Origin of the sequence: Pseudomonas juntendi (genome assembly GCF_021560075.1) — a bacterium.
In the GTDB taxonomy this organism is placed as follows: domain Bacteria; phylum Pseudomonadota; class Gammaproteobacteria; order Pseudomonadales; family Pseudomonadaceae; genus Aquipseudomonas; species Aquipseudomonas juntendi.
On the sequence record NZ_CP091088.1, the window covers coordinates 3,569,791 to 3,800,476 of the forward strand.

Here is a 230,686-nt window from a genome sequence, read left to right on the forward strand (position 1 = left end):
TACCGCCCAGGTTCACGCCCAGAGTCAGCGGGTAGTTGGTCTGCTCGCGACTGTCGACGCTGCCGAAGCGCAGCTCCTGTGGCGCGCCACGCTCCAGGGCCTCGGCCACCGGGTAGTTCTCGAACACCAGCAGGCTGTCGAACAGCGCGTCACCGCCCTGCCCGGCCCAGCGCTGGATATCGAACAAGGGCGTGTGCTCATGCTCACGCAAGCCAAGGTTGAGCGCCTGCACTGCCTGCAGCCAGTCGGCCACGGACTGGGCCGGCTGTGGGGTGGCGATCACCGGCAGGGTATTGATGAACAGACCGATCTGCTGCTCGATACCCGGCAACTCCAGCGGCCGGCCCGCCACAGTGGCGCCGAAGGCCACCGTGGCCTGCCCGCTGTAGCGCTGCAACAGCAGTAGCCAGGCTGCTTGCAGCAGGGTGTTGACAGTGACCTTCTGCTGGCGGGCGAAGGCTTCCAGGCGCTGCGTGCGCTCGGCGTCGACCTGCCGCACATGGCTGGCGTACCCGCTGCCAGGCTCGGCTTGCAGGCCCTGGGCCAAACGTGTGGGCGCCTCCAGCTCGGCCAGGCGCTCGCGCCAGAACGCTTCGCTGACCGCCGGATCCTGGCGCTGCAACCAGTCGATGTAGTCGCGATAACGCCCGGCCTGGGCCGGCGCCTGGCCGGCATAACGCTGCAGCACTTCCCCCATCAACTGGGAGTTGCTCCAGCCGTCCATGAGAATGTGATGGTTGGTGTAGATCAGCTCGAAGCATTGCTCGCCGGTGCGCACCACGGTCATACGCAGCAACGGCGCCTCACGCAGGTCGAAACCACGTGCGCGCTCGGCCTCGGCCAGAGCGTCCAGGCGTGCGCCAGGCTCGGCCTCGGCATGCCAGTCGAGGTAGTCGAACGGCACCTGGACCTGGCGCTGGACGATCTGCAGCGGCTGGCCGATGTCACCTTCCCAGGCGAAGCGACTGCGCAGGATCGGCTGGGCATCGGCCGACGCCTGCCAGGCTGCACGGAAACGCTCGACCTGCAAGCCTTCCACGGTCACCCGCATCTGGTTGATATAGTCGCCGTTGCCCTGGCCATACAGGCTATGGAACAGCATGCCCTGCTGCATCGGCGACAACGGGTAGACATCCTCGACCGCGCGCGGGTCGTCCAGCAACTGGTCGAGGTGCGCCTGATCCAGGCGTGCCAGCGGGAAGTCCGAGGGCGTGACACCGGCATGGTGCGGGTCGCAGCAATGGGCGATGAGCGCCTTCAGCTCGGCAGCGTAGTCATCGGCCAAGGCCTGGACGGTGGCCGCAGAGAACATCTCGTGGCTGTAGGTCCAGGCGATGGTCAGTTCACCACCGTAGACCTGCCCATTGAGCGTCAGCCAGTTGCCCAGCGGCGCCGCCGGGCTCTGCTCCTCGCCGCGCGGCTCGCCGACCGGGACGAACAGTGCACCCTGCTCGGCGTCGAAACTGCCATCGAACTGCCCCAGATAGTTGAAGGTGATACGCGGCACCGGCAACGCGGCAAGGCCGGCCTGCACCGCCGCATCGCCCAGGTGGCGGAGCATGCCGTAGCCGATGCCCTTGGCGGGGACGGCGCGCAGTTGCTCCTTGACCGCCTTGATCGAGCCTGCCAGGTCCTGCGCAGGCGTGAGGGCCAGCGGGAACAAGGTAGTGAACCAGCCGACGGTGCGAGTCAGGTCGATGTCGTCGAACAGGTCTTCGCGGCCATGCCCTTCAAGTTGGATCAGCGCGGTGTGCTGCGCGCTCCAGCGGCACACCACCCGGGCCAGCGCGGTCAGCAGCAGGTCGTTGACCTGGGTGCGGTAAGCCGCCGGGGCCTGCTGCAGCAACTGCCGGGTGAGCTCGCTGTCCAGCCGCGTATGCAGGCTGCGGGCATGGCGGTTCTGCTGGCCGCCGGCCGGATTGGCGCACGGCAGGCCCTGCGGAGCATCGGCCAGCTGGCCTTGCCACCAGGCCAGCTCGCGCGCCATGGCGTCACTACGGGCGTGCTCCCCCAAACGCTCGGCCCAGGCCTTGTAGGCACTGGTTTTTGCCGGCAGCCGCACAGGCTGCTGCGCATCCAGTTGCGCGCAGGCCTGTTGCAGGTCCTCGAACAGCACGCGCCAGGACACGCCGTCGATGACCAGGTGGTGGATCACCAGCAGCAGGCGTTGGCTGCCGTCACCCATGCCGACCAGCACAGCACGCAGCAGCGGCCCTTCCAGGCTCAGGCTGCGTTGCGCCGCTTCACACAGTGCCAGCAGCGCGTCCTGGTCGGCGGCCTGCCGCTGCCAGAGCAGGTCCTTGGCCTGGCCAGGCTGACCGTGACTGGCCTGCCACTGCCCCTGCTCGCGGGTAAAGCGCAGGCGCAACGCATCGTGCTGCACCAGCAGAGCCTGCAAGGCCGCCTCGACGGTCGCCGCCTGCAAGACCCGAGTGGGACGCAGCAGCACTGACTGGTTCCAGTGGTGCGCGTGGTCGGTCACTTCGCCGAAGAACCACTGCTGTACCGGCAGCAGCGGCATGCCGCCCTGCACCGCGCCCTGGTCGATACGCGGCGCCGCGCCGCCCTCGCGCGCCACACGGGCCAGGCCCTGCACGGTCTGGTACTGGAACAGCTGCTTGGGGGTGAAATGAATACCGGCCTGACGGGCACGGCTGACCACCTGGATGGAAATGATCGAGTCGCCACCCAGCTCGAAGAAGTTGTCGCTCAAGCCGACCCGCTCCAGACGCAGCACCTCGGCCCAGACAGCAGCAATGCGCTGTTCCATTTCGCTTTGCGGGGCTACATAGGCCTGTTGCAGCAGGCTGGCATCCGCCGCCGGCAAGGCGCGGCGGTCGAGCTTGCCGTTGGCGGTCAGCGGCATGCGCTCGAGCAGCAGCAGGTGCGCCGGCACCATGTACTCCGGCAGGTCCTCGCGCAGCGCGGCCTTGATCGCTTCACGCCAGACCGCCTGGTCGGCCACCGCTTGCCCGGCCACCAGGTAGCCGACCAGCTGGGTGCCGCTCGGCCCCTCCTGGGCCAGCACCACGGCCTCACGCACCTGGGGCAGCGCCTGCAGCCGCGCCTGGATCTCGCCCAGCTCGATGCGGAAGCCACGGATCTTCACCTGATGGTCCATCCGCCCGACGTACTCGATCACCCCATCGGCGCGCCAGCGGGCCAGGTCGCCACTGCGGTACAGCCGCGCACCGCTGTCGCCGAACGGGTCGGGAATGAAGCGCGTGGCGCTGAGCCCGGCGCGCTTGAGGTAGCCACGCGCCAGGCCCTGGCGGCCGACGTACAGCTCGCCGACACAGCCGGCAGCCACCGGGTTGAGGTCGCTGTCGAGCACGTACAAGCTCTGGTCCGGGATCGGCACGCCAATCGGGCTCGACGCGCCCTGCGCCAGGTCAGCCAGCGACAATGGACGGTAGGTCACGTGCACCGTGGTTTCGGTGATGCCGTACATGTTGACCAGTTGCGGCGCACGATCGCCGAAGCGCTCGAACCACGGGCGCAGGCTGCCGACCTCCAGCGCCTCGCCGCCAAATACCACGTAGCGCAGCTGCTGGTCGCTGCGCTGGCCTTCGGCACAGGCCACCTGCATCAGCTGGCGGAACGCCGACGGCGTCTGGTTGAGCACGGTCACCCGCTGCTCGCACAGCAGTTGGTAGAAGGCCTCCGGCGAACGGCTGACATCCTGCGGCACGATCACCAGGCGGCCACCATGCAGCAAGGCGCCGAACAGCTCCCATACCGAGAAGTCGAAGGCATAGGAGTGGAACAGCGTCCAGCAGTCCTGCGGGCCGAAGCCGAACCAGCCGTCCGTGGCCTCGAACAGGCGCAGCACGTTGCGGTGCGGCAGCAAGGTGCCCTTCGGCTTGCCGGTGGAGCCGGAGGTGTAGATGACATAGGCCAGGTTATCCAGGCCCACCGCGACGTTCGGGTTGACCTCGGCCAAGCCTGCGTCGTCGGTGTAGTCGGCGGCCAGGTCCAGCACTTGCACGTTCGCCCCCAGGCTCAGCCCGAGGTCGCCCTGGCCGAGCAGCAACTGCAGGCCGCTGTCCTCGATCATGTAGTGCAGGCGCTCCAGCGGGTAGGCCGGATCCAGCGGCACGTAGGCGCCACCGGCCTTGAGGATGGCCAGCAGGCCGACCACCATCTCCAGCGAGCGCGGCGCGGCCAGGCCCACCAGCACGTCCGGGCCGACGCCTCGGGCGATCAGCGCATGGGCGACCCGGTTGGCCCGGCGGTTCAGCTCGGCGTAGCTCAACTGCTCGCCTTCGCAGACCAGCGCCGGCGCTTGCGGCGCGCGGGCCGCCTGGGCTTCGATCAGGCGATGCAGCGGCTGGCTCGGCGTGAAGGTGCCCGGGGCGGTATTCCAGGCAGCCAGGGTGGCGGCACGTTCCGCCGTGCTCAGCATCGGCAACTCGCTGACGCGCGTGCCGGGCGCGCTGACGATACCTTCGAGCAACGCCTGCCAGTGGCCCGCCAGGCGCTCGATGGTGGTGCAGTCGAACAGGTCGGTCGCGTAGGTCAGCGACGCCCACAACTGCCCCTGCTCTTCATGGGTATCGAGCATCAGGTCGAATTGCGCGGTCTGGCTCTCCCAGTTCAGCGATTCCACCCGCAGCCCCGGCAGCTCATGGGCCTGCCGACCCTCGCCACGGTGCGCCTGGTGATTGAACAGCACCTGGAACAACGGGCTGTGGCTGAGGTTGCGCTCCGGCGCCAAGGCTTCGACCAGTTGCTCGAACGGCAGGTCCTGATGCTCCTGGGCCCCCAGCGCCGCCTCCTTGGTCTGTTGCAGCAATGTGGTGAACGGCGCCTGACCATCGACTTCGGCGCTGAGCACCTGGGTATTGACGAAGAAGCCGATCAGGCGCTCGGTCTCGGCGCGGTTGCGGTTGCCGATCGGCACGCCGACACGGATATCGCGCTGTCGGCTGTAGCGGTGCAACAGCGCCTGGAACGACGCCAGCAGGACCATGTACAGGGTCGCCCCTTGCTGCCGCGCCACCTCTTGCAAACCCTTGCCCAGCTCGGCCGACAGTTCGATATCCAGGCGTGCACCACGCCAGCTCTGCAACGCTGGCCGCGGACGATCCAGCGGCAGCTCCAGCACCGGCTGCTCGCCGCCCAGGCGGGTGGTCCAGTAGGCCAATTGGCGCTCGCGCTCGCCAGCCTCCATCCATTGGCGCTGCCACAATGCATAGTCGGCGTACTGGATCGGCAGCGCCGGCAGGTCGGGCTGCTGGCCACGACTGAACGCGGCATAGCAGTCGATCAGCTCCTCGACCATCAACTGCATCGAGGCGCCGTCGGAAATGATGTGGTGCTGGGTCAATACCAGCACATGGTCTTCTTCGCTCACCTGCAGCAAACGTGCGCGCAGCAACGGCCCTTCGCCCAGGTCGAAGAGCTCGGCGATCTCCGCCGCCACTGCCTGTTCCAGTTGCCCGGCATCGGGCAGTACCTGCACCGGCAGCGGCAGCGCGAACGGCGCACGAACCTGCTGCAGCAACTGCCCGTCGACCTCGACGAACACGCTGCGCAGTACTTCGTGACGCTCGATCAGCGTCGCGAAGCTGCGCTGCAGCGCGGCCATGTCCAGGGTGCCACGCAAGCGCAGCGCCGTGGGGATGTGATACGCCGCGCTGTGCGGCTCCAGGTTCCATAGGAACCACTGACGTTCCTGGGCATAGGACAGCCGAAGGGGCTCGTTGGCATCACGCCGGAAAATCGGCGCGATGCCATAAAGATTGACCCCCTTCTGACTCAGCAGAATCGCCAAGGCTTTGCGTTTCTCGGAAGAAAGCGCGCTTACCGATTCGATTAGTTGCTGCATGCCGTGTCCTCACTAGGAAATCAGTTTTTCAAGATCATCGGCAGTTAGACGATTGAGGTCCTCCAAGGATTTAGCCAAAACATCGTGCAGTGGTTCGAGGGCAGGCTGCAGGGCCTGCAAAGCCACGCAGAAGTCTGCCAGGTCGCGGGCCAGAAACAGCGTCTTGACCGGCACTTCATGGCCCAGCGCGTCGCGCAGGCGCAGTACGACCTGGGTGGCCAGCAACGAATGGCCGCCAAGCTCGAAGAAGTTGTCGCTCAAGCCTACTTGCTCCAGTTCCAGCACCTGGGCCCAGATGCCTGCCACCTGCTGTTCAAGTTCAGTGACTGGCGCCACATACGCCTGTTGCAGCAGGCTGGCGTCCGCCGCCGGCAAGGCACGGCGGTCGAGCTTGCCGTTGGCGGTCAGCGGCATGCGCTCGAGCAGCAGCAGGTGCGCCGGCACCATGTACTCCGGCAGGTCCTCGCGCAGCGCGGCCTTGACCGCCTCACGCCAGACCGCCTGGTCGGCCACCGCTTGCCCGGCCACCAGGTAGCCGACCAGCTGGGTGCCGCTCGGCCCCTCCTGGGCCAGCACCACGGCCTCACGCACCTGGGGCAGCGCCTGCAGCCGCGCCTGGATCTCGCCCAGCTCGATGCGGAAGCCACGGATCTTCACCTGATGGTCCATCCGCCCGACGTACTCGATCACCCCATCGGCGCGCCAGCGGGCCAGGTCGCCACTGCGGTACAGCCGCGCACCGCTGTCGCCGAACGGGTCGGGAATGAAGCGCGTGGCGCTGAGCCCGGCGCGCTTGAGGTAGCCACGCGCCAGGCCCTGGCGGCCGACGTACAGCTCGCCGACACAGCCGGCAGCCACCGGGTTGAGGTCGCTGTCGAGCACGTACAAGCTCTGGTCCGGGATCGGCACGCCAATCGGGCTCGACGCGCCCTGCGCCAGGTCAGCCAGCGACAATGGACGGTAGGTCACGTGCACCGTGGTTTCGGTGATGCCGTACATGTTGACCAGTTGCGGCGCACGATCGCCGAAGCGCTCGAACCACGGGCGCAGGCTGCCGACCTCCAGCGCCTCGCCGCCAAATACCACGTAGCGCAGCTGCTGGTCGCTGCGCTGGCCTTCGGCACAGGCCACCTGCATCAGCTGGCGGAACGCCGACGGCGTCTGGTTGAGCACGGTCACCCGCTGCTCGCACAGCAGTTGGTAGAAGGCCTCCGGCGAACGGCTGACATCCTGCGGCACGATCACCAGGCGGCCACCATGCAGCAAGGCGCCGAACAGCTCCCATACCGAGAAGTCGAAGGCATAGGAGTGGAACAGCGTCCAGCAGTCCTGCGGGCCGAAGCCGAACCAGCCGTCCGTGGCCTCGAACAGGCGCAGCACGTTGCGGTGCGGCAGCAAGGTGCCCTTCGGCTTGCCGGTGGAGCCGGAGGTGTAGATGACATAGGCCAGGTTATCCAGGCCCACCGCGACGTTCGGGTTGACCTCGGCCAAGCCTGCGTCGTCGGTGTAGTCGGCGGCCAGGTCCAGCACCTGCACGTTCGGCGCCAGGCTCAGCCCGAGGTCGCCCTGGCCGAGCAGCAACTGCAGGCCGCTGTCCTCGATCATGTAGTGCAGGCGCTCCAGCGGGTAGGCCGGGTCCAGCGGCACGTAGGCGCCACCGGCCTTGAGGATGGCCAGCAGGCCGACCACCATCTCCAGCGAGCGCGGCGCGGCCAGGCCCACCAGCACGTCCGGGCCGACGCCTCGGGCGATCAGCGCATGGGCGACCTGGTTGGCCCGGCGGTTCAGCTCGGCATAGCTCAACTGCTCGCCTTCGCAGACCAGCGCCGGCGCTTGCGGCGCGCGGGCCGCCTGGGCTTCGATCAAGCGATGCAGCGGCTGGCTCGGCGTGAAGGTGGCCGGGGCACTATTCCAGGCCTGTACCGCAACCTGGCGTTGCTGGTCATCGAGCAATTGCAAGGCTTCGACAGGCACCTGCGCGCCGTGTTCGAGCATCTGCAGCAGCAAGTGACGCAGTTGCTGGCCGATCTGCTTGATGATCGCCGCGCTGAACGCCTGTCGGTCATAGCTGCAGCGCAGCGACAGGTTGTTTTCCAGGCCGACCACCAGGGTCAGCGGATAGTTGCTCTGCTCCTGTGTGCGCACTGGGCCAAAGCGCAGCCCCGAGGGCGAACCACGCTCCAGGGCCTCGGCCACCGGGTAGTTTTCGAACACCAGCAGACTGTCGAACAGCGCGTCACCGCCCTGCCCGGCCCAGCGCTGGATGTCGAACAGTGGCGTGTGCTCGTGTTCGCGGATGCGCAGGTTGAGCGCCTGCAAATCGTCCAGCCAGTCGCCAAGCGCCTGCCCGGCGGTGCATGGCACGATCACCGGCAAGGTATTGATGAACAGGCCGATCTGCTGCTCGATACCGGCCAGCTCGGCCGGTCGACCGGCCATGGTGGCGCCGAACGACACGCAGTCCTGGCCGACACGACGCTGCAGCAACAAGGCCCAGGCACCCTGCACCAAGGTGTTGACGGTGACCTTGCGCTCACGGGCGAAGCGGCCCAGGCGTGCGGTGGTCTGCGCATCGATAGAAAGGCTGTGCTCGGCGTAGCCTTCGACACCGACATGCTGACAGGTGCTGGCCAGGCGGGTGGGCGCTTGCAGTGCGGCCAATTGCCCGCGCCAGAACGCTTCGCTCTGTGCTCGGTCCTGGCGCTGCAACCAGCCAATGTAGTCGCCAAAGCGGCCCGCCGCCTGCGTGGGCCGCTCGCCACAGTAGCGTTGCAGCACTTCACCCAGCAGTTGCGCATTGCTCCAGCCGTCCATGAGGATGTGATGGCTGGTGTAGACCAGTGCATGGCGGTCATCTTCCAGGCGCACCAGCACCAGGCGCAGCAATGGCGCCTGCAGTACATCGAAGCCGCGCCCACGTTCTTCGGCGGCCAGTGACGGGAGCGCATGCGCCAGGTCATCACGGCCGCGCCAGTCCAGCTCGCTGAACGGCACACGGGCCTCGCGCAGCACTACCTGCACCGGTTGGGCCTGGTCGGCGGACCAGACGAAGACACAACGCAGGCTGTCATGAGCCTGGAGCACTGCGTTCCAGGCCGCCTCGAAGCGTGCCACATCCAGGCCTGCGACCTCGACCTGCATCTGGTTGATGTAGTCGCCGTCGCTCTCGCCGAACGTGGAATGGAACAGCATGCCCTGCTGCATCGGCGACAGTGGGTAGATGTCTTCGATTTCGGCCACCGCCACCGTCAGTGCGTCGAGTTGCCCTTGGCTCAGGCCCGCCAGCGGGAAGTCCGACGGCGTCAGCCCTTGCGGTGCCTGGCAGTGCTCGACCAGCGCCGCCAGCTCCGCCTCGTAGGCACGCGCCAGCCGCTCGATGGTCGCGCGGGCGAACATCTGCCCGCTGAAGCTGAATGCCAGGCTCAGCTCGCCGCCATACACCTGGCCATTGAGCACCAGCCAGTTGCCCAGCGGCGCCAGCGGGCTCTGCTCCTCACCTGCGCTTTCGGCGGCCGGCACGAACAGCGCCCGCTCATCGAACTGGCCATCGAGCTGGCCCAGGTAGTTGAAGGTGATGCGCGGCACCGGCAGCTCGGCCAGGCACGTGCGCGCAGCCTCGTCGCCCAGGTAGCGCAAAACACCGAAACCGATGCCTTTGTGCGGCACGCCGCGCAGCTGTTCCTTGACCTGCCTGATCGAGGCGCCAAGCTCGGCGGCCGGGGTCAGCCGCACCGGGTAGGCGCTGGTGAACCAGCCCACCGTACGGCTCAGGTCGATGTCGTCGAACAGGTCTTCGCGGCCATGCCCTTCCAGCTCCACCAGCGCCGAATCGGCGCCGCTCCAGCGGCACACCACCCGGGCCAAGGCAGTCAGCAGCAGGTCGTTGACCTGGGTGCGGTAGGCCGCCGGGGCCTGTTGCAGCAAGCGCCGGGTCAGCTCGGCACCCAGGCGTGCCTGCACGCTCTGGCGGTGACGGTTCTGCAGGCTGGCGCCCGGCTCGGCCTCGGGCAGGCCCTGTGGCGCACCGGCCAGTTGCCCTTGCCAGTAGACCAGCTCGTTGCCCAGGCTTGCGGCATGCTGCTGCAGGCGCTCGCCCCAGGCCTTGAAGGCGCTGGTCTTGGCCGGCAGTTTCGGCGTGCTGCCCGCCAGGGCCTGGCGGTAGGCATCGTGCAGGTCTTCCAGCAGCACGCGCCAGGACACGCCATCGACCACCAGGTGGTGGATCACCAGCAGCAGGCGCTGGCTACCGTCGGCCAGCTCGATCAGCACCGCACGCAACAGCGGGCCCTGGGTCAGGTCCAGGCTACGCTGGGCCTCTTCGCAGGTCGCCTCGATTTCCTCGGCGCTGCGCAGTGCGGCACGCCACAGCAACGGCTGGGCCGGTTGCAGCGGACCGTGCTCGGCGCTGCCGTCGGCGAAGCGCAGGCGCAGGGCGTCATGCTGGGCGTACAGTGCAAGCAGCGCCTGCTCCAATGCGGCGGCATCCACCGTTTCGGTGCCGCGCAGCAACAGCGACTGGTTCCAGTGCTGCGGCTCGCTCATGCGCTGGGCGAAGAACCACTGCTGGAACGGCAGCAACGGCATGCCCCCGACCTGCGGCCCCTGCTCGGCCTTCACCGCGCCCTCGCCTTCGCGCAGCACCGCTGCCAGGCCGCGCACGGTCTGGTGCTGGAACAGCTCCTTGGGCGTGAAGTGCAGGCCCTGCTGGCGCGCACGTCCGACGACCTGAATCGAGACAATGGAATCGCCTCCAAGCTCGAAGAAGTTGTCGTTCACCCCGACCCGTTCAAGGCGCAACACATCAGCCCAGACTGCGGCCAGGCGGTGCTCACGCGCATTGGCCGGGGCCTCGTAGACCTTTTGCACAAGGGCAGCATCCACGGCAGGCAAGGCCTTGCGGTCGAGCTTGCCGTTGGGCGACAGCGGCAGGCTGTCCAGTGCCAGCCACTGGTTCGGCACCATGTAGTCCGGCAGGCCGCGGCGCAGGTGCTCGGCCAGTTGTGCCTGCCAATCGGCGGCCTCGCCGGCCAGCACCACATAACCGACCAACTGCTTGCCGTCCGGCACGGTCACCACGGCTTCACGCACCAAGTCGTGCTCCAGCAGACGCGCCTCGATCTCACCCAGCTCGATGCGCAGGCCACGCAGCTTGACCTGGTGGTCGATACGCCCGGCGTACTCGATCACCCCGTCCGCGCGGTAGCGCGCCAGGTCACCGGTGCGGTACATGCGCTCGCCATTGCCGTATGGGCTCACGGCGAAACGCTCGGCAGTCAGCCCCGGGCGGCGGTGGTAACCGCGCGCCAGGCCTGCGCCGGCCAGGTACAGCTCGCCCAGCACGCCCACCGGCACCGGTTGCAGCTCGGCATCGAGGATGTAGCAGGCCAGGTTGGCGATCGGCGCGCCGATCGGCACGCTGTCCCGCCCTTCCTCACGGCAGGTCCAGTGGGTCACGTCGATGGCCGCCTCGGTCGGGCCGTACAGGTTGTACAGGCCCGCCTTCGGCAGCTTGGCGAACACCTGCTGCTGGGCATCGGCTGGCAGCGCTTCGCCACTGCAGACGATGCGCGCAAGGCTCGTGCAGCGCGGCACGCCGCTGTCTTGCAGGAACGCCTGGAGCATCGACGGCACGAAGTGCAGCGTGGTGATGTTTTCGCCGGTGATCAGCTCGACCAGGCGGGCCGGGTCGCGGTGATCACCCGGCGCGGCAACCACCAGCCGCGCACCGGTCATCAAGGGCCAGAAGAACTCCCATACCGACACGTCGAAGCTGAACGGCGTTTTCTGCAACACGCTGTCGCGGGCATCCAGCCGGTAGGCCTGTTGCATCCAGCACAGTCGGTTGACCAGGGCCGAATGGCGGTTGCCCGCGCCTTTCGGCCGGCCTGTGGAGCCGGAGGTGTAGATCACATACGCCAGGTTTTCAGGGGCCACCGCCACGTTCGGGTTGCGCACGTCATCGGCGCCCGGCTCCAGGTCCAGCGCCAGGGTCTGCACGCCTTCGGCCAGCGGCAGTTGCAGGTGGCTCTGGGTCAGCAGCAGCTGCACGCCGCTGTCCTCGAGCATGTAGCGCAGGCGGTCTTCGGGGTAGTCCGGGTCCAGCGGCACGTAGGCGCCACCGGCCTTGAGGATGGCCAGCAAACCGACCACCATCTCCACCGAACGCTCCACCGCGATGCCCACCAGCCCATCCGCGCCGACCCCCAGGGCGATCAGGCGATGGGCCAGGCGGTTGGCGCGGGCGTTGAGCTGGGCGTAGCTCAGGCGCACCTCGCCGAAGGCCAGCGCCGGGGCATCCGGGGTGCGCTGCACCTGGGCCTCGATCAGTTGCTGGATGCTCTGCTGCAGCGGGTACTGTTCAGCGGTGGCGTTCCACGTGACCAGGGTGCGCTCGCGCTCGGCGGCCGCCAGCAACGGCAGTTCGGCCACCGGTTGGTGTGGTTGCTCGACAATGGCTTGCAGCAGGTTCAGCCAATGCTCACCCAGGCGCACGATGGTGGCGTGGTCGAACAGGTCAGTGGCGTAGATCAGCGAAGCGCTCAGCCCTTCAGCGGTCTCGCAGGTGTCCAGGCTCAGGTCGAACTGGGTGGTGTCGTTGTCCCAGGCCATGGCCTGGACCGCCAAGCCTGGCACGGCGCGTACCGGCGCAAGCGCGGCGGCCTGGTGGTTGAACATCACCTGGAACAACGGGCTGTGGCTGAGGCTGCGGGTGGGCGCCAGCGCATCCACCAGTTGCTCGAATGGCAGGTCCTGGTGCGCCTGGGCGCCCAGCGCAGCCTGCCGCACCTGTTGCAGCAGCACGCCGAACGGCTGGCGTGGATCGATATCGGCCCGCAGTACCAGGGTGTTGACGAAGAAGCCGATCAGCCCCTCGGTCTCGACCCGGTTGCGGTTGGCCACCGGCACGCCGACGCGGATGTCGCGCTGCCCACTGTAGCGATGCAGCAAGGCCTGGAACGACGCCAGCAGCACCATGAACAGGGTCGCGCCCTGGCGGCGGGCCAATGCCTGGAGGCCGTCCTTCAACGCCGACGGCACGGCCAGGTCGAGCTGGGCGCCGCGATAGCTCTGCTCGGTAGGACGCGGACGGTCCAGCGGCAAGGCCAGCACATCCTGCTCGCTGCCCAGTTGCCCGACCCAGTAGGCCAGTTGCCGCTCACGCTCGCCAGCCTCCATCCACTCACGCTGCCAACGGGCGTAGTCGGCATATTGCAGCGCCAGGGCAGGCAGTGGGGCGGCATCGCCTTCGCGGTAGCGGGTATAGCCATCGATCAGTTCGCCAACCATCAGCTGCATGGATGCGGCATCCGAGACGATATGGTGCTGAGTCAGCACCAGCACCTGGTCGTCGGCCGCCAGCTCCAGCAGACGGGCTCGCAGCAGCGGGCCGCGGGCCAGGTCGAACGGCTGGCGGATCTCCTCGGCGACACGCGCCCCAAGGGTGGCCTCGTCCGCCAGTCGTTCATGGGCGATGACCCGCGCAGCCGAGCGCTCGATCACCTGGACGATGCCCTGATCGCTTTCGACGAAGCGGGTACGCAGGGTCTCATGACGCTCGACCAGCGCATCGAAGCTGTGTTGCAGCGCCGCGCGATCGAGGCTGCCGTTCAGGCGCAGGACCATGGGAATGTGATAGGCGCTGCTGTGTGGCTCCAGCTGCCAGAGGAACCATTGGCGTTGCTGGGCATAGGACACCGGCAGCGCCGCATCGCGCGGCGTCGACCGGATGGCCGGGGCCCGCGCCGCCAACGACGGTGCTGGCAGGCTGGCGACGAAGCTCTGCAGGCTGGCATGCTCGAACAGCACCTTGAGCGGTGCGTCTATGCCTAGCGCGCGCAGGCGCGAGAACACCTGGGTAGCCAACAGCGAATGCCCGCCCAGTTCGAAGAAGTTGTCCGTCAGGCCGACCCGCTCAAGCCCGAGCACCTGCGCCCAGATCGCCGCGACCTGTTGTTCCAGTTCACTCTTCGGCGCCACGTAGGCACGCTGCGATTGCGCAGCATCCACGGCAGGCAAGGCCTTGCGGTCCAGCTTGCCGTTGGGCGACAGCGGCAGGCCGTCCAGTACCAGCCACTGGTTCGGCACCATGTAGTCCGGCAGGCCACGGCGCAGGTGCTCGGCCAGTTGTGCCTGCCAATCGGCGGCCTCGCCGGCCAGCACCACATAACCGACCAGCTGCTTGCCGTCCGGCACCGTCACCACGGCTTCACGCACCAGGTCGTGCTCCAGCAGACGCGCCTCGATCTCACCCAGCTCGATGCGCAGGCCACGCAGCTTGACCTGGTGGTCGATACGCCCGGCGTACTCGATCACCCCGTCCGCGCGGTAGCGCGCCAGGTCACCGGTGCGGTACATGCGCTCGCCATTGCCGTATGGGCTTACGGCGAAACGCTCGGCGGTCAGCCCTGGGCGGCGGTGGTAACCGCGCGCCAGGCCTGCGCCGGCCAGGTACAGCTCGCCCAGCACGCCCACCGGCACCGGTTGCAGCTCGGCATCGAGGATGTAGCAGGCCAGGTTGGCGATCGGCGCGCCGATCGGCACGCTGTCCCGCCCTTCCTCACGGCAGGTCCAGTGGGTCACGTCGATGGCCGCCTCGGTCGGGCCGTACAGGTTGTACAGGCCCGCCTTCGGCAGCTTGGCGAACACCTGCTGCTGGGCATCGGCTGGCAGCGCTTCGCCACTGCAGACGATGCGCGCAAGGCTCGTGCAGCGCGGCACGCCGCTGTCTTGCAGGAACGCCTGGAGCATCGACGGCACGAAGTGCAGCGTGGTGATGTTTTCGCCGGTGATCAGCTCGACCAGGCGGGCCGGGTCGCGGTGATCACCCGGCGCGGCAACCACCAGCCGCGCACCGGTCATCAAGGGCCAGAAGAACTCCCATACCGACACGTCGAAGCTGAACGGCGTTTTCTGCAACACGCTGTCGCGGGCATCCAGCCGGTAGGCCTGTTGCATCCAGCACAGTCGGTTGACCAGGGCCGAATGGCGGTTGCCCGCGCCTTTCGGCCGGCCTGTGGAGCCGGAGGTGTAGATCACATACGCCAGGTTTTCAGGGGCCACCGCCACGTTCGGGTTGCGCACGTCATCGGCGCCCGGCTCCAGGTCCAGCGCCAGGGTCTGCACGCCTTCGGCCAGCGGCAGTTGCAGGTGGCTCTGGGTCAGCAGCAGCTGCACGCCGCTGTCCTCGAGCATGTAGCGCAGGCGGTCTTCGGGGTAGTCCGGGTCCAGCGGCACGTAGGCGCCACCGGCCTTGAGGATGGCCAGCAGCCCGACCACCATCTCCACCGAACGCTCCACCGCGATGCCCACCAGCCCATCCGCGCCGACCCCCAGGGCGATCAGGCGATGGGCCAGGCGGTTGGCGCGGGCGTTGAGCTGGGCGTAGCTCAGGCGCACCTCGCCGAAGGCCAGCGCCGGGGCATCCGGGGTGCGCTGCACCTGGGCCTCGATCAGTTGCTGGATGTTCTGCTGCAGCGGGTACTGTTCAGCGGTGGCGTTCCACGTGACCAGGGTGCGCTCGCGCTCGGCAGCCGCCAGCAATGGCAGTTCGGCCACCGGTTGGTGCGGTTGCTCGACGATGCCTTGCAACAGGTTGATGAAGTGGGTCGACAGCCGCTCGATGGTCGAGCGCTCGAACAGGTCGGTGTCGTATGCCAGGGAAACCATCAGCCCCTGCGCGGTCTCGCTGGTATCCAGCACCAGGTCGAACTGCGCCGTGGCACTGTCCCAATGCAGCGGCTCGACACGCAGTTCACCCCAGTTCCGCTCGGCGCGCGCAGCGTACTGGTGGTTGAACAGCACCTGGAACACGGGGCTGTGGCTAAGGTTGCGTTCCGGTGCCAGGGCCTCGACCAGTTGCTCGAACGGCAGGTCCTGGTGGGCCTGGGCCTGCAGCGCCGCCTGCCGGGTCTGGCGCAACAGGACGTCAAAGCCCTGCCCGCCATCGACTTCGGCACGCAGCACCTGGGTATTGACGAAGAAACCGATCAGCCGCTCGGTTTCAGCCTGGGTGCGGTTGGCCACCGGTACGCCGACGCGGATGTCGGCCTGGCCGCTGTAGCGGTGCAGCAAGGCCTGGAACGCTGCCAGCAGCAACATGAACAAGGAAGCATCCTGAGTCTTGGCCAGCTGTTGCAGCCCGTGGCTCAGTTCAGCCTCGAGCGGGAAGTCCAGGCGCGCACCACGCAAGCGCCGTTGGGCCGGGCGTGGCCGGTCGAACGGCAGCTCGAGCACGACCTGCTCGCCGCCCAGTTGCGCCAGCCAGTAATCGAGCTGGCGGGCACGCTCGCCACCGTCCAGCCACTGACGCTGCCAGGCCGCGTAGTCGGCGTACTGCACAGGCAACGGTGCACAGTGCTCGCCGTGGTAGCCGCGCAGCAGCTCTTCGACCAGCACCTCCAGAGAGGCGCCGTCGGAAACGATATGGTGCTGGACGATGACCAGCACATGATCCTGCTCGCCCATGGCCAGCAACTTAACCCGCAGCAACGGCCCTCGTACCAGGTCGAACGGCGCCCGCACCTGGGCATCGACCCAGGCCGCCAGCGCCGCATCGTCCAGCTCGCCTGGGTGCTCGATCACGATGGGCAGCGCCAGGTGCGGATGAATATGCTGCCGCAGCTCGCCCGTGGCGTCATCGAAGGTGGTGCGCAATGGCTCGTGCCGGGCGATGACCTGGTCGAATGCCGACTGCAACGCCGGCAACTCGAGCGGCCCCCGCACACGCAACGCCGCCGGAACGTTGTAGGCGGCGCTCTGTGGGTCCAGCCGCCAGAGGAACCACTGCCGCTCCTGGGCGTAGGACACGGCCATCGCAGGCGTGCGCGGCAATACCGCAATCGCCGCGGCCGCCCCCTGGCCCAGTTCGGCGCAACGGTCGGCGAAGGCCCCCAGCGTCGGCTGCTCGAACAGCTGCCGCAGGGGCACTTCGAGCCCAAGCCCTTGGCGAATGCGCGCGATGACCTCGGTCGCCAGCAACGAGTGGCCACCGAGGCTGAAGAAACTGTCGGCAAGGCCGACGCGCTCGACCTGCAGGGCTTGCGCCCAGATCGTCGCCAGTTGTGCTTGCAACGGCGTGCGCGGCGCTTCGTAGACCTGCTGGGCGGCACTGAAGTCCGGCGCCGGCAAAGCCGCGCGGTTCAGCTTGCCGTTGTTGTTCAACGGCAGCCGTTCCAGCACCAGCAGGTGGGCCGGGATCATGTAGTCAGGCAGCGCCTGCCCCAAGGCAGCCCGTACGCCCTGTAGCCAGTCAGCCGACGGCGTGGCCTGAGCAGCGACCAGGTAGGCCACCAGTTGCGGCCCGGTCGGCCCGGCGAGGGCCAGCACCGCCGCCTCGCGGACCGACGCCAACCCTTGCAGGCAGGCCTCGATCTCGCCCATCTCGATGCGCATACCGCGAATCTTCACCTGATGATCGATACGCCCTACGTACTCCAGGACCCCGGCCTGGGTATAGCGCGCCAGGTCGCCGCTGCGGTACAGGCGTGCGCCAGGCTGTTCGGCGAAGGGATCCGGCAGGAAACGCTCGGCGGTCAACGCCGGGCGGTCGAAGTATTGCTGCGCCAGGCAGCTCGGTGCACCGATGCACAGCTCGCCGACGCCATCGCTGGGCAACAGCTGGCCGGCACAATCCAGCACATACAGCGAGCGGCCTGCGATGGCGTGGCCGATGGGCACGCCATACGCATCCTGCGCATCTTCGAGGCGGCAGTCATGCACGCTGGAGACTACTGTCGCCTCGGTCGGGCCATAGGTATTGACCAGGCTGAGCCCGCCCAGCCCCGCCGCATGCCACAGGCGCAGCCCTTCCACCGACATGGCCTCGCCGCCCACGTGCACCTGACGCAGCTTGCCCAGGCCCTGGCCCGGCCGCGCCGCGCAAGTCTTGGCCAGCATGTGCCAGTAGGCGGCCGGCAGGTCGGCCAGGGTCACGCCCTGCTCGACAATCAACCGCGCCAACTGATCGGCGTCCCACAGTGCCTCGCCACGCATGATCAACGCGGCGCCGACGCACAGCGGCGGATAGCATTGCTCGACGAAGCCGTCGAAACTGAAAGTGGCGAACTGCAGCACCCGGTCGTCGCGCTCAAGACGGGAGTAGCCGGTGGCGCTGTAGCTGAACTCGCGCAGGGCCGCATGGCTGATCGCCACCCCCTTCGGGCGGCCGGTGGAACCGGAGGTGTAGATGACATAGGCGAGCTGCTCGGCGGCGACCTGCACATCCGGGTCGTGGTCGCCACAGTGCGCGGCCTGCTCGCCCAACACCCCCAGTTCCAGGCGACGCAGCCCCGCCGGCAGCGCCAACTCGACCAGCAGGCCGTCGTCGCACAACAACAGGTCCAAGCGGCTGTCCTCGATCATGTAGGCCAGCCGTTCATGTGGATACTGCGGGTCCAGCGGCACATAGGTCGCGCCGCTCTTGAGCACGGCAAGCAGGCTGACGATCAGCTGCGGGCCTCGGCGCAAGGCCAGGCCGACACGCTGGCCGGGGCGCACGCCCTTGGCGATCAGTGCATGCGCCAGGCGATTGGCCTGTCCATCGAGCTGACCATAGCTCAGGCGCAGCTCGCCACATTGCAAGGCCAAGGCCTGGGGCTGGCGCGCGGCCTGTGCCGCGATACGCTGGTGAGCCAGATCCTGGCTCGGCAACGCCAGTGCGCGGCCTTGGCTGAAGCCAAGCACCTCGGCCTGCCCCTTATCGTCAAGCAGGCCCAGCGCGCCTGACGGCGCGGCCGGGGTGGCGACCATCTGCGCCAGCACCTGGCGGAGCCCGGCGCACAGCTGAGCCACCTGCTCTGCCGCGAACAGCGCAGGGTCGTAGCCGAACGCCAGGCTGACCCCATCGCCGAGCTCGATGCCGATGGTCAGCGGGTAGTGGGTGCGCTCGTGATTGCTCACCGCGCCGAAACGCAGGCCGGCAGGCGCGCCCTGGCGCAGCGCCTCGGCCACCGGGAAGTTCTCGAACACCAGCAGGCTGTCGAACAGCGCCGCGCCCTGCTGGCCAGCCCACCCTTGAATGGCATACAGCGGCACATGCTCGAATTCACGCAGGCTCAGGTTGAAGTCCTGCACGTCGGCCAGGTAACCGGCCACCTGGCGATCGGGCGCGACATCGATCAGCACCGGCAAGGTATTGATGAACAACCCAAGCTGGCCGTCGATGCCCGGCAGTGGCGCCGAACGCCCGGACACCGTGGCGCCGAAGGCCACGCAGGCTTGCCCGGTCAGGCGCTGTAGCACCAGGCCCCAGGCCGCCTGGAACAGCGTGTTCAAGGTCACCTTGTGGTGACGGGCGAAACGCTCCAGCTCGGCGGCCTGCGCGGCGTCGAGGCGGGCCAGGTACTCACCCTCGCCTTGCGCGTCGGCGGGGCGACGCAGGGCCTGGGCGAGCAGCGTCGGCGCCTGCAAGGCGCCGAGACGGGCTTTCCAGAAACGCTCGCCGGCACTGGCGTCCTGGCGTTGCAGCCACGCCAGGTAATCATGGAAACGGCCGGCCGGCGCCGACATGCGCTCGCCGGCGTAGTGCTGGACCACCTCGGCCAGTAGCTGGGCATTGCTCCAGCCATCCAGGAGGATGTGGTGGCAGGTGAAGACCAGGTGCCAGTCGTCGGCCCCGGTACGCACCAGCAGCAGCCTGAACAAGGGTGCGCGGGCCAGGTCGAAACCCGCCTCGTGCTCGGCCCGGGCCAGTGCATCGAGGTCTGCCGCAGGTTCATCGACGATGCGCAGTGGCAGTGGCAACTGTCGCTGGACGATCTGATGGGCACTGTCCAGGCCCTGCCAGTGGATGCTGCTGCGCAGGATATCGTGACGCGCCAGGGCCGCCTGCCAGGCCTCGCCGAAGCGTTCCAGGTCCAGGCCGCCGATAGCCAGGCGCAACTGGTTGATGTAAGCGCCGCCCTGGGTTTCATACAGCGAGTGGAAGAACATGCCCTGCTGCATGGGCGACAGTGGGTAGAGGTCTTCGATGTTGTGGCCGGGCACCGGCAATGCATCCAGTTGCGCCTGAGTGATGCGCGCCAGCGGGAAGTCCGACGGTGACGGTTGCCCGGCGGGCACGCCCAGGCAGTGCTCGATGAGCGCCTCCAGTTCCTGGTCGTAGGCCGTGGCCAATGCCTGGACCGTGTCGGTGTCGAACATCGCCAGGCTGAAGCCCCATTGCAGCGACAGCTCGCCGTTGTACACCTGCCCTTCCAGGGTCAGCCAGTTGGCCAGCGGCGCGTCCGGGTCCTGGCCGTCGCCGCCGCGCTCGGTGGCCGGCGCCAGCAAGGCCTGGGCATCGAACTGGCTGTCGAACTGGCCCAGATAGTTGAAGGTGATGCGCGGCGGGTCAAGCGTCGCCAGGGCCTCGCGCACCGAGGCGTCACCCAGGTAACGTAGCACGCCGTAACCCATGCCTTTGTCCGGTACCGCGCGCAGCTGTTCCTTGATGGCCTTGATCGAGTCGCCATGACCGGCGCGCGGGGCCAGGCGCAGCGGATAGAGGCTGGTGAACCAGCCGACGGTGCGGGTCAGGTCGATGCCGTCGAACAGCTCTTCGCGGCCATGCCCCTCCAGCTGCACCAATGCCGCCTGGCTGCCGCTCCATTGGCAGATGACACGTGCCAGGGCCGTCAGCAGCAGGTCGTTGACCTGGGTGCGATAGGCTGCGGGCGCGACCTGCAGCAACTGCCGGGTGCGCTCGCGGGACAGGCGCGACGCCAGTTTGGCCCCATGACGGTTGCTTACCGGCGCGTCCGGCCTGTCGCACGGCAGTGCGCCATCGCCGCGTTGCGCTTGCCAGTAGGGTAATTGCCCGACGAACGCCGGCACCTGCTCGTGCAGCTGCGCAGACCAGGCTTGGTAGCTGCTGGTGCGCGGCGCCAGCGAAAGCGGCTGCCCGGCCAGGCGCTGGGCATAAGCCTGCTCCAGGTCCTCCAGGAGGATACGCCAGGACACGCCGTCGACCACCAGGTGGTGAATAACCAGCAGCAGGCGCTGCTCGCCTTGCGGCAAGTCGACCAGCATGGCGCGCAATAGCGGCCCACTGCGCAGGTCGAGGCTGCGCTGGGCAGCGTCGCAGAGCGCCGTCAGCGCCTGGGCATCCGCAGCCTGGCGCTGCCACAGCTCGACCTGCGCGACCGGCGCGCCATAGTGCTGCCGCCAGCCTTCGGCGGCGGGCTCGAAGCGCAGCCGCAGGGCGTCATGGTGGTTGACCACATCGCCCAAGGCAGCGACCAGCGCCTGGGCCTGCAACGGTTGCCGGGCACCGAGCAGCAATGATTGGTTCCAGTGCTCGCGGACCGCAATGGCCTGTTCGAAGAACTGCCGCTGCACAGGGCTGAGCGCCACCTCGCCGGTGGCCGGCGCCTGCTCAACCGCCAACGATGGCTGGCGCCCGACCGCGCCGGCCAGGCCGCGCACGGTCTGGAACTGGAACAGGTCGCGCGGGCTGAACTGCAGGCCCTGGCGACGAGCGCGGCCAACCACCTGGATGGCGATGATCGAATCGCCGCCCAGCTCGAAGAAGTTGTCGTCCAGGCCAACCTCGGCCACGCCCAGCACCTCGCTCCAGACTTGCGCCAGGGTACGCTGTACATCGGTTTGCGGCGCCACGTAAGCGCCGCGCGAAGCGGCATCCGGTTGCGGCAGGGCCTTTCGGTCAAGCTTGCCGTTGGGGGTCAGCGGGAACTGCTCCAGCGGCATCAGGTGGCTGGGCACCATGAATTCCGGCAGCGCCTGCAGCAGCCAGGCCTTGAGCCCTTGCTGCCAGCCGTCTGGCATTTCGTCGAGCACCAGGTAGGCCACCAGTTGCTTGCCGTCCAGCGCCAACACCACGGCCTCGCGCACCCAGGCATGCTGGGCCAGGCGCGCCTCAATCTCGCCCAGCTCGATGCGCAGGCCACGGATTTTCACTTGATGATCGAAACGCCCCAGGTACTCGATCACGCCATCCACACGCTGGCGAACCCGGTCGCCGGTACGGTACAGGCGCTGTCCGGCCACGAAGGGGTCGGCAACGAAGCGCTCGGCGGTCAACCCCGGACGCCGGTGGTAACCACGGGCCAGGCCAATGCCACCCAGGTAGAGCTCGCCGGCAACGCCCGGCGCCACCGGCTCGAGGCCAGCATCGAGCACATAGGTACGGATGTTGGCGATGGGCCTCCCGATGGGCACGCTGTCGCGGCCTTCGTCGATGCAGGTCCAGTGCGTGACGTCGATGGCCGCCTCGGTGGGGCCGTAGAGGTTGTACAGCGCCGCCGCCGGCAGCTTGCCGAACACCTGCAGCTGCGCGTCCACCGGCAATGCCTCGCCGCTGCAGAGGATGCGGCGCAGGCTGTCGCAGGTCTCGACACCAGACTCGTGGATGAAGGCCTGGAGCATCGAGGGTACGAAATGCAGCGTGCTGACCTGATGGCGACGAATGGTCTCGATCAGGCGCGCCGGGTCCCGGTGGTCACCGGGTGCGGCCACGGCCAGCCGGGCACCCGTCATCAGCGGCCAGAAGAACTCCCAGACCGACACGTCGAAGCTGAACGGGGTCTTCTGCAGCACCGTGTCACCGGCACACAGGCCATAGGCTTCCTGCATCCAGTGCAGGCGGTTGGCCAGCGCTTCATGGCTGTTGCCGGCGCCTTTCGGCCGGCCGGTGGAGCCGGAGGTATAGATGACATAGGCCAACTGCCGTGGGTCGGTGGCCACCTGGGGCGGGCTGGCGGGCTGGTCGTCCAGCGTCAGTTGGTCCAGGGCGATGCACTGCACGTCAGCGGGCACCGGCAGGCTGCCCTGCAGCGCCTGATGGGTCAGCAGCAGGCGAATGCCGCTGTCCTCGATCATGTAGGCCAGGCGCTCCTCGGGGTATTCCGGATCCAGCGGCACGTAGGCCGCGCCGGCCTTGAGGATCGCCATCAGCCCGACGACCATTTCTACGCTGCGCAGCAGGCTGATACCCACGAGGCTGTCGGCTCCGGCGCCTTGCGCGCGGAGGAAGTGAGCCAGGCGGTTGGCGCGGGCATCGAGCTGCGCATAGCTGAGTGCGGTATCACCACAGACCAGCGCCGGGGCGTCTGGCGCACGGCGCACCTGATCCTCGAACAGCTGGTGCACGCCGCGTTCGAGCGGATAACCGCGAGCGGTGGCGTTCCAATCCTCCAGCACTGTGCGACGGCTGGCGTCATCGAGCATCGGCAACTGCCACAGCGCGCTGTGCGGCTGGCTGACCAGGGCTTGCAGCAGGGCCTGCCAGTGTGTCGCCATGCGTTCGATGGTGGCGGCCTCGAACAGGTCGCTGGCATAGGTGAAGGCGGCGTGCATGGTGCCACCCTGCTCGTAGGTGTCCAGGCTCAGGTCGAACTGGGTGGTGCGGCTGCGCCATGCCAGGGGCGACAGTTGCAGCCCCGAGGCCAGGGTCACGGTGGCCAGGTCGGCGACCTGCGGCTGGTGGTTGTACATCACCTGGAACAGCGGCGCATGGCTCAGGCTGCGCTCGACCTTCAGCGCCTCGACCAGGCGTTCGAACGGCAGGTCCTGGTGCGCCTGGGCACCGTGTACGACCTGCTTGATGCCTTGCAGGTAGGCCAGCACCTCGAGGTGCGCGTCTGGCCGCACACGCAACACCTGGGTGTTGACGAACAACCCGATCAGCCCTTCGACTTCGGCGCGGTTGCGGTTGGCCACCGGGCTGCCGATACGCAGGTCGGCCTGGCCGGTGTAGCGCTGCAGGAGCAAGCCGAACGCGCCAAGCATGACCATGAACGGCGTAAGGTTATGCTGCCGGGCGAAGCCGCGCAGCCGCTCGGCCAAGGCCGCATCGACCGCGAACGAGCGGCGCTCGCCACTGAAGCTCGGGGTCGCCGGCCGGGCATTATCCAAGGGCAGTTCGAGCACGGGCTGCTCATCGCCCAACTGCGCCTGCCAGTACGCCAGCTGCCGCGCCAGTTCGCCGGCTTCCAGCCAGCGGCGCTGCCACAGGGCATAGTCGACGTACTGGATCGGCAGATCCGGCAGTTGCGGCGCATGGCCAGCGGCGAAGGCGTCGTAGCAGCGGCTGAACTCGTCGATCAGCACGTTCATCGACCAACCGTCGGAAACAATATGATGCAGGGTCAACAGCAGTACATGTTCCTGCTCGGCCAGGCGCAACAGACGCACCCGCAGCAGCGGCCCTTGCGCCAGGTCGAATGGACGCAAGGACTCGGCCTCGGCTTGGGCACGCACCTGCGCTTCGCACCCGGCCTCATCCCACTGACGCAGGTCGACCCGCTCGATCAAGGCCTCGCCCACCGGGCGATAGACCTGGAGCAGACTGTCGTCAGGCTGGACCTCGAATACGGTGGTCAGGCTCTGGTGACGCGCCAGCAGGCTGGCGAACGCCTGCTCCAGCGCGGACTCATCCAGTTGCCCGGTCAGACGCACCGCGCCTGGCAGGTTGTAGGCGCCGCTCTGGGGGTCCATCTGCCAAAGTACCCACATGCGCTGCTGGGCATAGGACAACCCTTGGCGGTCCGGCGCCTGGACCCCGGCCGGAATGGGGAACTGGGAAAAGTCGATGCCCTCCCTGGCCAGGGTCTCGAGGAACACGCCGCGTTTGTCCTGCGGCAGTTCAATGAAACGGCGGGCCAGTAGCAGGGACTTTTCTGCATTCATCAGATTGCTTCCGTACGAGTGAGGTATCGGGCGGGGCCCGGCTATCCCTACGAAACGGATGCAACCTGAAAAAAATTAACGCCATAGCGCCCCCACACGGCAGCTGCAGACACACCCCGGGGCAACCCCGGGCGTGGCCGACCGGCCAACAGGGAGGCGTTAATTTGCCGTTGCGGCGGCTCGTTTACCAACAAAGCCGCCCTGCAAGAGGACCTTCGCATGCCTAGCCCCTCCCGCATCACCCAGGCACTCCAGCAAGGCCTGCGCCGCCTGGTCGGCAGCCCCGGCCCGGCTGCCAGCGCCTACCGCCTGTTCGATCTGCAGCTCAAGCAACGCATCACCCTTTCCCCATCACTTGCACGCCTGGTGTTCACCGCTGCGGATGTGGCGCGGATGGCCACCATGGCCCCCGATCAACGGGTCAAGCTGTTCTTTCCCCCCCCAGATGGTTCGCTGCCTGTAGTTCCCGCCGATGCCCACTGGAAAACGGCGCACAGCGCCTTGCCGCCCGCGCAACGCCCACCCATGCGGACCTACACCATCCGCGCGCTGCGTCGGGAAGCACTGGAAGTCGATGTAGATTTCGTGCTGCATGGCGTCAACGGCCCTGCTTCGGCTTGGGCCACCCATGCCCAGGTAGGTGACCGCCTGCAGATGCTTGCGCCCAACCTGGACTATGCCGGCGACCCCGGCGGTTATGAATGGAAGCCACCCCAGGGCGTACGCAACGTACTGCTGGTAGGTGACGAAACGGCACTGCCGGCGATTGCCGGCATTCTTGAGCAACTGGCAGGGACCCAGCCCGAGCTTGCGGTGCAGGCGTTCATCGAGGTGCCGTTGCAAGCTGACTGCCTGGATCTGCGCCATGGCGATGCCACCGAACTGCATTGGCTGCCGCGCGAGCTGCTGGGCTGCGCGCATGGCCAGGCCATGCAGCATGCGGTGCGCGAACTGGCCAGCCTGCCTCAAGGGCAGGCCGCGTCGCGGGTAAAGCTGGAAGAGGTAGATATCGACACACGAATACTGTGGGAGCAGGCCAGTAGTGCCAGGAGCACATTCCATGCATGGGTCGCGGGGGAATCGGCGACAGTGATGGATATTCGCCGGTATCTGATCAAGGAGCGCGGGTTGCAACGCGCGTGCCTGACCCTGATGGGCTATTGGCGGGCCGGGCGGACCTTTGATTGACGTGAGATAGCCGGGGCACTTTGCGGCCCCGGCAATGGTTCAGACTGCCGCGCTCAACGCCTCGGCAAAACGCTGTGCAACGTCATCGATCTGCTCGCCGCTGATGATCAACGGCGGCAGGAAGCGCACCACCGCGCCATGCCGCCCACCCAGCTCCAGGATCAGCCCACGCCTGAGGCACTCGCGCTGCACCTTCGGCGCCAGGTCGCGGTTAGCCGGTGGGTGGCCCAGCGCATCGGGCTGGCCTTGCGGGTCGACCAGCTCCACGCCCAGCATCAAGCCCCGGCCACGGATATCACCCAACTGCGGGTAGTCCCGCTGCAGGCGCTGCAGGTGCCCACGCAACCGTAGCCCCATGGCCTCGGCATGCTCGGCCAGGCGATGCTCGACCAGGTAGTCGATCACCGCCGAACCCGCCGCCATGGCCATCTGGTTACCGCGGAAGGTGCCGGCGTGCGCCCCCGGTTTCCACGTGTCCAGCCAGTCGCGATACACCACCACCGCCAACGGCAGGCTGCCGCCAATGGCCTTGGAAAGCGTGACCACGTCCGGCACGATGCCGGCATGCTCGAAGGCGAACATCCGCCCGGTACGGGCAAAGCCGCTCTGAATCTCATCGACGATCAAGGCCACACCCGCCTGCTCGGTGATCCGGCGCACGCCCTTGAGCCATTCGATATCGGCCGGGATCACCCCGCCCTCGCCCTGCACCACCTCCAGGATGACTGCAGCCGGCAGTGGCACCCCGCTTTCCGGATCGAGCAGCAGGTTTTGCAGGTAATGCAGGTTGGCCTTGACCCCGGCCTCACCGCCCAGGCCGAACGGGCAGCGGTAGTCGTACGGGTATGGCATGAACTGCACGCCGCTGCTCAACAAGGCACCCAGCGGTTGCTTGGGACCATGGCTGCCCATCAGGCTCAGGGCCCCCTGACTCATGCCATGGTAGGCGCCCTGGAAGGCCAGCACGGTGCTGCGCCCGGTGGCGCTGCGCACCAGCTTGAGTGCCGCCTCCACGGCGTCGGTCCCGGTCGGGCCGCAGAACTGCACCTTGGCCTCGCGGCGCAGGGCCTCGGGCAGGATGCTGTACAGGTCCTGAACGAAGCGGTCCTTGACCGGTGTAGTCAGGTCGAGTGTGTGCAAGGGGATCTCATCGGCCAGCACACGCTGGATCGCCTCGATCACCACCGGGTGGTTATGGCCCAGCGCCAGGGTGCCGGCGCCCGCCAGGCAGTCGATGAACTGTCGGCCTTCGACGTCTTCGACGTGGATACCCCTGGCGCGCTTGAGCGCCAGCGGGATGCGCCGTGGGTAGCTGCGGGCGTTGGACTCCTGCTGTTGCTGGCGTTGCAGCAAGGGTGAGTCGGTGAATTCGTACAGGGCCTGCGACACGCTGGCCGGCGGGACCTGGGCAAGGCTGGAAGCGGTGGACATGGGTAAATCCTCGCAAGCGAGCGAAAGTGCGGGTGTTCGTCGCTTGGAAAACGCTTGGGTGCTGGGAGGATTTAGCGGTTGTTACTGTATTTTACTTACCCTGTGCCGGCCCTTTCGCGGGCTTGCCCGCTCCCACAGGTACTGCACAGCGCCTGACCCTGTGGGAGCGGGCAAGCCCGCGAAAGGGCCGGCACAGGCAGTGAAAATCAACTGCTCGAACGCGCCGGCACTTGCAACCACACCCGCAAGCCATCGCTACTGCTGTCGAACCTGAGGCTACCGGCACACCGCTGCACGATCGCCTGCACAATCGCCAACCCCAGCCCGCAACCACCGCTCTGCCCGCTGCGCCAGAAACGCTCGGTAAGGTGTTCCAGATCCGCCTCGGCAATCCCCGGCCCATGGTCACGCACCATGAAGCCCACCTGCCCGTCAGCCATCTGCACCTCCAACTCCACTGCCTGTTCGCCGCCATGGCGCAGGGCGTTGTCCAGCAGGTTGCGCAGCGCGGCCACTGCCAGCGGCGCCGGCATGCCCAGGTAGATCTGCGTGGCCTCTTCAGGCAGGCGCAACACGATACGCCGGTTGTCACCCCCACCGGCATCCTGTACGGCCTGGCGGGCCACCTGCTCGGCGCTGCACTGCACGCCATCCTCGAACGAAAGGCTGCCCTCCACCCGTGCCAGCATCAGCAGTTGCTCAAGGGTACGGTGCATGCGGTCGGCGCCCTGCTCGGCATGCTCCAGTGCCTGCTCGCGCACGGCGCCATCGGTCATGCGCGCCACCTGCAGGTGGGTCTTGATTGCGGTCAACGGGCTGCGCAACTCGTGCGCGGCATCGTCGGTCAGGCGCCGCTCGCGTTCGATGGTCTGGGCAATGCGCAGGAACAGCTGGTTCTGGGTGTCCAGCAACGGTTGCAACTCGCTGGGCAGGCCCGCCACCTGCAACGGCTCCACGCTGTCGGCGCGCCTGCGGCGCAAGGCATCGCGCATGCGGTTGAGCGGTTCCAAGCCCTTGCCCAGGCCGATCCACAACAACCCCAGGCTACCGAGCAGGGCCATCAGCACCGGCGCCGAAGCCGCCAGCAGGATCGACTGGTTCAGCGCTTCACGCTCCATATGCCGGTCGGCGGTGGTGATGCGCACATCCCCATGGTTGTAGGTGAAGGTGCGCCACGAAGCGCCGTCGATGGTCTGGTCGCGGAAGCCGCTGCGCTCGTCATCCATGGTCCCATCGTGCTTGTGGTTGCTGGCGAGGATTTCGCCGCGCAGAGAGCTGACCTGGCAGGCCATGCCGTCCGGCACGCTGAACTGGTCGGCCGAGAAATGCGCCTCGCCGCCCTTGGCCGTCAAGGGCTGCGGCAACTGGTCGATCAGCCCGGCGACCATGCGCGCCGAGGCGACCAGCCGTTGGTCGAGGGAAAACATCATCTGCTGGCGCAGGTCGCGCAGCATCCATGCCGCAGCCAGCACCCAGATGATGATGAAGGCACTGCCCAGGATCAGGCTCAAGCGTACCCGCAGGCTCACGGTGCGGCCTCTTCCGGTGCCTGCGCCGGGCCCAGGCGGTAGCCCAGGCCGCGCACGGTCTCGACGATACCGTTGCCGAGCTTGCGCCGCAGGTGGTGGATATGCACGTTCAGGGCGTTGCTTTCCACTTCGTCACTGAAGCCATACACGCAGTCCTTCAACTGCTCGCTGGACAACACCCGCCCGGGGTTTTGCAGCAGGGCCTGCAACAGCGCCTGTTCACGGCGGGAAAGGTCGACCTGCTGGCCGGCCAGGGTCGCCTCGCAACTGCTGGGGTCGTAACGCAGCGGGCCGTGCTCGATCACATTGACCGCCCGCCCCGCCACCCGCCGCAGCAGGGTGTGCAGGCGTGCAGCCAGCTCGCGCAGGTCGAAGGGCTTGAGCAGGTAATCGTCGGCACCGGCCTGCAGGCCATCGACGCGATCGGTGACGGCGTCGCGCGCGGTGAGCACCAGTACCGGCAAGGTCTCGCCTTTTTCGCGCAGGCGGCGCAGCAGCTTGAGGCCGTCTTCGTCGGGCAGGCCCAGGTCGAGGACCATCACGTCGAACTGCGCCGCCTGCAGCATGGCCCGCGCAGCGGCGGCGTTGCCCACCCGGTCGACGGTCAGGCCCTGGGCGGTAAGGCCGGCGCAGATGCCGGCAGCGATCAGGTCGTCGTCCTCGCAGAGCAGAACGTGCATGGTGTGGGCTCCCGCATTGGTGTGGCTGGCATTGCACTATGAAGGGATTAAGGGGGGATTATGGACCTTTGCAGGTGGGCTGGGCGAGCGCGGCTTGAGCGCGTGCGACCGCCTTGAACGAAGTCTCCTTTTCCTACAGCCGACTCAGGAATTTCCGAACCAAATCCATGATGGGATTTCCCCCTGCACACGCTGTCAGGGAGACACCTCATGCACCTGGATTACCTCGTGCCCTCGTGGTTCGAGATCGAATCACGTGTTACCGATGAAATGGGCTATCAGGGACGCGCCCAATTTCGTAGCTACCTCAATGAACCTGTGGCCTCACTGGCCCTCAACCTACGTCGGGTCAGGGCCGTCCAGTCGGCCTTCAACCAGGCCGAGTGGCAGGCCGGCAGTATCCTGCACCAACGCTTTGCCGACCTGGAAATCGCCAGCATCCTCAACGAACTGCTCAAGGTGGTGAGGGAGATGGCGATGATCGTCGTCGGCAGCACCCTCACCGGCGGCGCCATTGGCGCTGGCATCGGGGCATTTGGCGCAGGTGCAGGGGCCATTCCCTTGGCCGGCGCTGGCGCGGCGATGGGCCTCAAGGTCAGCGGCTGGATACTTGGCGTACTGGGGCTTGCCTCCATCGCCGAGTTCTTCATTGAAGGCCTGCCCCGCATCGGCGAGTACTACCTCGATGGCATTCGCATAGCCTGGGAGGGCACGCGGGACGATAGCTACAACCCCTTTGGGGGCGATGATCCGCAGGCGATTTCCAGGGCTGCCCATCACATCGCCTTGGGCCACGTGGAAGTAGTGGTGCTGCTGTTGGGGGCGATCGTCTCGTACCTTACCCGCGGTCGCGGTGACGCACGGGTGCTCGCGCAGGAAATGGCCGCCAGCAGCAAAGGCGCGCGCCTTGGGCAATGGATGCTCAAGCATGAGGAAGGGTTGAAGAAACGGCCAGATCTGCAAGTGCCGGAACGGCGCAAGGGTGCGGGGAATGAGCCGCAGCCAGTTCAGCCGAACCGGCAGGCGGGAAAAGAACATGAGCCCTCGACAGTCAAGCCCGCTAGCATGCCATTGCACACCGTGGCGTGTTTCAAGGCGGACAAATTGCCAGCATCGAAGCATGGCGAGTTTGAACGGCAATTGAAGGGGCAGCAGGAGGGGTTGAATCGACTGACGGTTGAAGAGTTTTTGGAAAATGTCGCCAATCCCGTAAAGCGAAACCCAATTTTGGCACGCAAAGCTCGCAAGCAGATGCAAGACAAGTTGGAGCAGCGGATACTGGATGACTTGCCGGACGAGATGAGTCTATTTGAGGCCCAAAGGATGGCTGCAAGATTAGCTAAGGAGACCATGGCAACGCTTGCAGCCTTGCACAACCCTGATTTGACCGCCGGAGGCAAAGATGCCATTGACGATTTCGGGGACAGGCAAGTCAACTCCACCATAGGCCCCCAGTGGAAAAGCAAGATCAAGAGTATGCAGACAGCTGCCGAACAAACATTGAAATCGGGCAGCGGTGCTTCCCTCATGAACATCAAATTACACAAATGCTAGATTGATAGGGACCTCATAATGGATGACGTCTACGCCTCCTTCATCGAAAAAATTGGACAACCTATTCTCAGGCAGGAGGTACCTGCCTCGGCCATCGAACGCTACAGGGGAAAACTACCAGAAAAATTGATGGAATATTGGGCAAAATACGGGTGGTGCGGATACGGTGACGGCATTTTTTGGACGGTCGACCCTCAAGAGTATGAGGGTGTCGTTGCGTATTGGATCAATGGCACGCCCTTGGCCGCGCATGACAACTATCACGTAATCGCGCGTGGGGCATTCGGCGATCTATACTTGTACGGTGAAAGAACAGGCTTTTCACTGAGCATTGCCAGCCATATCTCACATTACTGCGGCAACAACCGCCGCACCTCTAACATCGACAGACATGTGCAATCATTCTTCCTACAGACAAAAAAGGACAGCAATGATTTCGAAGGGTTATTCGAAGCAGCAAGGAAAAAACTTGGCATACTCAATCACAATGAAATGTATGGATTCAACCCCGCACTTGCCTTTGGTGGGAAAGCGAGTTTAGAGCGAATCGAAAAAGTAAACACCCTGGAACATTTAATAATGCTCTCAAAGCTAACTGCACTTGAGCCCTACCGCTTCTCCGACTTCTAAAAACCCAAAAGGGACTCGAAACCATGGACGTAGTCTTCAGCATTTTCCTGGAAACCTTCGGCGCCCCCATCGGCCAGCAGCCCGTGCCACCTGCCGCCATCGATCATTACAGAGGCAAACTCCCGAACCGCCTCCTTGAATACTGGCAAGACCACGGCTGGTGCGGCTACGGCGGCGGCTTGTTCTGGCTGGTAAATCCCCAGGAATACCAGGAGGTAGTGGCCTCTTGGTTGGCAGGTACGCACTTCGAAGCATGCGACACTTATCACCTCATCGCCCGCAGCGCTTTTGGCGACCTGTACCTATGGGGTGAGAAAACCGGCTCGGTGCTGACCATCGCGGCCTACCATTCCCGCTACCTCGATGGCGCTCACAGTTCAGGAGACGAAGAACGCGACAACAAGATCCATGGTTTGCTCATGTGGCTAATGACCGAATGCATCTATTTCGACGACCTGTTCGAACCTGCCAGGGAACGGCTCGGCACCTTGGGCGTAGATGAAATGTATGGCTTTGTCCCCGCCTTGATGCTGGGAGGGTCAGACAGCCTTGAGCGGCTTGAAAAGCTCAAGGTGGTGGAGCATCTGCTGCTGCTCTCCCAATTGAGCGAACTGCAACCCTATGAATGGGCTGACGAAGGGGAGGATTAGGCCCTGACGTGCGGGTTCAATGCCTCCGGCCTGTCGACATCCTGAAGCACGCCGACGTCCTGCACGTGCACCCTGACGCAACTTTCTGGGTGAGCCTTCACTACCGATCGCGCCCCTTCATCACCCTGCAACCGGACAAGCGCCGGCCAGAAATCACGGCCGAACAACACCGGATGGCCCTGCCGCCCGGCATGCCAAGGCAGGACTATCGTTGACGCACTGGCCTGGCGTGCAAGCAAGCCAAGCGTGGCGGGCGCCACCCAGGGCATGTCGCCCAACACAACCGCTACCGCCCGCGCCTCGCAATCTGCCAGCGAGGCGGCGCCGGCCGCCAGGCTATGGCCCATGCCCCGTGCGCAATCGACACTGGAAATGACCCGGCACGCCGATGGCAAACCCAGCGCCTCTGCCCGTTCGCCGGCGCGCAACACCACCCGCACCTCCTCAAACACCGCGCAGGCACGTTCGACACTGTGCACCAGCAGGCTGCGACCATCCGCCATCAGCGCCCGGCGCTTGTCACCGCCGAAGCGTAAGCTGCTGCCAGCCGCCAACACCAACGCCACCACACTCATAGTGCCGCCCGCCCAATGCCGTTGCGCAGGCGCAAGATATCGGCCAGCACCGCCAGGGCGATTTCCGCCGGGGTCTTGCTACCCAGGTTGAGGCCGATCGGCGCATGGATACGCGCCAACTGGTCGCTACTGAGGCCACCGATGCGCTGCAAGCGCTCGCGACGCTTGTCAGAGGTGGCCTTCGAGCCCATCACGCCGATGTAGAACGCTTCGGTACGCACCGCTTCAAGCATGGCCAGGTCATCGATTTTCGGATCATGGGTCAATGCAACCACCGCCGTGTCGGCATGGCAACCGCCATTGGCGATAAATTCCGACGGCAGCTCGCGGCGTAGCTCGATGCCGTCCAGGTGCACGCCGTCGAGCACTTCATCACGTGGCTCGCAGAGAATCACTTCGAAGCCCAGGCCTTTGCCGAACTCGGCGCAACAGTGCGCCACGCTGGAATAGCCCGCCAGCAGCAGGCGCTGGGCGGCGCCGACGCGCAGCCGTACACAGGTGGGCTCACGCTGCACCCGCGGCCCCTGGCTGGTGTCAGGCACCAACTGGCGGTTGCCGTCGGGCAGGCGCACTTCACGCAACAACCGGCGCTGCCCCAGCAATGCGCTTTGCAACTCGCGCAGGTGGGCCTGCACGTCGCACTCGGCCGCCAGGTTTTCCACCAGCACTTCCAGCACCCCGCCGCACGGCAGGCGAATGCCCGAGCGGGGGTCGCTGCCATCGCCGTAACGCACAAGGGTGACCGGCTCGGCGAACTCGCCCAAGGCCACACGGTGCAGGAAGTCGTCCTCTACGCAGCCGCCAGACAACGACCCCAGCCACTGGCCGCTGGCGTTGACCGCCAGCAGCGACCCCGGTGCACGCGGCGCCGAACCGTAGGTGGCGAGTACCGTGCACAACCACACCCGCTGACCGCTGCACGACCACTGCAAGGCCTGGCGTATCACCTGAAGATCGAGATGCTGCACCGGTTACTCCGCCTGCAGCTCGGCGAGCTGCTGGACCTTCAGGTCACCGGGCAATCCACCCCAGGCCTGGCGCAGGTAGTTGACCATGTCCGTCACCTGCCGGTCATCGAGCTTATCGGCAAAGCCCGGCATCGGCTGCATGCGCTCGAAGCCGGTGAACTGTTGTTCGCGGATGCCTTCGAGGATGACCTTGACCAGGTTGCGCGAGTCGGCCTGGCGCAGCACGGTATTGCCCTGCATGGCCACGGCGACGTGTGGCTTGCCCTCGCCGTCGACCCCATGGCAGCCGGCGCAAACGTTCAGGTACTGCTGGTGGCCGCGCTGGGCACTGTCGCTCATCTGCGCCAGGGCAACCGGCTGGATGACCTTGGCAGCGGGCGGCTGGTCGCCCAGCAGGTAGGTGGCCATGGCCGCCAGGTCGGCGTCCTCCAGGTGCTGGGTGCTGTGGTGCACCACCGGGAACATCTCGTTGAACATACTGCCCTGGGCGCTGATGCCGTGCTTGAGGAAGGTGGTCAAGTCTGGCTGGGTCCAGCCCCGCTCAGCCAGGTCTTGCGCCAGCAGGCTGGGCGCCAGGTAACCCGCCAGCAGGCCGCCGCTCAGGCGCTGGTCCTGCTGCAGTGCACCGATCGCATTGCGTGGGGTGTGGCACTCGCCACAGTGGCCCATGACTTCGACCAGGTACTGGCCACGCTGCCAGGCCGGGCTTTTGCCCTCGGCTGGCTGCAGCTGCACGCTCTTGCCATACAACAGGTTCCAGCCGCTCAGGCCCATGCGCACGTTGAACGGGAAGCGCAGCGCCGTCTGCGGGGCCGGGCGGTTGATCGGCGGTACGGTTTTCAGGTAGGCAAGAATCGCGTCCGAGTCTTCGCGCTTGATCAGGTGGTACGAGGTGTAAGGCATCGCGGGATAAAGGTTGGCACCATCCTTGCGCTTGCCCTGCGTGACTGCTGCGAAAAACTCGTCGGCGCTGTAGTTGCCGATGCCGTACTGCTTGTCCGGGGTGATGTTGCTGCCGTAGATGGTGCCGAACGGCGAATGGATCGGCAGGCCGCCGGCATACGGTGCGCCACCTTCGGCGGTGTGGCAGGCCATGCAGTCGGCGGCGCGGGCCAGGTATTCACCGCGCTTGACCTGCGCTTCATCGGCGGCCAGGGCCGCCGAACTGACGGCAACACCCAACGCCAGCGCCAATGCGCTACGTACGAAGCCCATGTTCAACCCTCCTTGACCAGGCCGAGGTCGTTGAGCACCTGGCGGGTGGCGTCGTAGTAACGCACGTAGCCAGTGCACCGGCAAATGTGGTGCCCGAGGCTGGCCTCGATGCGGTCTTGCACTTCGCTCTTGTTCAGCGGCTGGCGCTGGGCGGTTTCCACCAGCACGGTAGCGGCGTTGACGAAGCCTGGTGCGCAGTAACTGCACTGGAAGGCGAACAGGTCGACGAACTTCTGCTGGATCGGGTTCAGCGTCAGGTTGCCGGCCTCGTCCTTGCTGGCATGGCCTTCGATGGTGCGCACTTTCTTGCCTGCAAAGTAGTGGGCACCGGTGATGCAGGTACGCACTTCTTCGCAGGTGCCGTCCGGGTTGTCCACGATCACCACGCAGGCATGGCAGATGCCCTGGCCGCAGCCCAGGCGCGAACCGGTGAGGTTCTGGTGTTCGTGCAGGTAGTCGAGCATCGCCAGGTCGTCGGGGACCTCGACCGGGCCGACCGGTTGACCGTTGAGGGTCAGTTGCAGTGGGCGGTTAGCCATTGAGGGCCTCCTTGATACGGGCTGGGGTAATGGGCAGATCGCGCACGCGCTTGCCAATGGCATGCGCGACGGCATTGCCGATGGCACCGACGACCGGGATCATCACCACTTCGGCAATGCCCTTGGACGGGTCGGTGGGTGACAGCGGCGGCAGAATTTCGCTGGTCTGCTGCCACACCGCCACATCGCGCGCATGCGGCAGGCGGTAGCGGTTGAAGTTCCAGTCGCCCTCCCCGGGCCCGCCCTCGTACATTGGCATTTCTTCGGTCAGGGCGTGCCCGATACCCATGGCGATGCCACCTTCGAGCTGGCCTTTGACCAGCTCCGGCACCAGCGCCCGGCCGCACTCGACCCAGCTGTGGTGGTTGAGCACTTGCACTTCGTGGGTGCCCTTGTTGACCTTGACTTCGACAATGGTCGCCACCGGGCTGTAGTAGGTGACCATGGCGTTGTTCAGCTGGGTATCGGGGTACGCCGCGTTCTGCCGGTCGAGCAGGTGATAACCGTGGCTGCTCATCTGCGCTTTCTTGGCGTTGACCGCGCCGTCGCCGTATTTCACGGCCACGGCGTCGAGCGGGAAGCGCTCGCGCACACCGTCGATGACGAAGTCGGCTTCGGCCCAGCTCCAGCGGTTGAAGCCGTGGACGCTCACACCGGTGACCAGGCCCATGTCATGGGCCTTTTGCGCCAGTTGGGCGAACGGGATCGGAGCCAGGCCGTTGCCGGTCAGCTCACCGTTGACCCACACAGCGTTCTCGCGGCGCACCACCAGCGGGTTGGCCTGCCCGCCGTAAGGCCCCTGGCGCCAGATGGCCATGGCCGCCGGCCACAGGCCGTGGTTGAACAGTACCCGTGCAGCTTCGCGGGTAGCGTGGCTGAAATAGAACGCCGAGTTGGTCGCCGACGATGGCGACGCCAGCTTGCCCACCCAGCGCGGGTTACGCAGGGCAGCGTCCTGTTCGGGCTGGCTGATCAGGTACGGGTTGCCGCTGGTGGTCAGCTGCAGCTCTGGCCACTCGGTAACGGCAGTGCGCACCTCATCGGCCGAACGGCCAAGGAAGTCGCTGACCACCAGGGCCTGCGAAGTGGACATGCCAGTGCCCAGTTCGGTACCGATGTGGCGCAGGCTGATGCGCCCGTCGCGGCTGAACTCGACGCTGGCCATCGGCGCTTCCGCGCCAGTCCCGAAGTCTTTCTGGCAGATGGCGAAACCCACGCCGTACCAGTGATCCTGGTCCTTGGCATCCATCTGCTGCTTGCGTGCGTCACGGTTGCGCCACCAGTCGTGCACGGCGGCCTTGTCGAGAATTTCGTACAGGCGCAGGGCGCCGGCCGGCACCGCCCCCTGGGTGTTCTTCATGCCCGACTTCAGCGCGTTGGCACGGCGCAGGTCGATGGCATCCACGCCCAGGCGGCCGGCGATTTCATCGACCATCATTTCAGTCGCCGCCATGCTCTGCAGGGTGCCATAGCCGCGCATGGAACCCGCCTCCACGCCACGCGAGTAATAGGCAGTCACCGACAGGTCGTTCTGCGGCATGTAATAGATCGACTGCGCTGCGGTCGCACCCACTGCGGCCACCGACGGGCTGTAGTTGATGCGCCCGCCACCGTCGCAGCTCATGTCGGCGCGGAAAATCTTGAAGCTGTTGTCTTTCTTGTCCACCGCCAGTTGGTAGCGGATATCGAAGGCATGGCGCTTGATGCCGCTCTGGAACTGCTCGTAGCGGTCATTGGCCAGGCGGACCGGTACCCCGTCGCCGTACAGCGCAGCCACGGCAGCGTAGAAAACGAAGATGTTGTTGTCCTTGGAGCCGTAGCCCACGGTGTAGCCGGGGTGCATGTTCAGGGTGTTCAGGGCAAACCGCGACGGCTTGATCATGTGCACGCATTCCTGCGCCACTTCGAACGGGCACTGGGTGGCAACCACGAAGTGCAGCGTGCCGCTGGCCCGGTCGTACCAGCCGTTGCCGTTGTCCGGCTCCAGCGCGGCAGGTTCGATGGACGGCGTCTTGTAGCGCTCGTCGAACACCAGCCAGTCCTCGGGCGGGTTGTCCAGCTGTTCGGCCATACGGTTGGCGTAGAACAGCCCCTGCTCGGTCAGGTCACCATGCTGGTTGGGCTGTTTCGACCACACCGGCTTGCGGTTGAGGATGGTGGGGAACAGCATGGAATTCTTCAGGCTGGAGAACTCATCGTCGTCGAACGGCGTGGCGCCGCCCACCCGCACGAAGCGGAAGCTGCCATAGGGGTCACGCTGGTACAGCGGCGCCTGGGCGCCGTAGCGGATCGCCTGGTCGTTGAACTGCAGCTTGCGCTTGGCCTGGCGGAAACGCTCGAAATCGTGCCAGATCAGGATTGCCACGGGGTGGCCGATGAACATCGGTACTTGGCCGGGCGGCAGCAGTGGGTCGGGCGAGTGCGCTTCGGGCCAGGCGATGCCGTCCTGTTCCAGGTCGGCGGCGGTGACGACACGGTCTGGTTGCAGGTCTGCCCCCAGCAGGCTCAGGTCATGCCCGGCATAGATGCGGTCAGCCTTGGTGGCCTTGAGCAGCAAGGCATGGCCCTGCTGCACCGGCCAGCCTGGCATGTCCTTGGCACGGATGTCGCGGGCGAACACCTTGTCGCCGCAGACCTTGGACAACGCATCGTTACGGAAACGCGCCTTGCCGTCATGGTTCATCCACTTCTGCGGCGAAGCGGTGACGCGTTCCTCCATCAGCGCGGCGAATGCCTGGCTGCCAAGTGGCGCCATGGTCACACCGACACCAGCGACCAGGCCGCCTTGCAGGAAGGCGCGCCTGGAAATATCACGGTTGGACATGCTTGATCCTCTGGGCAGTCGAGGGTCTGCCCTTTCTTCTGATTCTGGGCCTGGCTTGAAGAAAGCTGACCTGAACGTCAACTTTACAGCAATTTAGCGAGGACAGGCAAAGTCAAGCCGACAATATGTCGCGGTGTGTCGGGTTTTAAGCGGAGGATCCGTGCTTGGGCTGATAGGTGTTCGCCTTTGGAGATTCGGCGCTTGGGAGATCGAGCGCCGCCCGCGCGGCGCATCGCGAGCTGCGCTCGCTCCTACACTTGTTTCGGGCCATTTATGCCTGTGGGATTTGCGCGCGAACGCATTGGCGCATGCCTCAATACCGCGCCGTACAAACAAGGCGGTCGCGCGCGCCTGTCACGGGCGTAACTGGCCCGAAACAAGCGTAGGAGCGAGCGCAGCTCGCGATGCGCCGCGCGGGCGGCGCTCGATCTCACAGGCGCTGCAAATCCCCCGTCAAGCACCGAAAACCCTCACACCCCCTTCAAAACCGCCGTTAACCTTCATTTAATCAACCCCAGCCAGCATGGCCCCATTCCCCGTTCTGCCAAGGCGAAGACATGCGCGTTCTCCTGCTCTTCCTGACACTGCTACTGGCTGCCCCCCTGCAAGCCAACCCGTTCGACGTCAAACCCGATTTCCTGCCGGTCGAGCAGGCCTTCGTACTGACCCACGACCGCCAGGCCGACGGCCAGATGCGCCTGTACTTCCAGATCAAGCCGGGCTACTACCTGTATCAGAAGCGCCTCAAATTCGATGGCCTGCCGAGCGATCAACAGCCGCAATTGCCGCCGGCACTCAACCACCATGACGAGTTCTTCGGCGACAGCGCGGTGTACCGTGACCAGCTCGAGCTGCTGCTGCCGGCCAACGCCCATGGCCAGTTGCGCCTGGGCTGGCAGGGCTGCGCCGACGCCGGCCTGTGCTACCCGCCACAGACCACCAGCATCGACCTGGGCGGCAGCGTAGCGCCGGCCCCCGAACAAGCCAGCGACCAGGCCCTGGCCAGCGGCCTGCAACAGGGGCACCTGGCCTGGAGCCTGCTGGCCTTCTTCGGCCTGGGACTGTTGCTGGCCTTTACCCCCTGCTCGCTGCCGATGCTGCCGATTCTCGCCGGGCTGGTGTTGGGCAACGGTGCCAGCGCCCGCCGCGGTTGGCTGCTGGCCGGGGTCTACGTACTGAGCATGGCCCTGGTCTACGCCGCCCTGGGCGTGGTCGCCGCGCTGCTAGGCGCCAGCCTGCAAGCCTGGCTGCAACAACCCTGGCTGCTGGGCAGCCTGGCGGGGCTGTTCATCATCCTCGCCCTGCCGATGTTCGGCGCCTTCGAACTGCAGTTGCCCGCCGCCCTGCGTGATCGTCTCGACCGGGCCGGGCGAGGCACCCGCGGCGGCAACCTGTATGGTGCGGTCTTACTGGGCGCGTTGTCCGGTTTGCTGCTGGGCCCCTGCATGACCGCGCCTCTGGCCGGGGCGCTGCTGTACATCGCGCAAAGCGGCGATGTGCTGCAAGGCGCGCTGGTGCTGTTTGCCCTTGGCCTGGGCATGGGCGTGCCGCTGCTGTTGCTGGTCACCCTGGGCAACCGCTACCTGCCACGCCCGGGCGCCTGGATGGACCGGGTAAAGGCGGTATTCGGCTTCGTGTTCCTGGCCATGGCGCTGTACACCGTGCGCAGCCTGCTGCCGGCCAGCCTGCTGCTGGCCCTTGCCGGTGCCTGGCTGGTCGCCCTGGCCTGGGCAGCCTGGCCGGCCCTGCAGCGGTTGCCGGCACTGCGCGCAGTGCCGCTGCTGGGGGCGCTGTGGGGGGGCTTGCTGTTGGTCGGCGCGGCAGCCGGCGGCGACGACCTCTGGCAACCCCTGCGCCCATTCGCCGGGGGGGCAGCCGCGCCAGCCACTGCTGCGCACGCCGAGGATAGCTTCGTCACCCTCAGCCGCCCAGAAGACCTGCAACGCGAACTCGATGCCGCCAAGTCTCGCGGGCAATGGGTCATGCTCGACTACTACGCCGACTGGTGCGTGTCGTGCAATGTGATGGAAAAACAAGTGTTCAGCCGCAGCGACGTGCAGGCCGGGCTGGCCGGCGTGCACCTGCTGCGGCTGGACGTGACCGCCGACAGCCCCGCCAGCAAAGCGCTGCTACAACGCTACCAGGTACCGGGCCCGCCCAGCATTATCTGGATCGGCCCAGAAGGCGAAGAGCGCCGCGCGCGGCGCATCACCGGTGAAGTGGACGCCGCCGCGTTCCAGCAACACTGGGCCCAGACCAGGAGCCAAGGCTGATGCTCACCGTGACCCTGGGGCCGCTGACCATGGCCCTGAACCACCTGCTCATGCTCACCGCGCTGGTGATCGCCAGCGTGGTCGGCTGGTGGGTCGCACGGCGCGGCGGTGAAAGCCCGGAGTCGGCGCTGTTCAACCTGTTTCTGCTTGGCTTGCTCAGCGCGCGGGCGGGGTTCGTGCTGGCGTACTGGCCGATGTACCGGGACGATCCGCTGCAAATCATCGACATCCGTGATGGCGGCTTTCTGTTCTGGTCGGGCCTGGCGGGTATCGTGGGCGGTGCCCTGTGGCAGGGCTGGCGCCACCCAGGCCTGCGCCGCCCGCTGGGCTGGGCGCTGTTCAGCGGCGCGCTGTTCTGGGGCCTGGCCAGCTTTGGCGGGCACTTGTACAGCAAGGGCACCGAACTCCCCGAACTGAACCTGCGCAATGCCGGCGGCCAGCCCGTGGCGCTGCACAGCTACCGCGGTACACCGCTGGTGATCAACCTCTGGGCCACCTGGTGCCCACCCTGCCGGCGCGAAATGCCGGTGCTGCAGCAGGCGCAGAGCGAATACCCGAACGTGACCTTCCTGTTCGTCAACCAGGGCGAAACCCCGGAAAACGTCAGCACCTTCCTCGCCACCACCGGCCTGAGCCTGACCCACGTGCTGTTCGACGGCACCGGCCTGCTGGCCCAACGCGTCGGTTCGATGGCCCTGCCCACCACGCTGTTCTATGACGCCCATGGGCGGCTGGTCGGTAGCCACCTGGGCGAGTTGTCCCGGGCCAGCCTGCGCCACGCCCTGGAACCTTTCGAGCGGGCCGCTGCGCCCGCCCCTGCCGCACAAGGAAACTGAAATGCGATTGACTGCACTGTTGCCCCTGTCCCTGGCCCTGCTGGCCGCCCCCGCCTTGCAGGCCGAAGAGCTGCCCAAGGCGGTTCAGCAACTGCAAGCCAAGGGTGCCGTGATCAAAGGCAGCTTCGACGCCCCCAACGGCCTGCGCGGTTACGCCGCCGAGTACCAGAACAACGCCCTGGCCCTGTACCTGACGCCCGACGGCAAGCACGTACTGGTCGGCAACCTGTTCGACGAACAGGGCAAGGACCTGAGCGCAGAGCCGCTGGAAAAGCTGGTGTATGCGCCGTTGAGCAAGGAAATCTGGGCGAAGATGGAGAAAACCGCCTGGATCGCCGATGGCAGGGACGATGCACCGCGCAAGGTGTACCTGTTCAGCGACCCCAACTGCCCGTACTGCAACATGTTCTGGGAACAGGCACGGCCTTGGGTCGAGTCGGGCAAGGTGCAGTTGCGCCACATCATGGTCGGCATCATCCGCGAAGACAGCCCAGGCAAGTCGGCCGCCCTGCTGGCGGCACAAGACCCGGCCAAGGCTTTGCACGCGCATGAGAAGGCCGGCAAGGCCAGCACCCTGACAGCGCTGAAGCAGGTGCCGCCGGCGGTTCAGCAGAAGTTGGCGGCAAACATGGCGTTGATGGAAGAGATGGGGTTGCAGGCCACCCCAGCGATTTTCTATCAGGATAACCAGGGTCAGCTGCAGAGCCAGCAAGGCGCACCACGGCCGGAGATGCTTGGGAAGATTCTTGGCAAGCGCTAGCGCCTGAGGTGAGTGCTGCAAATAGCGAGCGCCGCCCGCACGGTGCTCGATCTAGAATTCGGCAGAAAAGTTATACCTTGTAACACTTAATTGTGCACCAGAACTATCGATACCGCTCATCACAAATAGAGTATTCATAATAAAAATCCCTACACGCCTTACAAGCCAGTAGGAAACGGCCCACACCAAAAACTGAAAAGCCCCGCCCAATACCACTAATCAATTAATTGTCAGAAACATCCTTCAGACGCCCCTCACAACAAGCATCACCACCCCAACAAACGCACCTACTGTTAGAAACTGAATATTCAGCGGAAAAACTTGACACCCCTCATTCCTGACAATAAAAGATTTCGCAGCAGACATTCAGCGCCCAACCGCCGTACATGAGGGCTTGGTTCCAAAATAGCACCAGGCGTAATGTCTTCTTCATGACCTCCGAAGGGTGCATACCATGAGACGAACAAGAAGAATAATTTCGGTCGCCAGGCTACTCCTCGTTGGGCACTTGAGAGAACCTACCGCACTGCTATGGACTGCAGTAGCACCGTGCATGATGTTCATGATCATGAAGCAGAACGCTTCATTTACGGGCCTGTCAGCTTCCAGTTATACGCACTCCGCGGCCTGGTTTTACGCCTACATCTCCGCAAACGTCGCCTTTTTCGGCCTGAGCTTCTACTTGATTGGCAGACGGGAGAGCGGTTTTGTCCGTTCATTCATCTACCGACGGGAGGCCATCACGCTGTTCCTGACGTCACATGCCCTCAGCTATAGCGTGATCAGCCTGCTGTATTCAAGCGCCTTCTACATCATCACCAAACCACTGTACGGCCCCTACTCGCTGCCAGAATTCCTGCATCTCACAACGGCTTTCTACACAAGCTATTTACTATTTTCCTGCATAGGCCTGGCCATTGCTGCGCTGCCGATCAGGTTCAGTACCGCCGGCACGGTATTTTCATTCCTTTCGTTTCTCATGCTCTTTTCTGGTTACCTGGGTAGCGCACCTTCCAACACCTCGCACTGGCTCGGCGCGATCAATCCGCTTTACTTGAGCGCAAACATCATCAATGGGCAGCTATCACTCAGCGTGAGCTTCTCTGCAGCCGTTGCTGCCTCAGCAATAGGGTTTTATGTCACAGCGAAGTTATTCAGAATCCAACCCGTCTGGAATCGATATTGAATGAATCTTCTGACGCTCGACAAACTCAGCTTTTCCCACCCCGACACGCCGCTTCTCCAGAACATCTCGCTGAGCCTAAGCGAAGGTGAGGCAGTCGGAATACTGGGATGCAACGGCGCGGGCAAAACGACACTTTTCGATTTGATATGCAATGTCAGAAGGCCTAGCCAAGGCAATATCATCAACGTTTCCAAGTGCCAGCTTTACCTGACGCAAGTACTAACGCCACCGCCGCTGCTGAAAATGGGCGAGGCCTATGAACTGATCACCCAGTTGAATTCAACATCGGCACCCAGTCACCATCAGGCCCTTGCGCGCCTCTGCCAGTGGTCGCCTGCGTTGTCAAAGCGCTACGCCAACCTCTCTGAGAAAAAGGCATCGACCTGCAGCTACGGCGAAATCCGCAGTTTCATCACCCTCACACTACTGCTCATGGGTGGTGACCTGATCATCCTCGACGAACCGACCGCCGGCATAGACCCTGAGTTTCGACACTACATCTGGCTGGGCATAAAGAACGCGTGTGCAGATGGGGCCAGCGTGTTGGTATCGTCTCACTACACCGAAGAAATCGTAATGAACTGCCACCGGTTCTACATGCTTGCACACCAGCGCATCGAGCCGTTCGGGAATGGTGAAGCGTTTCTGACCCGCTACAGCGCAAAGTCCTATGATGAAGCTTTCATCAACGCTGCGATGTAAATGCAGTCATCTTGTTTGCATGGCCTACCCCCGCCGCCAGACATTGGCGGCAGGGGCATAGCCTGCGGTTTACAACCCCTCCAGCTCCGCCATCAGGTCACTTAGCCGATCGACCTTGTCGTCATCCAGCGCACTGCCCTGCAGCCCCTGCACGTACTCGGCCAGCTCCGCCACGGTACTGCACTCGAACATCGCCCTCAGCGGCACGTTCAACTGCAACTGCTTCTGCACCCGCGAGGCTATCTGCGTGGCCAGCAACGAGTGCCCGCCCAACTCGAAGAAGTTGTCGTGCACCCCGACCCGCTCAGCCTTGAGCACCTCGGCCCAGATACCCGCCAGTACGTCTTCCAGCTCATTGCGCGGTGCCTGGTAGGCCTGGCTGTGCTGGCCGCCGATGTCGATGGCTGGCAGGGCCTTGCGGTCCAGCTTGCCGTTGGCATTGTGCGGCAGGCTGTCGAACCAGCCCCAGTGCAACGGCACCATGTACTCCGGCAACTCGGCGCGCAGGCGTTGCTTGATCCGCTCCAGCAATTCTGCGTCCCCGGCAATGCCCTGGTGCGCAACCAGGTAACCGACCAAGTGCTTGCCATTGGCACCCTCCTGTACCCCCACGGCAGCATCGCGGATTTGTGCCTGTTCGTGCAGGCACGCCTCGATCTCGCCCAACTCGATGCGATAACCGCGAATCTTCACCTGGTGGTCGATGCGCCCAACGTACTCCAGCACACCGTCCGGGCGCTGCCGCGCCAGGTCGCCAGTACGGTAGAGGCGCTCGCCCGGCGCACCGTACGGGTGCGGGATGAAGGCCAGCGCCGTGCGCACCGGGTCGCCAACGTAGCCACGGCCAACGCCGGTGCCAGCCACGCACAGTTCACCCACCGCGCCCAGCGGCACCAGTGCCTGATCGTCCCCGCACAGGTACAGGCGGTTGTTGTCGGTCGGCGTGCCGATCGGCAAATAGGCGCCTTGAGTCGAGGCAGCATCGACCCGGAAGAACGCCACGTCATCCGAGCACTCCGCCGGGCCATAGGCGTTCACCAGCCCCACCTGCGGGTAGCGCTGCAGCCACTGCGCGGCCAGCTCCGGTGGCATGGCCTCGCCGGTTGGCAGCATCCAGCGCAGGCTATCGAGCGCCTGATGGTCGTTGGCCAGCATGCCTTGGATCAGCGATGGCACGCTTTCCAGCACGGTGATGCCACTGGCCTGCACATGCGCCAGCAGGCCCTGCGGATCATGGGCGATGGCGTTCGGCACGATCTGCACGGTAGCCCCGAACAACGGCGCAGCCAGGAACTGCCATACGGAAATGTCGAAACTCTGCGACGCCGTCTGGGCTATCACATCCTGCTCGCTGAGGCCCAGGTAAGGCACCTTGCTCAGCTGGTTGTTGAGCATGCCGCGCTGCTCGACCATCACGCCTTTGGGCAGGCCGGTGGAACCTGAGGTGTAGATCACGTAGGCCAGGTTGTCCGGCCCGCTGTGAATCCCAGGGTTGTGGCTGGCGACCTGGCTGGCCTGGATTTCCTCCCACACCAGCAGTTGCGGGCGCGCCTGCGTGGGCAGCGCACTCAACAGTTGCCGCCCTTGCTCGGCACAGGCGGCGCTGCACACCAGCACCGGCGTGCGGCTGAGCTCGATGATGCTTTGCAGGCGCGCCGCTGGCAGGCCAGGGTCCAGCGGCAGGTAGCCGGCGCCGGCCTTGAAGCTGCCAACGATCATGCCCAGCAGCGGCAGGCCGCGCTCGGCCAGCAGCGCCACCGGCTGGTCGACCTTCACGCCGGCCAGGATCAGTGCGTGGCCCAGGCGGTTGGCGGCCAGGTTCAGACCGGCATAGTCGTAGGCGGCTTCCAGGCAGCGGGCAACGACACGCTGCGGGTGCGCGGCCACTTGCGCTTCGAACTGGGCAACGTAGCTTTGCTCCAGCGGATAAGCCCGTTCGGTGCTGTTGCAGTCTTCCAGCAGGAAGCGCTGCTCTTCGGCGCCCAGCAACGGCAGTTCGCTCACCTCCCCGGCAAAGCCCTCTACCAGCGCCAGCAACAGCCGCTTGAACTCGGCCAGCAGGCGCTCGACGGTCGGATAGTCGAAGTAGCGCTGGTCGAAAGACAGGTGCAGGCCCAGGTCATCGCCGGGGTAGCACACCGCCGTGAGCGGGAAGTTGGTGTGGGTACGGCCCGAGTCGGAGCTGGCGTTCAGGTGCTGCGCATGGTCGAGCACCGCGGTTTCCACCGGGGCGTTCTCGAACACGAACAAGCTGTCGAACAGCGGCTGGCCCTTGGGCAGTTGGCTGCACTCCTGGATCGCCACCAAGGGCAGGTACTCGTACTCGCGCAGCTCCATGTTGCTTTGCAGCAGGCTGTGCAACCACTGGCGCACGCTGCAACGCTCCCCGGCCAGCGGCAGGCGCACGCGCAACGCGACGCTGTTGATGAACAGGCCCACGGTGCGCTGCATCTGCGGCATGCTGACCGGGCGGCCGGCCACGGTCACGCCAAAGGCCACGTCACGCTCGCCACTGTAACGCGCCAGCAGCAGGGCCCAGGCCGCCTGGGCAAAGGTGTTGACGGTCAGCTGGTGCGCCTGCGCCAGTTCGCGCAGGCGCACGCCCTCGCTCACCTGCAAGCGGGTATGGCAGTCGCCCACGACCATGCCGCTGCCGGCATGGTCATGGCGCAATGGGCGGTCACTGGGCAGCGCCGTGGCGCGCTCGAACCCGGCCAGGTTGGCCTGCCACCAGGCCCGCGCATCGTCCAGCCCCTGGCGTTGCAGCCAGCCAATGTAGTCGCGGTAACGCGGCGGCACCGGCAACTGCGCCTGGCGGCCCTCGCCAAGTGCCTGGTAAACCTCGAAGAAGTCGTTCATCAACAGCGAGCGGCACCAGGCATCGATCAGGATGTGGTGGTTGCTCATCATGAACCAGTAGCGCTCGTCTGCCACGCGCACCAGGCGCAGGTGGAACGGTGCCTCGCTGAGCAAGGCAAAGCCCGCCTCGCGCTCCTGCTTGTGCAAGGCTTGCAGGCGTTGCTCCTGGGCAGCCTCGGCAAGCCCGCGCCAGTCCTGGTAGTCGACGGCCAGGTCGCCCGGCTTGTGAATGATCTGCAACATCGCCTCACCGCTGTTCCAGCTGAACGAGGCGCGCAGGGCTTCGTGGCGCGCCACTACGACCTGCCAGGCCTGGGCGAAGCGATCAGGGTCCAGCGCACTGTTGATGCGGTAGCGGTCCTGCATGTAGTACAGGCCGGTGCCCGGCTCCAGCAGGGTATGCAGCAGCATGCCCTCCTGCATAGGGCTCAGCGGGTACACGTCCTCGATCTGCGCTGCCGGCACCGGCAGGGCGTCGATCTGCGCTTGCGTCAGGTGCGCCAGCGGGAAATCCGAAGGGGTGAAACTACCATTGCCCTCGGCCAGGCAATGCTCCACCAATGCCAGCAGCTCCAGGCGGTAGGCTTCGGCCAGCGCGGCAATGGTCTGCCTGTCGTAGCGTTCGGCGCTGAAGGTCCAGCGCAGCTGCAGGGCGCCGCCATACACCTGGCCATCGACACTCAGCCAGTTGGGCAGCGGCGCGTCGGGGTCGTGGGCCAGGCCGGCCGGGGCATCCAGCGGCTGGAACAGCGCCGCGCTGTCGAACTGCTGGTCGAACTGGCCCAGGTAATTGAAGGTAATGCGTGCCTGCGGCAAGGCCGCCATCTGCTCGCGCCCGGCGGCGTCCGCCAGGTAGCGCAGCACGCCGTAACCCAGGCCTTTGTGCGGCACCTGGCGCAGCTGCTCCTTGATGCGTTTGATCGAGCCTGCCCGCGCGGCGTCATCCTCACCGGGCACCGGGCGCAGGCTCAACGGGTAGGCATTGGTGAACCAGCCCACGCTGCGGGTCAGGTCCATATCCTCGAACAGCCCATCGCGGCCATGGCCTTCCAGCTGCACCAGCACGCTGTCGTCCCCACTCCAGCGGCACATGGCCCGCGCCAGCGCGGTCAGCAGCAGGTCGTTGACCTGCGTGTGGTAGGCAGCCGGGGCCTGTTGCAGCAACTGCCGGGTCTGCTCGGCGTTCAGGCCGGTCGTCAGGGTTAGCGCGTGGCGGTGCAGGTTACCGCCCTGCGGGTGATCGCAGGGCAGCTCACGGCGGGCACCCCCCAGTTGGCTTTGCCACCAGCCCAGCTCATCACGCAACGAATCGCTGCCGGCATAGCTGGCCAGGCGCGCGGCCCAGTCGCCCATGGCATGGGTCTTGGCGGGCAGTGGCTGGCCACGGTAGAGCGCCTGCAAGTCTTCCAGCAGCACACGCCAGGACACACCATCGACCAGCAGGTGGTGAATCGCCAGCAGCAGGCGCTGGTGGCCCTGGCCGTCCGTCACCAGCAGGCCGCGCAGCAGCGGGCCCTGCTGCAGGTCGAGGCTGCGCTGCACATCGCTGTACAGCGCCTGGGAATCGGCAAAATCGGCGACGGTGGCAGCCCACAACAGCTGATCCTCAGCCGGCTGGGTGTAGGCAGCCTGCCAACGGCCCGCGGCGGCACTGAAACGCAGGCGCAGGCTGTCGTGGTGCTGCACCAGCGCGGCCAGCGCCTGCTGCAGCGTGGCTTTATCCAGCGGCTGGCGCAGGGCCAGCAGCAGCGCCTGGTTCCAATGCTGTGGCTGCGGCACCTCGCTGTCGAAGAACCAGTGCTGGATCGGCGTCAGGCCAACCTGGCCCTCGCGCAGCCCCTGATCGATGCTGCTGTGCGCTTCGCTCTGCCTTGCCACAGCGGCCAGCGTCTGTATGGTCTGGTGCTGGAACAGGTCGCGTGGCGTGAACTGCAGCCCGGCCTGCCGCGCCCGGCTGACCACCTGGATCGACAGGATCGAATCGCCGCCGAGTTCGAAGAAGTTGTCCTGCACACCCACCCGGGCGACGTTGAGCACTTCGCCCCAGATCTGCGCCAGCCGAGCTTGCACGTCATCGCCAGGGGCCTGGTAGTGCTGGCGGGCGTGCTCAAGGTCCGGTAGCGGCAGGGCGCGGCGGTCGAGCTTGCCGTTGCCCATCAGTGGCAGGCTGTCGAGCAGCACCAGGTGCGCAGGCACCATGTAGTCTGGCAAGTGCTGGCGGGCCTCGGCCTTCACGGCTTCGCGCAGGCGGTGCTGCGCCTCGTTGTCGGCTGCGGCCTGCTGGCACACCAGGTAACCCACCAGCTGCTTGCCGCCTGGCAGGTCGAGGGCCAGTACCACTGCCTCGTCGACATCGGCGTGTGCCTGCAGACGGCTTTCGATCTCGCCCAGTTCGATGCGGAAACCGCGAATTTTCACTTGCTGGTCGGCGCGGCCAACATACTCGACCAGGCCATCGGCGCCCAGGCGTACCAGGTCACCGGTGCGGTACAGGCGCCCACCTGCGCTGCCGAACGGGTCGGCAACGAAGCGCTCGGCGCTCAGGCCCGGGCGATCGTGGTAGCCCTGGGCCAGGCCGGCGCCGCCGACATACAGTTCACCGATACCGCCTTGCGGCAACAGCGCCAGGTCTTCGTCGAGGATGTAGGCCGTGCGGCTGCCGATGACCTGGCCGATCGGCACACTGCCCAGCGCTGCGGGCAGCACCTCTGGCGCCAGGCAGGCCAGCGGCATGACCACGGTCTCGGTCGGCCCATAGGCATTGAAGAACTGCTGGGGCGCGAATGCCTGGCGAATACGCTGCAGGTGCTCACCGGTCAGCGCCTCGCCACCGGTGATCACCAGGCGAACCGGCAGCTGCTCGCCCTGGCCGCCCAGGTATTGCGCCAGTTGGCTCCCGTAGCTTGGGGTAAAGCCAAGGATGCTCACCTGCTGCTCGCGCACCAGTTGGCAGATGTCCTCGGCGCCCCACTGCCCCTGGGCACGCAACACCACCCGCGCACCGCACAACAGTGGCACCCACAGGCGCTCGCTGGCGGCGTCGAAGTTGATCGAATAGAAATGCAGCTCGCAATCGTCGCTGCGCATGCCGAACGCGGCGCTCACGGCCTGGCAGTGCATGGCGAATTCGCCATGGCTGACAACCACGCCTTTTGGTTTGCCGGTGGAGCCGGAGGTGTAGATCAGGTAAGCCTGGTGCTGCGGCAGGCTGAGGTTGTCCAGCGGCGCAGCGCTGTAGGCCGCCAGGCTGGCTGCGTCGTCTTCCAGGCTCCAGCGCGCCACACCTTCGGGCAATTCGCCCAGGCTTTGCAGCAGCTCGCGCTGGCTCAGCAGCAGGCCGATACGGCTGTCCTCGATCATGTAGCGCAGGCGGTCGAGCGGGTATTCAGGGTCCAGTGGCACATAGGCGCCGCCAGCCTTGAGGATGGCCAGCAGGCCAACCACCATTTCCAGCGAACGCTGCAGCGCCAGGCCCACCCGCACCTGCGGCCCGACACCCCGTTCGCGCAGGGCCCGGGCCAGGCGGTTGGCGCGCTGCTCGAGCTCGGCATAGCTCAGGTGCTGGCCGGCGAAGGTCAGCGCCCCGGCCTGCGGCGTGCGTGCGGCCTGGGCCGCGAACAACCCGTGCAGGGTCTGCCCGAGGCCCAAGTGCGGGTCGCCCTGCAACTGGCCCAGCAGTTGCTGCTGCTCGCTGCTGCTCAGCATCGGCAGCTCGCACAGGCGCTGTTGCGGGTTGTCGAGCAGCCCGACCAGCAGCTGTTGCCAGTGTTCGGCCATGCGCGCGATACGCGGCTCATCGAACAGGTCACGGCTGTAGGTCAGGCAGCAGCCCAGGCGGCCATCCAGGTCGGTCACTTCCAGGTACAGGTCGAACTTGGTGGCGCTGGCGTCGTTAACCAGGTAATCCACCTGCATGCCGGCCAGGCTGCGGCTTTGCTGGAAGGCCCAGCGCTGCACGTTGCACATCACCTGGAACAACGGGTTGTAGGCACTGCTGCGTGGCGGTTGCAGGGCCTCGACCACTTGATCGAACGGCAGGTCCTGGTGCGACTGGCCTTCGATGGCAGCCTGGCGCACCTGCTCCAGCAAGGCGCTGGCGCTCATCTGCCCATCCAGTTCGCAGCGCAGCACCTGGGTATTGAGGAAGGCGCCGATCAGCCCTTCGCTTTCCGGGCGGATGCGGTTGGCCACCGGCGCACCGATGCGCAGGTCACGCTGGCCACTGTAGCGGTGCAGCAAGGCAGCCAGGGTGGCTGTCATGGTCATGAACAGGGTCAGGCCACGCTGGCTGTTGAAGGCATGCACGCGCTCGACCAGGGCCGGGTCGAGCTCGAAGCGGTACAGCCCGCCCCGGTGGCTTTGCACCGCCGGGCGTGGGCGGTCGGCGGGTAACGCCAGCACCGGGTGCTCGGTGCCCAGGCGCGTTTGCCAATAGGCCAGTTGGCGAGCGCCCTCGCCGCTTTCCAGCCATTGCCGTTGCCACACGCTGTAGTCCAGGTACTGCACCGGCAGTGGCGCCAATGGCGACTCGCGGTCGTCGACAAAGGCCTCGTACAGTTCACCCAGCTCGCGGGCGAAGATGTCCATGGCCCAGCCTTCGGTCACGATATGGTGCAGGGTCAGCACGAAGAAGTGCTCGCGCTCTGCGGCCTTGACCAGGCAGGCGCGCAGCAGCGGGCCGCGCTCAAGGTCGAACGGCTGGTGCGCCTGGTCATCGGCCAGCTGTTGCAGGCGGTGCGCACGGGCAGCGCCGGGCAAGGCGCTGAAGTCCTGCCAGTGCAGGTGCAGGCCGCTGTCTTCGGCCACGCACTGGTAGGGCACCCCGTCGATGCTGGGGAACGTTGTACGCAGGGCTTCGTGACGCACGATCAGCGCATGCAGCGCCCGCTCGAACGCCTCGACGTGCAAGGTGCCGCGCAAGCGCGCCATGCCGCCCACGTTATAGGCCGGGCTGTCGGGCTGCATTTGCCAGAGGAACCACATGCGCTGTTGCGAATAAGACAGCGGCACCGCCTGGCGGCGGTCTACGCGGGCGATCTGCCCTTGCAGGTTACGCTGGCCATTGCCCTGGATGCGGGCTACCTCGGCACAGAATGCGCCCAGCTCGCTGGCCTCGAACAGGGCCTTGAGCGGCAGCTCCGCGTCGCACGCCTGGCGCGTGCGGGAAACGATCTGTGTGGCCAGCAGCGAGTGGCCACCCAGGGCGAAGAAATCATCGCGCAGCCCCACACGGGGCAAGTTCAGGACATCGCGCCAGATGCCAGCGACCTGCTGTTGCAGTGCTGTTTGCGGCTCGACGTGCTCACGCTGCTGCCACACCGGGGCCGGCAGCGCCTTGCGGTCGACCTTGCCGCTGGGGCCCAGAGGCATGTGCGCAAGGGCAATCAGCTGCGCCGGCACCATGTACGCCGGCAGGTGCTCGGCCAGTACCGTCAACAAGGCTTCGGCCTGGGCGCTGCCGCTGTAGTAGCCAACCAGTTGCGCGCCGACCGCATCGTTGTGGACCAGCACCAGCGCCTGCTCGACACCCGCTTGCGCCAACAGGCAGGCCTGCACTTCTTCAGGTTCAACGCGCAACCCCCGTACTTTCACCTGCTGATCCAGGCGCCCGAGGTATTCCAGCGCGTGCAGCTGAACCTGCCAACGGGCGCGGTCACCACTGCGGTACAGGCGCTGGCCATTGCCATCGGCCTGGGGTACAAAACGCTCGGCGGTAAGCCCTGGGCGCCCCAGGTACCCACGGGCCAGGCCCGCACCGCCCAAGTACAACTCACCCGGCACGCCGGGTGCGGTGAGTTCGAGTTCGTCATCCAGTACCCGGCACAGCACGTTGGCCAGCGGTCGGCCGATGGGCGAACGCTCGCCGTCCGTGGCCTGGCAATGCCAGTGAGTGACGTTGATGGCGGTTTCGGTCGGGCCGTAGCGGTTGTGCAGCTGCACGTGCGGCAGCAGTTGCAGCACCCGGTCGCGCAGCGCCGCCGACAAGGCCTCGCCCCCGGAAAACACCCGGCGCAGGCTGGCGCAGCCCGCGGCCTGTGGTTCCTGGACAAACACCTGCAGCAGTGGCGGCACAAAATGCAGGGTGGTCACGCCATGCGCCTGGACCAGGGCCGCAATGCGCTGCGGGTCGCGGTGCTCGCCAGGGCCGGCGAGCACCAGCCTGCAGCCGGTGATCAACGGCCAGAAGCACTCCCACACCGACACGTCGAAACTGATCGGCGCTTTCTGCAGCAGCACATCCTCGTCGCCCAACCCATAGGTGGCCTGCATCCAGTGCAAGCGCTCGGCCAGCGCCGCGTGAGTATTGCCCACGCCTTTGGGCTGGCCGGTGGAGCCGGATGTGTAGATGACGTAGGCCAGGTTGTCACCTTGCAGGTGCAAGCCGGGGGCCTGGCTGGGCCAGCTGTCCAGGTGCAGCTGGTCGAGGGCGATGGTGCTGACGCCATCCACCTGTGGCAGCTTGCCCACCAGGCTGCTGTGGCTGAGCAACAGGCCGGCATCACAATCGGCCAGCATGTACGCCAGGCGCTCGGCGGGGTAATCCACGTCGAGCGGCACGTAGGCGCCGCCGGCCTTGAGAATGGCCAGCAAGCCGACCAGCAGTTGCGGCGAGCGCTCGAGGGCGATGGCGACGCACGTGTCAGGACCGACACCTTTGTCGCGCAGGTAGTGGGCCAGGCGGTTGGCCTGCTGGTGCAGTTCGGCGTAGCCCAGGCTGCCGCCCGCCCACACCAGGGCGGTACGTTGCGGGGTCAGGCGGGCCTGCTCGTTGAGTTGCTCGACCAGCAGTTGCTGCGGCGCGGCGGCTTCGGCCTGGCCCCAGCCCAACAACTGGCGCCGGCCCGCCTCGTCGAGCAGTTGCACCTCGGCCAGGGCCAGGTCGGGCGCGGCGCACACTTGCTCCAGCAGTGCCAGCAGTTGCCCGGCCAGGCGCTGGATGGTGCTGGCCTCGAACAGTTCGTCGGCATAGTCGAACGCCAGGCTCAGCCGGCCCTGGTGGTCCTCCTCACTGTGCAGCTGCAGGTCGAACTTGGCTTCGCGGCTGTGCCACGGCAACTCTTCGGCCAGCAGGCCTGGCAGGCGGCGCAGTGCCGACAGGTCGCGTTGCTGGTGGTTGAACATGACCTGGAACAGGCCCTGCTCGCGGGCTTGCGGCAAGGCCTCGAGCAACTGCTCGAACGGCAGGTCCTGGTGGGCCTGGGCCTGGAGCGTGGCCTGGCGCACCTGCGCCAGCAGTTGGCTGAACGGCATGCGGTTATCGAGTTGCGCGCGCAGCACCTGGGTGTTGATGAAGAAGCCGACCATGCCCTGGGTTTCCAGGCGCGGGCGGTTGGCATTCGGCACGCCGACGCGGATCTCGGCCTGACCGCTGTAGCGCTGCAACAGTGCCTGCCAGCCGGCCAGCAGGACCATGAACAGGCTGGCCTGCTGCGCCTGAGCCAGGGCCTTGAGGGCTTGGCTGAGCGTGGCGGGGACCTTCACGCTGAAACGCGCAGCACTGAATGTGCGCTGGTTGGCCCGGGGTTGGTCGGTGCACAGGTCAAGCACGGGCAGTTCGTCACCGAGCTGGGCCTTCCAGTACTGCAGTTGGCGTTCGGCTTCGCCGTCGGCCAGCCACTGCCGCTGCCAGTTGCCGTAGTCCGCGTAGCCCAGGGGCAGCGGCGCCAACGCTGCCTCCAGGCCCTGGCACTGAGCGGCATACAACTTGGCGAATTCATCGAGCAGGATGTTCAGCGACCAGCCGTCGGCCACGATGTGGTGCAGGGTCACCCAGAGCTGATGGCCTTCATCGTCGAGCCGGGCCAGGGTCACACGCAGCAACGGGCCTTGCGTCAGGTCGAACGGCTGGCAGGCCTCGGCCTCACGCTGGGCGGCGACCTGCTCGGGGGTCTGGCCTGCGAGGTCCAGGCGGGCCAGGCTGAACGGCTGCTGCGGCAGAATACGCTGCAGCGCCTGGCCGTTTTCTTCAGCGAACACGGTACGCAGCGACTCGTGGCGCGCCACCAGTGCCTGGAATGCGGCCTGCAGGGCGCTAGCGTCCAGTTCGCCACGCAGGTGCAGGCCGGCGGGAATGTTGTAGACCGCCGATTGGGGTTGCAGTTGCCACAACAGCCACAGGCGGTTTTGCGCCAGCGACTGGGGCAGCGCCTGGGCGCGTGCCAGGGGCGCGATAGCTGTGGCCTGGGCAGCGCCTGCACCGATGAGCGCAGCCACCGCGTTGCTGTAGTCGGCCAACACCGGCGCCTCGAACAAGGTGCGCAGGCCCAGGTCGATGCCCAGTTCGTCGGCCAGCCGCGCCGTGGCCTGGGTAGCGGCGATGGAGTTGCCGCCCAACAGCAGGAAATGGTCATCTGCCGCTACTGCCTGCACCTTGAGGGTGTCGCGCCACACCGCCGCGATGCGCGCCTGCAAGGCATCGCCTGATGCCTGGGTGGCAGCAGCGGCGCTCGGCTCGGGGAATTGGGCATAGCAGTCCAGGCTGCCCTCGGCCATGCGTACGCGGCAGGCCGAACGCTGCAGCTTGCCGCTGGAGGTTTTCGGCAGCGCGCCTGGGTTGAGCAGCAGCACCACCGCCGGCGCCTGGCGGCAGGCATCGGCGATGACCTGGCGCAGGGTGTTGATCAGCGCCTGGGGTTGGGTGGCCTTTTGCACGCTGCGGCTGATCTCCACCGCCACGCCGATGCCCTCCTCGCCCTGATGCTCGACGGCGAACACCGCCACCCGGCCCTTGCGCAGTGCCTGCACTTCACGCTCGAGGGTTTTTTCCAGGTCTTGCGGGTACAGGTTCTGCCCACGCACGATCAACATGTCTTTCAGGCGCCCGGTAACGAACACCTCGCTTTCACGCATGAAACCCAGGTCGCCGGTCCGCAGCCAGGTCTGCCCGTCCATTTCGACGAAGGTGCGCGCGCTGGCTTCTGGGTTACGCCAGTAGCCCGAGGCGATACTCGGCCCGCCTGCCCAGATTTCCCCGACCTGGTTGTCGCCCAGCCGTTGCAGCTGTTGCGGCTCGACAATGCGTACCGCGTGCCCCGGCTGCGGGAAGCCGCAACTCATCAGCACGCTGCCGGTACCGGGCTCGGCGCGGTTGGCAGCCAAGGCGTCGGCATCCAGCGCAAGCGCGGGGATACCCTGGCCACGGCGGCCGCCGCTGACGAACAAGGTTGCTTCGGCCAGGCCGTAGCTGGCGAAGAAGCTCTGGGGGTCGAAGCCGCAGGCCTTGAAGGTGTCGGCGAAGCTCGCCAGGCTGTCCTGGCGGATCGGCTCGGAGCCCGAATAGGCCACGCGCCAGCGGCTCAGGTCGAGCCCGGCCAGCGAGGCCTCGCTGACCCGCTCGCTGCACAGGCGGTAGGCAAAGTCGGGGCCGCCGCTGATGGTGCCGCCGTAGTCGCTGATGGCCTGCAACCAGCGCACTGGCCGGGCGAGGAAGTATCTGGGCGACATCAGTACGCAAGGCACTCCGCTGAAGATCGGCTGCAACAGGCCCCCGATCAGGCCCATGTCGTGGTACAGCGGCAACCAGCTGACGATCACGTCGTCGGGGTTGAGGTCGATGCCAAAGCCGCTGCGGATGAGTTGTTCGTTGGCCACCAGGTTGCCATGGCTGACCTGCACGCCTTTGGGCAGTGCGGTGGAGCCGGAGGTGTACTGCAGGAAGGCGATGTCCTGGCTGCTGAGGGCAGGTTCCTGCCAGGTGTCGGCCAGGGCGGGGTCCAGGCCATCCACTGCCAGCAACGCGGGCGCCGCCTCGGCGGCAAGTGCTTCCAGGCCATGCAGGCTGTCGTGCAGCGCCGCCACGGTCAGCAGCAGGCGCGGCTCGGCGTCGGCGATGATCGACAGCAGGCGTTGCTGGTGGTGCTGGCGGGCAGACTCTGGCGGGTAGGCCGGCACTGCGATCACGCCGGCGTACAGGCAGCCGAAGAACGCCGCTACGTAATCCGGCCCACTGGGAAACAGCAACACCGCGCGGTCACCGAAGCTGGCGCGTGCCTGCAGGGCGGCGGCGATGGTGCGCGCGCGCTGGTCGAGCTCCCGATAACTGAGCACAGCCTGCTCGTGCGGGGCGTCGGCGAGAAAGCGCAGGGCAATCCTGTCCGGGGTCTGCGCGGCGCGTTGCGCCAGGGCCTGGACCAGCGAGAGCGGGAGTTCGAAGGCGTCCGTCATGGGGTGTTCCTGCCAGTATCTGTTGGGGCGTGCCGACTGCGCCGCGGACATGGGCGGGTAGCGGTTGGCGGCCGGGGATGTACTCAGGGGAACGGATGGGCGGCGGGAGAAATTAGCGGAGCTGGCGGGGTCGGCGGATTGACGGGCATGCCATGACGGGGGGGTCGCCTGGGAGACCGAGCGCCGCCCGCGCGGCGCATCGCGAGCTGCGCTCGCTCCTACGCTTGTTTCGGGCCAATTATTCCTATGAGATTTGCGCGCGAACGCCTTGGTGCATGCCTCAATATCGCGCCGTACAAACAAAGCGGTCGCGCGCGCCTGTCACAGGCGTTACTGGCCCGAAACAAACGTAGGAGCGAGCGCAGCTCGCGATGCGCCGCGCGGGCGGCGCTAGGTCTCCCAGGCGACACCCCCGTCATGGCCTGCAATTTGTCGCCGCAACACTTTCTCCAGGCAGGCACCACGCCCCCCCCTGACAGACCTCGCAAGAATCGAAAACTCCTGATACCAATTACATTTCGCATTTGACAATCATTATCATTATGAATAGCTTGTCGCACGTCGTAGGAAGCTTCCCTGCCCCGGGTGCCTCCTCCCCCTTTGTGACAAGGTGATTTCCATGGCGGAACAACTATCCACAAGTAAGTGCGATTCACCATTACTGCAGGCCTTCGTAGACAACCGCAGCATTCTGGTCAAGATTGCAGCGCGCATTACCGGCTGCCGCTCGCGTGCCGAAGATGTGGTGCAGGACGCCTTCTTCCGGCTCAGCGCCGCTCCGCAGATAACCTCGTCGTTCAAGGCGCAGCTGAGCTACCTGTTCCAGATCGTGCGCAACCTGGCGATCGACCATTACCGCAAGCAGGCGATGGAGCTGAGATACTCCGGCAGCGAAGAGGAAGGCCTGAATGTGGTCATCCAGAACGCCTCGCCCGAAGCCACCCACATCAACCTGGCCGCGCTGGACGATATAGCCGAAGCGCTGAACCAGTTGCCCCAGCGCACCCGCTATGCGTTCGAGATGTACCGCCTGCATGGCGTACCGCAGAAGGACATCGCCAAGGAACTGGGCGTGTCGCCGACCTTGGTCAACTTCATGATCCGCGATGCCCTGGTGCATTGCCGCAAGACCGCCAACCGGCAGGGCTGACCCTAGCTTCAAGCTACAAGCTACAAGCTACAAGCTACAAGCTACAAGCTACAAGCTACAAGCTACAAGTTAAAAGAAAAAGCCAAAGCAGAACGCGATCGGCTTTTGCTTGTAGCTTGTAGCTTGTAGCTTGTAGCTTGTAGCTTGTAGCTTGTAGCTTGTAGCTTGTAGCTTGTAGCTTGTAGCTTGTAGCTTGCCGCTTGCCGCTTGCCGCTTGCCGCTTGCCGCTTGCAGCTCTCGCCATCAGGCGAGCCTGCAACGATCGAAGAACCGCTCCCGCCCCAGAATCATCAGCGCCGCGCGCTTGTGCGGGAAGTCGAACTCCTTCTCGCAATGGAAGCACTGGTCGTGCATGTAGCCGATCATCTTGCCATTGTCGGCACGCGGCTCGGCGACCACCCGCTGGGTACGCGGGTCATCCAGGAACAGGTAATGCACCAGCGCCGATAGCCAGCTGGCGACCTTGTGGGGCCCACGATGGCTCTGCTCCCCGACCAGCATGTGGATGCCGCGGTCGTAGTCATCGGCCGGGTAGAACGGTGCAATGCGGTCTTCCTTGGCCCAGTAAGCCTCGAAATAGGCAAATGGCTGATCGTCGAAGCAGCCAATCAACGTCAGGGTATGCGGGTCTGCCTCCAGCTTGGCCAGGTACTCGCAGTGCTGGGCAAGCGTGCCGCTTTCCTGCCAGAACGCCTCCACGCGCGGGTCGTTCTGCCAGCGGTTGAAGCGCTCCAGGTCATGCTCGATGTCCAGGGTGCGCAGCGACACCCAGCTACCCAGCCGCGCATCGAAGCGCCGATAGACCTCGCCACGGGGCTTGGGCGCCCGCCGCGGGTGGCGCTTGCCGTTGCTGATCTGCATCTGCTGCGGGTAGGGGGCAGCCAGCGCCTCACCCAGCCAGGGCTGCGGCAATTGCCAGAACAGCGCGCGCTCGCACAGGTACTGGCCAGGCACATCGCCCACCAGCAGCAGGCCGCTGGCCAATGCCTGCGGCACCACCTCGGGCAGGTGCCAGACCAGGCACTGGCAGGCACTGTCACGGGACAACAGCCAATAGCAGGCCGCCCACAAGGCTTGATAAGGGCGCTCGGGGCACAACTGCTCAAGGTGTACCTGCAAGGTTGGGCCCGCCTGCAGGCGCACCTGCGCCAGCGGGCGGCCCTCCAGGGTCAGGCTCAGCCTGTTGGCCCCCTCCTCGGCACTGAGGCTGCGCCAACGTGGCGGTGACTGTGGCTGCGAAGCGGCATCGAAGGGCATGGGTGGGTCTCGCGAAATGAACAAAGGGCTCACTGTCGAGAACGATGCCACGCGGCGGCAATTTAGTCCTCGGGCGCACTGACGGTGATGCGGTAAGGCTGGAAAATGCGCGCCAGTTCACCGCTATCACGCAAACCTCTCAACAGTTCAGCGAACGACCGCTCGCCTATGGGCGCGGCGGGCCGCAGCAGCGCGTAGTGGTGGTAAACCTGATCGATGCGCTGCGATGCAACCAGTTGCGCACGGCTGGACGGGTTACGTGCCAGGAAGTCACTGAGGTAGGAGCGCGTGACCAGGGCAATGTCGGCGCGGCCCGCCTGCACCATCAGCAGGTTGCTGTCGTGTGAATAGGTCAACGTCGCATTGTAGGCCTTGCGCAGGTAGCGCGGGTCGGCGTTGAAACCGGCGAACGCATAGTGATAGCCGTTGAACAGGGCCAGGCGCTTGCCCTTCAGGTCATCGAAGTAATGCGGGGCGCGCCCGTCCACCTGGCGGGCCACGAACACTTCGGCATCTTCCAGGCCCATGTCCACCTGTTGATGGGGAATCTCCTTCCAGCCCCACTGCGGGTTCTCGAAAATGGCCATATCGGTACGGCCCTGCTGCAAGTCACTGAAACGCCGCTGGATGGAAGTGGGCACCAATACGAAGCGGTAGCGCTGCTGGGCACGGTTGAGCGCAGCGACCAACTGCGGCAACAAGCCGATATCGGCGCCCTGCTCGGGGCGCACCGTATACGGCGGGAAATGCGCGGCACCGACTTTCACCTCGATGGCGCCTGCCGCGCATGCCGGTACGGCCAACCAGTAAACAGCCAGCAACATGAGGGTGGACAAGGCCTTCAGGCCGGGCGCAAGGGTAAAGGCGGTCATTCATCACGGTTCATGCCTGGGTTCGCTTAAGCTAGGCGTTTTACCGGGGCGGCACAACTGCTGCCTCCGGCTTTCGTGCCCCTCGATACGCCATTGGCGGTGACAAAACGGGCGGCAAAATGCCACGAGGTGCCGGATGCGCCGAGTTTGGCTACGCTCTAGCAGGATCTGCAAGGGAGCCTGGTATGGGCCATTGGTTGGTGATCGACCTGGAGGCCACCACCGATGAGGGTGGGTGGCCGATCACGGAGATGGAAGTCATTGAAATCGGCGCGAGCCTGGTCACCCGCGAAGGCCGTGAGGTCGACCACTTCCAGCGTTTCGTGCGCCCGCGGCGGCGCCCGCAGCTGACCCCGTTCTGTCGCGAGCTGACCCACATCAGCCAGGCCGACGTCGATGCGGCCGCGCCGTTTCGCGAGGTATGGGCCAGCTTCGAGCACTGGCTCGGGCAGCATCGTGAACAGTTGCAGGCCTGGGTCAGTTGGGGCGACTACGACCGCCAGCAACTGCACCAGGAATGGCACCTGCACGGCCTGGACAGCCTGCTGCGCACGCTGGCGCACATCAACCTCAAGCAACGCTTTGCCAAGGCCCGCCACCTGCAGCGCCCTGCCGGCCTGAACGGCGCCCTGCAACTGGCTGGCATGCACTTTTGCGGGCAGCAGCACCGGGCCCTGGAAGATGCGCGCAATACAGCGCGGCTGCTGCCCTTGAGCCTGCCCGCCGACGGGCCCTGAAAGCAGATGACGAGGCCATTGGGCTTGGGCATACTGGCCAGCCCTTTTTCCTCCCCTTTTTCAGGAGACGCCCATGTTCCAGGTCAACGAGTACTTCAACGGCACCGTCAAGTCGATCGCCTTCACGGGCGAAGAAGGCCCGGCCACTGTCGGCGTGATGGCCCCGGGCGAATACGAGTTCGGCACCGCCAAGCGTGAAATCATGCACGTGGTGTCGGGTGCGTTGATCGTCAAGCTGCCAGGCAGCGACAACTGGGAAACCTTCAAGGCGGGCGACACGTTCAATGTACCGGCTGACAGCAAGTTCCAGCTGCAGGTGAAGGTCGACACCGCCTACCTGTGCGAGTACCGCGATTAATTGTTCGCTATTGGCACGCTCGTTGTAGGAGCGGCCTTGTGTCGCGAAAGGGCTGCGAAGCAGCCCCAGTTTTTAGCTTCGCCGCGTGAATTGCCGGGGCCGCTGCGCGGCCCTTTCGCGACACAAGGCCGCTCCTACAAGCGTATGCCTGCCAAAAAGCTGGCAACTCGCTGCGCAGCCGCCTGCAAATGCTGCTCATGGCTGAACCCCGAAGCCTTCAACGGCTTCAGGTCATGGTCCGCCGCCACTAGCCAGCTCACCTCGATCGCCGGCGACAACGCATACCCAGCCACCGCCTCCCGGTTGCCCAGCGCATCGCGCTCGCCCTGCACGATCAACGTCGGGGTTTTCAACCCGGCCAGGTGCTCCACGCGCGGCTTCTCGGGTTTGCCCACCGCGTAGAACGGGTAGCCCAGGCACACCAGCGCATCGGCGCCCAGTTCGTCGGCCAGCAGGCTGGCCATGCGCCCACCCATCGACTTGCCACCCACCGCCAGGTTGCCCGCGACCAAAGGTCGCACCTGCCGGTACACCTCGCGCCAGCTTTCCAGCAATACCTTCTGCGGGTTCGGCGGCCGCTTGCCACCGCCAACCCGGCGCTCGGCCATGTACGGGAACTCGAAGCGCAGCACCGCTACCCCAAGTGCCGCAAGCCTTTGCGCCATTTCGTCCATGAACCCGCTGTCCATCGGCGCACCGGCACCATGGGCCAGGATCAGGCAGCCCTTGTAACCCTCCCCGCCCTCGACCTGCGCAAGATCGCAGCGCAAGCCTGGAACATTTCCGACCTTCGCCCATTGATCCCCGTCAATACCGGCACTTTGCCCATTAATCATGCTTGCCTCGCTGTAAAGCCTGCCAAATAACCGTGGATGGGAACCCATACATGAACACAACCAGCAGTACCGCCTATAACTACAAGGTGGTCCGCCAATTCGCCATCATGACGGTGGTGTGGGGAATCGTCGGGATGGGGCTCGGCGTTTTCATCGCCGCCCAGCTTGCCTGGCCTGCCCTCAACTTCGACCTCCCCTGGACCAGCTTCGGCCGCCTGCGCCCACTGCACACCAATGCGGTGATCTTCGCCTTCGGCGGCTGCGCGCTGTTCGCCACCTCCTATTATTCGGTGCAACGCACCTGCCAGACCACCCTGTTCGCACCCGGCCTGGCCGCGTTCACCTTCTGGGGCTGGCAGCTGGTGATCCTGCTGGCGGCCATCAGCCTGCCATTGGGCTACACCAGCTCCAAGGAATACGCCGAGCTGGAATGGCCGATCGACATCCTGATCACCATCGTCTGGGTCTGCTACGCCATCGTGTTCTTCGGCACGCTGATCAAGCGCAACACCAAGCACATCTACGTGGGCAACTGGTTCTTCGGCGCGTTCATCCTGACGGTGGCCATGCTGCACATCGTCAACAACCTGGAACTGCCGGTCAGCCTGACCAAGTCGTACTCGGTCTATGCCGGTGCCACCGACGCCATGGTGCAGTGGTGGTATGGCCACAACGCGGTGGGCTTCTTCCTGACCGCGGGCTTCCTGGGGATGATGTACTACTACGTGCCCAAGCAGGCCGAACGCCCGGTGTATTCCTACCGCCTGTCGATCGTGCACTTCTGGGCGCTGATTACCCTGTACATCTGGGCCGGCCCGCACCACCTGCACTACACCGCCCTGCCTGACTGGGCGCAATCGCTGGGCATGGTGATGTCGCTGATCCTGCTGGCACCGAGCTGGGGTGGCATGATCAACGGCATGATGACCCTGTCGGGGGCCTGGCACAAACTGCGCAGCGACCCGATCCTGCGCTTTTTGGTGGTGTCGCTGGCGTTCTACGGCATGTCCACCTTCGAGGGCCCGATGATGGCCATCAAGACGGTCAACGCCCTTTCCCACTACACCGACTGGACCATCGGCCACGTGCACGCTGGCGCCCTGGGCTGGGTCGCGATGATCTCGATAGGCGCGCTGTACCACACCATCCCGAAAGTGTTCGGCAAGGAACGCATGTACAGCATCGGCCTGATCAACGCGCATTTCTGGCTGGCCACCATCGGCACCGTACTGTACATCGCCTCGATGTGGGTCAACGGCATTGCCCAGGGCCTGATGTGGCGCGCAGTGAACAGCGACGGCACGCTCACCTACTCGTTCGTGGAAACCCTGGTGGCCAGCCACCCAGGCTTCATCGTGCGCTTCGTCGGCGGTGCGATCTTCCTCAGCGGCATGTTCCTGATGGCCTGGAACACCTGGCGCACCGTGCGTTCGCCGGCGCTTGATGCTGCCCCTGCGAACGCCCAGCTGGCTTGAGGAGACCTGCCTGATGAAACATGAAGTCATCGAGAAAAACGTTGGCCTGCTGGCCCTGCTGATGGTGTTGGCCGTCAGTATCGGCGGCCTGACCCAGATCGTGCCGCTGTTCTTCCAGGACGTCACCAACAAGCCGGTCGAAGGCATGAAGCCTTACACCGCGCTGCAGCTCGAAGGCCGCGACATCTATATCCGCGAAGGCTGCGTGGGCTGCCATTCGCAGATGATCCGCCCATTCCGCGCCGAAACCGAACGCTACGGCCACTACTCGGTCGCCGGCGAGAGCGTGTGGGACCACCCGTTCCTGTGGGGCTCCAAGCGTACCGGCCCGGACCTGGCCCGGGTCGGCGGCCGCTACTCGGACGACTGGCACCGCGCGCACCTGTACAACCCGCGCAACGTGGTACCGGAGTCGAAGATGCCGGCGTACCCCTGGCTGGTCGCCCAACAGGTGGATAACAGCCACACCGACGTGAAGATGCGCACCCTGCGTACGCTCGGCGTGCCGTACACCGACGACGACATCGCCGGTGCCCGCGACGCGGTCAAGGGCAAGACCGAGATGGACGCGCTGGTGGCCTACCTGCAGGTGCTTGGCACCGCGATCAAGAACAAGAGGTGATTGCGATGGAAATGGACACCGGCATGATTCGCGGCCTCGGCACCCTGGTGGTGATGGTCGCCTTCATCGGCCTCTCCCTGTGGGTATTCAACCGCCGTCGCGACCGTGATTTCGCCGAGGCGCGCTTGCTGCCCTTCGTCGACGACCGCCTGCCCGCTGCCGGGCAGGAACCTGCTGCAAAAAGGAGTAACGGGCAATGACCACCTTCTGGAGTACGTATATCAGCGTACTGACCATCGGGAGCCTGATTGGCCTGACCTGGCTGTTGCTCGCCACCCGCAAGGGCCAGAGCCACAACCCCACCGACCAGACCATGGGCCACAGCTTCGACGGCATCGAGGAGTACGACAACCCCTTGCCCAAGTGGTGGTTCTGGCTGTTCGTCGGCACCCTGGTGTTCGCGGTCGGCTACCTGATCCTTTACCCGGGCCTGGGCAACTGGAAAGGCATTCTGCCGGGTTATGAAAATGGCTGGACCGGCGCCAACGAATGGCAAAAGGAAATGGACAAGGCCGATGCCCGCTTCGGGCCGATCTTCGCCAAGTACGCCGCCATGCCGGTGGAGGAAGTGGCCAAGGACCCGCAGGCGTTGAAAATGGGCGGGCGCCTGTTCGCCTCCAACTGTTCGGTCTGCCATGGCTCGGACGCCAAGGGCGCGTTCGGCTTCCCCAACCTCACCGACAAGGACTGGCGCTGGGGCGGTGATGCGCAGACCATCAAGGCGTCGATCATGAACGGCCGCCATGGTGTGATGCCGGCATGGGCCGAGGTGATTGGCGAGCAGGGCGTGGCCGACGTCGCCGCGTTCGTGCTGACCAGCATGGACGGCCGTAAACTGCCGGAAGGCGCCAAGGCCGACCCGGCCAAGGGCAAGGAGATCTTCGCCGGCAACTGCGTGGCCTGCCACGGGCCGGAAGGCAAAGGCACCCCGGCCATGGGCGCGCCCGACCTGACCCACCCACAGGCGTTCATCTATGGGTCGAGCTTTGCCCAGCTGCAACAGACCATCCGCTACGGTCGCCAAGGGCAGATGCCGGCGCAGGCCGAGATTCAGGGCAATGACAAAGTGCACCTGTTGGCGGCGTATGTGTACAGCCTGTCGCAGGATGGCGCGGCTGAAACTGTGACTTCCAAGTAATACCCCCGGGGCCGCTTTGCGGCCCATCGCGACGCAAGGCCGCTCCTGCAGGAGATCGCATTTTTTCTGTAGGCGCGGCCTTGTGTCGCGAAAGGGCTGCAGAGCAGCCCCAGCGCTCCCCCGCCCTACTCCCTCCCTTGCACCCCCTCCGAACAGAACTAAGCTTGTTGCCACAGTGGGCATCCTACGAAAGCACCGGCGCAGACGCCGCGCCTGGCCAGTGGCCGCCCCCAAAAAAAGCTTGACCGATCGATCAGAAAAAGGTGAAAAACGGTACACATTACAAATATTTATTTGTGTACAATCCACCTGACCCGAGCGCTGCGGGACATCAGTGAACGGGCCCGGACACGGGTCGGCGTACCAAAGTTGCGTTGCGGTAACCCGGAGGGTTATCAATACTGGCGCCGATTTTTCAACCAACAAGAACATCAAAACCGTGGAACCTTAGAATGAGCACAGCAATCAGTCCGACTGCTTATAACTATAAGGTCGTCCGCCAGTTCGCCATCATGACGGTGGTCTGGGGGATCCTTGGCATGGGCCTCGGCGTCTTCATCGCCTCGCAGCTGGTGTGGCCACAACTGAACCTGGACCTGCCCTGGACCAGCTTCGGGCGCTTGCGTCCGCTGCACACCAACCTGGTGATCTTCGCCTTCGGCGGCTGCGCGCTGTTCGGCACCAGCTACTACGTGGTGCAGCGCACCTGCCAGACGCGGCTGATTTCCGACAGCCTGGCCGCCTTCACCTTCTGGGGCTGGCAGGCGGTGATCGTCGGGGCGCTGATCACCCTGCCGATGGGCTACACCACCACCAAGGAATACGCCGAGCTGGAGTGGCCACTGGCGATTCTGCTGGCCATTGTCTGGGTCACCTACGGGGTGGTGTTCTTCGGCACCATCGTCAAGCGCAAGACCAAGCATATCTATGTCGGCAACTGGTTCTACGGTGCCTTCATCGTGGTCACCGCGATGCTGCACATCGTCAACCACATCTCCCTGCCGGTCAGCCTGTTCAAGTCGTACTCGGCCTACTCCGGCGCCACCGATGCGATGATCCAGTGGTGGTACGGGCACAACGCCGTGGGCTTTTTCCTGACCACCGGCTTCCTGGGCATGATGTACTACTTCGTGCCCAAGCAGGCCGAGCGGCCGATCTACTCGTACCGCCTGTCGATCGTGCACTTCTGGGCGCTGATCACCCTGTACATCTGGGCCGGCCCGCACCACCTGCACTACACCGCCCTGCCCGACTGGGCGCAGTCGCTGGGTATGGTGATGTCGATCATCCTTCTGGCGCCAAGCTGGGGCGGCATGATCAACGGCATGATGACCCTGTCGGGCGCCTGGCACAAACTGCGTACCGACCCGATCCTGCGCTTTCTGGTGGTGTCGCTGGCGTTCTACGGCATGTCCACCTTCGAAGGCCCGATGATGGCCATCAAGACCGTTAACTCGCTGTCGCACTACACCGACTGGACCATCGGCCACGTCCACGCAGGCGCCCTCGGCTGGGTCGCCATGATTTCGATCGGCGCCGTGTACCACATGATCCCGCGCCTGTATGGCCGCGTGCAGATGCACAGCGTTGGCCTGATCAACGCGCACTTCTGGCTGGCCACCATCGGCACCGTGCTGTACATCGCCTCGATGTGGGTCAACGGCATCACCCAGGGCCTGATGTGGCGTGCCATCAACGATGACGGCACCCTCACCTACTCGTTCGTCGAGGCACTGCAAGCCAGCCACCCGGGCTACATCGTGCGTGCCCTGGGCGGTGCGTTCTTCGCCAGCGGCATGCTGCTGATGGCCTACAACGTGTTGCGTACCGTGCGTGCCGCCAACCCGGCACAGGCTGAAGAAGCCGCCAAGATCGTCGTTGTGGGAGCGCACTGATGAAGCATGAAGCCGTCGAGAAGAACATTGGCCTGCTGGCCTTCTTCATGGTCATCGCGGTAAGCGTCGGTGGCCTGACCCAGATCGTCCCGCTGTTTTTCCAGGACGTGACCAACAAGCCGGTCGAGGGCATGAAGCCGCGTACCGCCCTGGAGCTGGAAGGCCGCGACATCTATATCCGCGAAGGTTGCGTGGGCTGCCACTCGCAGATGATCCGCCCGTTCCGCGCCGAAACCGAGCGCTACGGGCACTACTCGGTCGCCGGCGAGAGCGTGTGGGACCACCCGTTCCTGTGGGGCTCCAAACGCACCGGGCCGGATCTGGCACGGGTCGGTGGCCGCTACTCCGATGACTGGCACCGCGCGCACCTGTACAACCCGCGCAACGTGGTGCCGGAATCGAAGATGCCGGCCTACCCCTGGCTGGTCGAGAACACGCTCGACGGCAAGGACACCGCGAAGAAGATGGAGGTGCTGCGCACACTCGGCACACCGTACACCGACGCCGACATCGCCGGCGCCCGTGACGCGGTCAAGGGCAAGACCGAAATGGACGCCCTCGTGGCGTACCTGCAGGGTCTTGGCACCATCATCAAGAGCAAACGGTGACGCTGATGGATATCGGGATGATTCGCGGCCTGGGTACCGTCGTGGTGATGGTGGCGTTCGTGGGCCTGGCGCTGTGGGTGTTCAACCCACGGCGCAAGAAGGACTTCGACGAAGCCACCCAACTGCCCTTCGCCGATGACCCCGAGGCCAAACGGCACGTCGAGCAAGCAAAAGCTTCTGGGAGCAAACAACAATGACAACCTTCTGGAGTCTGTACGTTACCGTCCTGACCCTGGGCACCATCTTCTCGTTGACCTGGCTGCTGCTGTCGACCCGCAAGGGCCAGCGCGAAGAGGTGACCGACGAAACCGTCGGGCACGCCTTCGATGGTATCGAGGAGTACGACAACCCACTGCCGAAATGGTGGTTCTGGCTGTTCGTCGGCACCATCGTCTTCGCCCTCGGCTACCTGGTGCTGTACCCGGGGCTGGGCAACTGGAAAGGCATGCTGCCGGGTTATTCGTACCTGGACAACGACAAACAGACCGAGTTTTCCAACGGCCAGCAGGGCTGGACCGGCGTGCACGAGTGGGAGAAGGAAATGGCCAAGGCCCAGGCGCGCTTCGGCCCGATCTACGCCAAGTTCGCCGCCATGCCTATCGAGGAAGTGGCCAAAGACCCACAGGCGCTGAAAATGGGCGCACGCCTGTTCGCCTCCAACTGCTCGGTATGCCATGGCTCCGACGCCAAGGGCGCCTTCGGTTTCCCCAACCTGACCGACAATGACTGGCGCTGGGGCGGCGAGCCGGAAACCATCAAGGCCACCATCATGGGCGGCCGCCACGGTGTGATGCCGGCATGGGCCGAAGTGATCGGTGACCAAGGTGTGGCCGACGTCGCGGCATTCGTGGTCAGCAAGCTCGATGGCCGTACCCTGCCGCAAGGGGTCAAGGCCGATGTGCAGAATGGGCAGAAGATCTTCGCCGCCAACTGCGTGGCCTGCCACGGGCCGGAAGGCAAAGGCACGCCAGCCATGGGGGCACCGAACCTGACCCACCCGCAGGCGTTCATCTACGGCTCCAGCTTTGCCCAGTTGCAGCAGACCATCCGCTATGGCCGCCAAGGGCAGATGCCGGCCCAGGAACAGTTGCAGGGCAACGACAAGGTGCACTTGCTGGCGGCTTATGTGTACAGCCTGTCGCAGCAGGCTGAGCCGGCCAAGGCCGAGTAAGGCAGGCCTGGCCTCTTCGCGGGCTCGCCCGCTCCCACACCCTCAAGGCTGATGAGGGACCTGTGGGAGCGGGCAAGCCCGCGAAAAGGCCGGCACAACCAAGCATTTCTCGCAGGCTGATGACCTGGATCAATTGACACCCGCCATAACACGATTCACACCGCGAACCCAACGCGACTAAAGGTCGCAGTGCGACCCCGGGCCGCCCACAGCGGCGTATCATGAACCGCAGAGCGCTAGCAGATTGCGCGAGACTGCGGCCGGCACGCACTGGCCGCGGCATTTTTCCACTGCCGTGGGACTTGATGATGAGCAAGCAAATTCCGGTACATGATGTAACCCCGCCTGCCACGAAAGGGAAGGACTCCGTCGACCTCTACGCGTCCCGCGAAAAAATCTATACCCGCGCCTTCACCGGCCTGTTCCGGCGTTTGCGCATGGTTGGCGGTGCCGCGCTGTTCCTGCTGTACTTCGGCACGGTATGGCTGAACTGGGGTGGCCACCAGGCGGTGTGGTGGAACCTGCCCGAGCGCAAGTTCTATATCTTCGGTGCCACCATCTGGCCGCAGGACTTCATCCTGCTGTCAGGCATCCTCATCGTCGCCGCCTTCGGCCTGTTCTTCATCACCGTGTTCGCAGGCCGGGTCTGGTGTGGCTACACCTGCCCGCAAAGCGTGTGGACGTGGATCTTCATGTGGTGTGAAAAAGTCACCGAGGGCGACCGCAACCAGCGCATCAAACTGGACAAGGCGCCCATGAGCGCCAACAAGTTCCTGCGCAAGTTCAGCAAGCACAGCCTGTGGCTGCTGATCGGTTTCGTCACCGGCATGACCTTCGTCGGCTACTTCTCGCCGATCCGTGAACTGGTGATCGAGTTCTTCACCGGCCAGGCCGATGGCTGGGCCTATTTCTGGGTCGGCTTCTTCACCCTCGCCACCTACGGCAACGCCGGTTGGCTGCGCGAGCAGGTGTGTGTGTACATGTGCCCCTACGCCCGCTTCCAGAGCGTGATGTTCGACAAGGACACACTGATCGTCTCCTATGACCCGCGCCGCGGCGAAACCCGGGGCCCGCGCAAGAAAGGCGCGGATTACAAGGCCCAAGGCCTGGGCGACTGCATTGACTGCACCTTGTGCGTGCAGGTCTGCCCGACCGGCATCGACATCCGCGACGGCCTGCAGATCGAATGCATCGGCTGCGCCGCCTGCATCGATGCCTGCGACGGCATCATGGACAAGATGAACTATCCCAAAGGGCTGATCAGCTACACCACCGAGCACAACCTCTCCGGGCAGAAAACCCACCTGTTGCGGCCCCGCCTGATCGGCTACGCGCTGGTGCTGCTGGTGATGATCATCGGCCTGGCCACGGCCTTCGCCACCCGCTCGCTGGTCGGTTTCGACGTCAGCAAGGACCGTGTGCTGTACCGCGAAAATGCCCAGGGCCGGATCGAGAACGTGTACAGCCTGAAGGTCATGAACAAGGACCAGCGTGACCATGTGTATGTGCTGGACGCCACTGGCCTGCCAGACCTCACGCTCGAAGGCCAACGCGAGATCCGCGTGGCCGCCGGGGATATCGTCAGCCTGCCGGTGCAGCTGTCGGTGGCGCCGGAAAAACTGCCATCGACCACCAACGAAATCACCTTCATCCTCAAAAGCGCCGACGACAGCAGCGCGCAGGTTGAAGCCAAGAGCCGCTTCATCGGCCCACAGATCCGCTAAGAGAGATAACCCAACAATGCCTGCCACCGCCGCCGACCCTTGGTACAAGCACCTCTGGCCCTGGATCATCATTGCGATCCTCACCACCTCGGTGTGCCTGAGCCTCAGCATGGTCAGCATCGCCGTGAACAACCCGGACAACCTGGTGAACGACAATTACTACGAGGCGGGCAAGGGCATCAACCGCTCACTGGACCGCGAACTGCTGGCACAGAAGCTGCGCCTCCAGGCCAGTGTGCACCTGGATGACCTGACCGGCGAAGTGGACCTGCGCCTGGCCGGCAACAGCAACCCGCAGAACCTGGAACTGAACCTGATATCGCCCACCCAGCCGGAAAAGGACCGCAAGGTGCTGCTGAGCCGGGTCGAGGCCGGGCGTTACGTGGGGCAGCTGCAAGACAAGGTTGACGGGCGGCGTTTCGTTGAGCTGCTGGGCAGTGAAGGTGGCCAGGTGTGGCGGCTGTTCGAGGAGGAGAAGGTCGAGCATGGCGTGACCTTGCAGCTTGGTGATGAAGCCATCCAAGGCGCCGAGCACCTGTAGGAGCGGCCTTGTGTCGCGAAAGGGCTGCGCAGCAGCCCCTGCAACCTATGCTGCGAAGCTAAGATCGTGGGGCCGCTTCGCGCCCCTTTCGCGACACAAGGCCGCTCCTACAGGGAAGCGCGCCAACCGGCCGCTATGTGTAAGGCAATGATGTGATGACCCAACCCATTCCCTGCTACCACTGCGCCCTGCCCGTTCCGGCCGGCAGCCGCTTTACCGCCGTGGTGCTCGGCGAGCCCCGCGAGTTCTGCTGCCCCGGCTGCCAGGCAGTGGCCGAGGCGATCGTGGCCGGCGGCCTGGAACACTACTACCAGCACCGCAGCGACAACAGCGCCAACCCCGAAGCGTTGCCCAGGCAGTTGCAGGACGAACTGGCCCTGTACGACCGCAGTGACGTGCAGCAAACCTTCGTCCACCACCTGGGCGACCTGGCCGAGGCCACCTTGCTGATCGAAGGTATCAGCTGTGCGGCGTGTGGCTGGCTGATCGAAAAACACCTGCGCAACCTGCCCGGCGTCGCCGAGGCGCGCCTTAACCTGTCCAACCACCGCCTGCTAGTTGCCTGGGATGCCTCGCAGCTGCCACTGTCGCGCCTGCTGGCCGAACTGCGCCAGATCGGTTACGCCGCCCACCCCTACCAACCCGACCAGGCCGCCGAGCAGTTGGCCCGGGAAAACCGCATTGCCCTGCGGCGCCTGGGCGTTGCCGGGTTGTTGTGGTTCCAGGCAATGATGGCGACCATGGCCACCTGGCCGGAATTCAACATCGACCTGTCGCCCGAGCTGCATACCATCCTGCGTTGGGTGGCGCTGTTCCTGACGATCCCCATCGTGTTCTACAGCTGCGCACCGTTCTTCAAAGGCGCCGCCCGCGACCTGCGCACCCGCCACCTGACCATGGATGTTTCGGTGTCACTGGCCATTGGCCTGGCGTTCGGCGCGGGTATCTGGACAGCCATCACCGGCAGCGGCGAGCTGTATTTCGACACCGTGGGCATGTTCGCCCTGTTCCTGTTGACCGGCCGCTACCTGGAACGCCGCGCCCGCGAGCGCACCGCAGCGGCCACGGCGCAACTGGTAAACTTGCTGCCGGCTTCGTGCCTGCGCCTGGACAGCCAAGGCCGCAGCGGGCGCATTCTGCTCAGTGAACTGCAATGCGGCGACACCGTACAGGTGCTGCCCGGCGCAGTGATTCCCGCCGACGGGCGCGTCGTCGAAGGCCGCTCCAGCGTCAACGAATCGCTGCTGACCGGTGAGTACTTGCCACAGCCGCGGCGGGCGGGGGACCGGGTCACCGGCGGCACCTTGAACGTGGAAAGCACGCTGAACATTGAAGTCCAGGCTTTGGGCCACGACTCGCGGCTGTCGGCCATCGTCCGCCTGCTGGAGCGCGCGCAAACGGAAAAACCACGCCTGGCAGAAATTGCCGACCGCGCCTCGCAGGGGTTCCTGCTGTTCTCGCTGCTGGCCGCAGTGGCCATCGGCCTGTGGTGGTGGTACCTGGAGCCGGCCCGGGCGTTCTGGATCGTGCTGGCCATGCTGGTGGCGACGTGCCCTTGTGCGCTGTCGCTGGCTACCCCCACCGCACTCACTGCAGCCACCGGCACCCTGCATAAACTTGGCCTGCTGGTGACCCGTGGCCATGTGCTGGAAGGCCTGAACCAGATCGATACGGTGATTTTTGACAAGACCGGCACGCTGACCGAAGGCAGGCTGACCTTGCGCAGCATTCGCCCACTCGGCAGCCACCCCGCGGACCGTTGCCTGGCGCTGGCGGCGGCATTGGAGAACCGCTCGGAGCACCCCATCGCCCGCGCGTTCGGGCACGCGGCCACACCTGCTGAAGAGGTGCAGAGTGTACCCGGCCTGGGCCTGGAAGGGCTGGTCGATGGCCAGCGCCTGCGCATTGGCCAGGCCAGCTTCGTCTGCGCCTTGAGCGGCGCGCAAGTACCTGCGGTGCCCGAGCCTCGCGGCCAGTGGCTGCTGCTGGGCGACCGCCAGGGGCCATTGGCCTGGTTCGGCCTGGACGACCGCTTGCGCGATGATGCACCGGCCCTGCTGGCTGCCTGCAAAGCGCGGGGCTGGCGCACCCTGCTGCTGTCTGGCGACAGTTCGCCGATGGTCGCGGAAGTCGCCGCGCAACTGGGCATCGACCACGCCGTTGGCGGCCTGCGCCCGGACGACAAACTGGAGCGCCTCAAAGCCTTGCAGGCCGAAGGGCGCAAGGTGCTGATGCTGGGCGACGGGGTCAACGATGTGCCGGTGCTGGCCGCCGCGGACATCAGCATCGCCATGGGCAGCGCCACCGACCTGGCCAAGACCTGCGCCGACGCGGTGCTGCTGTCCAACCGCCTGAGCGCGCTGGTGCAGGCGCTGGAACTGGCGCGCCGCACCCGCCGCAACATCCTCGAGAACCTGCTGTGGGCAACCCTGTATAATGGCCTGATGTTGCCGTTCGCCGCCCTCGGCTGGGTCACCCCGGTGTGGGCTGCTGTCGGCATGTCGGTGAGCTCACTGATCGTGGTGCTCAATGCCCTGCGCCTGACCCGCGCGCCAGTCAGTGCGGGGCTGCCCGCGATGGATGCCGCGCAACCCGCCAGGAGTACGCCATGCCCGCCCTCTATGTCATGATCCCCGCAGCCCTGCTGCTGGTCGGCGTGGCCGTGTACATCTTCTTCTGGGCCGTGGACAGCGGCCAGTACGATGACCTCGACGGCCCGGCGCACAGCATTCTGTTCGACGACCAGGACCCTCGTCACCAGGCGGCGGTAAAACCCGACGACACGCCGGGCAACGCCGACAAGGACTTGCCACCCCGTGCCTGACCTGCTTCCCCTGCTGGGCTCGGCGCTGGTGCTCGGCTTGCTCGGTGGCGGCCACTGCCTGGGCATGTGCGGCGGCCTGATGGGTGCGCTGACCTTGGCCATCCCCCCTGAACAACGCGGCAGGCGCCTGCGCCTGCTGCTGGCGTACAACCTGGGGCGCATCTTCAGCTATGCCTGCGCCGGGTTGCTGCTGGGCCTGGCCGGCTGGGCCGTGGCCAGCAGCCCGGCCGCCCTGGCCCTGCGGGTCCTGGCTGCCTTGCTGTTGATTGCCATGGGCCTGTACTTGGCCGGCTGGTGGAGCGGGCTGACGCGTATCGAGGTGCTAGGCCGCGGCGTGTGGCGGCATATCCAGCCGCTGGCGTCGCGCTTGCTGCCGGTGTCCAGCCTGCCCCGTGCGTTGCTGCTGGGGGCCTTGTGGGGGTGGTTGCCATGCGGGTTGGTGTACAGCACGTTGTTATGGGCAGCCAGCCAGGGCCATGCCGGCTACAGCGCGGCGTTGATGCTGGCGTTCGGGGTGGGCACCTGGCCGGTGCTGCTGGCGACCGGCTTGGCGGCAGAGCGGGTAAACACTTTGTTGAAACGGCGCAGTGTGCGGGTGGCTGGCGGGGTGCTGGTGATGCTGTTTGGTATCTGGACCATGCCCGGGCCGCACCAGCATTGGCTGATGGGGCATTGAGGGCTGCAAGCTGCAAGCTACAAGCTACAAGCTACAAGCTACAAGCTACAAGCAAAAGCAGATCTGCTTTCGACTTTCGACTTTCGACTTTCGACTTTCGACTTTCGACTTTCGACTTGCTGCTTGCCGCTTGCCGCTTGATACAAATCAACACAGATTCCTACAGACGCCCATAGACTCCGGTTCACTGCTGCTCTTTCCGGGGACCGCCCACATGCTCGACGACATTCGTTGGGATACCGACCTGATCCGCCGCTACGATCTTGCCGGGCCACGCTACACCTCCTACCCGACCGCCGTGCAACTGCACAGCGAGGTGGGCTCCTTCGACCTGCTCCACGCCCTGCGCGAAAGCCGCCGGGCGGTACGCCCGCTGTCGCTGTATGTGCATGTGCCGTTCTGCGCCAACATCTGCTACTACTGCGCCTGCAACAAAGTCATCACCAAGGACCGCGCCCGCGCCGCGCCGTACCTGCAGCGCCTGGAGCAGGAGATTCAGCTGATCGCCTGCCACCTGGGACCGAAACAGCGGGTGGAACAGCTGCATTTCGGCGGCGGCACCCCGACCTTCCTCAGCCATGTGGAACTGCGCCAGCTGATGACTACCCTGCGCCAGCACTTCCACTTGCTGGACGATGACTCCGGCGACTACGGCATCGAGATCGACCCGCGCGAAGCCGACTGGTCGACCATGGGCCTGCTGCGGGAGCTGGGCTTCAACCGCGTCAGCCTCGGCGTGCAAGACCTCGACCCCGCCGTACAGCGCGCGATCAACCGCCTGCAAAGCCTGGAACAGACCCGCACCCTGATCGAGGCGGCGCGTACCTTGCAGTTCCGCTCGATCAACCTCGACCTGATCTACGGCCTGCCCAAGCAAACCCCGCAAGGCTTCGCCCGCACCGTCGAAGAGGTGATCCGCCTGCAGCCCGACCGCTTGTCGGTGTTCAACTACGCCCACCTGCCCGAACGCTTCATGCCGCAACGGCGTATCGACAGCAGCGACCTGCCCAGCGCGGCCGCCAAGCTGGAGATGCTGCACGCCACCATCGAGCAGTTGACCGCCGCTGGCTACCGCTACATCGGCATGGACCATTTCGCCCTGCCCGACGACGAGCTGGCCATCGCCCAGGAAGAAGGCACCCTGCAGCGCAATTTCCAGGGCTATACCACCCACGGGCACTGCGACCTCATCGGCCTGGGCGTGTCGGCCATCAGCCAGATCGGCGACTTGTACTGCCAGAACAGCAGTGACCTCAACACCTACCAGGACAGCCTGACCAACGCCCAGCTGGCGACCCAGCGCGGCCTGCTGTGCAACCATGACGACCGCATCCGCCGGGCGGTCATCCAGCAACTGATCTGCCATTTCCAGCTGGATTACGAACCCATCGAGCAAGCGTTCACCATCGATTTCCGCGGTTACTTCGACCACCTCTGGCCAGAGCTGCTGACCCTGCAGCGCGACGGCCTGATCAGCCTGGACGACAAGGGCATTCGCATTCTCCCGGCCGGGCGCCTGCTGGCGCGTTCGGTATGCATGGTGTTCGATGCCTACCTGGCGATGCAGAACCGCCAGCGTTTCTCCCGGGTTATCTGAAAAGCGAGACATTCAACCGCATGGACACGCCACCTTGCCGGGCACACTATGGGCGAACGAGGACTCCCGGCAGGGCATCTGCCGGGGTTTTGCCAGCGCGCAGCATCGATGCGCACTCTGGCCTACACCCTGTGTCGTAGGTTACCCTTACGACTTATGTGTGCTTTCCCACAAGGATCGATCCAAATGTCCGAGCCAGTCAAACTGCGCCCTCACAACCAGGCCCATTGCAAGGATTGCAGCCTGGCCCCCCTGTGCCTGCCTCTTTCACTCAACCTGGAAGACATGGATGCACTGGATGAAATCGTCAAACGCGGGCGTCCGCTGAAAAAAGGCGAGTTTCTGTTCCGCCAGGGTGACAATTTTGGCTCGGTCTACGCGGTACGTTCCGGCGCCCTGAAAACCTTCAGCCTCAGCGACAGCGGCGAAGAACAGATCACCGGTTTCCACCTGCCCAGCGAACTGGTCGGCCTGTCGGGTATGGACACCGAAGCCTACCCGGTGTCGGCGCAAGCTCAGGAAACCACCTCGGTGTGCGAAATCCCCTTCGAGCGCCTCGACGAACTGTCGGTCCAGCTCCCGCAGCTGCGCCGCCAGCTGATGCGGGTAATGAGCCGTGAAATCCGCGATGACCAGCAAATGATGCTGCTGCTGTCGAAAAAAACCGCCGACGAGCGCATTGCCACGTTCCTGGTGAACCTGTCGGCGCGCTTCCGCGCCCGCGGCTATTCGGCCAACCAGTTCCGCCTGAGCATGTCGCGCAACGAAATCGGCAACTACCTGGGCCTGGCAGTGGAAACCGTGTCACGGGTGTTCACCCGCTTCCAGCAGAACGGCCTGCTGCGCGCCGAAGGCAAGGAAGTGCACATCCTCGACCCGATCCAGCTGTGTGCGCTGGCCGGTGGTGCAATGGAGGCCTGAGACCGGTATTTAGCGGGTATACTTGGGCATTCGTTTTCCCAGGATATCCGCAACAATGCACAGCGACGCCTTCGACCTCAAAGCCCTGATCCGCCCGGTGGTGGACTTCCCCAAGCCCGGCGTGATCTTCCGTGACATCACCCCGCTGTTCCAGTCGCCGCGCGGGCTGCGCTATGTGGCCGACCAGTTCATCGAGCGCTATGTCGAGGCTGAGTTCAGCCACATTGGCGCCATGGACGCGCGGGGTTTCCTGATTGGTTCGATCATCGCCCACCAGTTGAACAAGCCACTGATCCTGTTCCGCAAGCAAGGCAAGCTGCCAGCCGACGTGCTGAGCGAGGGTTACCAGACCGAGTACGGCGAGGCCTTCCTGGAGGTGCACGCCGACAGCCTGTGCGAAGGCGATTCGGTGTTGATTTTCGATGACTTGATCGCCACGGGCGGGACCTTGCTGGCAGCGGCCAACCTGGTGCGCCGCACCGGTGCGCAAGTGTTCGAGGCCGCCGCGATCATCGACCTACCCGAACTGGACGGTTCGCGCCGGCTACAGGCGGCCGGGGTGCCGACCTTCTGCCTGACCGAGTTTTCCCTCAGCGAGTATTGAGTTGCAAGTCGCAAGTCGCAAGTCGCAAGCTACAAGCAAAAGCCGATCTGCTTTTGCTTGTAGCTTGCAGCTTGCAGCTTGCAGCTTGCAGCTTCAGAGCGAAATCGGCCGCCGCCCGGCAAAGGCATGGGCCAGTGTTCCGCCATCCACCAGTTCGAGCTCCCCGCCCAGGGGGACACCATGGGCGATGCGCGAGGCCACCAGGCCTTTTTCATTGAGCAGTTGCGCGATGTAATGCGCCGTCGCCTCGCCTTCCACGGTCGGGTTGGTCGCCAGGATCACCTCGGTAAAGGTACCCTGCTCTTCGATCCGCGCCATCAGTTGCGGAATGCCGATGGCCTCCGGCCCCAGGCCGTCCAGAGGCGACAGGTGGCCTTTGAGCACGAAGTAACGGCCGCGGTAGCCGGCCTGCTCGACCGCATACACATCGGTCGGCCCTTCGACCACACACAGCTGGGTGTCGTCACGCCGCGGGTCAGCACACTGTGGGCACAGGTCCTGCTCAGTCAGGGTGCGGCACTGCCGGCAATGCCCTACCCCTTCCATGGCCTGGGTCAAAGCCTGGGCCAGGCGCAGCCCCCCGCTACGGTCACGCTCGAGCAGTTGCAGGGCCATGCGCTGGGCGGTTTTCTGGCCTACACCTGGCAAGATGCGCAGGCCGTCGATCAATTGGCGGATAAGGGGGCTGAAGCTCATGGGGAAGGCCTGACAATTCAATAAGGGGCGGTTTATACCCAGCGGGGGCAGTGGCGTCAAATCAGCCTCCGGGTGAGAGCGCGCCGGGTCAAGAATAATGACCGCGGCGGCTGCGAGTACGCACAAAAAAACCGCCGCTGGTGTCAGCGGCGGTTTTCGAGGGCGCATGCCTTAGAACGGCATCTTGAAGCCCGGCGGCAGCTGCATGCCGGCGGTCATGCCGCCCATTTTTTCCTGGCTGCTCTGCTCCACCTTGCGCACTGCATCGTTCAACGCAGCGGCGATCAGGTCTTCCAGCACTTCCTTGTCATCTTCATCGGTCGACATCAGGCTCTGGTCGATGCTGACGCGCTTGACGTCGTGACGACCGGTCATCACCACGCTCACCAGGCCGCCACCAGACTGGCCGGTGACTTCGGCGTTGGCCAGCTCTTCCTGCATTTTCTGCATTTTTTCCTGCATCTGCTGGGCCTGCTTCATCAGGCCGGCCATGCCACCTTTCATCATGGGGGTATACCTCGATTGGGTCATTTGATGCGGCCCGGCGCCGGGCCGGCCGCAGGGTTATCCGTTACTGGCCCTGGTTGGCCAGGGCTTCTACAGGCTCAATAGTATCCTGCCGCACCTTGGCACCGAACAACTTGATCATCTGCTGGATCAATGGATCCTGCTCGATCGAGGCGACGGCGCCCTGCTGACGCTCGGCCCGCTTGCGCGCGGCGGCCTGGGCCGGGGTTTCCTGCTCGGGCAGGACCAGTTCGATGCGCAGGTTCAACGTGCGCCCCAGATGCTGGTTGAGCGCCTCGTTAAGGCGCCGCTGCTGGGTCGTGTTGAACAGCGCACCCTGGCCTGGGTCCAGGTGCAGCAGCCAGTCGTCGCCATCGGCGGCAATCAGCGTACAGTTTGCTGCGATGTTGCCTGTCATACCCGAGACAGGCAACTGTGGGAATAATTCCAGCCATTGCAGGGCCAGACCGGTGGCCGGCTTGGCGGCTGGCAACGGGGCAGGCGCGGGCGCAGGGGCTTCTTCCTGAACGTGTTCGGCCAACTCGTCGAGGTAGCTGAAGCCAACCGGATCGCTTTCGCCGCCGTAGTAGTCTTCGTCCAGCGGCGGCTCGTCGTCCCGGTCCATGCCAACGGCGGCGTAGGCAGACGGGTCGAAAGGCGGCTCGTCATGCACGGGAGGCGCGGCCGTAGGCGCCGCCTGCGGGGTCGGCCGCGGGGCTGACGCGGGCTCGGCAACAGGCTCTGCAACAGGCGCGCTGGTCGGGGCTGGATCCTCCCACGGCAGGTCGACCACCTCGGCGACGGGCTCAGGCACCGAAATGGCCTCGACTTCGGCCCTCAGCTCGGCGTCTGCGGGCAGTTCGGGCTCATGGTCCACCGTGGCTGGCGGCGGCACTACCAGCGGCGCGGGCGCAGCGGGCGCAGCGGGCGCAGGCTCGGCGGCGGGCGGCGGCACGGCAGGCGCAGGGGCTGCCACCGCGTTGGCAGGATCAGCTGTGGCCTGGCTGATCCCCACTGGCTTTAGCACCGGTTTCGGCGCATCGTCGGTGTCGGCCGGGCGGAAGGCGAGCATCCGCAACAAGACCATCTCGAAGCCACCACGCGGGTCCGGCGCCAGCGGCAGGTCACGCCGGCCGATCAGGCCCATCTGGTAATAGAACTGCACATCCTCGGCCGGTAATGCCTGGGCCAGCGCCAGCACCCGGTCACGGTCGCCCTGGCCGTTGTCCACTGCCTCGGGCAGCGCCTGGGCGATGGCTACACGGTGCAGCACGTTGAGCATTTCCGCCAGCACGCCAGCCCAGTCCGGCCCTTGCTCGGCCAGGTTGCGCACGGCCTCCAGCAGGGCCCGGGCATCGCCCTCGAGCAGCGCCTGCAGCACCCCATAGACCTGCCCGTGGTCGAGGCTGCCGAGCATGGCCCGCACATCGGCGGCCAGCACCTTGCCTTCGCCGAATGCGATGGCCTGGTCGGTCAGGCTCATGGCGTCACGCATGGAACCGTCGGCGGCGCGGCCCAACAGCCACAGGGCATCTGCCTCGAACGGGACGTTCTCCGCAGCCAGCACATGGCTGAGGTGCTCGACCACCCGCTCCGGGCTCATGTTCTTCAGCGAGAACTGCAGGCAACGCGACAGGATGGTGGCCGGCAGCTTCTGCGGGTCGGTGGTGGCCAGGATGAACTTGACGTACGGCGGCGGCTCTTCCAGGGTCTTGAGCAAGGCATTGAACGAGTGCGTCGAGAGCATGTGCACTTCGTCGATCAGGTAGACCTTGAAGCGCCCACGGCTGGGCGCGTACTGCACGTTATCGAGCAGTTCGCGGGTGTCCTCGACCTTGGTACGGCTGGCGGCGTCGATTTCGATCAGGTCGACGAAGCGGCCCTCGTCGATCTCCCGGCACACCGAACAGGTGCCGCAGGGCGTGGAGGTGATGCCCGTCTCGCAGTTCAGGCATTTGGCGATGATACGGGCAATGGTAGTCTTGCCCACGCCACGAGTACCGGTGAACAGGTAGGCATGGTGCAGGCGCTGGTTGTCCAAGGCATTGATCAAGGCCTTGAGCACATGGGTCTGGCCGACCATTTCGCGGAACGAGCGCGGACGCCATTTACGTGCAAGAACCTGATAACTCATCGAAAAACCATCGTAGCCTGATCGAGCGGAAGATCGCTAATGCTAGCGGAGCGGGGGCAAAATTGCACCCTGCGCAGCTCGTCTAAGCTATGAATCGGGCGCCTGTTGTGCAGGGAGGAGATGCTTTTGCGAAAACTGCTGGCCTTGCTGTTGGTCTGGGCTACCCAGAGCGTGGCAGAACAGCCGGTGCTGCGTTTTTCCGTGGCTGAAAGCTGGAGCATGCCGCTGGTGCGGATTGAAGATGACCAGCCGGTCGAGGGCCTGGTCTATGACCTTGTACAGGCGCTGGCCCGGGAAGCAGGGGTCCGCCCGCAGTATCACGTGATGGCCAGGCTGCGCTTGCAGGAGGCCATGAACAGCGGTGACATTGATGTGCGCTGCTACGTCAGCACGCAATGGTTCAATGACCGCCCGGGGGACTTTGTCTGGAGCATCCCGCTGTTTCACCAGCGCGACGTGCTGGTGGGGCGCCTTGGCGACAGCAACCCGGTCGCAGCAGAGCAACTGCCGCCCCAGGCCATCGGTACAGTGCTGGGGTACACCTATCCAACCTTGCAACCCCTGCTGGACCAAGGCCGGCTGAGCCGCGAAGACAGCCGCAGCCAGCTGCTGGTCCTGCAGAAACTGCAAGCCCACCGCTATCGCCATGCAGTGAGCAACGAGTTGTCGCTGCAGTGGTTCAACCAGGGGCAGCCGGCAGCTCGGCAGCTGCAAGTGCTGGCAGTACTGGAGGAGCAGGACCTGGGGTGCATGGTGCGCAACGACCCGGCGATACCCACACAAGGGTTGCTGCGGGCCTTGGTGCGGCTGAAACAGACGGGGGAAATCGAGCGGATCCTGCAGCGATACGCAGGGATGGGCCGTAGCGACAACCCGTCTGTCGCTCGCCCGTGAAACAGAAGCGCTGGTGATGTACAGAGGCAGCAAGCCAGCACGCTCCCTGTGGTCGCTGGCTTGCCGGCGATCTACGGTGATGCTGATGCCTATACCGCGTCGCCTGTTTCGCGGGCACGCCCGCTCCCACAGGGTATTGCGACCGATTCGAGCTCGCGTGCTGCCTGGGACATGGACTACAGCATGCATGGAAGCCGGCGATAGTGCCTCGCACCCTGACAGCACATAGTTTCGTGATACCTATGGCAGCTTTACCACTACTGAAAAGACAGGCCGATGCTTCAGGATGACCGCGAACACCTCGAACTTGAGAAGTTACAAAATGAAGGCCGCAAGCTAGGCGCCGAGACGCAGAAATTCGTGGCAGAAGCGCGTAAGCTCAGACAAGAAGCACTTTGGTATCCCATAGCAACTGGCTCAGCGGTTGTAACGACCATCGTTGGCATCATGGCGCTGGCCAGCAAGCTGTGAGTTTTAGATCGATCCAGTAACAAGGAGTCGCTAATGCGCTTCACTCCCCCAAGTCACACTGAAAACGCACGAAGTGAAGCGGAGGCATTCGCCGAGGAAATGCGCAAGCTTAGAACATCCTCACCCTGGACAGGCGTGCTGCTGTTTTACCTTGGCGGCCTTTCTACAGCGCTCATGCTGATTGCCGGCATTTTCATCCTGCGCTCGCTCTGACCGCCTGGCCTGTCCTCACACCGAGGCCCGCAGCCCCGCACTCAGGAACAACCCCACACCAAACACAGAATGCGTAGTCAGGCTCTTCACGCAGTTACGCGCAGGCGCCGGTGTCCTCGACGCAAAGAACCCTGCCCCCAACAACGGCTGCATGAGACACAACGGCGCAACGGCCGTGCTCACACCGAGAACTACCGCAGGCAGCAAGGTAGGCGCCATCAACCATCGTTCCCCCACAAACCCAACCAGCAATATCGCGAACAGCACGCCGACGGCGTAATGAATCCCCCACCCCAACACCTGCTCATGCCGCACCGGCTCAGCCTTGGCAATCGCCTGATGCCGCACACGCCCATTCAGCAGATGCCCCGCCCAACGCCCGACCATGGCGAAACTCAAGGTGGCAACGCCAAAGCGCCTCAGCAACAGGCCCCACATGTCCATCACTACCGTAGCACCGATACCAATCGGCAAGGCCGCTGAAAACATCGCAGTCAACGTCATTGAAAAATCCCCCATAGATTGACTGTCATCACCACGCCACGCAGCATAGAAGTTGAAGCCAGCTTTAAGTCAAGGACCCAAAATGGACATAGCCGACGTTGCCAAACGCACGGGCGTACCCGCCTCGACACTGCGTTACTACGAGAAGAAAGGGCTGCTCAAATCGCTCGCTGCACACGGCCAGCGGCGCCAGTTCGCAGCCGATGTGACCGACCGCTTGGCGCTGATCGCCTTGGGCCAGGCTGCGGGGTTTTCGCTGGATGAGATGGGAGCGATGCTGGTGAATCTTCAGGTCGACCGGCAGAAGCTGCTACTCAAAGCCGATGAACTGGATGCACGGATCAGGCGCCTACAGGCGATGAGCAAAGGCTTGCGACATGCGGCGCAGTGCCCTGAGGAGGATCATCTGGCCTGCCCTAAATTCCAGCGACTGATGAAGCTGTCGGCGGTGGGAGCATTGGGCGAGAAGCAGGACAGAAAGAAGGCGTTCGCAGCAGATTGAGGTTTTCCGACCCCGGAAATGGAGGCGGCCCCACCAGCCACACCCCGGCACTCGATGTTCCCGCTATGGCTGCTCCCTTCCGGGCCTGACCAGGTTAACGGGTAATCAATGCGGGGGGACCGATGGGGCCACCACTACATGCCTCGCTGAGCAGCGAGTGGCGCCATTGTACCGGTCTTGGGGGCAGATACAACCTCTGGGAGCAGAAAAAGTCATCATTTCTCAATGACTTGTCTGGGTTGGGGTGGCGCTGCAGGCAAGACTGGCGCGAGCCCTGTGGGAGCGGGCGTGCCCGCGAAGCAAGCTACGCGATGGATGGCACCGGCTTTGCCGGTGTTCGCGGGCATGCCCGCTCCCACAAGGGGCGCGCGCAGGGACTTAAATAGCGATGCCCTGCTCGGCCAGGAACGCGACGAAGGCCTCCTCGTCCAGCACCTTCACGCCCAGCTCGCTGGCCTTGGCCAGCTTCGATCCAGCCCCCGGCCCTGCGACCACGCACTGGGTCTTGCCCGACACCGAACCGGCCACCTTGGCGCCAAGGCTTTCCAGCTTGTCCTTGGCCACATCGCGGCTCATGCGCTCCAGGGTACCGGTCAGCACCCAGGTCTGGCCGGCCAGCGGCAAACCCTCGGCGACTTTCTTCTCGCTGGTCCAGTGCATGCCGAACGCCAGCAACTGCGCCTCGATCGCGCGCGCCAGTTTCTGGTTGGCCTCATCCTTGAAGAATTCACGCACCGCGTCCGCCTGCTTGGCCGCCAGTGCCTGGCGCAGGTCGATGCCGTCGGCAGCGATGATCTTGTCCAGGCTGTCGAGCTTGGCTACCAGTTTCTCGGCACCGGTTGGGCCTACCGAAGCGATGTCGAGCTTGGCGATCATGCCGGCCAAGCTGGTGCTGGCCGCGAATTCGGCGGCCAACTCGCCTTCGTCCTGCAGGTGCATGCCGCTGTCGAGCAACTGCTGGATAACCTTCTGGTTGTGCTCATCTTCGAAGAAGTTGTGAATCTCGTAGGCGACCTCAAGGCCAATGTCCGGCAGATACGTCAGCACCTGCGGCAAGGCCTGCTGCACGCGCGCCAGGCTGCCCAGCGAACGGGCCAGCACCTTGGCCGTCTCCTCACCCACATCCGGTATGCCCAGCGCATAGATGAAACGCGCCAGGCTCGGCCGCTTGCTGGCTTCGATGGCATCCAGCAGTTTGCGGGTGGACACCTCGGCGAAGCCTTCCAGGCCGACCACCTGCTCGAACTGCAGCTTGTACAGGTCAGCCGGCGAGCCGATCAGGCCTTCGTCCACCAACTGCTCGACGCTTTTTTCGCCAAGCCCGTCGATGTCCATGGCGCGACGCGACACATAGTGAATGATCGCCTGCTTGAGCTGCGCACCACAGGCCAGGCGGCCGACACAGCGGTACACCGCCCCTTCGCTGGTGGTCTCCTTGCCCTTGCTGCGCTTGACCAGCTGGGTGCGCTCGACTTGCGAGCCACACACCGGGCACTCGCTTGGCACGGCAACCGGGCGGGCATCGTCCGGGCGACGCTCCAGCACCACCTGCATCACCTGCGGGATCACGTCGCCGGCCCGGCGGATGATCACCGTGTCGCCAATGCGCAGGCCCAGCCGGGCGATTTCGTCCATGTTGTGCAGGGTGGCGTTGGACACGGTCACGCCCGCCACCTTGACCGGTTTCAGGCGTGCCACCGGGGTGACCGCGCCGGTACGGCCGACCTGGAACTCGACGTCCAGCACCTCGGTCAGCTCTTCCATGGCCGGGAACTTGTGGGCGATTGCCCAGCGCGGTTCACGGGCGCGGAAGCCCAGTTCACGCTGGGCGGCCAGGCTGTTGACCTTGAATACCACACCATCGATTTCATACGGCAGGCTGTTGCGCCGCTCGCCGATGTCGCGGTAGTAATCCAGGCACTCTTCGATCCCTGCCGCATGCTTGAGCTCGCGGCTGATCGGCAGGCCCCATGCCTTGAGCTGTTCAAGGATGCCGATATGGCTGTCGCCGATGCTGGCAGACAGCTGACCGACGCCGTAGCAGCAGAACTCCAGCGGGCGGCTGGCCGTAATTTTCGAATCGAGCTGGCGCAGGCTACCGGCAGCCGCGTTGCGCGGGTTGGCGAAGGTCTTGCCGCCGGCTTCGGCCTGGGCTGCATTGAGGCGGTCGAAGCCGGCCTTGCTCATGTAGACCTCGCCACGCACTTCCAGCAACGCGGGCCAGCCCTCGCCGTGCAACTTCAGCGGAATGTTGCGCACGGTGCGTACGTTGGCGCTGATATCTTCGCCAGTGGTGCCGTCGCCGCGCGTGGCACCCTGCACCAGCAGGCCATCGCGGTACAGCAGGCTAACGGCCAGGCCATCGAGCTTGGGTTCGCAGCTGTAGTCAACCGCGCCGGGCTGATCGAGGCCGTCCACCACGCGGCGGCCGAACTCACGCAGGTCGGCCTCCTCGAAGGCGTTGCCCAGGCTGAGCATGGGCACTTCATGGCGCACCTGGCTAAAGGCCGACAGGGCTGCACCGCCGACGCGCTGGGTGGGCGAGTCGGGGGTTACCAGGTGCGGGTGTTCGGCTTCCAACGCCTTGAGCTCGTTGAACAGGCGGTCGTATTCGGCGTCGGGCACACTGGGCTCGTCGAGCACGTAGTAGCGGTAGTTGTGCTGGTCGAGTTCGGCGCGCAGTTCGTGGATACGGGTTTCGGCGGTCATGGGGTTTGTCTTCTCTTGCAAAGCAAAAGAGCAGCCTGGGGCGGCGGCTGCGGTCTGGAGTAGCCATTGCCTGCCCTGGCCCTGTCGCCGGCAAGCCAGCTCCCACAGGCCCTTGTGGGAGCTGGCTTGCCGGCGACAAGGCCGGAACAGGTAACAACACCCGAACCGGCCAGCACGCCCTCAGGCTGCTCTTTCGTTGGATCTGTCAGCGCTTCTGGGTCAGCGCACGGCGCTCGAACTCGACGATGCGCTGGCGATAGTGCTCGATGGTCTGGGCGGTCAGCACGCTGCGCTGGTCGTCCTTGAGCTCACCGTTCAGTTCATGGGCCAGCTTGCGCGCGGCCGCCACCATCACGTCAAAGGCCTGCTTCGGATGACGTGGGCCAGGCAGGCCGAGGAAGAAGCTCACCGCACGGGTGCTGAAATGGTCGATGTCGTCCAGGTCGAACACACCAGGCTTGACCGCATTGGCCATGGAGAACAGCACTTCGCCGTGGCCGGCCATGCTTTCGTGGCGGTGGAAGATGTCCATTTCGCCGAAGCGCAGGCCGCTTTCAAGAATGTTCTGCAACAATGCCGGGCCCTTGAAGCCACCCTCGTCGCGGGAAATGACGCTGATGACCAGCACCTCTTCGGCCGGTGGCAGCTCCTTGACGCTGCTGCTGGCAGCGGGCGCCGGGTTGCCACGGGTATTTTCGGCGGCGAAGTCGTCGTCGCTGTCGGTGAACAGGTCGGGCTCGCGCGGCTCGGCGCTCAGGCCCAGGTCGCCCTGCTGCACATCGGCCGCGGCTGTGGCGCGCTTGCCACGCTTGCTGGCCTTGGCCGGCTTTGGCTCGCGCTCGCGGTCACGCGCCGAGGCGCTGAGCGAAGGCAGGTCGCTTTCATCCAGTTCCGGTTCTTTATGGGTATCCAGTACTCGCGACGGGCCGAGTACTTCGGCACTGCCGCCCTCTTCGTCCGGCAGGTTGGAATAACTGCGGTCCAGACGGAATTTCAACTTGCCTTTGCCGCCGCGCATGCGGCGCCAGCCGTCGAAAAGAATACCGGCAATGACAATGATGCCGATGAGGATCAGCCACTCGCGCAGACCGATTTCCATGTAATCCCGTGCCTCTATAAAAATATGCTTGAAAACAAAGGGTTCAAAGCCCTTTAACACGTGGCGCCAACTCTATGTTCTGACAGGCGTTTTACCCACGCAATAAACGAGTGACATTAAGCTAGCACGACCAAAGACAACTTTACACCGTCTGTCGCACATGACGGGGGCATTTCGTTGGAGAAAGTGCCCGCATCGTCGCACATCACGCATCGACCATGGCCATGGCGGCCTCCACATCAACTGCAACAAGACGTGAACAACCGGGTTCATGCATGGTTACCCCCATCAGTTGATCGGCCATCTCCATCGCAATCTTGTTGTGGGTGATGTAGATGAACTGCACGCTCTCACTCATTTCCTTGACCAGGCGCGCGTAGCGCCCGACGTTGGCATCGTCCAGCGGCGCATCGACTTCGTCGAGCATGCAGAACGGTGCGGGGTTCAACTTGAAGATGGCAAACACCAGCGCCAATGCGGTCAGTGCCTTTTCGCCGCCGGACAGCAGATGGATGGTGCTGTTCTTCTTGCCCGGCGGTCGCGCCATGATCGTCACCCCTGTATCGAGTAGATCTTCGCCCGTCAGTTCCAGATAAGCGCTGCCACCACCGAAAACTTTTGGGAAAAGTGCCTGTAATCCGGCATTTATCTGATCAAAGGTATCCTTGAAGCGGTTGCGGGTTTCCTTGTCGATCTTGCGAATGACGTTTTCCAGGGTCTCCAGCGCCTCCACCAGGTCGGCGTCCTGGGCATCCAGGTAGCGCTTGCGCTCGGATTGTTGCTCGTACTCCTCAATGGCGGCGAGGTTGATCGCACCCAGGCGCTGGATACGCGCCTCGAGTTGCTCCAGCGCCTGTTCGGTGCCCTGCTCGCTGGCATCGGCCTCCAGGGTGGCGAGCACCCCTTGCAGGTCGTAACCGTCGGCCAGCAGCTGCTCCTGCAGGGTCTTGCGCCGCACATCCAGGCCCTGGCACTCCAGCCGCAGCTGCTCCAGCTGGCCGCGCAACAACAGCGCCTGCTGCTCAGCCTGCGTGCGGCGCTTCTCGGCCTCGCGCAATTCGCGGTCGGCTTCGTCCATGTGCAGGCGCGCCAGGCGCATTTCCTCGTCAACACTCATGCGCAGTTCCAGCAGCGCTTCGAGCTTCAGGCGCAACTCCTCCTGTGGTGCCTCGCCCTCCTCCAGGTTCAGGCTCAGTTGCTCCTGGCGCTCGGTCAGCCTTGCTGCTTGCTGCTCCAGGCGCTCCAGAGCCTGGCGGGTGGAGTCATGCTGCGCACGCAGCGAGCCCAGCCGCACGGCCAGCTGGTGGGCGTGGTCCTTGTGCTGGCGGGCCTCCTGGCGCACCCGGTCGAGGCTTTCGCGCAGGGCGTCGCGGCGGGCCATCAATTGCTCGCGCTGCTCGGTGTCCTGGGCCATCAGCTCCACCGCCTCTTGCAGCAACAGGCGGGCTTCGCCCAGTTGTTCGTGCTCAAGGGCGCGCTGTTCTTCCAGTTCGGCCAGTTCTTCCTGCAAGCGCCGGCGGCGCAGCTCGACCTGTTCGGCGCGCGCACGGCTGGCCGAGAGGCTGGCTTTCAGTTCACCGTGCAGGCGGTTTTCTTCCTGGCTGCGGCGGCGCAGTTGCTCGCGCTGTTCTTCCAGGTCCAGCTGCTGCTCGCGCAGGGTTTGCAACTGTTGCTCAAGCTGTTCCAACGCCGCTTCCTGCTGCAGTTGTTCCTGGCCCAGGCGGTCGATTTCCTGGCCACGCGCCAGCACTCCGCCTTCGGCCTCACCGCCACGGCGCACCCGCAGGAAGTGCCGGCCAACCCAGTAGCCATCGCGGCTGACCAGGCTCTGCCCGTCGCCAAGCGCTGTGCGCTGCGCCAGCGCCTGGGCCAAGTCCTCGACAGGCATGACCTGACCCAGCCAGGGTGCCAGATCGACACCGCCTTCGACCTTTTCCAGCAGGCTGCCGGGCAACGACGCGCTGGCATCGCTGGCCTGCAGCAAGCGCAGCTCGCCTTGTTCCAAACCGGCAAAATCGAGGCCGTTGAAATCGTCCACCAGCACGGCCTGCAGGTCAGCGCCGAGCACGGTTTCTACGGCAAGCTCCCAGCCCGGTTCTACCCGCAAGCCTTCAGCCAAGCGTGGCTGTTGCTGCAGGCCCTGGCCCTGCAGCCAGTCTGCGGCGCCCGCCCCCGGCTCCAGGGCTGCCTGCTGCAACGCTTCCAAGGATGCCAGGCGGCCGCCCAGGCGCTGCAGGTCGCCCTGTGCCTGCTGCTGGGCCTGGGTAGCCTGCTGCAACTGCCCGCGCGCGCTTTCCAGACGCTCGACCACCTGTTCTTCGGAGAGCTGCAGTTCTTCCAGCAACATTTCGCTGCTGGCCAGTTGTTCGGCCAGATCCAGCAGGGTGGCGTCCTGCGGATCGCTCCCGAGTTGCTCGCGCTCTTCGCCCAGCTTGCGCTGGCGCTCAGCCTGGCGCTCCAGGCTGGCTTCCAACTGCTGCAGGCGCGCCTGCTGCACTTCGGCCTGGCGGCGCGGTTCGGCAGAGCGGCTGTTGAAGCTGTCCCACTGCTCTTGCCAGCCGTGCATGGCCAGCTCGGCCTCTTCCAGCGCCGCCGCAGCTTCTTCGGCGGCGCCCAGGGTCATTTCCTGCTCGGGTTCGAGCATGGCCAACTCTTCGCCCAGGGTCGCCAGCAAGGTGCGGTCATGCCCCAGGTGCGACTCGGTTTCCAAACGGGTGCGCTCGGCCTCCTTGAAGTCGTCCTGCAACTGGCGCAGGCGCTGCTGACCGTGCTGGATACTCTGCTCGACCCGGGCAATGTCACCGGCCACCGAATAGAAACGGCCCTGCACCTGGTTGAACCGCTCGGACAACTCGTGATGACCGTCACGCAGGCGCTCGATGCTGGCATCGGCGTTGCGCTGCTCGGCCACCAGTGCCTCGTGGGCCACGCCCTGGTCACCGATCACCGACTCGCGCTGGCGTACCCGCTCGTCCAGGTCGCGCCAGCGCAAGGCCGACAGCTGCGCTTTCAGCTGGCGCTCCTGCGCCTTGTACTCACGGTACTTTTCCGCGGCCTGGGCCTGGCGGTGCAGGCGCTCGAGCTGGCGTTCCAGTTCTTCACGCAGGTCGGTCAGGCGTGCCAGGTTTTCCTGGGTGCGGCGGATACGGTTCTCGGTTTCGCGGCGGCGCTCCTTGTATTTGGAGATGCCGGCGGCTTCCTCGATGAAATTGCGCAACTCTTCGGGCTTGGCCTCGATCAGCTTGGAGATCATGCCCTGTTCGATGATCGAGTAGCTGCGCGGCCCCAGCCCGGTGCCGAGGAAAATGTCGGTGATGTCGCGCCGGCGGCACTTGGTGCCGTTCAGGTAGTAGCTGTTCTGCCCGTCGCGGGTGACCTTGCGGCGGATGGAAATTTCGGCGTACGCGGCATACTCGCCGACCAGGGTGGTTTCGCTGTTGTCGAAGACCAGCTCGATGCTGGCCTGGCTGACCGGTTTGCGCCCACTGGAGCCGTTGAAGATGACGTCGGTCATCGATTCGCCGCGCAGGTTCTTCGCCGAGCTCTCGCCCATCACCCAGCGCACCGCGTCGATGATGTTGGATTTGCCGCAGCCGTTGGGGCCGACCACGGCCGCCATGTTGCTGGGGAAATTGACCGTGGTCGGGTCGACGAACGACTTGAAGCCGGCCAGGCGAATGCATTTGAGGCGCATCGGTCAGCCTCGGGCCAGTGCCGCCAGCACCAGTTCGCAGCTGCGCTGGCAGTAAGCGGTAAGCACCTCGCGAATGTGCGGCAGGTCACGGGCGACTACCGCTTCGAGCAGGCGGGCGAACAGGTCGAGGTAATCGATCATGTTGGCCTGGCGTTGGTCCAGCGCCAGATAATAGGCACGGCTCATGGCCGGCTGCAGGTTTTCCACGGTTTCCTGCAAGAAAGGGTTATCGGCAAACGGATAGGCGGCGCGCATCACCGCGAAGCTGTCACCGACGAAAGCCTTGATGTCCAGCCGGTCGTGGGCGCGCTGCAGCCGCTGCTGAATCTCCAGAAACGGGCGCAGGTCGGCTTCGGTGCGCCATTTTTGTGCAACCGCATTGCCCAGCAGGATATAGAACTCGCCCATCAGCGCGCACAGGCTGCGCACGCTGCGTTCGTCCAGCTCGGTGACATGGGCACCGCGGCGCGGCAAGATCGCCACCAGGTGGCGGCGTTCGAGAATCAGCAACGCCTCGCGCACAGAACCGCGGCTGACATTGAGTGCCTGCGTAACCTTTTGCTCCTGAATGCGCTCGCCGGGCGCCAGCTCGCCGCGGATAATGCGTTCGGCCAGGTAATCGGCAATCTGCTCGGAGAGGCTGTCCGGGGCCTTGAACGTCATGGTTTTCCTTCAAAATCATTGAACTGGGCACAAGGGGCGAAGTGTAGCGCACTTGACCATTGGTCGCGCAGAGGGGGCAGGCGGTTTATTTGACCCAGCAGACAACCGCGGGCCCGGCGCGATCTATGCTTGCAATATGGGCAATGAACAGGGTTGGGCGAGACCACGCGCAATTTCTTGACCTTTGGGTCAGAAAAATATTGACCTGCTGGACAGGTGTTGCTTAGAGTCCGCCCAACAACAATAAAACCATTGCGAGGCTATCCCCGTGATCCAGTTTCTCGTCAATCAGGAGCTGCGTAGTGAGCACGCCCTGGACCCTAACATGACGGTGCTGCAGTACCTGCGCGAGCACCTGGGCAAACCCGGCACCAAGGAAGGCTGCGCCAGCGGTGACTGCGGCGCCTGCACCGTGGTGGTCGGTGAACTGACCCAGGACGCACAGGGCAACGACAGCCTGCGCTACCGCAGCCTCAATTCGTGCCTGACCTTCGTCTCGTCGCTGCATGGCAAGCAACTGATCAGCGTCGAGGGCCTCAAGCACCAGGGCCAGCTGCACAGCGTGCAGCAAGCCATGGCCGACTGCCATGGGTCGCAATGCGGGTTCTGCACACCCGGCTTCGTGATGTCGCTGTTTGCCCTGCAAAAGAACAGCGACGGCGCAGACCTGCACCAGGCCCAGGAGGCCCTGGCCGGCAACCTGTGCCGCTGCACCGGCTACCGGCCGATCCTCGACGCCGCCGAGCAGAGCTGCCGCCAGCCTTGCCGCGACCAGTTCGATGCCCAGCAGGCACATACCATCAGCCGCCTGAAGGCCATTGCCCCCACCCAGACCGGTGAACTGAACAGCGGCGACAAGCGCTGCCTGGTGCCACTGACCGTGGCGGATCTTGCCGAATTGTACAGCTCGCACCCAGAGGCGCGGTTGCTGGCCGGCGGTACCGACCTGGCCCTGGAAGTCACCCAGTTCCACAAGACCCTGCCGGTGATGATCTACGTGGGCCACGTCGCCGAACTCAAACGCATCGAGAAAACCGCCAGCCACCTGGAAATCGGCGCCGCAACCCCGCTCACCGACTGCTACGGCGCCCTGAACGACGAGTACCCCGACTTCGGCGCCCTGCTGCACCGCTTCGCCTCGCTGCAGATCCGCAACCAGGGCACCCTCGGTGGCAACATTGGCAATGCCTCACCGATTGGCGACTCGCCACCCCTGCTGATCGCCCTGGATGCGCAGGTGGTGCTGCGCCAGGGTGAGCGTCAACGGGTGATGCCGCTGGAGGACTACTTCATCGACTACCGCATCACTGCCCGCCAGGACAGCGAGTTCATCGAGAAGATCATCGTGCCACGCGCCAGCCGCGACTGGGCGTTCCGTGCCTACAAGGTATCCAAGCGCCTGGACGACGACATCTCCGCCGTGTGCGGCGCTTTCAACCTGAGCATCGAGGACGGGGTGGTCAGCGGTGTGCGCATCGCCTTCGGCGGCATGGCAGCGATACCCAAGCGCGCGCGCGCCTGCGAAGCCGCGCTGCGCGGCAAACCCTGGAACGCGGCGGCCATCGAGCGTGCCTGCCAGGCCCTGGCCGAAGACTTCACCCCGCTCAGCGACTTCCGCGCCAGCAAGGAATACCGCCTGCTGACTGCACAGAACCTGCTGCGCAAGTACTTCATCGAACAGCAATCGCCGCACATCGAAACCCGGGTGACCGCTTATGTCTAACCACCATGTAGCCAAGAGCCAGGCCGAGATGGCCGAACTGTTCAGCCAGCACCTGACCACCGGGGTTGGCCGCAGCGTCAAGCACGACAGCGCCGACAAACATGTCTCCGGCGAGGCGCTGTACATCGACGACCGCCTGGAATTCCCCAACCAGCTGCACGTCTATGCCCGCACCGCCGACCGTGCCCATGCGCGCATCCTGCGCATCGACACCACGCCGTGCTATGCCTTCGAGGGCGTGCGCATCGCCATCACCCACGAAGACATCCCTGGCCTGAAAGACATCGGCCCGGTGGTGGCGGGTGACCCGCTGCTGGCTATCGACAAGGTCGAGTTCTTCGGCCAGCCGGTGCTGGCCGTGGCTGCACGCGACCTGGACACCGCACGCAAGGCGGCCATGGCCGCAATCGTCGAGTACGAGGACCTGGAGCCGGTGCTGGACGTGGTCGACGCGCTGCGCAAGCGGCACTTCGTGCTCGACAGCCACACCCACCAGCGCGGCGACTCCGCCAGCGCCTTGGCCAGCGCCCCGCACCGCCTCCAGGGCACCCTGCACATCGGTGGCCAGGAGCATTTCTACCTGGAAACGCAGATTTCCTCGGTGATGCCTACCGAAGATGGCGGCATGATCGTCTACTGCTCCACGCAGAACCCCACCGAAGTGCAGAAGCTGGTCGCCGAAGTACTCGACGTGCCGATGAACAAGGTGGTGCTGGACATGCGCCGCATGGGCGGCGGCTTTGGCGGCAAGGAAACCCAGGCCGCCAGCCCGGCCTGCCTGTGCGCGGTGGTGGCGCGCCTGACCGGCCAGCCGACCAAGATGCGCCTCCCGCGGGTCGAAGACATGACCATGACCGGCAAGCGCCACCCGTTCTACGTCGAGTACGACGTGGGCTTCGATGAGAATGGGCGCCTGCATGGCATCAATCTGGACCTGGCCGGCAACTGTGGCTATTCGCCCGACCTGTCTGGCTCGATCGTCGACCGCGCCATGTTCCACTCCGACAATGCCTACTACCTGGGCGATGCCACGGTGCATGGTCACCGCTGCAAGACCAACACCGCCTCCAACACGGCGTACCGCGGCTTTGGCGGCCCGCAGGGCATGGTTGCCATCGAACAGGTGATGGACCATATCGCCCGCCACCTGGGCCGTGACCCCCTGGCGGTGCGCAAGGCCAACTACTACGGCAAGACCGAACGCAACGTCACCCATTACTACCAGACCGTCGAGCACAATATGCTCGAAGAGATGACCGCCGAGCTGGAAGCCAGCAGCGACTACGCCGAGCGCCGCGAGTCGATCCGCCGCTTCAACGCCAACAGCCCGGTGCTGAAGAAAGGCCTGGCCCTGACCCCGGTCAAATTCGGCATTTCGTTCACCGCCACCTTCCTCAACCAGGCCGGTGCGCTGATCCACATCTACACCGATGGCAGCATCCACCTGAACCATGGCGGCACCGAAATGGGCCAGGGCCTGAACACCAAGGTGGCGCAGGTGGTGGCACAGATCTTCCAGGTGGATTTCAGCCGTATCCAGATCACCGCCACCAATACCGACAAAGTGCCCAACACCTCGCCCACGGCCGCCTCGAGCGGTGCCGACCTGAACGGCAAGGCGGCGCAGAACGCGGCCGAGATCCTCAAGAAGCGCCTGACCGAGTTTGCCGCACGGCACTACCAGGTGACCGAGGAAGACGTCGAGTTCCGCAACGGCCATGTGCGGGTGCGCGATCAGATCGTCAGTTTCGAGCAGCTGGTGCAGCAGGCCTACTTTGCCCAGGTGTCGCTGTCCAGCACGGGCTTCTATCGCACGCCGAAGATCTACTACGACCGCAGCCAGGCCCGTGGCCGGCCGTTCTACTACTTCGCCTTCGGCGCTGCCTGTGTGGAGGTGATCGTCGACACCCTGACGGGTGAATACAAGATGTTGCGCGCCGATATCCTGCACGATGTCGGTGACTCGCTGAACCCGGCCATCGACATTGGCCAGGTAGAGGGCGGTTTCATCCAGGGCATGGGCTGGCTGACCACCGAGGAACTGGTGTGGAACGCCAAGGGCAAGCTGATGACCAACGGCCCGGCCAGCTACAAGATTCCGGCAGTGGCTGACATGCCACTGGACCTGCGCGTGAAGCTGGTGGAAAACCGCAAGAACCCGGAAGACACCGTGTTCCACTCCAAGGCCGTGGGCGAGCCGCCGTTCATGCTCGGCATTGCCGCCTGGTGCGCGATCAAGGATGCCGTGGCGAGCCTTGCCGACTACCGCGTGCAGCCGAACATCGACGCGCCGGCAACGCCGGAGCGGGTGTTGTGGGGGTGTGAGCAGATGCGAAAGGCGGTGGCCCAGCAGCAACCGTCTGAACAGGAATTGGAAACCGTCACCCACTGACAACGCAAGGCCCTGTAGGAGCGGCCTTGTGTCGCGAAAGGGTCGCGAAGCGGCCCCAAGATCTTGGCTACTGCATAGATTGTCGGGGCTGCGGTGCAGCCCTTTCGCGACACGAGGCCGCTCCTACAAGGGGGCCGTGTCGATCTTTAGAGAGGTTGCATCATGCACCAATGGATCAACGCCCTCGCCGACCACCAGGCCCGTGGCGAAGCCTGCGTACTGGTGACCATCATCGAGGAACGCGGCTCGACCCCGCGCAATGCCGGCTCGAAGATGGTGGTCAGCGCCAGCGGCCTGTTCGACACCATCGGCGGTGGCCACCTGGAATACAAGGCCCTGCACATCGCCCGGCAAATGCTTGAAGCACAACGCACCACGCCGCACCTGGAACGCTTCAGCCTCGGCGCCAGCCTGGGCCAGTGCTGCGGCGGCGTCACCGTGCTGCTGTTCGAACCCATGGCTGCCGTGCAGGCGCACATCGCCGTGTTCGGCGCGGGCCATGTCGGCCGCGCTCTGGTACCCTTGCTCGCCGCCCTGCCCTGCCGGGTGCGCTGGGTCGACTCGCGTGAACAGGAATTCCCCGAATTCATCCCCAACGGGGTGACCAAGGTGGTCAGTGAAGAGCCGGTCGACGAAGTGGCACAGCTGCCACCCGGTTGCTACTGCATCGTCATGACCCACAACCATCAGCTCGACTTGGAACTGACCGCCGCCATTCTCAAGCGCAACGACTTCACCTGGTTCGGCCTGATTGGCTCGAAGACCAAACGGGTCAAGTTCGAGCACCGCCTGCGCGAGCGGGGCTACGACGACGCGCTGCTGGCGCGCATGCGCTGCCCGATGGGCCTGGCCGAGGTCAAGGGCAAGCTGCCCATCGAGATCGCGGTGTCCATTGCCGGCGAAATCATCGCCACCTACAACGCCTGCTTTGGCCAGCACGACGCTGCCGCCAATGCCGGCCCCATTGCCCAGTTGCTGCCGCCCTCCCGGCGCAGCCAAGCCCTTTGACGAGTGAGTTATGACCGTTACCCGCAAAGCCTACCGTGCCGCCATCCTGCACAGCATCGCTGACCCGGCCGAGGTGGGCCTGGAGGCATCCCATGAATACTACGAAGACGGCCTGCTGGTCGTCGACGATGGCCGCATCAGCGCCGTTGGCCACGCCAGCGAGCTACTGCCAACCCTGGCCGCCGACTTTCCGGTCGAGCACTACCAGGACGCACTGATCACCCCGGGTTTCATCGATACCCACATCCACTTCCCGCAAACCGGCATGATCGGTTCCTACGGCGAGCAGTTGCTGGACTGGCTGAACACCTACACCTTCCCGTGCGAAAAGCAGTTTGCCGACAAGGCCCACGCCGACCAGGTGGCGAAGATCTTCCTCAAGGAACTGCTGCGCAACGGCACCACCACCGCATTGGTATTCGGCAGCGTGCACCCGGAATCGGTGAATGCCCTGTTCGAAGAGGCCGAGCGCCTGGACCTGCGGCTGATCGCCGGCAAGGTGATGATGGACCGCAACGCCCCGGACTACCTGACCGACACTGCCGAGTCCGGTTATGCCGAAAGCAAGGCGCTGATCGAACGCTGGCACGGCAAGGGCCGCCTGCACTACGCCGTCACCCCGCGGTTCGCACCGACCAGCACGCCTGAACAGTTGACCCTGGCCGGCCAGTTGCTCAAGGAGCACCCGGGCGTGTACATGCACACGCACCTGTCGGAAAACCTCAAGGAAATCGACTGGGTCAAGTCGCTGTTCCCTGAGCAGAAGGGTTACCTGGACGTCTATGACCACTTCGAGCTGCTGGGCGAGCGCTCGGTATTCGCCCACGGCGTGCACCTGTGCGACGACGAGTGCCAGCGCTTGGCCGAAACTGGCTCGGCCGTGGCCTTCTGCCCCACCTCCAACCTGTTCCTCGGCAGCGGCCTGTTCAACCTGCCGCAAGCCGAGCGCTTCAAGGTCAATGTGGGCCTGGGCACCGACGTCGGCGCCGGGACCAGCTTCTCGCTGCTCAACACCCTGAACGAGGCGTACAAGGTGATGCAGCTGCAAGGCGCGCGCCTGCACCCGTTCAAGTCACTGTACCTGGCCACCCTCGGCGGCGCCCGTGCGCTGCGCCTGGACGACCGCATCGGCAGCCTGCGCCCCGGCAACGATGCCGACTTCGTAGTGCTGGACTACAAGGCCACGCCGCTACTGGACTACCGCATCCAGCAGTCCAACAGCATCGAAGAAACCCTGTTCGTGCTCACCACCCTGGGCGACGACCGTACCGTGCGTGAAACCTACGCTGCCGGGCGTTGCGTGCACCAACGCTAGCCGCCAAAGCCCTGGTAGGAGCGGCCTTGTGTCGCGATGGGCTGCAAAGCAGCCCCAGGGGTGAGCGTAAATGCACACCCCTGGGGCCAACCAGGCAAACGATCAGCCTTTGACGGAAACCTTGGGCTTTTTCAGCAAATGCGAGAACACCGCATGCAGGTCGTCCGAGGCGCTTTCCTCGTCCAGGTTCAGCTTGCTGTCGATGTGGTCCATGTGGTGCATCATCAGGCTCACCGCCTGCTGGGCGTCGCGCGCCTCGATGGCATCGATCAGTTGCATGTGCTCGTCATACGAGCAGTGCGAACGCGTGCCGCTTTCGTACTGGGCAATGATCAGCGAGGTCTGCGACACCAGGCTGCGCTGGAAGCTGACCAGCGGCGCATTGCCCGCTGCCTCGGCCAACTTGAGGTGAAACTCGCCGGACAGGCGGATACCGGCACCACGGTCGCCGCGCGAGAAGCTGTCACGCTCCTCACGCACCATCTGCCGCAGCTCGTTCAGTTGCTCGGCGGTAGCATGCTGCACGGCCAGTTCGGTAATGGCCCGTTCTACCATGCGCCGCGAGAAGAACACCTGGCGCGCCTCTTCAACGGTCGGGCTGGCCACCACAGCACCGCGGTTGGGCCGCAGCAAGACCACGCTCTCGTGAGCCAGCCGCGACAGGGCGCGGCGGATGATGGTGCGGCTGACGCCGAAGATTTCGCCCAGCGCTTCCTCGCTCAACTTGGTGCCCGGGGCCAGCCGCTGTTCAAGAATCGCCTCGAAAATATGCGCGTAGACGATGTCGTCCTGGGTACCGCTGCGGCCGGCCTTGCCGACCCGTGCAGGTTTCTTCAGAGGTTGCAGCTGTTCGTTCATGGGCTCTCGAGGCACGAAGAGAAAGTATGGCGCCATTGTACACAGGCTGAGGCGATTCCGCAGGGGGCGTTTTCGCTATATAGCCGTTGTACGACGCATTGCGCACACAAAACATAAAACATTATTTGCATTCTTTGTACACAAAAGCATAATCCATCGAGCAACTTCTTGACCCATAAGTCAACAAAACGGTCGGACGTCTGCCTCACCTCGCGGGGTCACCAAGTGCATGGCGCAGGAACTGGCCCCCACAACAACAAGAAAGACTTGAGGAGTACACGCTGTGGAAAGCCGCAAATCCGAAGCCCCTACGCTGGATCTTGCCCCGCCGCTCGAAACGAGTTGGCTGGAGCGGATTTTCAAACTCAAGCAACACGGCAGCACTGTCAGAACCGAACTGATCGCCGGGGTGACCACCTTCATCACCATGGCCTACATCATCTTCGTCAACCCCAACATCATGGCCGACGCCGGCATCGACCATGGCGCCGCCTTCGTCGCCACCTGCATCGCCGCGGCGCTGGGTTGCCTGCTGATGGGCCTGTACGCCAACTGGCCAGTGGGCCTGGCGCCGGGCATGGGGCTCAACGCCTTTTTCACCTACACCGTGGTCGGCACCATGGGTTACAACTGGGAGACCGCGCTGGGGGCCGTTTTCGTTTCGGGCGTGCTATTCATGTTCCTGACCTTGTCGAAAGTGCGCGAATGGCTGCTCAACAGCATCCCGGTGAGCCTGCGCCATGCCATGGGGGCCGGCGTCGGATTGTTTCTCGGGCTGATCGGCCTGAAAACCGCCGGCATCATCGTCGACAGCCCCGCCACCCTGATCAAGCTGGGCTCGTTGCATGAGCCAGGGCCACTGCTGGCGGCGGTGTGCTTCCTGCTGATCGCCATCCTCAGCTACAAGCGCGTGTTCGGCGCGATCCTGATCAGCATCATCGGCGTGACCCTGGCCGGCTGGGGCCTGGGCCTGGTGAAATTTGGCGGGGTGATGTCGATGCCGCCGAGCCTGGCACCGACCTGGATGGCGATGGACGTGGCGGGCGTGTTCAACGTCAGCATGATCAGCGTGGTGCTGGCGTTCCTGTTCGTGCACATGTTCGATACGGCCGGCACGCTGATGGGTGTGGCCCAGCGGGCGAATCTGGTAGCACCGGACGGGCGTATCGAGAACCTGTCGCGGGCGTTGAAGGCCGACAGTGCATCGAGTGTGTTCGGTGCGGTGGTGGGTGTACCGCCGGTGACCAGCTATGTGGAAAGTGCTGCCGGGGTTGCGGCAGGTGGCCGCACCGGCCTGACGGCGGTGGTGGTCGGTTTGCTGTTCGTCGCGGCAATGTTCTTCGCCCCGCTGGCCGGGATGATTCCGGCTTACGCCACAGCAGGTGCGCTGATCTACGTGGCCATGCTGATGATGGGCAGCATGGCGCACATCCATTGGGACGAGGCTACCGACAGCATTCCGGCGATCGTCACGGTGATCATGATGCCGTTGACCTTCTCGGTCGCCGATGGCATCGCCCTGGGCTTCATCAGCTATGTGGCATTGAAGGCAGGTACCGGCAAGTACAAGGAAATCTCCGCCAGCCTGTGGGTGCTGTGCGCGATCTTCATTGCCAAGTTCGTGTTCCTCTGAACCTCCCCGTACCCACCAAGGGCGCCTCGGCGCCCTTTCTTCGTTGCTGCAGGCTGTGCCGGCCTTTGCGCGGATAAAGGTCGGCACAGCCAGTACAAAAACACCAGACGAAAAAAAGCCCGCCAGTGTGAGAGCGGGCCAAAGGACCTACGAAGATTCTTCTAGCGACCAACTAGCTTCCACGGTAGGTCGAATAGCTGTACGGCGAAATCAACAGCGGCACGTGGTAGTGCTCCTGCTGCTCGTCGATGCCAAAGCGCAGCACCACAACATCCAGGAACGCCTGGGCCGGCAGTTGCACACCGCGGGCGCGGTAGTAGTCGCCTGCGCTGAACTGCAGCTGGTAGACGCCAGTGCGGTAGTCGTCGCCTTGCAACAGCGGCGCGTCGACGCGGCCATCGCTGTTGGTCAGGGCGGTGTTCACCAGCTCCAGTTGCTGGCCTTCGACACGGTACAGCTCGACCTTGATCGAGCTGCCCGGGCAGCCATGCGCGGCATCCAGTACGTGTGTGGTCAAACGTCCCATTGCGTGTCGCCTCTTGTTCAATCTGTGGGCAAGAAATACTCGCCAGCGCACCCAAACAGGGCCTGCGGCAGGCGCGAATGACGCTATTAAGACATTCCACCGCAAAATTGTACACAATTTTTTGAACCCAGCCGTCGCACCCCACCGCACCTTGCCCACAAACGACCCAGCAGTCGCGAATACAGGCGGGATAACGACGCCCACTTCATTAGCTGACCAATCAGGCAGGTTTCTTGCACTGTATTTCTTGTTGGCAGTGAAGCGACAAAAGGGCAGAAATGCGGAAAAACAGGCTTACAAAAGATTTCATAAGTTGTATACAATCAGCCCATCCGGTGGTGCGACATCCCGACGCGGCCCGCCCACCCCCCGCACCAACGCACAAGAAGGAAGACTGCAGTGAGCGCTGACTATCCTCGCGACCTGATCGGTTACGGCAACAACCCTCCTCACCCGCAATGGCCGGGCAACGCTCGCATCGCGCTGTCTTTCGTGCTCAATTACGAGGAAGGTGGCGAACGCAACATCCTGCACGGCGACAAGGAGTCCGAAGCGTTCCTCTCCGAAATGGTTGCTGCCCAGCCGCTGCAAGGCCAGCGCAACATGAGCATGGAGTCGCTGTATGAATACGGCAGCCGTGCCGGTGTATGGCGCCTGCTCAAGCTGTTCAAGGACAGCGGCGTCCCGCTCACCATCTTTGCCGTGGCCATGGCCGCCCAGCGCCACCCCGACGTGATCCGCGCCATGGCCGAAGCTGGCCACGAGATCTGCAGCCACGGCTACCGCTGGATCGACTACCAGTACATGGATGAGGCCCAGGAGCGCGAGCACATGCTCGAAGCCATCCGCATCCTCACCGAAATCACCGGTGAACGCCCAGTGGGCTGGTACACCGGCCGCACCGGCCCGAACACCCGCCGCCTGGTGATGGAGGAAGGTGGCTTCCTCTACGACAGCGACACCTACGACGACGACCTGCCCTACTGGGAGCCGAACAACCCGACCGGCAAGCCGCACCTGGTGATCCCCTACACCCTGGACACCAACGACATGCGCTTCACCCAAGTGCAGGGTTTCAACTGTGGCGAGCAGTTCTTCCAGTACCTGAAAGACGCGTTCGACGTGCTTTATGCCGAAGGCGCCGAAGCGCCGAAGATGCTCTCCATCGGCCTGCACTGCCGCCTGGTCGGCCGCCCGGCGCGCCTGGCTGCGCTCAAGCGCTTCATCGACTACGCCAAGAGCCACGAGCAGGTCTGGTTCGCCCGTCGCGTGGACATCGCCCGCCACTGGCACACCACCCACCCGTACAAGAAAGAGAACGCCTGATGACCGCCTTCAAGACCCTCAAGCCCTCCGCCCTGGACCGCGACGCCTTCGTCGAAGTATTCGCCGACATCTACGAGCACTCGCCGTGGGTCGCCGAAAAAGCCTATGACGTGGGCCAACTGGGTGAACTGGACGAAGTCGAGGCGCTGCACCAGCGCATGAGCGATATCCTGCTCAGCGCCAGTCACACTGACCAGCTGGCACTGATCAATGCTCACCCGGACCTGGCCGGCAAGGCCGCCATCCAGGGCGAGCTCACCGCATCGAGCACCAACGAACAGGCCGGCGCCGGTATCCACCAGTGCACCGCCGAAGAGTTCGCCCGTTTCACCGAGCTGAACGATGCCTACAAGGCCAAGTTCCAGTTCCCGTTCATCATGGCGGTAAAAGGCAGCAACCGGCACCAGATACTCGCCGCGTTCGAAAAGCGCATCCACAACGACAGCGAGGCCGAATTCAAGGAAGCCTTGGCGCAGATCAACCTGATCGCCCTGTTCCGCCTGCTGCAGCTGTAAGCGGCAGCCGACCCCCATTCAGTACAACGAACATAAAAGAGAGACCCGCATGCGCACCCTGATGATCGAGCCCCTGACCAAAGAAGCCTTCGCTCCCTTCGGCGACGTGATCGAAACCGACGGCAGCGACCACTTCATGATCAACAACGGCTCGACCATGCGCTTTCACAAGCTCGCCACGGTCGAGACCGCCGAGCCTGAAGACAAGGCGATCATCAGCATCTTCCGCGCCGATGCGCTGGACATGCCGCTGACCGTACGCATGCTTGAACGCCATCCGCTGGGCAGCCAGGCTTTCATCCCGCTGCTCGGCAACCCCTTTCTGATCGTGGTCGCGCCCATTGGCGATGCACCTGTATCAGGCTTGGTCCGTGCCTTCCGCAGTAATGGCAGGCAGGGCGTTAATTACCATCGCGGCGTCTGGCACCACCCGGTGCTGACGATCGAAAAGCGGGATGACTTCCTGGTGGTTGATCGCAGCGGTTCTGGCAACAACTGCGATGAGCATTACTTCACCGAGGAACAGATGCTGATCCTCAATCCCCACCAATAAGAAAAGGTCGGTCATCGTTCTCGGTGATCGGCAGAGGTACATACTGTGGAAGCACACCTTCACGAATGGCTGAACCTGAGCATTCGCTGGGTTCACATGATCACCGGCGTAGCCTGGATCGGTGCATCGTTCTACTTCGTCTGGCTGGAGAACCACCTGAACCGAAGCAACCCGCGCGATGGGTTGTCGGGTGATCTCTGGGCGATTCACGGCGGTGGTATCTACCACCTGGAGAAATACAAGCTCGCCCCCCCGAAAATGCCCGAGAACCTGCACTGGTTCAAATGGGAAGCCTACTTCACCTGGATGTCCGGTATCGCCCTGCTGTGCGTGGTGTTCTACTGGAACCCGACGCTGTACCTGCTGGCCCCTGGCAGTACCCTCAGCGGTGCCGAAGGCGTAGCCATCGGTATCGGCTCGCTGGTCGCCGGCTGGTTCATCTACGACTTCCTGTGCGACTCGCCGCTGGGCAAGAAGCCGGCGTTGCTCGGTGCCGTGCTGTTCGTGCTGATCATCGCCGCCTGCTGGGGCTTCAGCCTGGTGTTCAGCGGCCGCGGTGCCTACCTGCACACCGGCGCGATCATCGGCACCATCATGGTCGGCAACGTGTTCCGCATCATCATGCCGGCCCAGCGCCAGCTGGTGGCCGCGATCGAGAACAACCAGACGCCCGACCCGGTACTGCCGGCCAAAGGCCTGTTGCGCTCGCGTCACAACAACTACTTCACCCTGCCGGTGCTGTTCATCATGATCAGCAACCACTTCCCGAGCACCTACGGTAGCCAGTACAACTGGCTGATCCTGGCCGGTATCGCGGTAGCTGCGGTGCTGATCCGCCACTACTTCAACACCCGCCACGACAGCAACAAGTACGCCTGGACCTTGCCTGTCGGTGCCCTGGCAATGATTTGCCTGGCCTACGTCACCGGCCCCAAACCGATGGCAGTGAGCCCTGAGCAGGCCGCCGCGAAGATCGAGTACCAGCCTCTGCCGGCTACTGCTGTGGGTGGCAAGACCGCTGCCGAGCAACGCGCCGAGGACGCCGCCAAGGCCGCCGCAGCGCCTGCCGAAGCCCCGGCCCAGGCTACGGCCCAGGCCGGTGCTGGCGACTTCGACAAGATCCACAATGTCATCCAGGAACGCTGCACCGTGTGCCATTCGGCCAAGCCGACCAGCCCACTGTTCAGCGCCGCACCTGCCGGCGTGATGTTCGACACCCCGCAGCAGATCCAGGCCCAGGCCGCGCGCATTCAGGCGCAGGCAGTGGCCAGCCAGATCATGCCGCTGGGCAACATCACCCAGATGACCACCGAGGAGCGCAAGCTGGTCGGTGACTGGATCGCCAAGGGCGCCCAGGTCAACTGATCGAGCCACAAGCGTCAAGCTGCAAGCCTCAAGCTGTACGTAGTAGGAAGCAAGCATCGAGTGCCAGGCTCCAGTGCGGATACCAAGCTTTTTCTTGAAGCTTGCCGCTTGGAGCTTGGCACTTGGATCCGAGAATAAAAACAAAACTCGAGGTGCTGCATGTCCGAGTCCCGCAAGGCGTACATACCCGTTGCGCCACCGCGCGAACCCTTGCCCCTGTTCCAACTGTTCCTGGTTGGCCTGCAACACGTTTTGCTGATGTACGGTGGCGCCATCGCTGTGCCGCTGATCATTGGCCAGGCCGCCGGGCTGTCCCGTGAAGAAGTCGCTTTCCTGATCAACGCCGACCTGCTGGTCGCTGGCGTCGCCACCATCATCCAGTCGTTCGGTATCGGCCCGGTGGGCATCCGCATGCCGGTGATGATGGGTGCCAGTTTCGCAGCCGTGGGCAGCATGGTGGCCATGGCCGGCATGCCCGGTGTAGGCCTGCAGGGGATCTTCGGCGCGACCATCGCCGCCGGCTTCTTCGGCATGCTGATCGCACCGTTCATGTCCAAGGTCGTGCGCTTCTTCCCACCACTGGTCACCGGAACGGTGATCACCTCGATTGGCCTGTCGCTGTTCCCGGTAGCGGTCAACTGGGCCGGCGGCGGCCAGGATGCCAGTACGTTCGGCTCGCCGATCTACCTGCTGGTGGCTGGCCTGGTGCTGGCCGTGATCCTGCTGATCAACCGCTTCATGCGCGGCTTCTGGGTCAATGTGTCGGTGCTGGTTGGCATGGGCCTGGGCTACGTGCTGGCCGGCACCATCGGCATGGTCGACCTGTCAGGCCTGAGTGAAGCGCCGTGGTTGCAGGTGGTGACGCCCCTGCACTTCGGCATGCCGACTTTCAGCCTGGCACCGATCCTGTCCATGTGCCTGGTGGTGGTGATCATCTTCGTCGAGTCCACGGGCATGTTCCTTGCCCTGGGCAAGGTGACCGACCGCGAAGTCACCCCAGGCATGCTCCGCCGCGGCCTGCTGTGCGATGCCGGGGCGTCGTTCATCGCCGGCTTTTTCAACACCTTCACCCACTCGTCGTTCGCCCAGAACATCGGCCTGGTGCAGATGACCGGGGTCCGCTGCCGCTTTGTCACCATCGTGGCCGGCGCACTGCTGATTCTGCTCAGCCTGCTGCCCAAGGCAGCGTTCCTGATCGCCTCGATCCCGCCCGCGGTACTGGGTGGGGCGTCGATCGCCATGTTCGGCATGGTGACCGCTACCGGGATCAAGATCCTCCAGGAAGCCGACATCGGCGACCGCCGCAACCAGTTGCTGGTTGCGGTAAGCGTGGGCTTCGGCTTGATCCCCGTGGTGCGCCCGGAGTTCTTCGCGCAGATGCCGCAGTGGATGGAGCCCATCACCCACAGTGGCATCGCCATGGCCACGGTCAGCGCCCTGGTGTTGAACGTGCTGTTCAACATTCTGGGCGGTGCCGACCGCGCGGTGCACAACGACGCCTGTCACCAGCACTGAGGCAAAACCCCTTCGAGTGAACGGGAGCGGCCTGTAGCCGCTCCGGTCTCGAACCGTCGTAGACGCTATACCGTCGGCCCGCCGGAATGGGCCGCCCGGGGCACCTGCACGCCAAAAAAACCCAAAAAAAACAATAAGTCCGGGAAGCACAACATGAAACGCATCACCACGTCCCTCTTGCTGGGCAGCAGCTTGCTGGCCACCGTTCCTGCCCACGCGGGCGAATGGCTGCAATGGCACGGCGAAAGCCTGACCTACCTGTACGGCAAGGGCTTCAAGGTCAACCCCAGCATCCAGCAGACGGTTACCTTCGAGCACGCCAACAAATGGAAGTACGGCGACACCTTCATGTTCGTCGACAAGATTTTCTACAACGGCAAAGCAGACGCCAGCAAGGGCGTGACCACCTACTACGGTGAGTTCAGCCCACGCCTGTCATTCGGCAAGATCTTCGACTGGAAACTGGCATTCGGCCCGGTCAAGGATGTGTTGCTGGCCATGACCTACGAACGTGGCGAAGGCGACAACGAGGCCTACCTGATCGGCCCCGGCTTCGACCTGGCCATCCCGGGCTTCAACTACTTCACCCTTAACTTCTATGTGCGCAACACCGAGGGCAGCCGCCCCGGGGACAATGTGTGGCAGATCACCCCGGCCTGGTCGTACACCCTGCCGGTGGGCAAGTCCGACATCCTGATCGATGGTTACATGGACTGGGTGACCGACAACGACCAGACCCGCCGTGGCACCTACCACGCCAACCTGCACTTCAACCCGCAGGTCAAATATGACCTGGGCAAGGCCCTGAACCTGGGGGCAAAGCAGCTTTATGTGGGCTTCGAGTACAGCTACTGGAAGGACAAGTACGGCATCGACAGCCGCGGCAGCCTGGACAGCAACCAGAGCGTGGCGAGCGCGCTGATCAAGGTACACTTCTAAGAAGTTGACCGAACGCACAAGTTTGATTCACAGCGCTCCAGGACGGAGCACTTGAGGCGCGGCGCGCAAGCCAGTAATCTGCGCGCCCCCTCGATCAGGGCAGAACGGATTCTGCCTGCGTTTACTGACCGCTCAGTCAATGAATACGGGCGGTTGGCGAACGTGTTGCCAGCCTGAAAGACCCTTTTCATCCGTTCAGAACGAAGTCGAGCAGGAAGGTTTTGCCAACCCGGAAAAGTTGGCCCAACCCTTGCCAAACAGCTGTGGCCTATCGAAAAAAGCTGACTCAAAAGACAAAAAGCGCCAACAACGAGCGCAGACAACAGATCAAACAAGGGAGCGACACTCGCAATGCGTACCATCAACAGCCTGATCCTTGCTGGCGGCCTGCTGGCCTGCGGCACCACCCTCGGCGGTGACTTGCTGCAATGGCAGAACAACAGCCTGACCTACCTGTGGGGCAAGAACTTCAAGGTCAACCCGCCAACCCAGCAAACCGTGACCTTCGAACATGCCGATGGCTGGAAGTACGGCGACAACTTCATCTTTGTCGACAAGATCTTCTACCAGGGCCAGAAGGACGAGGGCAACGGCCCGAACACCTACTATGGCGAGATCAGCCCACGCCTGTCGTTTGGCAAGATCTTCGACCAGAAGCTGGAGTTCGGCCCGGTCAAGGACGTGCTGCTGGCCATGACCTACGAGTTTGGCGAGGGTGATACCGAGTCGTACCTGATAGGCCCGGGCTTCGACCTGGCCATCCCCGGTTTCGACTACTTCCAGCTGAACTTCTACAACCGCACCACCGACGGCAGCCGTGCCGGCGACAATGTGTGGCAGATCACGCCGGTGTGGTCGTACACCATCCCGGTGGGGGATTCCGACGTACTGATCGACGGCTTCATGGACTGGGTGGTCGACAACGACCAGAACCGCCGTGGCACCTACCACGCCAACCTGCACTTCAACCCGCAGATCAAGTACGACCTGGGCAAGGCGCTGCACTTTGGCGAGAAGCAGTTGTACGTGGGTGTGGAGTATGACTACTGGAAGAACAAGTACGGCATCAAGGACAGCGATGCCTTCACCACCGACCAGAACACCATGAGCTTCCTGGTCAAGGTGCACTTCTGACCTGAGCCCTCGGGGCCGCGCTGCGGCCCATTCGCGGCCACGCCCGCTCCCACAGGGTCCGCGCTCGGCCCATGGCAGACACTGTACCTGGGGGAGCGGGCGTGCCCGCGAACCGGGGCAACGCCCCGGCCAGGCCGCTCAGTTGGCCGGCCGCACGCGGCGCCACAGCTTCTCGGCCACCGTCACTACCGCCAGCACCACGGCACCGGCGATCACCCCGGCCACGCCATTGAGCAACGCCACGGTAAGCCCACCACCGCGCCCCTCGCTGAACGCTTCGACCGCGTGATGCAGCGGCGCGATGCCATGCACCAGAATCCCGCCACCCACCAGGAACATCGCCGCCGTGCCAACCACCGACAGGCCTTTCATCATGTAGGGTGCCGCGCGCAATATGCCATTGCCTACCGCCTGAGCCACGCTCGACGCCCGCTTGGTCATCCACAGCCCAAGGTCGTCCAGTTTGACGATGCCGCCCACCACCCCGTAAACGCCCAGGGTCATTACCACTGCGATGCCCGACAGCACGATCACCTGCTGTGGCAGCGGCGAGTCGGCGACGATGCCCAGGGTAATGGCGATGATTTCCGCCGACAGGATGAAGTCGGTACGCACAGCCCCCTTGATCTTGGCTTTCTCATACGCCACCAGGTCGACATTGGCATCGGCCACAGCCTGTTTGCGCGCAGCCTTTTGCGCCTCGTCGTCTTCTTTGCTGTGCAAGAACTTGTGCGCCAGCTTCTCGAAGCCCTCGAAGCACAGATACGCGCCGCCCAGCATCAGCAAGGGCGTGACCGCCCAAGGGATGAAAGCGCTGATCAGCAGGGCCGCCGGTACCAGAATGGCCTTGTTCATCAACGAACCCTTGGCCACCGCCCACACCACCGGCAGTTCACGATCGGCCCGCACACCCGTCACCTGCTGGGCATTGAGCGCCAGGTCATCGCCCAGCACGCCTGCGGTTTTTTTTGCTGCCACTTTGGTCATCAGCGAAACATCGTCCAGCAACGTGGCGATATCGTCGATCAGTACCAGTAGACTGCTTCCTGCCATGTTTGCCTGCATCCGAATGAGTAAATGCCCAGAATTCTAGCCCAAAGCCGCTGCCTTGAGCGCCCGTCGGGCCCGGTGCTACCATGCCCGATCCCTCTTAGAGGTGGCCAGACACGAGGAAGATCCCTGACCATGAGCACCATTCGCGAGCGCAACAAGGAATTGATCCTGCGCGCAGCCAGCGAGGAATTCGCCGACAAGGGCTTCGCGGCCACCAAGACCAGCGATATCGCGGCCAAGGCCGGCTTGCCCAAGCCGAACGTGTATTACTATTTCAAGTCCAAGGACAACCTCTACCGCGAGGTGCTGGAAAGCATCATCGCGCCGATCATGCAGGCGTCCACGCCGTTCAATGCCGACGGTGACCCGAAAGAAGTGCTGAGCGCCTACATTCGCTCGAAAATCCGCATTTCCCGCGACTTGCCCCATGCTTCCAAGGTATTTGCCAGCGAGATCATGCACGGTGCCCCGCACCTGTCACCGAACCAGGTGGCGCAGTTGAACGAGCAGGCCCGGCACAACATCGAGTGCATCCAGCGCTGGATCGACAACGGGCAGATCGCCCATGTAGACGCGCACCACCTGATGTTCAGCATCTGGGCGGCCACCCAGACCTATGCCGATTTCGACTGGCAGATTTCTGCGGTGACCGGCAAGGCCAAGCTGGCCGACAGCGATTATGACGCAGCAGCCGAGACCATCATCCGCATGGTGCTCAAGGGCTGTGAGCCCGAGCAGGCCTGACAGGGCCAGTGGGGCTGCTTTGCAGCCCTTTCGCGACACAAGGCCGCTCCTACAGGGTTACGCGATTCCCCGTAGGAGCGGCCTTGTGTCGCGAAAGGGCCGCAACGCGGCCCCGGCTATCTTGAGCTTTACGCCGCTACTCCGGCATCCGCCAGCAACCCCACCTCCTCGATCGCACTGATCGCGCACTGTTCGTCGATATCCGACGTATCGCCGCTGATCCCGACAGCACCCAGTACCTTGCCGTCCTGATCACGAATCAGCACGCCCCCCGGCGCCGGCACTACCGGCCGTTCACCCATTCCGTTCAGCGCGGCAAAAAACGCCGGCCGCTGCTGCGCATCCAGCGCCAGCAAGCGCGAGCCCTTGCCCAGGGCTATCGCACCCCAGGCTTTGCCGGTGGCCACTTCCGGGCGGATCAGGCTGGCGCCATCTTCGCGCTGCAGCGCCAGCAGGTGGCCGCCAGCATCCAGCACCGCCACGGTCAGCGGCGCCGCATTGATCTTGCGGCCCGCCGCCAGCGCGGCATTTACCAGCCCAACGGCGACTTTCAGGTTCAAAGCGTTCATGAAAAGGTCCTCTTCTTGTTGTGAGAAGCCCTGAGGGCAGTTGAAAACCGATGAACAAATAGAACACAACGAAGATTATTTTTGTATACAATATTTTGAAACGATCGTATGCGATCACGCAAACTCCCGTTTTCATGGGCGCTCTGAGGAAAGCCAAGTGAACCGATGAAAACCCATTGACCTACAGCGCCAGGCGTGAATACACTCTATCGCAAAGCAAGTTGTATACAATTACAAAATCAATGAGGCACAAACCATGAGCAAAATGAGAGCAATCGATGCAGCCGTTCTGGTCATGCGCCGTGAAGGTGTAGATACCGCGTTCGGCATCCCGGGGGCTGCCATCAATCCGCTGTACTCGGCCCTGAAGAAAGTCGGTGGCATCGATCACGTCCTCGCTCGCCACGTCGAAGGTGCCTCGCACATGGCCGAGGGCTACACCCGCGCCAACCCGGGCAACATCGGTGTGTGCATCGGCACCTCCGGCCCTGCCGGCACCGACATGGTCACCGGCTTGTACAGTGCCTCGGCCGACTCCATTCCTATTCTCTGCATCACTGGCCAGGCCCCGCGTGCGCGCCTGCACAAGGAAGACTTCCAAGCTGTCGATATCACCAGCATCGTCAAGCCGGTGACCAAGTGGGCGACCACGGTGCTGGAGCCAGGCCAGGTGCCTTACGCCTTCCAGAAAGCCTTCTACGAAATGCGCACCGGCCGCCCAGGCCCGGTGCTGATCGACCTGCCGTTCGACGTGCAGATGGCCGAAATCGAATTCGACATCGACGCCTACGAGCCGCTGGCCATCAACAAGCCTGCCGCCACCCGCGTGCAGGCCGAAAAAGCCCTGGCCATGCTCAATGACGCCGAGCGCCCGCTGCTGGTCGCCGGCGGCGGCATCATCAACGCCGACGCCAGCGACAAGCTGGTGGCGTTCGCTGAACTGACCGGCGTACCGGTAATCCCGACCCTGATGGGCTGGGGCACCATCCCGGACGACCACGCGCAGATGGTCGGCATGGTCGGCCTGCAGACGTCGCACCGCTACGGCAACGCCACCCTGCTCAAGTCGGACCTGGTGTTCGGTATCGGTAACCGCTGGGCCAACCGCCACACCGGCTCCGTGGACGTCTACACCGAGGGCCGCAAATTCGTCCACGTGGACATCGAACCGACCCAGATCGGCCGCGTGTTCACCCCGGACCTGGGGATCGTTTCCGACGCTGGCAAGGCGCTGGACGTACTCCTGGAAGTCGCCCGCGAATGGCAAGCCGCTGGCAAGCTGAAATGCCGCAAGGCCTGGCTGGAAGACTGCCAGCAGCGCAAGGCCAGCCTGCAGCGCAAGACCCACTTCGACAATGTGCCGGTCAAGCCGCAGCGCGTGTACGAAGAAATGAACCAGGTGTTCGGCAAGGACACCTGCTACGTCAGCACCATTGGCCTGTCGCAGATTGCGGGCGCGCAGTTCCTGCACGTGTACAAGCCACGCCACTGGATCAACTGCGGCCAGGCCGGCCCGCTGGGCTGGACCATCCCTGCGGCACTGGGCGTGGTCAAGGCCGATCCGCAGCGCAAGGTCGTGGCGCTGTCGGGTGACTACGACTTCCAGTTCATGATCGAAGAGCTGGCGGTGGGCGCACAGTTCAACCTGCCGTACGTTCATGTGCTGGTGAACAACGCCTACCTGGGCCTGATCCGCCAGGCGCAGCGTGGCTTCGACATGGATTACTGTGTACAACTGGCGTTCGAGAACATCAACTCGACCGACGCTGCCACCTACGGCGTTGACCACGTGGCCGTGGTCGAAGGCCTGGGCTGCAAGGCCCTGCGCGTGTTCGAACCGGCCGAGATCGCCCCTGCCCTGATCAAGGCGCAGAAGATGGCCGAAGAGTTCCGCGTACCGGTAGTGGTCGAGGTGATTCTCGAGCGCGTCACCAACATTTCCATGGGCACCGAGATCAACGCGGTCAACGAATTCGAAGACCTGGCGCTGGTCGGCAACGACGCGCCAACCGCCATCTCGATGCTGGACTGATCGCCTGACGCCCCCAGGCATGCCCTGGGGGCCTTCACCGCAAGGAGACACCTATGCCTCGCTTCGCTGCCAACCTGTCCATGCTGTTCACCGAACAGGACTTCCTGGCCCGCTTCAAGGCTGCCGCCGATGCTGGCTTCAGCGGCGTCGAATACCTCTTCCCGTACGACTACAGCGCGGCTGAAATCAAGCAGCAACTGGACGCCAACGGCCTGACCCAGGTGCTGTTCAACCTGCCAGCCGGTGACTGGGCCAAAGGCGAGCGCGGGATCACCTGCCACCCCGACCGCGTCGAAGAATTCCGCGCTGGGGTCGACAAGGCCATCGAATACGCCAAGGTGCTGGGCAATACCCAGGTCAACGCCCTGGCGGGTATTCGCCCACAAGGCCTGCAGTGTGCCGACGTACGCAAGACCTTCGTCGCCAACCTCAAGTATGCCGCCGACAAACTCCAGGCCGCCGGCATCCGCCTGGTCATGGAAATGATCAACACCCGCGATATCCCTGGTTTCTACCTCAATACCACCCAGCAGGCCCTGGAAATCCAGGCCGAGGTGGGCAGCGACAACCTGTTCCTGCAGTACGACATCTACCACATGCAGATCATGGAAGGTGACCTGGCCCGGACCATGGAAGCCAACCTGAAGTTGATCAACCACATCCAGTTGGCCGACAACCCCGGCCGCAACGAGCCAGGCACCGGGGAGATCAACTACCGCTTCCTGTTCGAACACCTGGACCGCATCGGCTACCAGGGCTGGGTGGGCGCGGAATACAAACCGCTGACCACCACCGAAGCAGGCCTGGGCTGGCTGAAGACCCATAACGCAATCTGAACGGCTGAACGCTAGCGCCCTGTGAAACACGAAACCCTGTGGGAGCGGGCCTGCCCGCGAACACCGGCATAGCCGGTGCCATCCACCGAGTCGCCTGTTTCGCGGGCATGCCCGCTCCCACAGCTTGAGACACCACAAATACAAAGAGGCATATTCTCATGGCTAAAATCGGTTTCATCGGCACCGGCATCATGGGCAAGCCCATGGCCCAGAACCTGCAAAAAGCAGGGCACAGCATTTTCGTTTCCACCCACCACGACGCCGCGCCAGCCGACCTGATCGCCGCCGGTGCAGTGGCCCTGGCCAACCCGAAAGAAGTGGCCCAGGAAGCCGAGTTCATCATCGTCATGGTGCCGGACACCCCACAAGTGGAAAGCGTGCTGTTCGGTGACAACGGCGTGGCCGAAGGCGTGGGCCCGAACAAGGTGGTGATCGACATGAGCTCGATCTCCCCTACCGCCACCAAAGCCTTCGCCGAAAAAATCAAGGCCACCGGCGCCGCCTACCTGGACGCCCCGGTGTCCGGTGGCGAAGTAGGTGCCAAGGCCGCCACCCTGAGCATCATGGTTGGCGGCTGCCCGAACGCCTTCGAGCGCGCCCTGCCACTGTTCCAGGCCATGGGCAAGAACATCACCCGCGTGGGTGGCAACGGTGACGGCCAGACCGCCAAGGTGGCCAACCAGATCATCGTCGCCCTGAATATCCAGGCTGTCAGCGAAGCGCTGCTGTTCGCCGCCAAGAACGGCGCCGACCCGGCCAAGGTGCGTGAAGCGCTGATGGGTGGCTTTGCCTCGTCGAAGATCCTCGAGGTGCATGCCGAGCGCATGATCAAGGGCACCTTCGACCCGGGCTTCCGCATCAACCTGCACCAGAAGGACCTGAACCTGGCCCTGCAAGGCGCCAAGGAGCTGGGCATCAACCTGCCCAACACCTCCAATGCCCAGCAAGTGTTCAACACCTGCCAGGCCCTGGGTGGCGGCAACTGGGACCACTCGGCGCTGATCAAGGGCCTGGAGCACATGGCCAACTTCTCGATCCGCGACGAGAAATAAGCTTCAAGCTGTGAGCCTCAAGTGGCAAGCGACAAGCGACAAGCGAGAGCAGATCTGCTTTTGCTTGCAGCTCGCAGCTCGCAGCTGTGGAGACCGCCCCTGGTTCGGCCTGCACGGAGGCAGTTCCAGGGGCGTTTTTGATTGTGCAGAACAACAATAATTGGGAGCCTGCCATGTCGGTCGATCCGCAAAAAATTCTCCGCGACCTGTTCGACACAGCCATCGCCGCCGCCCACCCCCGTCAAGTTCTCGAACCCTACCTGCCCGCCGACCGTAGCGGCCGGGTCATCGTCATCGGCGCCGGCAAAGCCGCAGCCGCCATGGCCGAAGTGGTCGAGAAAAGCTGGCAGGGCGAAGTCTCCGGCCTGGTCGTCACCCGTTACGGCCACGGCGCCAACTGCCAGAAGATCGAGGTGGTCGAAGCCGCCCACCCGGTCCCGGATGCCGCCGGCCTGGCCGTGGCCAAGCGCGTGCTGGAACTGGTCAGCAACCTCAATGAAGAAGACCGCGTCATATTCCTGCTCTCCGGCGGTGGCTCTGCCCTGCTGGCCCTCCCAGCCGAGGGCCTGACCCTGGCCGACAAGCAGCAGATCAACAAGGCACTGCTGAAATCCGGCGCCACCATCGGCGAGATGAACTGCGTGCGCAAGCACCTCTCGGCGATCAAGGGCGGGCGCCTGGCCAAGGCCTGCTGGCCGGCCACGGTCTACACCTATGCCATCTCCGATGTACCCGGCGACCTCGCCACGGTAATCGCTTCCGGCCCCACCGTGGCCGACCCGAGCACCTCGGCCGATGCCCTGGCCATTCTCAAGCGCTACAACATCGAAGCGCCAAAAGCGGTGATCGACTGGCTCAACAACCCGGCCTCGGAAACCGTCAAGGCCGACGACCCGGCCCTGGCCCGCAGCCACTTCCAGCTGATTGCCAAGCCCCAGCAGTCGCTGGAAGCCGCCGCAGTCAAAGCGCGCCAGGCAGGCTTCAGCCCGCTGATCCTCGGCGACCTGGAAGGCGAATCGCGCGAAGTGGCCAAGGTGCATGCCGGCATCGCCCGGCAGATCGTGCTGCACGGCCAGCCGCTGAAGGCGCCCTGCGTGATCCTGTCCGGTGGCGAAACCACCGTGACCGTGCGCGGCAATGGCCGTGGCGGGCGCAATGCCGAGTTCCTGCTCAGCCTCACCGAAAGCCTGAAAGGGCTGCCGGGCGTGTACGCCTTGGCCGGTGACACCGACGGTATTGACGGCTCGGAAGAAAACGCCGGCGCCTTCATGACCCCGGCCAGTTACGCCAGCGCCGAAGCCCTGGGCCTGTCGGCCAGCGATGAGCTGGACAACAACAACGGCTATGGCTACTTCGCCGCGCTGGACGCACTGATCGTCACCGAGCCGACCCGCACCAACGTCAACGACTTCCGCGCCATCCTGATCCTCGAGACTGCCCAATCATGACGCCTGATAAAAAAGTGAAGATCCTCGCCACCCTCGGCCCGGCGATCGAAGGCATCGACGACATCCGCCAACTGGTCGAAGCGGGGGTGAACATCTTCCGCCTCAATTTCAGCCACGGCGAACACGCCGACCACGCCCTGCGCTACCAGTGGATCCGCGAAGTCGAGCAGCAGTTGAACTACCCCCTGGGTATTCTCATGGACCTGCAAGGGCCCAAGCTACGGGTAGGCCGCTTTGCCGAAGGCAAGGTCCAGCTGCAACGCGGCCAGGCCCTGCGCCTGGACCTGGACAACACCCCGGGCGATAACCGCCGGGTCAACCTGCCGCACCCCGAGATCATCGCCGCCCTGGAGCCAGGCATGGACCTGCTGCTGGACGACGGCAAGCTGCGCCTGCGGGTAACCGCCAAGCACAGCGACGCAATCGACACCGAAGTGCTGAACGGTGGCGAGCTGTCGGACCGCAAGGGTGTCAACGTACCGCAAGCGGTGCTCGACCTCTCGCCGCTCACCGAAAAAGACCGCCGCGACCTGGCCTTTGGCCTGGAGCTGGGCGTGGACTGGGTCGCCCTGTCGTTCGTGCAGCGCCCTGAGGACATCGTTGAAGCGCGCCAGCTGATTGGCGGCCGCGCCTACCTGATGGCCAAAATCGAAAAACCGTCGGCAGTCGAGCACCTGCAAGCCATCGCCGAACTGGCCGACGCCATCATGGTGGCCCGCGGGGACCTGGGCGTGGAAGTGCCGGCCGAAAGCGTGCCGCAGATCCAGAAGCGCATCATTGGCACCTGCCGCCAGCTGGGCAAGCCAGTGGTGGTGGCCACGCAGATGCTCGAATCGATGCGTTTCTCGCCGGCACCGACCCGTGCCGAAGTCACCGACGTGGCCAACGCCGTGGCCGAGGGTGCCGACGCGGTGATGCTGTCGGCCGAAACCGCCTCGGGGGATTACCCGCTGGAGGCTGTGCAGATGATGAGCAAGATCATCCGCCAGGTCGAGAACGGCCCGGACTACCAGGCGCAGCTCGACGTCGGCCGGCCCAAGGCCGAAGCCACCGTGTCGGACGCCATCAGCTGCGCGATCCGCCGTATCAGCGGCATCCTCCCGGTGGCGGTGCTGGTCAACTACAGCGAGTCGGGCGCCTCCACCCTGCGCGCTTCGCGTGAACGGCCACGGGCACCGATCCTCAACCTTACACCCAACCTGAACACCGCGCGGCGCCTGAGCGTGGCCTGGGGTGTGCACTCGGTGGTCAATGACCGCCTGCGCCAGGTGGATGAGGTGGTCTCCACGGCCCTGGAAATTGCCCAGGCACAAGGCATGGCCAGCCGGGGCGACACACTGCTGATCACTGCCGGGGTGCCGTTCGGCAAACCTGGGTCGACCAACACGCTGCGGATCGAAACACTGATCTAAGCCACTGCATAGCCCCTGGGGGAGCGGGCGTGCCCGCGAATGCGTCAGTCCAGGCAACTTCGTTGACCCTGCTGGCCCTTTCGCGGGCAAGCCCGCTCCCACAGGGTCGGTGGTGAAGCAAAGAATCGCGGAAAACCGAGGCCCAAAGAGGCCCACCGCTCCCCATCCACCTCACTGACTGCCCCATGTACAGCAAACATTTCGCCAACCCGTGCCCCGACTGGGCCACGGCGTTACTCAACGGCTTCAGCCAGGTGCTGCTGCTGCGCAACCCCCTGTGCGGCCTGTGCTGCCTGCTGGCCATCCTGCTGACTGCGCCCGACCTGTTCGGCGGCGCCCTGCTCGGTGCCCTCGCCGGCCTGCTCACTGCCCAGCGCCGCGGCTACGACCGTGCCGACCGTCAGGCCGGGCTGTACTGCTACAACGGCGTACTCATCGGCATCCTGATCAGCGCCGTGCTGCCCTGGTCGGCCATCCTGCCGCCCTTGATCATTGCCGCTGGCGGCCTGTCCAGCATCATTACCCACCAGTGGCGCAAGCGCGGCGGCAAGCTGCTGGTTGCCTATACCGCGCCGTTCGTGCTGTTGGGCTGGGGCACGCTGTTGCTCGCCGAACCCTCGATGACCGGCTTCGTCGAAGCCGAACCGGTGTACGCCCTGGCCCGCGGCATAGGGCAGATCTTCCTGCTCGACCAGCCGTTGGCCGGGTTGCTGATCATCGTCGGCATGTTCATCGCCCAACCCTATGCGGCGATGTGGGCGGTAATTGGCTCGGCCATCGGGGGCGGCATGGCGCTGCTCACAGACCAGGCGCAAGCAGCGTGGATGGGTCTGGCTGGCTTCAACGCCGCGCTGGCGGCGCTGGCCTTCAGCAGGCAAGGTGAAAAGCCATGGGTCACACTGCTGGCAATTGCCCTGGCGTTGCTGTTGCAATCACTGTTCAAGCTGTTGCCGCTGCCCGGCCTCACCGCACCCTTCGTCGCCGCCTGCTGGCTGATGCACCTGGGCTGCCAGCTGGCCCAGCCCAAGCAGCGCGACGCCAGCCGCTTGCACAGCTGAAACACAGCCCCTAGGCTCAGCCCATCGCACTACGGAATGAGCCAATGAACAACCCTGCAAGCCTGCGCGAGCGGCTTTACATCATGGTCTTCCAGACCGACACCGTCGCTGGCAGGCGCTTCGACAAAATCCTGCTGCTGATAATCCTGGCCAGCCTGGTCACAGTGATCCTCGACAGCATCGACGAAGTCCACCAGGGCTACGCCGGCCTGCTGGCCGGTATCGAATGGGGCTTTACCGCGATCTTCCTGGCCGAGTACCTCACCCGCCTGTACTGCTCGCCCAAGCCGCTGCGCTATGCCTTCAGTTTCTATGGGCTGGTCGATTTACTGGCGATCGTCCCGGGGATCATCGCGCTTTATTACAGCGACGCCCAATACCTGTTGATCGTCCGCGTCATCCGCATGCTGCGGATCTTCCGCGTACTCAAGCTCAGCCCGTACCTCAAGCAGGCCCATTACCTGATCGACGCGCTGCGCGGTAGCAAGCAGAAGATCATCGTGTTCCTGGTCACGGTATCGACCCTGGTCACGGTGTTCGGCACGCTGATGTATGTGATCGAAGGGCCGGAGCACGGTTTCACCAGCATTCCCAAGGGCATCTACTGGGCGATCGTCACCCTGACCACCGTGGGCTTTGGCGACATCGTGCCGAAGACGCCCTTGGGGCAGGTAATTTCGTCTATGGTGATGATCATCGGTTATTCGATCATTGCCGTGCCGACCGGGATCTTTACCGCCGAACTGGCGAATGCAATGCGTGGGGAGCAGTTGCAGCATGATTGCCCGACTTGCAGCAAGAAGACACATGAGCATGGGGCGGCGTTTTGCTCTCGCTGTGGGAATGGGTTGTTTCCCAAGCTTTGATGTTGCCTGTACTGGCCCTTTCGCGGGCGCGCCCGCTCCCACAGGATCACCACAGGCCTTGACTGTGTGGGGTCCACCCTGTGGGAGCGGGCATGCCCGCGAAAGGGCCAGAGCAGGCAACGGCATAACCAAAGCATTTTTTGTTCTTTAACCCGCACAAATCCACCCGCTATAGTCGCTGGCAATCTGCCTCGATCACCGCCAAGTACAAGGAAGCAACGTGAAAAGACTCTTCACCGCCTCGCTGCTCGCCGCAGGCCTGGCCTTGGGCAACATCGCCCAGGCCGCCCCTACCCTGCTCAACGTCTCCTACGACGTGATGCGCGACTTCTACAAGGACTACAACCCAGCCTTCCAGAAACACTGGCAGGCCGAGCACAACGAGAAGGTCAACGTGCAAATGTCCTTCGGCGGCTCCAGCAAGCAGGCGCGTGCGGTGATCGATGGCCTGCCGGCCGACGTCATCACCATGAACATGGCCACCGACATCAACGCCCTGGTCGACAATGGCAAGCTGGTGCCGGACAACTGGGTCACCCGGCTGCCGAACAACAGCGCGCCGTTCACCTCGGCCACCGTCTTCATCGTGCGCAAGGGCAACCCTAAAGCCCTGAAAGACTGGCCCGACCTGCTCAAGGACGGCGTGCAGGTGATCGTGCCCAACCCGAAAACCTCGGGCAATGGCCGCTACACGTACCTGTCGGCCTGGGGCTACGTGCTCAAGCAGGGCGGTGACGAAGCCAAGGCCAAGGACTTCGTTGGCAAGCTGTTCAAACAGGCCCCGGTGCTGGACACCGGCGGCCGGGCCGCGACCACCACGTTCATGACCAACCAGATCGGCGACGTGCTGGTGACCTTCGAAAACGAAGCCGAAATGATCGCCCGCGAGTTTGGCCGCGACCAGTTCGAGGTGGTCTACCCGAGCGTGTCGGCCGAGGCCGAGCCACCGGTGAGTGTGGTCGACAAGGTGGTGGCCAGGAAAGGCACCCAGACCGTGGCCGAGGAATACCTCAAGTACCTGTGGTCGCCAGAGGCCCAGGAGATTGCCGCCAACAACTACCTGCGCCCACGCGATGCAACCGTGCTGGCCAAGTACACCGACCGCTTCCCGAAAGTCGACTTCCTGTCGGTGGAAAAGACCTTTGGTGACTGGCGCACCGTGCAGAAGACCCACTTCAACGACGGTGGCGTGTTCGACCAGATCTATACCGACAAGCAGTAATCGATTCATGCGGGCCTGGCCTGTTCGCAGCGTCAACCGCGAACAGGCCAGGCCGTACAACACACCCAAATCGAACTTTCCCACCCCTGCAGCCTCCGTTTCTTGAGTAACCCTGCCCCGCTCACCCCGGCCCAAGGAGTACTCCAGTGCTGCGTTTCCTCTCCACCCTGCTGCTCGGCTGCCTGTTGAGCACTCACCTGCTGGCTGCCGACCCCGCCCCCAGCGAGGACCAACCCGCCGAACCCGAGCCGGTCTTGCAAGGCGGCCTGCTGGGCGCCCTGGCCGATGGCCTGGACAGCGCTGCCCGGCAGATGGACCTCGACGCCCACCTGGTTGACGCCTGGCGCCTGCGCACCGACCGCGCCGCCCAGGAAGTGGAGCGCCTGGTCGACCGCCATTCGGCCAGTGACTCACTGCACCTGGCGAGCAACTTCCTGCTCCTGACCCTCACCTGGGGGGCCGCGTTCGGCCTGCTTGGCGGTGGTGGGCGCTGGGTCGCCAAACGGGTGTCGCGCCGCCCTTGGCTGCGCGAGCACAAACGCGTCAGTGGCCTGCTGGGGTACCTGTTGCCCTACACCTTGCCAGCCCTGGCCAGCCTGCCCGTGACGCTCTATGTGAGCCGCTTCCTCGACCCCTCCGTGGCACGCGCGCTTGGCCTGAGCCTGGCCTATGCGACCAGCAGCGGGCTGTTCTCGACGTCGATCATCCTCTGCCTGATCACCCTGTTCGACGCTGGCCATAAACGCCCTGCCGTGGCGGTGATCAAGCGCCTGGCACCACGGCCGCTGTTCCTCATCGGCTTCCTTGCCGCCTGGAGCGACGCCCTGACCAGCCCGCAGATCGCCCGCCAGCTTGGCGGCAACATCACCGCCAGCGTCGCGGTGGTCACCGGCCTGACTGCCACCTTCATCTTCGCCAGCCTGGTGATCCGCCTGCGGCGCCCGGTCGCCCACTTGATCCGCAACCGCGCGTACAAGGACCGGGTACAACACCGCGCCGTGCAGGAAACCCTGCGCATTTTCTCGACACTGTGGTACCTGCCAATCCTGCTGATGATCCTGGTCTCGGCAGTCAACCTGGTAGGTGCCGGTGCCGAAAGCCAGAAAGCCCTGCAGAACGCGCTGCTGACCACCGTGCTATTGGTCTCGACGCTGTTCCTCAGCACCTTGCTGCAACACTTGCTGGCCCCCCGCGAAAGCGACCCGGCGCAGCGGGTGCGGCCCTACAAGGAACTGCTGCGCAGCCTCGCCCACGCCCTGCTGCGCATTGCCATGGCAGTGGCCTTCATCGAGCTGCTGGGGCGCATCTGGGGGTTCTCGGTGATCGACTTCGCCCTCAGCAACCGCCTGGGCCAGGCGATCAGCAACTCGCTGTCGAGCATCGGCCTGATCCTGTTGGTCACCTGGCTGCTGTGGGTGGTGCTCGATACGGCGATCCAGGAAGCGCTCAAGCCAGCTGCCGGGCGCCGCAATGCGCGCCAGCCAAGCACGCGGGTGCGGACCATTCTGCCGATGCTGCGCAACGCCATCAAAGTGATCCTGATCGTGATCTGCACCATCACCACCATGGCCAACCTGGGCATCAACGTAGCGCCGCTGCTGGCCGGTGCCGGGGTGATCGGCCTGGCCATCGGCTTCGGCTCGCAGCAACTGGTCCAGGATGTGATTACCGGGTTGTTCATCCTGATCGAAGACACCATTTCCATCGGCGACTGGGTAGTGCTGGACTCCGGCCATGCCGGAACCGTAGAAAGCCTGACCATCCGCACCCTGCGCCTGCGCGATGGCAAGGGCTTCGTGCATTCGGTGCCGTTTGGCCAGATCAAGGCGGTTACCAACCAGTCACGGCAGTTCGCCTATGCGTTCTTTTCGGTGCAGTTCACCTATGACAGTGATGTGGACGCGTCACTGGCGCTGATTCATGAGGTAGGCCAGTCGATCAGCGAAGACCCCCTGCTGCGCATCAACTTGCAGGGGCCGCTGCAGGTCTTCGGTGTGGACCGCATGGACTTGAACGGGTTTGTCCTGACGGCGCAGTTCCGCACCATTTCCGGTGGGCAGTATGCGGTGAGCCGGGCGTTCAACGAACGGCTGAAGAAGCGGGTGGACCAGACTGAGAATGTGAGTTTTGCCCAGGTGTATCCGCTGCCGGTGCAGGCTCTGGGGGCTTGACGTTGCCACTACCGGCCTCTTCGCGGGCTTGCCCGCTCCCACAGGATCACCACACATCCTAATGCTGTGGAGTACCTGTGGGAGCGGGCAAGCCCGCGAATGGGCCGCCACAAGCAACATCACACCTGGCGGAATACCAAAGCCTTGAGCCCGCCCGCCGGGTCCACATCCGGAAACTCCGGCGGGTTTTCCAGCCGCTCGACAAACCCCAGCGAGGGCGCCTGCTCGGCCATCCCCTCGATCAAAAACTCCGGCCCGAGCCCCGGGTCGTTCACGCACGCCAGCACCGTCCCACCCGCGCTCAACAACTCCGGCAAACGCCGCAGGATCTTCGCGTAATCCTGGGTCAGCACGAAGCTGCCGCGCTGGAAAGTCGGCGGGTCGATGATGATCAGGTCATAAGGGCCGTACTTGCGTACCTTGCCCCAGGACTTGAACAGCTCATGCCCCAGGTAGGCTACCCGCGAGGCGTCGTGACCATTGAGGCGGTGGTTGTCCCGGCCGCGCGCCAGGGCCGACTTGGCCATGTCCAGGTTCACCACCTGCTCGGCCCCACCGGCCACCGCTGCCACCGAGAAGCCGCAGGTGTAGGCGAACAGGTTCAGTACCCGCTTGCCCGCCGCCTGCTCACGCACCCAGCGGCGGCCATAGCGCATATCGAGGAACAGACCGTTGTTCTGCCGCACGCCCAGGTCCAGCAGGTAGGTCAGGCCGTCCTCGACCACTTCGCGTTGCTGGCAGGGTTCGCCCAGCAACCACTGGCCCGGGCTGTCAGGCAGGTAGCGGTGCTGGATGATGATGGCCTGGCCGGTCCACAGTGGGCGCTCGGCCAGGTTGCGCAACATCGTCTCCAGCTCGGCCAGCTGGCCTTCGGGCGGTTCGCGGAACAGGGCGACCGACAGCACCCCCTGCAGCCAATCGACCGTGATCTGCTCCAGGCCTACCCAGCAGCGGCCGCGGCCGTGGAACAGGCGGCGGGTTTCCTGCGGGGCAGGGTCGAGGGCGGCGAGCAGGTGTTGCTCGAGGGTGGCGATTGGGGATGTCATGACAGGTCGCAGGCTGGCAAAAGCGGCATTCTACCCGCTGAGGCCGCTTCGCAGGCAAACCAGCTACCGCATAAATTTCAAGCCCTGTGCAGTACCTGGGGGAGCTGGCTTGCCTGCGATGGGGCGCGAAGCGACCTCAATGGCCCTTGATAACCAACGGCTTGGGTCTGAACCACCACCCCTGCTGCATCCCTGCCGCCGCCAGCAGGATCAACGCCACCCCCAGCCATTGCAGCGGCGTCAAGCGGTGGTCGAAGGCCACCCAGTCGACCAGGATCGCTGCAATGGGGTAGATGAATGACAACGCCCCGGTCAACGCCGTGGGCAAGCGCTGGATGGCGCTGTACAGCAACACATACATCAGGCCGGTGTGCACAACCCCCAATGTCAGCAAACTGGCCAGCGCCGGCATTTCACCCGGCAGCCCGCCCAGCTTGGCCCAGGGTGCCAGCAACACCACGCCGGTGCTCACCTGGACCAACGCGATCAGATGCGGCGGCGTACCGCTGAGCCGCTTGATGATCAATGCCGCGATTGCGTACAGCAGCGCCGCACCCAGCGCCAGGGCAATGCCCAGCAGGTAGTCCTCGCCCCCCCCCTGCGCGGCGCCATGGGCACTGACGATGGCCAGCATGCCGAGGAACGCCACGCTCAGCCAGCTCAGCTTGGCCAAGGTGATTTTTTCACCCAGAAACAACGCCGCCAAGCCCACCAGCATGAACGGCTGCACGTTGTACACCGCGGTACCGATGGCAATCGACGCCCGCGAATACGAGGCAAACAACAGCAACCAGTTGCCGACGATGGCCACGCCGCTGGCCATCGCCAGCAGCAGTGCCGGGCGGCTGATCACGCCGGGGCGCAGAAAGCCGAACGCGGCACAGATGACCAGCAAGGTCACGGCACCGAACACGCAGCGCCAGAACACCACCTCCAGTACCGGCAGGCCGGACGCCAGCACGAACCCGCCGATGGTCCCGGAAATCAGCATGGCCGCTACCATTTCCAGCGACCCCCGGCGCAATGAATTGTCCATCCCACACCTCCTCTCGTCGATGGCACCAGTATGCAGGGGGCCCCGTGCAACCTTCCAGCCGATTAGCAAGGCAAAGCCATAGTTTTGCCTTTACTATCAAGGCAAATTCCGCGACCTACCCTTTGAGGTGCACATGACCGACGCCATCGACCAACTGTTGATCAACGCGCTGATGGAGGACTCACGCCGCTCGCTCAAGGCCCTGGCGCAGGTAAGTGGGCTGTCTGCCCCCAGCGTCGGCGAGCGTTTGCGCCGGCTGGAGGAACGTGGCGTGTTGCGCGGGTACACGGTCAATGTCGACCCACGAGCCTTCGGCTACCAGTTGCAAGCCATCGTGCGTATCCGCCCACTGCCCGGGCAATTGCAGGAAGTCGAGCGGCAGATCATTGCCATCCCCGAATTCACCGAGTGCGACAAGGTCACCGGCGAGGACTGCTTCATCGCCAGGCTGCATGTGCGCTCGATGGAGCAACTGGACACCCTGCTAGACCGCATCAATGTGTTGGCCGAGACCAACACCGCAATCATCAAGAAGAGCCCGGTCAAACGGCGGTTGCCGCCGATGGGGCCAGTACAACCCTGACTGAGGGGCCGGCCAGCAGGGAAAGGGAACGACTGACTATTTTTTGTACACAAGAATGTCACCTTAAGTGCCATTTTTGTGTGCAGTTCTCCAAGCGGCGCCCCAATAAGTTACACCCCCACAACAACTAATTTTGACCAATTGATCAAGTTATCCTGCAAACCAAAAAATAAACTTGTTCAAATGGTCAATTTATAACGCCTGTATTTCAGCTAGTTATCCCACACCTGACTCAATCCTAAAAAATCCACCACCAAGAACTGGATTCTATCTGGCACAGAAATGGCTTTTGTGTGCTTATGTTTTGTATACAACTTAAGCAAAACATAAATACACAATAACTTGCGGCGCCGACCCATTACCGGCCGCCGCACCTACAACCCTGTGATGCCAACGCTGCATCGACGAGATGGCGAGCCCGTGCGCATGCCCGCTCATCGCAGTCCATGTGCATCAGGAGCCCGCCGGAATGAGTAGCAGCCTCGATCTTGCCCCTGAACAATCCGTCGTCAGCACCCACCCCAATTCCACCCTTGCCGGCCAGCACCCCGAACTGGCCTTGAGCCCACGCCTGCATAACCGCGACCTTGCCCCCACGCGAAGCGAAGGCCGGCGTTGGGGTGGCTATAGCATCTTCGCGTTGTGGACCAACGATGTGCACAACATTGCCAACTATTCATTCGCCATGGGCTTGTTCGCCCTCGGCCTCGGTGGCTGGCAAATTCTGTTGTCGTTGGCCATTGGCGCCGCGCTGGTGTACTTCTTCATGAACTTGTCCGGTTACATGGGGCAAAAAACCGGGGTGCCGTTCCCGGTCATCAGCCGCATCGCCTTCGGTATCCATGGTGCACAGCTTCCGGCGCTGATCCGGGCGATCATCGCCATCGCCTGGTTCGGCATTCAGACTTACCTGGCCTCGGTCGTGCTGCGGGTACTGCTTACCGCCGTATGGCCGCACATGGCCGCCTACGATCACGACAGCATTCTTGGCCTGTCGAGCCTGGGCTGGGTGTGTTTCGTGGCGATCTGGCTGGTGCAGCTGGTGATTCTTGCCTACGGCATGGAAATGGTACGCCGCTACGAAGGCTTCGCTGGCCCGGTGATTTTGCTGACCGTGGCAGCGCTGGCGGTGTTCATGTACGCCCAGGCTGACGCGCGTATCGCCTGGTCGGTGGCCGAGCCCCTGACCGGCTACGAGATGTGGCGCAACATCTTCGCCGGCGGCGCCCTGTGGCTGGCGATCTACGGCACCCTGGTACTGAACTTCTGCGACTTCGCCCGCTCCTCGCCATGCCGCAAGACCATCCGCGTCGGCAATTTCTGGGGGCTGCCGGTGAACATCCTGGTGTTCGCGGTGATCACCGTGGTGCTTTGCGGTGCGCAATTCCAGATCAACGGGCAGGTCATCGACAGCCCCACGCAAATCGTCGCGGCCATTCCCAGCACTCCCTTCCTGGTACTGGGCTGCCTGGCATTCCTGATCGTCACCGTGGCGGTCAATATCATGGCCAACTTCGTCGCCCCGGCCTTCGTGCTCAGCAACCTGGCGCCGCGCCACCTGAACTTCCGCCGTGCCGGGCTGATCAGCGCCACCGTGGCGGTGCTGATCCTGCCGTGGAACCTGTACAACAGCCCGCTGGTGATCGTGTACTTCCTGTCGGGGCTGGGCGCCCTGCTCGGCCCGCTGTACGGGGTGATCATGTCCGACTACTGGCTGCTGCGCAAAGGCTGCATCAACGTGCCGCAGCTGTACAGCGAAGACCCGGCCGGCGCCTACCACTACAGCAAAGGCATCAACCTGCGCGCCGTGGCCGCGTTCGTGCCGGCCGCACTGCTGGCCATCGTGCTGGCCCTGGTGCCCAACTTCCACAGTGTGGCGCCGTTTTCCTGGCTGATAGGAGCCGGCATCGCCGCCGCCCTCTACCTGCTGATCGCGCCGCGCAACCGCCAGTACCACGATGTCAGCGGCGAGTGCATCGCCGTCGACCACAGCAGCCATTAATCAGGGAAGACTGCCCATGCGTATTCTGATCGCCAACGTCAACACCACCGCAGCCATCACCGAGGCCATCGCCGAACAGGCCCGTACGGTAGCCGCGCCCGGCACCGAAATCGTCGGCCTCACCCCCTGGTTCGGCGCCGAATCGGTGGAAGGCAATTTCGAAAGCTACCTGGCAGCCATTGCGGTGATGGACCGGGTACTGGCCTACGAGGGCCCCTACGACGCCGTGATCCAGGCCGGTTATGGCGAACACGGCCGCGAAGGCCTGCAGGAGCTGCTGAATGTGCCGGTGGTAGACATCACCGATGCCGCTGCCAGCACGGCAATGTACCTGGGCCATGCTTATTCGGTGGTAACGACCCTGGACCGGACCGTACCGCTGATCGAAGACCGCCTGAAGCTTTCTGGCCTGTATGACCGCTGCGCCTCGGTGCGGGCCAGCGGGCTGGCGGTACTGGAGCTGGAAGCCGACCCACAGCGTGCTGTGCAGGCGATTGTGGAGCAGGCCGAACGCGCCGTACGCGAAGACAAGGCCGAGGTGATTTGCCTGGGTTGCGGCGGCATGGCCGGGCTGGACGAGCAGATCCGCCAGCGTACCGGGGTGCCGGTGGTGGATGGGGTGAGTGCGGCGGTGACCATTGCCGAGTCGCTGGTGCGCATGGGGTTGAGTACCTCCAAGGTGCGCACCTATGCCACGCCGCGGGTGAAGAAGGTGGTGGGTTGGCCGATGCGGTTCGGCCGCTAGTCCTTTAGTTGCCAGTACCGGCCTCTTCGCGGGCACGCCCGCTCCCACAGGGCCCCCACAGCCTTCAGGCTTGTGGTTATCTTGTGGGAGCGGGCGTGCCCGCGAAGAGGCCGGCACAGGCCAACACATCACCCGGGCCAACCGCTGCACTGCCACAGCCAAGGACTAAAACCCTCATGTCGGGCAGCAGCGTGGCCAGGTCCAGCGCACGGTTGAGGCCCTGGCAGTTCAACTGGCCCAAGCCCTCGCCCGGTTTCTCGGCATGGCGCAGGAACACCAGCGTCCACGGCCGCTCAATCATCCCGCGTCAGCACTTCCAGCAACTCGATCTCGAAGGTCAGGGCCGAATTCGGCGGAATCGCCCCCACACTGCGCTCGCCATAGCCCAGGTGCGCCGGTACCAGCAGCTTGCGTTTGCCGCCCACGCGCATGCCCATCAGGCCCAGGTCCCAGCCCTTGATCACCCGGCCGGTGCCGATCACGCACTGGAACGGCTTGCCGCGCGACCAGGACGAATCGAACTCACTGCCATCGGCCAGCCAGCCGGTGTACTGGGTAGTGATCAGGGCGCCTTTGACGGCGGCTTTGCCGTCCCCCTCGACCAGTTCGATGATCTGCAGTTCTTGGCTCACGGGCATACTCCAACGCTTGAAAACAAAGCCGCCCTTTTCTCAGGAATGCACCGGTTTGGCAAGCGCGCGTGGTGTTTCGTGCTGGCGCTTCGACCACAGCACACCGCCCAAATGTTTGCCGAGTGGCTGCTGGCGCAGGCCTGAATCAGCTGTTCTGCTCGAAGACTTCCTCGCCGGTCAGTTCCTTGGTATGGTTGGCGAAGCAGTACCAGGCGGGTTTCTCTTCGACGAAAATCTGCATGTTGAAATCCCAGTCCTGGTCGCCCTCGAGCAGGCCGACCGGTATGGCATGGAAGTCGTTGGCCTTGAGCCGGTAGTACAAGTGCGTGCCGCACTGGCCACAAAAAGCACGCTGTGCCCAGTCCGACGAGTCATAAACGCTGGGTGTACGCCCCTCGATCAACGGGGGCTTGCTGCAATCAACCACCAGCAGCGGGCCACCGGTCCACTTGCGGCACATGCTGCAATGGCAGGCGCTGATGTGGGTATTGTCGACGGTGACGGTAAGCCGGGTGGCGCCGCACAGGCAGGTGCCGTGTTTTTCCAGGGCCATGGCTGGCTCCTTGAACAGGGGTTGGGCCATGTGGGAGCGGCCTTGTGTCGCGATCGGGCTGCAAAGCAGCCCCCGGATTGACGCATCAACGCGAAAATCGAGGGGCCGCGTTGCGGCCCGATCGCGACACAAGGCCGCTCCTACAGGCAGACGGTGTCAGCCTGTTAAATATAGACAGTTCCGCGCAGGTACAACGCCGCCCGCCCGCTGATGATCACCCGGCCATTACCCGGTACTTCACACAGCAACTGCCCTTTGCGCGCCCCGCCCTGCTCGCACGCCAGCACCTGCTTGCCCAGCCGCTCGGCCCACACTGGCGCGAGCGAGGTATGCGCCGAACCCGTCACCGGGTCTTCGTTCACACCCACGTTGGGGCCGAACCAGCGGGTGACAAAATCAAAACCACGCCCTGCTGCAGTCACGGCAATGCCGCGCACATCGAAGGCCGACAGTGCAACGAAGTCTGGCTTCAGGGTATCGAGCAGCAATGCGTCATCGATCACCACCACATAGTCGTCACTGCGGTACAGCGCCTGCGCCTGGCTCAGGCCCAGCGCTTGCAGCAGGCCCTGCGGCATGTCTTCGGCGAGTGGCTGCTTGGCCGGGAAGTCCATGGCCAACAGGCCGTCCGCACCGCGGCTGACGCGCAGTTCGCCACTGCGGGTATTGAAACGCAGCACCTGCGCCTGCTCGCCCAGTTGTTCGAACAGCACGTAGGCCGAGGCCAAGGTGGCGTGGCCGCACAGGTCGACTTCCACGGCCGGGGTGAACCAGCGCAGGTCGTAGGTTTCGCCATTGCGCACGAAATAGGCGGTTTCCGACAGGTTGTTCTCTTCGGCAATGCGTTGCAGTACATCGTCCGGCAGCCAGCTTTGCAGGGGAATCACCGCTGCCGGGTTGCCGCCGAACGGCTCAGCGGAAAAGGCATCGACCTGGAAGATCTCGAGTTGCATGCACACGCTCCTTGTTGCCTGGGCGCTGCCAGGCAGATGTCTGAATAGGGTTACGGGCGTACCGGCGTCAATACCGGCTCACCGGCAAAGAATGTCTGCAGCTTGCGCAGCACCAGGGCCTGGGTGTGTTTGGCGTGGCGCCCAATGGCATCAGCCCGCTGTTGGGGTGATGGGGCACGGATCAGTCGGTAACCGGCCTGCTCCAGCAAAGGCAGGTAATCATCGACGGTTTCCGCCAGTACCAGGACTGTCTTGTGCATGCCACCTCCGTACGCGAAGAGGCATTATGCGGACTCACACTACAGTACAGTCAATCGCTATTTGCGGGTTGAACTGTACTGTACGGGTACCCCGGCGGAGCGTGGGTCTTGGAAAAGCGCTACTGCGCGAATGCACGCCCCAACCCACCTGGCACCCCGCTGCTGTCGGTTTCCTGCCAAGGGCCATTCGGGCTCAGCGACCAGCTCCAACCATTGTCGAAGCGGTAGTAGGTGCGCTGCCGGTAGAACGTGTTGGGTTGTTTATCCAGCACATAGACGCCCAGTTTCGGATCCCAGTGGCTGGCACCACCCGGCGGTGGCGCGAAGCTGGCCGAGGTGCGCGGCATCGGCTTGGGAATGGCCGCCGGCTTGCCTGGCTGGGTAGAAGGCTGGCCGCCGGGCAATGGCTTGACCACCGGCCCCTGGGGCGGCACCCGCTCTATCGGCGGCTCGGGGTGCTCGTAGGGCTGCTGCGTCGTACACGCAGACAAACCCAGGGCCAGGGTAATCAGGGTCAGGCGGACGGCGCTGTGCATGGCATTGCTCTCTTACGGATCGGGGCTGTCGATGGTCAGGTGTTGGGTAGCCTTAGTCGCGCTGGACAGGGGTGCACCTTGGCCGATCCACTCACCTTGGGTCGGCTGGCCAGCACGCGACACACGTGCCATCAGTTGGACTTCGGCAAAGTCGGACAGTTTCATCTGCGGCATCATCGCGTCCGCATCAGACAGCTCCACCTCGATCGGCAACTGCGCCACTGTCACCCGCTTGGCCGCCAACGGCATCGGTGGGCCATTGCTGGCGCGGGCGAAGATGAACACCGTGTCGTCCGGCTTGACCTTGTCCCGCAACGCCGCCGCCAGTTCCACCCGCACCTTCAGGCGCGCAGCGACCGGCGCGGGTTCGTTCGCCCGCGCCGGCGAGCTGCCCAGGCGCTCGGCAGCGCGGTCGATGCCGCCTTGCAATGCCGCACGCGATGCATCGCCCTCGGGCAACTGCGCCAGCAAACGCTGCCAGTAATCGATGGCTTGCTGGTAACGCTCGCCTTCGAAAGCGGCGATACCGCGCAGCCCCAGGCTGGTAACTTCGTTGGGGTCGGCCTTCAAGGCTTCGTCGGTGAGGGCCTGCAGCTGCGGGCTCCACTGTTTGTCAGCAGCAAAATACAGGGCTTGCGCCCACTGCCCCAGCAGCTCTGGCTGACGCCCGGCCAGGGCCACGGCACGTTCAAAGGTACGCGCAGCATCTGCCGGGCGCTGCTCGGCCATGTAGGCACGGCCGAGGAAGTACACGGCTTCGGCCGAGTCTGGCTGGGCTTGTACCACACGCTCCAGGCGCGTGGTCATTTCCTCCATCGACTTCGGCGCCTGGGCAAACTCCTGGGTCAGGGCCACCTTGTCGGCTGCGCCGAAATGCAGGTACAACCCCAACGCCAGCACCGGCACCAACACCGCGGCCAGCAGGGGGAGTGCCTTGCCCAGGTGGCCTTGGCGCGGGGCGTCAGCGCCCTCGGTGTCGGCCAGCAGCTCACGGGCGGCTTCGTCGCGGCCCTGGGCCAACTGCGCTGCGTCCAGTACCCCGGCAGCCTGCTGCGCAGCCAGTTCGGCGACCCGCTCCTGATACAAGGCCACGTTCAGGGCGGTACGGTCTTCTTCCTGTTGGCGACGACGGCCACGCAGGACCGGAATCAGCAGGAAGCTGAGGGCAGCGAGCAACAACAGGCCCGCGCTAAGCCAGAATTCAATCATGGGTCGGTTCTTTTTCCAGCAGTTTGGCGAGACGCTCGCGTTCTTCAGCAGACAATGCATCGGTGCCTGGCGTGGCACTGCCACGGCGCCGGCGCACGATCAGCGCCAACACCACGAACCCGCCCACCAGCAGCAGCCCTGGGCCGAACCACAGCAGCCAGGTGCGACCACTGAGCGCCGGCTTGTAGCGCACGAAATCGCCATAGCGGTCGACCATGAAGTCCACGATCTGCTGGTTGCTCTTGCCCTCGCCCAGCATGCGGAAGATCTCCCGGCGCAGGTCGGCAGCGATGGGGGCGTTGGAGTCGGCAATGTCCTGGTTCTGGCACTTGGGGCAGCGCAGTTCCTTGGTCAACGCCTGGTAACGCTGGCGCTCTGCCTCGTCGCGGAACTGGTAGGTATCGATGGCCGCCTTGGCTACACTGGCCAGGCTCATGCCTAGCAGCACCGCTGCCAGCCAACGCCTCATGGTGTGGCCTCGTCGACCAGGCCCTGATACAGCGGCGCCAGCTGCTCACGCCACACCGTGGCATCGACGATGCCCACATGCTTGTAGCGGATGATGCCCTTGGCATCGATCAGGAATGTTTCCGGCGCGCCGTACACCCCCAGGTCCAGGCCCAGGCTGCCCTGCTCGTCACGGATGTCCAGCTGGTAGGGGTTGTGGAAATCGGCCAGCCATTTGCGCGCTGCGGCGTTGTCGTCCTTGTAGTTGACCCCGTGAATCACCACGCCCTGCTGCGCCAGCTGGTTCAGGTACGGGTGCTCCACCTTGCACGACGGGCACCAGGTGGCCCACACGTTGACCAGTGCCGGGCGGCCGTGCAGGTCAGCCTCGGTCAGGGTACGGTCGCCCTGGGTCGAGGCCAGGGAAAACGCCGGGAACGCTTTGCCGATCATTGCCGAGGGCAGCTCGTCTGGCTTGAGGAACAGGCCCTTGTAGAGAAACACCGCCACCAGCAGGAACACTGCCAGGGGCACTACCATGATCCAACGCTTCATGCAGCTGCTCCAGACACGCCCAGGGCTTCACGCACCCGGGTCTTGACCTTGACGCGGTAGCGCCGGTCGAGGGCCGCCAGCAACCCGCCCAGGCCAGTCAACAGACCGCCCAGCCAGATCCAGCGGACATAAGGCTTGATATGCACGCGCACCGCCCAGGCGCCGTTCTCCAGCGGCTCGCCGAGGGCCACGTACAGGTCGCGGGTGAAGCCGGCATCGATGCCGGCTTCGGTCATCATCGACTGCTGCACGGTGTACAGGCGTTTTTCCGGGTGCAGGGTGGTCACAGCCCGGCCATCGCGGCTGACCACGATCGTGCCTTTGTCGGAGATGAAGTTGGGCCCTTCGAAGTGCTTGGCACCTTCGAACAGGAAGTGGTAGCCACCCAACTCGACGCTCTCGCCCGGCGCCATGCGCAGGTCGCGTTCGGCGCTGTTGTTGCTCGACAACACCACGCCCAGCGCGCACACCGCCAGGCCCAGGTGCGCCAGCTGCATGCCCCAGTAACTGCGGCCCAGCCCCGGCAGGCCCTTGACCAGCCCCTTGTGGCGCGTCTTGTCGAGGATGTCACGCAGCCCGCCGAGCACCACCCAGGCAGCCAGGGCGAAGGCAGTCAGCGTCGGCCAGTCGAAGTCATCGACGATCAGGCCGGCCAGCGGTGCAAGGATGGCGCTGCCCACCAGCACCGGGCTCATCATGCTCACCAGCCATTTGCCCGGGGTGTCCTTCCAGCGCACCACCACGCCAATGCTCAACACCACCATCAGCAGCGCCATCAACGGCAGGAACAACGCATTGAAATACGGTGGGCCCACCGACAACTTGGCCCCGGTAAGGGCATCGAGCACCAGGGGGTAAAGGGTGCCGAGCAGGATCATGGATGCCGCCACCACCAGCACCAGGTTATTGGCCAGCAGCAGTGTTTCCCGCGACCACAGGGCAAAGCCCACCTGGCTTTTGACCACCGGCGCGCGCAGGGCGAACAAGGTCAGCGACCCCCCGACCACGAACAGCAGGAAGATCAGGATGAAAATGCCCCGCGACGGGTCTGCGGCAAACGCGTGCACCGAGGTCAGCACGCCGGAACGCACCAGGAAGGTGCCCAGCAGGCTCAGCGAGAACGCGGCAATCGCCAGGAGCACGGTCCAGCTCTTGAACACCCCGCGCTTTTCGGTCACCGCCAGCGAGTGGATCAGCGCAGTGCCCACCAGCCAGGGCATGAACGAGGCGTTTTCCACCGGGTCCCAGAACCACCAGCCACCCCAGCCCAGTTCATAGTAGGCCCACCATGAGCCCAGGGTAATGCCCACCCCCAGAAACGCCCAGGCGACGATGGTCCATGGCCGCGACCAGCGCGCCCAGGCGGCATCCAGGCGGCCACCGAGCAAGGCGGCGATGGCGAAGGCAAAGGCCACCGAGAAGCCCACGTAGCCCATGTACAGCATGGGCGGGTGCACGATCAGGCCGAAGTCCTGCAGCAGCGGGTTGAGGTCGCGGCCGTCGGTCGGCACCTGCGGCAGCATGCGCTGGAACGGGTTGGAGGTGATGATCAGAAAGCTCAGGAAACCTACGCTGATCATGCCCATCACTGCCAGCACGCGGGCCAGCATCACCTGCGGCAACTGCCGCGAGAACACCGACACGGCAAAGGTCCAGCCACCGAGAATCAGCGCCCACAACAGCAAAGAGCCTTCGTGGGCGCCCCACACGGCGCTGAACTTGTAGTACCACGGCAAGGCGCTGTTGGAGTTGCTGGCCACGTAGGCCACCGAAAAGTTGTCGGTCATGAAGGCGTGGGTCAGGCAGGCGAAGGCGAACGCCAGGAACGCGAACTGCCCCCAGGCCGCAGGCCGTGCCAGGCTCATCCACAGGCTGTCGCCGCGCCAGGCGCCAAGCAGCGGCACGCTGGCCTGCACAGCTGCAAAGCAGATGGCCAGGATCATCGCCAGCTGGCCCAGTTCAGGTATCACCAGTGCGGCGTTCATGGCTTGCTCCCCCCGCCAGCGGCTGCCTGGCCGCTTTCCTTGAGGGCCTTGGTAACCTCGGGCGGCATATATTTCTCGTCATGCTTGGCCAGGACTTCATCGGCTACCACCACGCCCTGGTCATTGAGCTTGCCCAGGGCGACGATGCCCTGCCCTTCGCGGAACAGGTCGGGCAGAATGCCGCGGTAGGTGATTGGCACCGATTTGTTGAAGTCGGTGACCACGAAGCGTACGTCCAGCGAGTCGGACGAGCGTTGCACAGAGCCTTTCTCGACCATGCCGCCCGCGCGGATACGGGTGTCCAGCGGCGCTTCGCCATTGGCAATTTGAGTGGGGGTATAGAACAGGTTGATGTTCTGCTGCAGTGCGCTCAAGGCAAAGCCGACGGCAACCCCGACGCCGACCAACAGGCCGGCGATGAGCAACAGGCGTTTCTTGCGCTGCGGATTCACTGGTTGTTCTCCCGGCGCAAACGGCGCGCCTCTTCTTGCAGGTAGCGACGGCGAGCCAGCAGCGGCGCGGCGACATTCAGCGCCAGCACCACCAGGCAGATGCCATAGGCGGACCACACGTACAGGCCGTGGTGGCCCATGGCAAGGAATTCGCCGAAGGTGGCAAAGCTCATGGTGCGGCCCTCCGCCCAAGGCTGTTCAAGACTTCGTCCTTGACCCAACTGGCGCGCGCCTCGCGCTTTAACACTTCCAGGCGCATGCGCAGCAGCAGCACAGCGCCGAAGAAGCAGTAGAAACCCAGCGCCGTGCACAGCAGCGGCAGCCACATTTCTGCCGGCATCGCCGGTTTTTCGGTGAGGGTGAAGGTGGCGCCCTGGTGCAGCGTGTTCCACCACTCCACCGAGTACTTGATGATCGGGATGTTCACCACGCCGACGATCGCCAGCACCGCACAGGCTTTGGCTGCGCTGTCACGATTACTGATCGCCTGGCCCAGCGCAATAATGCCGAAGTACAGGAACAGCAGGATAAGCATGGACGTAAGTCGGGCATCCCACACCCACCAACTGCCCCAGGTCGGCTTGCCCCAGATGGCACCGGTGACCAGCGCCACCGCGGTCATCCAGGCGCCGATCGGGGCGGCACATTGCAGGGCGACATCGGCCAGCTTCATCTTCCACACCAGCCCCACCACCCCGGCCACGGCCAGCAGCACATAGCAGGACTGCGCCAGCATCGCCGCCGGCACGTGGATATAGATGATGCGGAAGCTGTTGCCTTGCTGGTAGTCCTGGGGGGCGAAGGCCAGGCCCCAGGTGATGCCGACCAGCAGCAGAAGCACGGCGGCAGAGGCCAGCCATGGGAGCATGCGGCCGCTGATGGCATAGAACCATTTCGGGGAGCCCAGCTTGTGGAACCACGTCCAGCTTATTTTCATCAGGGTACATCCAGGGTATTTGCCGGGCTTGAGAGCCCGGGACTCGTTATTCGCCGACGCTGATCTTCAGCCCGGCCGCTATCGCAAAGGGTGCCAGGGTCACGGCCAGGGCGGTGAGGCTGGCGAGCCAGAGCAAATGGCCGGTTGCCGGCATATTCTGCAACGCCGCTTGCAACGCACCACTGCCCAGGATCAATACAGGGATATACAACGGCAAAATCAGCAACGCCAGTAACAAACCACCGCGCTTGAGGCCAACGGTCAGCGCCGCGCCTACCGCACCCAGCAAGCTCAGCACTGGCGTACCCAGCAGCAGTGAAGCAAGCAGCACCGGCAGGCAATGGCCGGGCAAGCCGAGCATCAAGGCCAGCAGCGGCGCCAACAATACCAGCGCCAGCCCGGAAAAGATCCAGTGCGCCAGCACCTTGGCCAGCACCAGCAGCGCCAGCGGGTGCGGCGACAGCACCCACTGCTCCAGCGAGCCGTCCTCGAAATCACTGCGGAACAGGCCGTCCAGCGACAGCAGCACCGCCAGCAACGCGGCCACCCACACCAGGCCCGGCGACAAGGTTTGCAACAATTGGCTCTCGGGGCCAACCGCCAGCGGGAACAGGGCAACGACGATGGCGAAGAACACCAGCGGGTTGGCCAATTCGGCCGGGCGCCGGAACAACAGGCGCGCTTCACGGCGCAGCAACAGGATGAATACGCTCATGCCGCCCATTGCCCCAGGTTCAGTTCACGGTAACCGCCTGGCTTGCGCGTCAGCGTATGGTGGGTGGTCAGCACGACGGTGCCGCCTTGCTCGCAGTGCGCCGCCAGGTGTGCTTCCAGTTGCGCCACGCCTTGCTTGTCGAGGGCGGTGAACGGCTCATCGAGAATCCACAGCGGCGGCCCGGCCAGGTGCAAGCGGGCCAGGGCCACGCGGCGCTGCTGGCCGGCCGACAGGGTGTGGCAAGGCACGTCTTCGAACCCGCGCAGGCCCACCGCCGCCAGCGCCGCCCAGATAGCGTCGCGGCTGGCCGGTTGATACAGGGCGCACAGCCAGGTGAGGTTTTCCTCGGCGGTCAGCAGGTCCTTGATGCCGGCGGCATGGCCAATCCATAGCAGGAGGCTGGCCATGGCATGACGCTGCTCAACCAACGGCTTGCCCCCCAGCAGAATCTGCCCGGCGGTTGGCTGCATCAGCCCGGCCAACAGGCGCAGCAGGCTGGTCTTGCCACTGCCGTTGGGCCCACTGATCTGCAGCATGTCGCCCGCGCCCAGTTCGAAATCGAGTTGCTCGAACAGCAGGCGCCAGTCGCGCTCGCAGGCCAGGCCTGCGGCTTGGAGGTGGAAGGTCACGGTTTCGCCTTATGTGTAGAGGGCCTCAGGTCGGTGTTGCCTGGTTTGCAGGCGAGCCAACCTGAAGCCCGTGTCTCAAGTCGCCCGGTGCGCTGCCGTTATACTGGCAACCACGGGCGGTCGGCATTATTGCACGCGCCGCTGCGCTGCCAAGAGGCCGGGTCCGACAGGTTGTATACAATCATGACTGAAATCAATAGTCTCGGCGCACAAACTGCGCTTGGCAACCAAGCCACCAAGGCGGCCATGACCGGCGAGGTCCTGCGCCTGGTCCAGCCCCAGCCTGGTTTGCTGGCGCCCGGCGAAACCGCGCAAGCCCAAGTGCTGGCGTTGCGCCAGAGCGGCCAGGAGTTCCAGCTGCTCCTGCGGCTGGTCCAGGCCAACGGCGCACAGACCCAACTGCAGGCCAGCGCCGGCCAACCCCTGGCCCCAGGTAGCCAGGTTACCGTCAGCCAGACCGAAGGCAATCGCCTGGCCATTTTATTGCAGCAGGCCACAGCCAGCCAGGTCGCCACCCTGACCCGCCTGGATACCCGCGAGGTACCTGTCGGCACGCTCCTGCAAGGCAAGGTCCTGACCAACCAGGCATTGGCCCAGGCGCCTGGGCAGGCGCCGGTCTATCGGGCACTGATCAGTTTGCTCAACAGCGCCCAGGCCGGCGCCACCCTGAGCGTCGACAGCCCGCGCCCGCTGGCGGTTGGCAGCCTGCTCAGCGCGCTGGTGCAAGGTGATCAGTCACTGCGCTTCGTACCACTGAGCGGCAGGCAGGACCAACTGAGCATCGCTCAGCAGCTAATGACCCAACAGAACCGCCAGGCCTCGCTGTCCGGCCTGCTCGACGCGCTGCAGCAGCTCACCCGCAGCGCCGATGCCCCTGGCGACCTGCGCGCCAGCGCCGAACGCCTGCTGGCCGGCCTGCCGGACGTACGGCAACTGGCGGACGCCAAAGGCGTGGCACAAGCCCTGGGCAACAGCGGCGCCTTCCTTGAAGCAAAATTGCTGGGGGGCTACCCAGCCGCTGTCGCCACCGACCTCAAGGCCCACCTGCTGCGGCTGGTGGCGCAGGCACCGAACCTGCCGCCCGGCACGCCAAGCCTGGCTCCGGACAGCCTGGCCGTGACCATGCCCGCCGTGGCACGCGGAGCCCTGGGCCTGCTCGAACGGGTCAGCCCCAAGCCACAGCCCGGGGCATTCCCGCTGCCGTCGCGGTTGCTGAATGCGCTGGAAGACGAAGGCGACCTGCAACAGCTGCTGCGCCTGGCCGCTGCGGCCATTTCCCGCCTGCAGAGCCACGCCATGAGCAGCCTGCAACAAAGCGGCACACTGGAAAACGGCAACCTGCAGACCACGTGGCAAACCGAAGTGCCGATTCGCCACGGCCAGGAGTTCATTCCCTTGCAGGTCAAACTGCAGCGCGAAGAAACGCCGCGCCAGCAGGCCGATCGTGAAAAGGAAGCAGCAGACTCGCTGCGAGCCCTTTGGCGTATCGACCTGGCTTTCGACCTGCCCCCGCTGGGCCCCATGCAGGTCCAGGCCCAGTTGAATCAAGGGCAGCTGTCGGGCCAGCTGTGGGCCGAGCGCGAGCCGACGGCGCGCCTGATCGACAGCCAGCTGGGCAGCCTGCGCGAACGCTTGCTTGCCCGCGGCCTGGAGGTCGGCGACCTGGAATGCCGCGCGGGCATCCCACCGCAAGGGCCCCGTACCCGAGTAGAACAACGCTGGGTGGACGAAAACGCATGAACGACCAACAACCCCGCCAGGCCATTGCCTTGAGCTACGATGGCCAGCAGGCGCCGAGCCTGACGGCCAAAGGTGACGACAGCGTAGCCGAGGCCATACTGGCCCTGGCCCGCGAGCACGAGGTTCCGATCTATGAAAACGCCGAACTCGTACGCTTGCTGGCGCGCCTGGAACTGGGCGAGCAGATCCCTGAGGCGCTGTACCTGACCATCGCCGAAATCATCGCCTTTGCCTGGCAACTGCGTGGCAAGGTGCCCGTGGGCTTCGACGACGAACCGCCGGGCGAGCGCGACATTACCCCTGCGCCTTCGCCGATGAACGTGCTGCCAGGGGATGACAGCATTAATTAGCACTTGACCGGTGTGCCCGCTGGCTACCCTGCAACGCCCGATAGCCACGGACACCCAACGATGAACTTCCCACAACCCATGAAGCAGCGCCTGTTGCACAGCGCGCTGGCCCAGATGCCGCGCCCGGACACATTGGCCGACAAGCTTTTGCGCGATTGGCTAGCGCAACGCGGTGTGCTCCTGTCCCCCGCGGATATCGACGTCGTCACGTTCCACTACCAGGACGCAGAGCGCGAAGAAGGCCAGCCCTGGCTCCCCCCTCAGGCCAAGGTGATTCAACGCGTCAGCCTGACCGACGCCCTGCTGGCCAACTGGCAAGGGGAACCCTGTACAGGCAGTGGCGGATTCCACTTTGGCGATTGGGCGGGTATGGCGCCGCTGCACGCGGTGACATTTGTCGACCGTATGCGGCCACCCCCCCTGCTTTCCAATGCGATGTCCTACCTGATCTTCAACGGCCTGTATCGGCGTACCCCGGAAAAGGAGGTCAGCCCGGCGACACTGCTGCCCATCCGCGCCGAAGTCTTCCAGGACTATGTATGGGGTTTGCACCTGCACGAACGGCTGAAGGCGCAACTGGACAGCTATTGGCAGCAGAGCCGGACAGACTACGCACGCGCACTGGAAATTGCCTTCATCACCGCCTGCAACAACCAAGTCAGTGAGGGTAGCCTGAGTGTCCCTGCCTGGCGCCTGGCCTGGCAGGCCGCCGGCCTGTTGCCCCTGGACACGCGGGCGATAACCACCCGCCTGCTGAATGTGTACGGTTATCACAGTACATCGATCATCTACATAAAGGCCGACGACAGCAGCACCGTCGTCCTTTATTTGCCGGGCAACGCGTCGCCCCTGCACGAGTTCCCGGACCTGTCTGCGCTCAAGCACTGGTTTGCCGAGCAATGCAAAGACCCAACCCGCCGCGAGTGGCTGCAGCAATGCTTCTCGCCCGCGGACTGGGCGGACGGGCTGGAATTCAGCGGCCTCGTCACGGCCTTGAAAGGGCTGGGCTGCTATCCCGCGGCGCATCGCCTGCCCGACGATCAACCTGGCTTTGCCACCAGTGGCATATGGGACCCTGAAGAGACGATCGAATTCGGATCGCCCACCCACAGCTTGCCTATCGACGGTAACCTGTTCGACCACTTGGCCGATCGCCAGAAACAGCGCAGCTACGATGACCTGGATTACCGCGTCATCACCAACCGCCAGGTCAACAAGACGCACTGGGGCAGCTACCTGAACGTTGCCCAGTGCCTGCTGGCGCCTTTATGCGTGGTGGTACCCGAGCTTCTGCCGGTGATGGTGCTGGGCGGCGTGGCACAATTCAGCCTGGGCATGGACCAGGTGATCAACGGCCACTCGCTGGACGAAAAGGCCGAGGGGGTCGAAAACCAGGTCTTCGGCCTGTTCAATGCCTTGCCCTTGCCCATCGGCATTGCCCGCGCCAGCCAGGCGTTCCACTACCGTTTGCCAGGTTTGCTACGGCCGACCCAGTTGGCGGATGTGCTGGGCGAAGCGGCCAATGTAAGCGTGCCAACGGATGCGTTGCAGCTGGTACCGGCACAAGCGGCGTTCCGTGACACGGTGCGGATTACCACAGGCTCGCAAAGTGTAGTGGTGACCCGCGTGGGGGATAATCTGGGCCACTACTTCGAGGGTACATTCCAGGCGCCCCAGGGCATCAAGACGCAACCCGTGGTGTATGACCTGCACACCGACAGTTTCATCAAGCTCTCTGAATACAGGCAACCCACACCTGAGCGCTGGGTAATCGACAGCGGCGGATCAGCAGCTCTGGTGCGGATTGCCGACGCCCAGCGGGTCGTCACCGACGCACAGCGCATGGGCACCCTACGGCAGCTAGGTATCCAGCTGGATCTACCCATGGACTACACGCACTTCGACACCCTGGAGCGCACGCCAATTCCGCGCATCGTTTCCAGTCTATGGGTGGGTGACAAGGCCATTTCCCCGGTTTTCCTGGAGGCGCTGGTGCACAATGCCGAAGCCCTGGAAGACACTGGGTACCAGTACCAACTGTTCCTTTCGCGGCAGAGCCCGAGGGCCTATAGCGCCAACCTCACGCTGCTCAGGAGCAGGACACTCCACATGAGCGTCCTGCCGCTCGAGGATCAACCGTTCTACCAGGCGTTCGCCAGTTCGCCCTATTTCGCCCAGTACCAGGCGGCGCTGGGGATCACCAACCCAGGCATCACCAATTTCAGCTCGGCCAGCGACATCCTGCGCTACCGCATGCTCAAGCAGATCGGTGGGTTCTATCTGGATGCCGACGACCGGCTGCTCAACGCCGCTTCGGGGCCAGGCAACCCACCGCTGGCCAGCCAGACCTTGCGCACGACCGCCGATGGCTTGCTTTTGTACCCCCCGGTTTGCAATGACCAACTGGGTTTCTACATTCAGTACAACAGCAGCATGATCGGCAGCCACCCGGGCAATCCCACCCTGGACGCCATTTCCGAGGCGATCCTGCAACGCTTCCAGCAAGACCCGACGTTCTACACCGAACGGCCCGACCGGGTCTTCAACCCTGTGGCTTTCAACGCTTATGCCCGCCGCCTCAGCCGCTTGAGCGGGCCGGGGGTACTCAATGACGTGATCGACGCGCGCCTGCCCTGGCTACGGCAGTTGCGCGAAATGTGCAGGCTGCTGGTTTCCCCCATCTACGACATTCACGGCGCCCTGGACACCAGCCAGTTGACCCGACTGATCCGTGAGCATGTGCCGCTCGACCGTTTCTTCGAGGCCGGCCGGGCACATAGCTGGGAACAGAACTGAAGGGAGATAGCGGGCGGATGTAGTTATCTACCACTGGCGTGCAGCGTGATCCAGCAACCTTGCAGCACCCACTCACGCAAGGTAACCACGATGCGCACTACCGGGATCAACGCCACTGGCGTGCACTATGTCCGCGATCATCTGAACCATGTCCCTCGGCCCGATCGGCAGGCCAGTCAGGCCGTCAGGCAATGGTTCGCCGAGCAGGGCCACGACCTCGACCCCGACCGGGTCGATGTGGTGACCCTGCACTACCGTTCCGACCACAAAGGCGGCAGCCTGGCAGAGGTCAGGCAATGCGTCAGCCTGACCCAGGCCGTGCTCAGCAACTGGCAGGGCGAAAGCAATAACGACCTGTTCGGCGCCTTGTTCCGTGCGCCCTGGGCTGGCACCTTGCCAGAAAGCCCGGTGCGGATCGTCAACGCCCTGCCCGCCCGGGGTTTCAACCACTATGGCGCCGAGTTTTCGGTGTTCAACGGGCTGTTCCACCGCACCGAACCAGCGCGCTACGACGCCACCACCCATGTGCCGATAGCCGCCGAAAGCTTCCAGCAGTTCATCGAGAACCTGGACTTCCAGGCACCCTTCAAGAATACCCTGCACACCTACTGGCGCGACCATATGGGCGCCCACCGCCTGGCGTGCAAGCTCAATTTCATTGCCGCCTGCAACAAGCAGGTCAGCGAAGGCAGCCTCAGCGAAGCGGCACGTAAACTGCTGTGGCAAGCGGCCGATTTGATGCCGCGGGTCGACAAGCTGCGCATGAGCACCCTGAGCATCTATGGCTACGCCGCCACCGACCTGCTGTACCTGTGCAACCCAGGCACGGACCTGACAGTGCTCTACATACCTGGCAACAGTTCACCCTTGCTGGAGTTCGCCAGTGAAAACGCGCTGAAAGACTGGATTGGCGAGCAATGCAAAGACCCGCTCAAGCGTGAAGCCCTGAAACAGCATTTCCGCCTGGCCGACAGGCCGCAGGGCGTGGATTTCAGCGGGTTGGATACCGCACTCGATGGACTGGCCGAATATCCCCGGCGCCACGCCTTGCCACCGGAGCACGGCATGTTCAACAACGACGGTATCTGGCCGCCGCGCACCTATGTCAACTACCGGCCGAGCCGCTACAACCCGAGGATCACCGGCGACTTGTTCCAGGCGCTGGCCGAGCGCCAACGCCAACGCAGCTTCGATGACGCCGACTTCATCATCACCAGCGACAGCCAGGTCAGCAAAGCCAAGTGGCGGGGCTACCTGCTCACCACCCTCAACTTGCTGGCACCGCTGTGCCTGGTGGTGCCCGGCCTGGCACCGGTGTTGGCGCTCGGCGGCATTGCGCAGTTGGGCCTTGGCCTGGATGAGGCGATCAATGGCAAGACCCTGCAGGCACGGCAGGACGGTGTCGCCAACATCACCTGGGGGCTGTTCAATGCTGTGCCATTGCTGTTGACTGGGGCGGCCAAAGCCTCGGCACTGTTCGCGTTCAAAAGCGATGGCTTCGTGCCGCCGATTCGGCTCAACGACCAGATCGGTTACCCAATGAGCCCGGTGCGCCCCCCCGTATTGCTAGCCCCGGCGCCCGAAGGTGCGCCCTACTTCCATATCTGCGAACCGATCCCGCCGCTGCCGCAGGCCGACCCGCTCACCGCCGACGCCGTGATCCGCAGGCCGAGGTACAACGGCATGCCGGACACCCTGGAATCGGTGATCGACGACTACATCAAGGAGGTGGTGTATGACCTTGAACGGGATGCCTTCATTTTGGACGAGGACATCAACGACGTTGAGCCCGTTGGCTACGTGGCAAGCCCTGATGCTCGCGGCCTGGTACCCGAGCCCCGCGAGCGCGTAGTCACCGATGCGATGCGCACCGCCACCCTGCGCGCGCTGGGTATCGACCTGGTGCTGCCGGGTGAAATCCCACGCGCCCCCGCCAACAGCTTGCCCATCCCCAAGCGGATTTCCTGCCTCTGGGTAGGTGACAAGACCTTGCGCCCGGCCTTGCTGAGCAACCTTGCCCACAATGTCGCGGCGCTGGAAAACAGTGATTACAGCCTGCGCCTGTTCCTGTCCACGGCCAACCCTGGCGCTTACGAAGAAAACCTGCGTCTGCTGGCCGAACAGGCGCCGGGGCTGCAGGTGCTACCCCTGGAAGAGCAAGCGTTCTTCAGGGCATTCCAGCAGACCAAGTACTATGCCCAGTACGACGCGGCCCTGGACGGCAATGGTGGCGTGGCCACCAACTATGCGTCGGCAAGCGATGTGCTGCGCTACCCGCTGCTGCACCATGAAGGGGGGCTGTACATGGACGTCGACGACACGCTACGGGTGCCAGGCAAGGCCGGGCAACCCCAGCTGGGGGAACCACCGGCAACGCCCACCGAAGCGATTCAAGACGTAGCACTGTGCATCCCGGCAGATGGCTTGCTGCTAGCGCCGCCGATGGCCAACGAGAAACTGAGCATGAACTGCCTGTACAACACCAGCCAGATCGGTAGCCACCCTGGCAACCCGACCCTGGAGGCGATCAGCGAGGAAATGCACGCACGCTTCCGCCTGCATTTGGACTTCTATGACCACAGGCCCAGCCTGGCCGAAGACCCCTCGAACTTCTACCGTTATGCCAGCCGCCTGAGCTACCTGACCGGCCCGCGCCTGCTCAGCGACGTGATCGACCAGCAATTGCCCAACCTCGCAACCTTGCGCCAGATGGTCAACCTGTACAACATCCCGCGCATCAATACCGCCACCTTCATCAACACCAGCGCGCTGAGGGAGGCCGTGCACCAGCAATTGCCGCTCAACCGCATCGCCACGGTCGGCGGCAATCACTCCTGGGTCCAGACCTGAGCCTGGGCGCAGGCCTGACCGGGCCTTGAAGCGGCCCGCCAGGCTCAGTCACTACGGTGCAGCTTGCTCATCAGCTCTGCCTCGGCCTGGGTCAGGCCGCAGCTCTCGGTCAGCTCGGCGATGCTGGCGCCCATGCCGACCAGCTTGGCTGCCTGGGAAAACGTCACGTTATGAGGGTCGCGTTGCTCCAGTTGCTGGATCCGGTCCGGCAAGGGGGCAACCGCCACGTTCAACTCGTGCAGCGCGTCCCCCATGCGCACTGTGACGTTCTGGTAGTCATCCAGGCGTTTGGCGAGGTCCTTGATGCGCTGGTCGCGCAGGGCATCGCCCACGGCCTGCTGCGCGGCCACTTCGCGCTGGCGTTTGCTGTAGTTGAGGAAGAACCAGAGGCTCAAGACCCACAGCAACGCCAGAAAGATTACCGCAACCTCGAAGATCAACTCAGATGTTCTCCAGCTCGGACCACTCTTCCTCAGTCATCATCTTGTCCAGTTCGACCAGGATCAGCAGCTCGCCGTTCTTGTTGCACACGCCCTGGATGAACTTGGCCGACTCCTCGTTACCCACGTTCGGCGCGGTTTCGATTTCCGACTGGCGCAGGTAGACCACCTCGGCCACGCTGTCGACCAGGATACCGACCACTTGCTTGTCGGCCTCGATGATGACGATACGGGTGTTGTCGGTGACTTCGGTCGGCATCAGGCCAAAGCGCTGGCGGGTATCGATCACCGTTACCACGTTGCCTCGCAGGTTGATGATGCCCAGCACATAGCTGGGCGCACCCGGCACCGGCGCGATCTCGGTGTAGCGCAGCACTTCCTGCACCTGCATCACGTTGATGCCGTAGGACTCGTTGTCCAGCCGGAAGGTTACCCACTGCAGGATTGGATCTTCAGAACCTTGTGCAGACGACTTTTTCATTCCCCTAGCCCTCTAAATCCGCTTTCTGGCGGTTGTGTTCGGTGTCATTTGTTTGTCGTGCAGCTGCTTGACCGCGCCGCTGGCGATCAGCTCGGCCAGCGCGGCAACGTCGAGCAATGCACACATGTGTTCAATAACCGTGCCGGCCAACCACGGGCGCTGGCCACGCTGGCTGCGCCACTTGATTTCCGACGGGTCCAGGCGCAACGAACGGCTGACCTGGTGCACGGCCAGCCCCCATTCGTAGCCCTGCACCGAAATCACGTACTGCAGGCCCTGGCGGAAATCGTCGCGGTAGCGGTCGGGCATCACCCAGCGCGCCGTATCCAGGACCTTGAGGTTGCCCGCCTGGCAGGTAAGGATGCCAAGGAACCATTCGGGCTGACCGAACAGCGGTGTCAGCTCCTGGCCGGCCAGGGTGTAGATCGAGCCCAGGCACACCAGTGGTACGGCCAGGGTCAGGCCGGCGACATCGAACAACAGGCATTCGAAGGGTTCGGCGGCCCAGGCCGGGCGGCCGTCGACAGTGGCCGGTGGCACGGGCGGCGCTGGCAGGTGCACGTCGACCAGTGGCAGCGCCGGTTCCAGCGCAGGCGCTTCGACCAGCACTGGAATGGCCGCCTCGGCCACCACCTCCTGCTCCACCACCGTCACCACCGGCGGGTCGACCGGCATCACGCTGGGCAATACCGCCAGGCGGGGTTCGGCGAAAGGCCGAGGCGCAGGGCGGGCAACGGCCACGAGCGGTTCGGCAGGTTGGGGCTGGCGGGCATCGCGGGCCTGCTCCTCGCGCACGGCTTCAGCGAACTCATCGGCTGCAGCGGGCTCCACGGGTGCCTGCAACAGCGCCTCGTCTTCGGTGGCCTCCTGCAGCAGGCCATCCAGATACGATTGCAAGGCCATCTGTGGCCGGGTGCCGGTGTACCGGGTCTGGGTCATCAGGCCACCTGCGCTGCGGGTTTGTAGGTCAACAGGTGCTTGAGCAGTGCCCGGTAGGCGACCAGCCCACGGCTCTTGGCGTCGAACTGCGAGGGCGTCACGCCCTTGCGGCTGGCGTCGCGCAGGCGCGTATCGACCGGGATGTAGCCCTGCCATACATGCTGGCCGTAGGTGTCACGCAGCAGCTTGAGGGTGCCCAGCGAGGCCTGGGTGCGGCGGTCGAACAGCGTCGGCACGATCTGGTACGGCAGCGCCTGCTTGCGTGACCGGTTGACCATGGCCAGGGTCGCGACCATGCGCTCAAGCCCCTTCACCGCAAGAAACTCGGTTTGCACCGGGATCACCAACTGCTGGCTGGCGGCCAGGGCATTGACCATCAGCACGCCGAGCAAGGGTGGGCTGTCGATCAAGGCAAAGTCGAAATCCTGCCACAACTGCGCCAGACTCTTGGCGATCACCAGGCCCAGGCCATTCTGCCCCGGCGACTGGCGCTCCAGCACGGCCAGCGCGGTGCTCGACGGCAACAGCGAAATCCGCTCGTCGCTGGTGGGCAGCAGCAGTTGCCCCGGCAAGCCCTCAGGCACGCTGCCTTTGTGCAGGAACAGGTCGTAGCAACTGTGCTCGAGGGCATCAGGGTTGTGGCCGAAGTAACTGGTCATCGAACCGTGCGGGTCCAGGTCGACGACGACCACGCGCTTGCCGGCCTCGGCCAGCAGGCCGGCCAAAGCGATGGTCGTGGTGGTCTTGCCGACGCCACCTTTTTGATTGGCTACTGCCCAGACTCTCATCAAGCAAACTCTATGTATTGATTTGAAAGCGCGTGCAATCGATGTGGCAGCGGGCGAGCCCACGAACACCGACGAAGCCGGTGCCAATCACCGCGTCGCCTGCTTCGCGGGCTCGCCCGCTCCCACAGGGGACGGCGTCACAGTCAAAATTGTGCTTGTAGCAGTGCCAGAGAATTGACGAATCACTGCCCCGCCACCTTTGCTGGCGTAGCCGGTGCACTTTGTGTGCCAGCCCGGCGCAGGGCAGCATCCGGTGTTGCATTGGCGCTGCCCGAGCCCGTCAGGCTGCGGCGCACTTCCAGGTTACGGGAAATCACCAACACCACCCGCCGGTTGCGCGCCCGGCCATCGGCGGTGTCATTGCTGGCCACCGGCTGGTACTCGCCATAGCCGACCGAGGCCATGCGGGCCGGGTTCACCCCCTCCATGGCCAGCAGGCGCACAATGCTCGCCGCCCGCGCCGACGACAGCTCCCAGTTGGTCGGGTACTGCGCGGTGCGGATCGGCAGGTTGTCGGTGAAACCCTCGACATGCACCGGGTTGGCGAACGGCTTGAGAATATCGGCCACCTTCTCGATGATGGCGAACGCCTTGTCGCTGGGCATGGCATCGCCACTGCCGAACAACAGCGATGAATTGAGCTCGATCTCGATCCACAGTTCGTTGCCGCGCACGGTCATCTGGTTGCTTTTGATCAGGTCGCCAAAGGCGTCGCGCACGTCATCGCTGATGGTCTTCAGCGGGTCGGTATTGGTTGCCGCAAGGCCTGCTTCGGTCTGCTCGCTGTCGTTGACCAGCGGCTCGGCCGGGCGCACGGTCAATGGCTTCTCCTCGCCCACGGGGATGGGCTTCATGCTGCGCTCAGGGTCGTTGAACACCCCGAGCAGCGCCTGGGAAATAACCTTGTACTTGCCCTCGTTGATCGACGAAATCGAGTACATCACCACAAAAAATGCGAACAGCAAGGTAATGAAGTCGGCGTATGACACCAGCCAGCGTTCGTGGTTTTCGTGTTCCTCGGTAGGACGGCGGCGGCGCATGGCTTACTCCATGAAGCCTTGCAGCTTCAGCTCGATGGAGCGCGGGTTTTCCCCCTCGGCAATCGACAACAGGCCTTCGAGCAGCATTTCGCGGTAGCGCGACTGGCGCATGACCACGGCCTTGAGCTTGTTGGCGATCGGCAGCAGCACCAGGTTGGCGCTGGCCACACCGTAGATGGTGGCGACGAAGGCCACGGCGATGCCATTGCCCAGTTGCGACGGGTCGGCCAGGTTGCCCATCACGTGGATCAGGCCCATGACCGCACCGATGATGCCGATGGTAGGCGCGTACCCGCCCATGCTCTCGAACACCTTGGCCGCCTGGATATCGCGGCTTTCCTGGGTCAGGAAATCGACTTCGAGGATGCTGCGAATGGCTTCTGGCTCGGCGCCATCGACCAGCAGCTGCAAGCCTTTGCGCGCATACGGGTCGGGCTCGCTGTCGGCCACCCCTTCCAGGCCCAGCAAGCCTTCCTTGCGCGCGGTCAGGCTCCAGTTCACCACCCGGTCGATGCCACCCGCCAGGTCGACCCTGGGCGGGAACAGGATCCAGCGCAGAATCTGCAGGGCCCGCTTGAACGAGGCCAGCGGTGACTGCAGCAGTGCTGCCGCCAAGGTGCCGCCCAGCACGATCAATGCCGCCGGCCCATTGACCAGGGCACCGACATGGCCACCCTCGAGGAAGTTGCCACCGACAATGGCAACGAAGGCGAGGATCAGGCCGATCAGGCTCAGCACATCCATCAGACGCAGGCCTCTACCAGGTGCTTGCCGATCTCGTCCAGGCTATACACCGCGTCGGCCAGGTTGGCCTTGACGATGGCCATGGGCATGCCATAGATCACACAGCTGGCTTCATCCTGGGCCCACACCGTACTGCCGCCCTGCTTGAGCAGGCGCGCGCCTTCGCGGCCATCGGCACCCATGCCGGTCAGCACCACCGACAGCACCTTGTCGCCATATGACTTGGCCGCCGAGCCGAAGGTGATGTCCACGCACGGCTTGTAGTTCAAGCGCTCATCGCCAGGCAGGATCTTCACCGTGCCACGGCCATCGACCATCATCTGCTTGCCACCCGGGGCCAGCAGGGCCAGGCCTGGTCGCAGCATGTCACCGTCCTCGGCTTCCTTGACGCTGATGCGGCACAGTTTGTCCAGGCGTTCGGCAAACGCCTTGGTGAACGCAGCCGGCATGTGCTGGATCAGCACGATCGGTGCCGGGAAGTTGGCCGGCAGCTGGGTCAAGACCCGCTGCAGGGCTACCGGGCCGCCGGTGGAGGTACCGATGGCCACCAGTTTGTACGGCTTGCGTTTAGGTGCCGCAGCCGGCGCCGGCGCGGCTGCCGGGGCCCGGGCCGGCAGCGCACTGCGCGCCGCTGCCGGGCTGCCCACACCCGCCGTCGGCGCATGGCTGCTGGCAGGTGCCGGCGTTGCGGCCGGCGCAGGGCTGGCGTAACTGCCAAACCGGCGGTTGCTGCGCGCCAGCGTATGCACTTTCTCGCACAGCAGTTGCTTGACCTTGTCGGGGTTGCGCGAAATGTCCTCGAAGTTCTTCGGCAGGTAGTCCACTGCCCCCGCGTCCAGCGCATCGAGGGTGACCCGGGCGCCCTCATGGGTCAGCGAGGAAAACATCAACACCGGCGTCGGGCAGCGCTGCATGATGTGGCGCACCGCAGTGATGCCATCCATCATGGGCATTTCATAGTCCATGGTGATGACATCGGGCTTGAGCGCCAGCGCCCGGTCAATCGCTTCCTTGCCGTTGGTCGCGGTACCTACTACCTGGATCGTCGGATCCGCCGAGAGGATCTCCGAGACGCGGCGGCGGAAGAAACCGGAATCATCCACCACCAGGACCTTGACTGCCATAAACACTCCATTAGGCGGCGCGACCTGCCAAGGTGCGCCACCGAAATCAAATACGCCGCGCGGCGTAACGCTTGAGCATGCTCGGGACGTCGAGAATCAACGCAATACGACCGTCACCGGTAATGGTGGCCCCGGACATGCCCGGGGTACCTTGCAGCATCTTGCCCAGCGGCTTGATTACCACTTCTTCCTGGCCTACCAGTTGATCGACGACAAAGCCGATGCGCTGGGTGCCGACCGACAGGATCACCACGTGGCCCTCGTGCTGCTCTTCGTGCACCTGGCCTTGCACCAGCCAGCGCTTGAGGTAGAACAACGGCAGTGCCTTGTCGCGCACGATCACCACTTCCTGGCCATCGACCACATTGGTACGCGACAGGTCGAGGTGGAAGATCTCGTTGACGTTGACCAGCGGGAAGGCGAATGCCTGGTTGCCCAGCATCACCATCAGGGTGGGCATGATCGCCAGGGTCAGCGGCACCTTGATGACGATCTTCGAGCCCTGGCCCTTGGCCGAGAAGATGTTGATCGAACCGTTGAGCTGGGAGATCTTGGTCTTCACCACGTCCATGCCCACGCCACGCCCGGACACGTCGGAAATCTCGGTCTTGGTCGAGAACCCCGGGGCGAAGATCAGGTTGTAGCAGTCCGACTCGCTCAGACGCTCGGCGGCGTCCTTGTCCATCAGGCCCTTCTCCACCGCCTTGGCCCGCAGGATGTTCGGGTCCATGCCCTTGCCGTCGTCGGAAATCGACAACAGGATGTGGTCGCCTTCCTGCTCGGCCGACAGCACCACGCGGCCCGTGCGCGGCTTGCCTGCGGCATCGCGCTCATCGGGCATCTCGATACCATGGTCGACGGCGTTGCGCACCAAGTGCACCAACGGGTCGGCCAGGGCCTCGACCAGGTTCTTGTCGAGGTCGGTTTCTTCACCGACCAGCTCAAGGTTGATCTCTTTCTTCAACTGGCGCGCCAGGTCGCGAACCAGGCGCGGGAAGCGGCCGAACACTTTCTTGATCGGCTGCATGCGAGTTTTCATCACCGCGGTCTGCAGGTCGGCGGTGACCACGTCGAGGTTGGACACGGCCTTGGACATGGCCTCGTCGCCGCTGTTCAGGCCCAGGCGCACCAGGCGGTTACGCACCAGCACCAGTTCGCCGACCATGTTCATGATCTCGTCCAGGCGCGCCGTGTCGACGCGTACGGTGGTTTCCGCTTCGCTGACCGCATGCTTGTCGGCGACCGGGGCCGGCGTGCGCGCAGCTGCAGCAGGTTTGCTCGCAGCCGCGGGCACTGGCGCAGGTGCAGGAGCCGCAGCTGGCTGGGCGGCCGCCGGGCTTTGCGGCTTGGCCGCTGCCGGCGCCTTGGCCGCAGGCGGTGCCTGGACTGCTGCGACGTCACCGCCGAATTTGCCCTTGCCATGCAACTGGTCCAGCAGCGCTTCGAATTCATGCTCGCTGATTTCGTCGCTGGTGGCGCTGGCGGTGCTGTCAGGCGCCACCTCGGCAGGTGCCGCCTTGGCTGCAGGCAGGGCATCGGCCTGGAAGGTGCCTTTGCCGTGGAGCTGGTCGAGCAGCGACTCGAATTCGGCATCGGTGATTTCGTCACTGGCCGCTTCATGGCTGACGGCAGCAGCCGGCGCTGCAACTTCGGCAGTGAACTGGCCTTTGCCATGCAACTGGTCGAGCAGCGATTCGAACTCGGCATCGGTGATTTCATCACCGCCACCACTCACGCTCTCGCCTTGCAGCTGTTCCTCGGCCGCAGCTTGTGCCTTGACCGCATCGAGCGAATCGAGCAACTGCTCGAACTCGCTGTCGGTGATGTCCTGGTGCTGCTCCTGGTCCACCACCGGTGCCGCGGCAGGCGCTTGCGCCGCAGCCACCGGCACCACCGCTTCTTCGCCACCCTGCGGTTGCGCCGCACCCGGCTCGGCAAGGCGCGCCAAGGCCGCCAGCAGCTCGGGGGTTGCCGGCGTGACTTCAGCGCGCTCGCGCACCTGGCCAAACATGCTGTTGACCGTGTCCAGTGCCTCGAGCACTACGTCCATCAGCTCCGCGTCAACCCGACGCTCACCTTTGCGCAGCACGTCGAACACGTTCTCGGCGATATGGCAGCACTCCACCAGCTCGTTCAGCTGGAGGAAGCCGGCGCCCCCTTTTACAGTGTGGAAACCGCGAAAGATCGCATTGAGCAGGTCGGCATCGTCGGGCCGGCTTTCCAGCTCGACCAATTGCTCGGACAGTTGCTCAAGAATTTCGCCGGCTTCTACCAGGAAATCCTGGAGGATTTCTTCATCGGCGCCGAAGCTCATCAAAGGTGCTCCTTAAAAACCCAGGCTGGACAGCAGATCATCGACGTCGTCCTGGCCGGACACGACGTCTTCACGCTTATCGGCATGAATCTGCGGACCTTCACCCCGAGTCGGATGTTTTTCTCGATCTTTTTCTGCGCGCAATTGATCGTGGTCATGCTGAATGCCCGCAAAGCGGTCGACCTGACTGGCCATCAGCACCAACTTGAGCAGGTTGCTTTCCACTTCGGTCACCAGGTTGGTGACGCGCTTGATCACCTGCCCGGTCAGGTCCTGATAGTCCTGGGCCAGCAGAATGTCATTGAGGTGGCCGGCGACCTTGCGATTACCTTCGGCGCTGTGCGTGAGGAAACTGTCGACCCGCTTGACCAGGTCGCGAAATTCTTCCGCCGCCACTTCGCGGCGCATGAAGCGCTGCCAGTCGGTGCTCAGGGCCTTCGCCTCGCTGGCCAGGTCGTTGAGCACCGGGGTGCTTGCCTCGACCAGGTCCATGGTGCGGTTGGCCGCGCCTTCCGTGAGCTTGACCACATAGGACAGGCGCTCGGTGGCATCGGTAATCTGCGACACCTCTTCGGCCTGCGGCATGGTCGGGTCGATCTGGAAACTGACGATGGCACTGTGCAGCTCGCGGGTCAGTTTGCCGACTTCCTGGTACAGGCCGCGGTCGCGGGTCTGGTTCAGCTCGTGAATCAGCTGCACCGCCTCGCCGAAACGGCCCCGCTCCAGGCTTTCGACCAACTCCTGGGCATGTTTCTTCAGGGTCGATTCGAACTCGCCCAAAGAGTTATGTGATGAATCCATGGCGCGCCCCCTGACGTGACTCAGCCGTTGACGCGTTCGAAGATCTTCTCGATCTTTTCTTTGAGCACCTGTGCCGTGAACGGCTTGACCACGTAACCATTGACGCCGGCCTGGGCCGCTTCAATGATCTGGTCGCGCTTGGCTTCGGCAGTCACCATCAGCACGGGCATGGTTTTCAGCCGGTCGTGGGCACGCACCTTGCGCAGCAGGTCGATGCCGGACATGCCAGGCATGTTCCAGTCGGTCACCAGGAAGTCGTAATGGCCGTTTTCCAGCATCGGCAGCGCCGTGGTGCCGTCGTCGGCCTCATCGGTGTTGGTGAAGCCCAGGTCACGCAACAGGTTCTTGATGATCCGCCGCATCGTCGAAAAGTCGTCAACGATGAGGATTTTCATGTCTTTGTTCAAGTAGACCTCCAAGCAGTCTCAAACGCGCTCGGCCCCGAGCGCGCATTCAATCAATTCGGTACAACGTGGAAAACCGCGTGGAAACAGCCGCAACCCTAGCAGGCTCAGCGCGCCCGCCATTCCCCCAGGCGGCTACGCAGACGCGCGGCACACTGGCTGTGCAACTGGCTAACCCGCGACTCGCTGACCCCCAGCACCTCACCGATCTCCTTGAGGTTGAGCTCTTCGTCGTAGTACAGCGCCAGCACCAGGCGTTCACGCTCGGGCAGGTTGGCGATGGCCTCGGTCAGGGCTAGCTGGAAGCGCTCCTCCTCGAGGCCCCGGGCAGGTTCGACCTGGCCGCTGGCGCCGTCTTCATGCAGCCCTTCGTGCTCACCGTCCTGCAGCAGGTCATCGAAGCTGAACAAACGGCTGCCCAAGGTATCGTTGAGGATCGCGTAGTAATCATCGAGGCTCAATTGGAGTTCGGCAGCAACTTCATGATCTTTAGCGTCACGGCCGGTTCTGGCCTCCACGGCGCGCATCGCGTCGCTGACCATGCGGGTGTTGCGGTGCACCGAGCGGGGTGCCCAGTCGCCTTTGCGCACTTCGTCGAGCATGGCGCCGCGGATACGAATGCCGGCATAGGTTTCAAAGCTGGCGCCCTTGCTGGCGTCGTACTTGTTGGCCACTTCCAGCAGGCCGATCATGCCGGCCTGGATCAGGTCCTCGACCTGCACGTTGGCCGGCAAGCGCGCCAACAGGTGGTAGGCGATGCGCTTGACCAGGGGGGCGTAGCGTTCGATCAACTCGTACTGGGCGTCTTTCGCCGCCCGGCTGTACATCTTGAACCCGCTGGCGTTCATAGCACCGGTCCCGCGCTGGTCGGCTGCACCAGGCGCTCGACGAAGAACTCCAGGTGGCCACGTGGGTTGGCCGGCAGCGGCCAGCTGTCGACCTTCTGGGCAATCGCCTTGAAGGCCAGCGCGCACTTGGAGCGTGGGAAGGCTTCGTACACGGCACGCTGCTTCTGCACCGCCTTGCGCACGCACTCGTCGTAGGGCACGGCGCCTACGTACTGCAGGGCGACATCCAGGAAACGGTCGGTGACCTTGGTCAGCTTGGCAAACAGGTTGCGCCCTTCCTGAGGGCTCTGGGCCATGTTGGCCAGCACGCGGAAGCGGTTCATGCCGTAGTCACGGTTGAGCAGCTTGATCAGCGCGTAGGCATCGGTGATCGAGGTCGGCTCGTCGCACACCACCAGCAGCACTTCTTGGGCGGCACGGACAAAGCTGACGACCGACTCACCGATACCCGCAGCGGTATCGATGACCAGTACATCGAGGTTGTCGCCGACTTCGCTGAACGCCTGGATCAGCCCGGCATGCTGGGCCGGCGCCAGGTGGACCATGCTCTGCGTACCGGAGGCAGCCGGTACGATGCGCACACCGCCAGGGCCCTGCAATATCACGTCACGCAGCTCGCAGCGCCCTTCGATGACATCGGCCAGGGTCCGTTTGGGCGTCAGGCCCAGCAACACGTCGACATTGGCCAGGCCCAGGTCGGCATCCAGCAACATGACCCTGCGGCCGAGTTCGGCCAACGCCAGGGACAGGTTCACTGAAACGTTAGTCTTGCCGACGCCACCTTTGCCACCGGTCACGGCGATCACCTGTACGGGATGCATGCTACCCATGTTTGTAATTTACCTTGTATCGCTGGGACCCAGGCCACACGTAGGGCAATTCTGCGTACCCCTTGGCATAGCTACTTTGCACACGTTTCATACTCAACCCGCTCGCCGTGGGTTGTGGTAGAGATCAGCGAACATGTCGGCCATTGCCTCTTCGCTGGGCTCCTCCTGCTGCTGCACATTGACCGCGCGGGACACCAGCTGGTGCCCCCGGGGCAGGTGCAGGTCGTCAGGAATGCGCGGGCCGTCGGTAAGATAGGCCACAGGCAAATCATGACTGATGGCAAGGCTCAACACATCGCCAAGGCTTGCCGTTTCATCGAGCTTGGTCAGGATGCAGCCGGCCAGGCCACAGCGCTTGTAGCTGTGGTAGGCGGCGGTCAACACCTGCTTCTGGCTGGTGGTGGCCAGTACCAGGTAATTCTTGGCGGCGATGCCACGGCCGGCCAGGGTTTCCAGCTGCAAGCGCAGGGCCGGGTCGCTGGCCTGCAGGCCGGCGGTGTCGATCAGCACCACACGCTTGCGCAGCAGCGGCTCCAGCGCTGCCGCCAGCGACTGGCCTGGGTCGACATAGGTGACTGGGACATTGAGGATGCGGCCAAGGGTCTTGAGCTGCTCCTGGGCACCGATGCGGAAGCTGTCCATGCTCACCAGCGCCATGTTCTGCGCGCCGTACTTGAGCACGTAGCGCGCCGCCAGCTTGGCCAGGGTGGTGGTCTTGCCCATGCCGGCCGGGCCGACCATGGCGATCACACCGCCTTCTTCGATCGGCTCTACCTCGGGAATTTCGATCATGCGCGCCAAGTGCGCCAGCAACATGCGCCAGGCATGGCGTGGCTCTTCGATTTCGGCGGTCAGCTCCAGCAACTCGCGGGCAATCGGCCCGGACAGGCCAATGCGCTGCAGGCGCCGCCAGATGTTGGCCTGTTGTGGCTTGCTGCCCTGCAGCTGGGCCCAGGCCAGCGAGCCGAGCTGCACTTCCAGCAGTTCGCGCAGGCCCGACAGTTCGGAGCGCATGGCATCGAACAGGCGCGGGTCAACGGGCGCCGGCGCCGTGGCGGCCGCCGCCTGTGGGGCATCGACGTGGGGCTCGACCAGCGGCTCGGCAGCGGTCAGCGACTGCCCGGCGAACAATTGGCGGTTGTTATCGCTGCTGTCCTGGCGGTGGCCCAGCTCGGCCTGGGCCGTGGCAATGCGCGTGTGGGTCTTGCGCAGCTCTTCTTCCAGCTCGGCATTGGGCACACGCGGGGCCAGGGCGGACAGCTTGTAGTCCAGCGCGGCCGTCAGCTCGACACCGCCGGCAATGCGACGGTTGCCAATGATCGCGGCATCGGCGCCCAGCTCATCACGGACCAGTTTCATGGCCTGACGCATATCGGCGGCGAAAAATCGCTTAACTTGCATTATCCACTACCTCAGCCGTTAGGGCCCACGGTGGCAACGATGGTGACTTGCTTGTTGTCCGGTATTTCCTGATACGCCAGCACATGCAAATTCGGTACAGCCAGGCGACCGAAACGCGACAGCATGGCGCGGATCGGGCCGGCGACCAGCAGAATGGCCGGCTGGCCCTGCATTTCCTGGCGCTGGGCCGCTTCGATCAGCGAACGTTGCAGCTTCTCGGCCATGCTCGGTTCCAGAAGAACACCGTCTTCCTGGCCTTGCCCGGCGCGTTGCAGACTATTGAGCAAAATCTGTTCCAACCTTGGCTCCAGGGTGATCACCGGGAGCTCCGACTCAACGCCGACAATGCTTTGCACGATGGCGCGACACAATCCGACGCGCACCGCCGCAACCAGCGCGGCGGTATCTTGACTCTTGCCAGCGTTGTTCGCGATTGCTTCGGCAATACTGCGAATATCGCGCACGGGTACCTGTTCCGACAACAGGGCCTGCAAGACCTTGAGCAGCCCCGACAAGGAAATGACACCCGGCACCAGTTCTTCTGCAAGTTTAGGCGAAGCCTTGGCCAACACCTGCAACAGTTGCTGGACCTCTTCGTGGCCAATCAGTTCATGGCAGTGCTTCTGCAGGATCTGGTTGAGGTGGGTGGCCACTACCGTACTGGCATCGACCACGGTGTAGCCCAGCGACTGCGCCTGCGAGCGCTGGCCCACGTCGATCCACACCGCTTCCAGGCCGAACGCCGGGTCACGTGCGGCAATGCCGTTGAGGGTGCCGAACACCTGCCCCGGGTTGATCGCCAACTCGCGGTCCGGGTAAATCTCGGCCTCCGCCAGGATCACCCCCATCAGCGTCAGGCGATAGGCGCTGGGTTGCAGGTCAAGGTTGTCGCGAATATGCACCGTGGGCATGAGGAAGCCCAGGTCCTGCGACAGCTTCTTGCGCACGCCCTTGATTCGCGCCAGCAACTGACCACCCTGGTTGCGGTCCACCAGGGGGATCAGCCGGTAGCCGACTTCCAGGCCGATCATGTCGATCGGTGTCACATCGTCCCAGCCCAGCTCCTTGGTTTCCAGCGCCCGCTGCGGCGAAGGCAGCAGGTCTTGCTGGCGCTGCGCCTCCTGCAAGGCCTGGGCCTTGGCCTTCTGTTGTTTCTTCCATACGAGATAAGCCCCGCCACCGGCCAGCAGACCCAGGCCGATGAAGGCGACGTGCGGCATGCCCGGCACCAGCCCCATGACAATCATCAACCCCGCCGACACCGCCAACGCCTTGGGCGAGTCGAACATCTGCCGGTTGATCAGTTTGCCCATGTCCTCCGAGCCCGAGGCGCGGGTGACCATGATCGCCGCAGCGGTCGACAACAGCAGTGATGGCAATTGCGCCACCAAACCGTCACCGATGGTCAGCAGGGCGTACACCTTGCCGGCATCGCCGAAGCTCATGCCATGCTGCAGCATGCCGATCAGCATGCCACCGATCAGGTTGATGAACAGGATCAGCAAGCCGGCGATGGCGTCACCGCGCACGAACTTGCTGGCACCGTCCATCGAACCGTAGAACTCGGCCTCCTGGGCCACCTCGGCACGACGGTGCTTGGCCTGGGCCTGGTCGATGAGGCCAGCATTGAGGTCGGCGTCAATCGCCATCTGCTTGCCGGGCATGGCGTCGAGGGTGAAGCGCGCGCTCACTTCCGAGATACGCCCGGCGCCCTTGGTCACCACCACGAAGTTGATGATCATGAGGATGGCGAAGACCACCGCACCGACCACGTAGTTACCGCCGATCACCACCTCGCCGAAGGCTTGGATCACCTTGCCGGCGGCGCCGTGGCCTTCCTGGCCGTGCAGCATGACCACCCGCGTGGAGGCCACGTTCAGCGCCAGGCGCAGCAGCGTGGCCACCAGCAGGATGGTGGGGAATGCAGCGAAGTCGAGCGGGCGCAGGGCGTAGACGCAGACCAGCAGCACCACGATCGACAAGGCGATGTTGAAGGTGAAGAACACGTCGAGCAGGAACGGTGGTATCGGCAACATCATCATTGCCAACATCACCAGCAGCAGCAGCGGTACACCCAGGTTGCCCCGGCCGAGCCCGGCCAGGTTATGACGGGCGTTGCTGATTAACTGAGTGCGATCCACCGCGAGTCCTCTTGATGCAAAACTTTGACGCCCAAGGGGCATCTGCGGCTGGCATTGCAAGAAGCCTTCCAACTTTGCGCAACAGAAGATTTATGTTGTGTGTGCCGGCCGCTTCGCGGGTGAACCGCCCTTATAGAGCAACACATAACTTATGGATTTAGCGAGGTCTCTGTGGGAGCGGGCATGCCCGCGAACACCGGCGTAGCCGGTGCCAGCCACCGCGTTTGATTCGTCGCGGCGGTTCGACGCCTCGACTAGCCCGCTCTCACACAGGCAGCGTCGCGCTTACGAATCGAGTTCTCTGCGCGACAGCGCAGCCCGTAGTGCTGGGTGATCTCCCACTGGTACCGCATAGGGTTTGAGATCCGTGAAATGCCTGTGGGAGCGGGTTACCCGCGAAAAGGCCAGAAGCCCTGACACAAGGTCAATAGTAATGGCGCAGATCCGACAGGAATCGCAGGTTGTCTTTCATGTGCTCCGGTTGCTATCCATAGGAGGCAAACCACTGATAGCGTCAGACTTCGTTGGGCCTCAGCGGCACCGGGGATTCACCACGCACCACTCCCATTTTAAGCGAAACGCGCGATATCACTCTTCGCAATAATGCGAACTGAAAAAAATAGGGCGTTTCCGGATAGGGAGGCTTCGCACCGTGCTTCAGCAAGCCTGCATGGTAGTGCAAGCCGGGCTGCATACCTACTGCGTTGTCTACATAGACACTGAACACCGTGGTAGAGGATTGGCTCTGGGCGCCCCGCTTAGCTGCATAAAACTTGGCAACACCATACTCCCCAGCGTAAAAACCTGCTCCAAACTCATTATCAGGTCTGAAATAATGCGGATCCACTCCGAATTTTTTATGCTGAGAAAGCGGAGTCATCAAGACGTCTTTACGGCCCTGTAAAGTTCCGGTCATAGCTTCAGCATATTCCGTTCTCGAAGCATGAAACCCAACGAGCGCTTTCGACTCTGGTCGATCAAATCCATTAAACGAATGGCGGCGCTGCCCCACTTGATAGGGTCGGGCGTCTGCCCTTCCTTTGTTTTGAAGCCCGCCTTCTACGAAACTGGGGCTCATCCAATGCCTACGTATTGAAGGACGACGGTTGAGCCCGGAGTTATCGTGGTAATTGACAGGATCGCCCTCACAATATGCATAGGGGTTGATGCCACCTGCTCGAAATGGGCTGGCACGATCAGAGCTTAGGAACCTCATCAGAACCGTGCTATATCCCCGACGACCCGCACCCAAAAAATATAAATTCGCCAGTGCCTCTGCCCACTGCCCATTGAATCCCAGGGATGAAAAATAACAGAACAAGCCCCCTGCAAAGCCATACGGGGTGAATGCAAAGTGCTGTCGCACATCAGTACGCTCAGTCTTGTTGTTTTTTTCTGATAAGCCGATCGTCACAGTTGTCGCGGATTCATGGCGAGGTGAATTCATGGCAAGCCCCTCCTAGTGCAGAGTGACAATATTCACAACCCTTCGCACTGCCTACAACTGACAAAAATACCAATTGAAAAAATTGACTAATTGCTGAGTGTCATCTCTGATGCCTGAGCTCAATGGCAGCGTCGCACCCGAGGGAGCAGGCGAGTCAACGAAAGGGCCAGAGGCCCTGGCACAAGGTCAACTGTCGCGGCGCAGGTCTGGCGGGATCGGCAGGTCATCCTTCAACGGCTCAGGGCGCTTGCCCTTGCCCGCACGGTACTGGCGGATCTGGAACACATAGGCCAGCACCTGCGCCACAGCCAGGTACAGGCCGGCGGGGATTTCCTGCTCGATCTCGGTCGAGTAATAGATCGCCCGCGCCAAGGCCGGCGATTCCAGGATCTGAACCTTATGCTCCACGCCAATTTCGCGAATCTTCAAGGCAATGAAATCCGTGCCCTTGGCCAACAGCAACGGCGCCACCCCCCCCTTCTCCGGGTCATACTGCAAGGCCACCGCATAGTGGGTCGGGTTGGTGATGATCACGTCGGCCTGCGGCACCGCCGCCATCATGCGCCGCTGCGACACTTCGCGCTGCAGCTGGCGAATACGCTGCTTGACCTCGGGCTTGCCCTCGCTGTCCTTGTACTCGTCGCGCACTTCCTGCTTGGTCATCTTCAGTTTCTTGTGCGTCTGGTACAACTGGAACGGCACATCCGCAGCCGCGATCAGCAACAACCCGGCCGACATCCACAAGGCACTCCAGCCCACCACCTGCAGGCTGTGAATGATCGCCTGCTCCAGCGGCTCGTTGGCAATCGACAGCAGCGCCTGGCGGTCGTTGATCAGTACCACCACCGCCACTACCAAGATCACGAAAAACTTGGCCAGCGCCTTCAGCAATTCGGTCAAGGCATGCATCGAGAACATGCGCTTGATGCCTGACAACGGATTCATGCGACTGAATTTCGGCTGCAGCAAACTGCCCGAGAACAGGAAGCCGCTCAGCGCGATGGGCGCCACGAAGGAGATCACGAACAGCAGGATCAGCACCGGCTGCACGGCCCAGATGGCCATCTTGCCCGAGGCCAGCAGAAACGCGCCCATCGCCCGCTCGTCCACGATGATGTCGCGGGTCAGGCTGAAATTCATGCGCATCAACGCCAGCAGGGTTTCGGCCAAGTGGCCGCCAAACGCCAGCAGCCCACCCGCGCCGGCCAGGGTCACCGCCACCGTGTTCAACTCCTTGGAGCGGGCGACCTCGCCTTTTTCCCGTGAGTCGCGCTTGCGTTTCTCGGTGGGGTCTTCCGTTTTGTCCTGGCCGCTTTCGCTCTCAGCCATGCTCAGCCCGCCCTTGCCAATTCACGCAGCCACTGCAGCGTTTCGCTGGCCAATGCCTGGTAGTGCGACAGCACATCGGCCAGGCCGACCCAGAAGATGAACATGCCCATGACCAGGGTCAACGGGAAACCGATGGAGAAAATGTTCAGCTGCGGCGCCGCACGGGTCATCACCCCAAAGGCAATGTTCACCACCAGCAACGCCGCAATCACCGGCAGGATCAACAGCAAGCCGGCACCGAACACCCAACCCATGCGCCCGGCGAGCTCCCAGAAGTGGTTGACCACCAGCGCATTGCCCACCGGCAACGTGGTGAAGCTTTCGGTCAGCACCTCGAACACCACCAGGTGGCCGTTCATCAACAGGAACAGCACACTCACCAGCATCGTCATGAACTGGCTGATCACCGTAACGTTGACCCCGTTCCCCGGGTCGACCATGGAGGCGAAGGCCATACCCATCTGCACCGCAACGATCTGCCCGGCAATCACGAACGCCTGGAACAGCAACTGCAACGCCAGGCCGAACAACGTCCCGACGATGATCTGTTCGGCGCACAGCAGCAGGCCGCGCAGGCTCAGCGGGTCGAATTCAGGCAGCGGTGGCAACGCCGGCACGATGACCACGGTAATGGCCACGGCCACGTACAGGCGCACCCGCGCCGGCAGCATGCGGGTACCGAAGATCGGCATGGTCATCAACACCGCCGTCACCCTGAACAACGGCAGGATGAAGGTGGCGACCCAGGTGCCGATCTGCGTATCGGTCAGCTCCAGCATCCGCGCATCAACCTATGAGCTGCGGAATGTTGGTGTAGAGCGTGGTGATGTACTCCATGAACTTCTGCACCAGCCACGGCCCGGCAACGATCAGCGTGATCAGCATCACCAGCAGGCGCGGCAGAAAGCTCAGGGTCTGTTCGTTGATCTGCGTGGCGGCCTGGAACATCGCCACCACCAGGCCCACCAGCAGGCTTGGCACCACCAGCACGGCCACCATCAGGGTGGTCAGCCACAGGGCATCACGGAACAGGTCGACAGCGACTTCAGGTGTCATCGGCGGCTCTCCTTGACGGCGTCAGACGCCGCCGAAACTGCTGGCCAGGGTGCCCATGATCAACGCCCAGCCATCGACCAGCACGAACAGCATGATCTTGAACGGCAGCGAAATGATCAGCGGCGACAGCATCATCATACCCATCGCCATCAGCACACTGGCCACCACCATGTCGATGATCAGGAACGGGATGAAAATCATGAAGCCGATCTGGAACGCCGTTTTCAGCTCGGAGGTGACGAACGCAGGCACCAAGATGGTCAGCGGCACTTGATCGGGCCCGGCAATGTCGGTGCGCTTGGACAAGCGCATGAACAGGTCCAGGTCGCTTTGCCGGGTTTGCGCCAGCATGAAGTCCTTGAGCGGGCCCTGGGCCTTGTCGATGGCCTGCTGAGCGGTCATCTGTTCTTTCAGGTAAGGCTGCAAGGCATCCTGGTTCACCCGGTCGAACACCGGGGCCATGATGAACATCGTCAGGAACAGCGCCATGCCGGTCAGCAGCTGGTTCGACGGTGTCTGCTGCAAGCCCAGGGCCTGGCGCAGGATCGAGAACACGATGATGATACGGGTGAAGCTGGTCATGAGGATGACGAACGCCGGAATGAAGCTCAGCGCCGTCATGATCAGCAGGATTTGCAGGCTGACCGAATATTCCTGCTGCCCGTCCGCAGTATTGGACAGGGTAATGGCCGGAATCGACAACGGGTCGGCGGCCAACGCCAACGGCGCGGCCAGCAACAGCGCCACTGTCAACAACGGCCCCAACAACCTACGCAGCGCGCCGCTCATCACCTGTTGTCCTTAGGGTTCTTGCCCATCAACTCCATCAACCGCTGGGCAAACTCCGGCGTCGCCTGGCGAGCGCTTTCCGGCACCTGCACCGGCTCTGCCAGCACATGCAATGCCTCGATGCTGCCCGGGGTGTGGCCTATCAGTATCTGCTCCTTGCCCACCTGCACCAGCAACAGGCGGTCGCGCGGGCCGATGGCGCGGCTGCCGACGATCTCGATCACCTGCCCACCCTTCACAGCCGTGCTCTGCAAACGCCGCAGCAGCCAGGCCAGGAAGAAAATCAGGCCGACCACCAGCAGCAGGCCGAAGACCATCTGCGCCAGTTGCCCGCCCAGGCTGCCAGGCGCCGCTGCCGGCGTGGCCGTGAGGGTGGCCGCTGCCAGGCAGGCGTGGCTGCCCAACAACGCCGCAAGTGCCGCGATGGTGCGTATCGTGGCCTTCACTCAGCGCAGCTTCTTGATGCGTTCGCTGGGGCTGATCACGTCGGTCAGGCGAATGCCGAACTTCTCGTTGACCACCACCACTTCGCCATGGGCGATCAACGTACCGTTGACCAGCACGTCCAGTGGCTCGCCGGCCAGGCGGTCAAGCTCGATGACCGAACCCTGGTTGAGCTGCAGCAGGTTGCGGATGTTGATCTCGGTGCTGCCCACTTCCATGGAGATGTTCACCGGGATATCCAGGATCACATCCAGGTTCGGGCCTTCGAGGCTGACATTTTCGTTCGGCTTGGGCGAGCTGGCGAACTCTTCCATTGGCAGGCGGCCCGGGCCGCTGTGGCTGCCGGTGTCACCGCCCAGCAGCGCATCGATGTCCGCCTGGCCGGCAGCACCGGTCTCTTCCAGCGCAGCGGCCCACTCATCGGCCAAGGCCTGATCTTCTGGGGAGGTGATCTCGTTTTCGTTAGCCATGGTTTCCTCGACAGGCATTCAATTCGTTAGGGGCGACCGGCACGCCGTCAGCGGCGTTCGATCGGGTCGATGATCTGCAGCGCCAGGTTGCCCTTGTGCGAGCCCAGCCGCGCCTTGAACGCCGGCACGCCATTGGCGCGCAACACCAGGTGCTCGGGCAACTCCACCGGTATCACATCGCCAGGCTGCATGTGCAGGATGTCGCGCAGCTTCAACTGGCGCCGGGCCACGGTGGCAGTCATCGGCACGGCAACATCCAGCACGTCTTCGCGCAGGGCCTTGACCCAACGCTCGTCCTGGTCGTCCAGGTCGGACTGGAAACCGGCGTCGAGCATTTCCCGCACCGGCTCGATCATCGAATACGGCATGGTCACGTGCAGGTCACCGCCACCACCGTCCAGCTCGATATGGAAGGTGGACACCACCACTGCCTCGCTCGGGCCGACGATGTTGGCCATGGCCGGGTTGACCTCGGAGTTCATGTACTCGAAAGACACCGGCATGATGGCCTGCCAGGCTTCCTTCAGGTCGACGAAGCACTGGTCCAGCACCATGCGTACCACGCGCAGTTCGGTGGGGGTGAACTCACGGCCCTCGATCTTGGCGTGGCGGCCATCGCCGCCGAAGAAATTGTCCACCAGCTTGAACACCAGCTTGGCGTCGAGAATGAACAGCGAAGTGCCGCGCAATGGCTTGATCTTGACCAGGTTCAGGCTGGTCGGCACATACAGCGAGTGCACGTACTCGCCGAACTTCATCACCTGCACGCCACCCACGGCCACGTCGGCCGAGCGGCGCAGCAGGTTGAACATGCTGATGCGGGTGTAGCGGGCGAAACGCTCGTTGATCATTTCCAGGGTCGGCATGCGACCGCGCACGATACGGTCCTGACTGGTCAGGTCGTAGCTTTTGATACTGCCGGGCTCCGCGGCGGTCTCGGTCTGCACCAGCCCGTCGTCGACGCCGTGCAACAGGGCATCGATTTCATCCTGGGACAGCAGGTCCTGTACGGCCATGGCGGACTCCTACTGCAATACGAAATTGGTGAACAGCAGCTGGTCGATGACCGGCTTGCCAAGTTCCTTCTGCGCCACTTCCTGGACCACGGCAGTGGCTTTCTGGCGCAGCATTTCCTGGCCGACAGGGCTGCTGGCGAGGGCGTCGAAGCCCTGCCCGGAGAACATCATCACCAGGTTGTTGCGGATGACCGGCATGTGCACCTTGAGTGCATCCAGGTCTGCCTGGTTGCGCGCCTGCATGGTGATGCTCACCTGCATGTAGCGCTGGCGCCCGTTCTGGTTGAAGTTGACCACGAAGGCCGGGGTCAGCGCCTGGTAGATCGCTGCTGGCTTGACGTTGCTGGCTGCCGCCTCGGCGGCCGGCGCCGGTTCGCTCTTGTGCATGATGAACCAGGTAGCGCCCACCGAAAGGCCAATCGCCAGCAACAAGCCGACGACAGCCATGATGATCAGCTTGAGTTTGCCTTTTGTGGCGGGGTCTTTGACTGCTTCGCTCTTCGCCATGCCAATAATCCGTCGTCCATCGGGGGTTCAAAGGAGGATGGCTTGGCCTGAGCAAGTGTTATGCCAGCTTATTCAGAGGTTCGGTTTCAGCAGGATCTGCGCTGCAGTCTTATCCGCGGGCATGCCCCCTGCCACAGGTACTGCACAGGTTGCAAACCCCTGTGGGAGCGGGCAAGCCCGCGAACAGGCCGGAACAGGCAACCCGGCATCAGGCGTAGTAATCGACCGCACTGTCGCCGACAACCACCTGCTGCTCCACAGGCCGGGCGCTATCGACAACCTCGCCCCCACCCTGCCCGGCCCGCCGCGCCGCCACCCCGGACAGGTTGCTGTCCTGTGCCTGGCCCTGTTGCTGCTGCTGCCCCCGCGACTGATCGGCGACGTTGACGTCGGGCTGCGCCAGCCCCTGCTGGGCGAACAGCTCGCGCAGGCGGTGCACCTGGCTGTCCAGGGCATCACGCACGCCCGCGTGGCCGCTGATGAACGTGATCTGGGTAGCCTGGTCCGCCGCCACATTGACGCGAATGTCCAGGCGGCCCAGCTCGGCCGGCTCCAGCTGGATATCCGCCGACTTGAGATTCTGGCTGGACAAGTACATGACCCGGTTGACCAGGCCCTCAGCCCACGCATTCTGGTTCATCGGCAAGGGCTGGTGCAGCGGGCTGGCACTGGCCGGCACCGCGTTGGCGGTCTTGGCCGTGGCTGCCTGGGTCAGGCTGGCCAGGCGATTGGCGAAGTCGTCGATACGGGTGTCGCTGGCAGCGCTCTTGGTGTCTTTCAGGCCATCTTCGAGCAAGGCACCGAACGCCCCGTCACCGGACTCGGTAGCGTAGCCCTCGCTTTGCTCGACCAGAGTCGTCAAGCTATTGACGGCAGCGCGGGCGTCATCGCCCTGGGCCTGAGCGGGATCAAGGGCATGTGCGGAAGTACTGCCTTTGGCCTGGGCGCTGTGCTCCAGCGCCAGGCGCAGGGTTGGCAGGTTGGCCAAGGGGTCGGCGTCAGGGTCGAAGGCTTCTTCGGTGGGTTCTGCCGGCACTGCGGTGGCCAGTTGGGCTTGCGCCGTGGCGGCTTGCAACACGGGCGTCACCGCCTCGGCCTGGGCCTGGATCAACTGCCCGCCGGGCTGGCCATCGGTGACCTGCCCGGCCACCAGGCTGGCGTCCGTCAGCCCGGTATCGGCCTTGGCGGTATCGTCATCTGGCAATTTGTTGCCGTCATCGGCAACCGCTGCCTTGCTGCCCGGGTCTTTCTTGCCGCCAACAGCCGCTTCCGGCTTGTCCTTGGGCCTGGCCTGGGCAACCTTGTCATCGGGCCCAGCCGGCGGGTTGCGCCGCTGCCGGGCCATGACCTGGTCGAAGCCGTCGCCCTTGTCGCCCAACGCCTGCACGGGTTTGTCTGCCTGCAGGGCAGTTGAACGCGCGCTACTGGCGGGGGCATTGGCTTGCAAAAAAGGGTTGGGTGCGACAGGCATCGAGCGGTCTCCGCGCCAGAACGTGAGTATCTTCCTGGCGGAGAAAAGCAAGACTCGCGCCAACTAGTCGTCAGCCGGTAGAAATGCGATCTTTCTCACCGCGATAAAAGCGCTTTACCTCCTGATACTCCCGATCAATGCGGCTGATCAGGTCCTCGATGCCATACAGCGGCGGCCGCCGCGCACGCTCTTCAAGCTGCTGGCACAGGCTGGCCAACACCATGGCGCCCATATTGCTGCTACTGCCCTTGAAGCTGTGTGCAGCCATCCTGAGTTCTGCCGCATTTTTCGCCGCGAGTAGCTGCTCCACGCGGCGCTCCGAGTCCGTGAGAAACGTCTCCACCAACGTCAGATACTCATCCTCCATGACCTCACGCAGGCCCTTGAGAACCTGGTGATCGATATGCATGTCCATCACTTGCTCACTCCCTGATCAAGCAGATTATGCCCAAGCCCGCCCGGGGCTCACCATTCGAATTCCACCTGCGCACACCGCCCTCCCTCTGCCCAGCGCGCATCACCGGCCAGCTGCCGCACCAGTTTCAGGCCACGCCCACTCAGGCCGTGGTCCGGCACAGCCCGTGCCAGTACGCTCGGCACATCGAAACCAGCGCCGCTGTCGCTGACTTCGATACTCAGACGCCCACCCTGGCCACGCGGTTCAACCCTGAAACGGATACTTACACAACCTTCAGCCAGCGATGCCAGGCGCCGCGCCCGTTCTTGATAATAGTCGGCAAAGCCCTGCACATCGCATTTGAGCTGCGAGTCCAGACCGAGCACGCCATGCTCCAGCGCATTGGAATACAACTCGCTGAGCACGCTGTGCAAGTGGCCAGTGCGCGCTCGCAAGCCGGGTATTTCCTGCAACAACTGCACCAGGTAGGGCACCGGATTGAAACTTTTGAGGCTGGCACCCCGCACCTCGAACGCCAACGACCAGTCCTGCGGGCTTGACCGGCCGCTGTCAGCGTACACCACCGGCATCGGTGGCCGCTCTTTGGCACCGAACATGCGGATATCGCACAGGCTGATATCGTCGCGCGGGTGCCCTCCAAAACGCTCCAGGGCCAACAGCAGCTCGTCGAACAAGCAGGCCGGGTCACGATTGGCGTTCAGCACCTCGCGCAGGCGCCGCTCGCCGAACAGGCGCTCCTGCTCGTCGGCAGTTTCCAGCACCCCGTCCGACAGCAGGAACAGGCGCTCCCCTGGCACCAGCGGCAACATCTCTGTGCTGGCATCGAAGCGTTCGGCCGCCAGAATACCCAGCGGCAGGTGCCGAGACTGCAGCACCGACAACACCTGGCCATCCAGCGAGAGGTGGTAGACGTCAGGCATGCCGCCATTCCATACCTCTACTGCGCCACACTGCATGCTCAGATTTAGCAGCACCGCGCAGCAGAACATGTCGACCGGCAGAATACGCTTGAGCTTGGCGTTCATCTCGCGCAGGACCTCGGCCATGCCGTAGCCCTTGGCGGTCATGCCGTAGAACACCTCCGCCAGCGGCATGGCACCCACCGCAGCCGGCAAGCCGTGGCCGGTAAAATCACCCAGCAGTACACGCATGTCGCCGGCCGGCGTGAAGGCCGCCAGCATCAGGTCACCATTGAACAAGGCGTAGGGTGATTGCAGGTAGCGGATGTTCGGCGCCGCCAGGCAGCCGGCATGCGCCACCTTGTCGAACACGGCCTTGGCCACCCGCTGTTCGTTGAGCAAGTGGTGGTGGTGCCGGGCGATCTGGTCGCGCTGCGCCAGCACGGTACCCTGCAACCGACGCAGGCGGTCCATGGCGCGGATCTTGGCTGCCAGTATTACCGCGCTGTAGGGCTTGGCCATGAAGTCATCGCCGCCCGCTTCCAGGCAACGCACCAGGGCCACCTCCTCGTTCAGTGAGGTGAGGAAAATGATCGGCACCAGCGCCTCGCCGGCCAGGGCCTTGATCTGCCGCGCCGCCTCGAAGCCGTCCATGACCGGCATCAGCGCATCCAGCAGCACCAACTGCGGGCGCCGCTCGACGAACAGCGCCACGGCCTGCTCACCATTTTCCGCAGTGACAACCTCGTGCCCCTGGCGGCGCACGATCTGCGCCAGCAACAGACGGTCGGCGGCACCGTCCTCGGCAACCAGTACGGTCAATGCCTGTTCGGCCGGCATGTCGGCGCTCAGCTGATCTTGAAGAGTTTTTCGAAATTGGAGATGGCGAGAATCTTGCGCACATCGGAGCTGGGATTCATCACTTCCACCTCGACCGTTTCGCCCGCATGGTCACGCAGCAGCAACAGCATGCCCAGGGCCGAACTGTCGAGGTGGGTCGTGTCTTTCAAATCGACAACCACGCGATCGTGCCCGCCTGGTTGGCGCTCATAAGCACCGCGAAATTCCTGATGCTGGCTGAAATCGAAGCGTCCTTTGATCTTGATCGTCAACGTTTTCCCATCCTGCGTGAGATCAGTTTCCACTGCCATGCGAGCGATTCCTTCGATGATGGCGAATACAGCTTGTTGAAGGTTTAGCAGGCGATGGCACGGGCGGCAAGAACACGGCGCCCACAGGCCGCTTCACAAAGCGACGCCACGGATTCAGAACTGATCTTGCCGCGGCAGGCGCTGGGACAACTCGTCCAGCAGGCGCTGCTCACGCTTGTCCTCGGCGCGGCGGGCCTCGTCCAGGTAGCGCTGCACCAGCTTGCGCAGCCCCTCCACCCGGGCGTAGGCCTGCTGCCACGTACCACGGGCATTGTCGAGGTTGTTCTGGTGCCAGACCAGGCTCTGCCGCTGCTGGGTCATCGCCGTTTCCAACTGGCCAAGGAAGCGCTGGTAGTTCACCAGCCAGTTGCCATTGACCCCCTGCCCACCGCGGTTGAGCCACTGCTGCTGGTAGTCTTCGCGAAACCGCTCCAGCTCGGCCAGCTTGGCCTGGGCGACGGCAACTTGCTGCTGGAAATGGCCCAGCCGCTGGGCGGCCTTGCGCTCGGCCTCTTCGGCCATGTCCACCACCGGCGCCAGGCGCGCGGCGCGCCCAGGGAGGGCCATGGCCTATCAGCCAGCAGGGGGCGTGAAGATCGCCCCCAGCTCTTCACGGCTCTGCGCCATACCCACGTTTTCACGCAGGCCCTGGCGCAAGAAACCCACCAGCTTCGACTGCAGGGCAATCGCCAGGTCAGTCTCCGGATCGCCGCCCGCCACATAGGCACCCACGCTGATCAGGTCGCGGCTTTGCGACAAGCGCGACCACAGCTGCTTGAATTTCTGCGCCTGGCGCAAGTGGTCGGCATCCACCACCTGCGGCATCACCCGGCTGATCGAGGCTTCGATATCGATGGCCGGGTAATGGCCTTCCTCCGCGAGGCGCCGCGACAGCACGAAGTGCCCGTCAAGCACACCACGCGCCGAATCCGCGATGGGGTCTTGCTGATCGTCACCTTCGGACAGCACGGTATAGAACGCGGTGATCGACCCTCCGCCCGGCAAGCCATTACCCGCACGCTCCACCAGCTTGGGCAGCTTGGCAAACACCGACGGCGGATAACCCCGCGTGGCCGGCGGCTCGCCAATGGCCAGGGCAATTTCCCGCTGGGCCTGGGCAAAACGGGTCAGCGAATCCATCAGCAACAGCACATTCTTGCCTTTATCGCGGAAGTACTCGGCAATGCGCGTGCAGTACATGGCGGCGCGCAGGCGCATCAGGGGGGCATCGTCGGCCGGCGAGGCGACCACCACGGAGCGCTTCAGGCCCTCCTCACCGAGAATGTGCTCGATGAATTCCTTGACCTCGCGGCCCCGCTCGCCAATCAGGCCGACCACGATGATTTCCGCTTCGGTGAAGCGGGTCATCATGCCCAGCAATACCGATTTACCCACGCCGGTACCGGCAAACAGGCCCAGGCGCTGACCCCGGCCGACGGTCAGCAGGCCGTTGATGCTGCGAATACCCACATCCAGCGGTTTGCTGATCGGGTCGCGGTTGAGCGGGTTGATCACCGGGCCGTCCATCGGCACCCAATCCTCGGCTTTCATTCCGCCCTTGCCATCCAGCGCGCGGCCCGCACCGTCCAGCACCCGGCCGAGCATGCTCATGCCCATGGGCAGGCGGCCGCCGTCATCCAGCGGCACCACGCGTGCACCCGGGGCAATGCCGACAATGCTGCCCACCGGCATGAGGAACACCTTGGACCCGGCAAAGCCCATGACCTCGGCCTCGACCTGCACCGGGTGGTAACTGTCGTCGTTGATCACCAGGCAGCGGCTGCCAACGGCGGCACGCAGACCTTCGGCCTCCAGGGTAAGGCCGACCATGCGCAGCAGGCGGCCTTCGACGATGGGCTGGGCGGGCAGCGCAATGGCCTCGGCGTAACTGCCCAGGCGCTTGCTGAAACTGGTGCGTTCAAGGCGCATCAGGGTTGTCCACGGCAGGCTCGAGCGGCGCATCCAGGTCTATCGCCAGGTCGGGTTGAGCCGGGTGCAGGGAATGGTCGTGCAACTGGTCGAACAACTGCGCCACGGCCTTTTCGGTACGCGTTTCCATGCTCGCGTCGATGCGACTGTGCGCGGTTTCGATGCGGCAACCCCCAGGTAACAAGGCGCTGTCTTCCAATAGCCGCCAGTTTTCCTCGTGCCGTTCGCGCAGGGCCTTGGCCAGCTCGAAATCCTGCGGGTTGAGGTGAATACGAATGTTGTCCGCGCCCATGGGCAGCAGCTTGAGTGCCTCGCGCAACACCTGGGTGATCTGGCTGGAGTCGGTGCGCAGCTCACGGCCGATCACCTGGCGGGTCATGTGCGCGACCAGCTGCACCAGCTGCTTTTCGATCTGCGTGTCTTGCTCGGCAATCGGCGCCATCAGGTTGCTCATCAGCCGCTCAAGGCTGTCGAGCTTGGCCTTGAGCGCCTCTTCGGCCTCCTGGCGAACCTTGAGCTGGGTGCTATGGAAGCCCTCGCGCTCACCGGTGGCGAAGCCCTCGTTGTAGGCTTCCTGGCGTATGGCTTCGAGCTCTTCCAGGGTCAGTGGCTGGACTTCTTCCAGCGGCACTTCCTCGATTTCGTCCTCGACCACCTCGGGTTCTGGCTCAGGTTGGGGCTCGGGTTGCGGGTCGAAACTGGGCAACGCCCATACATCCACGCCCTCGAGGTCGCGGGCACGGATCAGGTCGCTGGGGTGGTGTTCTTTGGTGGACATTGGTAATGCCTGTGGGTCATAGCGGCAAGCTTCAAGCGGCAAGTTTGAAGAAAAAGCAGGCTGCGCAAGGGCTGCTGCTTCTTTTAGCTTGCCGCTTGTAGCTTGCCGCTTAAATCATTTCCTCGGCGCCTTTGCCGCCAAGCACGATCTCGCCGGCTTCGGCCATGCGCCGGGCAATGGTGAGGATTTCCTTTTGCGCCGTTTCCACATCGCTGACCCGCACCGGGCCCTTGGCCTCCAGGTCGTCGCGCAGCAGCTCCGAGGCACGCTTGGACATGTTCTTGAATATCTTGTCCTTGACGCGCTCGTCGGCACCCTTGAGCGATACCACCAGCACGTCCGACGACACCTCGCGCAGCAGCGCCTGGATACCGCGGTCGTCGACATCGGCCAGGTTGTTGAAGACGAACATCAGGTCTTCGATCTGCTCCGACAGGTCGCTGTCGATTTCGCGGATCGCATCCATCAACGCGCCTTCCACGGAGCTGTCGAGGAAGTTCATGATGTCGGCGGCGCGCTTGATGCCACCCAGGGTGGTGCGCGCGGCGTTGGAGTTGCCCGAGAACTGCTTCTCCAGAATCTGGTTCAATTCCTTCAAGGCCGCTGGCTGCACAGTGTTGAGCGACGACACGCGCAGCACGATGTCCAGGCGCACCTTGTGGTCGAAGTTGCTCAGTACCTCGCCGGCCTGGTCGGGGTCGAGGTAGGCGACCACGATGGCCTGGATCTGCGGGTGCTCGTAGCGGATCACATCCGCCACGGCGCGCGGCTCCATCCACTTCAGGCTGTCCAGGCCACTGGTGTTGCCACCCAGCAGGATGCGGTCGACCAGGCCGTTGGCCTTGTCCTCGCCCAGCGCCTGGTTAAGCATCTTGCGGATATAGGCATCAGAGCCCACGCCCAAGCTGGTCTGGTCGCCGACAATGTCGACGAACTCGCTCATCACCTGCTCGACCTGGTCACGGTGCACATTGCCCATCTGCGCCATGGCTACACCTACCCGCTGTACCTCCTTGGGGCCCATGTGCCGCAGCACCTGAGCCGCATCGGTTTCACCCAGCGAAAGCAACAGGATCGCCGCCTTGTCCACGCGGCTCAGCTTGGCGGTAACGGCTCGGTTATCACTCATCGGCGTTGATCCACTCTTTCACGACCTGGGCAACACGGCCCGGGTCTTCGGCCACCAGGCCTTTGATTGCGTTGAGCTGTGCCTCGTAACCCTCGCTTGGGCTAGGCAGCAGAATGCTTGTCGGGCCACCCAAGCTGACGCGGTCGTTGGCCAGTTCGCCATCCAGACCCATCATGCCGCCCAGCTCCATGTCGCTATCCGGGGCAGCTTGCTTGCCGCCCCCTGTAATGTTGTTCAACACCGGCCGCAGTACACCGAATACCAGCACCAGGATGAACACTACGCCCAACACCTGCTTGACGATATCCCAGAACCACGGCTGCTGGTAAAAGGCGATGTCGGCAATTTCCTCGCCACGGTCGGCCGCGAACGGCACGTTGATCACCGTCACGCTGTCGCCACGGCTGGCATCGAAACCAACGGCGTCCTGCACCAGGCGGGTAAAGCGCGCCAGGTCTTCGCTGCCCCACGGGGCACGGGTGGTGTCACCAGTCGCCGGGTCGATCTTGACCTGGTCGTCGACCACCACGGCCACCGACAGACGGGTCATGCGCCCTTGCTGCTGGCGGGTGTGGCTGATCGAGCGGTCCAGCTCGAAGTTCTTCGTGCTTTGCTGACGCTTGTCCGACGGGTACGGCGCGAGCATCGGCTGGCCGGTGGCCGGGTCCATGATCTGCTGGCCATTGGCATCGACCAGCGGTTGCCCAGGCTGAATGGCCGCTGCCGGGGTGGCGGCGCCACCGGTGGTCTGCGGTGCCGTGGCCGCACCGGGCGGCTGGTTGCTCAGCGCCCCAGGCACGCCCTGCGGGCCTTGGCTGCTGGCACGTTGCTCATCAACCGACTGCTCACTGCGCAGCGCTGGTTGGTCGGGGTTGAACTGCTCGGAAGTGGACTCGACCGCGCTGAAGTCCAGGTCGGCGGACACTTCGGCCTTGTAGCGGTCGTTGCCCAGCACCGGCTGCAAAATGTTGTGCACACGCTGGGTGAGCATGCTTTCCACCCGGCGGCTGTAGTCGAACTGCTTGCCAGCCTGGGTCAGCGCAGAATCCTGGATCTGCTCGGACAGCAGGTTGCCCTTCTGGTCCACCACGGTGACCTGTGACTTGTCCAGCTCCGGCACGCTGGTGGCGACCAGGTTGACGATAGCCATCACCTGCCCGGGCTCCAGGGCGCGGCCTGGGTACAACTCGACCAGTACCGAAGCGCTGGGCTTGCGTTCGTCGCGCACGAACACCGAGCTTTTCGGAATGGCCAGGTGAACGCGGGCGGCCTTGACGTTGTTCAGGCTCGACACGGTGCGCGCCAGCTCGCCTTCCAGGCTGCGGCGGTAGCGGGTAGCCTCCATGAACTGGCTGGTGCCCAGGCCCTGCTCCTTGTCGAGCAGTTCAAAGCCCACGTTGCCGTCGCTTGGTGCCACGCCCGCCGCGGCCAGTTTCAGGCGTGCGCGGGCGAGGTCATCGGACTTGACCAGCAAGGCGCCAGAATTGGGTTCGACGTTGTACGGAATGTCGGCCGCAGCCAGGGTGTCCATGACCTGCTTGGTGTCCATGCCCGACAAGCTGCCGTACAGCGGACGGTAATCGGGTTGCTGCGACCACAGCACCACGGCAAAGCCGATCGCCACGCTGGCCGCCAGGCCGACCATGAGGCCGACCTGCCGCAGCATGGGCATCTGCGCGATGTTTTCCAGAAACGCCATGCCGAACAGCGGCGGCTTGGCCGCTGGCGAACCAGCCTTGGCGGGGGCGTTATCGACGACTGCTTCAGCCATGGGTTACATCCGTCCTCAAACCGGCATCTGCATGATGTCCTGGTACGCCTGGACCAGCTTGTTGCGTACCTGGGTCATGGCCTGCATCGACACGCTGGCCTTTTGCGAAGCGATCATCACGTCGGTGAGGTCGACGCCGCTCTTGCCGATTTCGAAGGCGTTGGCCAACTGGGTCGAGGCTTGCTGGGTTTCATGAACCTTGCCTATGGCCTGGCCGAGCATGTCGGCAAAGGTGCTTTGACCGGGCGCCAGCTCGGGTGCAGCGGTGACCTTGGGCAGCGACATGGCGTCGGCCTGCATGGCACGCATATCCAGCATCAGACGATTGAATTCAACACCTTGGCTCATGACCCTTCTCTCTCCTGCGGCCGCATTTTTTTGACACCCATGCAGCGAATAGCCTACGTAAAGCAACAAAGGTGCCAGCCTCTATCGTTCAGGCAACATCACACCCCTGAGGGAGATTCTATGGTTCCTGGCAAGGGTAGCCGCTGCATCTTCAGTGCCTGTGAGATTGAGCGCCGCCCGCGCGGCGCATCGCGAGCTGCGCTCGCTCCTACGTTTGTTTCGGGCCAGTAACCCCTGTGCCAGATGCGCGCGGCCGCCTTGTTCGTACGACGCGATTTTGAGGCATGCGCCAAGGCGTTCGCGCGCAAATCCCACAGGAATAATTGGCCCGAAACAAACGTAGGAGCGAGCGCAGCTCGCGATGCGCCGCGCGGGCGGCGCTCGCTCTAACAGGCGCTGCATACCTTGTGGCAAACACCTGTCAGCCCTGATGCGATCCCCGTGCGGGCTTGCCCGCGAACACCGGCGCAGCCGGTGCCATGCAGCGGGTTGGATTCTTCGCGGGCGCGCCCGCTCCCACACAGGCCGCGTCGCGCGTTCGAACTGGGCCTGTCAGCCGAACAAGCTGGCCTCGACGTCAAACCCGGCATCGCGCATCTGCGCCAGTTTGTAGCGCAGGGTGCGCGGGCTGATGCCGAGCCGTTCGGCGGCTTCCTTGCGGCGGCCACGTTCGGCGCGCAGGGTATCGATGATCATCTGGTACTCGTGGCGGCGCATGTCATCCCCCAGGCCGCTGGCTTCAGCGGCGGCTGTCGGTAATGGCTCATTGCCAGCTGACAAGGGAATGGCGCCTGCCAGACAGAAATCCGCCACTTCGATCACCCCGCCCTGCTGCAGAATCAGCGCCCGCTGCAGGGCGTTGTCCAGTTCACGGACGTTGCCCGGCCAGGCGTAGCCTTGCAAACAGGCCTGTGCCTGCGCCGACAAGCGCACCGGGGCATGCTTCATCTTCGCCACATGCCGCGCCAGCAGGCGCTCGGCCAGTTGCAGAATGTCGCCAGGGCGCTCGCGCAGCGGGCGCCAGGCCAGGGGGAAGACCGAAAGCCGGTAGTACAGGTCTTCACGGAAACGCCCCGCGGCCACCTCGCCAGCCAGGTCGCGATTGGTGGTGGCCAATACCCGAATGTCGAGACTGACCGGCTTGCGCCCGCCTACCCGCTCTACCTCGCGCTCCTGCAGCACCCGTAACAGCTTGGCCTGCAGTGCCATGGGCATTTCCGAAATTTCGTCGAGCAGCAAGGTGCCGCCCTCGGCCTGCTCGAACTTGCCGGGCTGGGAAGCAATGGCACCGGTAAAGGCGCCCTTTTCGTGCCCGAACAAGGTGGCTTCGAGCATGTTGTCGGGGATCGCCGCACAGTTGATCGCCACAAAGGGCTGTGCCGCCCGCGGGGATTGCTGGTGAATGTAGCGCGCCAGCACTTCCTTGCCCGTACCAGACTCACCGGAAATCAGCACGGTGGAATCGCTGCGCGCCACGCGCGCCGCCAGCTCCAGAAGCTGGCGGCTAGCCGGCTCGCAGGCCACCGGCCCCTCTTCGCCCGTGACCCGGCCGGCCGCATGCCGCTCGACCAGGGTGAGCAGCGCCTTGGGCTCGAACGGTTTGACCAGGTAATCGGCAGCCCCTTGGCGCATGGCCTCCACCGCACGCTCGACCGCCGCATGCGCGGTCATCAACAACACCGGCAACTGTGGTTGCTGGCGGCGCAACTGCGCGAGCAACTGGTGGCCATCCATGCCGGGCATGTTCACATCGCTCACCACCAGGCTGAAGGCGCCATTGTGCACGGCCTCCAGGGCTTCCTCGGCACTGCCGACTGCCTGGTAGGCAAAGCCGCCGATTGCCAGCGTGTCACCCAGGGCCTGGCGCAATACGCGGTCATCCTCGACCAGCAGCACCTTGATCGCCATTACACGCCCTCCGCCAATTGCCCGTCGATCAACGGCAGCTCGACCCGCACGCAGGTGCCACGACCGACCTTGGAGCGCAGGCTCAGGCTGCCCTGGTGCGCCCGCACCACCGCCTTGACCACCGCCAGCCCCAGGCCGGTGCCGGTGGCCTTGGTGGTCAGAAACGGCTCACCCAGGCGCGCCAACAAGCTGGCGTCGATGCCGCTGCCGGCATCACTCACGCACAGGTGCAGGGTGCGCTGGCGGCGGTACAGGTGCACTTTCAACTGCGCCGGGCCTTCGCTGGCCTGCAAGGCATTCTCGATCAGGTTGAGCAACGCCCCCACCAGGGTGTCCCGATTGCAGAGCAGCTCACCCAGGTGGCTGTCGCACTGCCAGCGCACGGCGTGCCCCTGCACATGGGCCTGGGCGGCCTGCTGCAAGGCCTGGAACAGGGCCTTGGGGGTGAGCCGATCGCCCAGCGGCAGCTCGCCACGGGCGAATACCAGCATGTCGCGCACCTGGTGTTCCAGTTCGTGCAGGCGCTCTTTCAAAGTCTCGGCAAAGCGCTGGCGGGTTTCGGCATCAAGCTCGTGCGCGCTGTCGGCCAGATGGCTGGCGTAGAGCATGGCTGCCGACAAGGGGGTACGGATCTGATGTGCCAGCGAGGCGACCATGCGCCCCAGCGCCGACAGGCGCTCATGGCGCGCCAACTGGTCCTGCAGGCGTCGGGTTTCAGTCAGGTCGTTGAGCAGCACCAACTGGCCAGGCTCGGCGTCCAGGGAACGGGTGGCGATGGACAGGCGGCGGCCGTCGCGTAGCGAGACTTCATGGCCGTCGTCCTTGCGCGGTGCAAAGCTGCGGGCGATCACCTGGCGCCACAGCTGGCCGAGCAACGGCTCGCCGAGCAGTTGGCAGGCGGCCGGGTTGGCTTCACGCACAAGGCCTTGGCCATCGATCACGATCACCCCGCCAGGCAGCAGGTCCAGCAGGTTCTGCAGGCGGTTGGCCAGGCGTTCCTTTTCACTGAGTTCGTCGATGCGCTGGGCGCTGACCACCGCCAGTTCGCCCTTCAGCTCGCTGACCCGGGCTTCGAGCAGGCTGTAGGACTGGCTCAGCTGGCTGGACACCTGATTGTACAGGGCGAAGGTGTGCTCGATACCCTGGCGGCTGTCCTGCTCGACCGGGGTATGCCCCTGCGGACCGGGGGCTCGGGATAGTTTGGCGGCCTGGGGCATCGTGCTCTCTCGCGTGGCTGACCGTCATAAAAACGGTGTGGTGCCAGCGGTGTAGCAATAGCCGTGCCGGGGATAGGGGCATAACGCTTGGCTTGAGATTTATGGCGGGGGCGCAAATCGAGCGCCGCCCGCGCGGCGCATCGCGAGCTGGCGCTCGCTCCTACGTTTGTTTCGGGCCAATTATTCCTGGGGGATTTGCGCGCGAATGCCTTGGCGCATGGCTCAATATCGCGTCGTACGAACAAGGCGGTCGCGCGCGCCTGTCACAGGCCTCACTCGCCCGAAACAAACGTAGGAGCGAGCGCGAGCTCGCGATGCGCCGCGCGGGCGGCGCTCGATCTAACAGGCACTAGAAAGGTCGAGGTGAACACCCCGACGCCCCCATCAATCCTCCGCCTGCTCCTCGCCCCCCTGGCGGCTCATGCCGTACTTGCGCATCTTCTCCACCAACGTGGTGCGACGAATACGCAAACGTTCAGCCGCGCGCGCAACGATACCGTTGGCATCGTCCAGCGCCTGCTGGATCAGGCCCTGCTCCAGGCTACCCAGGTAGTCCTTCAGGTCCAGGCCTTCAGGCGGCAGCATCGCATGACTGCCGAAATTCGGCGTATTGCCATTGATCGCCACGCGCTCTTCCAGGTCGCTGCGCAGGCTGTCGACCATCTGCTCGTCTTCGTCATCGACGTAACGAAACTTCTTCGGCAGCTCGGACACGCCAATCACCCCGTACGGGTGCATGATCGCCATGCGCTCGACCAGGTTGGCCAGCTCACGCACGTTGCCCGGCCAGCCGTGCCGGCACAACGACATGATCGAAGCGGAATTGAAACGGATGGAACCGCGTTTCTCGTGCTCCATGCGCGAGATCAGCTCGTTCATCAGCAGCGGAATGTCTTCCACCCGCTCGCGCAGCGGTGCCATCTCGATGGGGAACACGTTCAGCCGGTAGTACAAGTCTTCGCGGAAGGTGCCGTCCTCGATCATGTTCTCGAGGTTCTTGTGCGTAGCGGCAATGATGCGCACATCAATGCTCTGGGTCTTGTTGCTGCCCACGCGCTCGAAGGTGCGCTCCTGCAGCACGCGCAGCAGCTTGACCTGCATCGGCAACGGCATGTCGCCGATTTCGTCGAGGAACAGGGTGCCGCCGTTGGCCAGCTCGAAACGCCCGGCACGGCTGGTGATCGCACCGGTGAAGGCACCCTTCTCGTGGCCGAACAGCTCGCTTTCCAGCAACTCGGCTGGGATCGCGCCGCAGTTGACCGGCACAAACGGCGCTTCGCGGCGCTTGGAGTGGTAGTGCAGGTTGCGCGCGACCACTTCCTTGCCGGTACCCGACTCACCTAGGATCAGCACGCTGGCGTCGGTATCGGCCACCTGCTGCATCATCTGCCGCACGTGCTGGATGGCACGACTGGTGCCGACCAGGCTGCGGAACAAGTTGGGTTCGCGCTGGCGACCGCGCTCGCGTGCCTGGTCGTACATCTCGCGATAGACCTGGGCACGGTGCAGCGAATCGAGCAGCTGGCTATAGCTTGGCGGCATTTCCAGGTTGGAAAGGACGCGGCGGCGAAGCTCCTCCGGCAGGTCTGCAGAAGAAATTTCACCTAAAAGTAGAACAGGAAGGAACTCATCCCATGCAGCCACTGTCTTAAGCAACCCAAGCACATTGCCAGGGGCGTTTACAGCGCCGATGAGCACGCACAGCACTTCACGGCTCGAGGCCAAAGGCTCCACCGCCTGCTGCCAGTCGTGGCTGGCGCACGCGAGGTTTTCTTCGCCGAGAAAGTTCAGCACCACCGCGAGGTCGCGGCGGCGCGCGCTGTCGTCATCGATCAGCAGGATCTTGGTTTCACGCCACATGCAATAGCAACTTCCCTAGTCATATCGGCACCCTGCAAGGGGCATGCTCGACATCATTCCGACTGAATGGTCAGTGTTCGGACGTCTAGAATTCGAAAACAGCCACTAGTTAAGTCAAAAAGGGCCATACAGTCAAATTTATGGCGCCTTTTCTAATGTTGTGCGCATCTTACCTGAAGAGATGATATACCTTTGAAGCATTTTTTGCTTGGTTGATCTGCATCATCTCTTCGGCAATTGCCTGGCGTTCACCGGTTGTCACATCGATGAGGTTGCGGTAGACCTCCAAAACCCCTTCCAGCTTTTCGCGCAGCAACCCCTGGTCCATCGTGTGGTTTTCCAGTACCTCGTCGATGCAGGTGCGACATGCCACATCCAACTTGGCAATAGCGTCCCAGTCACGTTCACCAAGAGCGCCGATCAGGGCATCGCAGGTGTCATCGAGGCGTTGCAGTGCGTTCACGTTAATCTCCTTGCCGTCAGCTGGCGGGCTGGGCGTCGGCAATGCCATCCCAACCGCTTTTCACGGTAATCAGCAGTTGCGCAACTTCGTCGATGATGCTGGCATCGTTGTCGACATTCGCCTGCATGAGCCGGTTGGTCATGTATACATAGAGGGCGTCGAGGTTTTCCACATACTCGGGGTTTTCGCTTTTCTCCGGCTGCAGGCCGTCACGCAGGCCGATGATGATGTCGATCGCCTTGCCCAGCATCAGCCCCTTCTCGGCGATGTCACCGCGCGCCATGGCACCCTTGGCCTGGGCCATCCGATCGAGACCTCCCTCCATCAGCATCTGCACCAGGCGATGCGGCGTGGCTTCGGAAATCTGGGCATGGGAATTGACCTTCTGGTACTGACGAAGGGCTCTCATGGGATTCATCTTGCGACCTCGTGACGGGCAGGCTTAGGGGAGATATTCCTTGTATCGGGCGGATCGAGAAAAACTTTACCGGCCGATGACATGAAGCCAGGCACTGTGGCCAGGCTTCATGTAAAGCTCACGGATCAATCGTCGCTGTTCGACTTGTTCAGCGCGTTGAGCGTGCTGAGTACCGAGTTCTGCTGCTGACGCAACTGCGTGACCAAGGTATCCATGTTGTTGTACTTGTCCTGCAGGCTTTTTTGCAGGGCTTCCATGCGGGCGTCCAGGGTGTCCTGCTCGGACTTGAGCTTGGTCAGGCTCTCGCTCAGGACCTTGGAGCGCTCGGCGAGGGTGCCGGTGCTGGCCTTGGCGAAAGGCTCGGTGACCTTTTGCAGGCGTGCCAACAGGCCGTCCTTGCCATTGAAGATGCTGGTCAGGTCCGCCGCATTGCTGGTAGCGGCCTTGTCCCACTTCTTGTCGTCCAGGCTCAGCGCACCGCCATCCTGGGCCGAGGTGACGCCAAAGGCGGCCAGCGATTTCAGCGTACCGTTGCCCGATACCGCATTGAGTTCTTCACGGATGGAAGTCATCAAGGTGCGCATGGTCGCATCACCGGTCAGCGCAGCGGCCGTCATGGTGCCATCGGCATTCTTGGTGACCTTTGTTTCAGCGTTCAGAACCGTAAGCAAGGCATTGTAGGTATCGATGAAACCCTTGAGGCCCGACTTCAAGGTGGTGGAACTGGTAGTCAGCGATAAAATGGTCGCTGTCTTTTCTCCACTGGTGGCGCTCGTCGGCGAAATACCCACCAACTTGATATTGAGCCCAGTGACGGCATCATTGATATCGTTGGTCTTGGACTTCATTGCGATGCCATCGAGGGTGTACTCGGCGTCCGTCGGCTCATCGACTACGGAATAGCCAGTATCGATGCCCGAGTTGCCCGAAAGCGTAATATCGGAGCCTTCCCCCATCGTGGTCGAGGTGACAATCAAACGAGAGCCATTGGCATCAGTCAGTACGTTGGCACTCAGACCTGCCGTACCAAACTGACTATTGATGCTATCGCGCACCTGCTGCAACGTTGCACCAGGGGGAACGCTCAGATCAAAGTCCTTACCGCCCTGACTCATGGTCAAGGTAGTCGACGTGGTGCCGCTATTGACTACCGAGCCGGCGCCATTCGCATAGACCTTGGTCGAGACTTTCGACGCAGTCGCCAGCTTGTCGACGATCAGCTTGAACGAGCCATTTGCGGCCCCGGTGCCCATGGTCACGGTCGCGACCTTCTCATCCGAAGACTTCAGGCTGAGTCCACCGAAGCTGTTACTGTCGGTCATTGTGGTTAATGCGCCACGGAAGGCATCCAGAGCGGCCTGAATCTTGCCAATAGAGGACAACGTGGTGGTTGCCTTCAGTGTTTGGGTATTGATCTGGGCCTGTTTTGGCGCCTTTTGCGCGGCCACCAGGGACTCGACGATCGCCTGGGTGTCAATGCCCGAGCCAATACCACTGACTGTTGTACCTGCCATCATTGCTCTCCTTGTTCAGTAGCTGCCGGATCCTTGGCGGAAATATCCATCAAATTATCGACAACAACAAAAATCATGCCAGCCTACGCCTGATCATCGAACAGCAAGCTACTGGCTTCACTGAGGCTTTGCGCCAACTTAAGCGCAAGTTCCGACGGAAGCTGCCGGATCACCTCGCCGGACTGGGTAGCAATCACCTTGACTACAACCCGACCCGTGGAATCATCAATGGAAAAGTCCAGCTGACGCTGGCTCGACTGGACGAAATCACGAATTTCGCCAACTGCCTTTTCCAGGTCTTCGCGCGAGTGCGGCTGTTTCTCGGGGGCAGCAACTTCCTGCACTTTGGCAGGTGCCGCTGAGTCCCGATCAGCTACTGGCGCCTGGGGTAACACGGACGGATACACTTGGCTCAGCTTGACACTCATGTCCATGTTTCGAACTCCTCATGTCAAAAAAGGCAAAAGGGCACGTAAACGCGCCCTTTCACCCTTTACTCAGGCGCCTGAATTACTGGAGCAGTTTCAGGACCGAGGATGGCAGCTGGTTGGCCTGCGACAGGATCGCAGTCGAAGCCTGCTGCAGGGTCTGCTGCTTGGTCAGCTCGGCAGTTTCCGAAGCGAAGTCCACGTCCTGCACGGTGGAACGGGCAGCGGTGGAGTTCTTCTGGATGTTCTGCAGGTTGTCGACGGTGGTTTGCAGACGGTTCTGGGTAGCACCCAGGCCCGAACGGACGCTGTCGATGGAGCCGATGGCCTTGTCGATGACGGCCAAGGCGTTTTGTGCCTTGGTTGCGTCGGTTACATCAGTTTGGGCAATAGTTGTTTTTTCAGAAGTGCCTTTCGCGCCAAACAGCTCAGTAACTGCTGTACCAGCACTGGTCAAAGAATAGCCTTTCGCAGAATCCAGAGATACTGCACCAGTAGCGATCATTGTGTCAGCAATCGCAACAGCGGTGCTATAGAGGCCATCACCACCTTTGCTTGCAACTTTAATTGCAGCAACGGCACCAGCGTTGGTGTCAGAGAAAGCAACGTTTTCACCGGTGTCAGACTTGATGGAAAGTGAGCCATTGCTTTCATCATAGTTAACGCTAATGCCCAATTTCGCGGAGTTGGACTTCAGCTGATCAGCAAGCGAAGCCGTGTCCCTCACGCCCAGCAGTGTGACGTCTTGGTCACCCACAGTAATCGTGAAATCCGCTGGCGTGGTTGAAGCAGCTGCATCTACAGTGAAGCTAACTTCAGTACTAGCAGTGGCGGTAAGACCACCAATGATACCATTAAGACCTTTGGCGATTTCTTTTGCAGAGGCGCCAGCTTTAACCTTGAAGTCCTCACTCTGACCATTACCAGTTACAGTGAGATCACCGCCAGTCAGACCGGTTGCTTTCGGAGAGGCTGTAATACTCTTCACCTGCTGGGAACCGATCTGATTTGCCGCTACGTTCTCCAGCGACAGGTTGATCGTTTCGTTTGCATTTGCACCAACCTGAATGGCCTTGGTGCCATAAGAACCGTCCAGCAGCTTTTGACCGCCGAAGGTGGTGGTCTGCGAGATACGGGTCAGTTCTGCAGTCAGAGCTTGGTATTCGTCGTTGTTCGACTTACGGTCGTCGGCGCTCAGGGAGCCAGTAGCCGAGGACAGTGCCAGTGTACGCATTTTCTGCAGGATGTCGGTCGAAGCCTGCATCGCGCCTTCAGCGGTCTGGGCAATCGAGATACCGTCGTTGGCGTTTTTCACAGCCTGGCCCAGGCCGTTGATCTGGCTGGTCAGACGGTTGCTGATCTGCAGGCCGGCAGCGTCGTCTTTAGCGCTGTTGATGCGCAGACCCGAGGACAGACGCTGCATCGAAGTGGTCTGGGCGTTGCTCGCCTTGGTCAGGTTGCCCTGGGTAGTGATCGACGCAATGTTGGTATTAACGGTTAACGGCATGACGAAATCCTCGTTGGATGGGTACTGCGGCTTCCGGCCTTGGCAACCGCCGGATTGGCCTAGAGAACCTTCGTAATAGTTATCGTCGGGTGCGCGGGTTGCTTGAGGGTTTTTTCGAAAAAAAAATGCTGGCAGGAGGCCAGCCCTGAGAAATCAAGGGGTTAAGGGCGGTTTATTGGCGTCAAATTCCGCTGCTGAACAGGCTTGATGGCATTGCCAGCCCCCACCCTCCCCTGTGGGAGCAGGCGCGCCCGCGAACACCGGCAATGCCGGTGCCATCCACCGCGTTGATCGCTTCGCGGGCATGCCCGCTCCCACAGGGAGCCAGTGAGGTTCATGCCTTGGTGTTCCAGCCACAAAAAAAAGCGCCGGGCGGTGGCCGCCGGGCGCTTTTTTGAAGTGACCTAGGGTCAGTCGCGATAGAGGATGGCCGAGCCCCACGACAGGCCCACGCCAAAGCCGCTGATGGCCACGCGCTTCCAGCTGCCGTCGAGCATGTGCTTCTGCAGCAGCAGTGGCACGCTGGACGACACAGTGTTGCCGGTTTCGAGCATGTCCTTGACGAACTTCTCGGGGTGCTGCTCTTCGAAACGGCGCGCGACCGCGTCGACAATCGCCGCGCTGCCCTGGTGGATGCAGAAGGCGTCGATATCCGATGACTGCAGGCCGCTGGCGTCCAGCAACTCATGCAGGTGCGCCGGCACCTTGATCAAGGCGAAGTTGAATACCTGGCGGCCGTTCATGAAGAACTTGCCATCGCTGACCTTGAGGTGTTCAGCGCCGGACCCGTCGGTGCCGAAACGCGCCTGGCCCAACTTCCAGACCGCGCCTTCACCCATCCAGGTAGCCGTGGCGGCGTCGCCAAACAGCATGGTGGTGTTACGGTCTTCCGGGTCGACGATCTTCGAGTACGGGTCGGCAGTGATCAGCAAGCCATTTTTCAGCCCTGCCGCTTCCATGAAGCCCTTGATCGCATACAAGCCATACACATAGCCCGAGCAGCCCAGCGACACATCGAACGCCGCTACCCGGGTAGACAGGCCCAGCTTGCTCTGAACGATGGCAGCGGTGTGCGGCAGGCCTTCTTCGTCACCGTTCTGGGTGACCACGATCAACGCATCGATCGACTGCGGATCCAGGTCAGGGTTGCTGGCGAACAGGGCCTGGGCGGCTTCTACGCACAGGTCGGAGGTTTCCTGTTCTGCGGCCTTGCGCGGCAGGAAAGAGGCGCCGATCTTGCCGAACATGAACTCTTCGTCCTTGCCGAACTTCGCACCCTGGACATAGTTGTCCAGGCCAGCGGTAGGCACGTAACTCGCGATGCTTTTGATGCCAATCATTCTGGCTTCCCAATGAAAACAGCCAAAGACCACCACTCGATGAATTGAGGGCGCCAAATACCGGCAGCGCTCGCCTGCGCGCCGGTAACAAAATGCTGCAACAGCTGCTGCATAGAATACAGGGAAGATGACCGTTTTGACTCATTGGTCACATTGAAATGCTACGAAAGCCTTGCAGAGGGTGCGGGACTGGGTTTTCGCGGGCATAAAAGCTGGGGCCGCTTTGCGCCCCTTCGCGGGCTTGCCCGCTCCCACAGGTTTTGCGTGTGCTTGAAGGCCTGCGAATGCCCTGTGGGAGCGGGCAAGCCCGCGAAGGGCCGCAAAGCGGCCCCAGCGCTCGAAAAGCCACCTTAGAGTTTGTTGAACAGGCTCAACTGCGAGATGCGCGAGAAGGCCAGCTGCGAGGCCTCCAGCATGGCCTGCTGCAAGGTCAGGGTAATGGCAGCCTGCGACATGTCGGTGTTGCCGATGGCGTTCTGGGTCGTCTTGTTGGCCAGGCCCAGGCTGGTGTTCTCCTGCCGCTGGATCTCCAGCGAGTTACCACGGGCACCAATCGAGCCACGGGTAATATCGACCTGCTCGCGGGCACTGGCCAGGTTGGCGATGGCCGAGGCAGCCGCGTCTTTCAGTGCGTTGGCTTCGCCCGTGCCGGTGACCGGGGTATCCAGGGCAGCACGCAACTGGCTGATGGTTTCCAGCACGTTCTGGTTCTGGTGGGTATTGGCGGTGATCGCGAACTGGTCACCGGCCTCCGGCGAGCCGGACATTTCGTAGGTCACCCCGGCCACCGTCAGCGCGGGCGCCGTGAAGGTGCCGCTGGCAATCGCCTTGCTGTCGGCGGTCAAGGGCTGGGCGTACAGCTCATAGGCGCCGGGGCCGGTGAACTTGATCACCGCACCATTGCTGGGGAAGGTACTGCGGTAGGCGGCTTCATCGGTAACGCTGCTGCCGGTGATCTGTGCGCTGGAGCTGTTGCTGCCGTTGCGGGTGGCATTGAACGAGTCCGGACGCGCTTGCAGCGAGAATTCACGCCCCGCCACGGCCGCATCGGCATCGGCGCCCTCTTCCAGGGTGACGGTTATTTCGAACTCAACGCCACGTAGGGCAATCTTGTTGGCACCCTCGGTGTTGCTGTCGAAGGTCCCGTTGGTGGCAGTTTCGGAGGTGATGTCCCTGCCGCTGGCGTCGGTGATGGTGTACTGGGTCGCGCTGGTGAAGGTCAGCTTGTAGGGCTGGCCCGCCGTGAAGCTGTTGTTGTAGGTGGTGCTCGATGTCAACAGCCCCGACGATACGCCGACCACGTGGTCGTCGGTGGCGGGCACCAGCAAGCTCGACTGGGTGCGACTTTTGTTGCTGGCCGAGTCGAAGATGCTGAAACCGGTGTCGTTGGTGGCCAGGTTCAGGGTATCGGAGACCTGCAGGCTCAGCTGGGTCTGGTCACCGTGGTAGCTGTAGGTACCATCGGAATTACGGACGTAAGGCGGCGTGGTGCTTTTCGAGCCGCCGAACATGTAGTCGCCATTGGCGTCGCGCGAGTTGAGCAGGCCGAAGATGTTGGCCTCGATCTCCTTCAACTCGGTACTGATGGCCACGCGATCGGAGTCGGTGACGCCGGCGCCACCGGCGCGGATCGCCAACTCGCTGGCGCGCTGCATCGCATCGTTGATGGTGGAGAGCACGCTCTCTTCCTGCAGCAGCGCATTGCTGACCGTATTGATGTTGCCGCTGTACTGGTCCAGCAACGACTGCTGCTGTTGCAGCAGCAACAGGCGCGCAGCACCGACCGGGTCATCAGCCGCTGTCTGGATGCGGATACCCGAAGTCACCTGGTCGTTGGTCTTGTTCATGCTGGAGAAGTTCTTGGAGTAGCTACTGGCGCTGGCCTCATAGAACTGAGCAGTGGAAATACGCACGATAGTCTACTCCTTACAAAGCGTTGATCAGGGTGCTGAAGGTTTCTTGCGCCGCCTTGATGATCTGCGAAGACGCCGTGTAGTAATGCTGGAACTTGACCAGGCTGGCCGCTTCGTCATCCAGGTTGACCCCGGACACCGCGCTGCGGCTTTCGCTGGCGGACTTGAGCACCGCTTCGGTGGCGGTGGTGTCGATGGACGCCTGGTTGGCCTTGGCCCCCACGCGCTCGACCAGCGAGGCGTAGGCAGACGTGAAGCTGGTACCGCCACCCGAGCCGGTATTGACCGTCGACTTGGTCTGCAGCTCCAGGAGCGCCGTGGCATTGCGGTTATCCGCCTTGCCGTCGGCATTGAACGACAGGGTAAAGCTATCGTTGGCGGCAGGGCTGCCGCCGATGGTGGTCTCGACACTGAAGGTACGCGGGTTGCCGCTGCCATCCAGAATCGGGTTGCCCGAACCATCCAGCATTGGCACCGCGATGGACAGCTTGTTGTCCTGCCCTGGCACCACACTGCCCGTGCCGATCTGGGTGCCCTTGGCATCGAACAGCTTGTAGCCCTGCGAACCGCCACTGGCGGCGTCGAACACCACGCGCACCGGCATCGAGTCGCGAATCGACTGCTGGATCAACGCGGTGTCGGCACCGCCATAAATGTCCAGCGCTTCACCCAGCGTCGGCTGGGTGATGGTGCCGGTGCCGCTGTTGCCACTGCCCGCGTTGGCACTGATCGGCCCGGCGAAAGCCAGCTTGTTGGCGTCGGTCATGGTGGTGGTGATGCTACCGGCAGCGGCACGGGTCGGGATGACCTTGAAGCTGTCGCCGGCCGCCAGGCCACCGCCTTTCAACGCCAGGCTGAACCCGTCGATCACCGGCGCCGGGTCGGCATTGAGGTCAAAGCTGCCCATGTCGGTACCGTCGGAGCGGCGCACGCTGTACTGGTTGGCGCTGGTGAACTTCACTTCGTAGTCGTAGGTGGTCAGTGCCCCGCTGTCGGCGATGGTGACGTCCAGGTTGCCGGAGCCGGCACTGTTGTTCGACGACGCGAGGCTGCGCTGGGCAATGGCGGTGGCACTGTTGATGCTGGAGAACAGCGAGCTGCCGAACTGGCCATTGGCATCCAGGCCCTGCCCCAACTGGCTGTTGATGCTGTCGGCGACCACCAGGGCAACACGGCCGAGCTCGTTCATCGACGGCGTGAGCACATCCTGGCGATAGCGCAGCAAACCGCCGATGGCGCCACCAGAAATCACCGAGGTCACGTCCGAGCTGAACGAGTCATAGTTGATACGCAGGCCAACCTGGCTCTTGTCGGCCACCCCCGGCTCCACCGACAAGGTATTGGCCTTGGTGCCGGTAACCAGCGACTGGCCACTGCCCAGGTACACGTCGTAGTTGCCGTCGCGCTCCTGCACCGTCACCCCCACCAGCTCATTGAGCTGGCGTACCGCTTCACCGCGCGCATCCAGCAGGCTGTTGGGGGTGTTGCCAGAGGCACTGGCCGCCGTGATCTGCTTGTTGTACTCGGCAATGCTGGCGGTGAGCTTGTTCACCTGCCCGGCCATGGTATCGAGCTGGGAGTTGATCGTGGCGTTCTGCTGGGACAACTGGGTGCTCACCGCGTTGAACCGGTTGCTCAGGGTTTGCGCCTGAGTCAGCAACAGCTGCCGCGAGGCGACATCACCCGGCTTGGCTGCGGCCGTCTGCATGGCCGCGAAAAATGCCGTAAGCACCGAGCTGATACCCGTGTCACGGTCGGCCAACAGTTTGTCGACACTGGTGATCTGGTCCTGAAAGGTGGCCGAGTCTGCCTGCAGCGAGGTGGCCGTCTGCAGTTGGTTGTCCAGGTAGGAGCTGTAGATGCGGCGCACATCGGCCAGCGTGGTGCCGGTCCCCAGGAACCCCGCGCCGATGTTGTGCGAGGGCCCCGCAGCCTGCAGCGTCTGCTGGCGCGAATAGCCACTGGTCGCGGCGTTGGCGATGTTGTTACTGGTTACCGACAATGCCGCCTGGCTGGCATTCAGGCCACTCAGGCCAATCGAAATCAGGCTCGACATGCTTTAGTCCTTTTATAAGTTCGTGGTTCTGCCAGCCATGGCGTATTGCGGGGTTGACTGCATTTGCTGGGCGATGCTGATGATCTTGCGCGCATAGCCCGGGTCGGTCGCATAACCTGCCTTTTGCAGCTCTCTTGCAAACTGCTCTGGGTTATCGGCCGAATCCAGTGCACCTTGATAGCGGGGATTACTCTGCAACAAGGTCACCAGGTCGTGGAAACTGTCCTGGTACGAGTCGTAGCTGCGAAACGCTGCGGTTTCCTTGACGAACTGGCCATCGCGGAACTCGCTGGTGATCGCGCGCGCCTGCTCGCCCTGCCAGTTGCCGGTGGCCTTGATGCCAAACAGGTTGTGGCTGCTGCTGCCGTCGCTATTGCGCATGACCGATTTGCCCCAACCGGTTTCCAGTGCAGCCTGGGCCACCAGGTAGCGCGGGTCGATGCCGATGCGCTTGGCCGCCTGCTCAGCCATCGGCAGCATGGTGGCAACGAATTCGTCGCTGTCGGCAAAGGCTTTTTTCGGTGCCAGTGGCGGCTGGGCCACGGCGCGACCGACAATGCGCAGCCCCGAGTCCGGCACGGCGAAAGCCTTGGCCACTTGCTGGCCTTCACGCGCCGGCACGGCAGCAGCGTTGGCCGTAGCCGCCGAGGGCACGATACCGGCCAGCAGGCGGTCGGTGAGCTTGCTGGGCAGGGCCAGGCGCCGCGAATTGAGCGCAGCCACGTCGTTGCGGGTGCTGGCCGGAGCCGTGGCATGTGCCGGCTCTGCCACCTTGTTGCCCCACAAGGCCGGGCCTGCGTTATCCACCCGCGGGAACGGGCTGGTGTTGATCGAAGCGCTGCGGCCCTTGGTCAACTGCCGCACCAGCACGTCCTGCAAGCCGATACCGCCCCCCTCGCGGGACATGCTCACCGCCAGCTGCTGGTCGTACATGTCTCGGTACTGCTTGACCGTTTCGGTGTTCATCGGGTTGTCGTCAGCCAGCACGTCGCTGGCCTTGCGCGAGGCCTTGAGCATTTCGCTGATGAACAGCGACTCGAACTCCTGGGCCACCTTGCGCACATTGGCTTCGCTGTCGCGGTCACCCTGCTTGAGCGCGTTGAGGCGGTTGAGGTCGGTGTAGGCGCCGCTGTCGGCACTACCGGAAACCAGGCTTTTGCTGTTCATTGGCGGCGGCCTCAGATCACGATCAGGTCGGCTTGCAGGGCGCCGGCCTGTTTCAGGGCTTCGAGAATGGCCATGAGGTCACCGGGCGCTGCGCCCACCTGGTTCACCGCGCGGACGATTTCATCCAGCGTGGTGCCTGGGCCGAACTTGAACATCGGCTTGGCCTCCTGCTCCGCATTGACCCGCGAGCGTGGCACCACGGCAGTCTGGCCGTTGGAGAGCGGGCCCGGCTGGCTGACGATCGGGTCTTCGGTAATGGTCACGGTCAGGCTGCCGTGGGTCACCGCCGCTGGCGAAACCTTCACGTTCTGGCCAATGACGATGGTACCGGTACGCGAATTGATGATGACTTTGGCCACCGCCTGGCCGGGATCGATTTCCAGGTTTTCCAGAATCGACAGGTAGTCCACGCGCTGGCTTGGGTCCATTGGCGCACTGACCCGCACCGAGCCACCGTCCACCGCCTGGGCCACACCTGGCCCCAGCAGGTCATTGACCTTGTCGACGATACGTTTGGCGGTAGTGAAATCGGGGCGGTTCAGATTCAAGGTCAGGGTATTGCCCTGGTTGAAGCCGCTTGGCACGGCCCGCTCCACGCTGGCACCACCTGGAATCCTACCCGCCGACGGAACGTTGACGGTGATCTTCGAGCCGTCGCGGCCCTCGGCGTCGAAGCCGCCGACCACCAGGTTGCCTTGGGCGATGGCGTAGACGTTACCGTCAATACCCTTGAGCGGGGTCATCAGCAGGCTGCCGCCGCGCAGGCTCTTCGAGTTACCGATCGAGGATACGGTTATGTCGACCACCTGGCCCGGCTTGGCGAACGGCGGCAAGTCGGCATGCACCGACACGGCAGCGACGTTTTTCAACTGCACGTTACCGGAGCCTGGCGGCACCTTGATGCCGAACTGCGACAGCATGTTGTTGAAGGTTTGCAAGGTAAACGGGGTCTGGGTGGTCTGGTCACCCGTACCGTTCAGGCCAACCACCAGGCCATAGCCAATCAACTGGTTGGAGCGCACGCCAGAAATACTGGCGATGTCCTTCAGGCGCTCGGCCTGGGCCACACAGGCACAGGACAGGAGCAGGGTTGCGGCAATCAGCTGCCTCACGTTGAACATGGTCATCCGTACTCAGAAAGGCCAAAGCGGGCTGAGGAAGAAGCGGTCCAGCCAACCAGGCTGGCTGGCATCGGCGAACGAGCCGGTACCGGAATAGGTAATGCGCGCGTCGGCCACACGGGTGGACGGTACGGTGTTATCGGTGGCGATGTCATCGGCACGGACCATGCCGGCAATGCGCACCAACTCTTCGCCGGTGTTCAGGGTCAGCCACTTTTCACCGCGCACCGCGATGATGCCGTTGGGCAGTACTTCGGCCACCGTTACGGTGATCGAGCCGGTCAGGGTGTTGCCCTGGGTCGCCTTGCTATCGCCCTTGGTGGCGCGGTCACCGCTGTAGCCCGCCTCCAGCGACAGGTCGCCGCCGCCAAACGGGTTGTTGGTGTTCGGTGTGCCACCGAACAGCGACGTCAGGCCGATATTGGTCTTGCTGTTCTTGGCAATCTGCGACCCGGCGTTCTTGCTGGCCGAGGTTTTCTCGTTGAGGGTAATGGTGATGATGTCACCCACCCGGAACGCCTTGCGGTCGCTGTAAAGGTTCTGCTCGAAACCGGCCTGGTAGATCGAACCGTTGTTGGCCGCTGCCGGCAATGGGGTGCGCGGCAACACCGGCGCATAGTACGGGTCGTTGGGCTTGGGCGTCGGGGCGACGCAACCTGCCAGCAACACCGCCCCCCCCAGGGCGAAAACGGACAACAGACGATTCATGACGCTTACCTCACGGGCACGGGTGTAACGAAAGTACAAGGCGGCTTAGAGCTGCTGGGTAACGAACGACAGCATCTGGTCGGCGGTGGAGATGACCTTGGAGTTCATCTCGTAGGCGCGCTGGGTGGTGATCATGTTCACCAGCTCTTCCACGGTGCTGACGTTGGAGTTTTCCAAGGTCTGCTGCTGGGTTGTGCCGAAACCGTTCAGCCCCGGGGTGCCGACTTGCGGCGCGCCACTGGCGGCGGTTTCCAGGAACAGGTTGCCGCCAATTGCTTGCAGGCCGGCCGGGTTGATGAAGTCGGCGGTCTGGATGTTGCCGATCACCTGCGCAGCCGGGTTGCCGGCCGTGGTGATCGAGACAGTGCCGTCGGTGCCCACGGTGAAGGTCTGAGCATCGTTGGGCACGACAATCGCGGGTTCCAGGGCATAGCCGTTGGCGGTAACGATCTGGCCGTCGGAATTGAGGTGGAAGGTACCGTCACGGGTATAGGAAACGGTGCCATCCGGCTGCAGGATCTGGAAGAAGCCACGCCCGTTGACCGCCATGTCCAGCGGGTTTTCGGTAGTTTGCAGGCTGCCGGCGACGAAGCTTTTCTGGGTGCCGACAATGCGCACACCTGTACCTACCTGCAGGCCCGAGGGTAGCTCGCTGTCCTGGGTAGACTGGGCGCCAGGCTGGCGTTTCACCTGGTAGAGCAGGTCGGCGAATTCGGCACGATCACGCTTGAAGCCGGTGGTCGAGACGTTGGCCAGGTTGTTGGAAATGACCGTCAGGTTGGTGTCCTGTGCGGACAGGCCGGTTTTAGCGACCCAAAGAGCCGGAAGCATGTAATTTCTCCTCGTGCGCCTGTTTTACGGCACGCGTTCAAAAGTGATTAGCCGATTTGCAAAACCCGAGCCATGGCTTCGTCGCCTTCCTTGGCCGTGTTCATCATCTTGACGTGCAGTTCGAACTGGCGTGACAACGCCAGCACCGAGGTCATTTCCTCGACCGCGTTGACGTTGCTGCCTTCCAGAAAGCCCGACACGACCCGTACATTAACGTCGGCATCGGCCGGCTGGCCGGACGTGGTGTGGATCAAGCCGTCCAGGCCCTTCTTCAGGCCCTTGATGTCGGGGTTGACCAGCTTGATGCGGTCAACCTCGGCAATCACCCGCGGGTCTTCGCCCATGGAGCGGATACTGAGGGTGCCATCAGCGCCGACCTCCACCTTCTGCTCGGGCGGTACGGCGATCGGGCCACCGTTGCCGATCACCGGCATGCCATTGCCGGCGCGCAGCACGCCAAGGGCATCAATGTTCAAGCTACCGGTGCGTACATAGGCTTCGCTGCCGTCGGGGGCCTGTACCGCGATGAAACCGTTGCCGGTCACCGCCACGTCCAGGTCACGGCCGGTTTCCACCAGGGGCCCCTGGGTGAAATCGGTCGCAGGCCGTTCGGTCATGGCGAATGCGCGCGCCGGGAAGCTGTCACCGAACACCGGCATCGAGCGGGCCTGTTCCAGGTCGCGCTGAAAACCATTGGTGGAAACGTTCGCCAGGTTGTTGGCGTGGGCCTTCTGCGCCAGCGCGTTCTGGCTGGCACCGGTCATGGCCACATAAAGCAACTTGTCCACAGTATCTCCTTCTGCGCGTCGCTGCCGCGCTGTCACTGGGCAGGTTCAAAGCAATAATCGAACCAAGTCTGAAACAGCCGGTTTACGGGGCTTGCAGCGTGCCACGGGGCAGTAACCGTCAGTTTGTCGGCGGATAATTGCCGCCTGCGGCAAGGTAGGCTCAATGGCTGCGGCAAGCTGCGTTGTTGTAGGGGCCGGCATGGCGTACCCAGCCCTTGCCCGGGTTGTGGGGCACACACAGGTAGCGGCCGGTGACCAGGCTTTGCCATAAGTAGAACGGGGCGGGAGCGGCCGAAAGCGGCAAAGCCATGGCCAGCAGGGCTATCAGCATTAGCCTTGTCATGAGCGTCAACCTTCCAGAATGTGGGATCGCCTTGCGGCCCATCGCGATAAAAGGCTGCGCCTATAGGGGATCGCGATCACCTGTAGGCGCAGCCTCGTGTCGCGCAGGGCTGCTGTGCAGCCCCAGGCATCATCAAGTCATCTGGATGATGGTCTGCATGATGGTGCTTTCGGTGGAAATGGTCTTGGCGTTGGCCTGGTAGTTGCTCTGCGCCTTGATCAGGTTGACCAGCTCGCCGGTCAGGTCGACGTTGGAATCTTCCAACGCGCCACCCGCAATCTGACCCAAAGTACCGGTATCAGGGGCGCCGATCACCGGCACGCCCGAGGCGTAGGATTCCTTCCAGTTGGTGCCGCCAATCGGCGTCAGGCCTTGCAGGTTGGCGAAATTGGCAATCGCCACCTGGCCGATCACCTTGTCCTTGCCGTTGGTGAAGCTGGCGAACAGGTAGCCGTTCTGGTCGATACTCAACCCGGACAGCTCACCAGTGGCGAAGCCGTCCTGGGTCTTGGCGATTTCAGCGGATGAGGCGTTGTACTGGGTGGCGCCGAGCATGTCCAGCTTGACGCCATCGGCGTTGGCGACGGCGCCATTGGCCGACCACTCGCCAGCGGCATTTTTCTGCGCCGGAATCCAGTCGTTGAGCTGGAAGATCTTGTCTTCACCAATGCTCAGGCCGCCGACCACGTCACCCGCAGCCATGGCGTCCTTGTCCAGAGTGCCATCGGACTTGAACGGCACGGCGTTGACCAGGGGCGTGGTAGAAGCCGGGTTTGCCGGGTTGCGCCCATCGATGGTGGTGTGCATGGACCAGGTATTGGTAACGTCGTCCTTGATGAAGTACTGATTCATCTGGTGTTCGTTGCCCTGGCTGTCATACACCGGGGTATTGAAGGTGAAGTTGTAGGAACTGGCGTTGGTCGGATCGAACGGCGTGACCGACGGGGCGGTGGCACCCGAGTTGAGGTTGATCTTCTCGGTGATGAGGCTGGTCGGCTTCGGCGTCAGGTTGGACGTGTCAATTTGCAGGTCGGTCAGAACACCCTGGATGATCTTGCCGTCCTCACCGACCGCATAGCCCTGCAGGTTTGCCCCGCCGGCATTGACCACATAGCCTTCCTTGTCGCTGTAGAACGCGCCGGCACGGGTGTAGATCTTCGAACCGTTGTCATTCAGGGCGAAGAAACCGTTGCCATCGATGGCCATGTCCAGCGCCTGGCCGGTGGCATTGATGTTGCCCGGGGTGAACAGCTGGGAAACCGCGGCGGTCTTGACGCCGGTGCCGATCACGCTCTTGCCGGCACTGGTACCCCGAATGGAGTTGGAGTACTGGTCGGCGAACTCGGCACGCGACGATTTGAAACCGGTGGTGGCGACGTTGGCAATGTTGTTGCCGGTAACGTTAAGGGCCTTGTTCGCTGCATAGAGGCCGCTAAGGCCGATGTTGAAAGACATGTGTAACTCCTGTCGTTTTGCTCAGGCCCTAGATGCCGATGCTTTGAATTTTGGAAAGCGCAACACTGCCCAGCCCGGCCAGGTTGAGCATCATTTCCGATCCGTTGGTACCCATGGTCACGCTGGTCACCGACGCTGGCAGGTTGGTGGTCATGCTGGTGGCCTGGCCATCGATCGAGGCCGTGGCCTTGAAGGTATAGGTCCCGGCAGCCGCGACTTCACCGTCATCGTCCAGGCCGTCCCAGGTAAAGTCGATACTGCCGGCTTTCTGGGTACCCAGGTCGATGGTGCGCACCAGCTTGTCGTCCTTGTCGTAGATGCCCACCGAAGTCGAAGTACTGGACGAGGTCAGGTTGACCGAACCTCGCAGGTCCTTGCTGGTGTCGACAACGGCTTTGTCGGTCTGCACGACCACATTGCGCCCCACCAGGGAAGAAGCCTGCAGGGCTTGGGAAGACTGCAGCCCAGCGGCGATGTAGGTCACTGCATCATTGAGCGACTGCATGCTTTCCAGGCTGCTGAACTGCGCCAACTGGGCGACGAACTCGCCGTTTTCCTGCGGGTCGAGCGGGTTCTGGTTCTGCATCTGGGTTACCAGCAACTGCAGAAACGCATCCTTGCCCAGTGCACTGCCGGCAGCACCGGTAGAGCTGTCGGTTTTCGACGTCTGCTTCTGCAGCGAGGTGAGGTACGCGCTGCCAGCGTCTGTCGTGGAATTGGTGGTGGTCATGTCGGCTTCCTATCACTGCCCCAGGGTCAGCACTTTCTGCATCATGCTCTTGGCCGTGTTCATCAGCTCGGCGTTGGTCTGGAACGCGCGGCTGGCCGAGATCATGTCAGCCATCTCCTCGACCACGTTGACGTTCGGGTAGTAGACATAGCCGTCCTTGTTCGCCGCCGGGTGGTTCGGCTCGTAGCGGGCTTCAAGGTTGCTCTGGTCTTCGACGATGCCCTTTACCTGCACGCCCTGCCCGGCTTCACCCTGGTCCTCGAACAGCGACTGGCTGCCGCCAGCCTGTGCATCCTGGAAGGTCGTGGCGAACACCGGATGGCGAGCGCGGTAGGTCTGGTCGATGCTCGACGAGACTGTCTCGGCGTTGGCGATGTTGGAAGCGACGGTGTTCAGGCGCGTGTTCTGCGCGCTCATGCCGCTACCGGCAATATTGAAGACACTGGAAAGGGACATGGTCATTCTCCCCGCAGGGCGGAAACCAGCCCTTTGAATTTACTGTTGAGCAAGGTGAAGCTGGCCTGGAAGCCAATGGCGTTTTCGGTGTAGTTCGACTGCTCGATCTGCGCGTCGACGGTGTTCTGGTCGATCGAAGGCTGCAGCGGCGTGCGGTATTTGAGCGTGTCGTCAGCAGCGACGGCCAGGCCTTCGGCTTCGATGTGCCGGCTGTTGGTCCGCTCCATGGCAAAGCGGCCACTTTGCTGCTTGCTGGTTTCGGCGGCGAGCACCGAAGAGAAGTCCATGTCACGCGCCTTGTAGTTGGGCGTGTCGGCGTTGGCAATGTTGTTGGCCAACACTTCGGCGCGCTGGGCGCGGAAGCCCAGGGCCTTTTCGTGAATGCCAAGCGCCTTGTCGAAACTGATGCTCATATCGGGGAAACCTTCAGAGGTTGACCGGAGTTTTGTTGAGCAAGTTATAGCAAGGGCTGTGCCAACCCCCCTGCCCCCCGAAATATGGGGTATGCGCGCGGCATGCTGTCAGGGTGATGCCAGAAAAGCGGCAAAGGCCTTCCGCCTTTGGCAGTGAAAGCGGCAATTGCCGGTTGGCAAAAGCGGCAAAACAAAAATTTGACGTCAGGGTTTTCCTGAGCCGGCCTCTTCGCGGGCATGCCCGCTCCCACAGGGGCCATGCAAGCCTGAAGGCGGTACAGGCAATCGAGTAGGAGGCGGGTTCACACCCGCCGTCCTCTCACACCACCGTGCGTACGGTTCCGTACACGGCGGTTCAGGCTATGCGGCTAAGCCGGTTGATCGTATCCAGTATCGAGACCAGTCCGAGTCGATCCCATAGCTTCTTCGGCAGCGCCTGATTCATATGAGATGCTCCCGAGTTCCACCATGGGCCTCGACCATTAGAGGCTGATTTGCAGGCACGCTCTTCACTTAGACCCAGGCGCATCAGGTTGCGCACCCTCGTAGAGGGCTGCTTCCATTGGCGCCAGATGGCACAGCGGAGTTTGTGCCTGAGCCAGCCATCCAGTTCCTCAAGTGGCCGTTTGCTCTGGCTGAGCTTGAAGTAACCCGCCCAGCCTCGTAATACAGGGTTTATCCGCTCGATGGTATTTGCCATCTTGCGACCCCGTGCACCGCGTAGCAGCTCTGCGAGCCGGTCGCGCAGGCGACCCAGGCTCATCGTTGCCACCCGCAGCCTTGGCTGCTGATGCCAGCTCATCCCATAGCCCAAGTAGTCACACTTCCAGGCTCTCGCGACTCGACTCTTCTTCTGATTCACCGTCAGTTTCAAACGTTGGTTCAGGAAGCGCTCGACACTGACCAGTACTCGCTCGCCAGCCCGAGGACTGCGCACATAAATGTTCGCGTCATCGGCATAGCGCACGAAGCGATGGCCCCGCCGCTCCAGTTCGCGGTCAAATTCATCGAGCAGGATATTCGACAGCAGCGGCGAGAGCGGGCCGCCTTGCGGCGTCCCTTCCTGCCGTGGGCTAACGACACCACCTGACATGACTCCCGCTTCAAGGTAGCGACGGATAAGCCTAAGTACGCACTTATCTTTGACCCGGCACTCGATACAGGCCATGAGGATGTCGTGGTTGACTCGATCGAAGAACTTTTCCAGATCGATTTCCACGCACCACCGATGTCCCGATGCCACATGGGCACGGGCCATCTCGACAGCTTGATGTGTGCTTCTGCCCGGACGGAAGCCATAACTGTAGTCCGAGAACAGTGGGTCGAAGATGAGCGTGAGCTGTTGCTGCAAGGCTTGCTGGATCAAGCGATCCACGACGCTGGGGATTCCCAGTTGCCGTGTGCCGCCCTGCGGCTTGGGAATTTCAACCGCTCGCACTGCTTGTGGATGGTATTCACCGGCCAGTAGCCTGGCCTTGAGGGTTGGCCAATACTGTTTCATGTAGCCCGCCAAGTCAGCGACCGTCATGCCATCGGCACCCGGCGCTCCCTTGTTGCTGACCACGCGTTGATACGCACGTCTGAGGTTGGCCGGTGCAAGCACCCGCTCCATCAGCGTGTCCGGCTCCGCGTTCGTCCACGTCGCTGACGCCGCCGGCACCTTTGCACTGTCAGGCATCACCCTCGGCTTCTGGCCGGGATTCGGGATGACAGTTTCCGCTGTGGGAAATTTCTGCATTACGGCTACCAACGAGACAGTGACGCCTACTAGCGGCATAACCTGTTCGGCCCTTGGTGGCGCGGTTATCCGCCACTTACTACGGCTTCGGCTGACTTCTGCACGCTCATCCCGTCGCCTTTCGACGCGCGGTAGCACAATGGCAAACGTACAGATCTCCCAGGGTAATTCGCGTGACCTTCCTGCTTATGCCTGTCGGATTTACGTCACAGCGTTCCGTGCAAGTATTGGGCTTTGGCGATTGTTGCCGCCTAACCCCGCTGTGCCGCCTGATCCGCTTCCTGTTCGTCAGGCCAGCATTTTGCCTCGGGCTTCCTTCAGATTCGCAGTCGCCCGCGACACCCTTGCCTCCGGCTAACACTTCCCCTTGCCGGGTGTGTAGAGGACTTTCACCTCCAAGTCACCCGCTTGGCCACCACAGCCAAGCAGGTTGCGCTTACGCGCAACGCGCCATGCCTGGCGCACAACAAAAAGGCCGGCAACTTTCGCCGCCGGCCTTCTGCTTACTTGGCCTGGTAGATGATCCCCGGGCTGCATTGCACCATCTGGTAATGGTCCGGCAACCCGTTCAACGCCTCCGAGGCGCCGAGGAACAAGTAGCCACCCGGCTTCAGCGTGCTGTGAATACGCAGCAGGATGTCGCGCTTCACCTGCGCCGAGAAGTAGATCAACACGTTGCGGCAGAACACGATGTCGAACTTGCCCAGGCTGGCATAGCTGTCGAGCAGGTTGAAGGCACGAAACTCGACGCGGCTGCGGATCGCCGGCTTGACCGCCCAGCGCCCAGGCCCCTTGGGGTCGAAATAACGCTGCAGGCGCTCCTGGGACAAACCGCGGGCAATCGCCAGGCTGTCGTACTCACCGGTCTTGCAGTTGGTCAGCATGGTACCGGAGAGGTCGGTAGCCACGATTTGCGCACCCATCTTCAGCTGGCCGAGGTTGCTGCGCTCGAACTCGTCAATGGCCATCGAGATGGAATACGGCTCCTGGCCCGACGAGCAGGCAGCGGACCACATGCGCAGCCGCTGCCCAGGGTTGTTGCGAATGAACTCGGGAATGACCTTGTTCTTCAGCACTTCGAACGGATAGGTGTCGCGAAACCACAAGGTCTCGTTGGTGGTCATGGCATCGACCACCTGCTCGCGCAGGCCGCCGCGCGGCTGGGTCTGGATGCGCTGCACCAGCTCACCCAGGCTCTTGATGCCCTGTTGCTCCATCAGCTTGTTGAGACGGCTGGAAACCAGGTACTGCTTATTTTCCCCCAGCAGGATGCCACAGGCTTTCTCCAGGAAGACCCGGAACTGTTCGAAATCCAAATTACCCGTAGACACTACTGCCGCCTCTTTTCAATCACTGGTGCCAGGGCTTGCCCCGGCTGCTTCAATGCGCTGCCTTGATCCGGTCGACCACCCGCTGGGCCAGGTCGTCCGGCTTGAACTTGGCCAGGAAGTCATCAGCGCCGACCTTCTTGACCATCGCCTGGTTGAACACCCCGGAAAGCGAAGTATGCAGGCAGATGTGCAGTTTTTGCATGCGCGGGTCACTGCGAATTTCCGCGGTAAGCGTATAGCCGTCCATTTCCGGCATTTCAATGTCGGAGATCATCATCAGGAACTCCTCTTCCGGCTTCTTGCCCTCCTCTACCAGCTGGCGCAGGTAGTTCAAGGCTTGGCGGCCGTCATTGAGCGCCACCACTTCCACCCCGACGGTCTGCAGGCAGCGGCTGACCTGCTTGCGTGCCACCGACGAATCGTCGACGGTCAGCACCCGCAGCAGCACGGCCTTGTCCTGCACCTCGGCATCGACCACCCCGGCCGATACCGATTCGGAAGAAGGTGCCACCTCGGCCAGCACTTTCTCCACGTCGATGATCTCGACCATGCGGTTATCCACCCGGGTGACGGCGGTCAGGTAGTGGTCCCGGCCGGTACCCTTGGGTGGTGGGTGGATCTCTTCCCAGTTCATGTTGACGATGCGTTCGACCGAATGCACCAGAAAGCCCTGGGTTTTGGTGTTGTACTCGGTGATGATCACGAAACTCTTGCGCGTGTCTTCCTGCAGCGGTCGCAGCCCGGTCGCCATCGACAAGTCGAGGATCGGGATGGTCGCCCCACGAATGTTGGCCACCCCGCGCACCACCGGGTGCGCCTTGGGCAGCAGGGTCAGCGCAGGGCATTGCAGCACTTCCCTGACCTTGAATACGTTGATGCCGTAAAGCTGTTCGCCATTGAGGCGGAACAGCAGCAACTCCAGGCGATTCTGCCCCACCAGCTGCGTGCGCTGGTTGACCGAATCCATCACACCCGCCATGCCAGACTCCTTAACATTTCAGCCTTACGTTGCAACTCGAACAGTGAGTCGGCACGGGCTTTGCTTTTTTGAGCGTCATGTACACGAAAACGACATTTTTCCGACGATTGACGCGCCTGCTGACTGGCTCGCTGGCCACGCTGTGCCTGCTGATGCCCGGCGTTCGCACGCTAGCGGACGCGTTCACCTTGCCTGAACAGCTTATCGGTGTCACCCAAGGGTTTCTTGAATTTACCGTCGAAGATTATCTGGCCAGTACCCAGACCGCCGGCCGCTATGAAATCGAGGTCAGCTCGCTGGACCCGCGCCTGCGCATGCCGTTGTGCAGCCAGCAACTGGACGCCTCGCTGGAAAGCCCCGCGCAGCCACTGGGCCGGGTGACCGTGCGGGTGCGCTGCAATGGCGCCGCGCCGTGGACGGTATTCGTTCCCGCCACGGTGCGGCTGTTCCGCGACGTGGTGGTGGTAACCCGCCCGCTCAAGCGTGATAACGTCGTTGGTGAAGGCGACGTGGCCCTGCGCGAACGGGATGTCGGCACCCTGGGCCAGGGCTTCCTCAGCGAACTGGACCAAGCCGTGGGCATGAAGATGCTGCGCCCCACGGTGATCGACCAGGTGCTCACCCCGCAGCACCTGGAGCAGGCCGAGGTGGTGCGCAAGGGTGATCAGGTGGTCATCGTGGCGCGCAGCGGTAGCCTGAGCGTGCGCATGCCAGGCGAAGCCCTGAGCAAGGGCGGCCTCAGCGAGCAGATAAGGGTACGCAACCTCAATTCGAAACGGGTGGTCAAGGCCAGGGTCACCGGCCCTGGCCAGGTCGAGGTCAGCATGTAGACCAATCGCCAGAAGGCGCTGGCGGTGCGGAACCGCATTTCCTAAACTGTGTCAGAAAACGGGTGGCGAGCTTGCTGACAGGCGGCAACGCATTTGTGCCTAAAGTTTCTATCGGGTTGGCCGAAAACAAGGCAAGCGTCCAAATACCCAGAGGTTTCTGATCATGGTCATCGACTTCAGTCGTTTGAATAACTCTCCGTCCGTCACGGGCGGCGTGCGCGGTAACAGCGCCACCGGCAGCGCCGAAAAACCGGCAGCCAGCCAGGAAGCGGTGAAAGACACCGGCGCCAGCGGAGAAGCGGTACACCTCAGCCAAGAGGCCCAGCAGTTGCAGAAGATCAGCGACAAGCTGCGCGACGAACCGGTGGTCAACAGCGCCCGTGTGGCTCAGTTGAAACAGGCTATCGCCGACGGCAGCTACCAGGTCGATGCCGGCCGGGTCGCCAGCAAACTGCTTGATTTCGAAGCCCAGCGCTGACCGAGCGGCGCGCTGACTTCACGGACGCTAGAAAAGCCAAGAGTTAGCCATGCACGACACCACATTGCTGCAACTGATCGAAGATGACATTGCCCCGCTGCAGGAACTGCTAGACCTTCTGCACAAGGAAGCGATCGCCCTGCACGGCCGCGACATGCCGCTGCTGGAGCAGATCCTGGCGCGCAAGCAGTCGCTGATCATCTTGCTCGAACAGCATGGCCAGCGCCGCAGCCAGTTGCTTGCCAGCCTGGGGCTGAGTGCCGACCGCAGCGGCGTGCAGGCCATGGCCGCGCAGTCGCCGCACGGTGATGTGCTGTTGCAGCGGCTGGATATGCTGGCGCAACTGATGGATGAGTGCCAACAGGTCAACCAGACCAATGGCCGTATCATCCAGGTGCAGCAACACGTCACCAATAACCAGATCCGCATCCTTCAAGGCGGCGATTCACCGTCGCTGTACAATAGCCGTGGCGGCACATCGCTGCTGAGCAAGCCACGCGCCCTCAGCCAAGTCTGATTTTTCTATCAAGGCACGGAACATACTGGCAAAATGCCGTTACTTGCGTGAGTCGCTTTTGCCTGGAGAACGATAAGCCGTGTTCAATGAATCAGATGCCCCGCAACCGCCAAAGGTGCTGAGCACCCCTTTGGAGATTGCGGCCAACTTGCGGCAACTGCAAGAAAGCCACGACCCGCTGATCATCACCTTCCATGACCGCAGCCACCGCTTCCAGAGCTACGTGACGCACGTGGACCGTGAAAGCAACACCCTGGCGCTGGATGAAATGATCCCCCGTGACGGCGAGAAGTTCATCGAGAGCGGTGAACACTTCCGTGTCGAAGGCTTCCACGACGGCGTGCGTATTGCCTGGGAATGCAACCACGCCCTGAAGATCAGCGAAGTCAACGGCCACCGCTGCTACAGCGGCCCCTTGCCAGTCGAGATGACCTACCACCAGCGCCGCAATGCCTTCCGCGCCGCGCTGAAGCTGTCGCAACTGGTCGACGTGATCCTTGACGGTACCCACCTCAAAGGCAACGGTGCCCTGCGCGGCAAGCTGCTGGACATCTCCGCCACCGGCTGCAAACTGCGCTTCGAGGGCAATGTCGAAAGCCGCCTGCAACTGGGCCAGGTGTATGAGCGCTTCAAGGCGGGTAACCCGCTGGGCCTGGTCGACACCATGGTCGAGCTGCGCCACCTGCATTATGAAGAGCGCATCAACACCACCTTCGCCGGCGTACGCTTCCACAACCTCAGCGGCCCTGCACAGCGCAAGGTCGAGAGTTTCGTGTACCAGCTGCAGCGTGAGGCGCGGCGGTTCGACAAAGACGACTACTGACCGTCGGCTGGTTGAAGCAGAAACGCCACCTTTCGAGGTGGCGTTTTCGTTTGTGTTTCTCCAGTGCTGGCCCCTTCGCGGGCTCGCCCGCTCCCACAGGTATTGCACTGCCCTCAAGGCTGGCAGTGACCCTGTGAGAGCGGCAAGCCCGCGAAGAGGCCAGCACAGGCTTACACTGACTTGCTCGCGTCTTCAGCCTCGGGCGCCTGTTGCTCGGCCCCCTTCTCTTCCGCCTCGGTATCCTCTGCCGCCACCGGTGCCTGCATTACATCCTGCACGGTCTGCTCATCCACGCGCGGGTCCAGGGCCGCCGACAATGGCGAACCGGCCGCCGGCATCGCCACGTGACCAAGCGGTGCGTCCTGCACCTGGTGCAAGCCGGTAACCGCCTTCGGCCGGATGCGCCACACCAGCACCAGCGCAAAGAACACGAAGAAGGCATACAGCATCTGCGCGCCCAGCACCTTCATCAGCACGCCAGCCGCCAATGGCCCGATACAGGCGCCAACGCCGTAAGTCACCAGCAGCATCGCGGTCAACGACACCCGCCGCTCACTTTCCACGTGGTCGTTGGAAAACGCCACCGCCAGCGGATACAGGCAGAACTGCAACAGCGAAATCACGAAGCCGATGCCGAACAGCAACTCCAGCGGCACGCTGGGCAGTACCGCCAACGGCGCTGCCGCCAGTGCCAGGCCCACCGCCACGCTGCGGATCAGTACCGCCCGGTCGTAACGGTCGGACAACCAGCCCAGCGGCCACTGCACCAGCAGGCCGGCAAAGATGCAGCTACCCATGAACAAACCGATCTGCTCCGTACTCATGCCCTGGCTGGAGGCATACAACGGCGCCAGGCCGTAGAACGAACCCACGATCAGCCCCGAGCCGAGCACGGTGCTGAGCGACTGCGGCACGCGCTTGATGAAGAACTTCGGCTCCATCGGGGCCGGGCGCAAGGGTGCCGGGTGAATACGCCGGGTCATGGCCACCGGCACCAGGCACAGGGCGAAGCACATAGCCACCAGCATCAGTAATTCCGGGCCAAGCGCCGGGTGCACCACCAAAATCAGCTGGCCGAGCACCAGGCCCAGGTACGAGGCAATCATGTACCCGCTGAACACCGCGCCGCGGTGCTTCACATCCGCCTGCTCGTTGAGCCAACTCTCGATGACCATGTACTGGCACATCATGCCCAGGCCAACAATCATGCGCAGGCCGACCCACGCCGGCAGCCAGTCGGTCAGGCCATGGCCGAGCACCGCCGCGCCAACGATGCCGGCGCAGGTGGCATAGGCACGTATGTGCCCGACCCGACCGATCAGCCGGTGGCCGACCTTGCCGCCCACTGCCAGGCCAAAGTAGTTGGCCGCCATCAAGGCACCGACCCACAGGCTGTCGACGTGGTCGGCAGCCAGGCGCAAGGCGAGGTAGGTACTGAGCAGACCCGAGCCGATCAACATCATCAGCGCGGCGAAATACAACGACTGAAACGGCTTCCATACATTTCGCATAGGTACCGAGGAGCTCCCTGGTCAGGTGGCGGGCTGCTAGCAGCATAAGGGCAAAACCCGCTCGGCGCAGGCCCCCTTGAGCGATTTGCCGCCATGGCGGCGTGTCCGGTGCAGGTGGTGTCGCGATCAGGCTGGTACTGCCAGCACGCGCTGTTTGGCACGGCTGCTGGCGACCTAGCCTTCGATGAATTCGCAGTTCAACAGTTCCCACGCCAACGGCGCTGCATGGCTCACTCGCGCAAGGTCATGCCATTGGCTGGCAGCGGCAGGGCGGTTTTATAGCGCACCTGCTTCAGGGCAAAACTCGAGCGAATATTGGCCACCCCCGGCAACCGGGTCAGGTAATCGAGAAACCGCTCCAGCGCCTGGATGCTTGGCAGCAGTACCCGCAGCAGGTAGTCCGGGTCACCGGTCATCAGGTAGCACTCCATCACCTCGGGCCGCTCGGCGATTTCTTCCTCGAAGCGATGCAGCGACTGCTCCACCTGTTTCTCCAGGCTGACATGAATGAACACGTTCACATCCAGCCCCAGCACTTCGGGCGACAACAACGTCACCTGCTGCCGAATCACGCCAAGCTCTTCCATGGCCCGCACCCGGTTGAAACAGGGCGTGGGCGACAGGTTCACCGAGCGTGCCAGCTCGGCGTTGGTGATGCGGGCGTTCTCCTGCAGGCTGTTGAGAATGCCGATATCGGTACGATCGAGTTTGCGCATGAGACAAAATCACCGGTTTTTTTTGGTTATACGGAATGATTATCTGCCGCGCACAGCAAAGGCAATCAACTTGAGAGAAAAATTCTCCTGCCGGGCCACTAAGATGTAGGTGACGCTGACCTGCCAGTCACAAGCCGGCACTCAGCGGCGGCCGCTTCAAAGCTCACAAAAACAAATACCCGAGCGAGCGTAAAAAGCATGAACGAGTACGCCCCCCTGCGTTTGCATGTGCCCGAGCCCACCGGCCGGCCAGGCTGCCAGACCGATTTTTCCTACCTGCGCCTGAACGACGCAGGTCAAGCCCGCAAGCCTCCTGTGGATGTCGATGCTGCCGACACCGCCGACCTTTCCTACAGCCTGGTCCGCGTCCTTGACGAGCAAGGTAACGCTCAGGGCCCGTGGGCTGCAGACATCGACCCGCAGGTCCTGCGCCAGGGCATGCGCGCCATGCTCAAGACCCGGGTGTTCGACAGCCGCATGGTAGTTGCCCAGCGCCAGAAGAAGATGTCTTTCTACATGCAGAGCCTGGGCGAGGAAGCCATCGGCAGCGGCCAGGCACTGGCATTGAACCGCACCGACATGTGCTTCCCCACCTACCGCCAGCAAAGCATCCTGATGGCCCGCGACGTGTCACTGGTGGACATGATCTGCCAGTTGCTGTCCAACGAGCGCGATCCGCTCAAGGGCCGCCAGCTGCCGATCATGTACTCGGTACGCGAGGCCGGCTTCTTCACCATCAGCGGCAACCTGGCCACCCAGTTCGTGCAAGCCGTCGGCTGGGCGATGGCCTCGGCGATCAAGGGCGATACCAAGATCGCCTCGGCGTGGATCGGCGACGGCGCCACCGCCGAGTCGGACTTCCACACCGCCCTGACCTTCGCTCACGTGTACCGGGCGCCGGTCATTCTCAACGTGGTCAACAACCAGTGGGCCATCTCGACCTTCCAGGCCATTGCCGGTGGCGAATCGACCACCTTCGCCGGCCGTGGCGTGGGCTGCGGCATCGCCTCGCTGAGGGTCGACGGCAACGACTTCGTCGCGGTGTACGCCGCCTCGCGCTGGGCCGCCGAACGCGCGCGCCGTGGCATGGGCCCCAGCCTGATCGAGTGGGTCACCTACCGCGCCGGCCCGCACTCGACCTCTGACGACCCGTCCAAGTACCGCCCCGCCGATGACTGGAGCCACTTCCCGCTGGGTGACCCGATCGCCCGGCTTAAGCAGCACCTGATCAAGATCGGCCACTGGTCCGAAGAAGAACACCAGGCCACCACCGCCGAATTTGAAGCGGCGGTGATCGCCGCGCAGAAAGAGGCCGAGCAATACGGCACCCTGGCCAACGGTCACATCCCGAGCGCTGCCTCGATGTTCGAGGACGTGTACAAGGAAATGCCCGACCACCTGCGCCGCCAACGCCAGGAACTGGGGGTTTGACATGAACGACCACAACAACAGCATCAACCCGGAAACCGCCATGGCCACCACCACCATGACCATGATCCAGGCCCTGCGCTCGGCCATGGATGTCATGCTTGAACGCGACGACAATGTAGTGGTGTACGGCCAGGACGTCGGCTACTTTGGCGGCGTGTTCCGCTGCACCGAAGGCCTGCAGGCCAAGTACGGCAAGTCGCGCGTATTCGACGCGCCGATCTCCGAGAGCGGTATCGTCGGCACCGCGGTAGGCATGGGCGCCTACGGTTTGCGCCCGGTGGTGGAAATCCAGTTTGCCGACTACTTCTACCCTGCCTCTGACCAGATCGTTTCCGAAATGGCCCGCCTGCGTTACCGCTCGGCCGGTGAATTCATCGCCCCGCTGACCCTGCGCATGCCCTGCGGCGGCGGCATTTACGGTGGCCAGACCCACAGCCAGAGCCCGGAAGCCATGTTCACCCAGGTGTGCGGCCTGCGTACGGTCATGCCATCGAACCCATACGACGCCAAGGGCCTGCTGATCGCCTCGATCGAATGCGACGACCCGGTGATTTTCCTGGAGCCCAAGCGCCTGTACAACGGCCCGTTCGACGGCCACCACGACCGCCCCGTGACACCCTGGTCGAAACACCCGCACAGTGCCGTGCCCGACGGCTACTACAGCGTACCGCTGGACAAGGCCGCCATTGCCCGGCCAGGCAATGACGTGACCGTGTTGACGTACGGCACCACCGTGTACGTCGCCCAGGTGGCAGCCGAAGAGAGCGGCGTCGATGCCGAAGTGATCGACCTGCGCAGCCTCTGGCCGCTGGACCTCGAGGCCATTGTCACATCGGTGAAAAAAACCGGCCGCTGCGTGGTAGTGCACGAGGCCACCCGCACCTGTGGCTTTGGTGCCGAACTGGTGTCGCTGGTGCAGGAGCACTGCTTCCACCACCTGGAGGCGCCAATCGAGCGTGTCACCGGCTGGGACACCCCCTACCCTCACGCACAGGAATGGGCTTACTTCCCTGGGCCTTCGCGGGTAGGCGCGGCATTGAAAAAGGTCATGGAGGTCTGAATGGGCACGCACGTCATCAAGATGCCGGACATTGGCGAAGGCATTGCGCAGGTCGAGTTGGTGGAATGGTTCGTCAAGGTCGGCGACACCATCGCCGAAGACCAGGTGGTGGCCGATGTCATGACCGACAAGGCAACTGTGGAAATCCCTTCGCCGGTCAGTGGCAAAGTATTGGCCTTGGGCGGCCAACCCGGGGAAGTGATGGCGGTCGGCAGCGAGCTGATCCGCATCGAGGTGGAAGGCAGCGGTAACCATGTGGATGTGCCGCAGGCCAAACAGGTGGAAACTGCAGCTGCGCCGGCAGCGCCGCAGGAACCCGTTAAACCGGTCGCCTGCCAGGCACCGGCCAACCATGAAACCGCGCCCATCGTGCCGCGTCAGCCGGGCGACAAGCCGCTGGCTTCGCCCGCCGTGCGCAAGCGCGCCCTGGATGCGGGTATCGAACTGCGCTACGTGCATGGCAGCGGCCCGGCCGGGCGCATTCTGCACGAAGACCTCGACGCCTTCATGAGCAAGCCGCAAAGCAGCACTGGGCAGGCGCCGAATGGCTATGCCAAGCGCACCGACAGCCAGCAGGTGCCGGTGATCGGCCTGCGCCGCAAGATTGCCCAGCGCATGCAGGACGCCAAGCGCCGGGTCGCGCACTTCAGCTACGTGGAAGAAATCGACGTCACGGCCCTCGAAGCCCTGCGCCAGCAACTCAACAGCAAGCACGGCGACAGCCGCGGCAAACTCACCCTGCTGCCGTTCCTGGTGCGTGCGCTGGTGGTGGCGCTGCGTGATTTCCCGCAGATCAACGCGACCTACGACGACGAAGCGCAGGTCATCACCCGCCATGGTGCGGTGCATGTCGGCATCGCCACGCAAGGGGACAACGGGCTGATGGTGCCGGTGCTGCGCCACGCCGAAGCAGGCAGTCTGTGGGCCAACGCCAGCGAGATCACACGCCTGGCCCATGCCGCGCGCAACAACAAGGCCAACCGCGAAGAACTGTCCGGTTCGACCATCACCCTGACCAGCCTCGGAGCGCTGGGCGGTATCGTCAGCACGCCCGTGGTGAACACGCCGGAGGTGGCGATCGTCGGCGTCAACCGCATGGTCGAGCGGCCGGTGGTGATCGACGGCCAGGTCGTCGTGCGCAAGATGATGAACCTGTCCAGCTCATTCGACCACCGGGTGGTCGATGGCATGGACGCCGCCCTGTTCATCCAGGCCGTGCGTGGCCTGCTCGAACAACCTGCCTGCCTGTTCGTGGAGTGATCATGCAACAAACCCTACAAACCACCTTGCTGATCATCGGCGGCGGCCCTGGCGGCTATGTCGCGGCCATCCGCGCCGGGCAACTGGGCATACCCACGGTGCTGGTCGAGGGCCAGGCGCTGGGCGGCACTTGCCTGAACATCGGCTGCATCCCGTCCAAGGCACTGATCCACGTGGCCGAGCAGTACCACCAGGCCACCCGCTACACCGAAGCCTCGCCGCTGGGCATCAGCGTGGCTTCGGCGCGCCTGGACATCGGCCAGAGCGTGGCCTGGAAGGACGGCATCGTCGACCGCCTGACCACCGGGGTCGCCGCCTTGCTGAAAAAACACGGAGTCAAGGTTGTGCATGGCTGGGCCAAGCTGCTCGACGGCAAGCAGGTCGAGGTCGATGGCCAACGTATCCAGTGCGAACACCTGCTGCTGGCCACCGGCTCCAGCAGCGTTGAACTGCCGATGCTGCCGCTGGGTGGCGCGGTCATTTCCTCCACCGAAGCGCTGGCACCCAAAGCCCTGCCCCAACACCTGGTGGTGGTGGGCGGTGGTTACATCGGCCTGGAGCTGGGTATCGCCTATCGCAAACTGGGCGCGCGGGTCAGCGTGGTGGAAGCGCGCGAGCGCATTCTGCCGACTTACGACACTGAACTGACGGCGCCGGTGGCCGAGTCGCTGAAAAAGCTGGGCATCGCCCTGCACCTGGGCCATACCGTCGAGGGTTACCAAGATGGCTGCCTGCTGGCCAATGATGGCCAGGGTGGGCAGTTGCGCCTGGAGGCTGACCAGGTACTGGTGGCGGTCGGCCGCCGACCACGCACCCGCGGCTTCAACCTGGAATGCCTGGACCTGAAGATGAACGGCCCCGGCATCGCCATCGACGAGCGCTGCCAGACCAGCATGCACAATGTCTGGGCCATCGGCGACGTGGCTGGCGAGCCGATGCTGGCGCACCGGGCCATGGCCCAAGGCGAGATGGTGGCCGAGATCATCGCCGGCAAAACCCGCCGTTTCGAGCCGGCAGCCATTGCCGCCGTGTGCTTCACCGACCCGGAAGTGGTGGTAGTCGGCAAAACCCCGGAGCAGGCCAGCCAGCAGGGCCTGGACTGCATCGTCGCGCAGTTCCCGTTTGCCGCCAATGGCCGGGCCATGAGCCTGGAGTCGAAAAGCGGTTTCGTGCGCGTGGTGGCGCGCCGTGACAACCATTTGATCGTGGGTTGGCAGGCGGTTGGCGTGGCCGTTTCCGAGCTGTCCACGGCGTTTGCCCAGTCGCTGGAGATGGGCTCACGCCTGGAGGATGTGGCCGGTACCATCCATGCCCACCCGACACTGGGTGAGGCGGTACAGGAAGCGGCACTGCGCGCCTTGGGGCACGCCCTGCATATCTGACACTGAAGCGGCCAAGGCCGATTTGGCCCGCTGCGCCGTGAGGCGCCGCGGGTCTTTTTTTACTCACGGGGCCGGCACAGGCTACTCGGCTATGACGTTCTTGCCATTGCCCTTGGCCCGGTACAGCGCCTGGTCCGCCCGCGCCAGCAGCTCGACCTGGTCTTCCGCGCCGCGCCGCTGTACCACGCCGTAGCTCATGGTCAGCTGGCAGTCGCCCACCGGCTCCAGCTGCTGTACGGCCTGGCGCAGGCGCGTTGCCACGTCCAACGCTTCGCTCAGGGCGGTCTGCGGCAGCACGATGATGAACTCGTCACCCCCCCAACGCGCCAACAGGTCAAAATCACGCAGGCAGCTGCGCAGGTTTTCCGCCACCTGCACCAATGCCCTGTCACCCTGCGCGTGGCCATAGCGGTCGTTGATCGGCTTGAAATCATCCATGTCCATGGCAATCAGCGACAACGGCTGGCGAAAGCGCTGAGCGCGCTGACACTCCAGTTGCAGCTCCTTTTCCAGCCGGTAGCGACTGGCGACGCGGGTCAGGGCATCGCGTTCGGCCAGCTCGCGGTTTTCATCCAGCTGGCGCTGCAACTGCTGGTTGACCCAGGACAGTTCGCGGGTGCGTTCGGCAACCAGGCTCTCCAGTGATTGGTTCTTCTGTTGCAGCTGCGCAACCAGGCGCTTGCCAGCGTCAATGTTGCGGTGCGCACCGAGCATGCGTGCCACCGAGCCATCGGCGTTGCGGTCGATGATATAGCCAGTGTCCTCGATCCACAGGTAACTGCCATCCTGGCAGCGGCAACGGTACTCGATAAGGTAACGCTCGGTGCGCTGCTCGATGTAGGCCTCGAAATGTGCCATCACCCGGGGGTAGTCTTCGGGATGGATCACACTTTCCCAGGTGAATACCGAATTGGCCTTGGAATGGTTGGCATAGCCCAGCATGGCGTACCAACCGGGGTTGCGATAAACGTAGCCGGTGTTGGCGTTCCAGTCCCAGATGCCATCGCTGACCAACTCGAACAAGGTGTGCAACTGCTGTTCACTGAAGCCGGCGGGCGCCGGCCTGGTTTCCTGATTCATGCGCTCTCCCTGATGCCCAGCAACTGCGTGCCCATCAAGGGGCTGCCGACATTATGTGTTTGCCGCAGGCGGCAAGATCATGTCTGTCAGTGGCAAGCATAAGCCTGGCGCTGGGAGACCGGAAGAGATCCAACGGCGTATATTTTTACTGGCCATGACGGCCTGATCGGCGGCAAGCCTCAGGGCTTTGGAGAGGTAGGCAAACAGGGGGGGAAATGGCGTCCCAGGCAGGAATTGAACCTGCAACCTTCCCCTTAGGAGGGGGATGCTCTATCCAATTGAGCTACTGAGACGCAAACACCGGCAGCGAGCGCTGCACAGCGGGACGGCGAGCATGTTAACCAGCATGCCAGCGTTTGTCATGCCTGTACCGGGCTTTTTCGCGTAATCCTTTTCTGGCACTACGTCGCCCCGGGCAGCACGCCCGTTTCGCGCAGCAGTGTGAACAGGCCGGCGACGGCTGTTTCCAGGCGGTTGGAATTGTCCAGCACATGCACGGTGGGGTCGCTGGTGTGCTGTAAACGTGCATTACGGGCCAGGCGCTGCTCGACTTGCGCCGCCGTTTCCCGCCCGCGGGCCAACAAGCGCTCGCGCAGCACTTCGGGGCTGACTTCGACCAGCACCGCCAACAGGTCTGGGTAACGCGCACGGGCTTCGGCCAAATAGGCGCGCGAGCCATTGACCAGCACCGGCCTGCCCGCCTGCAGCCAGGCGTCCACCTGCACCGCAATGCCATAGTCCAGGCCATTGGCCTGCCAATGCATGGCGAACGCGCCCTGCGCGAGCAGGGCCGCAAATTGCTGCGGGGTAACGCCATGGGCCGCTTCGCCCCGCGCTTCTGCCGAGCGGGTAATGACCCTGTGGGCGATTTCCACGCCGGCGGCAGCCAGTTGCTCACGGGAAGCTTCCAGGATGGAATCCTTCCCAGACCCTGACGGGCCCATCAAAAATATCAGCCGCCCTGCCCCTGATCGGCGGTCGCTTGCGTCATGTTGCATAGCCACTATGCTCTATAGAGGGAACCCGGCGCATTCTAGGGGTTTTCCTGGTCTTTTGCTGTTTTTTACCAGTTTTTGACGGCAAAAGGCTGACGGTCAGGCGAGCCGGAGCATGTAAAACTTTTCAAACCAGTACTCATTTCTGATAATTGGTACTGGCACAAAGCCTTTACCCGGCTCACTATTTGTCACAGAATTGACGCCAAGGAAACGGCGACCTTGAGGCAAGATGAGCATCCAATTTTCACTGACGGTTGAACATTTTGTCGCCACGACGGTCGTATTTTCACCCCCGTGCGGCCAATTTGAGAACCGCTTCCCCTGAACCAAAATCCGGTCAATTTATATGCGCCCAATGAAACAGGCTATTTATTCGAGCCGCACCGCTGACAAGTTCGTCGTCCGCCTGCCAGACGGAATGCGTGAGCGCATTGCCGAGGTAGCGCGCAACCATCACCGCAGCATGAACTCCGAAATCATCGCACGCCTGGAGCAGAGCCTTATCCAGGAAGGCGCGTTGGGTGACGAGCTGAGCATGCGCCTGGACAGCCCGGAGCTGTCCCTGCATGAACGCGAGTTGCTGCAACGTTTCCGTCAGCTGTCCCACCGCCAGCAAAACGCCTTGGTTGCGCTGATCGCGCACGATGCAGAGATGGCAGCCGACGCTTCCTGAAGGTTGCCAGCGGATACAAAAAAGCCAGCGTCAGCTGGCTTTTTTGTGGGTCACTACAGAGAATTCGCCCCCTGTAGGAGCGGCCTTGTGTCGCGAAAGGGCCGCAGCGCGGCCCCGGCAATGTCGGCTGTAACGCCAGAACCCGGGGCCGCTGCGCGCCCCATCGCGACACAAGGCCGCTCCTACAGGGATCGCGCAAGGCAAGAAAGGGGTTACAGCAAGAATAGCGTCGCCAGCCCCAGGAAGATGAAGAACCCGCCACTGTCGGTCACAGCCGTGATCATCACACTCGCGCCCATCGCCGGGTCCCGGCCCAGTCGCGCCAGGGTCATCGGGATAAGCACGCCCATCAGCGCGGCCAGCAACAGGTTGAGGGTCATCGCTGCGGTCATCACTACCCCCAATGACCAGCTGCCATACAGCCAGAAAGCCACCGCACCGATCACCCCGCCCCACACCAGGCCGTTGATCAGCGATACCGCCAGCTCCTTACGCATCAAACGGCTGGTATTGCCCGGGGACACCTGATCCAGCGCCATGGCACGGACGATCATGGTGATGGTCTGGTTGCCGGAGTTGCCACCAATACCGGCAACGATCGGCATCAACGCGGCCAAGGCCACCAGTTTTTCAATCGAACCCTCGAACACGCCGATCACCCGCGAAGCCAGAAACGCGGTGATCAGGTTGATCGCCAGCCAGGCCCAGCGGTTGCGGAACGAACGCCAGACCGAGGCGAAGATGTCCTCTTCTTCGCGCAGACCGGCCATGTTGAGGACTTCGCTCTCGCTTTCCTCACGAATCAGGTCGACCATTTCGTCGATGGTCAAACGGCCGATCAGGCGCTCGCTCTTGTCGACCACCGGCGCCGATACCAGGTCGTAACGCTCAAAGGCCTGCGCGGCATCGTAGGCATCTTCCTCGGGCTGGAAAGACACGGGGTCGGTCGCCATGACCTCCGCGACTTTCTTCTCCGGGTCGTTGACCAACAGGCGCTTGATCGGCAACACCCCTTTGAGGATGCCGTCGTAATCGACCACGAACAGTTTGTCGGTATGGTTGGGCAGTTCTTTGAGGCGGCGCAGGTAGCGCAGCACCACTTCCAGGCTGACGTCTTCGCGGATGGTGACCATCTCGAAGTCCATCAGCGCACCGACCTGCTCCTCGTCGTAGCTCAGCGCGGAACGCACCCGCTCGCGTTGCTGGGCATCCAGCGTTTCCATCAGCTCGTGGACAACGTCACGCGGCAACTCAGGCGCCAGGTCAGCCAGTTCGTCGGCGTCCATTTCCTTGGCCGCCGCCAGCAGCTCGTGGTCGTCCATGTCGGCAATCAGCGACTGACGTACGGAGTCGGAGACTTCGAGCAGGATGTCGCCGTCGCGATCCGAGCGCACCAGCTGCCAGACCGTCAGGCGGTCTTCCAGGGGCAAGGCTTCGAGGATGTAGGCGACGTCGGCGGGGTGAAGGTCATCGAGCTTGCGCTGCAACTCGACGAGGTTCTGGCGGTGGACCAGGTTCTCGACCAGGTCGTTGTGCGCACCTTCCTGGCGGTGGGTCAGGTCTTCGACCACACGCTGGCGCTGCAGCAACTCGATCACCTGGGCCAGGCGGTCCTGCAGGCTGTCCTGTGCTTTTTTTACTTCTACTTCGGTCATAGGCGAACTCCACTCCCAGCAGCGGAGCACGCCGGGAGAATCAATCGGTCAGATCTTTCGGTATGAATCGTGTTAGCGAGTAACTACTGGGTAAGTCCATGGTGGTTTTCCACAAGCCCCGGCGGGGCTGACGGGCGCAATCATACACTGCTAAAGCTGTCAGATCGCTTAAATTTTTGGCTAGAACAATCGTTTGCGCGATAAAGCTGGGACAACGCACGAAGCCAACAGTGCGACGGTTGTCGTGGGTACGAAAGCACATTGAATTTCGCATATGTCGCGGCAGTGCGGCCTTGGAACTGCGAAGCGCCCCGGCCACGGCACAACCTTTACAGGAAAGCTTAGATGGCCATGGTCGACAATTCTGTGACACGCAGAATCGAGTAGGAGGCGGGTTCACACCCGCCGTCCTCTCACACCACCGTGCGTACGGTTCCGTACACGGCGGTTCAGGCTATGCGGCTAAGCCGGTTGATCGTATCCAGTATCGAGACCAGTCCGAGTCGATCCCATAGCTTCTTCGGCAGCGCCTGATTCATATGAGATGCTCCCGAGTTCCACCATGGGCCTCGACCATTAGAGGCTGATTTGCAGGCACGCTCTTCACTTAGACCCAGGCGCATCAGGTTGCGCACCCTCGTAGAGGGCTGCTTCCATTGGCGCCAGATGGCACAGCGGAGTTTGTGCCTGAGCCAGCCATCCAGTTCCTCAAGTGGCCGTTTGCTCTGGCTGAGCTTGAAGTAACCCGCCCAGCCTCGTAATACAGGGTTTATCCGCTCGATGGTATTTGCCATCTTGCGACCCCGTGCACCGCGTAGCAGCTCTGCGAGCCGGTCGCGCAGGCGACCCAGGCTCATCGTTGCCACCCGCAGCCTTGGCTGCTGATGCCAGCTCATCCCATAGCCCAAGTAGTCACACTTCCAGGCTCTCGCGACTCGACTCTTCTTCTGATTCACCGTCAGTTTCAAACGTTGGTTCAGGAAGCGCTCGACACTGACCAGTACTCGCTCGCCAGCCCGAGGACTGCGCACATAAATGTTCGCGTCATCGGCATAGCGCACGAAGCGATGGCCCCGCCGCTCCAGTTCGCGGTCAAATTCATCGAGCAGGATATTCGACAGCAGCGGCGAGAGCGGGCCGCCTTGCGGCGTCCCTTCCTGCCGTGGGCTAACGACACCACCTGACATGACTCCCGCTTCAAGGTAGCGACGGATAAGCCTAAGTACGCACTTATCTTTGACCCGGCACTCGATACAGGCCATGAGGATGTCGTGGTTGACTCGATCGAAGAACTTTTCCAGATCGATTTCCACGCACCACCGATGTCCCGATGCCACATGGGCACGGGCCATCTCGACAGCTTGATGTGTGCTTCTGCCCGGACGGAAGCCATAACTGTAGTCCGAGAACAGTGGGTCGAAGATGAGCGTGAGCTGTTGCTGCAAGGCTTGCTGGATCAAGCGATCCACGACGCTGGGGATTCCCAGTTGCCGTGTGCCGCCCTGCGGCTTGGGAATTTCAACCGCTCGCACTGCTTGTGGATGGTATTCACCGGCCAGTAGCCTGGCCTTGAGGGTTGGCCAATACTGTTTCATGTAGCCCGCCAAGTCAGCGACCGTCATGCCATCGGCACCCGGCGCTCCCTTGTTGCTGACCACGCGTTGATACGCACGTCTGAGGTTGGCCGGTGCAAGCACCCGCTCCATCAGCGTGTCCGGCTCCGCGTTCGTCCACGTCGCTGACGCCGCCGGCACCTTTGCACTGTCAGGCATCACCCTCGGCTTCTGGCCGGGATTCGGGATGACAGTTTCCGCTGTGGGAAATTTCTGCATTACGGCTACCAACGAGACAGTGACGCCTACTAGCGGCATAACCTGTTCGGCCCTTGGTGGCGCGGTTATCCGCCACTTACTACGGCTTCGGCTGACTTCTGCACGCTCATCCCGTCGCCTTTCGACGCGCGGTAGCACAATGGCAAACGTACAGATCTCCCAGGGTAATTCGCGTGACCTTCCTGCTTATGCCTGTCGGATTTACGTCACAGCGTTCCGTGCAAGTATTGGGCTTTGGCGATTGTTGCCGCCTAACCCCGCTGTGCCGCCTGATCCGCTTCCTGTTCGTCAGGCCAGCATTTTGCCTCGGGCTTCCTTCAGATTCGCAGTCGCCCGCGACACCCTTGCCTCCGGCTAACACTTCCCCTTGCCGGGTGTGTAGAGGACTTTCACCTCCAAGTCACCCGCTTGGCCACCACAGCCAAGCAGGTTGCGCTTACGCGCAACGCGCCATGCCTGGCGCACAACAAAAAGCCCGCTCTGTTGAGCGGGCTTTTTGATGGGGTATGGCGGACTCAGCAGGATTCGAACCTGCGACCGCTCGGTTCGTAGCCGAGTACTCTATCCAGCTGAGCTATGAGTCCGTGATGGTAGTTTTAGACCAGATTACCACTGGTTGACTGAAGTAGCCTTGCAAGCAAAACCACTTCAAAAAGTGGCGGACTCAGCAGGATTCGAACCTGCGACCGCTCGGTTCGTAGCCGAGTACTCTATCCAGCTGAGCTATGAGTCCGCGATTGGCAGTTTTAGACCAGATACCGCTGGTTGACTGAAGCAGCCTTGCAAGCAAAACCACTTCAAAAAGTGGCGGACTCAGCAGGATTCGAACCTGCGACCGCTCGGTTCGTAGCCGAGTACTCTATCCAGCTGAGCTATGAGTCCGCGATTGGCAGTTTTAGACCAGATACCGCTGGTTGATTGAAGCAGCCTTGAAAACAAAGCCACTTCAAAAGTGGCGGACTCAGCAGGATTCGAACCTGCGACCGCTCGGTTCGTAGCCGAGTACTCTATCCAGCTGAGCTATGAGTCCGTGTCTTGCCGCGCATTATAGGTCGCTGGAACATTTTTGCAAGAACGTTTTCGTTTAAAATCAACTACTTAGCGTTCCTACCCGTTACAGCGCCCTACGCAAATAATGGCGGTGAAGGGGGGATTCGAACCCCCGATACCCTTATGAGGTATACTCCCTTAGCAGGGGAGCGCCTTCGGCCACTCGGCCACCTCACCGCAACACGAGGCGAATATTAAAGAACCTCTTTCACCTTTGCAACCCTTTTTTTGAAAAAAACTTCAAAAAAATTAAAGGCTTGGCTCTTCATCCTTCTCTTTCTTGATCCGCAGGTAGATTTCCTCGCGGTGAACAGCCACTTCCTTCGGCGCGCTAACGCCTATACGTACCTGGTTGCCCTTCACGCCGAGCACCGTCACGGTAATCTCGCCGTCTCCAATGATCAGGCTCTCGGCGCACCGACGAGTCAGAATCAACATAGCTTTCTCCTTACGCAAAACATTCAGGGGTAACAGTCTTGGGGTCAGGGCCGGCCGCGGACGACGACCAGCCCAGTCGCACGCTGCACAGGGCAGGACAGGGCCTGCGCAGCGAGCAGAATCGAGTAGGAGGCGGGTTCACACCCGCCGTCCTCTCACACCACCGTGCGTACGGTTCCGTACACGGCGGTTCAGGCTATGCGGCTAAGCCGGTTGATCGTATCCAGTATCGAGACCAGTCCGAGTCGATCCCATAGCTTCTTCGGCAGCGCCTGATTCATATGAGATGCTCCCGAGTTCCACCATGGGCCTCGACCATTAGAGGCTGATTTGCAGGCACGCTCTTCACTTAGACCCAGGCGCATCAGGTTGCGCACCCTCGTAGAGGGCTGCTTCCATTGGCGCCAGATGGCACAGCGGAGTTTGTGCCTGAGCCAGCCATCCAGTTCCTCAAGTGGCCGTTTGCTCTGGCTGAGCTTGAAGTAACCCGCCCAGCCTCGTAATACAGGGTTTATCCGCTCGATGGTATTTGCCATCTTGCGACCCCGTGCACCGCGTAGCAGCTCTGCGAGCCGGTCGCGCAGGCGACCCAGGCTCATCGTTGCCACCCGCAGCCTTGGCTGCTGATGCCAGCTCATCCCATAGCCCAAGTAGTCACACTTCCAGGCTCTCGCGACTCGACTCTTCTTCTGATTCACCGTCAGTTTCAAACGTTGGTTCAGGAAGCGCTCGACACTGACCAGTACTCGCTCGCCAGCCCGAGGACTGCGCACATAAATGTTCGCGTCATCGGCATAGCGCACGAAGCGATGGCCCCGCCGCTCCAGTTCGCGGTCAAATTCATCGAGCAGGATATTCGACAGCAGCGGCGAGAGCGGGCCGCCTTGCGGCGTCCCTTCCTGCCGTGGGCTAACGACACCACCTGACATGACTCCCGCTTCAAGGTAGCGACGGATAAGCCTAAGTACGCACTTATCTTTGACCCGGCACTCGATACAGGCCATGAGGATGTCGTGGTTGACTCGATCGAAGAACTTTTCCAGATCGATTTCCACGCACCACCGATGTCCCGATGCCACATGGGCACGGGCCATCTCGACAGCTTGATGTGTGCTTCTGCCCGGACGGAAGCCATAACTGTAGTCCGAGAACAGTGGGTCGAAGATGAGCGTGAGCTGTTGCTGCAAGGCTTGCTGGATCAAGCGATCCACGACGCTGGGGATTCCCAGTTGCCGTGTGCCGCCCTGCGGCTTGGGAATTTCAACCGCTCGCACTGCTTGTGGATGGTATTCACCGGCCAGTAGCCTGGCCTTGAGGGTTGGCCAATACTGTTTCATGTAGCCCGCCAAGTCAGCGACCGTCATGCCATCGGCACCCGGCGCTCCCTTGTTGCTGACCACGCGTTGATACGCACGTCTGAGGTTGGCCGGTGCAAGCACCCGCTCCATCAGCGTGTCCGGCTCCGCGTTCGTCCACGTCGCTGACGCCGCCGGCACCTTTGCACTGTCAGGCATCACCCTCGGCTTCTGGCCGGGATTCGGGATGACAGTTTCCGCTGTGGGAAATTTCTGCATTACGGCTACCAACGAGACAGTGACGCCTACTAGCGGCATAACCTGTTCGGCCCTTGGTGGCGCGGTTATCCGCCACTTACTACGGCTTCGGCTGACTTCTGCACGCTCATCCCGTCGCCTTTCGACGCGCGGTAGCACAATGGCAAACGTACAGATCTCCCAGGGTAATTCGCGTGACCTTCCTGCTTATGCCTGTCGGATTTACGTCACAGCGTTCCGTGCAAGTATTGGGCTTTGGCGATTGTTGCCGCCTAACCCCGCTGTGCCGCCTGATCCGCTTCCTGTTCGTCAGGCCAGCATTTTGCCTCGGGCTTCCTTCAGATTCGCAGTCGCCCGCGACACCCTTGCCTCCGGCTAACACTTCCCCTTGCCGGGTGTGTAGAGGACTTTCACCTCCAAGTCACCCGCTTGGCCACCACAGCCAAGCAGGTTGCGCTTACGCGCAACGCGCCATGCCTGGCGCACAACACGAAGGGCGCGGCTGGTGCCGCGCCCTTGCAGTGCAGCGCCTTACTCGCCCTGTCGGGCAGGGGCGTCAAGCTCGAACGCGGTGTGCAGCGCGCGTACGGCCAGCTCCAGGTACTTTTCTTCGATCACGACCGAAACCTTGATCTCGGAGGTGGAGATCATCTGGATGTTGATGCTCTCCTTGGCCAGCGCCTCGAACATGCGGCTGGCAACCCCGGCGTGCGAGCGCATGCCGACGCCAACGATGGAGACCTTGGCGATCTTGGTGTCGCCGATCACTTCGCGGGCACCGATTTCACGGGCGGTGTTTTCCAGCACGCTCTGCGCCTTCTCGTACTCGTTGCGGTGCACGGTGAAGGTGAAGTCGGTGGTGTTATCGTGGGCAACGTTCTGCACGATCATGTCCACTTCGATGTTCGAAGCACTGATCGGGCCGAGGATCTTGAAGGCCACGCCCGGGGTGTCCGGCACGCCGCGAATGGTCAGCTTGGCTTCATCACGGTTGAAGGCGATACCGGAAATGATCGGCTGTTCCATGGATTCCTCTTCATCAATGGTAATGAGGGTACCCGGACCCTCCTTGAAGCTGTGCAGCACGCGCAGCGGAACGTTGTACTTGCCGGCGAACTCCACCGAACGGATCTGCAGCACCTTGGAACCGAGGCTGGCCATTTCCAGCATCTCTTCGAAGGTGATTTTCTCCAGGCGACGGGCCTGCGGCACTACGCGCGGGTCGGTGGTGTAGACGCCATCCACATCGGTGTAGATCTGGCACTCGTCAGCTTTCAGCGCTGCCGCCAGGGCCACGCCGGTGGTGTCGGAGCCGCCGCGACCGAGGGTGGTGATGCTGCCGTGCTCGTCGACCCCCTGGAAGCCCGCAACCACGACCACGCGGCCTTCCTTGAGGTCGGCACGAATCTTGTGGTCGTCGATTTGCAGGATGCGCGCCTTGTTGTGCGCGCTGTCAGTGAGAATGCGCACCTGGTTGCCGGTGTAGGACACCGCTGGCACACCACGCTTGATCAAGGCCATGGTCAGCAAGGCAATGGTCACCTGCTCACCGGTCGACACGATCACGTCCAGTTCACGCGGAACCGGCTGATCGGTGATCTGCTTGGCCAGGTCGATCAGGCGATTGGTTTCACCGCTCATGGCCGACAGCACGACGACCAGGTCGTCGCCCGCTTCACGGTGTTTCTTGACCTTATCGGCTACCTGCTCGATCCGCTCGATGGAACCGACAGAGGTGCCGCCAAATTTCTGTACGATCAACGCCATTTCAATGGTGCCTCAGCCCATACAGGGCCCCAAAAAACAATCCAACATGAAGGGGTGGCGGAAGTGGCCGGTGACGCTGCTGCCTGCCCCCGGGTGCGGCACCCGGGGGCTTGGCACCCGCCACTGAACCGCCTACCCCTTCATCTCAAAGTCCCTGCTCTGCGAATGGCACGGCCAGCGCCAGGGCCTTGTCCAGCGCAGCAACGTCGACGCCACCGCCCTGGGCCATGTCCGGACGGCCACCGCCCTTGCCACCCACCGCCGCAGCGGCTTGCTTCATCAGATCGCCAGCCTTGAGTTGGCTGGAGAGGTCCTTGGTCACGCCGGCCACCAACACGACCTTGCCCTCATGCTCGCTGCCCAGCAGGATCACTGCGTGGCCGAGCTTGTTCTTCAACTGATCGACCAGGGCCAGCAGGGCCTTGCCATCCTGCCCATCCAGGCGGGCGGCGAGGACCTTGGCACCCTTGACCTCAACAGCCGCGTTGGAGAGATCGTCCCCTGCGGCGCTGGCGGCCTTGGCCTGCAGCTGTTCCAGCTGCTTCTCCAGCTGACGGTTGCGCTCAAGCACAGCCGACAACTTGTCGATCAGGTTGTCACGGTTACCCTTGACCAGTTGCGCGGCTTCCTTGACCTGCTCTTCGGCAGCGTTCAGGTAGGCCAGCGCAGCGGCGCCGGTGACTGCTTCGATACGGCGTACGCCAGAGGCCACGCCGCCTTCGCTGATGATCTTGAACAGGCTGATGTCACCGGTACGCTTGGCGTGGATACCGCCACACAGCTCTACCGAGAAATCGCCACCCATGGTCAGCACGCGCACGGTATCGCCGTATTTCTCACCGAACAGCGCCATGGCACCTTTGGCCTTGGCGGTTTCGATGTCGGTCAGTTCGGTCTCGACCGGGGTGTTCTTGCGCACTTCGCGGTTGACGATGTCTTCCAGCTGCTTGAGCTGCTCCGGCTTCACCGCTTCGAAGTGGCTGAAGTCGAAACGCAGGCGCTGGCTGTCGACCAGCGAGCCCTTCTGTTGCACGTGCTCGCCCAGCACCTGACGCAACGCTTCGTGCAGCAGGTGGGTAGCCGAGTGGTTCAGCGAGGTGGCGTGCTGAACGTCTGCATCGACCTTGGCCTCCACCGGCGCACCGATCAGCAGCGCACCGCTGGTGACCACACCGTGGTGCAGGAAGGCCCCGCCGGTCTTGGTGGTATCGCGTACGTCGAAGCGTGCAGCACCCGCCTGCAGGTACCCGCTGTCACCCACCTGGCCGCCGGACTCGGCGTAGAACGGCGTGCGGTCGAGCACCACTACGCCCTGCTCGCCCACCCCCAGCTGGTCGACCGATTGGCCGTCCTTGTACAGGGCGATGATCTTGCCCTGGCCTTCGGTTGCGTCGTAACCGAGGAACTCGGTGGCGCTGTCGACCTTGACCAGGCTGTTGTAGTCCATGCCGAAGGCGCTGGCAGAACGGGCGCGCTCACGCTGGGCGTCCATTTCGCGTTCGAAGCCGGCTTCGTCGATGGTCAACTCGCGCTCACGGGCAATGTCGGCCGTCAGGTCCATCGGGAAACCGTAGGTGTCATACAGCTTGAACACCACATCGCCGGGTACCACGGCGCCTTGCAACTGGGCCAGATCTTGCTCGAGGATGCGCAGGCCCTGCTCCAGGGTCTTGGCGAACTGCTCTTCTTCGGCCTTGAGCACGCGCTCGATGTGCGCTTGCTGGCTGGTCAGCTCGGGGAAGGCTTCGCCCATTTCGGCCACCAGGGCAGCAACGATCTGGTAGAAGAAGCTGCCCTTGGCGCCCAGCTTGTTACCGTGGCGGCAAGCGCGGCGGATGATGCGGCGCAGTACATAGCCACGGCCTTCGTTGGATGGCAGCACGCCGTCGGCAATCAGGAAGCCGCAGGAGCGGATGTGGTCGGCCACCACTTTCAGCGAAGCCTGGCCGTCATTGCTGCAACCGATGGCCTTGGCCGCCGCTGCCAGCAGGTTCTGGAACAGGTCGATCTCGTAGTTGGAGTGCACGTGCTGCAGCACGGCGCTGACACGCTCCAGGCCCATGCCGGTGTCCACCGACGGCGCTGGCAGTGGGTGCAGCACGCCATCGGCAGTGCGGTTGAACTGCATGAAGACGTTGTTCCAGATCTCGATGTAGCGGTCACCGTCTTCTTCCGGCGAACCGGGCGGGCCACCCCAGATGTCCGGGCCGTGGTCGTAGAAGATCTCGGTGCATGGGCCGCACGGGCCAGTATCGCCCATGGTCCAGAAGTTGTCGGATGCGTAGGGGGCGCCCTTGTTGTCACCGATGCGCACCATGCGCTCGGCAGGCACGCCGACTTCCTTGGTCCAGATGTCGTAGGCTTCGTCGTCGGTGGCGTAGACCGTGACCCAGAGCTTTTCCTTGGGCAGGTTCAGCCATTTTTCCGAGGTCAGGAAGGTCCAGGCGAAGGTGATGGCGTCGCGCTTGAAGTAGTCGCCGAAGCTGAAGTTGCCCAGCATTTCGAAGAACGTGTGGTGACGCGCGGTGTAACCGACGTTTTCCAGGTCGTTGTGCTTGCCGCCCGCGCGCACGCACTTCTGGCTGCTGACCGCACGGGTATAGGCACGCTTCTCGGCACCGAGGAAGCAGTCCTTGAACTGGTTCATGCCTGCGTTGGTGAACAGCAGGGTGGGGTCGTTGTTCGGGATCAGCGAACTGGAGGCAACTCGGGTATGGCCCTGCTCTTCGAAGAAGCGAAGGAAGGCTTCACGGATTTCTGCGCTTTTCATAGGTTCTTCCACGGAAACGGCGGCCGTTTGGGCTAATACGTCGAATCGACGAAACGACGGCAAAGGGCGCCATTATAGCCAGCCTGAACAGGAGATACAGTGTGTTTGTACACCAGAACGGCATTGCGCGGATGAAATGCCGTTCATCGACACTGTCAAGGTCGCCTGGCAGCGCTGCACGGCCACGCTGGCGGTACATAAGCAACACCTGGGCACCCAGCCCAAAGGGGATGCTGCGCCTTTCTTCTCGATACCGGAATGCGCCATGCCTGAGCTGAACCTGTCCAAACTGCACTCGGACCCACACCCGCTCCCCCACCCTACGCCATTGATCAATGCCAGCCCCGTCTATTACCTCGACGATCGGCAGGCTGGCAGCCACCACACCGCATTCATCAACAAGGACCACCCCCAGCAGCAGACAGAGGTGAAGTACATACAGGCTGATGGCAATGTGCGTATCACCCTGGAACGCGCCTATGCGCTGGGGCGACGCTACCGTCGCCTGGCGCCCAGCACCGAGCTGCTGGTGTTCAATGTCGCCCCGCGCGCCACAGGTTCGGACGCACGGCAAAAACGCGTGCAGATCGCGACCCACGACTGCTTGCTGGAAGTCACGGTCAACGGCGCGGTATTCATGGTCGCCCAGCATACCGCCGAAGCCATTGCCATTCGCCTGACCGACGGCGGACACCAGGTGGTCATTACCGGGCAGGTCCGCAAGCCGGTACTGATCGACATGATCGGCAGCGGCAACAGCATCGAGACAGGGGCCGGCATGGTGCACATTGATGCGCACACCGGCACGCACCAGGTAGTCGTCGGTAGCGGCCCTGTCCTGATCGACAAAGGCGATGCGGTGGTCAATGTCACCGGCCACTGCCTGCTTGGCCAGGCCAATTCCAGCACCGTGCTCTACCGCAACACGGCGTACGATGCGCACCTGGCCCAGCCTGTAGCGGCCGAGCATCAGGCGCTAGGCCGCATCGGTGTGCAAGTGACGGGTGATGAGGCGTTCCGCCAAGCGGTAGAGGATGCGCTGGTGCTGATGCGCAAATTGCCGTGCGGCCAAGCACTGCTGGCAGGCCTGGACAACAAGGCCGGGCATACCGGAAAACCGATCAGGGTGAGCGAAGCGGCCAGGCAACAGTTCACTTGCTACACGCCCAGCGATGACGAGCAGGACGAAGACGAAGGCCACTTCATCATCAACGAAAACCAGAGCAGCTGGGGCTACAGCGGTGGCATGCTGGCCTACAACCCGAACTGGTCGACGGCAACCCAATTGCCGCTGCTGGACCTGTACCGCTGCCTGTGCCAGGGCTGGAATTCCATGACCGGCACCGTGTTCCCAGGCCAGACAGAGGTTCAGGGCACTTACGGCGCCTACCCGGTAGACAACCTGTTACTGCAAAGCATCGGCTTGCCCACCGACTGCAGATTCAACTTTGGGGGCGCTACTGCGCTTAACACCAACCCCGCCGCTTTCACTGAAAACGGATTACGCCAGGCACTGCAACTGGAACTGCGCACGCAACTGTAAGCAACGCCTCAGCTCAACCGCTGCCCTGCATCGGGCACGATCAGAAGCCCTGCCCTGAGGCCATTCTTGACCTTGGGGTTGGGGAAGATGATGCGCGCGCCCTCTTCCTCGACCACCCAACGCATCTCGGCCAGGTCTTCAGCCAGCAGGTAACCTTTGCTCAGTTCGGAAAAATTCTCGATATCCGCCGGCAGGTGCAGGTGAAAGCTGTCGCTGTGCTTGATGATTTCGCGGGAGACACTGAACAGCTGCAGGCCTTCCAGCGAGTCTTCGTCTTCGGGTTCTTCAGCCGTGATGATCCTGATCAGGCGGTCTTCGAGCTTGTCGAGGTTGACTTGCTCGTTCTGGCCGAACGGGCGGGCCTTGCCCAGCTCCAGGGTGAACGCTTCAGCCTCCAGCTGTTCGTAGGTAAAGGCGCTGAAGGTGATGGAAGGCTTGCTTTGCAGCAATACCGCCTGCATGCCCGCCGCTGCCAGGCGTGCCAGTTGGCGACGAGAGTGCTGGCGCCCCTCTTTATAGGGGTACAAGGCAAACTGCTCGATCTTCGAACCGCGGATGGCAGTATGCAGATCGTAATGCAGGCGGCTGCGCCCCGGCTTGCTGAAGAACACCCGGGCGAACTGCTCGAGCTCGGCCGCACGCAACGCCTCGAAACCGCTGGACAGCTCGTGGCGCCCGTTGAACAGGCGGTTGATGTCCTGTTCGATGAAACGCTCACCCTTGCGCATCGCCACCGGGTTGCCGAACAGGAACAACACCCGCGCCTTGGGCTTGATCGACCCGTCGGCCACGCCATGCAGCAGCCGTTCGAGCAACTCGATCGGCGCTGTCTCGTTACCATGAATACCGGCAGACAACAGCAAGTCCAGGCCGCAATCCTCGCTGTCGGGCGGGCGCACTTCGAGCGCCCCCTCCCCTAGCCAGCGCAAACGCGTGCCCTTGGTGGTCACTTGGGTCTTCTCGGCCGGTTCGTGATCGGTGAGGGTCAGCTCAAGCAATTTAC

The 230,686-nt window shown here is 63.5% G+C and carries 180 protein-coding genes, 6 tRNA genes, 1 other RNA gene and 2 pseudogenes (2 of these 189 running past the window's edge); 71 read left to right on the forward strand and 118 right to left on the reverse strand.

All coding sequences use genetic code 11. The annotated features are described in order from the left end of the window. Together L1P09_RS16705 and L1P09_RS16710 are read right to left on the reverse strand one after the other, a co-directional pair. On the reverse strand, nucleotides 1-5,830 hold the start of the coding sequence (locus tag L1P09_RS16705) for a non-ribosomal peptide synthase/polyketide synthase (protein ID WP_235767912.1). 10,928 nt of this gene lie to the left of the window's left edge; the window shows 5,830 of its 16,758 coding nt (coding positions 1-5,830); its start codon is at nucleotides 5,828-5,830; its stop codon lies off the left edge, out of view. Nucleotides 5,831-5,842: 12 nt separating this feature from the next. Further along, the gene (locus tag L1P09_RS16710; protein WP_235767914.1) at nucleotides 5,843-24,454 is read right to left on the reverse strand and encodes a non-ribosomal peptide synthase/polyketide synthase; all 18,612 of its coding nucleotides are present in this window, start codon (nucleotides 24,452-24,454) and stop codon (nucleotides 5,843-5,845) included. Nucleotides 24,455-24,673: 219 nt separating this feature from the next. On the opposite strand from L1P09_RS16710, the gene L1P09_RS16715 reads away from it, so the two are divergent. Continuing rightward, a complete protein-coding gene (locus L1P09_RS16715; RefSeq protein ID WP_235767915.1) occupies nucleotides 24,674-25,642 on the forward strand; it encodes a siderophore-interacting protein in 969 nt (322 codons plus the stop codon). A gap of 39 nt (nucleotides 25,643-25,681) precedes the next feature. Here the strand turns inward: L1P09_RS16715 and L1P09_RS16720 are convergent, their stop codons facing one another. The 3 genes from L1P09_RS16720 to L1P09_RS16730 all read right to left on the reverse strand — a co-directional run bounded on the left by L1P09_RS16720 (nucleotide 25,682) and on the right by L1P09_RS16730 (nucleotide 29,282). Beyond that, entirely contained in the window at nucleotides 25,682-27,073 is a 1,392-nt protein-coding gene (locus L1P09_RS16720; RefSeq protein WP_054905378.1) for an aspartate aminotransferase family protein, read from the reverse strand. Between the two features lie 206 nt (nucleotides 27,074-27,279). Then, nucleotides 27,280-28,602, reverse strand: a complete 1,323-nt coding sequence (locus tag L1P09_RS16725; RefSeq protein WP_009684794.1) for an ATP-binding protein — start codon at nucleotides 28,600-28,602, stop codon at nucleotides 27,280-27,282. After that, entirely contained in the window at nucleotides 28,599-29,282 is a 684-nt protein-coding gene (locus L1P09_RS16730) for a response regulator (protein WP_009684795.1), read from the reverse strand. The genes L1P09_RS16725 and L1P09_RS16730 overlap by 4 nt, the downstream gene beginning before the upstream one ends. A gap of 210 nt (nucleotides 29,283-29,492) precedes the next feature. Here L1P09_RS16730 and L1P09_RS16735 point away from each other — a divergent pair, with 210 nt between their 5' ends. From L1P09_RS16735 to L1P09_RS16745, 3 genes are read left to right on the forward strand one after another with little or no spacing between them, the layout of a single operon-like run. After that, complete coding sequence (locus L1P09_RS16735; protein WP_235767916.1) at nucleotides 29,493-30,836, forward strand: DUF6861 domain-containing protein; 1,344 nt, start codon at nucleotides 29,493-29,495, stop codon at nucleotides 30,834-30,836. Between the two features lie 18 nt (nucleotides 30,837-30,854). Then, complete coding sequence (locus L1P09_RS16740; protein ID WP_054881179.1) at nucleotides 30,855-31,466, forward strand: GAD-like domain-containing protein; 612 nt, start codon at nucleotides 30,855-30,857, stop codon at nucleotides 31,464-31,466. Between the two features lie 23 nt (nucleotides 31,467-31,489). Beyond that, nucleotides 31,490-32,116 (forward strand): GAD-like domain-containing protein, encoded by a 627-nt coding sequence (locus tag L1P09_RS16745; RefSeq protein WP_054881180.1) that lies wholly within the window; start codon nucleotides 31,490-31,492, stop codon nucleotides 32,114-32,116. Here L1P09_RS16745 and L1P09_RS16750 read toward each other — a convergent pair. From L1P09_RS16750 to L1P09_RS16770, 5 genes are read right to left on the reverse strand one after another with little or no spacing between them, the layout of a single operon-like run. Continuing rightward, complete coding sequence (locus L1P09_RS16750) at nucleotides 32,113-32,691, reverse strand: nucleotidyltransferase family protein (RefSeq protein ID WP_054905380.1); 579 nt, start codon at nucleotides 32,689-32,691, stop codon at nucleotides 32,113-32,115. The two genes, L1P09_RS16745 and L1P09_RS16750, sit on opposite strands and share 4 nt — an antisense overlap. Next, the gene (locus L1P09_RS16755; RefSeq protein WP_054905381.1) at nucleotides 32,688-33,659 is read right to left on the reverse strand and encodes an XdhC family protein; all 972 of its coding nucleotides are present in this window, start codon (nucleotides 33,657-33,659) and stop codon (nucleotides 32,688-32,690) included. Before L1P09_RS16755 ends, L1P09_RS16750 begins: the two co-directional genes overlap by 4 nt. Before the next feature lie 3 nt (nucleotides 33,660-33,662). Continuing rightward, complete coding sequence (locus L1P09_RS16760) at nucleotides 33,663-34,874, reverse strand: cytochrome c (protein ID WP_054905382.1); 1,212 nt, start codon at nucleotides 34,872-34,874, stop codon at nucleotides 33,663-33,665. A 2-nt stretch (nucleotides 34,875-34,876) separates the two neighbouring features. Beyond that, nucleotides 34,877-35,413, reverse strand: a complete 537-nt coding sequence (locus L1P09_RS16765) for a (2Fe-2S)-binding protein (RefSeq protein ID WP_029887985.1) — start codon at nucleotides 35,411-35,413, stop codon at nucleotides 34,877-34,879. Further along, on the reverse strand, nucleotides 35,406-38,237 hold the full coding sequence (locus L1P09_RS16770) for a xanthine dehydrogenase family protein molybdopterin-binding subunit (protein WP_054881183.1): 2,832 nt from the start codon (nucleotides 38,235-38,237) through the stop codon (nucleotides 35,406-35,408). The genes L1P09_RS16765 and L1P09_RS16770 overlap by 8 nt, the downstream gene beginning before the upstream one ends. A gap of 557 nt (nucleotides 38,238-38,794) precedes the next feature. Between L1P09_RS16770 and dsbD the strand changes: the two genes are divergently transcribed. The 5 genes from dsbD to L1P09_RS16795 all read left to right on the forward strand — a co-directional run bounded on the left by dsbD (nucleotide 38,795) and on the right by L1P09_RS16795 (nucleotide 43,994). Further along, nucleotides 38,795-40,510 (forward strand): protein-disulfide reductase DsbD, encoded by a 1,716-nt coding sequence (gene dsbD / locus L1P09_RS16775; protein WP_232892908.1) that lies wholly within the window; start codon nucleotides 38,795-38,797, stop codon nucleotides 40,508-40,510. Next, nucleotides 40,510-41,346 carry a TlpA disulfide reductase family protein gene (locus L1P09_RS16780; RefSeq protein WP_232892907.1) on the forward strand — a complete coding sequence of 279 codons (837 nt, stop codon included), beginning with the start codon at nucleotides 40,510-40,512 and terminating at the stop codon, nucleotides 41,344-41,346. Before dsbD ends, L1P09_RS16780 begins: the two co-directional genes overlap by 1 nt. Nucleotide 41,347: 1 nt before the next feature. Beyond that, a complete protein-coding gene (gene dsbG, locus L1P09_RS16785; protein ID WP_235767917.1) occupies nucleotides 41,348-42,106 on the forward strand; it encodes a thiol:disulfide interchange protein DsbG in 759 nt (252 codons plus the stop codon). A 553-nt stretch (nucleotides 42,107-42,659) separates the two neighbouring features. Further along, nucleotides 42,660-43,292 carry a hypothetical protein gene (locus L1P09_RS16790; RefSeq protein WP_232892905.1) on the forward strand — a complete coding sequence of 211 codons (633 nt, stop codon included), beginning with the start codon at nucleotides 42,660-42,662 and terminating at the stop codon, nucleotides 43,290-43,292. Further along, nucleotides 43,293-43,994 carry an ATP-binding cassette domain-containing protein gene (locus L1P09_RS16795; RefSeq protein WP_054882053.1) on the forward strand — a complete coding sequence of 234 codons (702 nt, stop codon included), beginning with the start codon at nucleotides 43,293-43,295 and terminating at the stop codon, nucleotides 43,992-43,994. A gap of 69 nt (nucleotides 43,995-44,063) precedes the next feature. Here L1P09_RS16795 and L1P09_RS16800 read toward each other — a convergent pair whose 3' ends face one another. Further along, nucleotides 44,064-57,017 carry a non-ribosomal peptide synthetase gene (locus L1P09_RS16800; RefSeq protein ID WP_235767918.1) on the reverse strand — a complete coding sequence of 4,318 codons (12,954 nt, stop codon included), beginning with the start codon at nucleotides 57,015-57,017 and terminating at the stop codon, nucleotides 44,064-44,066. 619 nt (nucleotides 57,018-57,636) lie between these two features. On the opposite strand from L1P09_RS16800, the gene L1P09_RS16805 reads away from it, so the two are divergent. Then, a complete protein-coding gene (locus L1P09_RS16805) occupies nucleotides 57,637-58,167 on the forward strand; it encodes an RNA polymerase factor sigma-70 (RefSeq protein ID WP_009684812.1) in 531 nt (176 codons plus the stop codon). A gap of 243 nt (nucleotides 58,168-58,410) precedes the next feature. On the opposite strand, the gene L1P09_RS16810 is transcribed toward L1P09_RS16805, so the two are convergent. Further along, nucleotides 58,411-59,424, reverse strand: a complete 1,014-nt coding sequence (locus L1P09_RS16810) for a GNAT family N-acetyltransferase (RefSeq protein WP_235767919.1) — start codon at nucleotides 59,422-59,424, stop codon at nucleotides 58,411-58,413. A gap of 62 nt (nucleotides 59,425-59,486) precedes the next feature. Next, a complete protein-coding gene (locus L1P09_RS16815; RefSeq protein ID WP_235767920.1) occupies nucleotides 59,487-60,296 on the reverse strand; it encodes a substrate-binding periplasmic protein in 810 nt (269 codons plus the stop codon). Between the two features lie 185 nt (nucleotides 60,297-60,481). Here L1P09_RS16815 and L1P09_RS16820 point away from each other — a divergent pair, with 185 nt between their 5' ends. Next, a complete protein-coding gene (locus L1P09_RS16820) occupies nucleotides 60,482-61,033 on the forward strand; it encodes an exonuclease domain-containing protein (protein ID WP_054905799.1) in 552 nt (183 codons plus the stop codon). A 73-nt stretch (nucleotides 61,034-61,106) separates the two neighbouring features. After that, the gene (ppnP, locus tag L1P09_RS16825) at nucleotides 61,107-61,391 is read left to right on the forward strand and encodes a pyrimidine/purine nucleoside phosphorylase (protein WP_009684816.1); all 285 of its coding nucleotides are present in this window, start codon (nucleotides 61,107-61,109) and stop codon (nucleotides 61,389-61,391) included. A gap of 134 nt (nucleotides 61,392-61,525) precedes the next feature. Here ppnP and L1P09_RS16830 read toward each other — a convergent pair whose 3' ends face one another. Further along, nucleotides 61,526-62,227, reverse strand: coding sequence for an alpha/beta family hydrolase (locus tag L1P09_RS16830; RefSeq protein ID WP_054882196.1), 702 nt, complete (start codon nucleotides 62,225-62,227; stop codon nucleotides 61,526-61,528). Nucleotides 62,228-62,277: 50 nt separating this feature from the next. Between L1P09_RS16830 and ccoN (L1P09_RS16835) the strand changes: the two genes are divergently transcribed. The 16 genes from ccoN (L1P09_RS16835) (at nucleotide 62,278) to L1P09_RS16910 (ending at nucleotide 78,023) form a co-directional block, all read left to right on the forward strand. Continuing rightward, complete coding sequence (gene ccoN, locus L1P09_RS16835; protein ID WP_029885688.1) at nucleotides 62,278-63,702, forward strand: cytochrome-c oxidase, cbb3-type subunit I; 1,425 nt, start codon at nucleotides 62,278-62,280, stop codon at nucleotides 63,700-63,702. Nucleotides 63,703-63,715: 13 nt separating this feature from the next. Next, nucleotides 63,716-64,324: a cytochrome-c oxidase, cbb3-type subunit II gene (gene ccoO / locus L1P09_RS16840; protein ID WP_009683894.1), complete on the forward strand. Its 609-nt coding sequence runs from the start codon at nucleotides 63,716-63,718 to the stop codon at nucleotides 64,322-64,324. Between the two features lie 5 nt (nucleotides 64,325-64,329). Beyond that, nucleotides 64,330-64,524, forward strand: a complete 195-nt coding sequence (locus tag L1P09_RS16845) for a cbb3-type cytochrome oxidase subunit 3 (protein ID WP_009683895.1) — start codon at nucleotides 64,330-64,332, stop codon at nucleotides 64,522-64,524. Beyond that, nucleotides 64,521-65,462, forward strand: coding sequence for a cytochrome-c oxidase, cbb3-type subunit III (gene ccoP, locus L1P09_RS16850; protein WP_009683896.1), 942 nt, complete (start codon nucleotides 64,521-64,523; stop codon nucleotides 65,460-65,462). The genes L1P09_RS16845 and ccoP (L1P09_RS16850) overlap by 4 nt, the downstream gene beginning before the upstream one ends. A 452-nt stretch (nucleotides 65,463-65,914) precedes the next feature. Next, nucleotides 65,915-67,357, forward strand: a complete 1,443-nt coding sequence (gene ccoN, locus L1P09_RS16855) for a cytochrome-c oxidase, cbb3-type subunit I (protein ID WP_029885689.1) — start codon at nucleotides 65,915-65,917, stop codon at nucleotides 67,355-67,357. Then, nucleotides 67,357-67,965: a cytochrome-c oxidase, cbb3-type subunit II gene (ccoO, locus tag L1P09_RS16860; protein WP_009683898.1), complete on the forward strand. Its 609-nt coding sequence runs from the start codon at nucleotides 67,357-67,359 to the stop codon at nucleotides 67,963-67,965. The genes ccoN (L1P09_RS16855) and ccoO (L1P09_RS16860) overlap by 1 nt, the downstream gene beginning before the upstream one ends. Nucleotides 67,966-67,970: 5 nt before the next feature. After that, nucleotides 67,971-68,162 carry a CcoQ/FixQ family Cbb3-type cytochrome c oxidase assembly chaperone gene (locus L1P09_RS16865; RefSeq protein ID WP_009683899.1) on the forward strand — a complete coding sequence of 64 codons (192 nt, stop codon included), beginning with the start codon at nucleotides 67,971-67,973 and terminating at the stop codon, nucleotides 68,160-68,162. Continuing rightward, nucleotides 68,159-69,136, forward strand: coding sequence for a cytochrome-c oxidase, cbb3-type subunit III (gene ccoP, locus L1P09_RS16870; RefSeq protein ID WP_054905802.1), 978 nt, complete (start codon nucleotides 68,159-68,161; stop codon nucleotides 69,134-69,136). Before L1P09_RS16865 ends, ccoP (L1P09_RS16870) begins: the two co-directional genes overlap by 4 nt. Nucleotides 69,137-69,444: 308 nt before the next feature. Further along, nucleotides 69,445-70,860 carry a cytochrome c oxidase accessory protein CcoG gene (gene ccoG, locus L1P09_RS16875; protein ID WP_054881976.1) on the forward strand — a complete coding sequence of 472 codons (1,416 nt, stop codon included), beginning with the start codon at nucleotides 69,445-69,447 and terminating at the stop codon, nucleotides 70,858-70,860. A gap of 16 nt (nucleotides 70,861-70,876) precedes the next feature. After that, nucleotides 70,877-71,401, forward strand: coding sequence for a FixH family protein (locus L1P09_RS16880; RefSeq protein WP_054881975.1), 525 nt, complete (start codon nucleotides 70,877-70,879; stop codon nucleotides 71,399-71,401). A 155-nt stretch (nucleotides 71,402-71,556) separates the two neighbouring features. After that, complete coding sequence (locus L1P09_RS16885; RefSeq protein ID WP_235767921.1) at nucleotides 71,557-74,031, forward strand: heavy metal translocating P-type ATPase; 2,475 nt, start codon at nucleotides 71,557-71,559, stop codon at nucleotides 74,029-74,031. Further along, nucleotides 74,010-74,225, forward strand: a complete 216-nt coding sequence (ccoS, locus tag L1P09_RS16890) for a cbb3-type cytochrome oxidase assembly protein CcoS (RefSeq protein ID WP_054881973.1) — start codon at nucleotides 74,010-74,012, stop codon at nucleotides 74,223-74,225. Before L1P09_RS16885 ends, ccoS begins: the two co-directional genes overlap by 22 nt. Next, on the forward strand, nucleotides 74,218-74,901 hold the full coding sequence (locus L1P09_RS16895) for a sulfite exporter TauE/SafE family protein (RefSeq protein WP_054881972.1): 684 nt from the start codon (nucleotides 74,218-74,220) through the stop codon (nucleotides 74,899-74,901). The genes ccoS and L1P09_RS16895 overlap by 8 nt, the downstream gene beginning before the upstream one ends. 214 nt (nucleotides 74,902-75,115) lie before the next feature. Further along, nucleotides 75,116-76,498 (forward strand): oxygen-independent coproporphyrinogen III oxidase, encoded by a 1,383-nt coding sequence (gene hemN, locus L1P09_RS16900; protein ID WP_054905804.1) that lies wholly within the window; start codon nucleotides 75,116-75,118, stop codon nucleotides 76,496-76,498. A 186-nt stretch (nucleotides 76,499-76,684) separates the two neighbouring features. Beyond that, nucleotides 76,685-77,419: a Crp/Fnr family transcriptional regulator FnrA gene (gene fnrA, locus L1P09_RS16905; RefSeq protein ID WP_009683909.1), complete on the forward strand. Its 735-nt coding sequence runs from the start codon at nucleotides 76,685-76,687 to the stop codon at nucleotides 77,417-77,419. Nucleotides 77,420-77,474: 55 nt separating this feature from the next. Continuing rightward, nucleotides 77,475-78,023, forward strand: a complete 549-nt coding sequence (locus L1P09_RS16910) for an adenine phosphoribosyltransferase (RefSeq protein WP_009683910.1) — start codon at nucleotides 77,475-77,477, stop codon at nucleotides 78,021-78,023. A 93-nt stretch (nucleotides 78,024-78,116) separates the two neighbouring features. On the opposite strand, the gene recR is transcribed toward L1P09_RS16910, so the two are convergent. The 3 genes from recR to dnaX all read right to left on the reverse strand — a co-directional run bounded on the left by recR (nucleotide 78,117) and on the right by dnaX (nucleotide 81,360). Further along, nucleotides 78,117-78,719 (reverse strand): recombination mediator RecR, encoded by a 603-nt coding sequence (gene recR, locus L1P09_RS16915; RefSeq protein WP_009683911.1) that lies wholly within the window; start codon nucleotides 78,717-78,719, stop codon nucleotides 78,117-78,119. A 171-nt stretch (nucleotides 78,720-78,890) separates the two neighbouring features. Next, nucleotides 78,891-79,226 carry a YbaB/EbfC family nucleoid-associated protein gene (locus tag L1P09_RS16920; protein ID WP_003254305.1) on the reverse strand — a complete coding sequence of 112 codons (336 nt, stop codon included), beginning with the start codon at nucleotides 79,224-79,226 and terminating at the stop codon, nucleotides 78,891-78,893. Nucleotides 79,227-79,290: 64 nt separating this feature from the next. After that, a complete protein-coding gene (dnaX, locus tag L1P09_RS16925) occupies nucleotides 79,291-81,360 on the reverse strand; it encodes a DNA polymerase III subunit gamma/tau (RefSeq protein ID WP_054905805.1) in 2,070 nt (689 codons plus the stop codon). A gap of 120 nt (nucleotides 81,361-81,480) precedes the next feature. Here dnaX and L1P09_RS16930 point away from each other — a divergent pair, with 120 nt between their 5' ends. The 3 genes from L1P09_RS16930 (at nucleotide 81,481) to L1P09_RS16940 (ending at nucleotide 82,938) form a co-directional block, all read left to right on the forward strand. Next, nucleotides 81,481-82,254, forward strand: coding sequence for a substrate-binding periplasmic protein (locus L1P09_RS16930; protein ID WP_009683915.1), 774 nt, complete (start codon nucleotides 81,481-81,483; stop codon nucleotides 82,252-82,254). Nucleotides 82,255-82,530: 276 nt separating this feature from the next. Beyond that, a complete protein-coding gene (locus tag L1P09_RS16935) occupies nucleotides 82,531-82,725 on the forward strand; it encodes a hypothetical protein (protein ID WP_054881969.1) in 195 nt (64 codons plus the stop codon). A gap of 33 nt (nucleotides 82,726-82,758) precedes the next feature. Then, complete coding sequence (locus tag L1P09_RS16940; RefSeq protein WP_054881968.1) at nucleotides 82,759-82,938, forward strand: hypothetical protein; 180 nt, start codon at nucleotides 82,759-82,761, stop codon at nucleotides 82,936-82,938. A 15-nt stretch (nucleotides 82,939-82,953) separates the two neighbouring features. Here L1P09_RS16940 and L1P09_RS16945 read toward each other — a convergent pair whose 3' ends face one another. Beyond that, nucleotides 82,954-83,442 (reverse strand): DUF2938 domain-containing protein, encoded by a 489-nt coding sequence (locus L1P09_RS16945; protein ID WP_235767922.1) that lies wholly within the window; start codon nucleotides 83,440-83,442, stop codon nucleotides 82,954-82,956. Between the two features lie 82 nt (nucleotides 83,443-83,524). Between L1P09_RS16945 and L1P09_RS16950 the strand changes: the two genes are divergently transcribed. Further along, nucleotides 83,525-83,944, forward strand: a complete 420-nt coding sequence (locus L1P09_RS16950; RefSeq protein ID WP_009683919.1) for a helix-turn-helix domain-containing protein — start codon at nucleotides 83,525-83,527, stop codon at nucleotides 83,942-83,944. Between the two features lie 28 nt (nucleotides 83,945-83,972). Here the strand turns inward: L1P09_RS16950 and ffs are convergent. From ffs to L1P09_RS16975, 5 genes are all read right to left on the reverse strand, one after another. Then, nucleotides 83,973-84,069: signal recognition particle sRNA small type (ffs, locus tag L1P09_RS16955), an RNA gene on the reverse strand. Nucleotides 84,070-84,322: 253 nt separating this feature from the next. Then, on the reverse strand, nucleotides 84,323-86,653 hold the full coding sequence (ligA, locus tag L1P09_RS16960) for an NAD-dependent DNA ligase LigA (protein WP_054881418.1): 2,331 nt from the start codon (nucleotides 86,651-86,653) through the stop codon (nucleotides 84,323-84,325). A gap of 205 nt (nucleotides 86,654-86,858) precedes the next feature. Beyond that, nucleotides 86,859-87,752: a cell division protein ZipA gene (gene zipA, locus L1P09_RS16965; RefSeq protein WP_054881417.1), complete on the reverse strand. Its 894-nt coding sequence runs from the start codon at nucleotides 87,750-87,752 to the stop codon at nucleotides 86,859-86,861. Between the two features lie 205 nt (nucleotides 87,753-87,957). After that, nucleotides 87,958-91,446 (reverse strand): chromosome segregation protein SMC, encoded by a 3,489-nt coding sequence (gene smc / locus L1P09_RS16970; protein WP_232892869.1) that lies wholly within the window; start codon nucleotides 91,444-91,446, stop codon nucleotides 87,958-87,960. A gap of 3 nt (nucleotides 91,447-91,449) precedes the next feature. Further along, nucleotides 91,450-92,109, reverse strand: a complete 660-nt coding sequence (locus L1P09_RS16975) for a GntR family transcriptional regulator (protein WP_009683923.1) — start codon at nucleotides 92,107-92,109, stop codon at nucleotides 91,450-91,452. A gap of 268 nt (nucleotides 92,110-92,377) precedes the next feature. Between L1P09_RS16975 and xdhA the strand changes: the two genes are divergently transcribed. The 4 genes from xdhA to guaD all read left to right on the forward strand — a co-directional run bounded on the left by xdhA (nucleotide 92,378) and on the right by guaD (nucleotide 98,547). Further along, the gene (xdhA, locus tag L1P09_RS16980; RefSeq protein WP_054890191.1) at nucleotides 92,378-93,832 is read left to right on the forward strand and encodes a xanthine dehydrogenase small subunit; all 1,455 of its coding nucleotides are present in this window, start codon (nucleotides 92,378-92,380) and stop codon (nucleotides 93,830-93,832) included. Beyond that, a complete protein-coding gene (xdhB, locus tag L1P09_RS16985; protein ID WP_054881414.1) occupies nucleotides 93,825-96,224 on the forward strand; it encodes a xanthine dehydrogenase molybdopterin binding subunit in 2,400 nt (799 codons plus the stop codon). The genes xdhA and xdhB overlap by 8 nt, the downstream gene beginning before the upstream one ends. Nucleotides 96,225-96,386: 162 nt before the next feature. Continuing rightward, nucleotides 96,387-97,232 (forward strand): xanthine dehydrogenase accessory protein XdhC, encoded by an 846-nt coding sequence (gene xdhC, locus L1P09_RS16990; RefSeq protein ID WP_054881413.1) that lies wholly within the window; start codon nucleotides 96,387-96,389, stop codon nucleotides 97,230-97,232. 10 nt (nucleotides 97,233-97,242) lie between these two features. After that, nucleotides 97,243-98,547: a guanine deaminase gene (gene guaD / locus L1P09_RS16995; RefSeq protein WP_009683927.1), complete on the forward strand. Its 1,305-nt coding sequence runs from the start codon at nucleotides 97,243-97,245 to the stop codon at nucleotides 98,545-98,547. Between the two features lie 102 nt (nucleotides 98,548-98,649). Here guaD and L1P09_RS17000 read toward each other — a convergent pair whose 3' ends face one another. Then, nucleotides 98,650-99,405: a GntR family transcriptional regulator gene (locus tag L1P09_RS17000; protein ID WP_054890194.1), complete on the reverse strand. Its 756-nt coding sequence runs from the start codon at nucleotides 99,403-99,405 to the stop codon at nucleotides 98,650-98,652. A 283-nt stretch (nucleotides 99,406-99,688) separates the two neighbouring features. Between L1P09_RS17000 and L1P09_RS17005 the strand changes: the two genes are divergently transcribed. Next, the gene (locus L1P09_RS17005) at nucleotides 99,689-101,038 is read left to right on the forward strand and encodes an NCS2 family permease (RefSeq protein ID WP_054881410.1); all 1,350 of its coding nucleotides are present in this window, start codon (nucleotides 99,689-99,691) and stop codon (nucleotides 101,036-101,038) included. A gap of 172 nt (nucleotides 101,039-101,210) precedes the next feature. On the opposite strand, the gene uraH is transcribed toward L1P09_RS17005, so the two are convergent. Further along, nucleotides 101,211-101,564 carry a hydroxyisourate hydrolase gene (gene uraH / locus L1P09_RS17010; RefSeq protein WP_003259496.1) on the reverse strand — a complete coding sequence of 118 codons (354 nt, stop codon included), beginning with the start codon at nucleotides 101,562-101,564 and terminating at the stop codon, nucleotides 101,211-101,213. Nucleotides 101,565-101,963: 399 nt separating this feature from the next. Here uraH and puuE point away from each other — a divergent pair, with 399 nt between their 5' ends. The 7 genes from puuE to L1P09_RS17045 all read left to right on the forward strand — a co-directional run bounded on the left by puuE (nucleotide 101,964) and on the right by L1P09_RS17045 (nucleotide 108,911). Continuing rightward, nucleotides 101,964-102,890: an allantoinase PuuE gene (gene puuE / locus L1P09_RS17015; protein ID WP_009683931.1), complete on the forward strand. Its 927-nt coding sequence runs from the start codon at nucleotides 101,964-101,966 to the stop codon at nucleotides 102,888-102,890. Beyond that, nucleotides 102,890-103,405: a 2-oxo-4-hydroxy-4-carboxy-5-ureidoimidazoline decarboxylase gene (uraD, locus tag L1P09_RS17020; protein WP_054881408.1), complete on the forward strand. Its 516-nt coding sequence runs from the start codon at nucleotides 102,890-102,892 to the stop codon at nucleotides 103,403-103,405. Before puuE ends, uraD begins: the two co-directional genes overlap by 1 nt. 49 nt (nucleotides 103,406-103,454) lie before the next feature. Further along, on the forward strand, nucleotides 103,455-103,958 hold the full coding sequence (locus tag L1P09_RS17025; protein ID WP_009683933.1) for an ureidoglycolate lyase: 504 nt from the start codon (nucleotides 103,455-103,457) through the stop codon (nucleotides 103,956-103,958). Between the two features lie 45 nt (nucleotides 103,959-104,003). Next, entirely contained in the window at nucleotides 104,004-105,323 is a 1,320-nt protein-coding gene (locus L1P09_RS17030) for a urate hydroxylase PuuD (RefSeq protein ID WP_054881407.1), read from the forward strand. A gap of 159 nt (nucleotides 105,324-105,482) precedes the next feature. After that, on the forward strand, nucleotides 105,483-106,838 hold the full coding sequence (locus L1P09_RS17035; RefSeq protein WP_009683936.1) for a nucleobase:cation symporter-2 family protein: 1,356 nt from the start codon (nucleotides 105,483-105,485) through the stop codon (nucleotides 106,836-106,838). Nucleotides 106,839-106,991: 153 nt separating this feature from the next. Next, nucleotides 106,992-107,777, forward strand: coding sequence for an outer membrane protein OmpK (locus L1P09_RS17040; RefSeq protein WP_235767923.1), 786 nt, complete (start codon nucleotides 106,992-106,994; stop codon nucleotides 107,775-107,777). A 351-nt stretch (nucleotides 107,778-108,128) separates the two neighbouring features. Next, complete coding sequence (locus L1P09_RS17045; protein ID WP_235767924.1) at nucleotides 108,129-108,911, forward strand: outer membrane protein OmpK; 783 nt, start codon at nucleotides 108,129-108,131, stop codon at nucleotides 108,909-108,911. Between the two features lie 138 nt (nucleotides 108,912-109,049). Here L1P09_RS17045 and L1P09_RS17050 read toward each other — a convergent pair whose 3' ends face one another. After that, the gene (locus L1P09_RS17050; RefSeq protein WP_235767925.1) at nucleotides 109,050-109,964 is read right to left on the reverse strand and encodes a DUF808 domain-containing protein; all 915 of its coding nucleotides are present in this window, start codon (nucleotides 109,962-109,964) and stop codon (nucleotides 109,050-109,052) included. Nucleotides 109,965-110,096: 132 nt separating this feature from the next. Between L1P09_RS17050 and L1P09_RS17055 the strand changes: the two genes are divergently transcribed. Further along, nucleotides 110,097-110,708 carry a TetR/AcrR family transcriptional regulator gene (locus tag L1P09_RS17055; protein ID WP_235767926.1) on the forward strand — a complete coding sequence of 204 codons (612 nt, stop codon included), beginning with the start codon at nucleotides 110,097-110,099 and terminating at the stop codon, nucleotides 110,706-110,708. Between the two features lie 128 nt (nucleotides 110,709-110,836). Here the strand turns inward: L1P09_RS17055 and L1P09_RS17060 are convergent, their stop codons facing one another. Beyond that, nucleotides 110,837-111,277, reverse strand: a complete 441-nt coding sequence (locus L1P09_RS17060; RefSeq protein WP_009683941.1) for a GlcG/HbpS family heme-binding protein — start codon at nucleotides 111,275-111,277, stop codon at nucleotides 110,837-110,839. Nucleotides 111,278-111,533: 256 nt separating this feature from the next. Here L1P09_RS17060 and gcl point away from each other — a divergent pair, with 256 nt between their 5' ends. From gcl to L1P09_RS17105, 9 genes are all read left to right on the forward strand, one after another. Beyond that, entirely contained in the window at nucleotides 111,534-113,309 is a 1,776-nt protein-coding gene (gene gcl, locus L1P09_RS17065; RefSeq protein ID WP_054881315.1) for a glyoxylate carboligase, read from the forward strand. A 53-nt stretch (nucleotides 113,310-113,362) separates the two neighbouring features. Further along, nucleotides 113,363-114,145, forward strand: coding sequence for a hydroxypyruvate isomerase (gene hyi, locus L1P09_RS17070; RefSeq protein ID WP_054881314.1), 783 nt, complete (start codon nucleotides 113,363-113,365; stop codon nucleotides 114,143-114,145). A 158-nt stretch (nucleotides 114,146-114,303) separates the two neighbouring features. Continuing rightward, on the forward strand, nucleotides 114,304-115,197 hold the full coding sequence (locus L1P09_RS17075) for a 2-hydroxy-3-oxopropionate reductase (RefSeq protein ID WP_054881313.1): 894 nt from the start codon (nucleotides 114,304-114,306) through the stop codon (nucleotides 115,195-115,197). A 173-nt stretch (nucleotides 115,198-115,370) separates the two neighbouring features. Beyond that, nucleotides 115,371-116,645, forward strand: a complete 1,275-nt coding sequence (locus L1P09_RS17080) for a glycerate kinase type-2 family protein (RefSeq protein WP_054890196.1) — start codon at nucleotides 115,371-115,373, stop codon at nucleotides 116,643-116,645. After that, nucleotides 116,642-118,057 carry a pyruvate kinase gene (pyk, locus tag L1P09_RS17085; protein ID WP_054881312.1) on the forward strand — a complete coding sequence of 472 codons (1,416 nt, stop codon included), beginning with the start codon at nucleotides 116,642-116,644 and terminating at the stop codon, nucleotides 118,055-118,057. Before L1P09_RS17080 ends, pyk begins: the two co-directional genes overlap by 4 nt. A gap of 185 nt (nucleotides 118,058-118,242) precedes the next feature. Further along, on the forward strand, nucleotides 118,243-119,115 hold the full coding sequence (locus tag L1P09_RS17090) for an urea transporter (protein WP_235767927.1): 873 nt from the start codon (nucleotides 118,243-118,245) through the stop codon (nucleotides 119,113-119,115). Between the two features lie 44 nt (nucleotides 119,116-119,159). Further along, nucleotides 119,160-119,981 carry an ion transporter gene (locus L1P09_RS17095; RefSeq protein ID WP_054881310.1) on the forward strand — a complete coding sequence of 274 codons (822 nt, stop codon included), beginning with the start codon at nucleotides 119,160-119,162 and terminating at the stop codon, nucleotides 119,979-119,981. A gap of 220 nt (nucleotides 119,982-120,201) precedes the next feature. After that, entirely contained in the window at nucleotides 120,202-121,203 is a 1,002-nt protein-coding gene (locus tag L1P09_RS17100; RefSeq protein ID WP_235767928.1) for a sulfate ABC transporter substrate-binding protein, read from the forward strand. A 146-nt stretch (nucleotides 121,204-121,349) separates the two neighbouring features. Then, nucleotides 121,350-123,374 carry a mechanosensitive ion channel family protein gene (locus L1P09_RS17105; RefSeq protein WP_054881308.1) on the forward strand — a complete coding sequence of 675 codons (2,025 nt, stop codon included), beginning with the start codon at nucleotides 121,350-121,352 and terminating at the stop codon, nucleotides 123,372-123,374. 119 nt (nucleotides 123,375-123,493) lie between these two features. Here L1P09_RS17105 and L1P09_RS17110 read toward each other — a convergent pair whose 3' ends face one another. Together L1P09_RS17110 and L1P09_RS17115 are read right to left on the reverse strand one after the other, a co-directional pair. Further along, nucleotides 123,494-124,420, reverse strand: coding sequence for a class I SAM-dependent methyltransferase (locus tag L1P09_RS17110; RefSeq protein ID WP_054881307.1), 927 nt, complete (start codon nucleotides 124,418-124,420; stop codon nucleotides 123,494-123,496). Between the two features lie 136 nt (nucleotides 124,421-124,556). After that, a complete protein-coding gene (locus L1P09_RS17115) occupies nucleotides 124,557-125,456 on the reverse strand; it encodes a DMT family transporter (protein WP_232892638.1) in 900 nt (299 codons plus the stop codon). Between the two features lie 133 nt (nucleotides 125,457-125,589). On the opposite strand from L1P09_RS17115, the gene L1P09_RS17120 reads away from it, so the two are divergent. The 3 genes from L1P09_RS17120 (at nucleotide 125,590) to L1P09_RS17130 (ending at nucleotide 128,786) form a co-directional block, all read left to right on the forward strand. Next, a complete protein-coding gene (locus tag L1P09_RS17120) occupies nucleotides 125,590-126,039 on the forward strand; it encodes an Lrp/AsnC family transcriptional regulator (RefSeq protein ID WP_009681949.1) in 450 nt (149 codons plus the stop codon). 469 nt (nucleotides 126,040-126,508) lie between these two features. Then, on the forward strand, nucleotides 126,509-128,041 hold the full coding sequence (locus tag L1P09_RS17125) for an NCS1 family nucleobase:cation symporter-1 (protein ID WP_054881305.1): 1,533 nt from the start codon (nucleotides 126,509-126,511) through the stop codon (nucleotides 128,039-128,041). Between the two features lie 16 nt (nucleotides 128,042-128,057). Then, nucleotides 128,058-128,786: an aspartate/glutamate racemase family protein gene (locus tag L1P09_RS17130; protein WP_110677377.1), complete on the forward strand. Its 729-nt coding sequence runs from the start codon at nucleotides 128,058-128,060 to the stop codon at nucleotides 128,784-128,786. 178 nt (nucleotides 128,787-128,964) lie between these two features. Here the strand turns inward: L1P09_RS17130 and L1P09_RS17135 are convergent. The 15 genes and pseudogenes from L1P09_RS17135 to ccmA all read right to left on the reverse strand — a co-directional run. After that, nucleotides 128,965-129,069 (reverse strand): annotated as a pseudogene (locus L1P09_RS17135) (histidine phosphatase family protein); the annotation flags it as partial. A 10-nt stretch (nucleotides 129,070-129,079) separates the two neighbouring features. After that, nucleotides 129,080-129,418, reverse strand: coding sequence for an FKBP-type peptidyl-prolyl cis-trans isomerase (locus tag L1P09_RS17140; RefSeq protein WP_009681945.1), 339 nt, complete (start codon nucleotides 129,416-129,418; stop codon nucleotides 129,080-129,082). A 145-nt stretch (nucleotides 129,419-129,563) separates the two neighbouring features. Next, complete coding sequence (locus tag L1P09_RS17145) at nucleotides 129,564-129,971, reverse strand: GFA family protein (RefSeq protein ID WP_235768970.1); 408 nt, start codon at nucleotides 129,969-129,971, stop codon at nucleotides 129,564-129,566. A 164-nt stretch (nucleotides 129,972-130,135) separates the two neighbouring features. Beyond that, entirely contained in the window at nucleotides 130,136-130,924 is a 789-nt protein-coding gene (locus L1P09_RS17150) for a PhzF family phenazine biosynthesis protein (protein WP_054881302.1), read from the reverse strand. A gap of 104 nt (nucleotides 130,925-131,028) precedes the next feature. Then, nucleotides 131,029-131,184, reverse strand: a pseudogene (locus tag L1P09_RS17155) (2-hydroxyacid dehydrogenase); the annotation flags it as partial. Between the two features lie 119 nt (nucleotides 131,185-131,303). Continuing rightward, nucleotides 131,304-131,720: a hypothetical protein gene (locus L1P09_RS17160; protein WP_054881300.1), complete on the reverse strand. Its 417-nt coding sequence runs from the start codon at nucleotides 131,718-131,720 to the stop codon at nucleotides 131,304-131,306. Nucleotides 131,721-131,732: 12 nt separating this feature from the next. Next, complete coding sequence (gene ccmI, locus L1P09_RS17165; protein ID WP_235767929.1) at nucleotides 131,733-132,929, reverse strand: c-type cytochrome biogenesis protein CcmI; 1,197 nt, start codon at nucleotides 132,927-132,929, stop codon at nucleotides 131,733-131,735. Beyond that, nucleotides 132,922-133,398: a cytochrome c-type biogenesis protein gene (locus L1P09_RS17170; RefSeq protein ID WP_054881298.1), complete on the reverse strand. Its 477-nt coding sequence runs from the start codon at nucleotides 133,396-133,398 to the stop codon at nucleotides 132,922-132,924. Before L1P09_RS17170 ends, ccmI begins: the two co-directional genes overlap by 8 nt. After that, nucleotides 133,395-133,931 carry a DsbE family thiol:disulfide interchange protein gene (locus tag L1P09_RS17175; RefSeq protein ID WP_054881297.1) on the reverse strand — a complete coding sequence of 179 codons (537 nt, stop codon included), beginning with the start codon at nucleotides 133,929-133,931 and terminating at the stop codon, nucleotides 133,395-133,397. Before L1P09_RS17175 ends, L1P09_RS17170 begins: the two co-directional genes overlap by 4 nt. Further along, nucleotides 133,928-135,901 (reverse strand): heme lyase CcmF/NrfE family subunit, encoded by a 1,974-nt coding sequence (locus tag L1P09_RS17180; RefSeq protein ID WP_172828403.1) that lies wholly within the window; start codon nucleotides 135,899-135,901, stop codon nucleotides 133,928-133,930. The genes L1P09_RS17175 and L1P09_RS17180 overlap by 4 nt, the downstream gene beginning before the upstream one ends. Nucleotides 135,902-135,912: 11 nt before the next feature. Next, a complete protein-coding gene (ccmE, locus tag L1P09_RS17185; RefSeq protein WP_009681934.1) occupies nucleotides 135,913-136,368 on the reverse strand; it encodes a cytochrome c maturation protein CcmE in 456 nt (151 codons plus the stop codon). Then, nucleotides 136,365-136,541 carry a heme exporter protein CcmD gene (ccmD, locus tag L1P09_RS17190; RefSeq protein ID WP_009681933.1) on the reverse strand — a complete coding sequence of 59 codons (177 nt, stop codon included), beginning with the start codon at nucleotides 136,539-136,541 and terminating at the stop codon, nucleotides 136,365-136,367. The genes ccmE and ccmD overlap by 4 nt, the downstream gene beginning before the upstream one ends. Further along, the gene (locus tag L1P09_RS17195) at nucleotides 136,538-137,305 is read right to left on the reverse strand and encodes a heme ABC transporter permease (protein WP_054881296.1); all 768 of its coding nucleotides are present in this window, start codon (nucleotides 137,303-137,305) and stop codon (nucleotides 136,538-136,540) included. Before L1P09_RS17195 ends, ccmD begins: the two co-directional genes overlap by 4 nt. Before the next feature lie 46 nt (nucleotides 137,306-137,351). Then, a complete protein-coding gene (gene ccmB / locus L1P09_RS17200) occupies nucleotides 137,352-138,029 on the reverse strand; it encodes a heme exporter protein CcmB (RefSeq protein ID WP_009681931.1) in 678 nt (225 codons plus the stop codon). Then, nucleotides 138,017-138,649, reverse strand: coding sequence for a cytochrome c biogenesis heme-transporting ATPase CcmA (gene ccmA, locus L1P09_RS17205; RefSeq protein ID WP_235767930.1), 633 nt, complete (start codon nucleotides 138,647-138,649; stop codon nucleotides 138,017-138,019). The genes ccmB and ccmA overlap by 13 nt, the downstream gene beginning before the upstream one ends. Before the next feature lie 183 nt (nucleotides 138,650-138,832). Here ccmA and fliK point away from each other — a divergent pair, with 183 nt between their 5' ends. From fliK to L1P09_RS17225, 4 genes are all read left to right on the forward strand, one after another. After that, entirely contained in the window at nucleotides 138,833-140,389 is a 1,557-nt protein-coding gene (gene fliK / locus L1P09_RS17210; protein ID WP_054881294.1) for a flagellar hook-length control protein FliK, read from the forward strand. Continuing rightward, nucleotides 140,386-140,739 (forward strand): EscU/YscU/HrcU family type III secretion system export apparatus switch protein, encoded by a 354-nt coding sequence (locus L1P09_RS17215; protein WP_054881293.1) that lies wholly within the window; start codon nucleotides 140,386-140,388, stop codon nucleotides 140,737-140,739. The genes fliK and L1P09_RS17215 overlap by 4 nt, the downstream gene beginning before the upstream one ends. A gap of 60 nt (nucleotides 140,740-140,799) precedes the next feature. Then, nucleotides 140,800-143,535, forward strand: a complete 2,736-nt coding sequence (locus L1P09_RS17220; protein ID WP_054881292.1) for a dermonecrotic toxin domain-containing protein — start codon at nucleotides 140,800-140,802, stop codon at nucleotides 143,533-143,535. A gap of 90 nt (nucleotides 143,536-143,625) precedes the next feature. Then, complete coding sequence (locus tag L1P09_RS17225; protein WP_235767931.1) at nucleotides 143,626-146,385, forward strand: dermonecrotic toxin domain-containing protein; 2,760 nt, start codon at nucleotides 143,626-143,628, stop codon at nucleotides 146,383-146,385. A gap of 44 nt (nucleotides 146,386-146,429) precedes the next feature. On the opposite strand, the gene L1P09_RS17230 is transcribed toward L1P09_RS17225, so the two are convergent. From L1P09_RS17230 to L1P09_RS17510, 57 genes are all read right to left on the reverse strand, one after another. Next, nucleotides 146,430-146,825: a DUF2802 domain-containing protein gene (locus L1P09_RS17230; RefSeq protein WP_054881290.1), complete on the reverse strand. Its 396-nt coding sequence runs from the start codon at nucleotides 146,823-146,825 to the stop codon at nucleotides 146,430-146,432. Nucleotide 146,826: 1 nt separating this feature from the next. After that, complete coding sequence (locus L1P09_RS17235; RefSeq protein WP_003254393.1) at nucleotides 146,827-147,306, reverse strand: chemotaxis protein CheW; 480 nt, start codon at nucleotides 147,304-147,306, stop codon at nucleotides 146,827-146,829. 12 nt (nucleotides 147,307-147,318) lie between these two features. Then, a complete protein-coding gene (locus tag L1P09_RS17240; protein ID WP_054904666.1) occupies nucleotides 147,319-148,245 on the reverse strand; it encodes a CheW domain-containing protein in 927 nt (308 codons plus the stop codon). Continuing rightward, nucleotides 148,245-149,033 carry a ParA family protein gene (locus tag L1P09_RS17245; RefSeq protein ID WP_009681922.1) on the reverse strand — a complete coding sequence of 263 codons (789 nt, stop codon included), beginning with the start codon at nucleotides 149,031-149,033 and terminating at the stop codon, nucleotides 148,245-148,247. The genes L1P09_RS17240 and L1P09_RS17245 overlap by 1 nt, the downstream gene beginning before the upstream one ends. Before the next feature lie 182 nt (nucleotides 149,034-149,215). Beyond that, nucleotides 149,216-150,073: a flagellar motor protein MotD gene (gene motD / locus L1P09_RS17250; protein ID WP_054881287.1), complete on the reverse strand. Its 858-nt coding sequence runs from the start codon at nucleotides 150,071-150,073 to the stop codon at nucleotides 149,216-149,218. A gap of 3 nt (nucleotides 150,074-150,076) precedes the next feature. Next, the gene (locus L1P09_RS17255) at nucleotides 150,077-150,817 is read right to left on the reverse strand and encodes a flagellar motor protein (protein ID WP_009681920.1); all 741 of its coding nucleotides are present in this window, start codon (nucleotides 150,815-150,817) and stop codon (nucleotides 150,077-150,079) included. Further along, entirely contained in the window at nucleotides 150,817-151,941 is a 1,125-nt protein-coding gene (locus tag L1P09_RS17260; RefSeq protein WP_054904667.1) for a protein-glutamate methylesterase/protein-glutamine glutaminase, read from the reverse strand. Before L1P09_RS17260 ends, L1P09_RS17255 begins: the two co-directional genes overlap by 1 nt. 46 nt (nucleotides 151,942-151,987) lie before the next feature. Next, on the reverse strand, nucleotides 151,988-154,255 hold the full coding sequence (locus L1P09_RS17265; protein WP_235767932.1) for a chemotaxis protein CheA: 2,268 nt from the start codon (nucleotides 154,253-154,255) through the stop codon (nucleotides 151,988-151,990). Between the two features lie 12 nt (nucleotides 154,256-154,267). Beyond that, nucleotides 154,268-155,056, reverse strand: a complete 789-nt coding sequence (locus tag L1P09_RS17270; protein ID WP_054881284.1) for a protein phosphatase CheZ — start codon at nucleotides 155,054-155,056, stop codon at nucleotides 154,268-154,270. A gap of 20 nt (nucleotides 155,057-155,076) precedes the next feature. Beyond that, nucleotides 155,077-155,451: a chemotaxis response regulator CheY gene (locus L1P09_RS17275; protein ID WP_166524971.1), complete on the reverse strand. Its 375-nt coding sequence runs from the start codon at nucleotides 155,449-155,451 to the stop codon at nucleotides 155,077-155,079. Nucleotides 155,452-155,567: 116 nt separating this feature from the next. Further along, complete coding sequence (gene fliA / locus L1P09_RS17280) at nucleotides 155,568-156,308, reverse strand: RNA polymerase sigma factor FliA (RefSeq protein WP_009683227.1); 741 nt, start codon at nucleotides 156,306-156,308, stop codon at nucleotides 155,568-155,570. Further along, a complete protein-coding gene (gene fleN / locus L1P09_RS17285; RefSeq protein ID WP_172828404.1) occupies nucleotides 156,305-157,147 on the reverse strand; it encodes a flagellar synthesis regulator FleN in 843 nt (280 codons plus the stop codon). The genes fliA and fleN overlap by 4 nt, the downstream gene beginning before the upstream one ends. Before the next feature lie 84 nt (nucleotides 157,148-157,231). After that, a complete protein-coding gene (gene flhF / locus L1P09_RS17290) occupies nucleotides 157,232-158,539 on the reverse strand; it encodes a flagellar biosynthesis protein FlhF (RefSeq protein WP_235767933.1) in 1,308 nt (435 codons plus the stop codon). Nucleotides 158,540-158,550: 11 nt separating this feature from the next. After that, nucleotides 158,551-160,680 carry a flagellar biosynthesis protein FlhA gene (gene flhA, locus L1P09_RS17295; RefSeq protein ID WP_054881281.1) on the reverse strand — a complete coding sequence of 710 codons (2,130 nt, stop codon included), beginning with the start codon at nucleotides 160,678-160,680 and terminating at the stop codon, nucleotides 158,551-158,553. A gap of 514 nt (nucleotides 160,681-161,194) precedes the next feature. Continuing rightward, nucleotides 161,195-162,127, reverse strand: coding sequence for an RHS repeat-associated core domain-containing protein (locus tag L1P09_RS17300; protein ID WP_082414625.1), 933 nt, complete (start codon nucleotides 162,125-162,127; stop codon nucleotides 161,195-161,197). Nucleotides 162,128-162,313: 186 nt separating this feature from the next. Further along, on the reverse strand, nucleotides 162,314-163,456 hold the full coding sequence (gene flhB, locus L1P09_RS17305) for a flagellar biosynthesis protein FlhB (protein WP_009683221.1): 1,143 nt from the start codon (nucleotides 163,454-163,456) through the stop codon (nucleotides 162,314-162,316). A gap of 2 nt (nucleotides 163,457-163,458) precedes the next feature. Then, complete coding sequence (gene fliR / locus L1P09_RS17310) at nucleotides 163,459-164,235, reverse strand: flagellar biosynthetic protein FliR (protein ID WP_054881280.1); 777 nt, start codon at nucleotides 164,233-164,235, stop codon at nucleotides 163,459-163,461. 7 nt (nucleotides 164,236-164,242) lie between these two features. Continuing rightward, complete coding sequence (gene fliQ, locus L1P09_RS17315) at nucleotides 164,243-164,512, reverse strand: flagellar biosynthesis protein FliQ (RefSeq protein WP_012273497.1); 270 nt, start codon at nucleotides 164,510-164,512, stop codon at nucleotides 164,243-164,245. Between the two features lie 21 nt (nucleotides 164,513-164,533). After that, on the reverse strand, nucleotides 164,534-165,301 hold the full coding sequence (gene fliP, locus L1P09_RS17320; protein ID WP_054881279.1) for a flagellar type III secretion system pore protein FliP: 768 nt from the start codon (nucleotides 165,299-165,301) through the stop codon (nucleotides 164,534-164,536). Then, on the reverse strand, nucleotides 165,301-165,747 hold the full coding sequence (gene fliO / locus L1P09_RS17325; protein ID WP_182336540.1) for a flagellar biosynthetic protein FliO: 447 nt from the start codon (nucleotides 165,745-165,747) through the stop codon (nucleotides 165,301-165,303). The genes fliP and fliO overlap by 1 nt, the downstream gene beginning before the upstream one ends. Beyond that, nucleotides 165,748-166,215 carry a flagellar motor switch protein FliN gene (gene fliN, locus L1P09_RS17330; RefSeq protein ID WP_029885654.1) on the reverse strand — a complete coding sequence of 156 codons (468 nt, stop codon included), beginning with the start codon at nucleotides 166,213-166,215 and terminating at the stop codon, nucleotides 165,748-165,750. 47 nt (nucleotides 166,216-166,262) lie between these two features. Beyond that, nucleotides 166,263-167,231, reverse strand: coding sequence for a flagellar motor switch protein FliM (fliM, locus tag L1P09_RS17335; RefSeq protein WP_009683214.1), 969 nt, complete (start codon nucleotides 167,229-167,231; stop codon nucleotides 166,263-166,265). Between the two features lie 9 nt (nucleotides 167,232-167,240). Continuing rightward, nucleotides 167,241-167,738, reverse strand: a complete 498-nt coding sequence (fliL, locus tag L1P09_RS17340; protein WP_009683213.1) for a flagellar basal body-associated protein FliL — start codon at nucleotides 167,736-167,738, stop codon at nucleotides 167,241-167,243. 208 nt (nucleotides 167,739-167,946) lie between these two features. Continuing rightward, nucleotides 167,947-169,209: a flagellar hook-length control protein FliK gene (locus L1P09_RS17345; protein ID WP_235767934.1), complete on the reverse strand. Its 1,263-nt coding sequence runs from the start codon at nucleotides 169,207-169,209 to the stop codon at nucleotides 167,947-167,949. 70 nt (nucleotides 169,210-169,279) lie between these two features. After that, nucleotides 169,280-169,627 carry an Hpt domain-containing protein gene (locus tag L1P09_RS17350; RefSeq protein WP_033690485.1) on the reverse strand — a complete coding sequence of 116 codons (348 nt, stop codon included), beginning with the start codon at nucleotides 169,625-169,627 and terminating at the stop codon, nucleotides 169,280-169,282. A 47-nt stretch (nucleotides 169,628-169,674) separates the two neighbouring features. Next, complete coding sequence (locus L1P09_RS17355; protein WP_182336544.1) at nucleotides 169,675-171,366, reverse strand: fused response regulator/phosphatase; 1,692 nt, start codon at nucleotides 171,364-171,366, stop codon at nucleotides 169,675-169,677. Between the two features lie 8 nt (nucleotides 171,367-171,374). Then, nucleotides 171,375-171,677 carry an STAS domain-containing protein gene (locus tag L1P09_RS17360; RefSeq protein WP_054904675.1) on the reverse strand — a complete coding sequence of 101 codons (303 nt, stop codon included), beginning with the start codon at nucleotides 171,675-171,677 and terminating at the stop codon, nucleotides 171,375-171,377. Nucleotides 171,678-171,791: 114 nt separating this feature from the next. Continuing rightward, on the reverse strand, nucleotides 171,792-172,244 hold the full coding sequence (gene fliJ / locus L1P09_RS17365; protein WP_054881275.1) for a flagellar export protein FliJ: 453 nt from the start codon (nucleotides 172,242-172,244) through the stop codon (nucleotides 171,792-171,794). A gap of 6 nt (nucleotides 172,245-172,250) precedes the next feature. Continuing rightward, nucleotides 172,251-173,606 carry a flagellar protein export ATPase FliI gene (fliI, locus tag L1P09_RS17370; protein ID WP_054904676.1) on the reverse strand — a complete coding sequence of 452 codons (1,356 nt, stop codon included), beginning with the start codon at nucleotides 173,604-173,606 and terminating at the stop codon, nucleotides 172,251-172,253. Further along, nucleotides 173,596-174,384 carry a flagellar assembly protein FliH gene (gene fliH / locus L1P09_RS17375; protein WP_054904677.1) on the reverse strand — a complete coding sequence of 263 codons (789 nt, stop codon included), beginning with the start codon at nucleotides 174,382-174,384 and terminating at the stop codon, nucleotides 173,596-173,598. The genes fliI and fliH overlap by 11 nt, the downstream gene beginning before the upstream one ends. Before the next feature lie 109 nt (nucleotides 174,385-174,493). Next, complete coding sequence (gene fliG, locus L1P09_RS17380; protein ID WP_003254434.1) at nucleotides 174,494-175,513, reverse strand: flagellar motor switch protein FliG; 1,020 nt, start codon at nucleotides 175,511-175,513, stop codon at nucleotides 174,494-174,496. Continuing rightward, nucleotides 175,506-177,284, reverse strand: coding sequence for a flagellar basal-body MS-ring/collar protein FliF (gene fliF / locus L1P09_RS17385; RefSeq protein ID WP_054904678.1), 1,779 nt, complete (start codon nucleotides 177,282-177,284; stop codon nucleotides 175,506-175,508). The genes fliG and fliF overlap by 8 nt, the downstream gene beginning before the upstream one ends. A 15-nt stretch (nucleotides 177,285-177,299) precedes the next feature. After that, a complete protein-coding gene (gene fliE / locus L1P09_RS17390) occupies nucleotides 177,300-177,632 on the reverse strand; it encodes a flagellar hook-basal body complex protein FliE (protein ID WP_003254438.1) in 333 nt (110 codons plus the stop codon). Nucleotides 177,633-178,184: 552 nt separating this feature from the next. Then, nucleotides 178,185-179,540: a sigma-54-dependent transcriptional regulator gene (locus tag L1P09_RS17395; protein ID WP_054906300.1), complete on the reverse strand. Its 1,356-nt coding sequence runs from the start codon at nucleotides 179,538-179,540 to the stop codon at nucleotides 178,185-178,187. Next, nucleotides 179,540-180,757, reverse strand: coding sequence for a sensor histidine kinase (locus L1P09_RS17400; RefSeq protein ID WP_235767935.1), 1,218 nt, complete (start codon nucleotides 180,755-180,757; stop codon nucleotides 179,540-179,542). The genes L1P09_RS17395 and L1P09_RS17400 overlap by 1 nt, the downstream gene beginning before the upstream one ends. 384 nt (nucleotides 180,758-181,141) lie before the next feature. Beyond that, nucleotides 181,142-182,617 carry a transcriptional regulator FleQ gene (gene fleQ, locus L1P09_RS17405; RefSeq protein WP_235767936.1) on the reverse strand — a complete coding sequence of 492 codons (1,476 nt, stop codon included), beginning with the start codon at nucleotides 182,615-182,617 and terminating at the stop codon, nucleotides 181,142-181,144. Nucleotides 182,618-182,786: 169 nt separating this feature from the next. Then, nucleotides 182,787-183,128, reverse strand: a complete 342-nt coding sequence (locus L1P09_RS17410; RefSeq protein WP_047149861.1) for a flagellar protein FliT — start codon at nucleotides 183,126-183,128, stop codon at nucleotides 182,787-182,789. Continuing rightward, nucleotides 183,097-183,498 carry a flagellar export chaperone FliS gene (fliS, locus tag L1P09_RS17415; RefSeq protein ID WP_009684229.1) on the reverse strand — a complete coding sequence of 134 codons (402 nt, stop codon included), beginning with the start codon at nucleotides 183,496-183,498 and terminating at the stop codon, nucleotides 183,097-183,099. The genes L1P09_RS17410 and fliS overlap by 32 nt, the downstream gene beginning before the upstream one ends. A 125-nt stretch (nucleotides 183,499-183,623) precedes the next feature. Further along, nucleotides 183,624-185,012, reverse strand: coding sequence for a flagellar filament capping protein FliD (gene fliD, locus L1P09_RS17420; RefSeq protein WP_235767937.1), 1,389 nt, complete (start codon nucleotides 185,010-185,012; stop codon nucleotides 183,624-183,626). Nucleotides 185,013-185,095: 83 nt separating this feature from the next. Then, nucleotides 185,096-185,446 carry a flagellar protein FlaG gene (locus tag L1P09_RS17425; RefSeq protein WP_235767938.1) on the reverse strand — a complete coding sequence of 117 codons (351 nt, stop codon included), beginning with the start codon at nucleotides 185,444-185,446 and terminating at the stop codon, nucleotides 185,096-185,098. A 76-nt stretch (nucleotides 185,447-185,522) separates the two neighbouring features. Continuing rightward, on the reverse strand, nucleotides 185,523-186,947 hold the full coding sequence (locus L1P09_RS17430) for a flagellin N-terminal helical domain-containing protein (RefSeq protein WP_009684232.1): 1,425 nt from the start codon (nucleotides 186,945-186,947) through the stop codon (nucleotides 185,523-185,525). Between the two features lie 410 nt (nucleotides 186,948-187,357). After that, complete coding sequence (locus L1P09_RS17435; protein ID WP_009684233.1) at nucleotides 187,358-188,287, reverse strand: ketoacyl-ACP synthase III; 930 nt, start codon at nucleotides 188,285-188,287, stop codon at nucleotides 187,358-187,360. A gap of 350 nt (nucleotides 188,288-188,637) precedes the next feature. Next, nucleotides 188,638-190,200, reverse strand: a complete 1,563-nt coding sequence (locus L1P09_RS17440) for a flagellar hook-associated protein 3 (protein WP_054904791.1) — start codon at nucleotides 190,198-190,200, stop codon at nucleotides 188,638-188,640. Between the two features lie 13 nt (nucleotides 190,201-190,213). Next, the gene (gene flgK, locus L1P09_RS17445) at nucleotides 190,214-192,256 is read right to left on the reverse strand and encodes a flagellar hook-associated protein FlgK (RefSeq protein WP_054904790.1); all 2,043 of its coding nucleotides are present in this window, start codon (nucleotides 192,254-192,256) and stop codon (nucleotides 190,214-190,216) included. Nucleotides 192,257-192,268: 12 nt separating this feature from the next. Then, nucleotides 192,269-193,423 carry a flagellar assembly peptidoglycan hydrolase FlgJ gene (flgJ, locus tag L1P09_RS17450; protein ID WP_054904789.1) on the reverse strand — a complete coding sequence of 385 codons (1,155 nt, stop codon included), beginning with the start codon at nucleotides 193,421-193,423 and terminating at the stop codon, nucleotides 192,269-192,271. Between the two features lie 11 nt (nucleotides 193,424-193,434). Then, complete coding sequence (locus L1P09_RS17455) at nucleotides 193,435-194,544, reverse strand: flagellar basal body P-ring protein FlgI (RefSeq protein WP_125855129.1); 1,110 nt, start codon at nucleotides 194,542-194,544, stop codon at nucleotides 193,435-193,437. A gap of 12 nt (nucleotides 194,545-194,556) precedes the next feature. Then, nucleotides 194,557-195,252: a flagellar basal body L-ring protein FlgH gene (gene flgH, locus L1P09_RS17460; RefSeq protein WP_029887007.1), complete on the reverse strand. Its 696-nt coding sequence runs from the start codon at nucleotides 195,250-195,252 to the stop codon at nucleotides 194,557-194,559. A gap of 45 nt (nucleotides 195,253-195,297) precedes the next feature. Beyond that, nucleotides 195,298-196,083 carry a flagellar basal-body rod protein FlgG gene (gene flgG / locus L1P09_RS17465; protein ID WP_235767939.1) on the reverse strand — a complete coding sequence of 262 codons (786 nt, stop codon included), beginning with the start codon at nucleotides 196,081-196,083 and terminating at the stop codon, nucleotides 195,298-195,300. A 47-nt stretch (nucleotides 196,084-196,130) separates the two neighbouring features. Next, a complete protein-coding gene (locus L1P09_RS17470) occupies nucleotides 196,131-196,871 on the reverse strand; it encodes a flagellar basal body rod protein FlgF (RefSeq protein WP_009684241.1) in 741 nt (246 codons plus the stop codon). A 160-nt stretch (nucleotides 196,872-197,031) separates the two neighbouring features. Then, on the reverse strand, nucleotides 197,032-197,214 hold the full coding sequence (locus L1P09_RS17475) for a hypothetical protein (protein WP_054881819.1): 183 nt from the start codon (nucleotides 197,212-197,214) through the stop codon (nucleotides 197,032-197,034). Nucleotides 197,215-197,346: 132 nt separating this feature from the next. Continuing rightward, nucleotides 197,347-198,669, reverse strand: a complete 1,323-nt coding sequence (gene flgE / locus L1P09_RS17480; protein ID WP_235767940.1) for a flagellar hook protein FlgE — start codon at nucleotides 198,667-198,669, stop codon at nucleotides 197,347-197,349. A gap of 28 nt (nucleotides 198,670-198,697) precedes the next feature. Further along, the gene (flgD, locus tag L1P09_RS17485; protein WP_009684244.1) at nucleotides 198,698-199,399 is read right to left on the reverse strand and encodes a flagellar hook assembly protein FlgD; all 702 of its coding nucleotides are present in this window, start codon (nucleotides 199,397-199,399) and stop codon (nucleotides 198,698-198,700) included. A 12-nt stretch (nucleotides 199,400-199,411) separates the two neighbouring features. Then, entirely contained in the window at nucleotides 199,412-199,855 is a 444-nt protein-coding gene (gene flgC, locus L1P09_RS17490; RefSeq protein ID WP_025340101.1) for a flagellar basal body rod protein FlgC, read from the reverse strand. Nucleotides 199,856-199,857: 2 nt separating this feature from the next. After that, a complete protein-coding gene (gene flgB / locus L1P09_RS17495; protein ID WP_009684247.1) occupies nucleotides 199,858-200,268 on the reverse strand; it encodes a flagellar basal body rod protein FlgB in 411 nt (136 codons plus the stop codon). A gap of 355 nt (nucleotides 200,269-200,623) precedes the next feature. Next, nucleotides 200,624-202,045: a group II intron reverse transcriptase/maturase gene (gene ltrA / locus L1P09_RS17500; RefSeq protein WP_222186725.1), complete on the reverse strand. Its 1,422-nt coding sequence runs from the start codon at nucleotides 202,043-202,045 to the stop codon at nucleotides 200,624-200,626. A 464-nt stretch (nucleotides 202,046-202,509) separates the two neighbouring features. Next, complete coding sequence (gene cheR, locus L1P09_RS17505) at nucleotides 202,510-203,337, reverse strand: protein-glutamate O-methyltransferase CheR (protein ID WP_009684248.1); 828 nt, start codon at nucleotides 203,335-203,337, stop codon at nucleotides 202,510-202,512. 49 nt (nucleotides 203,338-203,386) lie between these two features. Then, nucleotides 203,387-204,316, reverse strand: a complete 930-nt coding sequence (locus tag L1P09_RS17510) for a chemotaxis protein CheV (protein ID WP_009684249.1) — start codon at nucleotides 204,314-204,316, stop codon at nucleotides 203,387-203,389. A gap of 77 nt (nucleotides 204,317-204,393) precedes the next feature. Between L1P09_RS17510 and flgA the strand changes: the two genes are divergently transcribed. From flgA to L1P09_RS17530, 4 genes are all read left to right on the forward strand, one after another. Beyond that, complete coding sequence (gene flgA, locus L1P09_RS17515; RefSeq protein ID WP_054904786.1) at nucleotides 204,394-205,146, forward strand: flagellar basal body P-ring formation chaperone FlgA; 753 nt, start codon at nucleotides 204,394-204,396, stop codon at nucleotides 205,144-205,146. Between the two features lie 163 nt (nucleotides 205,147-205,309). Continuing rightward, nucleotides 205,310-205,624 carry a flagellar biosynthesis anti-sigma factor FlgM gene (gene flgM, locus L1P09_RS17520; RefSeq protein WP_009684251.1) on the forward strand — a complete coding sequence of 105 codons (315 nt, stop codon included), beginning with the start codon at nucleotides 205,310-205,312 and terminating at the stop codon, nucleotides 205,622-205,624. Between the two features lie 49 nt (nucleotides 205,625-205,673). Then, entirely contained in the window at nucleotides 205,674-206,141 is a 468-nt protein-coding gene (locus L1P09_RS17525; protein WP_235767941.1) for a flagella synthesis protein FlgN, read from the forward strand. A 79-nt stretch (nucleotides 206,142-206,220) separates the two neighbouring features. Next, a complete protein-coding gene (locus tag L1P09_RS17530; RefSeq protein WP_054904783.1) occupies nucleotides 206,221-206,964 on the forward strand; it encodes a flagellar brake protein in 744 nt (247 codons plus the stop codon). Nucleotides 206,965-207,134: 170 nt separating this feature from the next. Here the strand turns inward: L1P09_RS17530 and L1P09_RS17535 are convergent, their stop codons facing one another. After that, entirely contained in the window at nucleotides 207,135-208,475 is a 1,341-nt protein-coding gene (locus L1P09_RS17535) for an MFS transporter (protein ID WP_054904782.1), read from the reverse strand. A gap of 230 nt (nucleotides 208,476-208,705) precedes the next feature. Beyond that, complete coding sequence (gene bkdR / locus L1P09_RS17540; protein ID WP_003254485.1) at nucleotides 208,706-209,191, reverse strand: Bkd operon transcriptional regulator BkdR; 486 nt, start codon at nucleotides 209,189-209,191, stop codon at nucleotides 208,706-208,708. Nucleotides 209,192-209,389: 198 nt separating this feature from the next. Here bkdR and L1P09_RS17545 point away from each other — a divergent pair, with 198 nt between their 5' ends. From L1P09_RS17545 to lpdA, 4 genes are read left to right on the forward strand one after another with little or no spacing between them, the layout of a single operon-like run. Next, on the forward strand, nucleotides 209,390-210,622 hold the full coding sequence (locus tag L1P09_RS17545) for a 3-methyl-2-oxobutanoate dehydrogenase (2-methylpropanoyl-transferring) subunit alpha (RefSeq protein ID WP_029887003.1): 1,233 nt from the start codon (nucleotides 209,390-209,392) through the stop codon (nucleotides 210,620-210,622). A 1-nt stretch (nucleotide 210,623) separates the two neighbouring features. After that, nucleotides 210,624-211,682, forward strand: coding sequence for an alpha-ketoacid dehydrogenase subunit beta (locus L1P09_RS17550; protein ID WP_009684256.1), 1,059 nt, complete (start codon nucleotides 210,624-210,626; stop codon nucleotides 211,680-211,682). Then, complete coding sequence (locus tag L1P09_RS17555) at nucleotides 211,683-212,942, forward strand: dihydrolipoamide acetyltransferase family protein (RefSeq protein WP_235767942.1); 1,260 nt, start codon at nucleotides 211,683-211,685, stop codon at nucleotides 212,940-212,942. 2 nt (nucleotides 212,943-212,944) lie between these two features. Beyond that, the gene (gene lpdA, locus L1P09_RS17560) at nucleotides 212,945-214,324 is read left to right on the forward strand and encodes a dihydrolipoyl dehydrogenase (protein WP_054904780.1); all 1,380 of its coding nucleotides are present in this window, start codon (nucleotides 212,945-212,947) and stop codon (nucleotides 214,322-214,324) included. A gap of 81 nt (nucleotides 214,325-214,405) precedes the next feature. Here lpdA and L1P09_RS17565 read toward each other — a convergent pair whose 3' ends face one another. The 3 genes from L1P09_RS17565 to phnN all read right to left on the reverse strand — a co-directional run bounded on the left by L1P09_RS17565 (nucleotide 214,406) and on the right by phnN (nucleotide 216,402). Then, entirely contained in the window at nucleotides 214,406-215,404 is a 999-nt protein-coding gene (locus L1P09_RS17565; protein ID WP_054904779.1) for a sensor domain-containing diguanylate cyclase, read from the reverse strand. Between the two features lie 216 nt (nucleotides 215,405-215,620). Then, nucleotides 215,621-215,697 (reverse strand) — tRNA-Arg (locus tag L1P09_RS17570). A gap of 108 nt (nucleotides 215,698-215,805) precedes the next feature. Next, nucleotides 215,806-216,402: a phosphonate metabolism protein/1,5-bisphosphokinase (PRPP-forming) PhnN gene (gene phnN / locus L1P09_RS17575; protein ID WP_235767943.1), complete on the reverse strand. Its 597-nt coding sequence runs from the start codon at nucleotides 216,400-216,402 to the stop codon at nucleotides 215,806-215,808. Nucleotides 216,403-216,748: 346 nt separating this feature from the next. Here phnN and L1P09_RS17580 point away from each other — a divergent pair, with 346 nt between their 5' ends. Further along, on the forward strand, nucleotides 216,749-217,075 hold the full coding sequence (locus L1P09_RS17580) for an Arc family DNA-binding protein (RefSeq protein ID WP_009681471.1): 327 nt from the start codon (nucleotides 216,749-216,751) through the stop codon (nucleotides 217,073-217,075). Nucleotides 217,076-217,287: 212 nt separating this feature from the next. Here L1P09_RS17580 and mgtE read toward each other — a convergent pair whose 3' ends face one another. The 11 genes from mgtE to alaS form a co-directional block, all read right to left on the reverse strand. Next, complete coding sequence (mgtE, locus tag L1P09_RS17585; RefSeq protein ID WP_009681472.1) at nucleotides 217,288-218,730, reverse strand: magnesium transporter; 1,443 nt, start codon at nucleotides 218,728-218,730, stop codon at nucleotides 217,288-217,290. Between the two features lie 449 nt (nucleotides 218,731-219,179). Next, nucleotides 219,180-220,601 carry a group II intron reverse transcriptase/maturase gene (ltrA, locus tag L1P09_RS17590; protein WP_222186725.1) on the reverse strand — a complete coding sequence of 474 codons (1,422 nt, stop codon included), beginning with the start codon at nucleotides 220,599-220,601 and terminating at the stop codon, nucleotides 219,180-219,182. Nucleotides 220,602-221,069: 468 nt separating this feature from the next. Beyond that, nucleotides 221,070-221,146: transfer RNA gene (locus L1P09_RS17595), tRNA-Arg, on the reverse strand. A gap of 72 nt (nucleotides 221,147-221,218) precedes the next feature. Continuing rightward, nucleotides 221,219-221,295, reverse strand: a tRNA-Arg gene (locus L1P09_RS17600). 72 nt (nucleotides 221,296-221,367) lie between these two features. Further along, nucleotides 221,368-221,444: transfer RNA gene (locus L1P09_RS17605), tRNA-Arg, on the reverse strand. Nucleotides 221,445-221,515: 71 nt separating this feature from the next. Then, a tRNA-Arg gene (locus L1P09_RS17610) sits at nucleotides 221,516-221,592 on the reverse strand. Between the two features lie 106 nt (nucleotides 221,593-221,698). Continuing rightward, nucleotides 221,699-221,789, reverse strand: a tRNA-Ser gene (locus L1P09_RS17615). A gap of 72 nt (nucleotides 221,790-221,861) precedes the next feature. After that, nucleotides 221,862-222,050, reverse strand: coding sequence for a carbon storage regulator CsrA (gene csrA / locus L1P09_RS17620; RefSeq protein WP_003254503.1), 189 nt, complete (start codon nucleotides 222,048-222,050; stop codon nucleotides 221,862-221,864). A 191-nt stretch (nucleotides 222,051-222,241) separates the two neighbouring features. After that, nucleotides 222,242-223,663, reverse strand: a complete 1,422-nt coding sequence (ltrA, locus tag L1P09_RS17625) for a group II intron reverse transcriptase/maturase (RefSeq protein ID WP_222186725.1) — start codon at nucleotides 223,661-223,663, stop codon at nucleotides 222,242-222,244. A 471-nt stretch (nucleotides 223,664-224,134) separates the two neighbouring features. Next, nucleotides 224,135-225,370: an aspartate kinase gene (locus tag L1P09_RS17630; RefSeq protein ID WP_009681473.1), complete on the reverse strand. Its 1,236-nt coding sequence runs from the start codon at nucleotides 225,368-225,370 to the stop codon at nucleotides 224,135-224,137. Nucleotides 225,371-225,515: 145 nt separating this feature from the next. Further along, nucleotides 225,516-228,140 carry an alanine--tRNA ligase gene (gene alaS / locus L1P09_RS17635; RefSeq protein WP_009681474.1) on the reverse strand — a complete coding sequence of 875 codons (2,625 nt, stop codon included), beginning with the start codon at nucleotides 228,138-228,140 and terminating at the stop codon, nucleotides 225,516-225,518. Between the two features lie 136 nt (nucleotides 228,141-228,276). Between alaS and L1P09_RS17640 the strand changes: the two genes are divergently transcribed. Further along, on the forward strand, nucleotides 228,277-229,683 hold the full coding sequence (locus tag L1P09_RS17640; RefSeq protein ID WP_225624699.1) for a M91 family zinc metallopeptidase: 1,407 nt from the start codon (nucleotides 228,277-228,279) through the stop codon (nucleotides 229,681-229,683). An 8-nt stretch (nucleotides 229,684-229,691) separates the two neighbouring features. On the opposite strand, the gene astE is transcribed toward L1P09_RS17640, so the two are convergent. Next, on the reverse strand, nucleotides 229,692-230,686 hold the 3' portion of the coding sequence (gene astE / locus L1P09_RS17645) for a succinylglutamate desuccinylase (RefSeq protein ID WP_009681476.1). Its footprint extends 13 nt past the window's final position; only the last 995 of its 1,008 coding nucleotides appear in the window; the start codon falls outside the window, past its right edge; it ends in the stop codon at nucleotides 229,692-229,694.

What these genes read in the sequence shown, in the direction of transcription:
- L1P09_RS16940 (WP_054881968.1), top strand. Translation starts at nt 82,759, where the DNA reads ATGCGCTTCACTCCCCCAAGTCACACTGAAAACGCACGAAGTGAAGCG.
- L1P09_RS16760 (WP_054905382.1), bottom strand. Translation starts at nt 34,874, where the DNA reads ATGGGCTTCGTACGTAGCGCATTGGCGCTGGCGTTGGGTGTTGCCGTC.
- ccoS (WP_054881973.1), top strand. Translation starts at nt 74,010, where the DNA reads ATGCCCGCCCTCTATGTCATGATCCCCGCAGCCCTGCTGCTGGTCGGC.
- L1P09_RS16930 (WP_009683915.1), top strand. Translation starts at nt 81,481, where the DNA reads ATGCTTTTGCGAAAACTGCTGGCCTTGCTGTTGGTCTGGGCTACCCAG.
- guaD (WP_009683927.1), top strand. Translation starts at nt 97,243, where the DNA reads ATGACCGTTACCCGCAAAGCCTACCGTGCCGCCATCCTGCACAGCATC.
- fliG (WP_003254434.1), bottom strand. Translation starts at nt 175,513, where the DNA reads ATGAGTGATAACCGAGCCGTTACCGCCAAGCTGAGCCGCGTGGACAAG.
- fliI (WP_054904676.1), bottom strand. Translation starts at nt 173,606, where the DNA reads ATGCGCCTTGAACGCACCAGTTTCAGCAAGCGCCTGGGCAGTTACGCC.
- flgH (WP_029887007.1), bottom strand. Translation starts at nt 195,252, where the DNA reads ATGAATCGTCTGTTGTCCGTTTTCGCCCTGGGGGGGGCGGTGTTGCTG.
- L1P09_RS17120 (WP_009681949.1), top strand. Translation starts at nt 125,590, where the DNA reads ATGACCGACGCCATCGACCAACTGTTGATCAACGCGCTGATGGAGGAC.
- L1P09_RS17430 (WP_009684232.1), bottom strand. Translation starts at nt 186,947, where the DNA reads ATGCCGTTAACCGTTAATACCAACATTGCGTCGATCACTACCCAGGGC.
- flgE (WP_235767940.1), bottom strand. Translation starts at nt 198,669, where the DNA reads ATGTCTTTCAACATCGGCCTTAGCGGCCTCTATGCAGCGAACAAGGCC.
- L1P09_RS16910 (WP_009683910.1), top strand. Translation starts at nt 77,475, where the DNA reads ATGCACAGCGACGCCTTCGACCTCAAAGCCCTGATCCGCCCGGTGGTG.
- L1P09_RS16735 (WP_235767916.1), top strand. Translation starts at nt 29,493, where the DNA reads ATGCACCTGGATTACCTCGTGCCCTCGTGGTTCGAGATCGAATCACGT.
- L1P09_RS17095 (WP_054881310.1), top strand. Translation starts at nt 119,160, where the DNA reads ATGAACAACCCTGCAAGCCTGCGCGAGCGGCTTTACATCATGGTCTTC.
- fleQ (WP_235767936.1), bottom strand. Translation starts at nt 182,617, where the DNA reads ATGTGGCGTGAAACCAAGATCCTGCTGATCGATGACGACAGCGCGCGC.
- ccoP (WP_054905802.1), top strand. Translation starts at nt 68,159, where the DNA reads ATGACAACCTTCTGGAGTCTGTACGTTACCGTCCTGACCCTGGGCACC.
- L1P09_RS17000 (WP_054890194.1), bottom strand. Translation starts at nt 99,405, where the DNA reads ATGAACGAACAGCTGCAACCTCTGAAGAAACCTGCACGGGTCGGCAAG.
- L1P09_RS16945 (WP_235767922.1), bottom strand. Translation starts at nt 83,442, where the DNA reads ATGACGTTGACTGCGATGTTTTCAGCGGCCTTGCCGATTGGTATCGGT.
- hemN (WP_054905804.1), top strand. Translation starts at nt 75,116, where the DNA reads ATGCTCGACGACATTCGTTGGGATACCGACCTGATCCGCCGCTACGAT.
- ccoN (WP_029885688.1), top strand. Translation starts at nt 62,278, where the DNA reads ATGAACACAACCAGCAGTACCGCCTATAACTACAAGGTGGTCCGCCAA.
- fliD (WP_235767937.1), bottom strand. Translation starts at nt 185,012, where the DNA reads ATGGCAGGTACAACAGTCAGTGGTATTGGCTCGGGCATTGACACCCAG.
- L1P09_RS17475 (WP_054881819.1), bottom strand. Translation starts at nt 197,214, where the DNA reads ATGACAAGGCTAATGCTGATAGCCCTGCTGGCCATGGCTTTGCCGCTT.
- flgB (WP_009684247.1), bottom strand. Translation starts at nt 200,268, where the DNA reads ATGAGCATCAGTTTCGACAAGGCGCTTGGCATTCACGAAAAGGCCCTG.
- L1P09_RS17550 (WP_009684256.1), top strand. Translation starts at nt 210,624, where the DNA reads ATGAACGACCACAACAACAGCATCAACCCGGAAACCGCCATGGCCACC.
- L1P09_RS17195 (WP_054881296.1), bottom strand. Translation starts at nt 137,305, where the DNA reads ATGAAAATAAGCTGGACGTGGTTCCACAAGCTGGGCTCCCCGAAATGG.
- L1P09_RS17050 (WP_235767925.1), bottom strand. Translation starts at nt 109,964, where the DNA reads ATGGCAGGAAGCAGTCTACTGGTACTGATCGACGATATCGCCACGTTG.
- L1P09_RS17225 (WP_235767931.1), top strand. Translation starts at nt 143,626, where the DNA reads ATGCGCACTACCGGGATCAACGCCACTGGCGTGCACTATGTCCGCGAT.
- L1P09_RS16790 (WP_232892905.1), top strand. Translation starts at nt 42,660, where the DNA reads ATGATGTTCATGATCATGAAGCAGAACGCTTCATTTACGGGCCTGTCA.
- L1P09_RS17145 (WP_235768970.1), bottom strand. Translation starts at nt 129,971, where the DNA reads ATGGCCCTGGAAAAACACGGCACCTGCCTGTGCGGCGCCACCCGGCTT.
- fliM (WP_009683214.1), bottom strand. Translation starts at nt 167,231, where the DNA reads ATGGCCGTACAGGACCTGCTGTCCCAGGATGAAATCGATGCCCTGTTG.
- L1P09_RS16710 (WP_235767914.1), bottom strand. Translation starts at nt 24,454, where the DNA reads ATGAATGCAGAAAAGTCCCTGCTACTGGCCCGCCGTTTCATTGAACTG.
- flgD (WP_009684244.1), bottom strand. Translation starts at nt 199,399, where the DNA reads ATGACCACCACCAATTCCACGACAGACGCTGGCAGCGCGTACCTCACC.
- dnaX (WP_054905805.1), bottom strand. Translation starts at nt 81,360, where the DNA reads ATGAGTTATCAGGTTCTTGCACGTAAATGGCGTCCGCGCTCGTTCCGC.
- flgK (WP_054904790.1), bottom strand. Translation starts at nt 192,256, where the DNA reads ATGTCGAGCCTGATTTCGATTGGCCTGAGTGGCCTGAATGCCAGCCAG.
- L1P09_RS17510 (WP_009684249.1), bottom strand. Translation starts at nt 204,316, where the DNA reads ATGGCGGGTGTGATGGATTCGGTCAACCAGCGCACGCAGCTGGTGGGG.
- L1P09_RS17025 (WP_009683933.1), top strand. Translation starts at nt 103,455, where the DNA reads ATGCGCACCCTGATGATCGAGCCCCTGACCAAAGAAGCCTTCGCTCCC.
- fliA (WP_009683227.1), bottom strand. Translation starts at nt 156,308, where the DNA reads ATGAACGCCAGCGGGTTCAAGATGTACAGCCGGGCGGCGAAAGACGCC.
- L1P09_RS17555 (WP_235767942.1), top strand. Translation starts at nt 211,683, where the DNA reads ATGGGCACGCACGTCATCAAGATGCCGGACATTGGCGAAGGCATTGCG.
- uraD (WP_054881408.1), top strand. Translation starts at nt 102,890, where the DNA reads ATGACCGCCTTCAAGACCCTCAAGCCCTCCGCCCTGGACCGCGACGCC.
- L1P09_RS17240 (WP_054904666.1), bottom strand. Translation starts at nt 148,245, where the DNA reads ATGACCCAGACCCGGTACACCGGCACCCGGCCACAGATGGCCTTGCAA.
- L1P09_RS16975 (WP_009683923.1), bottom strand. Translation starts at nt 92,109, where the DNA reads ATGACGTTCAAGGCCCCGGACAGCCTCTCCGAGCAGATTGCCGATTAC.
- L1P09_RS17565 (WP_054904779.1), bottom strand. Translation starts at nt 215,404, where the DNA reads ATGAATCAGGAAACCAGGCCGGCGCCCGCCGGCTTCAGTGAACAGCAG.
- L1P09_RS16865 (WP_009683899.1), top strand. Translation starts at nt 67,971, where the DNA reads ATGGATATCGGGATGATTCGCGGCCTGGGTACCGTCGTGGTGATGGTG.
- L1P09_RS17300 (WP_082414625.1), bottom strand. Translation starts at nt 162,127, where the DNA reads ATGAATTCACCTCGCCATGAATCCGCGACAACTGTGACGATCGGCTTA.
- flhF (WP_235767933.1), bottom strand. Translation starts at nt 158,539, where the DNA reads ATGCAAGTTAAGCGATTTTTCGCCGCCGATATGCGTCAGGCCATGAAA.
- L1P09_RS17275 (WP_166524971.1), bottom strand. Translation starts at nt 155,451, where the DNA reads ATGAAAATCCTCATCGTTGACGACTTTTCGACGATGCGGCGGATCATC.
- L1P09_RS17455 (WP_125855129.1), bottom strand. Translation starts at nt 194,544, where the DNA reads ATGTTCAACGTGAGGCAGCTGATTGCCGCAACCCTGCTCCTGTCCTGT.
- L1P09_RS16920 (WP_003254305.1), bottom strand. Translation starts at nt 79,226, where the DNA reads ATGATGAAAGGTGGCATGGCCGGCCTGATGAAGCAGGCCCAGCAGATG.
- alaS (WP_009681474.1), bottom strand. Translation starts at nt 228,140, where the DNA reads ATGAAAAGCGCAGAAATCCGTGAAGCCTTCCTTCGCTTCTTCGAAGAG.
- L1P09_RS17270 (WP_054881284.1), bottom strand. Translation starts at nt 155,056, where the DNA reads ATGGATTCATCACATAACTCTTTGGGCGAGTTCGAATCGACCCTGAAG.
- L1P09_RS17545 (WP_029887003.1), top strand. Translation starts at nt 209,390, where the DNA reads ATGAACGAGTACGCCCCCCTGCGTTTGCATGTGCCCGAGCCCACCGGC.
- L1P09_RS17150 (WP_054881302.1), bottom strand. Translation starts at nt 130,924, where the DNA reads ATGCAACTCGAGATCTTCCAGGTCGATGCCTTTTCCGCTGAGCCGTTC.
- ccmI (WP_235767929.1), bottom strand. Translation starts at nt 132,929, where the DNA reads ATGATTGAATTCTGGCTTAGCGCGGGCCTGTTGTTGCTCGCTGCCCTC.
- L1P09_RS17395 (WP_054906300.1), bottom strand. Translation starts at nt 179,540, where the DNA reads ATGGCGATCAAGGTGCTGCTGGTCGAGGATGACCGCGTATTGCGCCAG.
- L1P09_RS17245 (WP_009681922.1), bottom strand. Translation starts at nt 149,033, where the DNA reads ATGAGAGTCTGGGCAGTAGCCAATCAAAAAGGTGGCGTCGGCAAGACC.
- L1P09_RS17125 (WP_054881305.1), top strand. Translation starts at nt 126,509, where the DNA reads ATGAGTAGCAGCCTCGATCTTGCCCCTGAACAATCCGTCGTCAGCACC.
- hyi (WP_054881314.1), top strand. Translation starts at nt 113,363, where the DNA reads ATGCCTCGCTTCGCTGCCAACCTGTCCATGCTGTTCACCGAACAGGAC.
- L1P09_RS16715 (WP_235767915.1), top strand. Translation starts at nt 24,674, where the DNA reads ATGCCTAGCCCCTCCCGCATCACCCAGGCACTCCAGCAAGGCCTGCGC.
- flgC (WP_025340101.1), bottom strand. Translation starts at nt 199,855, where the DNA reads ATGTCCCTTTCCAGTGTCTTCAATATTGCCGGTAGCGGCATGAGCGCG.
- fliP (WP_054881279.1), bottom strand. Translation starts at nt 165,301, where the DNA reads ATGAGCGGCGCGCTGCGTAGGTTGTTGGGGCCGTTGTTGACAGTGGCG.
- lpdA (WP_054904780.1), top strand. Translation starts at nt 212,945, where the DNA reads ATGCAACAAACCCTACAAACCACCTTGCTGATCATCGGCGGCGGCCCT.
- L1P09_RS17425 (WP_235767938.1), bottom strand. Translation starts at nt 185,446, where the DNA reads ATGGACATGAGTGTCAAGCTGAGCCAAGTGTATCCGTCCGTGTTACCC.
- ppnP (WP_009684816.1), top strand. Translation starts at nt 61,107, where the DNA reads ATGTTCCAGGTCAACGAGTACTTCAACGGCACCGTCAAGTCGATCGCC.
- L1P09_RS17410 (WP_047149861.1), bottom strand. Translation starts at nt 183,128, where the DNA reads ATGGCATTGCCGACGCCCAGCCCGCCAGCTGACGGCAAGGAGATTAAC.
- L1P09_RS17130 (WP_110677377.1), top strand. Translation starts at nt 128,058, where the DNA reads ATGCGTATTCTGATCGCCAACGTCAACACCACCGCAGCCATCACCGAG.
- L1P09_RS16885 (WP_235767921.1), top strand. Translation starts at nt 71,557, where the DNA reads ATGACCCAACCCATTCCCTGCTACCACTGCGCCCTGCCCGTTCCGGCC.
- fliJ (WP_054881275.1), bottom strand. Translation starts at nt 172,244, where the DNA reads ATGGCCCTCCCTGGGCGCGCCGCGCGCCTGGCGCCGGTGGTGGACATG.
- L1P09_RS17220 (WP_054881292.1), top strand. Translation starts at nt 140,800, where the DNA reads ATGAACTTCCCACAACCCATGAAGCAGCGCCTGTTGCACAGCGCGCTG.
- L1P09_RS16765 (WP_029887985.1), bottom strand. Translation starts at nt 35,413, where the DNA reads ATGGCTAACCGCCCACTGCAACTGACCCTCAACGGTCAACCGGTCGGC.
- uraH (WP_003259496.1), bottom strand. Translation starts at nt 101,564, where the DNA reads ATGGGACGTTTGACCACACACGTACTGGATGCCGCGCATGGCTGCCCG.
- L1P09_RS17215 (WP_054881293.1), top strand. Translation starts at nt 140,386, where the DNA reads ATGAACGACCAACAACCCCGCCAGGCCATTGCCTTGAGCTACGATGGC.
- L1P09_RS16815 (WP_235767920.1), bottom strand. Translation starts at nt 60,296, where the DNA reads ATGACCGCCTTTACCCTTGCGCCCGGCCTGAAGGCCTTGTCCACCCTC.
- L1P09_RS16795 (WP_054882053.1), top strand. Translation starts at nt 43,293, where the DNA reads ATGAATCTTCTGACGCTCGACAAACTCAGCTTTTCCCACCCCGACACG.
- motD (WP_054881287.1), bottom strand. Translation starts at nt 150,073, where the DNA reads ATGCGCCGCCGCCGTCCTACCGAGGAACACGAAAACCACGAACGCTGG.
- ltrA (WP_222186725.1), bottom strand. Translation starts at nt 220,601, where the DNA reads ATGCCGCTAGTAGGCGTCACTGTCTCGTTGGTAGCCGTAATGCAGAAA.
- L1P09_RS17345 (WP_235767934.1), bottom strand. Translation starts at nt 169,209, where the DNA reads ATGCCTGTCGCACCCAACCCTTTTTTGCAAGCCAATGCCCCCGCCAGT.
- L1P09_RS16950 (WP_009683919.1), top strand. Translation starts at nt 83,525, where the DNA reads ATGGACATAGCCGACGTTGCCAAACGCACGGGCGTACCCGCCTCGACA.
- L1P09_RS17435 (WP_009684233.1), bottom strand. Translation starts at nt 188,287, where the DNA reads ATGATTGGCATCAAAAGCATCGCGAGTTACGTGCCTACCGCTGGCCTG.
- phnN (WP_235767943.1), bottom strand. Translation starts at nt 216,402, where the DNA reads ATGCAACATGACGCAAGCGACCGCCGATCAGGGGCAGGGCGGCTGATA.
- mgtE (WP_009681472.1), bottom strand. Translation starts at nt 218,730, where the DNA reads ATGACCGAAGTAGAAGTAAAAAAAGCACAGGACAGCCTGCAGGACCGC.
- L1P09_RS16810 (WP_235767919.1), bottom strand. Translation starts at nt 59,424, where the DNA reads ATGCCCTTCGATGCCGCTTCGCAGCCACAGTCACCGCCACGTTGGCGC.
- ccoO (WP_009683894.1), top strand. Translation starts at nt 63,716, where the DNA reads ATGAAACATGAAGTCATCGAGAAAAACGTTGGCCTGCTGGCCCTGCTG.
- L1P09_RS17360 (WP_054904675.1), bottom strand. Translation starts at nt 171,677, where the DNA reads ATGGCAGTGGAAACTGATCTCACGCAGGATGGGAAAACGTTGACGATC.
- L1P09_RS17060 (WP_009683941.1), bottom strand. Translation starts at nt 111,277, where the DNA reads ATGAACGCTTTGAACCTGAAAGTCGCCGTTGGGCTGGTAAATGCCGCG.
- L1P09_RS17400 (WP_235767935.1), bottom strand. Translation starts at nt 180,757, where the DNA reads ATGCCCCAGGCCGCCAAACTATCCCGAGCCCCCGGTCCGCAGGGGCAT.
- fliS (WP_009684229.1), bottom strand. Translation starts at nt 183,498, where the DNA reads ATGAATCCCATGAGAGCCCTTCGTCAGTACCAGAAGGTCAATTCCCAT.
- L1P09_RS16800 (WP_235767918.1), bottom strand. Translation starts at nt 57,017, where the DNA reads ATGACGGACGCCTTCGAACTCCCGCTCTCGCTGGTCCAGGCCCTGGCG.
- fliK (WP_054881294.1), top strand. Translation starts at nt 138,833, where the DNA reads ATGACTGAAATCAATAGTCTCGGCGCACAAACTGCGCTTGGCAACCAA.
- L1P09_RS17090 (WP_235767927.1), top strand. Translation starts at nt 118,243, where the DNA reads ATGTACAGCAAACATTTCGCCAACCCGTGCCCCGACTGGGCCACGGCG.
- L1P09_RS16750 (WP_054905380.1), bottom strand. Translation starts at nt 32,691, where the DNA reads ATGAGTGTGGTGGCGTTGGTGTTGGCGGCTGGCAGCAGCTTACGCTTC.
- L1P09_RS17035 (WP_009683936.1), top strand. Translation starts at nt 105,483, where the DNA reads ATGTCCGAGTCCCGCAAGGCGTACATACCCGTTGCGCCACCGCGCGAA.
- L1P09_RS16740 (WP_054881179.1), top strand. Translation starts at nt 30,855, where the DNA reads ATGGATGACGTCTACGCCTCCTTCATCGAAAAAATTGGACAACCTATT.
- ccoO (WP_009683898.1), top strand. Translation starts at nt 67,357, where the DNA reads ATGAAGCATGAAGCCGTCGAGAAGAACATTGGCCTGCTGGCCTTCTTC.
- recR (WP_009683911.1), bottom strand. Translation starts at nt 78,719, where the DNA reads ATGAGCTTCAGCCCCCTTATCCGCCAATTGATCGACGGCCTGCGCATC.
- L1P09_RS17630 (WP_009681473.1), bottom strand. Translation starts at nt 225,370, where the DNA reads ATGGCGTTGATCGTACAGAAATTTGGCGGCACCTCTGTCGGTTCCATC.
- dsbD (WP_232892908.1), top strand. Translation starts at nt 38,795, where the DNA reads ATGCGCGTTCTCCTGCTCTTCCTGACACTGCTACTGGCTGCCCCCCTG.
- L1P09_RS17260 (WP_054904667.1), bottom strand. Translation starts at nt 151,941, where the DNA reads ATGGCAGTCAAGGTCCTGGTGGTGGATGATTCCGGTTTCTTCCGCCGC.
- ccoP (WP_009683896.1), top strand. Translation starts at nt 64,521, where the DNA reads ATGACCACCTTCTGGAGTACGTATATCAGCGTACTGACCATCGGGAGC.
- L1P09_RS16780 (WP_232892907.1), top strand. Translation starts at nt 40,510, where the DNA reads ATGCTCACCGTGACCCTGGGGCCGCTGACCATGGCCCTGAACCACCTG.
- fliL (WP_009683213.1), bottom strand. Translation starts at nt 167,738, where the DNA reads ATGGCGAAGAGCGAAGCAGTCAAAGACCCCGCCACAAAAGGCAAACTC.
- ccmB (WP_009681931.1), bottom strand. Translation starts at nt 138,029, where the DNA reads ATGGGCGGCATGAGCGTATTCATCCTGTTGCTGCGCCGTGAAGCGCGC.
- xdhB (WP_054881414.1), top strand. Translation starts at nt 93,825, where the DNA reads ATGTCTAACCACCATGTAGCCAAGAGCCAGGCCGAGATGGCCGAACTG.
- L1P09_RS16935 (WP_054881969.1), top strand. Translation starts at nt 82,531, where the DNA reads ATGCTTCAGGATGACCGCGAACACCTCGAACTTGAGAAGTTACAAAAT.
- L1P09_RS16880 (WP_054881975.1), top strand. Translation starts at nt 70,877, where the DNA reads ATGCCTGCCACCGCCGCCGACCCTTGGTACAAGCACCTCTGGCCCTGG.
- fliR (WP_054881280.1), bottom strand. Translation starts at nt 164,235, where the DNA reads ATGCTGGAGCTGACCGATACGCAGATCGGCACCTGGGTCGCCACCTTC.
- ccoG (WP_054881976.1), top strand. Translation starts at nt 69,445, where the DNA reads ATGAGCAAGCAAATTCCGGTACATGATGTAACCCCGCCTGCCACGAAA.
- L1P09_RS17170 (WP_054881298.1), bottom strand. Translation starts at nt 133,398, where the DNA reads ATGAGGCGTTGGCTGGCAGCGGTGCTGCTAGGCATGAGCCTGGCCAGT.
- L1P09_RS16730 (WP_009684795.1), bottom strand. Translation starts at nt 29,282, where the DNA reads ATGCACGTTCTGCTCTGCGAGGACGACGACCTGATCGCTGCCGGCATC.
- smc (WP_232892869.1), bottom strand. Translation starts at nt 91,446, where the DNA reads ATGCGCCTCAAATGCATTCGCCTGGCCGGCTTCAAGTCGTTCGTCGAC.
- bkdR (WP_003254485.1), bottom strand. Translation starts at nt 209,191, where the DNA reads ATGCGCAAACTCGATCGTACCGATATCGGCATTCTCAACAGCCTGCAG.
- fliQ (WP_012273497.1), bottom strand. Translation starts at nt 164,512, where the DNA reads ATGACACCTGAAGTCGCTGTCGACCTGTTCCGTGATGCCCTGTGGCTG.
- L1P09_RS17055 (WP_235767926.1), top strand. Translation starts at nt 110,097, where the DNA reads ATGAGCACCATTCGCGAGCGCAACAAGGAATTGATCCTGCGCGCAGCC.
- gcl (WP_054881315.1), top strand. Translation starts at nt 111,534, where the DNA reads ATGAGCAAAATGAGAGCAATCGATGCAGCCGTTCTGGTCATGCGCCGT.
- xdhC (WP_054881413.1), top strand. Translation starts at nt 96,387, where the DNA reads ATGCACCAATGGATCAACGCCCTCGCCGACCACCAGGCCCGTGGCGAA.
- L1P09_RS17355 (WP_182336544.1), bottom strand. Translation starts at nt 171,366, where the DNA reads ATGCCGGCCGAACAGGCATTGACCGTACTGGTTGCCGAGGACGGTGCC.
- L1P09_RS16820 (WP_054905799.1), top strand. Translation starts at nt 60,482, where the DNA reads ATGGGCCATTGGTTGGTGATCGACCTGGAGGCCACCACCGATGAGGGT.
- L1P09_RS17255 (WP_009681920.1), bottom strand. Translation starts at nt 150,817, where the DNA reads ATGGATGTGCTGAGCCTGATCGGCCTGATCCTCGCCTTCGTTGCCATT.
- L1P09_RS17160 (WP_054881300.1), bottom strand. Translation starts at nt 131,720, where the DNA reads ATGCACAGCGCCGTCCGCCTGACCCTGATTACCCTGGCCCTGGGTTTG.
- L1P09_RS17080 (WP_054890196.1), top strand. Translation starts at nt 115,371, where the DNA reads ATGTCGGTCGATCCGCAAAAAATTCTCCGCGACCTGTTCGACACAGCC.
- fnrA (WP_009683909.1), top strand. Translation starts at nt 76,685, where the DNA reads ATGTCCGAGCCAGTCAAACTGCGCCCTCACAACCAGGCCCATTGCAAG.
- zipA (WP_054881417.1), bottom strand. Translation starts at nt 87,752, where the DNA reads ATGGAAATCGGTCTGCGCGAGTGGCTGATCCTCATCGGCATCATTGTC.
- ccoN (WP_029885689.1), top strand. Translation starts at nt 65,915, where the DNA reads ATGAGCACAGCAATCAGTCCGACTGCTTATAACTATAAGGTCGTCCGC.
- fliE (WP_003254438.1), bottom strand. Translation starts at nt 177,632, where the DNA reads ATGAGCCAAGGTGTTGAATTCAATCGTCTGATGCTGGATATGCGTGCC.
- L1P09_RS16720 (WP_054905378.1), bottom strand. Translation starts at nt 27,073, where the DNA reads ATGTCCACCGCTTCCAGCCTTGCCCAGGTCCCGCCGGCCAGCGTGTCG.
- L1P09_RS17265 (WP_235767932.1), bottom strand. Translation starts at nt 154,255, where the DNA reads ATGAGCTTCGGCGCCGATGAAGAAATCCTCCAGGATTTCCTGGTAGAA.
- flgM (WP_009684251.1), top strand. Translation starts at nt 205,310, where the DNA reads ATGGTCATCGACTTCAGTCGTTTGAATAACTCTCCGTCCGTCACGGGC.
- L1P09_RS17040 (WP_235767923.1), top strand. Translation starts at nt 106,992, where the DNA reads ATGAAACGCATCACCACGTCCCTCTTGCTGGGCAGCAGCTTGCTGGCC.
- L1P09_RS16745 (WP_054881180.1), top strand. Translation starts at nt 31,490, where the DNA reads ATGGACGTAGTCTTCAGCATTTTCCTGGAAACCTTCGGCGCCCCCATC.
- L1P09_RS16805 (WP_009684812.1), top strand. Translation starts at nt 57,637, where the DNA reads ATGGCGGAACAACTATCCACAAGTAAGTGCGATTCACCATTACTGCAG.
- L1P09_RS17175 (WP_054881297.1), bottom strand. Translation starts at nt 133,931, where the DNA reads ATGAAGCGTTGGATCATGGTAGTGCCCCTGGCAGTGTTCCTGCTGGTG.
- fliN (WP_029885654.1), bottom strand. Translation starts at nt 166,215, where the DNA reads ATGGCTAACGAAAACGAGATCACCTCCCCAGAAGATCAGGCCTTGGCC.
- fliH (WP_054904677.1), bottom strand. Translation starts at nt 174,384, where the DNA reads ATGTCCACCAAAGAACACCACCCCAGCGACCTGATCCGTGCCCGCGAC.
- fliF (WP_054904678.1), bottom strand. Translation starts at nt 177,284, where the DNA reads ATGGCTGAAGCAGTCGTCGATAACGCCCCCGCCAAGGCTGGTTCGCCA.
- L1P09_RS16845 (WP_009683895.1), top strand. Translation starts at nt 64,330, where the DNA reads ATGGAAATGGACACCGGCATGATTCGCGGCCTCGGCACCCTGGTGGTG.
- flhB (WP_009683221.1), bottom strand. Translation starts at nt 163,456, where the DNA reads ATGGCTGAGAGCGAAAGCGGCCAGGACAAAACGGAAGACCCCACCGAG.
- ccmD (WP_009681933.1), bottom strand. Translation starts at nt 136,541, where the DNA reads ATGAGCTTTGCCACCTTCGGCGAATTCCTTGCCATGGGCCACCACGGC.
- L1P09_RS17045 (WP_235767924.1), top strand. Translation starts at nt 108,129, where the DNA reads ATGCGTACCATCAACAGCCTGATCCTTGCTGGCGGCCTGCTGGCCTGC.
- L1P09_RS17235 (WP_003254393.1), bottom strand. Translation starts at nt 147,306, where the DNA reads ATGAAAAAGTCGTCTGCACAAGGTTCTGAAGATCCAATCCTGCAGTGG.
- pyk (WP_054881312.1), top strand. Translation starts at nt 116,642, where the DNA reads ATGACGCCTGATAAAAAAGTGAAGATCCTCGCCACCCTCGGCCCGGCG.
- L1P09_RS16770 (WP_054881183.1), bottom strand. Translation starts at nt 38,237, where the DNA reads ATGTCCAACCGTGATATTTCCAGGCGCGCCTTCCTGCAAGGCGGCCTG.
- flgJ (WP_054904789.1), bottom strand. Translation starts at nt 193,423, where the DNA reads ATGAACAGCAAAAGCCTGGTTTCCGGTAGTGCCGACAGCGGCGCCTAC.
- L1P09_RS17580 (WP_009681471.1), top strand. Translation starts at nt 216,749, where the DNA reads ATGCGCCCAATGAAACAGGCTATTTATTCGAGCCGCACCGCTGACAAG.
- dsbG (WP_235767917.1), top strand. Translation starts at nt 41,348, where the DNA reads ATGCGATTGACTGCACTGTTGCCCCTGTCCCTGGCCCTGCTGGCCGCC.
- L1P09_RS17640 (WP_225624699.1), top strand. Translation starts at nt 228,277, where the DNA reads ATGCCGTTCATCGACACTGTCAAGGTCGCCTGGCAGCGCTGCACGGCC.
- L1P09_RS16830 (WP_054882196.1), bottom strand. Translation starts at nt 62,227, where the DNA reads ATGATTAATGGGCAAAGTGCCGGTATTGACGGGGATCAATGGGCGAAG.
- L1P09_RS17525 (WP_235767941.1), top strand. Translation starts at nt 205,674, where the DNA reads ATGCACGACACCACATTGCTGCAACTGATCGAAGATGACATTGCCCCG.
- flgA (WP_054904786.1), top strand. Translation starts at nt 204,394, where the DNA reads ATGTACACGAAAACGACATTTTTCCGACGATTGACGCGCCTGCTGACT.
- L1P09_RS17535 (WP_054904782.1), bottom strand. Translation starts at nt 208,475, where the DNA reads ATGCGAAATGTATGGAAGCCGTTTCAGTCGTTGTATTTCGCCGCGCTG.
- L1P09_RS17115 (WP_232892638.1), bottom strand. Translation starts at nt 125,456, where the DNA reads ATGGACAATTCATTGCGCCGGGGGTCGCTGGAAATGGTAGCGGCCATG.
- ltrA (WP_222186725.1), bottom strand. Translation starts at nt 202,045, where the DNA reads ATGCCGCTAGTAGGCGTCACTGTCTCGTTGGTAGCCGTAATGCAGAAA.
- flgG (WP_235767939.1), bottom strand. Translation starts at nt 196,083, where the DNA reads ATGCTTCCGGCTCTTTGGGTCGCTAAAACCGGCCTGTCCGCACAGGAC.
- csrA (WP_003254503.1), bottom strand. Translation starts at nt 222,050, where the DNA reads ATGTTGATTCTGACTCGTCGGTGCGCCGAGAGCCTGATCATTGGAGAC.
- L1P09_RS17075 (WP_054881313.1), top strand. Translation starts at nt 114,304, where the DNA reads ATGGCTAAAATCGGTTTCATCGGCACCGGCATCATGGGCAAGCCCATG.
- L1P09_RS17110 (WP_054881307.1), bottom strand. Translation starts at nt 124,420, where the DNA reads ATGACATCCCCAATCGCCACCCTCGAGCAACACCTGCTCGCCGCCCTC.
- ltrA (WP_222186725.1), bottom strand. Translation starts at nt 223,663, where the DNA reads ATGCCGCTAGTAGGCGTCACTGTCTCGTTGGTAGCCGTAATGCAGAAA.
- ligA (WP_054881418.1), bottom strand. Translation starts at nt 86,653, where the DNA reads ATGACCGCCGAAACCCGTATCCACGAACTGCGCGCCGAACTCGACCAG.